Consider the following 225,982-nt stretch of genomic DNA (forward strand, 5'->3'; position numbering starts at 1 on the left):
GGAGCTGGAGCATAAGGCATCAATGAGGCTCGTGCATGCCGGCGCGGAAGAGGAGTATTCGGTGCATAACACGGAATTCCACACCCGCCTTTATCGCGGGGCGCATAATGATCACATCTTGGAGATGGTGACGCAGACACGGGCACGGCTCGCCCCATTTCGACGGGCGCAGTTTCGTCTGCCGGGCCGCTTGGCAAAGTCCTACGAAGAACACGGCCGGATCGTGATGGCAGTCATGCGGGCGGACGGCATCGCTGCCGCACAGGCGGCCTATTCCCATGTGGAGATGGTCAGCGATGCGAGCGCGGTGTTTGCAACAACCGGCGAGCCGAGCGCGCGAGGCGCCTGAAGTCTAGCAGGTCATCTCCGGCAAGGCGAAAGCCATGGCGGCCGCAACTGCAGCGGCTGCCCCTTGTCCATAACGTAGTGAACTTCTTGCGATCGTCCTCAGGCGTCGAAGCAAATATGGCAAATGCGATATCGTCTCGGTCCCACCTCGTCATGTAATCCTGCGGTGGCCGAACCGCCTTGAAGCACTTCGTGCCTCGAGACCCGCAAGTATCGCCAGCAGGATTTTTTTGAGACGATGCTTCATGCTTTTTTCATTTGATCTGAGACGTAGGCGCGCCAGCCCCCCAATTCGGTGATTTCGCGCGCACCTTCGATGGCATGAGCCTCGCAGAGAAAACCGGAAATTTGGGAACCGTCATCGAGCGTTACCTTGCCGATGCCGAGCGGGGCCGGGATGTTCTGGACAAAGCGCCCGAAAGCCTCCGGAGTGACTTTCCACACCTCAACTTCGAGACCCGTGCCGTCAAAACCGGGTTCGCGGATCAGGCCTGGCTTCGGCGGGACGGTGCCCGGCAGAACGAAGAGGCGGTAATCCGGAGCCGTACGGCAGGATCTGATGCGCCTGCCGCCCGGTCGCGTCAGTTCGTGGTTGAGAGGCATGCCGGTCAAATGCGCCCCGACGACGACGATCGGCACCAAGCCGTCATCGGCCGGCGGCACGCGGCTCGCCTCGGGGATTGCCGAAAGGCGGTCCTTGCCCATTCCCGCGTTCGCCGCCCGGTGCATTGCGTCGGCGAAGGGGGCCAGGGCATCATCGGTGAAGGCGGGGCCGATCAGAGTCACGCCGGCCGGGAGATGATTATCGGCGTCGAATCCGGCTGGAACGGCGATCGCCGCGCAATCGAGCAGATTGACGAAATTGGTGTACCGGCCGAAATGACCGTTTTTCACAATCGGATCCGCCATCATTTCTTCAACCGTATAGGTCGTCGGCGAGGTCGGCAGCATCAGGATATCAGCTTTTTCCCATTCCTTCCCGGTCTTCTGACGCAGCGCTTCGAGCGTGTATCTGCCTTCGAAGGCGGCGACTGCGTCATAGGCTTTCGCGCCCTCGATGATGGTGCGAACCGTCGGGTCGAAATCGACGGCATTGGTGGCAAGAAAATCCTTCACCGCCGCCAGTCGTTCGGCGACCCAGGGGCCGTTGTAGAGCAGTTCAGCCGCCTGCCGGAACGGCGCGTAGTCGAAGGGAACGATGGTGGCGCCGAGGGCGCGCGCCCTATCGATTGCGGCGTCATAGAGAGCCTCGACCTGCCTGTTGCCGAAGAATTCCCGCTCGGCTCCGTCGAGCACGCCGATCCGCAAACAGGAGGCGGGCAGGCTGGATGGCACGGCCTTGCGCGAGAACGGATCGGCGGCATCGTAGCCCTCCATCACCTTGCGGATCGCGACGCCGTCGCCGACCGTTGCAGCAAAGACGGTGACGACATCGACGCTGCGGCAGGCCGGCACGACGCCGACATTCGGCACCAGTCCCGGCGTCGGCTTGATGCCGACGAGATTGTTGAAGGCCGCCGGCACACGCCCGGAGCCGGCCGTGTCCGTGCCGAGCGCGAAGCTCGCCAGGCCCGAGGCGACGGCAACGGCCGAGCCGGAGCTTGAGCCGCCCGAAACATAGTCCTTGTCGAACACCGAGCGCGGCGCGCCATAGGGCGAACGCGTGCCGTTGAGGCCGGTGGCAAACTGGTCGAGATTGGTCTTGCCGATGACGATTGCGCCTGCGGCCCGCAGCCTCGCAACGACGGTTGCGTCTTTCTCTGGCTGGTAGAAAAAGGCAGGGCAGGCAGCTGTCGTCGGCAAGCCCGCCACGTCGATATTGTCCTTTACCGCGAAGGGAATGCCCCAGAGCGGCAGGCTGTTCGGCTCCGGTGAACGCTCCATCAGAGCTCGTGCCTCGGCCCGCAAGGCTTCATCAGGTGCCGGCGAGATGAAGATGGCGGGATCCGTCGCGTCATTGCGACGGGCAATGACGATCTCGATAATATCGAGCGGGCTTTTGCCTGCCTCATAGGCTGCGCGAAGGCTGGTCAGATCAAGAATGGTCGGCAGCATGGGTCAGCACTCCTCCAGAACAACAATGATATCGCCCGCTTTGACGTTTCGTCCGGGCCCGGCGCGCAGGTCGCGGACACGGCCTGGCGCATGCGCGGTGACGTTGATTTCCATCTTCATGGATTCGATGATGGCAAGCGTGTCGCCGGCCGCAACCGGTGCCCCTGGCTCGACCAGCAGTTTCCAGATATTGCCGGGCACGGCGCTGGCAACACCGAAGCAGCCTTCAGGGATGTCTCCGGCCGGGCTTTCGCCGGTGCCTTCGTCGGTAACGAAGCTGTCGAGACCCGCCTCCTTCCAGCGCCGGCGTTCGGCATCGAAGGCGGCCTGCTGGCGTGCCTTGAAGGTCGCGATCGAGGCGGCATTCGCCTGCAATTCCTGCTCATAGGCGGCGTAGGAAAATTCCGTCTCCTCGATCTTGACGGGATAACCGCCATGCGGAAAGGCGCCGCGGGCTTCCGCCAATTCCTGATGGCTGACCGGGAAAAAGCGGATCTGATCGAAGAAATCGAGCAGCCACGGTTTGCCCCTGGCAAAGGCCGGCGTCTGCCGCCAGGTGTTCCACACTTGGATGGTGCGGCCGAACAGCTGATAGCCGCCGGGGCCTTCCATGCCGTATATGCACATATAAGCCCCGCCGATGCCGACGGCATTTTCCGGCGTCCATGTGCGGGCGGGATTGTACTTCGTCGTCACCAGCCGATGGCGCGGATCGACCGGGGTCGCCACCGGCGCACCGAGATAGACGTCGCCGAGGCCGAGCACGAGGTAGCTCGCATCGAAGACGACGTCGCGCACGGCCTGTTCGTCGGCCAGCCCGTTGATGCGGCGGATGAACTCGATGTTATCAGGGCACCAGGGCGCATTCGGCCGCACGAGTTCCTGATATTTGCGCATGGCAAGTTCCGCGTCCGGGTCGTTCCAGGAAAGCGGCAGATGCACGATACGGCTCGGCACTTTGACGTCCTGAGCCGCCGGCAGACTCGCCTCGATTTCGGCCAGCAGGCCAAGCAGGCGTTTGCGGGTCAGCGTCGTGCCGTCATAATGGATCTGCAGCGAGCGGATGCCGGGTGTGAGATCGACGATGCCGGGCAGACGGGCCTGCGAGACGGCCTGCATCAAGAGATGCACCCTCAGCCGCAGGGCGACATCGAGCGTCATCGGTCCGTATTCGACCAGCAGATTGTCATCACCTTGGCGGCGATAGACGACGGAGACCGGCCCGTCGTCACTCGTGCCGATAACAGGCGAGCCCGTCTCTTCCTTGGCCGGATGCACGGCCGGGCCGGCAATCGGATCATCCGATCGCGTGACGGGATGAAAGCGGATGCGATCACCCGGCTTGAACTGGCCCATCTTCCATTGCTCGTCGCGTGCGATGACCGCCGGGCAGACGAAGCCGCCGAGGCTCGGGCCGTCAGGCCCCAGAATGATCGGCATGTCGCCGGTGAAATCGATCGCCCCGATCGCATAGGCATTGTCATGCAGGTTGGAGGGATGGAGGCCAGCCTCGCCGCCATCGCTGCGCGCCCATTTCGGAGCGGGGCCGATCAGGCGCACGCCGGTGCGGGCGCTGTTGAAATGCACCTCGTAGCTGGTCGAAAACAGCATCTCGATATCGCCGTCCCGAAAGAAATCAGGCGCGCCATGCGGGCCGTAGACGACACCGACCTGCCATTCGCGCGTCAGCTCTGCCGGCTCCGTCGCCGGCTTCGGCACATCGGCCGCCTGACGGGCAAGATGCAGCACATGGCCGGTCTTCAGCGTGCCGGTAGCGTTGCCGCCGAACTGGCCGAGACCGAAGGTCGCGCGCGAGCCGAGCACGACGGGAGCGTCAAAACCGCCCGCCACGGCGAGGTAGGCCCTCTGCCCCGGTCCATCGATGCTGCCGATGACGAGGACCTGGCCGGCACGGATGGTGACGGCCTCGCCATGCGGCAGTTTCTCGCCATCGACGCTCATCGCCATCCTGGCGCCGGCAAGGGCAACCAAGGAATCGGTATGGAATTTCAGCACAGGTCCGGACACCGTCAGCTCGAGTGCTGCGACCGTATCACCATTGCCGACGAGACGGTTGGCGTGGCGGAAGGAGCGCTCATCCATCGGGCCGCTCGGCGGCACACCGACATGCCAAAGGCCAAGCCGGCCCGGCAGTTCCTGGATGCTGGATTGCGCCCCCGGCGCGATGGCCTCGATAACATCAGGCACGAAGGAAAAATCGCGCAGCGCCGTCGTCGCCACCTTGCCGCTCGCCAGAAGCTCGGAGCTGGCGATGGCTCTGAGATAGTCGAGATTGGTCTCGATGCCGGATATCGATGTTTCCGCAAGGGCCGTCTTCAGCTCTTCGATCGCCGTCGGGCGATCCTCGGCTGACACAATCACTTTGGCGAGCATCGGATCGTAGAAGGGTGTCACCTCCGTGCCCGTCTCGATCCAACCGTCGATGCGCGCATCTTGCGGGAAGGACACCTCCGTCAGCAGCCCGGCGCTCGGGCGGAAATCGGCATGCGGCATCTCGGCATAGACACGCACTTCGATCGCCGCTCCCTTCGGCTGCAGGGCCTCGGCGCCCGAGAGCACGTCCTCGCCGACCGCTTGACGGATCATCCATTCGACGAGATCGATGCCGAACACGGCTTCGGTGACGGGATGTTCGACCTGCAGGCGGGTGTTGACCTCAAGGAAGTAGAATTCATCGCGCTGGGGATCGTAGATGAATTCCACTGTGCCGGCGGATTCGTAGGAGACCGCAGCACCAAGATCGACGGCCGACTTATGCAGGCGGGCGCGGGTCGCGGCCGAAAGGCCGGGGGCGGGAGTTTCCTCGACCACTTTCTGGTTTCGCCGCTGCAGCGAGCAATCCCGCTCCCCGAGCGCGATGACCTTGCCTTGGCCGTCGCCGAAGATCTGCACTTCCACATGCCGTGCCGCCGCTACGAAACGCTCGATATAGACGCGTGCATCGCCGAAGCTTGCCCGCGCCGTCCGCTGCACGCTTTCGAAGGACGCCTTCAGGCTTTCGGCATCGGCACAGAGCTGCATGCCGATGCCGCCGCCGCCGGCCGTGCTTTTCAGCATCACGGGATAGCCGATTGTTTCGGCCGCAGCGAGCGCTTCATCGGTGCTCGACAGCAGGCTCGTGCCGGGCAGCAGCGGCACGCCGCTCGACTTGGCGAGCTCGCGCGCCGTATGTTTCAGCCCGAAAGCGGAGAGATGCTCGGGCCGCGGCCCGATGAAGGTGATGCCTTCGGCAGCGAGGCGTTCGGCAAAACCGATATTTTCCGATAGGAAGCCGTAACCCGGATGCACGGCCTCGGCCCCTGTCGCCTTGCAGGCGGCAATGACGGCATCGACATTGAGATAGCTTTCGCTGGCAGGCGCCGGCCCGAGACGGATCGCCTCATCCGCCATCATCGCGGGCTTGGCGAAGCGGTCGGCATCGGAATAGACCGCGACGGAGGCAATACCCATTCGTCGCAGCGTCTTGATAACGCGGATGGCGATTTCGCCCCGGTTGGCGATCAGGACTTTCTTGAACATGCTCAGTCCTCGCCGTCCCAGATCAGCACCCGGATCGGCGTCGGATCGAAGCCATTGCACGGGTTGTTGATCTGCGGGCAGTTGGAGATGACGCAGAGCACGTCCATTTCCGCGACGAGTTCGACATAGTCGCCAGGCGCCGAAATACCGTCGACGATGGTCATCTCGCCATTCGGCTTGATCGGCACGTTCATGAAGAAATTGATGTTGGGCACGATGTCGCGCTTGCCCATGCCGTGTTTGCTGACCTCGAGGACGAAGTTGTCGCGGCAGGCATGCAGGTATTTCGTGCCATGGCCGAAGCGCACCGTATTGCTCTCGCAGGAGCAGGCGCCGGCAGACGTGTCATGGCGGCCGCAGCTGTCAGCCGTCATGGTCAGCATCACATTGCCTTCATTCGACATGATCTTCGTGCCGATGCCAATATAGGCGGCGCCCTGCATGCGCATCGTATCCTGATTGGAATAGCGCTCGGCGAAATCGTCGGCACGATAGAAGAGCGTGTCGATCGCCTGCTGGCCAAAACTGTCTTCGATGCGGATCGTCTGACCCTTGCGCACGACGCCGGACCATGGGGCTTCGGCCGGAATGAAATGATCCTGCACAGCATTCTGAACAGTACGGGCAGGAGAGGTCTGGATGAAATCGGACATCGTCTTCTCCTCAGGCCTGCATCAGGGCGTTGTTCTCGAAACCGCGCACGGCTTCGGCCGTTGCCGCGCGGCAAAGATCATCGGCAGCCGGGACTGCCGCCTTGTAGCGGGTGATGACGACGGGCTTCGGCTGATAGGTTGAATCGGGATCGAGCGGATGCGGGCAGGTGGAAAAGCCGACCAGCATGTCCATCTCGGCGCGCAGTTCGACGTAATCGCGGCTGTTAGAGCGCTTGCCCTGCCAGCCGAAACCACCGGCCTCGGCCAGGCGGACCGGTGCAAAGAGATTGAGGATGCCGGGTATATCGCGCCTGTCGAGGCCGAGCTTGACGGCGATGAGGATCAGGTTGTCGCGGGTGTTGCGCGTCTTCTCGCCGGGATATTTGGCGGCGTTCGAGGCGGCAGTCGAGCCGCCCATCAGGCAGTCATGGGCGCCGGAACTATCCTCGATCATCGAGAACATGACGCGGCCCATATCGGAGAAGATCACTCGCCCCTTGCCGAGTGCCGTCGTCCACTGGACCTTGGCCGTGTCGACGAGATTGATCCGCTCGCTCGTATCCTCGGCATTCCAGGCGACGAGCGCCACGGTGGAATTTCCATCGCCCTGGTCGATTCGGATCGCCTCGCCGCGCGAGACTTTCGTCGACCAGTACCAGCCGCCCGGTATGATCTCCTGATGAATGATCGCGGCGGCGGCGATGGCGGGCGCCGGCAGCGGGCTGGGGCCGGGCAGGGCCTTGGGGGCGAATTCCAGTCCCTTTTTCTGGTGCTCCTCGTAGCGCGCGCGATTGGCGGCGATTTCTGCGGGGGACCGTCTCACATGCATCATAGCGTCTCTCCTGATGAGGCCAGGTCGTCCCGGCTGTGCCCCAGGGAAGCGACCGGGCCGTCCCGGTCGGGGCTGAAAATCGATGGCTGGCCGGCAAGGCGCGGCGGCCAGATCGAAATATCCTTGGTGATGGTGGCGCCGTAACGCTCTTTCTCCTCCGGCCGGTCGCGGCGGCGTTCGAAGGCGACGACGCGGCTTGCGAGCGTGAAGGCCTCGCGCATGTCATGGGTAACCATGACGACGGTCATCTGCGTTTCGTGCCAGAGCCGCTTCATCAGCGTGTGGATTTCGCCGCGAATACCGGGATCGAGCGCGCCGAATGGCTCGTCGAGCAGCAGCACCTTCGGCTTCATGATGAGCGCCTGGGCGAGCGCCAGGCGCTGTTGCATGCCGCCGGAAAGCTGGGCCGGATATTTGTTCTCCGAACCGGCGAGCCCGACCTCGGCAATCAACTGGCGCGCTTCTTCGATCGCATTGCGGCGTGCGGCGCCGAAAAGCCTGGCCTTGTAGCGCGCATCGGAAAATTCCTTGCCGAGCAGCACGTTGCCGAGCACCGTCAGGTGCGGAAAGACGGAATAACGCTGGAAGACCACGCCGCGATCCGGTCCCGGCTCCGACGGCAGCGGCTCGCCGTCGAGCAGGATCTTGCCCTTCGTCGGCTGCTCCTGGCCGAGCAGCATGCGCAGGAAGGTGGTCTTGCCGCAGCCGGAAGGGCCGACGAGGGCGACGAAGGCGCGCGAGGCGACGGTCAAGGACACGTTTTCAAGCACGATCTGATCGCCATATTCCTTCCAGACCCTTTCGATCTTCAATTCGCTCATGCCTGCTTCTCCAGCTCCGACCAGGGGAAGACAGCGATGCGCAGGCGATCGAGCAGGGCGTTCATGACCACCGCGAGCAAGGTGATCCAGACGACATAGGGAAAGATGATATCCATCGAGAGATAGCGGCGGACGAGAAAGATGCGGTAGCCGAGGCCGGAGTCCGAGGAGATCGCCTCGGCCGCGATCAGGAACAGCCAGGCCGGGCCGAGCTGCAGTCTGAGGCAGGTGATCAGCCGCGGCAGGATTTGCGGCAGCACGACACGCAATCCGATCTGCCAGGAGGAGCCGCCGAGCGTCTCGGCCTTGACGATCTGTTCGCGCGGCAATTCCAGCGCCTTCAGCGCCAGGTCACGGATCATCGTCGGCGCGACGCCGATGACGATGAGGGCGATCTTCGACGTCTCGCCAAGCCCCATGACGATGAAGAGGATCGGCAGCAGCGCCAGCGGCGGCACCATGGAGATGACGGCGACGAAGGGGGAAAGCAGCGCTCTGAGATAAGGCAGCATGCCGATCAGCATGCCGATAACAAGCGCGATCGCTGTCGAGATGCCGAGGCCGGAGAGCAGGCGGATGATGCTCGCGCCCGTATCCGACCAGAGCAGAAACTCGCCGGTCCGCGGGTCGGCGACGAAAGCCAGACGGTTGATCGCATCGGCAAAGCCGGCAAGGCTCGGCAGAAGCTTGTCGTTGGCATTATCAGCCAGTCGCGCGGCCGAGCCAAAGGCATAGGCCAGGGCGAGCAGCACGAAGGGCAGCATCGTCAAGGCGAATTGCGCGCCCCGGCTCGGCCTCGTGTTGATCCAACGCATGGGAAATGCTCCGCTGATGAAGGGGAGGAAGCGCGGGCAGACCGATTGCGATCAGAGCGAACCGTCGGCGGCGGCCTTCATATAGGCCTCGGTGAAACGCAGCTTCACGTTGCCAGTGTCACCCAGCACCTTGCCGTCAGGCATTTCGATGCCGATGATGTCGGCGGATGGCGCGCCATTGCCGAGCAGACCCTTCTCGAAGAGGAAGTTGCGCACCAGATCCATGGTCTTCGGCAGGCTGGGCGAAGCGGTGAAAGCAACGGCATCGGCCGGCTTGTCGAAGAGCTTGGTGGCGGCAAGCTGGGCTTCGAAGCCGGCAAGATCGGTGCCCGAAGCCGAACCCATGGCCTCGCGGGCTGCCTTGCCCTCGGCGGTGTCTGCCCGCAGCAATGCGGCCGTCTCATACCAAATGCCGGCGAGCGCCTTGCCGAAGTTCGGATTGTCTTTCAGCACGCCGCTATTGGCGACCATCAGGTCGATGATTTCGCCCGGCACCTGCGAGCTGTCGAAAACCTTCTTGGCGGAGGGATCTTCGAGGATGGTGGAGACCAGCGGGTTCCAGGTGACGACGGCGGTGACATCGGGCGTCTTGTAGGCAGCGACCATGTCGGCATCAGATGTGTTGACCACCTTTACGTCGCGTTCCGTCAGCTGGATGCTTTCGAGCGCACGGGCGAGCAGATAGTGCGACACCGAGAATTCGACAAGGTTGACGCTTTGGCCCTTGATATCGGCAAGGCTCGTCTTGTCCTTCAGGATGACGGCGTCATTGCCGTTCGAAAAGTCGCCGACGATCACCGCAGTCGTATCGACGCCGCCGGCGGCCGGGATCGACAGGCCGTCCATGTTGGTCAGCGTCACCGCATCGAAGGCGCCGGCCGTGTACTGGTTCATCGATTCCACATAGTCGTTGAACTGTGTGACCTCGATCTTGATGCCGTATTTGTCAGCCCATTTCTTGACGATGCCGTGGTCGGCTGCGTAGCCCCAGGGCATCCAGCCGACATAGATGGACCAGGCCACCTTGAATTCCGTCTTCTGTTCTGCCTCTGCGACGGAAGCAAGCCCAAGCATCAGCGATACCGCCAGTGCTGTGGTCGAAACAATCTTCGAAAAAGTCTGCATTGAAATTCCCCTTCTGCTTTTCTTCAAAAGGGATCGGCAAAGACCATCGTGCCGCCAATCCCTTGGCTTACGAGGTCTCCCGGGCTTTTGTCCCGCCGTGCACCCGACGGGATTTCTCCTCCGCCGGTGGTGGCTCTCGGACCAGCCGCGCTTCAGAAAAGCGCCGGAACCCTAGCCACCAACTCAGCAAATTACTTGCAAGAGGTGTGCCACCTTATAACCGTTTGATTCTTTTAGCCCCTGGTCCTTGGCTGCCTATTACTGTGTACACTTTGCGGCATTTGCCAAATTTTTGAGCAGCAATCGGCGAGGCCATCCGATCAACGTCGGTTCTTTCGCGGGCACATCCGGTGCGACGGCACCGTGTCTGTCCTTGACTGGGCTGGAACGGGTTTTTGCTTGCATCGATCACATTCGGGCAGCCCTCCATCTGCATAAGCCCCGGTAATGGTTCAGATTTACTGATGGTTGACCCTTGACGATACATTTTTTGGAAGCCCTCCAATTGCCTTGGAAGTAACCAAACTTGCTTTTTTACAGTCGCAGGAATATTTTTATTCGGCCGGTCAATAAATCGTCCAACCAGTACTATCTGCGGTGGAGCTATGCCCGAGTTTCACGGAAAGAACCGCCTTGCGGCTATATTGCTGATCTTCTTGGCAGCAGTGGTTTTTCTCGGGCTTGAACGGCCCGCTGTCGCCACATCCGGTGACCAGGATGGCCGGCGGGTCGCCTTGATCGTCGGCAACTCCGTTTATAAGACGCTGCCCTCATTGCCCAATCCTGCCAATGACGTCCAGGAAGTCGCGAACACGCTGCGCAGGGCCGGTTTCGACGTGACGATCGGCATCAATGTCGACCGCATCGGTCTTGAGAATACGGTGCGCAGCTTCTTGCGCTCGGCCAATAATGCGGAGGCCGGCCTCATCTATTATTCCGGCCACGGCATCCAGGTCGGCGGCCAGAATTTCCTCGTGCCGGTCGATGCGACGCTGGAAACGCCCTATGACGTCGAGACGCAGACCATGCCGCTCGACCTCATCTTGAACCATCTCAAGCAGAATTCGCGCGTGCAGCTGATCTTTCTCGATGCCTGCCGCAACAATCCGTTCAATGCGCAGAAATTTTGGATGGCGGAAAAGCTGGAACCGGTCGGCGCGACGCGCGGTCTGGCGCGGATCGACAGCGATCTCGGCAGCCTGATCGCCTTCTCGACGGAGCCGGGCCAGGTGGCGCTCGATGGCGAGGGGGCGCTCAGCCCCTATTCCGAATCCTTCATCAAGCGCGCCAGCGAGCCGAACAAGGAAATCCGCCAGGTCCTGACCGATGTGCGCCGCGACGTGATCGCCATGACCAACGGCAAGCAGGTCCCCTGGGAAAATTCCTCGCTGATGGACAGCTTCTATTTCATCCCGGCGCCGCCGCCGCCGAGCGTCGAGCCGATGCAGCAGGTGAGCGTGCCGGAGGGGGCGGCCGCGACCCAGCTGCCGATCGCCCCGCCGCATGACGAAACCGGCTCGGCGCTGCTCGTTACGCTCAACCAGCTTCCGCAGACCGGCAAGCTCAGTTTCGACGGCAAGCCGGTGGAGCAGGGCGCCAAGCTGCCGGCCGCGGCGCTGACGGCGCTGAGCTATGATTCATCCGGCGTTGCCGCCGGAACGATCGGCCTGATCGGCTATACGGTCAGTGATCCCTATGGCCAGGCGACGCAGGGCGTCGTCGCCATCACCGTCTCGGCCGATGCCGGCGCCAAGCTCGCCCAGCTCGAACAGGAGAAGCAGGCGCGGCTTGCCGATGCCGGCGACTATCTGAAATCGCTGCCGCGCGACGTCGACACGACGATCGGCGTCGGCCCCATCAAAGCCCGTCTGCCTGAAGTACCGGCATCGGCTGCGGAAATGACCTTCAAGGTGGCGGCCCTGCCCGATAAGGGCACGCTTCGTGCCGGCGACCGGGTGATCGGGCCCGGCCACGTGCTCGAAGCAGCCGATATTCCTACACTGTCCTACGAGCCGCAGATCGGCACCGAAAACCAGCCCTTCGCCCTGACGCTGCAGGCCGCCAACGACGACCTGCAGCCCGCCACCGTCACCTTCAAGCCGACGCTTGACGCCTGCGATACCGCAGCCGCAGCACCGCTCGATCTGCAGGGGGTCACCGCTGGCAAATTGCCGAATGAAATCGATCCGGCCGTCGCGCTGCCCGCCTGCGATAATGCGGTGAAGGCCTATCCCAGAGTCGCCCGCTTCGTCTATCAGCTCGGCCGCGCTGAGCTTGCCAACCGCGACGCCAAGGCAGCCTTTGCGACGATCAAGAAGGCGATGGATGCCGGCCATGTCAGGGCGATCCACCATCTTTCGACCATGTACGAAATTGGTGCTTCAGTACCGCGTAACGTCGAAAAAGCTGCAGAGATCGTCCAAGCGGCGGCAAAAAAAGGCGATCCTTACGCGCTGCACAGCTTCGGGAACGATTTGTATTATGGCCGTGGCATCAAAGCAGACCAGCAGCAAGGATTACGCCTGATGCTGCAGGCTGCCGATCTCGGCCATACCTACGCCATGAATGCTCTCGGCTATATCTTTCTCAATGGCGTCAAGGTTCCGGCCGATCCGGAGCGCGGCATTCGCTTCTACGAGGCAGGCGTCGAGCGTAACGACATCTATTCCCAGAACAATCTCGCGCTGGTCTACCGCTTTGGAAAAGGCGCGCCGCAGGATCTTCCAAAGGCGCTCGATTTATTCACGCGGGCAGCAGAGGGTGGTCAGCCCTATGCTCCGGCAAATCTCGGGCGCATGTACCGCGATGGTGTCGGCGTCGCGGCGGACAAGGCAGAAGCACTAAAATGGCTGGAGATAGGCGCAGAACGTGGCGACTATTGGGGAGCTTTCGACCGCGCGAAACTGGCCAAAGATGACGGCGTTGACCCCGACAGCCTTGTGATCGCGGCACGCTATTTTGCGCTGGCGATGGCGGTAAACAGGCCAGGCAGCGGCGATCCGAAGAACCAGGCCCTGGCGGAACTCAAGGCCTTGCCTGACGCTGCGAAGAAAAAGGCGGAAGGAATTTTCGCCACGGAGCTAACTGCTCAGGAACAAAAGGCCCTTCCGAAAGCCAAATCACTGAACGACAGACTCATCCAGCTCGCCAAGGCGACATGGGTAAAGCGAAATCCGAGGTACGATCTCTTCTGAACGGCGGTATGGGGGCGCCTTATATGAATAGCAATCAAACCATCCGAGTCCTATTGTGCTCGACGTTCATCGTTGGCTCAGGCGCAATCCTGCAAAGTTGCATCTTCGACCCAAGCGCCAGGACACTTTTCACCAGTGAAGAGCCGGCTGCCAATAAACAGCCGACGGTAAAACGAACGCCCACCGTCAAAAAGGTGACAGCAAGAAGCAATGACCCGGCTTTTGTGCGTTCTGAAAACGGATCCGGCGGAAATTCCAGTTCTGGCGGCGGCATGGGCGGCGGCGACAGTGGTGGTGGCGGTGGCGGCTCTAGCGGCGATGGCGGCGATGGCGGCGGCAGTTGGCATTAGGGACAAGTTACGGTCGGCGTCCATTTTAGCTAATATTTTGTTCAGAATTCGTCTCTTCGTGGCTCAAGGCCTGAGACTCAGCGTCGCGACGCTGTCCTGCGCGATAACCTACGGCTGGGCGACCATTGCCTTCGGCCCTCGCTTTTCCAACCTGACCCATCACGGCATCACGGCCTATGTCTCAAAGAACTTTTCCTGGTGTCTGTTTGCGGCCCCGAGCTTTGTCGCCAGCGGGTTTGCCGAAGGACTTGCGCGGGCCGGCATGCTGGCGATCGTCAGTCTCATCTATCTCATGCGCACCCGCGCCGAAGAGCGCATGCTGAGCCGGGATCCCGCCTATCAGGACTATGCCGCGAACGTCGCGGCGCATGGGCTTTTAGCGATGGCGAGGCGTCGTCTGGCGCCGTCGGCGCCACGCGTCTGAAGACCCGCAGGATGTAGGCGAGGGTGAGTTTGGCGGAACAACGTCCCCCACTCCGTCGTCCTCGGGCTTGACCCGAGGACCCATGCCGCGGCTGCTGGTGGGTGCCGCGTGGATGCTCGGCTCAAGGCCGAGCATGACGGAGGACGAGGTGGGCGGAAGTGGCAAAGGTGGACACCCACGTCAGGACTGTGGTCCGCATGCCTCAGACAGCGGCGGCCGCTATAATATTTTGAATGCAGCAGACAGCCGACACGACGCTTCCGCCCCTTCAGCCATCCAACCCCTTGAAGCGCACCGGCTGGTACCCGCGCAGCAGCAGGATTCCGAGTGAATAGGTGTTGCGGCAGACGCGGCCCTTGCAGGCATTCGGCGTCGCCTCCATCACCTCCACCTTGCGGTCGTCGGTGAAGCGCATGAACAGCATCACATGCGAACCCGGCCGGTTCAGCGCGTCGCCGGGCTGCAGCGACCAGGGATCGGCGAGCCGCCTCGTAATGCTCGGGATCGCCCGCGTCGAGACATGCATCTTCAGCCCCCAGGCTTCGCTGACGAAACCGGAGCAGTCGACGCCGAGAATATTGGATTGCGGCGCGCTCTTGGTGCAGACGTTGCCGGCCGTCTGGCCGTCGACGACACCCTCGGTGAAGTCCTCGAGCGGCGTCTTGCAGCCCCAGCAATAGGGCACGCCCTTCACCGTCTGGCCGCGTTTGCCGAACAGGTAGAATGGCCGGCGCAGGCGGTTCATGTTGACGCAAGCCGGCCCCGGATCCTTGCCATAGGCCGCCGGCGTCACCAGCCAGTTCAGCGTCTCGAAGCCGATCGCCCGCTCGATGACGTCGCCGCGCGATTTCGGCAGGATGGCGACCTTAGGTCCCTTTCCGGGTTTGGCCGCAATTGCCGGCTTGGCCGGCCTGGCGACGGCAAGCTTGCGGCCCGGCTCGCGCCCCTCGAGTTTCAGCACCTGCGCCCGGCTTTCCTGCGAGCGCAGAAACAGCACGTCGCCGCGCGGGCCGATCGCCACGAAGCGCCTGGAAAAAACCGTGCCGGGTTCGATCGGCAGATCGTAGACGCGCTCCAGCACGCCGTTCGGCGTGAAGCGCACCACCAGCATGCCCGTCCGTTCCGGCCGGTCGGCAGGCACGAGCTCGACCAGCGCATAGGGTCTGCCCGTCGTGTCGATGTCGAGCAGTTCGACGGTGCCGATGCGGTTTTCCCCGGTGAGCTGAAGGGAGAGGAAATTCTCCTCCGAGCTCGCCCGCCGCAGCAGGATTTCCGCCTTGTCGTTTGCCGCCGAGACTTCAGCGATGATATCGCCGAGCCCGCGGCTCGGCACATATTGAACGACAGGCGGGCGGACTTGCGGCCGGCTGGTGCTGCGGCCGATCTCGTCGATGATGCTGTTCAGCGGGCCCGGCGGCACCGAGCCCATCGAGGCGAAGACCGAGCGGGTGTAGTCGTCGGCATCGCCGCCGTCGAGGGCGCGCAGGGTCTGCGAGCGGCCATCGGCGCCAGGGGAGCGCTCGAGCGGCACGATCCCATCAGACCAGAGGTAGAGTTCGTTATGAACGACGGCGAGATCCTCCGGCGCCGCATTTTCGGGCAGCGGCAGGATCTCCGGATCGGCCTGAGAGCGTTCGCCGTCAACGGCGAGCACGCGGCCGTTATTCTGGTCAAGGATGTAGACGGTGCCGTCGTCGCCGACGGTGATCGCCGCCGGCCCGGATGCTTCGACCTCCTCATTGGCGGAGATGATGCCGACCGAACGGGCGCCGTCGCCGCTCGGAAGCTCGATCATAACAGTGTCTTTTGCGAGGACAGGCCAGGCGATTGCGATCGCTGCGGCCATCAGAATATGCGACCTGAAACTGCGCATTGCCGTGAACCCCGGAACAGGATCATTTGGGCCATGCGGGCCCCAATCTGAAGCCTGTTCACAATTAGAGAGTGAGAGAATGATGTCGTCGGAAAACCGTCCACAACTTTCGGCATCATGCCCCAAGTCCTTCAAATGTTAGGATAGAAGCGGCTCGTCAGCAAGGCGTTGCTTTCCAAACGATTTGGAGATCGGCGTCGGCGATAGTACAACTTCATCATCTTCAAGTTTTACTGGCAGGGAAGCCTATGCTGGACTGGAACGGTGACGAACTGGCGCTCGACGTCAGCCTGCTGGAGCAGGTGCGCGCAGCAAGGATCGGGTTTTCCGATCGCGTCTGCGCCGCCTCGGCCAGCAAGGACGAGAAACATCTGGCGCAGTTGCGCTCGGAGCCGACCTATCTGATGGCCGAGTTCCTCTATTCGATGAAGGTCTTCGGCATCAACACGGCTGACGATATCGAGCGTTTCGCCGATCTGCACAATGATTACGTCGTGTCGCTCACCCGCGATCCGGCCAAGCTGCAGCGCCTCGGCCTTTCGCAGGAGCGCGCGCTCGCCTCGATGTTCACCGCCGACACCAAGCCGCGGCTGATCCAGAACTGGGCTGAAAAATCGGGCGCCATCGACCAGTCCAATCTCGCCCGTTTCCTGGTCGCCGTCATGTCGAGCGAGACCTGCCGCAAGACGCTGATCGATTTCGAGACGGCCGGCTTCATGCAGCGCAAGCGCTCGCCCTACGGCACCATGGTGGTCTGGTCGACCGGCAGGATCGAGGAAATCTTCGGCGAAATGCTGCGCAATCTCCGCCTCGCCCTGCAGCAGCTGAAGATACTCTGACCGCTCTCCAGCCGATTTCACCCCTCCCAATCGATTGGCGCCGAGCGCCGTTGCCTTCCACCCGGCCTCTCCCTATTGTCGGTTTAGTCGCGCGATGGCGCTTCTTGGACGGATGTGACGACGATGACGAAATCCCGGCTCATAAGCTTGTCGATCGGCCTGCTGCTTTCGCTTGCGATGCCCGGGCTCGGGTTTGCCGGGCCGGTCGAGGATGGGCTGGCGGCGCGAAACCCGGCGCTTGCCGCGCTTCGCCAGCATGATGAAAAGGCCTTTGCCGCTGCCGTTGCTATTATCGCCGACCATGAACGCGCCGAGGGGCTGACACCCGGCCAGGGCAAGCTGCCGGAGACGACCTCGCCCGGCCGCGACATGGGCTCTGGCTTCGGCAAGGAATTCACATCGGACAATCCGGATATTCTCTGGCTCTACAATTCCTCGCCGGAGGGAATGAGCGACCTGATCTCGATTCTGAAATCCGCCGGCCAGAAACCGAAGAACTAACCATCCTTCTCCAGTCCGGTCCGACTATAAACCGACGCCGGATATTGCCGGCCGTGAGTCTTGCCGCGTCTCTGTCCTGGCACAATCTTCCCGGCTCCAAATAATTTGTAACCCTCCCTCAAGCAAGACAGGCAAAGCCATCCCAATTTCACCGGTCAGTGCTATTCTCATCTTCAGCACAGTGTGAGATTGTTCGAAGGGGGAGGTTCCGATGCTCAGCCGCAAAGCCATCCTAGCCGCAGCCACATGTCTTTCGCTTTTTTCGCCGATCTCCGAGGTCGGGGCGCAGAACGAACGCACGCTGACGGAAGCGCCGGCGCAGAGCGGGCCTGTCAGCATCACCTTCGACCGCGCCGAGGCGAGATACGCCGTCGGTGAAGTCGTCGGCCTCTTCATCCAGTCGAGCGAGAACGCCTATGTCACGGTGTTGAACGTCTCGCCGAACGGCTCCGTCACCAAGCTCTTCCCGAACAAATACCAGACCGATGCCCTCGTTGCCGCCGGCAAGCGCGTACAGGTGCCGGATCCGGCCAGCGGCGCCAGGCTGCAGGTTTCGGGCCCGGTCGGGCAGGAGCAGATCAAGGTCTTCTATTCCTCCAAGCCGCTGACGATCTTCGCCGATCTCGGCGGCAGCGGCAGCGGCATGTTCCGCTCGATCGACGGCGGCATGGAGGCCGTCTCCCGCAGCCTCGAAGAAGCCCGCAGCCTCGGCACCAAGATCAGCAGCAAGACGCTGACGCTGACCACCGTCGACAGCATCGCGGCTCTGCCGCCTGCCGCCGTTCCGCCCGTCGCTGCAGTTCCCGCCGCAAAACCCGCGCCGGTCGAACAGGCGGCAAAGCCGCCCGTTGCGCCGAAACCCGCGGTCACTCCGAAGCCGAAACCGGCCGTCAAACCTGAGGTCGCCAAGAAGCCTGAGGTGATCGAAAAGCCGAAGCCGGCGCCGAAACCGGTCGAGCAGGCGACGACGCAGCCGCCGAAGAAATACAAGATCGTCACCAATCTGGCGCCCGGCCAGGAGCTGGCCGCCGATGAGCTGCAACTGATCGGCCCGGCTGACACCACCGCCTCCACCCGGCCCAGCCAATATAAACAGCCAAGCCAGTATAAGCAGCCGTCCCAGTCTGCGCAGACCAAGATGCCGAAACTGCCGATGCCGCAGATCAAGATGCCGCAATTCAAGCTTCCCGGCGGTTTCAGCATCAAGATGCCGCCGTTGAGTTTCGGCCGTTCGGCCGAACCCGGCCAGGCCGGCGAGGAGATCGAGGTCGCCAATGCCGATACGCCGGCCTGCAACGCCCTGCTCGACAAGCTGAACACCGCCGTTGCCGCCAAGGACATCACCGCTGCTGCTTCCGAGGCCGATGCCATTGCCGTCAGCGCCGATTGCGGCCAGTTCCAGGTGAACGCCCAGCGCCGCGTCGCAGCCCTGAGGCTCGCCGCCGCCCAGGAAATGATGGCGGCCGACAAGCCGGTCGCCGAGTATGAGCCGCTGCTCGTCGCTGCCGATAGCCCGCAGGTGCTCTGGCAGGCCTCCGCCACGCTCGGCGAGATCTATTTCTCCGCCCGCCGCTTCGCCGATGCCGCCGCCGATTACCAGCAGGCGATCGAGATCATCAAGAACGAGACCCGCACGCCGAAGGCGCCGCCGGCCGATACGATTTCCGATCTCATCCAGCGCGCCGCCCAGGCCCGCATCCTTGCCGCCAATCCCACCAGCGACAATCCGCAGGGCAGCTTCGTGCCGGCCGAGAAGGATCACCGCAGCGGCGTCCTCGGCGGCATCTATTCGGAGAATGTGCGCGGCATCGTGCCGGTCTCCATCCCGGTGCCGATCACCTTCGATTTCGACAAGTCGACCTTCACCTCGATCGGCACCGACGCCGCTGAGGAATTGCTGGAAGCGCTGAAGGAGCAGAAGCCCGGCCGCATCATCCTCATCGGCCATACCGATCGGAAGGGCGGCGACGATTATAATCAGAAGCTCTCCGAGCGCCGCGCCCAGGCGGTTGCCGATTTCCTGAAGAACCACGGCATCGACGCCACCATCGATGCCGAAGGCCGCGGCGCCTCCGAGCCGGTTGACGTGACCGCCACCGCCAACCTCACCGAAGACGATATCGACGCGCTCAACCGCCGCGTCGAATGGCGCCGCGAATAGAGGGGGCGAGGGGGAACCGGCCATGTCCACATTCGCTCCCATGGCCGCCGCACTCGCCCTTCTTGCCCTGGCGGGCACCGAGAGCCTTGCCAGGACGATAGAGGCTCCCGAGCGCGGCACGGTCAGAGCCGTTCTGATCGGCATCGATCTCTATCGCAATGTCCCGCCGCTGCACGGCGCCGTCGCCGATGCCGAGGATCTTTCCCTGTCGCTGCGCTCGCTCGGCGTTGATGACATGACGCTCTTGAAGAACGGCGCCGCCGATCGCCAGGGCATCTTCGATGCGATCGGCGCCGTCACGGAAAGGGCAGGCGAGGGCGATCTCGTCGTGCTCGGCATCGCCGGCCATGGATCGAGCGAGCCGGAGCGCGTTAAGGGCTCGAAACCGAGCGGCCGCGACGAGGTCTATGTGCTGGCCGGCTTCGATACGAGGCTGCCCGGATCGCGCGAGCGCATCTTCGGCGACGAATTCAAGGTGCTGATCCACAGGCTGGAGCAAAAGGGCGCCGAGGTCCTGTTCATCGCCGATACCTGCCATGCCGGCGGCCTGACTCGCGACGTCGATCCGCGCGGCGCCGAGATCACCTGGCGCCAGGCGCCGTCCTATACGATCGAGGAGGATGACCTCGCGCCGATTTCGACGACATCAGATGCGCTCTCCACCGGCTTCGACTATAAGCGGCTGACCTTTCTTGCCGCCGTCGACGACCATACCAAATCGCCGGAGATCTCGATTCCCGGCATTGCTGAGAAGCGCGGGGCGCTGAGTTATGCCACCGCCCGCGCCTTCGAAGGGGCGGCCGACCGCAACGGCGACGGCACTGTGACCCGCCGCGAGCTGTTCGAATATGTGCGCCAGTCGGTCTATCAGTTCACCGACCAGCGGCAGAACATCTTCACGCAAAGCCCGCCCGGGGCGGATCTCGACCACGCCGTCGTCTATGCCTATGACACGGCAGGCCCGGCGGAAGCGCAGAAATCGAACGTGCCGCCACCGCCGCCCGAACCTGCCCCGATCACCCTTGCCGCCCTCGGTTCCGAGCCGGTACTGCAGGGTATCGATCCGGCCGTCACGCCGTTCAACTTGACGGATAGCGCCCATGCCGAACTCGTCTTCGATCCGCAAAAGCGCGAGGCGATCGCCGGCGGCGATGTCGTCGCCTCCGAAGTCGGCGCCGGCGACATGCCCTTCGTCGTCGACCGGATGGCGGCACTCGACACGTTGAAGCGGCTGTCGGAGACCAACCCGCAGACCGTGCGGGTGACACCCTCCGACAAGGTCCATCGGGACGGCGAGCGCGTCGGCGTCACGGTTTCCGATCTTGCCGGGCGCAAGCTCGTGCTGTTCGACGTCACCGGCGATGGCACGGTGCAGTTCCTCTATCCCGGCGAACGGGAAGCCGATGCCGAGATGTCCGCAACCTTCGATCTCGATCTTTCCGTCGTCGCCCCCTTCGGCACAGACCTGCTCGTCGCCGTCACCTCGGAGGCGCCGATGCCTGCTCTGGTCGAATTCCTGAAACAGAACGACAGGCGCCGCACCGCCGGCAACATCGCCAGACATCTCGGCGAACTTCTGCCCGAGGGCGCACGCGTCGGATTTACGGTCCTCTATACCTCCGCCGGAGCCAGGCTATGAGCACGTCGATCAGCAGGGTCCTCAACATTGCGGCCGTCCTTCTGCTTCTGGCCACTCCCGCCTTGGCGCAGCAGGACACGGATTTTGCCGGCGAGGATGGCGGGCGGGTGATCGGCGGCCAGGCGGCGAAAAAAGGCGAATGGCCCTGGCAGGTGAAGATCCTGGCGCCCGATCCCGAGCAGCGCGGCCGCTTCGGCGGCCATTGCGGCGGCTCGCTGATCTCCTCGCGCTGGATCCTGACCGCCGCCCATTGCGTCACCAGCGGCCGCTCCGGCAAGCAGGATCTCTTCGCCCGCGACCTGCTGATCGTCGAGGGAAAGCAGAAGATCGACAAGGTGATCTCGGTCGATGGCCCCGACAAGCCCGGCCTCTCCGTCGAAGACGTGATCATCCACGAGGATTTCGACCGCAAGGTCTTCGCCAACGATATCGCCCTCATCAAGCTTGCCGAACCCGCGGTCTCGAAGCCGGCAATCCTCGCCTCCGCCTCGGACGAGGCCGTCGAAAGCCCCGGCCACACCGCCGTCGTCACCGGCTGGGGTTACACCAAGGCCGATCACGGCTGGGATGACAAATACCTGCCGACCGAACTGCAGGAGGTCGAGCTGCCGCTCGTCTCGCGCGAGGATTGCCGCGCCGCCTATCGCGAGAGCTCGATGCGCATGAACCCGATCGACGAGCGCAATGTCTGCGCCGGCTATGCCGAGGGCGGCAAGGATGCCTGCCAGGGCGATAGCGGCGGGCCGCTGGTCGCGCAGCGCCCCGACAAGCGCTGGATTCAGCTCGGCATCGTCAGCTGGGGCGCCGGCTGTGCCGAGGCCGAACATTACGGCGTCTACACCCGCGTCGCCGCCTTCCGCGACTGGATCGCCGAGAAGACCGATGGGGACGTGCCGAACGCGCCCGACACCTCAAGCGCTTCCGCCGGCGACCAGGTGGCGGCGATCGACACCAAGCGCCGGCCTGCTGCGAGCCACCCGGCGGCCGGGACCAAGCAAAAACAGACTCCCGCCGATGAGCTAGAGGCCAATCTTGCGATCACCACGCCGCCCGACGCCACGAAGGCGCCAGCGGAAACGACGCAGACTCCACCCGCCGCTTCGCCCGACGTCAGCCAGCCCGAGGTTCAGGCGCCGGCTGCCGAGCTGCCGATCACCGTGCGTTCTCCCGGCGACCGTGCGCTGCTGATCGGCATCGACGATTATGAGATGCGCGAGGCGAAGCTGACGGGCTCGGTCGACGATGTGAAGGCGATGCAGCTCTTCCTCGTCAAGACGGTCGGCTACCGTCCCGAACAGATCCATACGCTCACCAACCGCAAGGCCAGCCGCGCCGCGATCCTTGCCGAAATCGACGACTGGCTGGTGCGCCAGTCTCAAGCCGGCAGCCGCGTCTTCCTCTATTTCAGCGGCCAGGGCTCCGAGGAAATGGGCGCCGAGGCAACGACGAGCCCGACGCTGGTTGCCGCCGATGCCAAGCTGGTGCGCGAGGGGGCCAAGGTCACCGTCACCAACCAGATCCGCGAGACCGAAATCGCCGCCCGGCTGAACAGCCTCAAGGACCGCCGCGTCACGCTGCTGATCGATGCCTGCCATGTCGGCCCCGGCAGCCGCAGCGCCGTGGCAGCGCCCGCCGGCGGCACGGTGCGCTGCCTCGGCCCGGCTTTGGCCTCGCTGCAGCCGCCGAACCGCTCCGGCAAGGAAGCGAAATTCTCCTTCGGCGGCGAAACGGCGATGGTCTGGTCGGCGGTCAACGCAGGCCAATGGGCGCTGGTCGATACCGAGGCCAAACCGCCGCTCGGCGTCTTCACCCGCCGCTTCATCGAAGGCGTGCAGGAAGGGGTGGCGCGCGCTTCCGACAAGCCTGAGGTCAGCAACGCCGCCCTGCTCGATTATGTCAGGCGCAAATCCGACGAATATTGCCGGGCGCATTCCGAAGACTGCCGCTTCACGCCGGTGCCGCAATTCTACGGCCTGCCGGATGCGCTCGGCCGCGACGTCGTCACCGGCGAGGAGGCGAAAACGCCGGTCGCCGCCGTCGAAAACACGTTGAAGACCGACAATGAGGCGGGTGTTGCCGTCGACGTGCTGCCCGGCACTTCGGTCAGCATCGGCGACAAGGTGGCAATGCGCGTCTCCACCAAGAAATCAGGCTACCTGATCCTCGTCGATATCGACGCCGCCGGCAAGCTGACGCAGCTCTATCCGAACAAACGCTCGATGGGCCTGAAACCGACTGCCAAGGGCGGGGACAACCGGCTCGATCCGGCACGGCCGGTGGTCGTGCCCGATGCCCGCAATCCCTATATCGGTTTCGAATATGTGGTGGAGGGGCCGGCCGGCGTCGGCATGGTCGTCGCCATCCTCAGCGATAAGCCGATCGAAGTGCTCGACCTGCCTGACGTGCCGACACCGCTCGTCGGCCAGCGCGCCGCCTTCAATTATGTCTATGACCTCGCCCGCAGCCTCAGGATCGTCGGCGACGACGAGACCGGCGTCCAGGGCAAATGGTCGTTCGATTCCAAATTCTATCGCATCCGCTGAAAGAGGAGCGAATGATGTCGAAATCCATTCTGCTGGCCGGCATTGCCGCTTCCCTGATGGCGCTGGCGCCGGCCCATGCGGGCGATGCCACTGACACTAGGGCGGTGCTTGCCGCCCAGGCCGGGCTTGCCGTCGATCTGATCGACCGCACTCTGGCGAAGGAGGGGGCGGCCAACATCATGGTGTCGCCGGCAAGCCTTGTTGCCGCGCTCGGTCTCGCAGGCCTCGGCGCCTCGGACGCGGGCAAGGCGGCCATCGCCAGGGGCCTGGGTTTCGGCGATGCGGTAAAGGGGCCGGAGAAGGTGCTCGACGAGATGAACCCGAAGACGCCGCCGGCGGCCGATGCGCCGTTGGCTTCAGGCGTTGCGATCGTCTTCGACGACAAGCTGGCGCTCGTTCCCGATGCTCTCTCCATGCTGGCCGGTCACCGCATCAAGCCGTCGATCGAGGATCTCGATCAGCCGAAATCCGTCGAGCATATCAACGGCTGGGTCAGGCAGGCGACACGCGACGCCATTCCGGTGATCCTCGAAACGCCGCCCGGCGGCGGCTTCATCAGCCTCGGGGCGCTCTCCTTTAAGGCTCGCTGGAAAACCGCCTTTGAGGCAGAGAGCCCGGCCGCCCCATTCCGGCGGCCGGACGGCTCGACGGTGTCGGTGCCGATGATGCATCTTGCCGGCGACGGCCAGAAATTCCGCGTCGATGATCGTTTCGCAGCCGTCGACCTCGCCTATGCAGGCGAAACCTACCGTATGGTGGTGATCGCGGCGCGCTCGGAAAAGGGCGTCGGCGGCGCCGATCTCAAAGCCCTTGCCTCCTGGCTTCAGGGCGAGAAATTCGAACCCGCCAAGGGCGAAATCTTCCTGCCCCGCTTTTCCCTCAATGATGGGCGTGATTTGATGCCGACACTCCACGCGATGGGCCTGGCGTCTGATAAGGCGAGCGATGCGGCTTTTCCCGGGTTCACCATGGAAAACATCAGCTTGTCGCGCGTGCTGCAGAAGACGATGATCAAGGTCGATGAAAACGGCACGGAAGCGGCGGCGGCAACGGCTGTGGTCACCGAGCGCAGCATCGATCCGAAATTGGTGCGGGTGAGCGCCGACGCCCGTTTCGCCTTCGCGCTCCGGGACACGAAGACCGGCCTGTTTCTCGCCGCCGGTCTGATCGGCGATCCGCTGCTGGCGGGTGAATGACATGCGCTTTGATGAAGACAAAATGGCAGGGGGACACGTGCATGAGAAGTGATCTGATCGCCCGCTACACGATCGGCGAGCCGGTCTATGAGAACGAGTTCATCGTCTATCCCGCTCAGGACAAGCGGATGGATCGTTCGGTCTTCATCGTCGCCCCTGACGTGGCGCTGAAACTGGACAAGGCCCGCTTCGAGCGGGTCTGGACCTCGGTCAATGAGGCCAAATCGCTGACGGCGCGGCGCTTCGTCGAGATCGAGGATCTCATTCCGCCGTCGCCGGAAGACGACAATTTCTACATCGTCGAGAAGCGGCCGTCGAAGACGCTGCACCAATATCTCGAGGAAACCGAGATGGTGGCCTATGATCGCGCCATCGAGATCGGCCGCCACATCCTCGAAGGGCTGGCGACGCTGCACGGGGCAGGTTACGCCCATAATGCGCTGACCGACCAGTGCATCTATGTGTCGGAGGATTATTCCGGCCTCTCGGTCAGGATCGGCAACCTGCACCTGATCTCCAAGATCGGCGAGCACATCATCCCGCCCTATGCGCCAGAATTCGGCGCACCGGAGATCTATGCCAGCGGCACCTTCTCCGCTTCCGCTGCGCTCGATATCTATGCGATGGGTATGATCGCCTACAAGCTCTTCCTGCCGCGCCAGACCTATGCCAGCGTCTTCGACAGCGTCATGGTCTGGGAGGACGAACACCAGCGCGAGCAGAGCTGGAAGAACATCCATCTCGACCCTTCGAACATCTTCCCGCGTCTCGACGTGCTGATTCCCGGTTTTCCAGAGGGCCTGGCCAGCCTGATCGAAAGAATGCTGAGCCGCGATCCGGCCCAGCGCCCGCGCATGGGAGCCGATGCGCTCGGCGAATTCAGTCGCGTGACCACGGGCATCCAGCCGATGGCCTGGGATCCGCGCGGCGGCATGCCGCAACAGCCTGACGCCCCGAAGCGGAAGAAATGGACGCTGGCGCATTTCTCGATGATCGGTGCGCTCCTCTTGATCTGCATCGGCGTCGGCGTAGTCACCATCCCGAAGCTGCTGCGCCCGGATCCCAAGCTCGTCGCCGATGTCGGCACCTGGAAGAAGGAGGCCGAGAGCCGCAGGGACAAAGCCATCGCCGCCAAGGCGCCGGAACGCCCCCCCGGCGACGAGGCGAAGCTTTCCTATGATGCCGGCGCCGCCGCACTGACCGAGGCCAGTGCCGCCCTCAAGGACGAGGACTATAAGAAGGCGCTTCCCGGCTACCAGAAGGCCGCCATCAGCCTCGGCAAGTCGCTGATCGCCATCTCGAAAGAAAATGCCGAAAAGGCCAAATCCGCCGCTGCCGCCGCCGGCGGCGACAAGGCCCCGAGTTTTGCCGAGGCCGACAGCAAGATGAAGGCCGCCGCCGACAGCGCCGCCGCCCAGCAGATGCATGGCGCGGTCGATAATTACGAGGCCGCCAAAACGGCTTACGACGATCTCGCCAAGGCGCTGACCGCGCTGACGGCGGCCGAAAAGGACGCCGCGGCAAAACGCGAAACCGTCACCCGCATCGGCGCCGGCGACAGCCCCGACGTCGCCAAGGCGAGCGGCCTGATGACGGAGGCCAAGGCCAAGGCCGAGCAATGGCAGCTGCCGGCTGCGACCTCGAACTACGGCGACGCCGCCAAACTCTTCGCAGCGCTGATATCGGATGTCATGGCGGCCAAGGATGAGGCGACGGCGCTGAGGCAGAAGGTCACCGATCTCCACGCCTCCCTGACGACACGCGCCGGCCCCGCCGATCCCACACTTGCCGCACTCGCGCCGAAGCTCACCGAGGCCGACGGCCGCTACACCACGGAGGCCTACAAGCTCGCCATATCAGCCTACCAGCCGATCCTTGCCGATCTCGAAGCGCTGTCGGCGCGCGGCTTCTGCCCGGTTGCGCCGAATGTCCTCTTCGAGACCATCCCGGCCGGCAGCTATTCGCTCGACAATGTCCGGCTGATGACCTCGTCGCTGAAGGAGCTCGGCGGTATGCTCGGCGTCGCCAATGGCGCCGTGAAGGTCGAAAAATCCTTCTGCATGCAGGCCAAAGCGGTCACCCGCGCCGAGATGGCGCAGTATTACACCGCCAACTCAGACCCCGCCTCTGCCCAGGCCTATGCCGGCAATCCCGAGCAGCCGGCCGACGACGTGCCGCTCGCCGAGGCGCAGAACTATACCGCCTGGCTGTCGAAACAGCTGAACGCCCCCATCCACCTGCCGTCGGCGACCGAATGGATGGCCAGTGCGGTCAAGCTGACGACGGAAAAACTGCCCGACAACGGCGACATCATCCTGCAATGGAGCGCCACCCCCTGCGAAACCGGCGGCAACGTCGCCTTCATGGCGCAAGAAGGCTCCACCTTCGTCGTATGCTCGGATGCCTCCACCGGCGGGATTTTTCGGGTTAGCGCCGAGTTGCGGTGACCGCGGCGACCTGGAGAATGAAAAGGGAGATTGGTGTGCCGCTGACAACTGAGTGGGATGATTCCAGGATGGCGCGTCTCGTTCGGAAAGTGTCGGCGGACCTTGCTCCCTCTTCTCCCCAGCGGGGAGAAGGTGCCCGTAGGGCGGATGAGGGGGCCACACGGCACACCATTCATGAGCCCTTTAGCTGCTTCCATTCGCTATAGACGATACGTGATGCAACCGCTTGTTTGAAGGAACTACCGAGTCAGCCGGCGTAAATCTGGGCCTATCAATCACCACGGAGCTTCGACATGCCTGAACCACGCTCGCCACGCCTTGCTGTTCTAATCGATGCCGACAACGCCTCCGCAAAAATCGTTGACGGTCTATTCGAGGAAATAGCCAAGATCGGTGAAGCGAGCGTACGGCGCATCTATGGCGACTTCGCCAATGCTCGCTCCAAGGCATGGATCGACGTCCTTGCAAGACACGCGATCATCCCTCAACAACAGTTTGCCTACACCACGGGCAAGAACGCGTCCGACATCACGCTTGTTATCGATGCGATGGACTTGCTTCATAGTGGCCGCTTCGACGGCTTCTGCCTGGTGTCATCCGATAGCGATTTCACGCGTCTCGCCTCACGCATCCGGGAGCAAGGGATCGATGTCTTCGGATTCGGGGAACAGAAGACGCCGGAGAGTTTTCGGCAGGCATGCCGTCGGTTTATCTACACGGAAAATCTGACGCCTACAGTCGTGTCGAACGGAGCGGACGCCGCACAGGCCGCGTCTTCACTACGGCCACCTAGCGCCGCAATACCGATCATCAAAAGAGTGATCGCGCAGATGGAGACCGAGGATGGATGGATCCTGCTCGGCGCGGTTGGAGCCCGACTCGCCAATCTGGCATCCGACTTCGACCCACGAACGTTCGGATTCAAGAAGTTGAGCGATCTGATTAGGAAGACGAACGCCTTCGAGGTCGATCATGCCGAAGGCCGTCCGCTTCGAATCCGCCTGAAATCTGCGCCAACAAAAAGCAGCGTGAAGTCGGCAACCTAACGCATCGGTAGATAACGCGAGATTGGATCTCAGATCCGCCAAAAGCGCTCGCAGGTTTCAGCCGAAAGATCAGAATGTGTGCGAGGGAATGCATTTCGATATGATTTGGATCGTCGCTCCTCTGCTCCGGCGCCTCCGGCGTCGGCCTCCTCAGCGTCAGCGCCGAATTGCGGCGAACTTTCAATCACAAATTCGCGTTTAAGCCGTGCCTTACGATAGATTTCAATTCCAAATTTTTAAATACGCGCGTACATTGAACATGGGGACTGCAGTATCCGTGCGTTGAGGGGTCGGGGAAAATGTGCTGGAATACATCATCAGCATTCACGCCTGTCGGTTTTGCTTTGCGAGGTCCGAAATCTCGCAAGATCGTGTGGACGTTGGGCGACGCGGCGCGTCTCCTGATGAACGACTGGCCTTGCGATGACGGCGAGGAATATATGGCTGCCGTCAAAGCCTGCGTCGACGCCATCACCGGCAAAATTGCCCCGGAACAATTCCGCGAAGTGCTTCTGCGTGCGGCCGACGAGGCGGGTATCCGTACTCTATCGCTCGTTCCGCAGGGAATGGGTGAGCGGCGGCCGGGTTTGCTGCCGATAATGCGATCGTAGGCCGCACGTCCAGCGACCAATCCTTTTAGACGTCACCTCCGCGCCTACAGAAGCGCTCGCTGGGCTCGGCGAGAGGAACGGCAGATTTGGGGCCCGTAGCGGACTGGCAGCTCCCGGTGATCGTTCACTCAGTAGAAGACGTTCAAATCGATGCGCGAAGTTTTCAGGTCCGGATTGTGGCACAAAGGTACCGGCTCATCACCATCTGTCGATGTCGGAGCCTCAGCTCTTGCAAGTGATAACACCCCGTTTTCTCCAAATAGCTGCTTTCAGTCCTTCAGAATGCCAGCGATCCTAACCAAATCTGCGACTGACGATGCTTGCATTTTCCGCATCATGTGGCCGCGGTGAAGCTTTACGGTGGCCTCGGCGAGCTGAACCTCAGCCGCAATCTGCTTGTTCAGTTTCCCGGCGACGACCAATGCCATGATCTGCCGCTCACGCTCGGTAAGCTTGGAATGCCTCAAGCGCAACCCAGCCATTTGGTTTGCTTCTTTGCGTCGAGCATCATCATCCGCCAAAGCGCGGTTTACCGCCTCCAGTAAATCCTGTTCACGCACGGGCTTTGTCAGGACATCAATAGCTCCGGCTTTCATTGCGCGGACCGCCATCGCGACATCGACATGGGCGCTGATCAGCACCACCGACCTTGGATGTCGGCTTTTCGTCAGAGCTTCTTGAAACTCCAGACCGCTCTGGCCTGGCAGACGAATATCCAGAACAATACAGCCTGCCCGGTCGGGATCATCCGCAGAAAGGAACTCCGGCACCGAGCAATGGGTTTCAGTGGCGTGCCCTACGGATTCGAACAATCCCCTCAAAGCTTCGCGGACGCTTTCGTCGTCATCTATGATGATGACGGTCGGCGGACTTCTTTTGCGATCATCGATCATAGTCGGCTGTGACCTCCGCCATGGGCAATGTAAACGTAAACACCGTACCAATCCGACTCTCTGCCGACGAAGCCCAAATCCGACCGCCATGGGCTTCAATAATGGAGCGGCATATGGAAAGTCCCATCCCGATACCGTCGGCCTTCGTGCTGTAAAATGCTTCGAACACTCGGTCCAACTCGTCGGGAGGAACACCGCGTCCCGAGTCCGAGACACTCACTCTCACGAATTGTTGCTCGTCCTCGGTGCATCTGATCCTGATACGTCTGTCGCTTGAAGCAGCGGCCATCGCTTCGGCGCTGTTCATGACCAAGTTCAGAACTACCTGTTGCAGCTGAGTTCGATCTCCAATGACCTCCAGAGGCCATTTCGGAAGATCGAGATCGAGTTCGATCTCTCGGTGACGAAGTTCCCCTCTCAAAAGATCCAGCACATCACGCACGGCGCCCTTCAAGTCAGTTCGCTCCATCCGGGCTGGTGACTTCTGAGCCAGTGCTCTGATACTTGCGATGATGTCGCCGGCGCGATGACCATCGTTGACGATCCTCTCCGCCGCGAGCCGGGCCTGTTCGATATCGGTATGCCCCGGTTGCAGCCAGCGCAGACATGTGCCGGCATTCGTGACAATTGCCATTAGCGGCTGGTTGACTTCATGGGCAATCGAAACGGCAAGTTCACCTGTGGCGGTCATTCGGGTCACATGGGCGAGGTCACTCTGGCTTTGCCGCAAGGACTCTTCCGCCCGTTTGCGATCCTCGATGTCCACGACGACGCCGTACCATCTCACAACATTTCCATCTGAATCCAGAAGAGGGCTTTGTCGAAGGTTAAACCACCGATATTCGCCATCGGCCCGTCTGATACGGGCGTCTACCGGGCGGCTTTTTTTTGAGGCTACGATATCGTCCCAGGCCATACGCATCAGCTCGACATCATCAGGATGAAACATGCGATAAAAACCGAAGCCGACGATCTCTTCAAAAGGTAGACCGACATAATCGATCAAGTTTCGATTAAAATATTCAAGCCGGCCATCCGAGGTGCAGGACCAAGCCATGGCGGGTATCGTGTTGATGATAAGGTTGAGTTTGTGTTCGCTTTCCCTGAGCGCTGCTTCGCTTTCTCGAAGAGCAATCTCCGCACGTTGCAGGTCTTCGATATCGATATTGCAGCCAAACCATCGCACGACCCCGTTGGCATCAACCAGCTTGCGGCCTGAGAAATAGAACCAACGGTAGTTGCCGTCGGCTCCACGGATGCGCCCCTTCAGAACAGTGTGGTCGGAATGCTCGAGGTCTCTCTTCCAGATGTCCACCATGCCTGGAATGTCGTCCGGGTGGTAAAGCTCCAGAAAACCCCACTCGAGGATTTGGTCTGCAGGACGACCCGCGTAGTCCAGCCAGCTTTTATTGACAAAATCAGCGCTACCATCCGGCCGCGCCGACCATACGAGAACAGGCAGCGAATTGATGATGAGGCTGAGATTTTCCTCGCTGGCTGCAAGTGCTGTCTTCGTTTCTTTCAATGCGTTTTCGGCCTGTTTGCGGTCTTCTATATCGAGGACCACACCATACCATCTCACGACATTCCCTTCAGGATCGAGCCGCGGCTTCTGCCGAAGCGTGCACCAACGATATTGACCATCTGCGCGCCTGAGCCTGCCCACGACCTCTCTGGCATGTTTCGAGGCCATGATGTCGTGCCATTCCGAAGCGAGATGTGACGTGTCGTCGGGATGAAACAGCTTGTAGAATCCCACTCCGGAGATTTCCTCAAGCGGCGCCCCGATAAACTCGAGAAAATGCTGGTTGGCAAAATCCAACATGCCTTCCGACGTTGCGGACCACACCATGGCGGGGATCATATCGATAATGGGATCGGTTTCCGGTTCTCGTTCCACCGCACACTCCGTTCAGTGTTTGAGACGTTACGGAGCTCAAACGTTCCGACTCCATGTCAGGAAATGTCGAAAGATGGCCGATCGTCCGTCGGAAATAGTTACGAGATTTCTATGACTTGGGTAAGGGAAAATCGATATACGAAGGTCTATGGTTGCAATGCCATCGTCTAGTTAAGCGTGACCTAGATCGCAATTGAGCGAGGCCACAAACCGGCTTACTCCTTAACGCCGAAGCCCTTTGAGGAACGGTGAGCTCAGCGGGTCCCTCGTCGCCTTCACATCGAGCATTCACGTGCAACGAAATTCTACATCACTGCCATTCCTGACCTGAGGCAACAGCCTCCGGTGACGTTGTTAATCGCCACGGCGCTTGCGCGGTCTGAACGACCGACAGCAGCCCTCATTCGAGATCATTTTTTCATCTCGACCTATAGGGAGACCATCATGCGTAGCTTGATTATGTGCCTGATGCTGGCGACCGCCAGCATGACTGCCGCAAATGTAGCGGCAGCGCTTCCCGCGCAGGCCACGACGTACGTTCGCGAGGTCCCGGTTCCCGTCCACTACCGAACCGCAAAGATCGAGGGTCTCGATATCTTCTACCGGGAAGCGGGGCCGGCCGACGCTCCGGTCGTGCTGCTGCTTCATGGATTTCCGACGTCATCCCACATGTTCCGTAATCTGATACCGCTCCTTGCAGATCGATACCACGTCATCGCGCCTGACTATCCGGGTTACGGGCAAAGTGCATCTCCCGATCATAGCAACTTTGCCTATACGTTTAGCGGCGTCGCCAATATCGTCGACAGGTTGCTGGATCATTTGGCGGTCGAAAGCTATGCGATGTACGTCATGGATTATGGTGCACCGGTGGGATACCGCTTAGCGCTGAACATCCGGAACGGGTCAGTGCGCTGATCATCCAGAACGGCAACGCCTATGATGAAGGGCTCAAGGAATTCTGGGATCCCATCAAGACCTACTGGTCCGATGGATCGAAGAAGAGCCGTGAGGCGCTCTCCGGTCTGGTCACGCTCGAAACGACCAAGTTCCAGTATACCGATGGCATGGAAGACGTGTCGCGCATCAGCCCTGACAACTGGGTTCACGACCAAGCTCTTTTGGACCGACCAGGCAACAAAGATATCCAGCTCGATATGTTGTATGACTATCGCACCAACGTGCCGCTTTACCCTGCGTTCCAAAGTTTCTTTCGTGAGCGCAAACCGCCCACGCTCATCGTCTGGGGCAAGAACGATTATATCTTTCCTGAGGCCGGCGCTCATCCTTATCTCAAGGATCTTCCGAATGCCGAAATTCATATCCTGAACTCGGGCCACTTCCTGCTCGAAGAAAAGCTTGACGTCGCCGCTCCGCTAATCAACGACTTCCTGAATCGCAACGTCGCAAAGAAGTGACCATCAGCCATGGTCACCGGCGGTGCGACCAAGGTTCCGCCACGCCGAGGTCGCTCCGCTGAACAGTGGTTACTAAATTCCAGATTTTGGAGATCCCCATGCCGTACCATTTTTTGGAAGTTGCAATCACTCCGAATGTGCGGCTTGCACAAGCTGAAATGGGTACCGACCAGATTTGGTTAGGCGACCACCATCGAGAATCCGACCACTTCACCGACAGCGAACTGGCTTTCATCTCTGAACGGGACAGCTTCTACATTGCCTCTGTGTCGGAAACCGGCTGGCCATATGTTCAGCATCGCGGTGGGCCAAAGGGCTTTCTGAAAATAGTCGACAAGAAAACGCTGGCTTTTGCCGACTACAGGGGCAACCGCCAATATATCAGTACCGGAAACTTTGCCGCAAATGACCGGGCCTGTCTTTTTCTGGTGGATTACCCGCGACGAGCACGCCTCAAGATATATATGCATGTCGAGAAGCTAGCACTCGATGCCGACCCGGCACTGACCGACCTTGTTTTCGACGCCGGCTACCGAGCAGAGTCAGAACGGATTTTCCGGCTGCGGTTGGAAGCCTTCGATTGGAACTGCCCTCAACATATCACACCGCGTTACACCGAACACGAGGTCGAGAAAGCGGTAAGACCATTGCGGGAACGCTTGGCCGAATTGGAGTCGGAGAATGCAGAATTGCGTACTCGGCTCGAGGCATTGGGAGGAAAATAATGGACGCCACACAGACCCCCGTTGCCGCCCTTTTCATGGGCTTCTGCAGCAGAAAAGGTTCGGCTTGCGGAGGATGGCTGGAACAGCCGCAATCCCGAGAAGGTAGCGCTGGCCTATAGCCATAACAGCCGGTGGCGCAACCGCTCCGAGTTTATAAACGGCCGCGAAGCGATCATCGGCTTTCTCACACGGAAATGGCAACGTGAACTCGCATACAGAGGACACTACCATGGATCGCCGGTCAGCATCGCACCAAACGGTGCCGGAAGAAGATATCATCGAAGCGAAAGCTTTTGTCGACCTGTTCATGGTCGCGCCCCAGACGCTCGTCGACCAGGCTGAGTTTCGCTGCATGCAATTGGCTGTAGGTTGCGCAATATCGCTGCCCAGCGCGCCCGCCATCGGTCTAAATCGTGTGCTCGGCATTGTAGCACTTGAAGATCTCGATACGGCCTATGAATGGATGAGCAAAAAGGCAGGCCGCCGTTACTTGCAAATGAACGCTGCCACCGCTCCTCAACAGACACACGATTGGATGAGGAAACGGGGCCTTGTACCCCAAGGTAACGGATGGGCAAAGCTACGGCGAACGGCGCCTTCTACGCCACTCATCCATTCTGGAGAGGTCACTACCCGCCAGGTCAAAGTCACCGAAGCCGAAATCTTCGGCTCGATGATGTGCGCCGGATTTAACTTTCCGGCAAACCTGACACCGCTTTGGTCAGCGATCGTCGGGAAGGACGGTTGGAGCTGCTTTTTCGCGGAATTGGACGGCAGGCCGATTGCGACCGGCGCGATGTATGCAGCAGACGGCTTTGCGTGGCTTGGCGGTGGCGCGACTGTTCCCGAGTTTCGCAATCGAGGGGCACAGAAGGCTCTCATTACCGCGCGTCTGAACCAAGGCGCCAGTCAGGGCGTTCAGACATTCGTCGCCGAAACCGCCCAGCTTTCAGCCGATGAACCGAATGTCTCTCACGCCAATCTCATCATTGCCGGATTCGAGCAGATTTATAGGAGAATGAATTACCGGTTTCCGGACGGTTTATAAGGGACGGCAGACACCTTAGGTCTGCTAGTCGAGCTGTTGCTGTCTTTCCAATTGTCGCGCTTGCCGGATCAGTGCTTCGAACTCTGAGAGAGTGTCATCTGCTTCTGGATCAGACTGCAAACCCGCTCCCAAGCACCGCCACCGGCCCAACCCGACAGGATCATCGACGTCGAGGGCTGTTGCGAGACCGACCGCCAGGTCATACGTTCTCTGATCCAACCTCAGAAGGAGCAGCAGATGCAGATCGACCTCGCAGGCAAGACCGCTCTGATTACTGGATCTACCGAAGGCATCGGCTACGCGATCGCCCGCCAGCTCGCGAGGGCTGGCGCGGACGTGGTGATCAACGGACGGTCTGAAGAAAAGACAGCAAAGGCCGCCGAACGCCTGAAAGGCGAAGGTGCCAGGGGCACCGTAGCCGCCGTCGCAGCCGATATCGCAACCGCTGAAGGGTGTGGCGCTCTCGTCGCCAAGGTTCCTCATGTCGATATCCTGATCAACAATGCGGGCATCTTCCAGCCGCTCGACTTCTTCGAGGCGAACGACGAGGTATGGAATCGCCATTGGCAGGTAAACGTCATGTCGGCCGTCAGGCTTTCGCGTGCCTACCTTCCGGGTATGCAGAGCGTTGACTGGGGTCGCGTCATCTTCATCGCATCGGAATCCGGCTTTAACATTCCGGTGGAGATGATTCATTACGGCGTTAGTAAGACCGCCGATATCGCGGTTGCCCGCGGGCTCGCCAAGCGCATGGCTGGTACAGGCGTTACTGTGAACTCGGTTCTCCCCGGCCCAACACTGTCCGAAGGCGTCGAGGCGATGCTTGCCGAAGAGCGTGCGAAGACGGGCAAGCCGATCGAGGAGGTCGCGGCGGACTTCGTCAAGAAGCATCGTGGCAGTTCGATCATCCAACGAGCTGCAAACGTCGAGGAAATCGCCAACCTCGTAACCTATCTGGCGTCGCCTTTGGCATCCGCGACGACCGGAGCTTCCATGCGCGTGGACGGCGGGCTGATCGACACGCTCTGAGGTGGTCCTTCATCTCGCTTGCCAGTTGTTCATGCGGCGGAGCCTTCCGATCGCCTCCTCGACAATCTGCGACAACGAATAAGCCCCTCTTAGGACAGACTCAGTCGGTTCAGATGCAAGAAAAGCCGGAATCGCCGGCGGAGCCGGCTACCGGGAGACTTGCAGGCGTTGAAAGCGGCACCCGGAAAGGTCAACCAGTCAGGGCCGAAGCCGAGGTCCCTGGCTATCGCTCCGCCGCCCGCAGCTCGCACCTTCGACGCTCAGACCTCGGATTTCAGCTTGCCGCCGACCGCCCAGGAATCCTTGGCGATCTCCGTGATCAGGATTTCCAGCGATTCCGGCGGGCAGGCCAGGGTCTCGACGGCGGCCTTGGTTGCTTCGCGCACGAAGGCGCGCTTCTGCTCGTCGGTGCGGCCGGGATGCATCTGCAGGTGAAGAATGGGCATGTTTTTTCCTTCGTTATTGGCAATGTCCGTCGCCTTGGGGCGGGCATGACGACTATGTTGTAAATGCTGAGGTTGATAAATAAGCTGCCGGTATCGTCATTCGAAACCTGTGAGTAGGCAATCATGGACAAGTTGGCCGGCATGGCGATGTTCGTCAGGGTCATCGACAATGGCAGTTTCGCGGCCGCCGCGGAGATTGCGCGGGTGTCGCCCCCCATGGTTGCCAAGCACATCAAGACGATCGAGACCCGGCTCGGGGCCAAGCTCATCCATCGCACCACGCGGCGCCATCAGCTGACGGAGGTTGGCCAGCTTTATTACGAGCGCTGCAAGCGCGCGCTGGCCGAAGTGGCGCTGGCCGAGGCTTCGGCGAGCGAGCTGCAGTCGGCGCCGCGCGGCCGGCTTCGGCTGGTGGCGCCCGTCAGCTTCGGCACGCAAGTTCTGGTGCCGGCGCTGATCGATTACCAGAATGCTCATCCCGACGTCAGCATCGAGCTATCGCTCGACAACAATGTCCATGATCTCGTCGGCGAGGGGTTCGAGCTCGGCATCCACATTGGCCCGCTGTCAGACAGCAGCCTAGTCGCTCGACCGCTCACGCCCTATCGGCGCATTCTCGCCGCCGCGCCGGATTATCTTGCCCGCCATGGCCGGCCGGCCGCGCCGGAGGATCTGACGACCCATCTCTGCCTCGGCCATTCCTATTGGCGCATGCATGACCGCTGGCACCTGGTCGGGCCAGGCGGCGAAATGCGCGATGTGCCGATCTCCGGAAAATTTTCCACCAATCAGGGCGCAGCACTGCGCATGGCAGCGCTCAGCGGCGCGGGAATCGTGCTTCAGCCGGAACTGCTGCTCGCCGCCGATATAGTCGAAGGACGGCTCGAGCATGTGCTGCCGGAATGGTCCTACAGACCTGTGCCGATGTCCCTCATCTACGCCCCGAACCGGCGTCCGACAGCGATGCTGCGGACGGTGATCGATTTCCTGGTGGAAAGGTTCGGCTAAGCCGATCGACGTAGACATGGCGACGGGCGTGCCGGCACATCCTCCGCACGGTAAGACTCTTCTCACCGGATTGAAGGCCGTGATAAAAGCCCTCATGGGCATCAGGAACTATTTGATCGAAGGCAGTTCGGGCACTGGAAAAACGTCTGTCGCTTCCGAACTGGAGCGGCGGGGCTACCATGTTATCCATGGTGACCGCGTCCTGGCATATGTGGGCGACCCCGCGACAGGCCGCATACTCGCAGGACCACCCGAAGGCGCCGACCGTATTGCTTGGGGATACGCGCATTGGATTTGGCCTGCCGAAAAGGTCCGGGCCATTGCTGCCGACACCACCCACCCTGTTACCTTCTTCTGTGGCGGCTCGCGCAATTTCCACAAATTCCTGCACCTGTTCGATAAGGTTTTCGTGCTCGACATCGACATTGAGACTTTGAACCGACGATTGGATGGGCGGCCCGATGAGCCGGGCTTCGAGCCGGCCGAGCGGGCTCTGGTACTTCGTTATCATAATACCCGGGAGTACCTTCCCGTCGGTATCAATATCGACACGGCGGGTAGCATTGCGGGTGTCGTCGACGATATCCTCGCTCAACTCACCTGATGTCCTGAAGCTGAATCGGATGCGAGGCGCTCGATCACTGTTGTAGGCCGGCGCCAGATTATCTTTCGCTGCCACTGCCGCGGTGCATGACCTCGAGTGGCCCGTCTTCGCCAGGGAAAGTTCGGTGACACTTGCGCTACTTGCGCGAGCAGGTTATACACTGAACCATATGGTTCAGTATGAAAGTCCACTCCTCGATCTCTCGTTCGCGGCACTGTCCGATGCGACCCGCCGCGGGATCATCGATCAGCTTGGGCGAGGGGACGCGTCGATCACCAGTCTGGCGGATAAGTTCCAGATGACGCTCACCGGCATGAAGAAGCACGTCCAGGTTCTCGAGCGGGCGGGGCTCGTCGTCACACAGAAGGTCGGACGGGTGAGAACCTGCAAGCTTGGGAAACGCGGCCTCAAGGCGGAGGCCGAGTGGATCGAGGCGCATCGCAGGCTCTTCGAGGCCCGCTTCGAAGAATTGGATGAGATCATCAGCGAAATGAAACAGGAGGGAAGCGATGACTGAGCAAGTTGAGAGGGCAGGTGACGCGCAGAACCGGACGTCGGTCGAGCGCAGAGGGGATCGCGAACTCGTGATAACCAGGATATTCGATGCGCCGCCGAGCACGGTTTACAAGGCGTGGAGCCAGCCCGAGCTGTTCAGGCGCTGGTGGGTGCCAAAATCAGCACCCGGCATTTCGCTCGTATCATGCGATATGGACGTCCGCACCGGCGGCAAATATCGGCTGGAATTCGGCGCCGGCGGTTCGGACACCATGGCCTTCTATGGCAAGTATCTCGAGGTGGTGCCGAACGAGCGCATCGTCTGGACCAACGACGAAGGCGAGCAGGGCGCGATCACCACCGTGACCTTCGAGGACCAAGGCGGGAAGACGCTTCTGACGTTCCACGAAGTTTATCCGTCCAAGGAGGCGCTTGAGGAAGCACTGCAGGGCTCGGCTGTCGCATTGCCGGAGCAGTTGGAGCAGCTCGACCAATTGCTTTCCAACCTGACGGATTAATGGACGGCCTTCAGACCGCCTTTGCCGCCATCCACGCACGATTGGAACGCAACTCGCCCTGTTTCATTACCGTCGAGGCGGTAAGAAAGGGGAGTTGTGGCAATGCTGATCCAGGGAATCTACGCCGCGCTCGCAACGGCAGACATGGATAAAGCGGAGAAGTTTTACACTCAGCTGTTCGACCGGGTGCCTGATGATCGCCCCATGGAGGCGTTGATCCAATGGCGCAACGTCGCCGGAGCGAACATTCAAATCTTCCTCGACAAGCAGAATGCTGGGTTCGGCAGGCTGACCATTGTGGTGCCGAAAATGCACGAAGCCCGCAGAGCGCTCGAAGAGATTGGCGTGACGCTCACAGGCGAATCCGAGGGCGACTACGGAAGGATTGCCCAGATCGCGGACCCGGACGGCAATCGCATCACTCTTGCGGAGCCGCCCTCCCGGCCATTCGATACGCAGCGAAGATAGCGTCGCGGCTTGACCCTCTGGTTTGCCCGTGCCTAAGGTTCCCTATGGGCGATCCGGAAATTCCTCTCACAGGCGGCGCAGATTCCAATGTTGTCCGGGTGGGCGGCACGGTTCGGCGGGGTGGCCGCGCATGGTCTTCCGCTGTTCTCGACCTGCTTCGCCACGTTGAACGGCAAGGATTTGAAGGAGCTCCCCGTGCGCTCCGCTTCGATGATCAGGGACGCGAATGTCTCACTTACGTCGAAGGTGAAGTCGGCTTGGGCAAAGGCTTCATCCCGGATCAACATGGCCGCTTCGACGTCCGGCTTCCTGACTATGTCTGGAGCGACCGGGCCCTTGCCGAATTAGGGAAATTGCTGCGTTCCTACCACGATGCTGCAGCAAGCTTCCCCTGGAATGAGCGCAACTGGCGTCTTCAACCGCAGGAACCTGTCGAGACGATCTGTCACAACGATCTGTCACCATGGAATACCGTCTTCCGAGCTGGGCTCCCTGTCGCGTTCATCGATTGGGATGCTGCAGCACCAGGACCGCGCTCCTGGGACCTTGGCTTCATTGCGTGGCGTTGGGTGCCCTTCTGGCGTGACGACAAATGCGAAGCGCATGGTCTGCCGAAAGGCGTCCGCCAGAAAGCGCGGCGCTTCCAGCTCTTCCTCGACGCCTATAGGATAGAGCCAGAAATCGAGATCATGCGAGCAGCCATAGAAAGGGTGCGGCAGATGCAGCAACATATGCGCAATCTCGCTGCCTCAGGCTCTGCATGGGAAATGAAATTGGAACGCCGTGGCGTCCTTGATGAGGGAGCGCTCGAAGTGGCCTGGATGGAAGAACACGCAGGGGAATTGGTGCGGCGGCCTGGTTCGTCTTCATAGCATCTCGATCATACTGCGCGAGCAAGGCAACACCTGGCAAGGTGCGAACGGCACACCGCTTACGGTGTAGAGAACCAGCGATCAGCCGAACCGCTGTGCGGCAAGAAATAGATACACGTTGTGTATGGCTTAGGGTATAGGCTGATCTCGAAGGAAAAGACCATGGCCAGCAAAAGCGCGACCGATACCCACAAACACGCCGTCAATTTGAAGGTTCGTGACGACATTCGCGGCCTGATCGACCGTGCAGCCAAGGCTCACGGGAAAACCCGCTCGGATTTCATGATCGATGCCGCGCGCCGCGCCGCCGAAGACGCGCTTCTCGACCAGACATTGGTGCAAGTCGATCCCGATAGCTATGAACACTATCTAGCCGTCCTCGACCAGCCGCCCAGCGGCGAAGGTTTCGAACGGCTGATGAATGCTCCCAAACCCTGGCAGCGGTGATGTTGTCACCTCCGGCGCTTCTCGGAGAAGCGCACGATCTGCAACTATTCGACAGCGGGCACGATAGTCTCGATGAATGGCTGCGCCGCCGCGCGCGGGCCAATCAGGTCAGCGGCGCGTCGCGAACCTATGTGGTTTCCCAAAAAATCGCCCGGTCCGATGAATATTACCAATAGGCTTTCTAACGCGCCGGCGCTCCCCGCGCTCTACTTGACGACGTTGACGTCGAAAGACACGTCGCGAACGAAGCCATCTCCATAGGACTCCCTGAACGTTGTTTTATCAGGGCCGACGTACCCGGCTGCAGAGGTGTAGTAAACAACCACGCCGGCGGTTTTCACCCCTTCGCATTTGGAAAACTTCTTCGAATTCGCGAGTACATCTTCAGGTACGATTTCGAGTTTCCCATGAGCTGGCGGAGAAACTGTTCGAACGTTTGGACGGCTTGCTTGTGAGCAATCGGCTTTGAGGTGCCAGGCCTGCCCCAGTCGCGTCCGCTCGGCGCTCACTGCAGTAAGGTTCTTGTTCTCCGTAACAAGGCCACCCGAGGTGGTCGTGCAACTCGCCAGTATTGGAAGAAGGAGAGCGGAAATTGCTGCAGCCGAAGTTCGCATCATTGGTGTCCTGTTGCTGATGAGTATGCGTATCACGGCCCATAAAAGCGTCAATCGCGTGAGGCATTGAGCCGCAGGCGCCAAGTCCTGCTGACGAGCTGCAGGCGCCCCGCATCGGTGAAAGGTGCGGGCGACGGCAAGGGAACCTTTGGCATGGGCGAAGTGTTGTGCTCGGCATGATTGCGGGAGGCATGGCCGATGTACATCATTGTTGGCGGGACGGGGCGCGTCGGCTCCGCCGTGGCGAAGACGCTGCTCGACCAGGGCGAAGCCGTCACCATCGTCACCCGAAACCCTGAGAAAAGAGGCGCATGGCGACGGCGGGGCGCCGAGGTCGCGCTCGCCGACGTCCACGACGTGGCCTCGCTGCGGACGGTGTTCCGCCGCGGGAAGCGGGCCTTCCTGCTGAACCCGAACGCTGACATCTCGAGCGATACGGATCGGGAGGAACGCGAGACCGTGCGCTGCCTGCTCGAGGCGATCGAAGGCTCGGGACTGGAGAAGGTGGTGGCGCAATCAACCATGGGCGCGCAGCCGGGCGAGCAATGCGGCGATCTCAACGTCCTTTATGAACTGGAGGCAGGCCTGAGAAGCCAGCCGATTCCCGCCAGTGTCATCCGCGCAGCCTATTACTACAGCAACTGGGATGCGATGGCGGGCCCCGTCACGAAGGAGGGGGTGCTATCGACCATGCTCCCGGCCGACCTCACGCTCCCGATGGTCGCGCCGCAGGATCTGGGAAGGGTGGCTGCGTGGCTGCTGCAGGAGCCGATCGAGCAGATCGGCATATACCCCGTCGAAGGGCCGGAACGATACTCCCCCAATGATGTTGCCGCAGCCTTCGCCGCCGCCCTCGGTAGGACCGTTCGAGTCGACGTGATCCCGCGCGAAGCCTGGGAAGACGCATACCGCCGTTTGGGCTTCTCCGACGCGGCGGCTCACTCATATGCCAGGATGACGGCTCTCACCGTCGATGGCCCCGAATATCCCGAGGACTCAATTCGCGGATCGATCTCGCTGCAGACCTACATAGATGGGCTCGTTCGGCACTCGTCCTGACTTGCCCCGATGGACGAAATAGCGAGACCGCTAAAGAAGCCGTATGAGGCTTGTGCCGGTAGGCGCCTCGGCCTCAGGCGACGGACCAGCCACCGTCCACCAGCAGGTTCGCGCCGGTGATCAGGCTCGCAGCCGGCGATGCCAGAAAGACGACGGCACCCACCACGTCATCGGTTTCACCGATCCGGCCAAGGGGAATGTGATCGAGCGTCGCTTGGCGATTGCCGGCATCGGAGAGAAAGGGCGCCGTGCCATCCGTGTGGATGAAAGTCGGCGATACGGTGTTGACGGTGACATTATAGCGGGCCCATTCGGCCGCAAGGCAGCGCGAGAGGTGATTGATGGCCGCCTTGCTCATGCAATAGATGGCCTCGCCGCGCAGCGCCACGGTGCCGGCCTGTGAGCTGATGCTGATGATCCGGCCGCCATTCTGCTTGATCATCTGACGCCCGACTGCCTGCGTCATCAGGAAGGTGCCCTTGATGTTGACGTCGAGGATCTCGTCGAGGTCCTTCTCCTCGACGAGTTCGGCGAGATTGCCTGGAGCCACGCCGACATTGTTGACGAGGACGTCGATCCGGCCAAATGCCGTCAACGCGGCGTCGACGGCTTGGGCGATATGGGCTTTGTTGGGAATGTCGAGTTCAACGGCGAGGACTTTTCGTCCCGTGTCCTCGAGCTCGGCAACCAGATCCGCCGACGCTTCGACATTGCGAACCCCCAGGACAATATCGGAACCTGCAGCGGCACAGGCAAGCGCGCAAGCTCGGCCGATGCCACGGCTCGCTCCTGTTACCAAAGTCACTTTGCCCTGAAGGCTGAAGTCCGGCGCATTCTTCTGCATCATGGTGCCTCCCTTGGGGAAACCCGATTATGGCAGGGTCGGCGGGCGGATGCCAGATTTTGTGCGCGTGCTGAGTGTCGCCTTGGAACGCAGAAGCACCCTAAGCAGACATGCCGTGCTGGCGGTGTGCTGGTTGCGGCGCTTCGATGGGTGTAGACTGCGGAGACGATTGCATGTTCATGCAAGGCAACGATGATGGGCACCCCCGCGCTCGACCGAAAGCTGCTCGCGATCCTCGCGGCGGATATGGTTGGCTACTCAAAGGCGATGGAGGCCGATGAGGCCGGCACCATCAGGCGGCTGAAGGCCATCCGCGCCGAGCTGATCAATCCCACTATCTCAGAGCGCCATGGCACCATCATCAAACTGATGGGCGACGGCGCGCTCGTCGCCTTCGACAGCGTGGTTGATGCGGTTGCCTGCGCCGCGGTGTTTCAGAATGCCGTGGCGGCGCGCAATGCCGCCCTGCCGGAGCCTGAGCGCATCATGTTCCGCGTCGGGATCAATCTGGGCGATGTGGCCTTGGTGGATGGCGATGTTTATGGGGATGGGGTGAATGTCGCCGCGCGGCTGGAGCATTTGGCCGAACCGGGAGGCGTGGTGGTGTCGGGCACGGCATACGATCATCTCCAGGGCAAGCTCGACTGGCCGCTCGATTTCGCCGGCGAGCGGCAGGTCAAGAACATCAGCCGCCCGGTGCGGATGTATCGGCTGAGGCTCGACGGCAAACGGGCACGCCGCCGCCCGCTTCTCGCGATGATGCCGCGCTGGATCGGACCGACTGCAGCGGCGATCGTCGTTCTGGCTCTGGCAGGTGGCGGGGCCGCCTGGTGGTTCCTCCAGCCGGAACCTTTGAGCGGCAAGCCGTCGGTAGCGGTGCTGCCCTTCGAAGATTATGGGGGCGACGAGGCGAGCGGGCGTCTCGCCGATGGCCTGACTGAGGACGTCATCACCGACCTCGCACGGTTTCCCGAATTCGAGGTGGTGGCGCGCAATTCGACGGAAGTTTACAAAGGCAAGCCGGTGGATGCCCGCCAGGTCGCAACCGCGCTCCATGTCGGCTTTGTCCTGGAAGGCTCGATCCAGCGGCAGAGTGGCCGGGTCCGGATCACAGCACAGTTGATCGATGCAAAAACCGGCCGCCATCTTTGGTCGGAGAATTGGGACCGGCCGGCTGAGGACGTATTCGCCGTTCAGACCGAAATCGCAGAGCAGGTCGCCAACCGCCTCGGCGGCGGCGTGGGACTGATTCAGGAGGCCGGGCGGGCCGCAGCCAAACGCAAACGGCCCGAAAACCTGAATGCCTACGATTATTATCTGCTCGGGTCGGAGAAGATCGAAAAGATCACCAAAGCCGATGACGAGGAGGCCATCACCTTTCTCAACCGCGCCGTGGAGTTGGACCCGGGGCTGGCGCGGGCCTGGGTAGAACTTTACCACGCTCATGATCTGATGAGAGTGTTCGGAGTCGATCCCGAGGGCAACCGCAAGGCGGGCGCCGATGTGGCCGAACGCGCGGTCCGGCTTGATCCGCGCGACGCTGAGGCCCACGTGGTGTTTGCCATGAGCCTTGCCAGCAGGGGCGACATGGGTCGCGCCAAGTCCGAATTCGACACGGCCCTTCGCCTGGCTCCCGGTTCGTCCGAAATCCTGACTTTTTACAGCGGCTATGCCGCACGCTTCAACGACCCGGAACGCGGTGCTCAAATGGTCGACAAGGTCATGCGGCTCGACCCGAACTATCCGATGTGGGCGTCCAACTTCTTCGCCCCTGCCTATTTTATGGCGGGGCGGTATGAGGACGCAGTGACGATGTTGGAGCGCATGACGGCCAACAACTATCAAAGGTGGACTTGGGTGATCCGCAGCAGCTCGCTTGCGGCACTGGGTCGAACCGATGAGGCGCATGCTTCAACGATGGAAGCTCTCGAGCAGCACCCCGAGGTGACCGTCGAGAGCATGATCAACGAACCCGGCCTCAGCACGGTGGAGCGCAATCGGTTCATAGAGACAATGCCGCTCGCCGGCTTCCCGGTATGCGCCAAGCCCGAGGCGCTGGCGAACCTCGTCAAACCTGTACGACTGCCAGAATGCGACGCGGCGAAGGCGAAGCCTCCCGGGCAACCGTAAAACAACCGTGCAACGCGCGCCGCCGATCGCCCCGATGCCGGCATGCGCGGCCCTCCAAGAGAGCCTCATCCTGAGGTGCCCCGCAGGGGCCTCGAAGGACGAGGCGGGTGCTCAGGCGTTGATACCTGCAAGAAGCAGCGTTGCGGCATTCGGTAGCAAACGCCACCATCGGTTCTCGAGGTCAATCCAACCCGTCAATTCAGGCCGGCACGGGTAAGTCCTTCGATCAGGCGCGCCCGATCCTCGGCGCGGACGAAAGAAGATGTTGCTCCGACCGCGTCCCGTGAGATGTCAGGAACTAGCGATTTAAGCCGTCCGAGCAAGTCCGCGGCAGCCTCCTGGTTGTCCAGAAGTCCGGCACAGGCCGTGCCGATGACCAGCGGAACCGCGTGGCCGGACCGCAAACGATTCGCCTCCCGTGCGTAACTCAATCCAAGCTCGTAATCCGCGCCCTGGAAATAAGCCATGGCGTAGTAAAACTGAAAGTCGCCGAGAAAAGCCTCGCATGGGCTCAGTCTGAGGGCGTAGTCGATGCAAGGAATGGCGTCCGCCGCGCGGCCCCCGTTGGCATGCGCAAGTCCCAACTGGCCGTGTGCAAACGCGGAGTTGGGGTTGATCGCGACAGCCTGGCTGATCGCTGCCACCGCCAGGACATTGTCGCGCGTCGCAAAGGCTATCATCGCCTGCGCAAGGTAAGTCCACGGTTCCTTATCGTCCGCGGCAATGGCTTGTTGGACGACATCCCTGGCAAGGGCCAAGGCATATCCCATGTCCTCCCACCCCTGGAACGCGCGCCACATGGTAATCCAAGCTTTCATGGCGAGCGCCTGGGCATAACCGGGAGCCAGTTCGATTGCCCGATCGAGCAGGGGGAGCATCTTCCCGCTGCTCTCCTCAGATAGTTGGGAACACAGAAACACCGCCCGTACGACACATTCCCAGGCATCAAGGCCATGATTCGGCTTGGGGCTTTCGCGAGCATGCTCCGCCGCCAGGAGTTCCGGCCCGATGCGGCCGACGACGCTTGCGGTAATTTCGTCCTGAATGGCGAAGATGTCGCCGACGTCGCCGTCGTACCTTTCGGCCCAGAGATGGACGTCGGAGGCCGCATCGATGAGCTGCGCGGTCACCCTCATCCGGTTGCCGGACTTGCGGACACTCCCCTCGAGAACATAGCGGACCCCGAGTTCGCGCCCGATGGCGCGCACATCCACGGGCTTTCCCTTGTAGGTGAACATCGTGTTGCGGGCGATCACGAAGAAGCCCTTGAGCTTGGATAGCGCGGTGGTGATGTCCTCGGTCAGCCCATCGCTGAAGAAGTCCTGCTCCGGTTCGGCGCTCAGGGCGTTGAACGGCAGCACGGCAATGGATGGCCGCTCCGGAAGTGCAGACCTCAACGATGCCGTTCCTGCGGCCGTCCTTTCCTGAAGGGGGCGGTACAGTCGCACCGGCCTTTCCATATTCTTCAGCGCGCGCTCGCCGAGGTATTCGTAGTCGCAGTCAAGCTTGCCCGCGAGGTGATCGTAGGCCGTGCCGGAAATGCAAATGCCGCCCGGATCCGCCAAGGTCTGGAGGCGGGCCGCGATGTTGACGCCATCGCCGTAGAGATCCCCATCGAGCTCGTGGATCACATCACCCAGATTGACGCCGATCCGGAAGACGATGCGTCGCTCCGTCGGGACATCGGCCTGATTCTCGGCAACCCCCTTCTGGATGGCGACCGCGCACGCGACGGCATCGACGACCGAGCCGAACTCCACGAGCGCACCGTCGCCCATCAGCTTGACGATACGGCCCTGATGCTCGGCCAGCAGCGGATCGATCACCTCTCGGCGCAGAACCTTGAGGGCCGACAACGTCCCAGTCTCGTCATGTTCGACGAGGCGGGAATAGCCGACGACGTCAGCGGCTAGGATCGCGGCCAGCCGCCGCTCTGCTCTTGCGGTTGCCATGGCTGTCTCCCCTCTGGAGATCCGCCGAATGAAGCCCAGGCGATTGACGCGACATGCACCATCCGGCTACCCGACACCGCGACCGTGCCGGTTCATGATACCACTGAGACGGTCATATGGCGACGCTTCACAAGGGTGCCGCCTCCAACGGAACAGGAGCCGCGAAGCGGTCAACGCAAATAGAGTCGGATCCCCGGGCGTGCAAGTCTACTCACGTCCTAGCCCGAATTAACTAAGAAAATCACACAATTAGTAAGTTGATCTGTCGCCGCTCTGATTATAGTCTTTTTATCTTATGGGAAGGCATAAATCCTCCTCCGGCTGCAGAGATCAGTCGGAATGGAGGTTTTTGCTATGGGCGAACATTCTCACGTGTCAGATGGACTGCGTATCGCGCGTTGAAGCCGATAGTCGACCTCCAATGAGGAGAATCCTAACATCCGATTCAGCTCCCGCCGCGAGGCGGGCGAGGATTCGTAGTCCGTTGGCGACCAACGCCGGAGGGGAGCCAGCACATCTCCAAAAGGAACGCTCTGGCGCATGCCTGATGTTAGTGAACCCCGATCAAGGAGCATGTACCATGTTGAGACTTACGCTTTCGGTTTTCACCGCCCTCGCACTTCTGCTCGGTGGGCTTCAGTCGACGTTTGCCGCCAGCAGCAATTCACGGGACCAGACCACAACCATGGGCGAAAGCGGCAACCCGCCGCCGAACGACAACGCAGGAAGCAGCAGCGGCACCAAGGACACCTCGTCAAACAAGGGCAACCCGGACAACACCAACTGCAACGACTGCGGTTCGACCGGGCCCGGCAACAAATGAGGCTAATCCGGACGGCATCACGTCCGGACAAACGTAGCAAAGCCAAACCATTGAATGGCTAACTGCCGGAGCAGATTTTCGTCAGGCGAAAGGCGTGGCGAGGGCATACTCAAGGTGCCTCCGGCATTCAGGGGTCTCGCAGATTTGCCAGGCGAATCTGCGGGCCGCCTGGTCGACCGGCCGGCTTGGCCGTAGGCGTGACTACGGCGCGCGCTGGCCGGTCGACCCTCCGAGCCGTTTTGAAGAGTTTCGAACCGCCAATCACCGCCGCGCCGGCGGCTTGGTGGCGGCACGACGCTGCAGTGCAAAACGCGCGGCCGAGCAATTGACGTCGGGAACGAGATCGTAGGTCTGCTGGTAGAGGCTCTGGGCCAGCGTGTTGTTGCCGCGGTTTTCCGAGGCAAGCGCTGCGAGCGCCGTGCGCTTGTAGGCCTCGACGATCGGCGCTGCGACCTTGGCCAGTGCCGCATCGTCGGCGGGTTCGGACGCCAGCGCCAGTGCGGCATAGGTGACATCGCCATCACGGCCGACGCGGCCGCCGACCGCGCCGTTGAAACTCGGCTCGGAAACCTGGCGCATGCGCCTGGCATTCTTGATGCATGTCGGGATGCGGGCGGCTTCGGCATTGATGCGCTCGGCCGTCGGGCCGGCCTCCGTGCTGCCGCCGCCGGAGAGGATCACGTAGCCGATGATGCCGACGACGGCGAGGTAGACGAGGCCCATGCCGGCGAGGAAGGCCGGCTGCTTGAAGAGCGGCTTTTTCGGCTTGCCGTCGGTTGCCTTGGCAGCAGCCTCCTTCTTCGGCGCCTCCTTGGCCGGCGTCTTCTCCACAAATTGGAACTCGACATCCTTGCCGAGGCGGAAACTGTCGCCGGCTTTCAGCGATGCCGTCTGCAGCAGCGCCTCGCCGCGCAGCATGATCGGGTTCAGCCCCATGCGGCGGATGATGAAGCCGCCGTCGCTCTGCTTTTCGATACGCGCATGGATCGGCGCCAGGAACGGATCATCGACGACGATATCGGCATTGGCTGCCCGGCCGATCGACATTTCCGCCCGGTCGAGCACATGGCTGCGGCTCTGGCCGCCGGGGCCGGTCTGCAGAAGGCTCGGTTTGTTGCCGCGAAAGAAGGAAAAGACCATGATCAGAACATCCCACTCGACATCATCTCGACGATAGCCGGCGCCAGCACCAGAAGAAGGATCGACACGACGATCATCATCGCCGGCATGACGATCTTGGCTTTCAGCTTTTCACTGGCCCTGTCGGCCTTTTCCCAGCGGCGGAAGCGCAGGTCGCGCGCATGTTCGCGCAACAGTTCGACGCGGTTGCTGCCCTCGACCTCGCCCTGGATGACGGCGCGGATGACGCGCACCACTTCCTCGGCCGTCATGCGCGCCTCCAGGCGCTGCAGCGCCTCGATCATGCCGGTGCCGAGCGCCACATCCTTCAGCGTCTGCTCGATCTCCTCGCTCATCACGGTGCCGGGGGCTGCCTCGGCATAGAGCCTCAGGCTTTCCGGCAGCGTCGCCTGCGCCTGCTGCGTCATGACGACGAGATCGAGGAAATAGGGAAATTCGCGTGAGATGCGTTCCTTGCGGTCCTGCATCTTGTCGTCGGCGACGACCCAGAAATAGATGGCGGGGATGAAGCCGAGGATGAGGCCGGCGACCAGACCGCCGATGACGCTGCCGCTCGCCATGCCGAATAGTACACCGAGCAGGATGAAGCCGAAGAGGCTGAGGACGATGAGAAGGGCGATATATTCACGCCCGGTGACGCCGCCGAACGGCCGGCCGCCATAGATCAGCTTCTTTTCGAGCTGCGCGCCGAAATCGGCCAGAAGCGGCTCGAAGCGTCTCAGCACGAATTCGACAGGCGTGCGCATGCCGATGCTGTCGACGATATTCGGCGGCGGCCCGTCGCCGCCGGCCGTTCGCCGCACCACCTGGATGCTGCCGATGAGATCGCCGATCCACCAGACGATGAGCGCGGCGGTGATGCCGGCAAGCACGATGATGATCGGGGCGAGGGGGATTTGCGACATCATACCGACACCTTCATCATCGAGCGCATCCAGAAGAAGCCGGTGGCGTAGAGAATGGCGCCGACAATGGCGATGACGATGCCGATGGCGTTGCCGAACACCTTGTCGATCAACTCCGGCTGGCCGAAGAAGATCATCAGGATCATGAACAGCGCGCCGCCGTTGACGACGCGGAAGTTCATCCGCGCCTGCGACGACGAGGTGCTGATCTTCTGGTCGAGCTTCCAGATCTCCTTGAAGGATTTCGACATTTCCGTCAGCGGCTCGGATATGTCGCCGCCCTGGCGGGCAAACAGGCCGAGGGCGGCGTCGACCATCTTGAAATGCAGGCTCGGCACGGTGCGGCCGTGACGGTCGAGCGCCTCGACCAGGCCGATGCCGAGCTTCTGTTCGCGGGCGATGCGCTCGAACTCGCGCGAGGAGGGCATCTGGCCGGTGTCGGCGACGGCATTGACGGCGACGGCGAGCGGCTTGCCGGTGCGCACCGCCGAGACGATCTGGTCGACGGCATAGGGAAGCTGCGATTCGATCTGCAGCCAGCGGCGCTGCAGGAAGTAGCGGATCGTCGCCTTGGGCAGGAAGAAGGCGACGGGAATGGCGACGACGATGCCGACGATCGGTCCGAAGATCAGCGAGATCAGAGCAAAGACGACGATCGCTGTGATGGCATAGGCGAGGATCATCGTATAGGGCGGCACGGCGTCGCGGCCGAAGACCTGGGCCGCTTCGCTGGCGAGCGCGATGTCGCGTTCGGTGGCGCGCAGCAACGGCGCCGGCCATTGCACCGGCGCGCCCCAGACGAGCAGTCCCGCGGTTGCCGCGCCGAGAGCGATTGTCAGGATCTGCAGAATGCTGATGTCCATCATTTTCTCCCCTCAGACGAACATGTCCAGGTTCTTGATCTCGCCGTCTTCGCCGAAGGCGACGAGCTCGGCGACGAAGCTCGGCAGATAGCCGGTGAAGGCATGCACCGCCTGGCCGCCGGCGCGGCCGACGAGATTGAAGATAGGCTCGACGATGATCAGGCCGGTATCCGGATCGATGCCGATCACCTCCGATATCTCGGTGACGGCGCGCCGGCCGCTTTCCAGGCGGTTGAGCTGGACGACGAGCTCGACGGCAGCGACGATCTGCTGGCGGATCGCCGTCACCGGCAGCGAGCTCTGGCCCTGCAGCACCATCACCTCCAGGCGGGTCATCATGTCCTGCGGCGTGTTGGCATGCGCCGTCGTCATCGAGCCGGCATGGCCGGTGTTCATCGCCTGCAGCATGTCGATCGCCTCCGCACCGCGGCACTCGCCGACGATGATGCGGTCGGGGCGCATGCGCAGCGCATTGCGCACCAGGTCGCGGATGGTGACGCTGGTTTCGCTCTCCGCCGTCTTCGGCCGCGATTGCAGATAGACGACGTGAATGCCGTCGAGCTGCAGTTCGGACGTGTCCTCGACGGCAACGACGCGCTCGCCGACCGGGATGAATTGCGACAGGCTGTTCAGGAGCGTCGTCTTGCCGGAGCCGGTGCCGCCGGAGACGACGATGTTCTTGCGGGCGCGCACCGCCGCCTCGAGGAAGGCGCGCATCGGTTCGCTGAGCGCGCCTGCGGCCACCAGCTTGCTGATGTCGAGCCGCGACTTGCCGCCGAACTTGCGGATGGTGAGGCAGGCGCCCTTGACGGCGAGCGGCGGGATGACGGCGTTGACGCGCGAACCGTCCGGCATGCGGAAGTCGGCCATCGCCTCGCTCTCGTTGATCGAGCGATTGGAATCGACGGCGATGCGCTCGATCACCTTCATCAGCTGCCGCTCATTGGCGAAGGCGAAGGGATAGCGCTCGAGCAGGCCGAATTTTTCGACATAGATCTCGTCATACCGCGTCACCATGATTTCCGAGATGACGTCGAGATCCATCAATTCCGAGATCGTGCCCCAGCGATACATCAGCTCCTCGATATTGGAGCGCAGATGCATATGGGCGATCTCGTAGCGGTCGCCGGCGTTGAACAGCGCCTGCCGGGCCTGGAAGGCGGCGCCGAACTTGGTGTCGAGCTGAGCGAAGTCGGAACGGGTGGATTCGAAGTTCAGCTTCAGTTGCAGCGCCGAGATCAGCGCCTTGCCGACGTCGAAGAGGCGGCGGTTGTCCTGCTCTTCGCGCAGGAGGCTTGCCGCATTCGATGCGCCGTCGCGCCGGCCGGTGCGGGCGATGCGTTTTGCCAGCCACCGGTAGACCGCGTTCTTGATGACGAGGATGACGAGATCCTGCGGTGCTGAGTCCAACGCCTCCTTGATGAACAGGTCGAGCCGCTCGCGAATGCGGCTGCGCGTCTCCTCGCGGCCGAAATCGGAGGATTTCACCAGCCGGTCATATTGCGTGTCTTTTAGCAATCGCTCATGGATTTCCATCTGCAGCGCCAGCACCCGCTCCTGGTCTGGAAACTGCGTCACCGCCTCCGGCGCCGCCGCCGGCTCGACGAGTTCGATGGTGACATTCGGCACCCAGATCGACATGCCGGCCGAGACCGCAACCGGCGTGCCGGCCCGAAGCGGCTGGTCGTCGACCCGCGTCGGGTTGCGGCCATGATGCTGCACCGACCAACCCTGGCCTGATTTGCGCAGCACGAATTGCGGCGAGGAGACGTGGCTGCCGCGCAGCCGCACGACGCCGGCGCCGGCGGGAAGCGAAAGCGTGCTGCTTTCGCCGACGAAATAGGTCTCGTTCGCCGAGAGCGGGATCACCTCCCGTCCGCTGCCGTCCTCATAGGAAATCTTCAACAGCATGGCTCAATCCCCGCAACGATCACATGCGCGTCCAGTTGATGCTCGGCAGGTCTTCGACGCTGTTATCAGTCGGATTGCGCAGCACGAGGTTGAGGCTGCCGTTCGCCTGGCCCATGGCGAAGATCAGCATCTCGGCTTCCGACGGCGTCACTTCGACCGTCACGTGATTATAGCTGCTATTGGCCTTGGTGACCGCACCTTCCGGCGTGGTCGCCGCGCCGACGGCGAGCACCTTGACGTTCTGCAGGAAGGTGCGGGTGACGACGCGGGTGCGCGAGCTGATGCCGAGCTTGTAGTCCTGCGCCTGTTTCCGGTAGGCGTTGATGTCGTTCTCGTCGGCGCCCGGATATTGGGTGAGATAATTCTTGAGCATCTGCTCGACCGGCGAGGGCGGCTGGGCCGGAGCCGCCGGTGCGGCGGGCGCCTGGCCGGGTGCGGCCGGTGTCTGCCCGGGAGTTCCCGGCTGCGCCGCGGCGGGCGGCGCCACCGGCTCGACCGGTTCGTCGACGGTGCCGAGAATATCGACATAGCTGCCCGGCTCGACGAAATGGCCGACCGCCTCGGCGGCATTGACCGGCAGGGTGAGCGCCCGCTTGCCGGGGGCGATCATCGTCGTCAGCCGCCCGCCGTCGGTATCGTCGAAATACTGGAAGAGCAGCACCGAGCCGGCCGGAATGTCGGCGGCTGCCGTCCGGTCCTTCAGCCATTCCTGATAGGCGCTTGCCGCAGGCACGGCGAGCTTGGCGAGCGCTCCGAAGCTTTCCGGCAGCATCACCGGTTCGGCGAGCATGTCGGGGGTAATCGCCTGGCCTCTCGTCACCTTTTTGTCGGGCTGGAGCCGCATGAAGGCGTAGGCCACCTGCTCGTTCTTGACGCTCTCGGTCCAGAAGTAGAGCAGGACGCCGGTGATGAGCCCGACGATGACAGCGGCAATGAGCTTCCAGTTCATGGTGTTATTCCCCCTAAGAAGGCTTGCCTGATTTGAATGACCTCAACGGTCCTGCCGTCGGTTTTGCTTCTGGTGTAGAGAACATTGGCTTCGACGCTGCCGCGCCGGCCGTAAAGCGCGGTGACGCCGCCACGCTCAGCCGGCGGCGTTTCGATGGTGAAGCCATCGCGGATTAGCAGGTCGGCGCGCTGATCGGACCAGCGCGCGGCGGCAAGCGTGCCCTTCGATACCACCGTGCGCGACATATGGCCCTTGTCATGGTCTCCGATATCGCTCAGCACCTCGACGCCGGCCGGCGGCCGCAGCGACAGCGGCAGCTTGCCGATATCGGCAGGGGCGGCGAAGGCCGGCAGCGTCGCGGCGACATCGTCGAAGCGGCTCATCAGCACTTCGGTCATCGGCGCATCGGCAGGCCGGCGGATCATGATCGAGACACCCGGGATCGGCGCTCTCGCCGACGGATCGTTCGGATCCTGCCGCCTGAGGTAGTCAAGCGCAGCCTCGCCGTCGCCGTCGAAGAAGCGCACGACAACGGCAAGATCGTCGCGGATGCGGCTCACCTTCGGAACGATCATCATGTTGGCTGCGATGACGGCGGTCAGCTCTTCCCGGTCGCTGCTTTTCGGCATGGCCGGCCGGGTATTGGCGGCCAGCACCCGCAGCCACTCGTCGGTGATCTCGGCAATGCTGCGATCGCTCTGGTAGGGCGTGAACTCGAGCGGCTGGCCGTTGATGACGAGATCGCGCGGCGCCCGTTCCGGCGTCCCGAGAATGCCGGCCAGCATCGAATTCAGCGTCACCCGAATATCCTTATAAATCTCGGCGCGGCCCGGTGTAGCCATCACGGCGAGCCCGACGACCAGCGCCGTGCCGAGGAGATGAATGGAGATGCGCGAGCGCTGTGCCATGTCACTTCGCCCCCGGAAAGACGCCGTCGAAAAGATCGCCGGAATCGCTGGCCACATCGCGGATTTCCCGGCGCAGCGTCGGGTCGTAGCCGCGCCGCGTGGTGTCGTTGTCGTGCGAGATAAACAACGTCGAGTCGTCGACCGTGAACGCATCCTTCCAGCGGATGCTGCGGATGGTGTCGAGATCGTCGGAATCCCTGAACTTGTAGACACGGTCGGCGGTTGCGGTGACGAGCTGCGGCTTCTCGTCGGCAAGCGCGCCGACCATATCGCCGAAATCGCGGCCATTACCCTTGAGAGTGTTCTGCACGTCGTCCCAGACAAAGGTGCGTTGGGGATCGCCGCCGCCCTCATGCGAGGGCGTGCGCGAGCAGTTGATGGCGTCTCCTCCGGGCAGGGCCGGCAGGGCCGGGATCGGGAAAACCTTGGAAAAATCCGAAGTGCAGGTGAGGCCGGACGCCTCGGCGAAGGCGGCGTTGCGCATGGCAAGCATGGTCGCCACCTTCTTGGTGGAGATCCTGTTCGCATGAATGACGAAGATCACGATCAGCAGGATCACCGGCGCGGCGAGCACGAATTCGATCGAGGCCAGACCGCTCCGGTCGCGGTGCAGCCGCATCATGAACCCGCCGGCCGGAGCGTTGCCGGCATGCTCAGTGTGTGTTGACGGCAGCCCAGGCATTGGCTCCTCCCTGGTCGAAGACGCGTGTCAGGCCGGTGAAGCTGTCGGCGGCCGGGCTTTGTTTGATGGTGCCGGAAACCGCGCCGATATCGTCGGCAAGTGTCGCCGGCGCCAGCGAGGCAAGCCAGTCCTGGGTGTAGAGGTCGAAGGCCGTGTAATTATGGACCCAGCTCTGCGCCAGCGCATAAGCGGACGGCGTCTTGTCCTTGAACAGCCGGACCTGGAGCCTGGCGCGCGGCGCCCGCGAAACGATCGCCAGCGTCTGGTAGTCGGTAAGCTGGTCGCCGCCGAAGGGCGTGAAATTGAAGGGGATGCGGCCCTTCAGCCAATAGGGCTTCGGGAAGGAGAGGAGCGGCAGACTGACGCCGGTCACCGAGATCGCCCCGCCCGCCGGGCCGCAGACCTGGTTCCAGATCATGTCGAACTTGCGGGTGAAGTCGTTCTCGTCCTTCGTCTGCGAGTCGGAATAGCGCGGCGGCACATCGATCGGCAACTGGAAAGGGTTGGTGATGCCGAAACCAACGCCGAAGACCTTGTCGGCGATCCAGAAGCTGGCATCGAGCGTCAGTTCCTGCCACCAGCTGAGATCGCCGGCATATTGCTCGACAATCGCCTTGAACGGGACCTTGCTCAGGTAGGCCGGCCCGAAAGCTTCGTAGAAGATGTAGAACTCCACCAGCTGATTGTCGATGCCGCTCTCGTGGTTGACCCAGTCGCGGATATGGCTGCCGTCGACGCCGCCTGCCGTCAACGGACCCTTGCCGTTCGGGAAACCGCGATTGGCGTATTCGCCGCGCATCAGAAATGGGTCCTGTCCCTGGGTGCCATAGGACATGGCAAGGCACATTTCCGTATAGGCAGCGGCGGGATTGATGCCATCACGGTCCACCGGCAGGTTGCCGCCGGCGCCTTCCCCGGCCTGGCCGCAGGATTCGCAGGGCGGATGGAAGACGACATGATCCGACTTGTTCAAACGAACCAGATGCAAGGCGTCGTTGCCGACCCGCTCGGGAAAACTTTCGACGAGGTAATCGTTGAGGTCATTCATCGCGTCGATGATGTCGCTCGATTTGTTGATCAGACCGAGGGGATCATACTTGACCTGCGCCGCCACCGTATAGGCGATCGCCTTGGTGGCTTCGGTCGCCCGGAACCCCTGGAACGCCAGGCAAGCGCCGTAGATGATGCCGCCGACGATCGGGACCTTCTGCCAGCCGGGGCAATAGGGCATCGGCGGCAACGGCGGCAGCAGCGACGCCGGTCCGAAGCCTTCGGTGAAGGAATATTGGGCGAGTTTCGCCAGAATGGCGGCCGAGCGCAGGGCGAGTTCCGCGGTGGTCAGCTGGTAGGCGACCGACGTCGCCATGACGACGGTTGCCTGCGACGAGGCGACATTGTTCATCGCCATGATGTTGAGATAACGCGCCTCCCAATCGGCATGGACGAGTGCGGCGGCATCGGCGGTATCCTGGGTGCGCTGCTTGTCGTAGATCATCTGTCCGGTATTCAGGATCCAGACGATCATCAGCGCGAGCGCGATCGTCATGTAGAGGATGATCGGAGACAGGAAGCCGCGCTGGTCGCGGTGCAGGCGATGGATGAAGGACGGTGTCATAGCAGGTTCACCTCCGCCGTCGAAATCGTGTAGTAGCGCCCGTCCTTCCGCTGGCCGCGGGCAAACACCCAGCCGGCATATTCGAGCAGCAGGAAGCGCGCTTCGACCTTGGCCGTGACAGGCACATGCGGCGTGCGGTTGATGGCGGCATAGAGCGCCATCGGGGCGCGATCGACGGTGACCGTGACGTTCTGCGGGTCGAACATGTAGCGGGCCTGGTTGCGCATCGCGCGCCAGTTCTTCGAAAGGCCCGAGGCGTCGGCAAGGCTCTTCAGCGCCTCTTCCGGCGGCTGGCAGGCGCCGACGCATTTCAGCTGGTCGTAGGGCGCCGCCGGGATCAGCGCCAGGCGGGCGGCAAGATCGGCCTTGCCCGCTGCAGCGTCGTTATCGCAGGTCTTGGGGCCGATGAAGCTGTGGATGGTGATCGGCAGGGCCGGGCAGAAATAGACGCGGGCGCTGCGCGCCGCCGCATAGGCGGCATAATGGGTAAAGAGGTGGTTCTTCGCCAGGATGGTGAACTGGAAGACCACGAACATGAAGAAGACGAAGATCGGCGTGACCAGCACGAAATCCATCATCGTCGTGCTGCCTGAGACATCGCCGTGAAGCTCCGACAGCCGGCGCCGGCGGGCGGAAAGCCGCGGCAGCAGCAGCATCGAGGTTAGCAACAGCATGGCGATCGCGAAGGTGCCGAGAAGCGCGCCGTGATCCTCAGGGATCCAGAAGGTCCGCGAGTGCAGGATCGAACTCCAGAAAGCACCGTCGAAAGTGGGGCGTTCGAGTTCCGCGCGCATTGCCGTTACCTCACGAGGGAAAGAGGGGTGAAATCAGGCATGAACAGGCACCAGAGAAGTCCGAGAGCGGCGGCGACGCCGAAACGGACGGTATGATGGGTTTCGCGCGGCTTCAGCACGGAAGCGGCATCGCGGAAACCGGCGGGCAGCAGCAGGGCGAACAGGCCGAGGGTTCGGGCCAGCGCGCTCCATTGAACCCGCCGCGCCATCGAGAAAACGGCAATCGTGCCGCCGAGCATCAGCGATGCGAGCGTCACGTCGATGGCCGGCCAGAGGCCGAGAACGGCGCCGAGCGCCGCCATCAGCTTGACATCACCGCCGCCGCAGCCTCCGGCTGCGAAGGCGATGATGAAGATCAGGCCCGAGGCAAGGAGGCCGGCAAAAGCCAGGCCGATCCCTGCCAGACCGCCGCTGATCGCTGCCAGCATGAAGCCGGCAAGCAGACAGGGGTAGGTGATCGCGTTCGGGATCTGACCATGGCGGTGATCGAACACCGCCGCGGTCGTGGCGCAGGCGACGGCAAGAGCCGCCGCCGCTGGCATCAGGGTCAGATCGTAGGTCATGTCCATGACGCCGACCCTCGCTTATTGACCCGGCTCAGGAATTCTCTCGGCGTCGGAGAGAGCCGTGTTCTTTTCGTTGAACCATTCGCCGATCTGTTTGCCGAATGCGAGCAGGAGCAGCATCAGCGGAATGACGATCAGGGCGACGGCAAGGACGATCTGGGCCATGTCGCCGCGTTCGTCCTTGTGAAGTGCAATTGCGAGAGTCTTGAGATTTCCAAACATCTGCGTATTCCTCGTTCCATGGTTTGTTTCGGATCGAAGACCTTGATGAAGAAGAAGCAAGCATACGCCATCGATCCGAACCAGCACGTTGCTCGTTCCAATGATTTTTTCTGCTTCTGCTTTTCTTCCCCGGTCGCCAACGCTTGTTGAGCAACATCATTAAGACCCAAGAGTGCGCCCAAGGCCAGCCCTCCGTCAAGCAAACGGAAGGCAGGGTTCCAATTGTCTTGGAGGCGTCGCCTGCAGACATGCGGTTGGCGGTGGCGTTTTCACGCTAACCGACTGATTACGCTATAATTTTTTTGGGTGAGGCATGCTGTGAGGCGGTTTTCGCTGATATCGTCAGCTGCTCCATTATTGGTCAATGGTTTCAAGGTGATAGAACAGACGGAAGCAACGCGCCCATAGTGGCGGGCGGGCGAGGGCGCCCCCATGGCGTTGCTTGCCGATCTGGATTAAGCTCGTCGTCAATATTGGGTATGGCCCGTCAGTCGTTCCGGAGACAAAACCATGGAAACGATGAGCAGCGTCTTGATACTTGCATTGGTCCTCATTCCACTGATGTTGTTCTTTCCGACTGCGGTCCAGATGATGGTGACGCTGTTCGGCATGAGTTCCGTTCTTGTCGGGATGCCGCTCTGATGAAAGCCGTTTCCGACGACGCTGCCGAACAGGCGACCTTCCAGGTTCTGACCCGGGCGCTGGACAAACTGCTGGCGCCGATCCGCTTCCTGCTCGAGGATCCGAGCGTTTCCGAAATCCTGATCAACGGAACCTCCGACATCTTCGTCGAACGGCGAGGCAAGCTCGAGCGTGCCGATACGCGTTTCGCCAGCCGCGAGGATCTGGAATCGGCGGCGCGCAGCATCGCGCAATTCTCAGGCAAGCGCCTGACGCCGGAGGAGCCGAGCGTCGAAGCCCGCCTGCCGGACGGTTCGCGCGTGCAGATGATCCAGCCGCCGGCCGCCCGCACCGGGCTCTGCATTTCCATTCGCCGCTTTCTGAGAGAACATCGCAGCATTCGCGACCTCGTCACCCAGGGCAGCCTGACGGAGGAGTCGCTGTCGTTGCTGCAGGCAGCGGTCGGGCTGCAGAAGAATGTCATCATCTCTGGCGGCACCGGGACCGGCAAAACGACGATGCTGAACGCGTTGTCGGAAGCCTTCGCCGATCATGAGCGTGTCATCGTCATCGAGGACACCTCGGAACTGCAGATCCGCAAGGAACACGTCGTCTATCTCGAAGTCACCAAGCCCGACAGGTTCGGTCGCGGCGGCGCCAGCATTCGTGAGCTGTTCCGCTCTTCCTTGCGCATGCGGCCGGACCGCATCATCGTCGGCGAGTGCCGCGGCGGCGAAGCGCTCGATATGATCCAGGCGATGACATCGGGCCACAGCGGCAGCCTTTCGACCGTGCATGCCAATACGCCCTACGACGCGCTTCACCGCCTGGAAACCCTGGCGCTGATGTCGGATATCGACATGCCGCTGCGGCCGCTGCGCTCGCAGATCGCCTCGGCCGTCGACGTCGTCGTCCAGATTGCCCGATTCAAGCGCACCGGGCGGCGACGGGTCATCGAAATTTCCGAGATCAAGGGCCTCAATGATGACGGCCAGTATATCGTCGAGAGCATCTACAAGCTCGACGGCGGCGGCCATTCGAACTCGGATGGAGAACTGCGCTGGACAGGCGCCGTGCCGAGCTTCGCCACGGAAGCCTTTGAGGAGCTGGGAACCGGCCTGACGGAGCTGCCGAGCTGGATGAAGCCCGCAGCGACCCCTCACCGGCCTGAGTAAAAAGGCGGGATCGGTCCCGCCGACCTCGACAGATCGCGAGCGACCTCGCCGTTTAATTCCCTGGCCTAACCTGCAATCTTCTGCCAGATGGAGACATGTCGATCGCTGCCCTTTGTGAACGGCTCCTTTTTCCACCCGCCCCATCGGTCTTTGAGTTTCAGGCCGGCCAGCCGCGCCATCAGGTCGAATTCCGCCGGCCATGCATAACGAAACGGGACCGAGAACTGCCTGTAGTGTCCGTCCCGGATCCGGATGTGATGGGACGTGAAGTTCTGGCTTACCACGTCGTACTCGTCGACGCCCCAATGCGTCTCGCTGCGGTCGAACGCCAGGATCGTCTCGCCGAGCGGAAGCCGCTGAAGCGGCGGGACGCCAACCTCGATCAGGAAGCGCCCGCCAGTTTCAAGGTGTGCGGCCGCGTTCTGAAAGCAGGCGACCTGGGCTTCCTGCGACGTAAGATTGTTGATCGTGTTGAAAGCCAGATAAACGAGGGAAAAACGCCGCTCGACACGGGTTGTCGCCATGTCGCCGATCACCACCGGAATGTCCGCGCCGCCTTCTTTGGCGCGAAGGCGAGACACCATCGCTCGCGAAAGCTCGATGCCTTCCACGTCTACCCCTTTGCGCGCGAGAGGGAGCGCAAGGCGCCCGGTCCCGATCGCAAACTCCAGCACACGCCCACCGGCTGCGTACTCGGCCAGGAGATCGACCTGGGGATCGACGACCTCCGGGGCCGAGATCCCTTCAGCGTCATCGTAGGTAGCGGCGACCTCATCGTCAAAAAAACCGTCGTCGTGCATCTTGCTTGCCTCTCTGATAATGCGGTTGCCTGAGGACCGGGAGTGCGATCACGTTGCCCGTCTCTTCGCGGGCAACGCGTCAATTGGTCCTAGCGATCGCGCCAGCTCGCCAATCTCGTGGCGGGCGACGCCGATGTCTTCCAGATCGCGGTCCGACAGCCACTCTAGTGCCTGTTCCGTTTCGCGCCGTTGCCACCAGCGAAGGAGGGCGGGCGCTGCAAACCGCAAAGCTGCCATCTTCGTCAGAAGGCTGGGAGCAAAACGATCCGAAATTTCAATGTGCCGGAGTTCGAATGTCATAACCTACGTCCAAGTTGTGTTGCGGTGATATCAATCTAGTGAAATGCCAGCCGACGTGTTATCGGCAGTCTGTCAAATTATGTCTGTGAGACGCCATGATTGCCCGCGACAACCTGACCAATGTTCATCTGCCGGAAGACGCATTTGGAGATTATCCGCACACCGCCGTCGCTCAGGGTGGCGCAGAGCCCGCCGGGCGAACCTATTCTTTCCACGTGCACCACCGCGCTCAGCTTTTCCAGATCGTGCGCGGTTCGCTAAGGCTGGAGACCGAGCGGGGCTACTTCATCGTTCCGCCTGAACGGGCCGTGTTCGTGCCGTCAGGCGTCCTCCACGAGGTGACATATCTGCAGGAGACGGAGCGCAGCTACCTCTTCTTCCGGCCCGATGCGGTCGTGAACCTGCCCTCGGAGGTCTCAGTGATCGGTACGACGCCGCTCCTGCGCGAACTTATCCTGGCGTTTCTGGAAATCCCGCGCGCGGAGGCCGGCAGTGCCCCTGCCGAACGGCTCGTCGCCGTCATTCTCGACCAGCTTCAGACGAGTACGGTCGCGCCGCTGTCACTTCCCTCGCCGGCATCCGAACGCCTCCGCAGCATCGCTTCGGACATCCGCAACGAACCGGGTGCCGATTGGCCACTCGATGAACTTGCGTCGCGTGCGGCCATGTCCCCCCGCAGCTTTCAGCGCCATTTCCAAACCGAGACCGGCATGAGTTTCCGCGCCTGGCGTCAGCAGGCGAAACTCCTCAAAGCAGTGGAGTGGCTCGCCGCCGGCCGCAGCGTCGGCGATATCGCCTTCTCGCTCGGCTACTCGGGCCCCAGCGCCTTCATTGCGGTGTTCCGGACGGCCTTCGGAGTCTCTCCCGGACAATACTTCCAGGAAACCTTTCCTGGCCCTGGTGCCGGATCCCCCGCGCCGCCGGCGCAATCACGCGCTTCTGGCTAAAAACGGCAAGGCAGAGTCATCGCCTAATATCAGCCTGCGGGGACTGTCGGATCTCGCGAATTTCGGCGAGACTAGTTATGACAATGCTCTGCCATGGGCGGAGATCAAGCCGGCGAAATACGCGCCGGAAGGCGATGTCGCCGCCTTGCTGCCGGAGCTGCAGAGCCGCCATGATGCGCCGGTCGGGCGGCTTCCAATCCGCTACTTTAGCGCCGCGACCTCTCGCCTTAAAGCCGCGACCTCCTCCCTTAACTCCTCGACCCCTTTGGCAAGGTTGTCGAGATCCTTTGGCGATACGGCCCCTTCTTTAGGAAACGTAATTTTTCCACTCGCATCAAGCTCGCGCGGAATATTGTATTTGGAAGTACCATGTGCCGGATCATCGATATCGACACGACCTGCGCCGTCTCTAATCCCCACCGCTATCTCGAAGGTCGTCGGGGCAGCTATTTCAACCTCTTTGATCTCTTCACCCGTTGCTAAGTTCACGCAGGGTCTGTTGCTGAGCCAGTCTGTCGCTGTGAGCGCTGCACAGGCTTCCGATACGTAAACCTTGACTCTATAAGCCATAATTGTCCTCCCGTTGTTGCGAGCTAGTCGTTTTGCAGGCGGCCATTGCGATGCGCCATCCTCAACGTGATAGCGTAGGAGCTAGGGGATCTCTTCCCGGGCAGCTGCGAATCCAAGATAAGACTCCTGGCATCGGCAAAGGCCGTTGAGACTTCGAGGATTTGTTCAGACGCGGTGATCCGCCACATTTTGTAACCGAGGCATGTGTCAAAGCCGCAGCCGACCGCAGGCTCGGCATTCGGACCTGTAACAATAAAAATGCGAGTTGAATCCAGCCTGTAGCAGTGACCCTCGAAAGCGTAGCCATACGCAAGCACCGTGGAGCCGATTATTGTTCCGGCTCGTAGTCTGATCTGGAGCTCCGTCGTTCCCGCCATCCCGACCTCCAGATGGGCAATGCCGCCGGCGTCATTCAAATCCACTCCATAGAGTATGATTTCATCCGCTACATAGTGAGGTCCAGAAGGTGCTGGAACGCTGTCGTCTGTCATCGATGCCTCCCGTCGTGTGGTTAGAAAATGCCGCGCCACCTCATGCAATCTTCAAGCTGGTCGAGATAAGTCACCCCGCGCCCGCGGCTCGCCGCCTCGAGGAGGGCAACTGCCGCCGCTTCGAAGGTCAGGCTGTCCGGGTCGAGGTATTTCCAGGAACGCAGGAGCGCTTCGCCGATGATGTCGCGCGCCTCCTGCAGGGCGGCCTTCACCGCGAAATGCATGAGCTCATAGGCTGCCGGCGGGGCGTGAAGTCCTTCTTCCATCAGCCTCGGCGCCATCTGCTGACGCAGATCGCTGAACCGCTTCGGATCGATATCCGACAGCCCGCGCTCGAAGAGCAGCGACTGGTAGACCTCGATCAGGCAGTCGAACAGCCCCGCCGCAAAGGGTTTCGATTGGTCGTGCACTTCCCGGCTGACATCGCCGATGCGAAGCGAGTTGTTGAGCAACCGGAGCTGCTTCTCGTCGCTGAGCTCGGCAAATTTGTCGAGTTCATTGTGCAAGAGCAGATTTCCGCCGGTGCGGCGCAGCAGCCGGTCGAGCGCCGTATCGAAATGCAGCAGTCCGAGCAGCGATATGAAATCGGCGATCGCTTCGTGATAGGAGAAGAAATCGCAGCCGGATCCGTCGCCTTCGAGGATCCCGAGTTCGCTGAGCAGGATGAGGTGGCCCATTTCGTGGGCGACTGCGTCGAAATTCAGCGCGAAACAGGATGTCGGGCGCTCCCCCTCGCTCTCGCCCAGTTCGAGAAAGCCGAAGCCGGATTGAGCGTTCTGCCAATGCGGGATGCGGGGAACGATTTCCAGCCGTTCCAGCGTCGGCTGAAAGAACCAGACGAGCGGGCGCCCGAGATAGCCCTCGCAGATATCGAGGACGCGGCGGGTGCAAGCATAGCTATGGGTTGCAAGGAATGCCGGTGAGTCCGGCCCGATGTGATCGAAATGCCCGTCCGGGCCGGGTTCGGCCGGCGGGCGCAGCAGGCCGGGATAGGGCGGGATATAAGGCGCGGCATAGGGCGATTTCGCCTCAACAGGATTTGCCACATAGATCCGGTCGTCGGACGGCCCCGCCAGGATCGGCCCACCCGAGGGTCCGATCCACACCACCTCGGGTTTTTCATAGCCGGGAATGAAGGAAGGCTGGGGAAAGACAAGGAAACGTGTCCCTAACGGCCGCTCTGCAGCTGCCCCGGTGCCTGCGCCCTCGTTCTGCGTGATGGCATCCAATGCCGCCCCCGCCGCTCGTTGCCCAACGTCAAGCGATCGTCGACTATACCAGTACTACGTGCCTTTCGGCAAGAGACTATCGAGCATGTTGTAGTACTCCATGTCATTGGCGAATGATTCCGTAAGTTCAAAATCGCAAGGAGCGGAGATATTCGGGCGTTTGATCTTTTGAGCGGCGAGATATGTCAGGAGATTTATCGCATCGGTCCGCTTCCCGCTTATGATGCCAATTTTCAGCCAGGTCTTTAGTGCTTGAATCTGGTTGGCGGGGCACCGGTTGTTTTCAGCCGCCGCCAGAAGCCTGGAATATGATCTTTCGCTGAAGTGAATTGCGCTCGCCAGCGTTTCAAGCTGGTCTCGAAGCCGCCTTTGAATGACGCCGGCGCGTTCGGCTTTTCTGAGCGTCAGCCTGATGTCGATCAGGGCATCGCCCAATGCGCGTGATCCGAGTGCTGCGGGCGCAATCGGCACGGTGACATCGGCATCGTCGGCGAGCGGGTGCCGCCGGTACCAGCGGTAGATCATCCCATGGCCGATCATGCCCTCAGGCGCAAGTTCGGCAGCCCGCAGCGCGCCGATGCTGGCGGCACCATAGACGCGCACGCCCTGGGCCATCGCCCATAGGATTTCCTGGTGGCGAACCGCCGGAAGCTCCCCGAAGACGCCGTCGATCAGCACGATCGCCGCAGGCTGATGTCGCGTCACGGCCCGCACCACATCCGCGCATCCGACCGGAGGACGATAGATCGCGTCGAGATATGTCCGGGCCTCCGTCTCGGAAAGCGTGGGGCCGAGAAAAACCACGATATCACAGGGCAAGATCGGCCTCCGGATTGGTTTCGAGCGGCGGAGCAACTACCCGCACGACGTGGAGCGGCACGCGTTCATCGGAATGGAGAACCACAAGAGCGGCCGCCTGCGCGCCCGCCAGCTTCAATGCCTCGATCACCGTCCTGATGGAGGGGCTGCCGGCGGCGGACCCCTCTTCGCAGACATAGGCTCGGCCGCCTCTTGCGAGCTCTCCGCGCCATGCGGCTAATTCCGCAGCGTCGGCAGGGCCGTAAAGCTCCGACCTGATATCGTCGCGCGCCGCTGAAATCACGCCGAGGCGGGACTGGCAGGCTTCGAGCAAGGCGCTCGTCAGCGCCCTGTCGTGGGTGAAATCGCAGCCGAAGCCTTCGGCCGGCAGCGGTGCAAAGGGGGCTCGGCTTGCATCTTCCATGACATGGCACCAATAGACCGGCAGCGCATGCGGCGTCGGGATTTGCCAGATCCCGACGACAAACCCTGCCTTGGACAGACGCCGGATGATCTCGCCGGCGCTTCCCCGTTGAACCGAGCTGCTGTCGATCTGGAAGCGGTCGAAGAAATGCGGCGTCTTCATCGCCGTGCAGCGGGCCTGACGTTCCAGAACTTCGAGGCACGCATGCAGCACCGCGCCTTGAAGGCTGGTGCCTGCTGCAAGCCCCGTCGTGTCGCGGGCGAGCCAATGGGGATGCGGCGACGGGACGATATAGGCGGAGTCCACAAGGGCAAGCGGAACGGCGATTTTCCGCCCCGAAAAGAGATCGAGCCCGTCAATCCAGGAAAGCGTCTCCGCGCCCCGGCCGGCGCCGAGCTGCGACCAGTCTCCCCGTTCCCTGTCGCGGAGGCTTGCCGTGAAGATGCGCTCCGGAGCAATCCGCTCCGAAGCCCAGCCCTCGAGCGATTCCATCAGGCCCGATATCGCCGCTAAGGCAAAGGTCAGACCCTTGCCCTGGCTGACCGCGACGGAGCGTGAGCGCGGCCGCACGACCTGGACGACCGGGATGCCGATCCGGTCGAGCCCGGTGATCGAACCCAGCCTGGTAATGCCGTAATCCTCTCTGCGCGCCAGGATGCGCCGCACCGTCTGCCCGGGATCGGGAGGCGAGGGGGCCACGGTATCAAGGACCGTCTCAAGGACGGTATCAAGGATGATATCGAGGATATTATCGAGCCTCCCTTCGTCCATCGCATCCTTCCATCCAGGCTACGGCCGCTGCTATGCGTCCCGGCTGCGCTTTGCCCTTGCCGCCAGCCAGGCGGCTTCCTGTCCCTCGGCGATCTGGACCGCGCGCGTCAGGTCTCTTCTTATCGATGACGGCGTTTCATTCAGATCGCGCCTCAGCGTCGCGCTGAGGCGATAAAGCTCAGCCAGCCAGAATGATTGGCCGCTGCTGCGGCCGACGCTGATCGCGTTCCGGACGGTCGCCAGCGCTTCGGCTGGCCTTCCGAGCCGCTGCAGCACCTGCGCATGCATGTCGCTGTGCATGGAAAAATTGTCGTCGGTGCCCAGTTGCTGCTGCAACAGCAGGCCGGCCTTGAAACGCGCCTCGCCGCGCGCTGCCGATGAGGTCATCAGCTCCGCCCAGCCGCAATACATATTGGCGCGCGCCTGGCTGGCGGCGAGCCCGTGCCGCTCGGCAAGCGCCAGCATGCGTTCGCCGAGCGCATGGACATCGTCATATCGGCTTTGGCAGCGGCGGAGCACGATGGCGTAATAAAGCGCATGCACCATGCTGCCGGCATGATCGGTCGAACCAGCCCATTCCAGGCACTCGTTGATCGCAGTTTCGCTGGCCCCGGCCTCGTCGAGCAGCAGATAGGAGAGGGCGCTTTCGCCAAGCCCGCAGACCCTGGCGTCATGTCCGCCGAAGAAGGCGCGATGTCTCACCGCGCTTTCCGGATCGTAGAGCTTGAGGCCTTTGGCGACGCAATCGAGACAAAAGCGGTGCTCGCCGGCGTGGAAGCTGGTCGCCCAACCGCAGTGATAGGATTGAAGCCTCGTCTCCCGATCCTCGACGGCCTGCATGTCCGCCACGAGAATGCGCGCGCGTGATTGCTGCGTCAGAATGTTGGGTGCCGTGAACCACCATCCCCAATAGACCGGGAAATGGTTCATCCGCACGGCCGTCGGTTGTTTCTGCAGAAGCTGCATGGCGCGGGAATAGACCCGCCGCGCGTTCTCCGAGCCCTCGCCTTCGAGGGCGCTCGCCACGACGCCTTGAAGTTCGCACAGGCTGAGGGCGAGTTCGGTGCGCTCGGGGTGGCGGCGGGAAAGGCTCGCCACCTCCCGCGCGCAGAGTTCGAGCGAGACGTTGGCCTCGTGCATGGCCGAGCGCAGAACGCTTGCTTCCGCCGCCGCCAGGGCAAAGCGGGCGGCGGCATCATGCAGACCGGCCTCGGCACATTGCCAGGCGGCGATCGCAGCCGGCAGGCTGGGCTTTGCTTCGGTGATCAGCCGATCGGCGATCCGCCGGTGGATGCGGCGGCGGTCGCTCTTCAGCAGGCTGCCATAGGCCGCCTCCTGCGCGAGCACGTGGCGGAACTGAAAGGAGCCCTGCGTGACGGACGAACGCTCGATGATGCCCTCGGAAAGCAGCCGGTCGATATCGGCGTCGACACTCCGGCGGCTGACGCCTTCGAGGAGGTAGATGAGCAGCGAGATGTTGAATTCGCGGCCGATGACGCTTGCAATCTGCGCCACCCGCCGCGCCGAACCGGTCGCGGCGAGCTTGGCGGACAGCAGATCGTTAAGCGAGGTGACGCTGCCGTCGCGCAGCAACTCTTTCCATTCGGACAAGGACTTGCCCAATGGCTGCCTTCCCTGGAAGAAATAGGCCAGTTCCTCTGCGTAGAGCGGCATGCCGTCGCATTGATCGAGAATGAAATCCGAAAGCCCGGGCGGTGGATGCTCACGCCAGATCGAGGCGACGAGATCGCGAACCGCGGCAGAGCTCAGCCCCGACAGCTCGATCTCGGTCGCAACCGCAAGCGACCGCCTGATTCTCGATGTCTGCACCACGAGGATCGGCAGAGCGCCGGCCAGCGACCCCAGCCGGTCGATCAGTTCCAGCGTCATGTCGTCCGCCCAGTGGACATCCTCGAAGATGAGCAGCGTCGGCACGGTGGCCGCCTTGCAGGTCAGAATCTCGACCGCGGCTTCGATCACCTTGCGCCGGAACGCCAGCCCGGATGGGTCGGAGACGCGGATATTGCGCGACGTTGTCAAGGAACGGTCGGCGGTGAATGAGAGAATTGCGTCGGCGACGGCGGCGTCCATCTCTCGGCCGGTCGCCTGAAGCGCCCGCATGAAGGTCTCACGGTCGCCATCCCTCAGAACCGAGGGCTCGACCAGCCTCTCGAGAAAGGAAACGAAGGGATGCAGGGGCTGGCTCTCCAGGCGCCTGCCGCACTGAAAGACCACCGTCTCATGGGCGGTCTGTCGCAGCCGCCTGGCGAATTCGCCGACCAGCCTGGATTTGCCGATGCCGGCCTCGCCGACGACGGCGATCAGGCTTCCCTTGCCTTCGAGCGCCGAATGCCAGGCGCCGGAAAGGGCGGCAAGCTCCCTTTCCCGGCCGCGGATCGGCCTGTCGCGCTCCTCAGACGGCGATGCTTCGGGCGCTGACCAGCCACGCTCCTGCGGCCGCCAGAGCGCAATCGGATCTTCGAAGCCCTTCAGTCGTGCTTCGCGAACCAGGCTATAGTCGAATTTGTGCCGGGTGAGCTTCACGGTTGAATCGGCGACAAGCACGGAATTGGGCTCTGCCTCCGCCTGCAGGCGAGCTGCAAGCACCGGCGCCGTGCCGACAATCTCATCACCTTCCGTGGAGAAGACCACGAGACCGGTGGCGACCCCGATCCGCAGCTGGAAGGGCGTGCGTGTTTTGGTTTTGCTCCCGGCGGCGATGTGCAGCAGTTCCAGAGAGGCCTGCACCGCGCTTTCGGCGGCATCTTCGGATTGCTCGGGATATCCGAAGAAGCAGCATCCGCCATCGCCGAGGCGCTGATGAAGAAACCCCCCGTGTTTTCTTATGATCGTTTCGGCATTCTGATGTAACGCCGAAACCGATCGGAAGAATTTCTCCGGCTCGCTTCGCAACAGAAGTTCCGTCGAGCCGACGATGTCATAGAAAAGGGCAGTGACCTGTCGCCGCTCACCTGTGAACCGAATTCGTGCGTCGAGGGTTTTCATTTGCGGTCGCCCAACACCACATAAGCCTTGTTCAGCACATCCGATTTAGTGCTTGCATGCAAGCTTTTCGTGTGGTGGCGCTAATATATATCCGCTATTTCGCCTGATCTGCGTCAGCCCGGTCGTAGCCGCGCCGAAAACGGCTCAGGCAGTCTCCGCCGCAATGGCCCGCCCGCTCGTGCTGCGGGCCATCGCTATGCCGCCCAGCAGGTTGCGAAGATCCGCCGCGGCTCTGTTGGCGATGACGCCGAGCGCCAGGCCGCCTGATATCGCCAGCAGATGCAAGACGGAAGGTGGCAGCGCGGCCGCTGCCTCAGGCATCAGCAGCTCCGGCACGAAGCGGTGCAGGAGGTAGGTGGGAAAGGCGGAGACGGCGATCAGCGTCACCAGACGCCCCAGCCGCACGGGCAGGGGAATGCGCGGCAGATAGAGCAGCGCCATAAGTGCGGCGAAGATCGTCAGATATTTGACCGTCGTTCCGATCCAGAGCGTTTCCCAGAAGGCGAGATAACCGAGCACGGCCGCGGCAACCGCCGTCAGGATGATCCGCTGCGCCGGCTTGCCGGCGAGGCCTGCGCACCAGCCGAACATGCCGAGATGCAGGACCCAGTAGAGGGTGAATATCTGCCGCTGGCCGATATCGAAGACGTGCGGCAGGGAAAACCGCGCCGTGACCGCCAGCGCCAGCAGCACGAGCGAGAAGGCGAAGGGCTGCGCCTGCGCCAGCCTGCGCACCGCATGCACGGCGAAAACAAGCGAGAAGACGAGAAGCGTTTGCGCATAGGCTTCGATGAACCAGTAGAGATAGGGAAGCATCTCGTGACGCTCCGGCTCGGCATAGCCGAAATTGCCGGTGAGCGTGATCGAAGCCCAGGGAATGGTGCGCCAGGCGAGCCCATAGGCGGCGGCGATGAGAAAATAGGGGACGAGAACATTGATGACAGGCCGCAGCGCATGGCGGAAATCGCCGGCGAGGAAATGGCCCGACTGGAAGCGCGCCAGGCTGAAGCCGACGAGGAGCAGCATCACGCCCGATCCGCCGGGAATGGGCCAGAGCATCTCGTGATGGACGACGACGAGCAGGATGGCGATCGCCCGCAGAACCAGATCGGTCGGCAGCGCCCGGATCTCTGCGCTCCGGCCGGACGCGGCGACCCGCGGGCTGATATCGAGCTCGGCAATCCGCCTCTGCTCCCAGCCTTCCGGCAGCTCGACGCCAAGCCGGTCGAGCTCCATCGTCAATTGCAGGAAACGCAGCGAATCGCCGCCGAGCGAGACGAAGCTGTCGTTGCGGCTGACAGCGTGGGGGTAGAACACCCCCGTATAGGCATCGAGCACGCTCACCGCCGCCGCACGGCTTGTCTCGCGCGCCGCCAGCATCTCCTCGCTCAGGCCCGCATAATCGGTCTTGCCGGAGGCAAGCCTCGGAAGCTCGCCGCGCACCCTGACGGAAACCAGGCTGGCGGGAAGATGGCTCGCCTCGACGAGCGTCTCAAGCGCCCGGTCGGCGTCACGCGCATCGGTCACATAGGCCTGTAGACCGTGATCGTCACCAACGACGGCGGCCGCGATCCCCACTTCGGCCAGAACCTGCTCCATGATGTCGAAGCCGATCCTCAGCCCCGCGACCTTGGCGAAACGGCTCTTGCGGCCGACGATCCGGTAAAAACCGTCCTCGTCGCGCATGGCGATGTCGCCGGTCATCAATGCCGCGACCTCGGCCCCGCGCTGAAGATCGGCGCGGTCGGCGCCGTAGCCCATCATCACATTCGGGCCGGCATAGACGAGCTCCCCGGCAACACCGGCCCGGTCAAGCGGACGCCCGTCATCGCCAACGAGGCTGAGCCTGCCGCCGGGAATGGCGATGCCGATCCGCTCTTCATGGTCGCCCACGCTTTCCGGCGGCACGAAGGCGATACGGGCGGCGGCCTCGGTCTGGCCGTACATGACGAAGAAGCGGCCGCCGCTCGCGCGCATATGGTCGCGGTAGAGGCGGATCAGTTCCGGCGCCAGCCGGCCGCCCGCCACGGTCATGAAGCGCAGCGCCTTGAATTCGTGGCTTCGAAAGCCCGTCTTTTCCATCAGCTCGTAGGAGTAGGGCACACCCGAAAGATTGGTGCAGCCGCTTTCGCCGAGCAGCCTTGCAAAATCCTCGCTCACCACGGAGACGCCCGGAATGAAGATGCTGCCGCCGGCAATGAGATGCGAATGGAGGACGGAGAGGCCGTAGGAATAGTGAAGCGGCAGAACGAGCGCGGTCCTGTCGGCAGCGGAGAGCTCGAGATAGGAAGCGATCGAGCGCGCATTGGCGTCAAGATTGGCATGCGAGAGGCGAACGGCCTTCGCCGGGCCCGAACTGCCTGACGTCATCAGCAGCAGGGCGAGATCCGGATGCAGCGGCGCAGCACTTTGCCCGGGCCAGGTTTCCTCGACGAGCCGCCAGCGGCCATCGGCCGGGCGGTAGGTGAACTCGGGCTGAAAGGCGGGCAGAAACTCTCGCCAAAGCCTGTCATCGCAGGGCGGCAGCATGGCCACCGCGTGGCCGGCGCGCAAGGCGCCGAGATAGGCGACGATCGCATGTTCCGAGATCTCGGCCGAAATCGCCACAAGCCGCTTTTGCCCGCCTCCCAGCCGCTCGGCAAAGCGCCGCGTCCGGGCGTTGAGGTCGGCATAGGAGAGCGTCCGCCCGTCCGGGAAGACAAGGGCAGGGCGATCGTCGGCGCGAGCGATTTCGGAAAACAGGTTGGCGGGGATCATGCTGACGCTTCGGATTGGCAGAAAACTGGCCGAAGCGCGTATAATCCTTGACTATCGCAGTCAACTAATTTCCGGGTGCATATCTGCGCCGCGCCAACTGCTGCGGTCCTCGCACGCGCTGGGGGAGCGGTGTCGTCACCACCGCAGCGGCTGTTTCACCGGGGCGGCGAGACCAGCCTTGCAGCATGGCTTGCGCCCCGATCCCGCGGCAGCCGATGTCCGATCATCAGCGGGAATGTTGACGCTTCCGTAATCACGGCAAGCGCCTTTGCTTGCCGAGCGGCTCTTTTCTCATAGGATTTCTGCGCCATCTCTTGCCAGGGCAACCAGACAGGGTCCGGTATGGACGATACAATCGAACAGCTTCTCCATCTTTCCGCACAGACGGAAACGCTGATGGCGGTCTATGATGGCGATGACCGGCTGCGTTATGCCAACAGCGCCTTTCGCTCGGCCTATTTCATCGAGCCGGAGGAAACGCCGCTCTGGCCGGATCTGATGCGGCGCAATTTTGATCTCGGCCGCGGCACGGTCATCCGCACGGATAATTTCGAGGAATGGCTGCGCTCGACCCAGTCGCGCCGCGGCAAGATCGGCTATCGCGCCTTCGAGACAGATCTTTCCGACGGCCGCTGGCTGTGGATGACCGAGGCGGTGCAGAAGAACGGCTGGATGCTGTGCATCGCCAGCGACATCACCCGCCTGAGAGCGCATGGCCGCACTGTCCGGCAGGATCGCGACCAGGCGATCAAGGCCTCCTACACCGACGAACTCACCGGCGTCGCCAACCGCCGCTTTGTGATGGCGCGCGTCGAAGACATGCTTGAAGCCGTCAGGCATGGCAGCAGCGGCTGCCTCGCCGTCTTCGACATCGATAATTTCAAACGCATCAACGATCGGCTCGGCCACCACGCCGGCGATCTCGTGCTGCGCGATTTCGCCCACCGCATCCACCAGAATGTCCGCCGCAACGATTGCTTCGGCCGCGTCGGCGGCGAAGAATTCCTCCTCGTCATGCCGGCCACCAGCCCGGAAGACGCCCTTGCCATGGTCGAGCGCATGCTGACGGTGATCCGCTTCTCCCGGCCGCTGCCGGACTCGCCCGACTTCAGCTACACGTGTTCTGCCGGCATTGCTGCATGTGTGCCGACGGACAGCGCGCCGGAGCTTTATCGGCGGGCGGATCAGGCGCTTTATGATGCGAAGATGAGCGGGCGGGATAGGGTGCGGGCGGCGTAGGGGCAGACAGCGGAGGTTTGAGCGGCTAATGCCTGCCGGGTTTGAAGGCCGGGTTCATCCAGGCCCTACTCCTGCTCCCGCTATCACCCGCGGAAGGCCTTCGGCGTCGCGCCGGTAGCTGTCTGAAACACCGCAACGAAGGTTATCGTCGATTATTTGGGAGCCTACGCCATTTCTACGCCATCAAAGAAACAGCGACAAATCGCCAAAGAGATTGGGAAGCTGAAGGCCGCAGTGGCAAACCGCGACTTTCCGGGATTCGAGAATCATTTTCTCACGACAGTCGACCGGGACCTTCTGCTGGCCATACGGGAACAGAAGGTGCTTTTTCAACTCGCCGCCCACGAAGTCGAAAAACCTATCGACATTATTCGGGAACAGGCCCAAATACGGTTCGAGGGCAGTGAACTCGATGAATTCGAGGGTTATCTAAGATTCACGAGACTAGCGCTTGAGACCCGTGCTGAGCTTTCGGCAAAGCTTTCAAAAACCATGCGTGACTTGCCTAGCACGCTCAGCATCCCGTCGATTATAGCCGCTGCGCGCGCGTGTTTTGATGAGCTTGTAGCGACGGCAACGCCAAGATTACTGTCACCCGGAAACGAAGAAACCGTCGCAAATTACGAACACCGGATCCATTCCATCAATGGCCGACTTAACGATTATGGATTTGCACTCCTCCGAGCTGTGAATGAAATAGCAAAAAATGCAACCGGTCAGGTCACGGTGGGCGAAGCCTGGAAACGTCGTAGCCAGACACTCAAAACCTTCCGCCGTATCGTCTTGGTCGTCGGCGAACTGAATGCGATCGATTTCATCATTGACTCCGTATCTTACGGCAAATTTCAGGTCGATAAGATCGAGAGCGCTTCCGAAATCAAGATTATTTTGAAACCCGCTGATCCTCGGCTGGACCTCATAAGGACGGCTGGCATTCGCAGAGGGCTCATCCTCGCGCTTCATCAGCATCGCGCCAAACGCTTTGTTCGCGACCAGTTGCTCTCCGTTCAGGCTGCAGTGATCACCCATGCAGTCAGGTTCTTTCTCGACGAGGTGCCTTCGGCACTTGCTCCAAAAGAACTTTCCACAGCGATTGATCTGGGGACGAAAATGCTGATCAGCGTCGACGCAGAGGATGATCTTCTGTACGCTGCCGCCCCCGACAAGTTGCAGGTTGCAAGCTATTATCATGCGACAATCGCCTTACGTTGGTATAGCGCGGCGCGTGACCTCGTGGAACGGCAGCAAAGACCAAAGCTCAGACGACACATTTCGCGTCTGGCAATTCCTCTTGACGCGATTTCAGGTGCCCTGCGCGATCCCGAAAGTCGTCACCATGCCGAAATTGCACTCAACGCGATGACGACCGCACTGCCTGTTCGCAACCATGTGAGCTTGATCCGAAAGCCATTTGTCAAGCAAGGGCCGCTTTGCGCTATTCCCGTTCTTCCGCTGGATCTTGGTCTTTGGAATTTGACGGTCCGAGAAGAATTGGTGGATGGGGGGCATCTCGGAAAGCGGCTGGGCAAGATCTGGGAGGACTTTTATGCTCACCTATTGCGAGATGCGGAATGGCAGATCCTCGGCCAGGGTGTGCGCTTGAAAGACGGAAAGGACACCGTCACGGACATCGATTTGCTGCTGCTTCGCAACGACCTGTTATTGGTGGTGCAGATCAAGGCACTCACGGGCTCTGACGTTTCTCAATATGATCACTGGAAGAACCGGAAAATCATCGAGTGGGGATGTGTTCAGGCGAAATTATCGAGCGACTATCTCCGCAGGCATCCTCAAAAACTGATCTCAGTCTCGAATAAGAAAATCGCCAAGCAGATCCGTCATATTGAGCCACTCGTCTTGACCAACAGCTCGCTTTTCGATGGATGGATCTACGAGGGAGTGAGCGTGGCCGGCGAAGTCATGCGAAACGCTATCAGCAGTGGAGCAAGGATCGACTATCACGATGCCAGGAACAAGGAAATCGTCCGCACCTACCACATTGTTCGCAAGGAAGACCTGACAACCGATACCATTCTCTGGCTATTGCGACATCCCGTCGAATTACAGGCTCTGCCTGACCTTGTCGTTCGTCACGTATCAGTGAAATTTGGAACCGTCACGTATGAAGTTCCCGATCTCGATCTCGCGCCAGGCGAACCTGTGCGACGCAAACAGGATTATCCTGCGCGCGCAGAATTCGAATGACATAGCCCTTATCAGTTAAAAACGTTCATCGGTTTCTCATAGACCAACGACCTGGCCGTTGAGAATCTGTCGCTGAACGCATAATAGAAACATTGTTTTAAAGGATTGCCGTTTACTTTATGGAGGAAGAAATGCTACCCAACGTAGCATCGCATTTTGGGCTCTGGACGTGACTGACGTAGAATTGGAAGAACGAGCGTTGCTTGCCCGGGTTGCGGAGCAATGTGGTGTTCCGGTCGAGTTGTTGAACAGGCTTGCAGCGCTGGAACTGGAAATCCCCGACATCAATCTGTGGGGAGCGAAGGCCGAACTCAGCCGACGCGTTACCGCGATCATCGATGACCATGCTCAGTCGGAGCGCGGCCGTTGAAATTCCGCTCCGTGAAGGTGGAAAATATGTTCGCTTATAGCGGTCCCAGCGAGATTAACCTTGCCGGGACGACAAGCGATCGCAACATCATTGTCATATCCGGGCGCAATGGCGCCGGCAAAACCAGTCTTCTCAACGCTGTGAAGCTGCTTTTTCTCGGCTCCAATGATCCGCGGTTGCGGCGCGTCGGCTTTGGCGGCACGGAACTGTCGCGCAAACAATATGTATTGGGTCAGCCTGGACGCTGGTATGGTGTCTTCAACGCGGCGTCACGTGCTTCCTTTGCCGCGGTTTCCCTGACCTGGACTGAGGAGGCCAGCGAATATGAGGCACGGAGAACCTTTTGGCTCTTGAAGGGCGGCTCCGATTTCGACGAAAAGCTGCGGATTACCGTCAACGGAACGCCTTTACCGGAGAAGGATGCAGCCACCAAACTTGCCACCCTTCTGCCCGCTGAGTCCCTGCCTTTTTTCTTTTTCGATGGCGAACAGATTCAGTCGCTCGCCGATGCCGAGATAGGTCGCGAGCAGACCGAAATCGAACGATTACTCGGCTTTTCCTTTTTCGCGCAACTGATCGAGCGTATCGATGGCTACGCCAAGGAAAAGTCGCGCGCGGGTCTGCCAGACGACATTAGGGTCAAGGTTGTGGAGGCTGAGAACGGCGGGCGCGAAGCGCGTGCGCGTGCCGAGGCCAATGGACGCTCAAGAGTGCAGGAAGAAGAGATCCGTCTCGATCTCGAGCGAACCCGCGACCGGCTTTCGAATGAGCGCGAACGGCTGAGAAGCGGCACTCTGACGCCGCGGGAGCGCATGCGGATCGAAAATCGCATTGCCGTCCTTGAGGGGGAGAGAGCCGATTTAGCGTTGCAGATTGCAGAGACAGTGCCCGTCGAACTGCCGTTCCTCGCAAACCGCGGTTTGGTCGAAAAAGCTTTCGCCCAGCTCAATGACTACGTGGGCCGGGCAACAGACAATTCCGTGGCTGCAAGGCTTCACCGGGAGTTTCACCCGAGAGTCGTCGACGCTTTGCAAACGCTTTCGCCTCCCGTCGAAATGACGGAGGCCCAACGGCTGGACCTGGCAGCCAAGATGGCTCATCTGCTCGACGAATTTGGGATTCATCTCTCACCTGGAAATCCGTTGTTCCAGTCGTTAAGTCCCAGGCGGATCGGGCTACTTCGAGACCAGTTCCTCGTATGGACACAGAAAGGGCCGGCCACGGCCGCTGAAGAGCATGACAGTCTGCTCAACTTGCGCAAGATCACTGTGGAGGTGAGACGGATCAAGCAGGAACTCGACGAAGCCGAGCTCACAACGGAGGATGCGCGCATCCGCTTTGCCGAGATTTCCGATCAGATCAGCAATGTGCAAAAACAACTTGATGATGCCATCGCGCGAATTGCCGAACTGTTCATCAAGGAACAGCAAGCTCTTCGTGAGATCACTCATTATGAGGAGCGAGTTTCGAGTCTCGAGGCTGAATATCGCGACGTCGCCCAGAAGAATGACGCCTATATGCTGGCGCTTCGAACGAAACAAGCTTTCGAAACCTACCGCGATCTTAAGAGGAGGCAGGTGCGTGCGTCCGTCGAAAGGCGATTGAATGAGCGTGTTCAGATCCTGCTTGCGCCCAGTCAGCTTATTAGGTCCATCCGTCTGAACGAAGATTTCGTCATGTCCTATTTTGACGAGCGTGACACCGAAGTCGCGCGTCTGAGCATCTCGGCGGGCATGCGTCAATTATTGGCAATGGCCATGCTCTGGGCGCTCAAGGACGAGGCTGGAAGGCCCATACCGGTCATTGTCGATACGCCGCTCGGTCGTATCGATCGGGCCAACAGGCATTTATTGATGACGGACTATTTCCCGCAGGCGGGCGATCCCCTTGTTCTCTTGCCAACCGATACTGAGTTTGGTGCCGACGCATTCGAAACCCTTTCGTCGCACATTTGCAGACGCTATCGCATTGAAAACGATGGAGGCGACAGCGCCAAGATTATTGAAGATCGGCAAGTCGGAGAGCTTTCGTGAAGGATAGTCTCTTCTTTACCAACGACGAGCGGACCTTTTTCGAGCGGGTCATCGATGATGGTCTCTTGCAGGAAGGAAGACGCGGCGTCTACTGGTGGGTGGTTCGCATCGCGATCGCACAGTCACTTCAGCTTGACGGAGAACCGGAGGAGCGGTTTGGGGCTGTCGGAGGTCGGGAGCGCAGCGAACTTCACCTCGAGCAAATCACCGGTCGTAGCAAACAGCCTGACTTTGACGATGCCATGATCATGATGCTGTGCATCAAGCACGGTCGAAACTTCTTTGAAGAGCATGACGCCTATGTCGATATGCTGCAAAAGCACGCCCGGCGTGGATTGGAAGTTCTGATGGATACCTGGGTGCCGGGCACAAGCTTCCACGACATTTTGGCAGATGGTCTCCTGCATCATAGTGCCGGGAGCGGTGTTGAATCTGACGACGGTGCGGCTTCGGCTTTCGATTTTGCCAGCCTGCAACGCGGGCTCCAACAGGTGGGCGTCAAGGCGGGGCTGGCCGCCGATCCCATCTTCGGCCCGCGGCTGACGCGGTTTCCGCTGACCCTTGGTTCTGTTGACGATTATGACCGCTTGCGACGCGGCCTGGATGACCTTGCTTTCGCCATCGGCCTGGGCGGCAGCGGCCTTGCCCTCGCGCGCGACCGCGGTGAACGCCGTGTCGTCTTGGACGTGCCGCGTCCCCTTGCCACGTGGGACGAAGTGCTATGGGCAAGCGTCAGACCGGCGGTCGAAGGGGCGCGCGGTTTCCTTCCCGTCTGCCCGGGCGTTGATGTCGTTGGCAACCCGTTTGTCTTCGATCTCGCGGAAGCACCTCATCTATTCGTCGCCGGCGCCACCGGCAGCGGTAAATCGGTTTGCGTCAATGCAATCCTACTATCTCTTCTGCGCCTGAAACGCCCGCCGCAGCTTGTCATGATCGACCCAAAGGGCGTCGATTTTGCCGACTATGAAGGGTGCCGGCTGCTTCGCGGCGGCAAGATCATCACTGACATGGAGGCGGCGCTCATCGTCTTGCGTGAGGTCACGCAGGAGATGGACGCCCGCCAGGAGACTCTTCGAAATTACAACGCCCGCAACATTGGCGAAGCGCAAGCAGCCGGCGCCGACCTTGAACGTTTGGTGGTCGTCGTTGACGAGCTCGCCGACTTCCTGATGAGCCGCGGGGGCGCACAGGAGCCGCTTGTCAGATTGGCCCAGAAGGCAAGGGCGGTCGGCATCCATCTGCTCTTAGCCACGCAGCGACCGGAAGCGGCGACGTTTCCCGGTCTGCTGCGCGCCAACATTCCCGGCAGGATTGCGCTGACCGTGCAAAAGGCCGCCGACAGCAGGATCATCCTCGACGAAGGTGGCGCTGAAGACTTGATGATGAGAGGGGACATGCTAATCAAACTTGCAGGTCGCGATACCGTACGGGCTCATGGCGCCCGCGTCGATACGCCAGACATAAAAACGGCGGTTGCAGCGGTGAATGCCCGATGACGGATATCCTTCGCCCTACGAAATTCCAACCGGTCTTTCTCAGCATTCTCGACGTCGGTCCGCTTCGGGGTATGACAAGCCTTTCACTGCGCGATGCCACAGGTCAACCGACGAACCTGTACCTGATCATGGGTCCTAACGGGGCAGGCAAGACTACGATCCTGGAGGCCATCTACGCGGCCATGTCGCTGCTGTCGGCGCGTGCGCATCCCTCGACCGGCATAGAGGCGATCGATACCGGTGATGGTGGATTGCAGTTCGATGCCCTCGTGCAGCTTGATGACGGCACCAGGTCCTATCTTCGCGTTCTGTCGATTGTCGCGGGCAAACAGGGTCTATTGAGGACATGGTCAGGACAGGACCTGGAGGCGGTCGGAGCCGAACGGCAGATCATGCTGGCTTTCGGCCGCCGTTCATCGACTGCACCCGTTGAAGTGTTGTCTTCGTCCGATATTGAGGCACTCGGCTTCTTCGATGGGGTCCAGGAACGGATAGGCGAGTCCCCGCTGTCGCTGTTTGGCAGTTCGATAACGCTTCCGACAGTCCTCTATTTCCCATCCGACCGCGGCATTCGCCGTCCGCCGGTCGGCGGGCGCAACATCGTTCGCCCAGAGTTGTTGGGCTATGCTCCGGCACGCCGGTTCGACGCCGATGGTGTGACCTGGGCTGACTCGATCGAAAACCTGCTTGTCTGGTTTACGTGGCTGGAGGACGACCGTGACAAGATGTGTCGCGATCTCGTCAACGATCTTGTTTTTCGCCGGCATAAAACCCTTGGCGCTGTCGACCGGCACAATCTCACTGTGCCAGTCCAGACCGATGGCGGATCTCATCGGCTGGATCAATTGAGTAGCGGAGAGAGGCAACTCGTTCAGCTGATCGTTCGCATCGCGGCGCATATGACGTCGTCGACCATCGTTTTGATCGATGAAACAGAACAGCATTTGCATCTTGTCATGCGGCGGCGGCTTATCACGCTAATCAAGGACTGGGCGCGGGATTATGAGGGGCTTGGTTTCATCATGACGTCTCATCAGACGGATTCAATGCGCCTTCTGGCGCCAAAGACAGCTGAAACTGGCCTTTTCAAGAGCGGCTGTCTCGTAAAGCCGAAATTTGTACCGCCCCATGGATAACATTGTATCTTTCGACGATATTGACAGCGAACGCGATATTGCGGCCTATCAGACCGGGTTGCCTCGAATCGTCCTTGAAGGCGTTGATGACCTTCGCTTTTTCAAGCACTACTGGTTCCATCAGTTGATCGGGAGCTTCGAGTTCGTAGAGGCCAGCGACATTGTGACGGGTGGCGGATGCACCTCTGTCATGCAGGCTGTCGAGGAAAGCAGGAAGGATAACATACCGGCTTTTGGAATCTGGGACAGGGATACCCTATTCCGGGAGAAGAAATGGAGTTCGTTGTTTGAAACCGACGATGCGGTTTTTCACGCAACGACCAGCGGTAAAGATTTTTATACGACTCTCAGATGGGAAGTCGAAGCCTATCTGCTCGAGCCGGATTTTCTCGATGGCTGGCTGCGGAGTTGTCAAAAGAAGACGGGCAGTTCGCCGGTGGCTGCCGGAGCGGTAACGATTGCGATTGAGGAGTGCGAGAACCTTCTGAAGGCCCATCGGTATTTTGCAACGGCGCATCATTGTCGTAAATCTGTGTCCGACGGCTTCAGCGCACACCTGGAGGCGGATGCATTCGTGTCAGAGTGCAATAGCGCCCTTGCAAAACTCCAGGATGATGGGACGCTGCCGGCCTTGATCGACGAATTCGTCGCTGCAGTCCTGATGGCGGCGCCGTCGGTGGCGGCCTCACGCCTGTCCTGGCTGCTGAAATACGTCGATACGAAACGTCTGCTCATGAGGCTCTGCCAGCGCTTCAAGAGCTTCGAGGAAATTCGCTGGGTCCTGGCTGAATTCATGCGTCAGAGCAATCGACGCCCGCGCGAGATCGAACAGAAATTGTATCAGCTTCGCGACGCGATGGCCGTGTGAGGCTAGCGGCTCCGACCGTTCGCATGTCCGGCGATACGGCCGATAAAGGCATCAAGTTCACCGGCACCTGCTTTCCAGTCTTCCCACAGGAGGTAGATACCACGGTGCCAGTGGGCGGCAACGAGTGTCTGGAAGTCGCGCCGGCTTTGATGTTCGTTGGCATCATGTTCAAGAATGAGCGTCAGCCAACAGGACAGTTCGACACCCTGACCGAAAAGCTGTTCCCCCTTGAGCGGTCGCCCATAACCCAGACTGTTCAGCTGCAGGTCGGGCTGGCTTGCAACACCCAACGACCGTCCGAGTGCCAGCCGCGCCGGACCGTAGCGATGCGGAAGACCAAGCAAGGCCTGAAAGCGGGCATTGAGTTCGTCGGCGGGCCGTGTCGTGCGGAAATCACCACGTGTGAGATCGAGCTGCGCCGTAGAAGTCATATGGTTGCTTTCGCTGCTGCAGTTGGGAAATTTTGTCCTCCAATACGCAACACCCCGGCGAGATAAGGTTCCAGGACATCCATCTCGTTCTGCCCGAGTTCAGCTGGATGTGTCAGAAGGACAAGCTGCCTGGTTCCGCGTGCGAAGTGGTTCAGGACATTGCGTCTGTGAAGGGGATCGAGCCGCGCCAATGGTGTGTCCATGATAATCGGAAAGTCACCGGCCATTTGTGCCAAGGCGGACATTACTGACAGCGCAAAAATCTGGCTTTCGCCGGCACTTGCGTCGATGCGGCGAATGTCTTCGTGGTTCGCGTCGAGCAGCTGGACAGGGTGGCCCGGCACAATCTTGACATTCTCGACGACAGTCTTGTGCGCCATTTCCCGATATGACCGTGTGATGATTTGTGAAACCTCTTCCAGATTGGCGGGAAGCGCGGCGTCAACCAATCGGTCAGCGAGTTCCGCGAATTGCTCGGCGCGAACGGCACGGGCAATCAGCGGTGCGGCACTAGCGCCGTCGGCCAGCAGCACATCGGCCTCTTCCCTTTTGGCTCTCAGCTTTCGGTGGAGTTCGTCGGAGGCTTGCAATTCCCCACGATGGCGGCTTTCAAGATCGGCGATCTGGCCCTGGATCGTCGTCAGTTCGTCCGCCAGGCCCTGAGATTCCTCGTCCACTCCGCGTTGTCGTCCGATATCGTTTTCGCACCGAGATATGCCCTCATCGAGGACCGTCACGTCCTTCGAAAGCTTGCCGATCGTATCTGCACGCACTGAAGCCAGCAGTTGCAGATGCTCGCTCACCGCTTGCCGATCCGCGTCCCCGAGGTGCTTATGGCGGATATCTTCCGCACAATCCGCCGGACGTTTGGACCACACCTCGTACCACGCGCCTCGCAACTGATCTACCGGGATCGAATCGGACAGGCGGGCTTGAAGGGCCGAAATGAAATCGTCGAACCGGCTTTTGCTGGCCTGACTGCTTGTTTCCCAACGCGCGGTCCGGTCTTCGGTTGCTAGACGCTCAATCGCTCGCTTTCGCAGTGCCGGTCCTGCCAAGGCAAGAGCGACATCACCGCTCAGAAGACGGCGGAGTTCGTCCCGTTTTTCGTCGCGCATGCGGGTGAGCCGTTCGCGCTCTTCGAACAGGGCCTTGAAGGTCCTGTAGCTATCTCCGTGCAAGGTCCCAATCCTCTTGACGATGTCGTCGCGCTTCTTGCGAAGGGGAACCAGTCTGGCAAGGAGATCTTCTACTCTTGACGAGGCTTGGATATCCTGATGCTCCAAGGCGCGCAGTTCATTTTCGACCTTTTGCGTCTTCTCCGTCAATTGCTGAGGAAGCTGACGTCGCCGCTCACGGGCATAAGCCCGAAGGTCTGCCGAGAGCGACCGGAGAACGGGCGCTCCGAGGACCGACTCAATAGCGCTCCAGACCTGTTGATCGACAGAATGACCGGAGAGCCGTTCGATATGTTCGCCGTCAAGAAGGAAAAACCGTGCGAGATTATCGGCAAGCAGTCGGCGCGCCACGAAGCCGCGAACGAATTCATCTACCTCCGGCCGTGGTGGGAGCGTTACCAGATCGAGATCCGGTCCTTCGGCAAGGCGAACCTCTTCATCGTCCCCGCGAAGGCGCCCACTTGCAGAGAAGTGCCAGGTCCTTTCGATCCCGATCAGGTCCTCACCATCCTGAAACTCTAGGGAAACAGTCATGCGCGTCGCTTCACCCCGCGCAGACGCGTTTACCGCGCGCTCCAGAAACGAGGTGTAAGACAGGTCCGGACGATCACCTGTCCCTGCGCGTGCGACCAATGTCAGACCGTGTCGCCCAAACAGGCAAAGGGTGATCGCTTCCAACAACGACGTCTTGCCGGCGCCGTTGTTTCCCTCGACGATAACGACATTCCTACCGTTCGCCGACACCGGAAATCTGATCTGCGCGCGGCGATATGCCTTCCAATTATGGAGGCCCACGGCGATAAGACGCATTACTTCACTGCCCGATCTATGATGGCATCGAAGGCTTGGAACAAGCCCTTCCGACGCAGCATTCCTGAATGCCGCTCCGCCGCTTTTACCAATTCGAGAAGAAGCGTTTCGTCCAATCTCATTTCTGATGCCAAAGCATGCAGCCTTTCCTGGCTGACGGCAGATTGGAGGAGGGGGAGGATCAAGCTTCTCCTCCTTCGTTACCAGAACCGGCCGTCGACATCACTGAGGCTGCGTCTGTGGCCCATAGATACTTAATGGTCTCAACCTCGTCTGTCGAGATCAGTTCACGACCGCTCTGGCGCTCGACTTCCAGCAATCGATCCAAGATTTCCCGTCTTGCCGCAAGAGTGAATGGTCCGGGTACCAGCGACCCATCCGGTAGGTGCGTTGCGCGTCCCGATCTACGCCTGGCCATGCGGCGATCCGGATCGTTCCTGATCTCAGCTAGCCAGTCACGAAAATCCATCAGCTGCTCGTGATTGGCGTGGCCAGCTTCAATGAAACCCGCCATGCTCCTGTCCTTGACCACCACGGTGCATGTCCAGCAACCAAACCGAGATGAACTCGTGCCACAGGACGGAGCGTCATCTTTCGATAGAACGAGCGGGCATTCGGCTCCCTGCCCCTCCCGGTAGAGAGTGATAAGCTCCCGGTGCGACCCGCCCCATGGCGGGCGCCGCTGCAGCAGCGTTTGCCAAACCTCGTCGGTCGTGAAATTCACAACTGGCCGAAAGACTTTGCATCCCTGCAGATCGTTGTGATCGTTCAGACGCTGGCCGTTCGAGTACCGATTGACGCTGACGGCGCGGGTGGCAGATTCCTCCTTGCGCACACCCAACAAAAGTATGACCTGCCCGCTCTCGGCAACCTTGTTTTTGATGTAGTGCGAGGTTGGCTGGATCTTCATCCGATCCGTGCACCAACGGAAAGTCCTACTCGGCGAAGGATAGCCTCTGCCGATCAAATTGACCCAGAATGTCTGATCTGCTTTGGGGGCCGTCTTGACAACGGTCACCGGCAGGTGCATGGCCTCGACCCCGTTACGCACCCGCAGAAGCACGCGCTCGACATGATCGGCAACGACCGGTGCCTCTACAAGCGTATCGTTCGAAACGACGTGCACGGGTCGGCGCCGATCGCTCGGAGGAAGCTCGAGCAAGGTTTCGACCACCAGCTGCAACACCAAAGTACTGTCTTTACCACCGGAAAAACCGATGATCCAAGGCGTATTGTGGTTCTGGAGATATTCGTCACGAATATCCGCGCGTGCGAGCTCGAGTTTGCGATCGAGGTTGTCCACTTCGGGCTCTTCTATATGCGAAACTACAAAATCAAGCACTTATCTCTCCATATTCGGCGCCTTGTATCCGACTTTGGCGAGAGCAGCCACTGCTTTTGTAAGCGCATCGGCCGCAATCAGGATTTCCGCGGCCGTCGTGCTGCGGCCAAAGCCGATACGGACAGACTCCTCGGCGCGTTCGGTTCCAAGGCCCAAAGCGAGAAGCACGTGACTGGGCTCCAAACTTTCAGCGGTACATGCCGATCCGGTGGAAAGAGAAATTGTGTTGCGAACCCGCATGAGCAGCGCTTCGGCGTCTACGCCCGGAAAATAGATATTCAGGTTGCCGGCAATGCGACGCTTGAGGCTACCATTGATCTCAAACGCAACGCCTCTGTCTCGTAGGATTGCAATAAACTGGTCGCGCAACTCCAGGAGTCGGAAAGCCTCCTTTTCCATTTCGACAGACGCGATCTCGCAAGCAGCGCCGAAGCCCACACACAACGCGACGGGAAGTGTTCCGCTTCGCAATCCTCCTTCTTGTCCGCCGCCGAGCAGAAGAGGTTCGATCCGCTTGCGAAGCCTGCGGGCCATGAATGCTGCGCCAATTCCTGCCGGGCCGTAGAGTTTGTGACTGGAAATGCTGGCCATGTCAAAATCGGTTGCATTGACCCTTATCTTGCCGATCGCTTGCGCAGCGTCCGTATGGAACCACGCGCCCCTTGAACGTGCCTTGTTAGCGAGCTCAGCAAGGGGCTGGACCACGCCGATCTCGTTGTTGACGGCCATAATGCTGACGAGCGTGGTCGTATCGTCGATAGCGGCGGCCAATTGGTCGGGTTCGATCATTCCTTCTGAATTTATACTTACCATTCGCACGTCGGACCCAGACGCGCCTAAGCGCGCAGCGATCTCCAAAATCGACTTATGTTCGGCAGAAGAGGTAACCATCGATTTTTTTCCAGCACTTTCTTTCCCTTGGAAAGCACCTCTTATCAGTAAATTGTTGGCTTCTGTTGCGCCGGACGTGAAAACGATCTCTTCAGGTGTTGCGCCAATGAGGGCCGCTATCTGCTCGCGCGCGGCTTCGACGGCTTTCGATGCAGAGACACCGTGAAGATGCGAGGTCGAATGAGGATTGCCTACCGGACCACTAAGAAACGGAAGCATTCGCTCCAGAACACGCTGGTCAAGCGGTGTCGTTGCCTGAAAATCCAGATAGACCGGAAGAAGCGTTTCAAGACTGGATCGTTCCTGCGCGGATCGCTGCAACATCTTTCCAACCTCATGAGATGATTCCGTTTCATGAAACGTAAATCATCCCACTTGCACAGACAACCACGAAGGGCCGGGGCTATCGGTAGATGGGTCTGGGCGAGAGCAGAAGACGCTTTGCCTAGAGCGGCGCAAGCAGATGAGTGCCGCCATCGCGCTCAGGCTGAATTCGATGATTTATCTTTCATTGTAAACTAAGAGTTTGTACGATCTCTCGACTGTGTTTTATGACCCACGATTCGATTCCCTTCAACTGCGCCGGAAAGCAAACGACAGGGTTCCGCTCCCAGTCATGGCAATCAAGCATCCTCATTGCGCGGTTGCTTATTGCTGTCGATTCGCCGGTCGCTGTCGTTAGCTGACTTAACGAATGAGCACCCCTTTCCGTCGCCCACTGCGCCCGCACTCACCGCCTCTCCTCACACCACTCACCCCGCCTCACCAAAATCCGCCGCCAGCACCGCATCCTTCAGCGCCCTTGAATACGCATGCTGCGGATCATCCAACACCGTCCGCGCCCGCCCGCGTTCGACAATCTCACCTTTCCGCATGATGATAATATTGTCGCTGACATAATAAGCCGTCGCGAGATCATGGGTGATGTAGATGATCGAAAGGCCGAGCTCGTTTTTCAGCCGGCCGAAGAGGTTGACGATGGCCATGCGCAGCGAGGCGTCGACCATGGAGACCGGTTCGTCGGCCACCAGCAGGCGCGGTTCAGGGATCAGTGCGCGGGCGATGGCGACGCGCTGCAGCTGGCCGCCGGAGAGTTCGTGGGGGAAGCGGCCCTTCACTTCTTCCAGCGTCAGGCCGACGTGATGGAGGGCGGTATCTGCCATCTTCTCCGCCTGTTGCCGGTCCGGCCGTTTGCCTGAAGCGTAAAAATTGCGGGCGGTCTCGAAGAGATAGCGGTCGACCCGCTTCAGCGGGTTGAAGGCTTCGAAGGGGTTCTGCAGCACCGGCTGAACCTCCTTCATGAAGGCCGTGCGTTCGGCCCGGCTGTGGATCGCGACGGTCTTGCCGGCGAATTGCAGCTCGCCTTCGGTCGGTTCGGTCTGGCCGAGGATCATCGCCGCCACCGTCGATTTGCCCGAGCCGGATTCGCCGACGATCGAGAGGATCTCCGGCTGCTCGCCGAGTTCGAAGCTGACATCCTTCACTGCGGTGATCAGGCGCCGGCCGAGCAGGCCGCCCTGGCGGTAGACCTTGGTGACATGCGAGAGGCGAAGCAAAGCACTCAAACCGGATCTCCCGTAACCGCAAAACACGCCACCCGCCGCCCAGGCTCGACGGTGACGAGCGGCGGAACCTTTTGTGAGCAGATCTCCATGCGCTTCGGACAACGCGGGTGAAACCGGCAGCCTTCCGGCGGCATGGCAAGGTTCGGCGGCCGTCCCTCCAGCGAGGGCCGGGTGCTGGGGTCGCCGATCTTCGGCAGGCTGCCGACCAGGTGCTGCGTATAGGGGTGGAGCGGCATACTGAAGAGCTTCGGGGTCGGCGCTTCCTCGACCAGCCGGCCGGCATAGACGATGCCGATGCGGTCGGAGACCGTCGCATGCACGCCCATGTCATGGGTGACGAACAGGAAGGACGAGCCCATCTCGCGCTGGATGTCGCGGATCATCGAAAGCACGTCGCGCTGCACGATGACGTCGAGCGCCGTCGTCGGCTCGTCGGCAATGATGAATTCCGGCGTCAGGATGGTGGCGAGCGCAATGGTCATGCGCTGGCGCATGCCGCCGGAGAGTTCGTGCGGATAGGCGTCGAGCAGCTGCGGATCGAGCTTCAGCCGCTCCAGATGGTTCGCGACCTTTTCGAAGAAGATTGCTTTGCTGACCGTCATATGGCGAAAGGCGAAATCGGTGAAGGAATGGCGGATCCGGCGCACCGGATTGAGCACATTCATCGAGCCCTGCATGATATAGGAGAGATGCTTCCAGCGCAGCGCCACGCGCTCCTCCGGCGTCATCGCATAGAGATCCTGGGTGCCGCCGGCGAAATGGAATTTGACGCTGCCCGAAACGACGCGGAGCGGCGGCCGGATGGCGCCGGCAATGGTCTTGATCAGCGTCGTCTTGCCGCTGCTCGATTCACCGGCGACGCCATAGACCTCGCCGCGAGCGATGGTCAGGCTGATGTCGTCAACGGCCCGCACCTCGCGATCGACGCCATAGAGGAAGGCGCGGTAATAGGCTTTCAGGTTGTCGATTTCGACCAGATTCTCCATGCTAACTTCCCATCCGGTTCAGCCGGCTGCGCGGATCATTGTATTCGTTCATCGACATGGAGAGCAGAAAGAGCGCCAGGAAGAGTATGACGATGACGGCGACGGGGGCGGCCACCCACCACCAGATGCCCGAGATCAGCGCCGAATGCGCATTGGCCCAGTAGATCATCATGCCCATGGTCGGCGTCTCGATGTCGGTGAAGCCGAGCACCGAAAGGGTGATCTCCATGCCGATCGACCAGATCATGTTGTTCATCGTCGTGGCAAAGACGATCGGCAGCACATAGGGCAGGTGCTCCTCGACCAGGATCTTGCGCATCGTCATGCCGGAATAGACGCTCTGGGTGGTGAATGGCCGGCTCTTCAGGCCGAGCGCCACCGAGCGGATCAGCCGCGCATCATAGGACCAGCCGAGCGAGGCCATGATGACGATCAGCGCCACCCAGGTCATGTTGTCCTTCAGCACGAAATAGAAAAGGATCAGCAGCGGAAATTGCGGGATGACCATGACGCTGTCGTTGATCGCCATCAGCACCCGGTCGACCGCGCCGCCGGCATAACCGGCGACCAGGCCGACCACGAGCGAGATGATGCGCGAGAGAAAGGCGACGCCGATGCCGAAATAGAGCGTGTTGCGAAGGCCGATCGTCAGCTGCCAGAACACATCCTGGCCGCGCGATGTGGTGCCGAGCCAGTATTCGCCGTCCGGCGGCATATCGGGCGGCAGGAGATAGATGTCGGTGGCGCCATAGGGCGAGAAATAGGACAGGATCACCAGGCCGACGATGACGGCAAAGAGCAGCAGGCCGCAGAGGAATTCCATATTCTGGCGGGCGAGGTCGCGGATGATGGTAAACATGGCCTATTCCACCTTGATGCGCGGATCGATCAGCGGGCTCAGCACGTCGATGATGAAGACGGCGGCGGCGACGCCGACGATTGAGAGTGCGCTGAGGCCGAGCACCAGGCTGTAGTCGCCGGCATGCACCGCTTCGATCAGCAGATTGCCGATGCCGGGATAGCCGAAGACGATTTCGGTGATGACGGTGCCGTTGAAGATCGCGCCGAGCGACATGGCAAGCCCGGTGAATTGCGGCACCATGGCGTTGCGGGCGATGTAGGAGCGCAGGATCTTGCCCTTCGGCACGCCGCCGAGTTCGGCAAAGACGACATAGTCGTCGGTGATGATGTTGGAAACCAGCGCCCGCATGCCGATCAGCCAGCTGCCGGCGCCGACCAGGATCAGCGACAGGGCCGGCAGGATGGAGTGTTTGAGGATATCGATGACGAGCGCAAAGGAGAGGTCCAGATTGGCGTTCATCTCATAGCCGCCATTGATCGGCAGCACCGGCCAGATGAAGCCGAAGACGATGAGCAGCACGAAGGCGAGGATGTAATAGGGAATGGGCAGCATCGCGATGAAGATCAGGCTGACGGCCTTCAGTACCATGTCCTTGCGATAATAGCCGGCGAGCGCGCCGATCGCATTGCCGAGCACGAAGGTGATCAGCGTCGAGACCGTCATCAGCCCGATCGTCCAGGGCAGCGAGCGCAGGATAATGGTGGAGACGGGGGTCGGAAAAGCCGAGAGCGAGGGGCCGAGATCGCCGGTCGCCAGCCGCAGCCAGAAATGCAGGTATTGCTGCCAGATCGAGCCCTGCATGCCGTACAGCTCGCGCAGCGACTGGCGCATCAGCTCGATCGCATTTGGGTCGGACTGACCCATCTGGGTGATGGCGCCTATGCTTTCTTCGACCGGGTCGATCGGGGTCAGGTGGGTGACGAAGAAGGTGATCGTCACGCCGAGAAAGACGACGAGCAGGAACTGACCAAACCGCTTCAGCACAAAGATCAGATAGGGCGTCATAGGGCAGTGGTTCCTCTCTGCTTCCCTTCTTGAAAGGATCGACGAGCATGGCAGCTGGGGCTCATGCCCGCCGATAAGGGGGCCGGCGCGATGGCTTACGCGCCGGCGTTGGGAGGGTTATTGCGATTGAGCCGGCTTCAGCTTGACCATCATCAGCCTGGAGTTCGCCCAGTTCGGCACCGGATCCGTATAGGGGTCCTTGATCGTCGGATAACCGGTCCAATAGGTCGTATCCATCGAGGTGAAGACGTTATAGGACATCAGCGGGATCGTCGGCATTTCGCGGGCGACCAGCTTCAGATACTCCTTGCCGAGCTCCATGCCCTTCGGATCGTCGGCGCTGATGCCGCGGATGCTCTCGATGATCTTGTCGAGCTCCGGGTTGGACCAGCGCTGCCAGTTGCGCGGCGGCTGAACCTCACCCTTCTTGGCGACGAACTGCGAGTGCCAGCTGTCGAGGAAGAAGGAGAGGTCGGGATCGCCGCCCCAGGTTTCGACGCTCCAGGCGATCGCCACCTGGAAATCGCCGGGCTGCAGCGCCGTCTGCCACAGCTTGGCGGCCGGCACGGCCTTGGCGTCGATGCCGAAGGCCGCCCATTGCTGCGCGATCAGCGTGCCGGCGCGGGTGAAGACCGAGCGGGTGTCGCCTTCCACCGTCATGCGGATCTTGAAGGGCTGTCCATCCGGGGTCAGCCATTTGCCGCCTGACTTTTTGAAGCCTGCCTTCTCCAGCAGTTCGCCAGCGGCTTTCGGATCGGGTTTCCACCAGCCATAGCCGAAGGCTCCGCTGATCGCTTCCGGATCGGTCGGGATCTGGTCCTTGAACTTCGGCTGCTTGCGCAGGATATCGGCGATCTGCTGCCCGACTGTCGGGTCATAGGGCTTGATCTTGCTCTTGCCGGTATCGATCTCGAAATTCTTCAGCCAGTCCTGCATCGGCGCCTGATAGTCTTTCATCGTCGCCGCCGTCGGCGGCACGCCGAGTGCCGAAAGCGTCGCCGCCCCGCGGTAGCTCGCCATGTCGACGGCCTTGATGTCGATCAGCAGGGCCAGCGCCCAGCGCACATCGGCATTATCGAAGGGCGCTTCCTGGGTGTTGAAAATGACCGCCGGCAGGGTCGGATCCGGATGGGCGAAGGGGAAGCCCGGGAACCAGGTATCGATCGTCTTCGACTTCTCCTTGAGGGTGAACATGCCCTCCGGCGTATTGTCGTGGATGATATCGAGATTGTGCTCGAGCTGGGCGATCGTGCGCTTATCCGGCGGGCCGGGATCGGTATAGGTCACATATTTCGGGGCCGGCTCGCCGAAGCGGGCAAGCGAGGTGCGCTGCCAGTCGTCGCGCTTCTCCCAGGTATACCATTTGCCCTGCGGGTCGTAGGCCTTCAGCTTGTAGGCGCCGAGCGAAACGGGATTGGCGAAGTCATAACGCAGCGGATCTTCGACCTTCTCGAACACATGCTTGGGCATGATCCAGGCGCCGTTCCAGCGCACGGTGAAGATCGCATGGAAGCGCGAATTCGGCTTCTTCAGCTTGAAGACGACGGTCTGCGGATCGGTCGCCTCGACGCTTGCCACCTGCACCGAGAAGGCCGCGCTCCAGACCATGCCGGGGTGGTCCATCTGCGTCTTGACGGTATAGACGACGTCGTCGGCGGTGAATTCGACGCCGTCGCTCCAGTAGAGCCCCTTGCGCAGTTTCACGGTCATTTCGGTGAAGTCGGCATTATATTGCGGCTTGTCGGCGGCGAGCGAATTGTCCCAGGCCGCGCCGCCAAGCCCCTGTTCGGGGTCGATATACCAGAGCGTATCCATGGTCAGCTGCTGCAGGCCGGTCGAAACCCCGCCGCCGCCATTGACCCAGATGTTGAACCAGCCGGGATTCTTGATCGTCCCTTCCGGATTTTCAACGATGAGCGTCTCCTTGCGCGGCAAGGAGGTGTAATCTTCGGCGGCGGCCAGACCGGTCAGACCGAGCGTGGCCAGCACGAAGCCGAATGCAAACCTCTTCCACTTTTGCATGAACTCCTCCCTTGTAAGCGACAATGCGGCGGCCGCTGGGGCACGCGTGGGCATGTCGCGGTTGTCGGTTCGCAGAAGCGGGCTTGCGGACCTTGCGCTTCGGCGAACCATCCTCCGGCCGCCTGCCTCCTCGCAGGCGACCGATTTCTCAGCCGGGGCTTTACCCGGCGGCGGCTGTCACACCGACAGCCGGATGACGTTGTAGGAGAGCGGCTTCAGCGCCGCCCACACCCGTCCGTCTTCGATCTTGGCGCTCTCGACCTGCGTGGGCACGACCGTCTCCGGCCGCCGCGCCGAGTTGACGGCTTCGAGATCGCCATGGGTCATCTCCACCTGCTCGATCAGCCGGGCGCCGCCGAAACCTTCCAGCCGCACGTCGAGATCGAGCGCGCTATCGGGATGGCGGTTGACGGCAAAGAAGGTCAGCGTCCGGCCATCCTCGGAATGCACCGCCGAGACGTCGAGATAGGGAACCTCGTTTTCCTCGTCGCTGTCATAGCTCGGGCCGTCGACGACGAGCTGCAGGGCCGATCCACGGCCATAGCGCGAGGCGTAATAGAAGGGGTAATAGATCGTCTGGCGCCAGGCCGCACCACCATCCTCGGTCATGATGGGGGCGATGACGTTGACGAGCTGGGCGATGCAGGCGATGCGCACCCGGTCGGAGCGGCGGATGAAGGTGTTGAGGATGCCGCCGACCTGCAGCACGTCCTCGAAATTATAGACGTCTTCCAAGAGATGCGGCGCATCCGGCCATTCGTCGCGCGCCAGGATTTCCTTGTCCTGCTGGTTGGAATGGTACCAGACGTTCCATTCGTCGAAGGAAATGCCGATCGTCTTCTTCGAGCGCTTCTTCGCCTTGATGTAGTCGATCACGCCGCCGATCGTGGTGATGTAGCGGTCGAGCTTGGTCGCCCGGGCGAGATAGTTGAGCGTGTTCTTCTCGCGGTTGGCGAAATACATATGCAGCGAGATGTAGTCGGCGCTGTCATAGCACTGCTCGAGCACCTCGGCTTCCCAATCAGGATAGGTCTTCATGTCGGAATTCGACGAGCCGCAGACGACGAGCTCGAGCGACTTGTCGAAGCCGCGCATGGCCTTCGCCGTCTCGTCCGCCAGCCGGCCATATTCATAGGCCGATTTGTGGCCGACCTGCCAGGGACCGTCCATCTCGTTGCCGAGGCACCAGAGTTTCACGTCATGCGGATTGGACCAGCCGTGCTTGCGGCGCAGGTCCGACCAGTAGGTGCCGCCGGGATGATTGCAATATTCGAGGAAATTGCGGGCGGCATCGAGACCGCGGGAGCCGAGATTGACGGCCAGCATCGGCTTGGTATTGGCCTTCTTGCACCAGTCGACGAATTCGTTGACGCCGACCTGGTTGGCTTCGCGGGTGCGCCAGGCAAGATCGAGGCGCACCGGCCGCTCGGAGCGCGGGCCGACGCCATCTTCCCAATTATAGGCCGAGACGAAATTGCCGCCGGGATAACGGCAGTAGGGCGTGTCGAGCTCACGCACCAGATCGAGCACATCGCGGCGGAAGCCGTCTTCATCGGCGGTGGGATGTCCGGGCTCATAGATGCCGCCGTAGATCGCTCTGCCGAGATGCTCGAGAAACGAGCTGTAGAGCCTGGCGTCAATGGTCGCGATGCGAAAATCGCGGTGGGCAACGACATTCGTCTTCAACGGATCCTCCCGTTTATGTATCAGAAATTTTGTTTTCTTGCCTCTAACTTGATATCAGGAATGTTGTGATGTCAACTAAAAGGCTGATTTAATCATACTAATGCAGAAGTCGAAAAAAATCGTGTTATTTCAAATATTTGAATAAATTTAGCGACCGTTAATCCACGAAATAAATGCGATTTTTAAATCAGGATATCCGATATTATAAATTCACACATGCAGCCGCATGGTGATGTCGCGGCCGTGATTGCCGAAGCCGCGGCCGAAGATATTGACGCCGCCGGTATGGCCGGCATTCTCGGCGATGCCGACGCGGAGGCGGATGGAGGAATGCTGGCCAAGCGCCAGATCGCTGAGCGTGATATTTGATGCGGCGATACCGTCGATAAAGGTGCCGCGCGTAGAGATCCGCCAGGTCTTCATCGTCCCGTATTGCGAACCCTCGAGCTTCCACCAGGCCGGCGTGAAGGCGCCGCGCTTGTCGCCGTAATCGCCGGGCGAGGTCCAGGTGCCGATCGCCATGCCGTTGACCCAGAGGGTGATGTCGGACGGCCAGTCCGGATTGGTGCCGGGCACCTCGGACGACAGTTCCAGCGAAAATTCGATGGCGCGGATATCCTTGTTCAACACCTTGGCATTGTTGGGAAATTTATATTCGACATAACCGCGGCCGAACCACACGAGCCCCGCCTGCATGCGCTGCGGATCGAGGAAATAGTCTGGCACATCGAGCGGGCCGATGACGCTCTCGGTCGAGCAGAGACCGCAGGGCGCATGCACGTCGCAGCTCGTATAAAGCCCGACCGGCATCTCGACTTCGATGATATTATTCGCCCGCTGCGCCGCACTTTCCTCGAAACTGATCAGGATTTCGCTATAGACCGCCGAGCAGATCTTCTGGTTGCCTTTGCGCGCCTTGGCCAGCCGGGAATCGACGAGGCCGGCATCTTCCAGGATCTGAATCCCGGTGGCGACCGTCGATTGCGGCAGGGACAGCGCCTGGGCGATATCGTTTATATTAAGCGGTCCCTTGGCGCAGAGCAGCTTCAATATCTCGATCCGCGCCGGCGCCGAAAGCGCCCGTATCGCCTCCCCATTCTCGCCGGCGGCGATCGTCAAAAACGAACGTTCCATCATTTCCCCATAATTTCCGATCTCATGATGTATATCGGAAATTATGATGCATCAAGGGGGAAGGCCGACCAGGACTGGGTTTTACGAGTTGCCATTCGATGCGGGCTTAGCGATTCTTCCACGGATTGATGATCTGCAAGCCAATTCCCTCGAAATCAGACACATTGCGGGTAGCGAGTGAAGCGCCGCGCGAGATGGTGATCGCTGCGGTCTGTGCGTCAAACTGGCTGATCGGCCTGCCGGCCTTGCGGCGATCGGTGGCAATGATGGCGTAGACATCTGCCGCGTCACGATCGAATGGCAGAACACGGCTACTGAGATCCTCATTGAATATCGGCAGCACCGCTGCCTCGAGATCACTCCGGCGCCGACCGAGAGGGAGGAGGCGCAAGCCATATAGAATTTCCGCTTCGGTGACCGCTGTCGTAAATACCGATGAGGGATGTTGTGCGCCCAGCCAGTCGATGACAGCCACATTCGGCGCGGGCGTGAGCAGTTCCGAAATGACGTTGGTATCGAGAATGATCACGCGTCGAAGTCCGGCGCGTCACGGATCGGCTCTCGGGGTGGAATTTCGAGTTCAACTCCCCCGACCGGCTGCAGGCGGGCGCGAATGATCTCGGCCAGGTTGCGCGCCGCCGGCTCGGTGGTCGCAAGGGCCGTACGCAGAATATCGCGTGCTTCATCTTCCATGGAACGGCCATGCGTAGCGGCGCGAACGCGCAGCCGCTGCTTCAATCCCTCATCCAGATTGCGGATCGTCATGCTGGCCATTTTGCCTCCATTCATCAATGATAGCATATAAATCATTGATTGCATATTCTCAAGCAACGGTCGAGAAACGCACTCCTGTCGTCAGTCTATCAGGCAGTGACAAGGACTGACGCTTGAGGAGCGAGATCCGCTTCAACCGAAGCGCACGCTTTTCCAGCAGATGTCATGAGAGCCAGCCGAACATCCACACTGTCGGCCGGGAAAGGGTAAAGACCGCCCACGACGTGCTGTACTGGCCGAGAGCATGGTTCATCACCTGCTCGATCGGCCGGCCATGGAGATAGGTCCTGTAGGAGACGTCGCCCAACGAGCCGTAGCCCACCGCCTCCGTCTATCAGAGCGAACGCTGGGAGCAGACCCGGCGCAGTGAGCGATAGAAGGTCGTTATCTCCGACAATCCAGCATGCCCCAACCAGTGAACATTACAAAACGGTAAGGTAAATTGGTGCGCTTCTATGTCGCGCTGAAGTCCAATTGACAGATAAAACTTGGAGATATAAGTCATCCTCATGAAATTTAGAGAATCAAGTAGAATTTATGCATCATCTCGGCCAAGTTGTAATACAGAGACAAAAACAAAAGCTGATTGAAATAGTAAGGAGGTTTGTAAAGGCTGGGCAGCCTTACATAATAATGGACTATCCATCAAAAAAAGATCCAGGACACCATGCAAGCTGGCTTGGCCTTTCGACAGTATTAAAAGAAGTAACGGGCCGGATGCCCATGCTTACTTGCGGCGATTCTCAAAGTATAGACGAGATTAGGGCGACGCCGGGCGACGCTCCAATTTTTATTTGCGGCTGGAGCGATTTTGGGGATTTGCGGGCGGGCAGGGATGATATTCGCTGCCGTCTGCTATGGAAATACCCGGATCGGACGATCATTCAGATGCCGCAGAGGGTTCACTTCGCCAATGAGGCGCTCAAGGATTACGCCAGGCGCACGATTGGCAGACATCGCAACTTCTTCTGCGTGACGCGCGATGACCAGAGCTTTGCGCTGGCAAGAGCGAACTTCGATTGTGAGGTCGAGGCGGGCCCGGACACGGCATTCGGTATCGAGACGCTGAAGCCCTTCGACGCCGACCCTCTGAGGGTGTTGTATGTCATGCAGCCTCTTGGCGAGGACGACGACGTCGATATAGCGAAAGCGCGCTCGATTGTTGACGGACCTCTGACCAATTGGATCAATGGTCCCGACAGTTTGTCGCGCCTGCGCATGTCGAGCATCGTCAGCTCGGCGCTGCGGCATGGATTGAGCCGCACGGCAATGCTGGCCCAGCACCGCGAGGATGTCGCCCGTCGCTATGTCGAATATGGCGTGAGGATCCTGTCGGGCGCGGAGCGGATCATTACCAACCATTTACACGGTCACATTCTCTGTCTGTTGCTCAATAAGCCGCATATCGCGGTCGCGAGGGAGGCAAGCAATCTTCACGCCTTCATCGACAGCCGGACTGGCGACAGCCCCCTGGTGGAGAAAGCAACGAATGCCAGCGAGATTTTCGCGGCAATGTCTCGCCTGCCCTATGAGATCGGCGGCACCTGGTACAAGTCGAGCCGCCCCATAGCTCTCGGTCCCAGTATTCCCGCCCCCGATCTGGTCCCTCAACCTTCCATAGTCTGATTATCGGTAGGAGCTCAGTTTGTCGGTTTTGCAAGACGACGATATTCTCTTCAGCCACGTGAGTGAGAACCGGTCGGCCGCAGCCGTGACGGGTGCCTTCTGGTCGGCACTCAGTACCCTTATTCCGACGGTCCTGACCTTCGCTGTTTTTGTGGTCACGTCTCGTATTCTCCAGCCTCAGGACTTCGGTCTTGTCGCGCTGTCTTTCAGCATCGTCTCGTTTGCAGCGAGTTTCGGGCCGACTGCCTTTGGCGAAGCGATCATCCAGAGAGCCGAGATCAGGCGCAGCCACCTCGACACGATATTCCTGCTTTCGCTCGGCTTTTCACTCCTGGTCTACGGCGCCTTATGCCTGGCCGCTTCGTCGATCGCGGCGTATGTCGGACATAAGGAAGTCACCTATCTCATTTACATCATGGGATTGAAGGTATTCTTCGACTTCACGGCCGTCGTCCCGAATGCGATCGTGAACAGGAAAATGTCCTTCCATCTGGTGGCCGTCCGCACAGTCATCGCGACCGTCACGTCTGCTTGCCTTTGCCTTGTTCTGGTTCTCGCCGGTTTCGGCCTGTGGGGGCTTGCCATTGCCCAGATCGCCGCCACAGCGGCATCGTGCGGCGCCGCTTTCTGGGGTGCAGGCTGGATTCCCGGCCTGAAGATCAAGAGAGCGAGCCTCAACGACCTGCTTCACTATGGTTTCTTCGCATCCGGCACCCGCTTTTTACAGACGATGAGCCTGGACAACTTGCTCATCGGCGTGCTGTTGAGCCCATCGGCGCTCGGTATCTATAATTTTTCGAAGCGCCTGTTCGACATGATCAACAACGTCATCGCCGGCGGCTTGACGTCGGTGACGCACGTGCTGCTGTCTTCACTGCGGGCCGACCCGAAGAAAGTCCGTGAAGCATTCCTGATGGCGACGTTTGGCTGTGCTCTGGTTTCCTACCCGGTCTTCATCGGGCTTGCGGCAGTTGCCGATGATGCGATCACGACGATTTTCGGGGCGCACTGGATCGAGGCGGTCTGGCCGGTTCGGTTCTACTGCGTTATTGGCTTGATGGCTGGGATCGGCTACGTGCAGGCATCCCTGATAAAAAGCCAGGGAGAGATGGATTGGTGGTTTTACTACCAGCTGGCACGAAACGTTCTTACGCTCCTGACCATCGCAGTTCTTTACCCCTATGGCGTAACGACAATCGTGTTTGCGATTATGATCGAAGTTCTGCTGTTCTGGCCGATCACCAGCTGGAAGGTTTCGCAGCATATAGAGCTGAGTGTGCCGGCGTATTTGGCGCAGTTCCTGCGGCCGACCACAGCCAGTGCAGCGATGGTGGCTGTCGTTTTGCTGCTGCACCAACTGTTGCTTCATTGGTCGCCCTACGCACGTCTGGCGATCGAAGTCCTCGCAGGTGGCAGCGCTTACTGCAGCTTGATATTCGTCCTGTGCAGGGCTCGTTTGAATGTCTTGATCGGCAGCATCAGGCAGGCTCGGCAGGGCAAGGGCAACAGGGGTGCAGTGGCCACGCCTGTGTGATTTCCTGGCCCAGCGCGGCGAATTGTTTCGCCGCCCGTCTCTCAACCCAAACGGCCTTCGGCCGCAAGCGCATGGGATAATCGATAAGATGACCGATCTCGACCGCGATTATCCGTCACATCGGCTTCACCGGGCAGATGTTTCGACAAGCGGCCGCAGCCGCTACTATACGCTCGATGCCATGCGCGGCTTTGCCGCCATTTGTGTTGTCGCCACGCATTTCCAGGAGAGATATGCGCCATCGGCTTATCTGGCGGTCGACTTTTTCTTCGTTCTGAGCGGCTTCATTATCGCCGACATTTACGGACGAAGGCTGTCGCGCGGCCTGCCGTTCCAGTCCTTCATGAAGGCTCGTCTCAAACGCCTGTATCCGCTTTATCTGATCGGAATCTTGGTTGGCCTCGTGCAGATCATTCTGTTGACGAACTGGGGACTGCGCGCTCAAAGCGCGGTCGATCTGCTGATGTCGACGGCGACGAACATGTTCGTCCTGCCGAGCCCGATGTATTTCCTTCAAGCGCATCCGATGCAAGGGATGTTTCCGATCAACGGGCCGGCCTGGTCGATGTTCTGGGAATTGCTCGTCAATATCGTCTTCGCATTGTGGCTCTTCCGGCTCTCTGTCCGCGCCCTCTGCGCCGTTGCGCTCGTCTCGGCGGCATTCTTAGTTTTTGTCGGTCTGAAATACGGCACGTTGAATATCGGCTGGGAGTGGCCTTCCGCAGTCGGTGGACTGCCCCGGGTGATGTTCTCATTCACCGCAGGTGTGGTTATCAGCCGTCTGTTCAACGGCGTATCGGCGTGGAGGCGCGGCTGGGTCGCACTAGCGCCCTGCCTGCTTTTGCTGATCTGCATCGTAGCTCCGGTTCCGCTCGTGCTGCGGCCTTACTACGATCTGATCTTCGCGATCACCCTTGCGCCGCTCATCGTTACGCTCGGCCTATTTCTGGAGGTCCCTGCAAAAGCAAAAGGGCTGGCGACGTGGATCGGATACATCTCCTATCCCGTCTACATCCTGCACCGAGGTGTGATCGGTGTCTTCAAGCCACTTGCGGGATCGATTGCTCTGAACGGCCCTCTCGCCTTCCTGGTGCTTCTTGGCGCAGTCGTCTGTTTCGCTTACATGACCGCTCGTCTCATAGACAAAGCCACGGCTTTACAAGCGCGTCGGGCCGCATAGTTCGATCACAGGCAACCGCGAGTGATCTGGCATGCGCAGTTCCGGCTGCTGTCACCGTCGCAGTAGCGGCCGCAGCGCGGCCTGTGTTTCCTTCAACAGCTTGAGATAGCGCGCCTTCATCTCGGCGGCCGGGACGAGGGCGGCCGGGGCGCCGATATTGATCGCCGCGATCGTTTCACCGCGGTCGTTTTCGACAGGCACGGCGATCGAGCAGAGGCCGATCTCCAGCTCCTGATCGATGATGGCGTAGCCTTCGGCGCGCACCCGGCGCAATTCTTCGATCAGTTCCTCCGGGTCGGTTTTGGTCTTTGCCGTGTTCTGTTTGAGCTCGCTCCTGGCGAGGACGGCGCACGCTTCGCTCTCGGAAAGCGCTGCCAGCAGCACCCGGCCCATCGAGGCGCAATAGGCGGGCAGGCGGCTGCCGGGGGTGAGATTGATCGACATGACCCGGCGCTGCGCGGCGCGGGCGATATAGACGATCTCGGTGCCGTCGAGCACCGAGGCCGAGGCACTCTGGCCGGCCTTTTCCGAGAGAGTATCGAGATGGGGCTGCAACAGCGCCGGCAGCGGTGTTGCCTGGAGATAGGCATGGCCGAGCCGCAATATCTTCGGCGTCAGCGTGAAGAACTTGCCGTCGTAATCCGCATAACCGAGCTCAGCGAGCGTCAGCAGTGAACGCCGCACCGTGGCGCGGTCGAGCCCCGTCAGCTTCGATGCCTCGGCGATCGACAGCCGCTGCCGCGTCTCGCCGAAGGCTTCGATGACTTTCAGGCCGCGGGCAAAGCCGCTGACGAAATCGGTTTCGCGCATGAATTCGCTTCTCCACTTCATTCAGCATTGTGTGCGATATACGAACAAATGTCAAATAACGCACAAAATATCTTGCCGCTGCTCCTGCTGCGTTTTATCTCTGACATCAAGGACGGGCTGAGGAGATCCCCATGGACAAGACAATCGCGAGCACGGCAGAAGCCGTCTCCGAGATCGGCGACGGCGCCACCGTCATGATCGGCGGTTTCGGCGGCTCCGGCGCGCCGATCGAGCTGATTCATGCCTTGATCGACAAGGGCCCGAAAAACTTGACTGTGATCAACAACAATGCCGGCAACGGCCGCATCGGCATCGCCGCAATGATTGACGCCGGCCTGGTCCGGAAAATGATCTGCTCGTTCCCGCGCTCCTCGGATCCGCGCGCCTTCACCGACAAATATCTGGCCGGCGAGATCGAACTCGAGCTGGTGCCGCAGGGAACGCTGGCCGAGCGCATCCGCGCCGGCGGCGCAGGCATTCCGGCCTTCTACACCCCGACCGGCTACGGCACCGAACTGGCGGAGGGCAAAGTCATCGCCGAATTCGACGGCCGCCATTATGTGCAGGAGCGCTGGCTGAAGGCCGATTTCGCCATCGTCAAGGCTGCGGTCGGCGATATCAGCGGCAACCTCACCTACAACAAGGCCGGCCGCAATTTTAATCCGCTGATGTGCATGGCGGCGACCAGAACGATCGCCCAGGTCTCTTCGATCGTGCCGGCCGGCGGCATCGATCCCGAGCATGTCGTGACCCCCGGCATCTTCGTCGATCGTCTCGTCGCCGTGCCCAATCCGCAGCAGGAAGAAGAGCTCATCCGAGCCGGAGTGGCTTACGTATGACCGTCGATATCAGGGACGACATCAAACTTTCCAATGCGCAGATCGCCTGGCGCGCCGCACAGGACATTGCCGACGGCGCCTATGTCAATCTCGGCATCGGCTTTCCCGAAATGGTCGCCCGCTACCAGCCGCCCGGCCGTCAGGCGATCTTCCACACCGAAAACGGCATCCTCAATTTCGGCGAGCCGCCAGCCGAAGGTGAAGAGGACTGGGATCTGATCAACGCCGGCAAGAAGGCGGTGACGCTGAAGCCGGGTGCTGCTTTCTTCCACCATGCCGACAGCTTCGCCATGGTGCGCGGCGGCCATCTCGACGTCGCGATCCTCGGCGCCTATCAGGTCGCGGAGAACGGTGATCTCGCCAATTGGCGGGTCGGCAGCAAGGGCGTGCCGGCGGTCGGCGGCGCCATGGACTTGGTGCATGGCGCCAAGCAGGTCTGCGTCATCACCGAACACGTCACTAAGACGGGCGAACCGAAGCTGGTGGAGAGATGCACCTTCCCGCTGACCGGCGTCGCCTGCGTCACCCGCGTCTATTCGAGCCATGCCGTCATCGACATCGTCGATGGTCGCTTCGTCCTGCGCGAGAAGCTTGCCGCCATGTCGCTGGAGGAGTTGCAGGCGATGACCGGCGCACGACTGCACGTCGAGGGGCCGGTGGCCGATCTCCTTGTCCCGAAACTCTGAAGAGAAAGCCATGACCGAAGCCTTCATCTGCGACTATATCCGGACGCCGATCGGCCGCTTCGCCGGCGCGCTCTCGCAGGTGCGCGCCGATGATCTCGGCGCCATCCCGCTGAAGGCGCTGATCGCGCGCAACGGCGCCGTCGACTGGGAAGCCGTCGACGACGTGATCTTCGGCTGCGCCAACCAGGCGGGCGAGGACAACCGCAACGTCGCGCGCATGTCCGCCCTTCTGGCCGGCCTGCCGATCGGTGTCCCGGGGACGACGATCAACCGGCTCTGCGGCTCCGGCATGGATGCGGTGATGACGGCGGCGCGCGCCATCCGCGCCGGCGAGGCGGAACTGATGATCGCGGGCGGGGTCGAGAGCATGTCGCGGGCGCCCTTCGTCATGCCGAAGGCCGAAACGGCCTTTTCGCGGGCGGCCGAAATCCACGACACCACGATCGGCTGGCGCTTCGTCAACCCGCTGATGAAGAAGCAGTACGGCGTCGATTCCATGCCGGAGACCGGCGAGAACGTCGCCGCCGACTATCATGTCAGCCGCGCCGATCAGGACGCCTTCGCGCTGCGCAGCCAGGCGAAGGCGGCGGCAGCTCAAGCGAGCGGACGGCTGGCGAAGGAGATCGTCCCTGTCACCATTCCCCAGCGCAAGGGTGAGCCCATCGTCGTCCACATGGACGAGCATCCGCGCGCGACCACGATCGAGGCGCTGGCGAAACTTGGCACCCCTTTCAAGAAGGAAGGCGGCACGGTGACGGCGGGCAACGCCTCCGGTGTCAATGACGGGGCGGCGGCGCTGATCGTCGCCTCGGAAGCGGCGGCGCGGAAATATGGGTTGACGCCGATCGCCCGCATCCTCGGCGGCGCTGCCGCCGCGGTTCCGCCGCGGGTCATGGGCATCGGGCCGATCCCGGCCTCGCGCAAGCTGATGGCCAGACTCGGCATGACCCAGGAGCAGTTCGACGTCATCGAGCTCAACGAGGCCTTTGCCAGCCAGGGGCTGGCGGTGCTGCGGGAACTCGGCATTGCCGATGACGACCATCGGGTGAACCGCAATGGCGGCGCGATCGCGCTCGGTCATCCCCTGGGCATGTCGGGCGCCCGCATCACCGGCACGGCGGCGCTGGAACTTGCCGAAACGGGCGGCCGTTATTCGCTGTCGACCATGTGCATCGGTGTCGGGCAGGGGATCGCCATCGCCCTCGAAAGGGTCTGACAGGGCTCGGCCCGTTGCCTCCGGTGCCGGACTTCGATAAAAACGGCCATGCTGATCCGAGCCGCAAACAATGACGACCGAAGCGCCATCTGGAGGATCATCGGCCCGACGATCCGTGCCGGCGAAACCTATGCGCTCGACCGCGATCTCTCCGAAGCCGATGCGCTTGCCTACTGGATGGGAGCGGACCGCGAGACCTTCGTCGCCGAAGAGGATGGGGTCATCCTCGGCGCCTATTACATCAAGGCCAATCAGGCCGGCGGCGGGCGGCATGTCTGCAATTGCGGCTACATGACCGATCCCGCCGCGGCCGGCCGCGGCGTCGCTCGCCTTATGCATGAACATTCGCTGCAGCATGCCCGCGCCAGCGGCTTTCGCGCCATGCAGTTCAATTTCGTCATCAGCAGCAATCAGCGCGCCATCGCGCTGTGGCAATCCCTCGGCTTCGAAATCGTCGGCCGGCTGCCGGGCGTTTTCCTCCATCCCAGCGAGGGTTATGTCGACGCATTGGTGATGTTTCGCACTCTGTAGACAGCCCGGCGAAAAAAGATGGGAGGGCGCTGTCGAAATCGCGGCGGCTCAAACGTCTTAAGATTGCGGGGCGCAGGCGCCGCGATCACTCTGTCGGCATGGAGGTTTTGAAGCCATGGGTGTTTCCTATCGTTGGGTCATCGTCGCCGTCGGCGCGTTGATGTCGTGCGTTGCCATCGGCGCAATGTTCTCGTTGGCGATTTTCCAGGAGCCGATCGCCACCGCCACCGGCTGGTCGCATGTCGGGATCGCCAGCGCCATGACGTTGAATTTCCTCGTCATGGGTCTCGGCGGTTTCCTCTGGGGCGCGGCAAGCGACCGTTTTGGGCCACGCATCGTCGTGCTGGTCGGCTCCGTGCTGCTCGGCCTGGCGCTGGTGCTCGCCAGCCGCGCCGCAACGCTCATCGAATTCCAGCTGACCTACGGCATCCTGGTCGGACTGGCCGCCAGCGCTTTCTTCGCGCCGATGATCGCGGCGACCACCGCTTGGTTCGACGTGAACCGCGGTCTTGCCGTGTCGCTCGTCTCCGCCGGCATGGGGGTGGCGCCGATGACCATTTCGCCTTTCGCGCGCTGGCTGATCTCGGCCTATGAATGGCGCTCCGCTATGCTGATCATCGGCATCGCCACCTGGGTGCTGCTGGTGCCGGCCGCCCTGCTGGTCAGGCGCCCGCCTGTCGAGAGCGTCGATGCCGGCACCGAGTTTGCCGCGGCAGGCGCCCGGCCACAGCTGTCGAAAGTCTTCCGGTCGCCGCAATTCATCGTGCTCGGCCTCACCTTCTTTGCCTGCTGTGCGGCCCATTCCGGCCCCATTTTCCACATGGTGAACTATGCGACGATCTGCGGCGTCGCACCGATGGCGGCCGTCAGCATCTACAGTGTCGAAGGCCTGGCGGGTCTTGGCGGCCGGCTGCTCTATGGCAGCCTCGCCGACAGACTCGGCGTGAAGCCGGTCCTGGTCGCCGGCCTGCTGGTGCAGGCGGCGGCGCTCGCGACCTATCTCCTGGTCAGCGAGCTGACGGAGTTCTATGCGCTCGCCATCGTCTTCGGCAGTGCCTATGGCGGCGTAATGCCGCTCTATGCGGTGCTGGCGCGGGAATATTTCGGCCAGCGTATCATCGGCACCGTGCTGGGCGCGGCGACGATGCTCTCCAGCCTCGGCATGGCCTTCGGCCCGCTGATCGGCGGCTGGATTTTCGATACTTTCGCCAATTATTCCTGGCTGTTCATCGGCTCGGCCATGGTCGGTCTCGGGGCGGCGGCAATCGCGCTGGCGTTTCCACCGCTTGTCCGGCGGGAGCAGGAGGCGGTTTTGGGTGTGTCTTCTTGACAAAGAAAGACCCCTCCCCAACCCCTCCCCACAAGGGGGAGGGGCTTGGATGCCGCGCTGACGTTATCCCTTTCACCGTCTCATCCGCAGAAGCGTTGATGTTTGTCGTGGGACGGTGCCGCGCATAGCCCCTCCCCCTTGTGGGGAGGGGTTGGGGAGGGGTCTTGAATGGGCCGGACCAGCCAGCCGTGGCATCCCTCACTCATGCAGTTCTCGCCTTTTCGTGCATTGCCTTCCGCCGATTTCGGCTGATAGACTTCCCCCGTCTGTTTCATCACCTATGTCCTTGTTTTTCGGGAGGCTTCTTGGCCATGACAGAACTTGCTCAATTGCTCGCATCCATCAAACTGCCGGATCTCGCCGGCAAGGCCGTGCTGATCACCGGTGCCTCGACCGGTATCGGCGCGGCGCTCGCCCGCGCCTTTGCCGCCCAGGGTGCCAAGGTCGGGGTGCATTATAATGCCAGCCGCGAACCGGCCGAGCGGCTCGCCGATGAGATCCGCGCTGCCGGCGGCACCGTGCATCTGATCCAGGGCGACGTGTCGAGGGAAGGCGAGACGGAGCGTGTCGTCGAGGAGACGGCGAAGACCTTCGGCCATCTCGACGGGCTGATCAACAATGCCGGCGGCATGCTGGGGCGCAAGCCGACCTCCGAATATACCGACGCCCATTATGCCGCGGTCATGGACCTCAACGCCCGCTCGGTGCTGGCGGCGACGCGCGCGGCCCATCCCTGGCTGAAAAAGCAGGGCGGCTTCATCATCAACACCACCTCGATCGCCGCCCGCAACGGCGGCGGCAACGGCGCGGTCCTCTACGCCGCCTCCAAGGGCTTCGTCTCGACCATCACGCGCGGGCACGCCAAGGAGTTCGTCGCCGACAGGATCCGCGTCAACGCGGTGGCGCCGGGTGTGATCGCCACGCCCTTCCACGAGCGTTATACCAATGACGAGCAGATGGAGCTGCAGCGCAAATCGATCCCGATGGGCTTCGTCGGCACATCGGAGGATTGCGTCGGGGCCTATCTCTTCCTGGCCTCGCCGACGCTCTCGGGCTACATCACCGGTCAGATCATCGAGGTCAATGGCGGCCAGCTGATGCCGTAAACGCTTCGATCGGCAAACGACAGCGTCCCGCTTTCCCCCGGGGCTACGGAACTTTCGAACCACCTTCACGTTTCCCGCTTGGTCTTTTCATCAAGCGGGGCGCCATGAGCTTTTCATTTTCGGAACTCGACTTCCTCAAGCCGGAGCTGGGGGCGGAGTATACGGGTTCCGGTACTCATTTCGCCGTCTTCTCGGCGCATGCGGACCAGATCGAGCTCTGCCTGTTTTCCCCTGACGGAAAAGATGAGATTGCCCGGCTGCCCCTGCCCAAACGCGAGGGCGACATCTGGTCGGGCTATATAGCCGGCATCGGACCAGGCACCGTCTACGGCTATCGCGCCCATGGCCCCTACGATCCCAACGCCGGCCATCGCTTCAATCCAAACAAGCTGCTGCTCGACCCCTATGCCAAGCAGGTGACGGGCGAGCTGGAATGGCATGATGCGCTGTTCGGCTATCGGATCGGCGAGGACGATCTTTCCTTCGACGACCGCGACAGCGCGCCCTTCATGGTCAAGGGCGTCGTGCAGGATCCCGACTTCGACTGGGCGGGTGAAGAGGCGATCCGGCGGCCCTGGCCGGATACGATCATCTACGAGGCGCATGTGCGCGGCCTGACGATGACGCATCCGAAAGTGCCCGACCGGCTGCGCGGCACTTTTCTCGGCATGTGCAGCGATCCGATCATCGATCATCTCGTCAAGCTCGGTGTCTCAGCGATCGAGCTCCTGCCCATCCAGTATTTCCTCGACGACCGCTATCTCCTCGAAAAGAAGCTTAGGAACTATTGGGGCTATCAGACGCTCGGCTTCTTCGCGCCGCAATCGCGCTATCTCTCAAGTGACAAGATCACCGAAATCAAGACCATGGTGAAGAGGTTCCATGCGGCCGGCATCGAGGTCATCATGGACGTGGTCTACAACCATACGGCCGAAGGCAGCGAGAAGGGGCCGACGCTCTCCTTCCGCGGGCTCGACAATGCGAGCTATTACATCCTCTCTCCCGACGATCCCCGCCACACTTTCGATACGACGGGGACCGGCAACACGCTGAATGTCGCCAATCCGATGGTGATGCGCATGGTGCTGGACAGCCTGCGCTACTGGGTCGGCGTCATGCATATCGACGGCTTCCGCTTCGATCTCGCCAGCACGCTCGGCCGGCAGGATCTGGAGTTCGACCGCCAAGGCCTGTTCTTCGGCGCCATCCGCCAGGATCCGATCCTTGCCGGCGTCAAGCTGATCGCCGAACCGTGGGATATCGGCGATGGCGGCTATCAGGTCGGCGGCTTCCCGCATCCTTTCCGCGAATGGAACGACAAGTTCCGCGACGACGTGCGCCGTTTCTGGAAGGGCGACAGCGGAATGGTGTCGGAACTGGCGGCGCGCATCACCGGCTCGGCGCCGCAATTCAATCATTCCGATCGGGGCGCGACCTCCTCGATCAATCTTCTGTCGGCCCATGATGGCTTCACGCTGATGGATACGGTGTCCTTCGACGGCAAGCACAACGAGGCGAACGGCGAGGATAACCGGGACGGCCATTCGGACAATCATTCAGACAACATGGGCGCCGAGGGCGCCACCGATGATGCCAATATTAACGCGGCACGCGCACGCCGGCGGCGCAACATGATGGCGACGCTGATGCTCTCCCAGGGCGTGCCGATGATCCTGGCCGGCGACGAACTCGGCAACAGCCAGGGCGGCAACAACAACGCCTATTGCCAGGACAATGAAATCGGCTGGACAGGCTGGGACGGGCTCGAGGATCCCTTCCTCGATTTCTGCCGGCAGACGGTAGCCTTCCGCAAGGCTCATCCGGTCCTGCGGCAGGAGCGGTTCCTGACCGGCGAGATCAGCGAGGACGGGCGCATCGAGATCGCCTGGTACAAGCCCGACGGCAGCTTCATGGACGACGGCGCCTGGAACGATGAAGGATTGCAGGTGCTCGGCGTCTACCTCTCGAAGAGCGCGCATGCGCTCGATACCGAGAACATGGATGACCTTTTCCTCGTCTTCAACGCCGGCGGTGACTGCGAGGTCCATCTGCCCGAGGTGAACGGACTGACGCAGTGGTCACGGGTTCTCGACACCGGGGCGGAGACCGGCGCCTTCGAGGTGCATGATCAGGACAATCCCGTCATGGTCTACACTCAGAGCCTGGCTGTCTTTGCGCCGACAGGCCAGACACAACCGCCGGAGGGGGCGAGCAGGGCCCAGCGGCGCCGATGGTTTCAGTTCGGCCGCCGGAGCAAATAGCAGGTCGTCAACAGCATGAATGCCGAAGCCATTACCGAACTTGGCCTGATCTATGTCAGCGATACCGAACCGGGCATCCGCAGACGCAGGAAAGGCAAGGGCTTCAGCTATGTGATGCCTGACGGTACGACGCTTTCGGATGAATCGCAGCGGGCGCGCATCGGCGCGCTCGGCTTGCCGCCAGCCTACGAGAACGTCTGGATCTGTCTCTACGAGAACGGTCATCTGCAGGCGACCGGTATCGATGCGCGCGGGCGCAAACAATATCGCTATCACAAGGACTGGCAATCGTTCCGCAGCGCCGGAAAATTCTACCAACTGATCGAATTCGGTCAGGCGCTGCCGAAGATCCGCCGTACCGTCCTGCGGCATCTCGACACCGGTGCCGAGGATGTCAACGGCGTGCTGGCGGCTTTGACGACGCTGCTCGACGAGGCGCATCTGCGGGTCGGCAATCAGGCCTATGTCAGGGAGAACGGCACCTATGGCGCGACGACGCTCTTGAAGCGGCATCTGAAAATCGTCGACGGGCGGATCGAGCTCAAATTTCGCGCGAAGGGCGGCAAGCGCGTCCAGCGCAGTCTCAAGCATCCCAGGCTGCAGAAAATCCTGGAAGAGATTTCCGACCTTCCCGGCCGCCAGCTCTTCGTCTGGAAGGATGAAAGCGGCGTGCTGAAACCGGTCGACTCCGGCCGGCTGAATGCCTATCTGGCCGAAATATCGGGCATTCCGATCTCCGCCAAGACCTTCCGCACCTGGGCCGGATCGCTGGCGGCCTTCGGGGTCGCCCGCGAAAGGATCGTCGGCGGCGGGCGGCCGACGGTGAAGGAAATGTCGGAGGCTGCGGCCGAGGCGCTGCACAATACGCCGGCGATCTCACGCTCGAGCTATATCCATCCGGCCATCATCGCGCTCGCCGGCAATGATCATCCTTTGATCGAAGGCGGCAACGAGCCGCTGCGGGGCTTGCGGGCCGAAGAAAACAGGCTTCTTGATTTCCTCATACACGAGAGCGAGGGATCTCTTCAGCTAGCGGCGTCCAGCTCCGGATAGTGTCTGAAAATCCCTTCCTCGTTGAAGGCGAGGCGGCGAGGGGAGGCGAGATAGCGGGCGATGTTCGGACGCTTCGCCACCGCATCATGCAGGGCAAGGAGAGCGGGGTATTCGGCCTTGCTCTTCTTCATCGCTTTGGGAAAGGCATAGGTGAGGCCCTCGATCACCTGAAAGAGCGAGAGGTCGACATAGGTGAGGGCACTGCCAACGATGTAATTGGGACCTTGCGGATTTCGCGTCAGCACACGCTCGAAATAACCGAGGAATTTAGGAATGCGGTCCCGGATGAAGGCGGCCGAGCGGCCTTTGGCTTCCTGCTTCTGGTCCTCATAATAAAGCGACAGGTCGATCGGGTGGTGCGTATCATGCACTTCGGCGACGAAATCGGTGATGGTGAGCTGCAGGCCATTGGCGACATAACGAAGGCTTTCGTCCTCCGGCGCAAGGCCGAGCTTCGGCCCGAGGTAAAACAGGATATTGGCGACATGCGGGATAAGAAGGTCGCCGTCCTTCAGGAAGGGCGGAGCGAAGGGAATGTGCGACTCGCCTTCGCTCTTCATGATCTCGAGCATGGCGCCTGTTCCCCGGCCGGGCTGACGTGTGACGTCGATATAGTCGGCTCCGGCTTCTTCCAACGCCAAGCGCACGAATTCACCACGGCCTTGAATGCCGTCCCAATAATAAAGCTCATATGCCATGTTCAATGCCTCGGTTGACGACCGAAGTCTTTTCGCAGTTCGTCCTTGGCTTTTTCAAGGGTGCCGCGCCGCTTTTTCGACAGCTGCTCGCCGGCGCGGTTGATGTAGAAGGTCAGCATCGACATGGCAGCGCGAAACGGGCTCGACGTGCGGCGATCGCTTTTCTCGGCGGAGTGCTTGATCGATCGGGCGACCTTCTTCGGATCGTCCGATTTGAACACGCCTTCCTTGAGGTCCATCGCGTTGCTGTGTTCGGTAACGTCCTGCGACCATTTCTTCTTCGATTTGGCCATGGCGAAATCCCTTTGCCGGATGGGCTGGCGATAGACTGACGCCTGCCGATCCTAGAGAACTGGAGCATGAAGCCGCCAGAGACCGCTCACACTCTTCGGCACATGCTTAGTGGTGGCTATGGTGCTCGTTGCGCTTGCGTGTCGCGGCCGCCTTCTTGGCGGAAGCGGAACGTTCCTCCTTCGAGCGTGCCGCGGATGCAGCACCGCCGGCCCGGCCGCCTTTTTTGGAGGATTCATGCGTATCCTTCTTGCCGCGGCCGGAACCGGATTTGTTGCCGCCGCCGCTCTCCTTATTGACCGTCGCCCAGGCGCGCCGTTCGGCCTCCTTCTCGGAGACGCCGCGCTCCTCGTAGCTCTCCTCGATATGTTCGGCCTTACGTTTCTGCTTGTCGGTATAGTCGGATTTGTCTCCTCGCGGCATCTTCGCCTCCTGTGGTTTGCAAAGCGCTCGAACGCGGTTTGGAAGAGAATCCAACCGGTGCGGAGGGCAAAAGTTCCCTATAGGGCCATTATCCCAGATTTCGGAACAAAAGCCGATTTTGTCGGGTTTTCGATGGGCAAGCCTACTTAAGCCCGCGTGCAGCAAGGAACCGAGAACATGGAAAAACACATCGTCAAAGCCGATGGAAACGGCGCGATCGACGTGAACGGCCAGGTATCGCCGGTCACCTACACCGTCAGCCTCAAGGAAGGGAAGGGACATTCCTACGAGGTCGATATCCGCCTGATGGCGCCACGCGACTGGCTCCTGCAGAGGGGTTTCAAGAGGGATGCCGTGCTTGTCAGCCAGAGCGGCGCCCGCATTCCCGTCTATCACAATGACGGTAGTCGTTACGATGGCGGCAGCCATCACGATGGCGACCATCATGACGACGGCCGCCTCGATCTTGGCGACACGATCTCGATCGAATTGACGGCGCGCGACGACAGCTGCACCAGCGAGGTCGACCTGATGCGCAAATATCCCGAGTTCGACGGTGAGATTAGGGCGGTTCAGCTTGGGAAAGCTGGACGGCGCTCTTGACCGCCTGGTCGAGCGCAGCGCTGGTGTAGGGTTTCGTCAGCAGCACCGAGCCGAAGAAGCGAGCGGCGTCGGGCGGGTCGCTGTCGCCCGTGGCGAAGACCAGGCCGACGGACGGAAAGGCTTCCCGCGCCTTGGCGGCAAAGGTCGAGCCCGACATGCCGGGCAGGCCGACGTCGACGACGATGACGTCGATGAGCGTGTGGCCGAGGATATCAACGCCCTGTTCGCCGCTGCCCGCCTCGATGACGTCGTAGCCGAGATCCTGCAGGATTTCGGCGGTATCCATCCGGATGAATGCATCGTCTTCCACGAGCAGCAGCTTCAGCTTTCCGGCCGGGCCGGGAACCTTTGGATCAGGTTGCTTTGCATTGGACACCGGCGCCTTGGCCTCCGTGTGATGGCGTTGCGGCCGGTTGGCGAGCACCTGGCGGATCTTGCGGGCGAGCTCCTCGCGCGTATAGGGTTTGGAGAGCAGCTCCAGGCCCGGATCGAGCCTGCCGCCATGGACGATCGAGTTTTCGGTATAGCCCGAGGTGTAGAGCACGGCGATGTCGGGCAGGCGCTGTCGCGCCATGCGCGCAAGCTCCGGGCTCCGTAAGGGGCCGGGCATGACGACATCGGTAAAGAGCAGGTCGATATGGGCGCCGCTCTCGATGACGGTGAGGGCGCTTTGCGCATCCTTCGCCTTCAGCACGTAATAGCCGAGATCCGAGAGCATCTCGACGACCGTGGCGCGAACGCCCTCGTCGTCCTCGGCGACAAGGATGGTTTCGGTTCCACCGGTCGCCGGCATGGTGTCGGCCGCCGTGGCGCGATCCTCGCTGCGGAACGAGCGGGCGAGGTAGAGTTTGACGGTCGTGCCTTCGCCGATCTCGCTGTAGATCTTCACGTGGCCGCCGGACTGTTTGACGAAGCCGTAGACCATCGACAGGCCGAGACCGGTGCCCTTGCCTTCCGGTTTCGTCGAGAAGAACGGCTCGAAGGCCTGCTCCATCACCTCTTGCGTCATGCCGGAGCCGGTATCGGTGACGGCGAGCACGACATATTGGCCGGCCTTCACCTCGGGATGGGTGCGGTTGTAGGAATCGTCGAGGAAGGCGTTGCCGACCTCGATCGTCAGCTTGCCGACGCCATCCATCGCGTCGCGCGAGTTGATCGCGAGGTTGAGCAGGGCGTTCTCGATCTGGGCCGGATCGGCGAAGGTGTTCCAGAGGCCGCCGGAGACGATGGTCTCGACTTCGATTTCCTCGCCGAGCGCGCGACGCAGCATGTCGTCCATGCCGGTGACCAGGCGGCCGATATTGACGACCTTCGGTTCCAGCGCCTGGCGGCGGCCGAAGGCGAGCAGCTGGCTTGCCAGCCGCGAGCCGCGTTCGACGGCGGCAAGCGCATTCGAAATGCGCTCTCTGGCTCGGCCGTTATCGGCCACGTCCTTGCCGAGAAGCTGCAGATTGCCTGAGATCACCTGCAGCAGATTGTTGAAGTCATGGGCAACGCCGCCGGTGAGCTTGCCGATCGATTCCATCTTCTGCGACTGCTGGAGCGCTGCTTCGGCCTGTTGGCGATCCGCGATCTCGGCCGCGACCCGGACCTCGAGCATATCGTTGAGTTTGCGCAGCTGATCTTCCATGTGGCGGCGCTGGTCGATTTCGATTTTAGCGGCACGAAACAGCCGGATATTGTCGATCGCGACCGCCGATTGGCCGGCAAGGCTGACGAGGCTCGCCTCGGCGGCTTGAGAGAAGCGGCCGGGTTCGCCATGGCCGAAAAACAAGCCGCCGATGACGCTGCCGTCGCGCGATTTCACCGGCACGGCAAGATAGCTTCTGACCGGCAAATGCCCTTTCGGCATGCCGGCATGCGGCGGATTCTGGCCGTAGCGCGGGTCGAGCAGAATGTCGTCGGAGCGCACGATGCCTTCACCGCTGAAGGTCGGCTCGAAGACCTTCGTATTGCGTGGCATCGGGAATTTCTCGAAGTTCTTCCGGTCGACGCCGGAGAGCGCGTAAAGCATGTAGCTGCCGCCCTCGCCATCATCGACATTGTAGAAGAAGGCGCCGAATTCGGCGCCTGTCAGCGTCACACCGGCATCGACGACAATCTGGGTGAGACGTTCGACATCGGGCTCGACAGTGATAGCGGCGCCGGCCTGGTTGACCACTGCAAGCGCCTCCGATTTGGCGCGCAGTTCTTCCAGCGCCAGCTTCTCGCCGCGCTTGGCCGCCACCTGGTCGGTGACGTCGAGGGTCGCGCAAAGGATGCCGGCGATGGTGCCGTCATCGTCGCGCAGCGGCGTATAGGAGAAGGTGAACCAGGTATCCTCGGTGCGGCCGTCCCGGCGCATCGGGATGAGCAGCTCCTTGAAGAGCTGCGGCCTGCCTTCGAGCGTGCTGGCGACGATCGGTGAGAATTGTTCCCAGATATCCGCCCAAACCTCGCGAAAGGGTCTCCCGAGTGCGGCAGGATGCCGGTCGGGGAAAACAGGCACGTAGGCGTCATTGTAGAGAAAGGCGAGATCCGGACCCCAGGCGACGAATTTCGGCTGGCGCGAATTCAATACCATTTCGGCGATATGCTTGAGAGAAGCAGGCCAGCTTTCGACCGGTCCGAGACCGGCGGCGTCAAAGGCCGAATGCCGCAACAATTCACCGATTTTGCCGCCGCCTCTCGGCCAGCCGTTGCCGACGCTTCCCATTCAAAACCGCTTCCCTATCGCCCGCCGCGCCGGTGTGAACGGCAGCAATTCAATGTTCTACAGCATTTCTTGCGCGCCTGAAAAGATGCGCGCAGTAGGGGTTTAGCTCGTCCAACCGTCAACATAGAGGTTTGAAATGGCAGGGAAAGGGTTCGGTCGAAATATCGTTACCGCCCGATGTTCAGTGCTTTGTCATCGGGACAGGTTAGTGCTCGGTTTGCTGCTCGGCGACGACGCTCGCGAGCACCTCGTCGCTGCCGTTCGGGTAGATGGGAAGATCGAGCGTCACCGCCTCTTTCAACCCATCGCGCTCGATCGTGAAGAATTTCCGGATACGTCCTTCACCATTCTGCTCGCCGGACGGTTTTGCCGCTCTTGTCGAAACAAGACTGTGCTCGAAGCCCGCGGCGTCGGTCCCGGCGAAGGCCATCGTGCAGCTCTCGACAGCCTTCTCGCCGACCATAGCCCTTCCAACGACCAGGGCTTCGAATGGCGCGGTGCTGCCCGCCCCGGTGATCCAGCCGTCGAATGCCACGGGTTCCGAAAGTGGTAGAATGCTCAACACCATGTCGGCAGCAAGCGACGGCCACTTGTTTCGGTGGGCGAGAGCGGCTGCGCGATCATACTGCGGCCCGCGGTCCAGGCAGCGGTCGGCGAAGCGGTTGAACAGAGGCAGAGCATCCTCGGCAAGGGCGTTGGTGAGGGGCACGAAGGCAATCGCCGCCGAGACGAGTATAGTCTGAAGTCTTCGCATTGCTCTGATCCTCATCGCGCGTTCAGCCAGTTCACTATCTCGACCGCGGCAACGGCGACGAGCACGAGGCCAATCAGCCAGACCGGCCGTCGCGCGCGCGTGTACGGCTTCCGACTGCATCGGCATGATCGTCGCAGCACCGAAGGCGGTCGCGAACAATCCCAGATAGGCCAGCAGGTCGGCCATGCCGTCAGAGGTACTTCGTGATCGCCTTGAACTCGTCGATCGACTGTCGCTTATCGCGGGGGAGGGCGCCGACGGTTTCTTCGAGGCAATGGTCGAGATGGTCCTGGATCAGAGTGCGCTTGGCGTTGACGATGGCCTTCTCGACGGCGGAGAGTTGCTGCGCGATGTCGAGGCACGGCTTGCCGCCCTCGATCATCGCGATGACGCTTCGGAGGTGGCCCTCGGCCCGCTTCAGGCGCTTGACGATCTCCGGATGGGTGGCGTGGGTGTGCGGTTCGCTCATCGTGTCCATGTTCTCGATCCTTCCGAGGGGAAGGCGGCTTGACCTTACGCCGACGACCGCCCCCGGGACAAGTCAATGATGGTGGCCTTCAGGCTCTTGCATCCGGAAGGGAAGATCGTCGATCTCGACGCCCACCATCAGCTTCAGCACGGCGTCGAACTCGTGCGGTTCGGCCGGGGCGATGGCGCTCATCAGAGCATGATGATCGGTCGGCGAAGAAAGAAGCGGCAGTCGTTCGACGCCGCCGTCACGGGCGATCTCCACCACGGCCTCGAGTCCCTTGGCGTGCTTCGAAATCGAAAGGCGCATACGCTTGCCGTCCGGCGTGTCGACAATCTCCAGCAGTCCGGTCGCCAATCGGGAACTCACTGTGAACGGGGCGGGCGCGTGATGATGGCCGCGTGCGGCATGTACCGGCCGGTGATGATGCTCGGGCGCCGCGGAAGCCGCAGCCGGGGTCGCGTCGCCGTCGTCGAACTGGATGGTGGCGTTTCCAAGCGAGGGCAGATGTCCCTGCAAATCGCGGCGCAGGGCGGTCGCTATGGCGTTCGCCTCCGAAATGGTCTTCGACTGATCGACTGTGATGACCACGTCTGTGAAGAGCTTATGGCCAAGCCAGCGGGCCTTCACGTCGACGACCTTGTCGATACCCCTGACGTGTTCGGCTGCATGACGGATCTCGTCCGTGATCCCCGGTTCGACGCCATCCAGGCTGCGGGTGACGACGGCCCTCGCGGACTGCCAGACGATGCCGAAGATCGCCAGCGTGATCATGAGGCCGACGATGGGGTCGGCGAGCGGGAAGCCAAACCAGACGCCGATCGCGCCGAGCACGACCGCAAGACTGGTCAGGCCGTCGGTACGCGCATGGTAACCGTCGGCAATCAGTGCTGCGCTGTTCATCTCGCGGCCCACCTTGATGCGGAACACCGCGACTGCCTCATTGCCGACGAAGCCGACGCCCCCCGCGATTGCGACCGCGGCGAGCTGTGTAATCGGCTGCGGATTCAAGAGGCGGTCGATCGCTTCGTAGCCGGCAACGAGCGCGCTGAAGAGAATAATGAGAACGATAATGAGGCCGGCGTAGTCCTCGACCCGGCCGAGACCGTAGTTGAAAGTCTTCGTCGCCGCCCGACGGACGAGCGAGAAGGCGATCCACAGCGGAATGGCCGTCGCGGCGTCGCCGACATTGTGGATGGTGTCCGCAAGAAGCGCGACGCTGCCCGAATAGAAGACGACGACGAGCTGCAGCGCTGCGGTGATCGCCAGAATGACGAAGGACCACTTGATGGCCCAGATGCCGCGCTCCGAAGAGGCGACGCTCGGGTCGACGACGCCGTGTGTATGGCCGTGGCTGCCTTCACCGTGCGAGTGCCGATGCGCTCCGTGGGCGTGCGAATGCGCCTGGTCCGCCAGGCCGAAGTCGAACAATTCCTTGATAGTCGAAAGCATTGCCTGCTCCAGGTTCGAAACGCCCTTCCTATCCCCCTGGAGGGGATATATCAAGTTGATAACTTGTGGGCTAATGGCGAGCTATCCGAGGAGGGTGCTCCACGCCATGGCGATGCCGAAGGTGAGGATGGCGCCCGCAAAAACACTATTGAGCGCAGATTGATAGGGCCTAAGGCGGTGCACAAGGTTGCAGCCGAGGACGGCGCCGACCGCGCCTCCCGCGATGAAGACAGCGGCTAGCGGCCAGTCGACGAGACCTGAGATGGAATAGGTGGCAGCCGTAGTCGAACCGAACGCCACGATCGCGACCAAAGAGGTCGACACCGCATTGATCGTCGGCATTCCGGTGGAAAACACCAGGCCGGGGACGATGAGGAAGCCACCGCCTATTCCGAAAAAGCCGGAGACGATGCCGCTCCCACCACCGATCGCAAGAACCTTGGTGGTGTTCCGACGTTCGAAGATACAGGTATCTTCGCTGGCGACGCTTATTCGACGCAGCATCAAGATGGCGATGGCGATCATCAGCCCTGAGAAATACAGAAGCAGATGCTTCCCATCGAGCATCTTTCCGATCGATGCTCCGAGCAGCGCCCCGACGATCCCAGTCGCGCAGTAAAGTCCCGCATACCGCCATATCACCGTTCCGCGGCGCGCGTGCATGACCAGGCTGATCAACGCATTCGAAGCAACGGCAACGGCGCTGGTGGCAATGGCGGTATGGGCGTCGGTCAGTCCTACGGCATGAACAAGAAGCGGGACTGCAAGGATAGAGCCGCCACCGCCCAAAAGGGCGAGGGTGAAGCCAACCAAGGCGCCGCTGAGGGTCCCCATGCCATATTGAAAAAGATCTAGCGCCATTTCTCAGGATCCTGCTTGAGCACAGAATGTTCAGTCAGCGGACGAGGTGCCGTAATCGGGTTGCTCAGGACCAGACGGAACCTTGAAAGGCACCCATCGGGAGCTTGAGGTAGCGAAGGCCGTTCTCTTCGGGTTCCGGTAGCCGGCCGCCGTTGATGTTGACCTGCAGCGCGTGAAGTATGAGCTTCGGCATCGGCAGCGTGCGATCACGCGCCTCCCGAAGGGTGACGAACGCGTCGGCGCAAGCACATTGCGCGACATGGATGTTTTCCGCCCTCTGACGTTCCACTGTGCTTTCCCAGAGCGGCTGCCGGCCGCCGGGCTGATAGTCGTGTCCCACAAAGAGGCGCGTATCGCCGGGTAACGTCAGGATGTTCTGAATGCTCAACCAAAGGGACCTGGCGCTACCGCCTGGAAAATCCGCACGGGCAGTGCCGCTGTCCGGCATGAAGACCGTATCATGAACGAACACGGCGTCGCCCGCCGTGTAGGTGATCGAGGCAAGGGTATGGCCGGGCGAATACATGACGCCGACCTCGATGTTCCCGATAGAGAAGGTGTCTCCGTCGAAGAAGAGCCGATCCCACTGGCTGCCGTCGACGGGAAGATCAGGCCAGTTGTAGATCTTCGACCAGATTTTCTGAACATCCGTGACCCGGCTCCCGATCGCCGTTGGCGCGCCGGTCCGCTCCTTCAGATAGGCGGCGGCCGAAAGGTGATCGGCATGCGGATGCGTGTCGAGGATCCAGTGCAGGCGCAGGTCCTGGTTCCGAATGTGGTCCAACAGCATTTCGGCGTTGTGGGTCGTCGTCGATCCTGACTTCTCGTCGAAGTCGAGAACCGGATCGATGATCGCACAGGCTTTGGTTTGCGGATCGCTGACCACGTATTGAATCGAGAAGGTACGCGGGTCGAAGAAGGCGGCGACATCGGGTCTACGCACAGACCGCCTCCCGTCGAAGGGACGCGACCGGCGAGAAGATCGCGCGCGCCGGATCGAAGGTGTAGAGCGCGACATAGGCCGATGCGTCCCGCGCGAGTTGCGCGACCGAATCCAGGATGAAGGCAACCGTTTCGTCCGATGCCAGGACGCTCAAGTTGAGCCGCGTGAATCCGGGTTTCTCGATTTCGTTGCCAGCCAAGATCGCCTGCCGCATGCGTTGCGACGTCCGGGTGTCTATCGAAAGCAGCCGATGCACGTAGGGACCAGCGCAGGCGCAGCCGCCACGTGCCTGAATGCCAAACCGGTCGCTGAGCATGCGGGTGACCAATTGCTGGTGGATGTAGCCACCCTTGCCATCGCGCACGCGAAACGAAAAGATCGGTAAGCGTGCGATCGAGGTGGAGCCAAGCAGTTCGATCTCCGAAACGTCCTTCCACGCGGTGAAGGCGCGCCGCGTGTACTCGTCATTCAGCCGCTTGATTGCATCAAGTCCGATCGCATCCTTGACCAGGAAGGCGAGAGCCGCACGGATGTCGCCGATGACGTTGGGTGTTCCCGCTTCCTCCCGAGACTCCAGGCTGTCGCTGTAATCGTGACTCGTGGGCGACACGAATTTCACCGTGCCGCCACCGGGCCAGGATGGCCTGCTCGTCACCACCGCGTCCTGCCGCACGACCAATACGCCGGAGGCCCCCGGGCCGCCCAGGAACTTGTGAGGAGACACGACGATCGCGTCAATTTCGACACCATGGTCGGGCGTCATCGCAATCGGCACGTATGGTCCGGCCCCGGCGTAGTCCCAGACGACTTTGGCGCCTGCAGCCTTTGCAATTTTCGTGAGCGCCGGGACGTCGGTCAGGATGCCAGTGACGTTCGATGCGGCAGAAAACGAGCAAATGGTCAAATCCGCGGGGGCGTTCTCAAGGGCCTTCTGCAACATGACCGGATCGGGACCGCCGTTGATGCCCTCGACAATCTCTATGACCTCCGCTCCGCTCTCGCGCCAAGGCAGGATGTTCGAGTGGTGTTCATATGGGCCGAGGACGATGCGCACGCTTTTGCCGGCCGCGATCGCATCGGCGACGCCCAGCAGGTTCACCAGGCGATTGAGGCCCGCCGTCGCGCCGGATCCGGCAAAGATGACGGCATGCTGTCGATCAGCACCGCAGAGCTCTCCTATGATTGAACGTGCTTCCCGTCGGAGCCGGGTCATCATCCCTCCGCAGTAGGACGCCTCGGTATGGCTGTTCGCGTAGTAGGGAAGGATGTCTTCGAGGATGAATTCTTCGATCTGTCTGAGGGCGCGTCCCGAAGCCACATAGTCGGCATAGACGAGGTCCTTGGGGCCGAACGGGCCGTCGACCTTCGCCTTTGAGCCTATCAGCCCCGCCCTGAACCTGCCGATGGGGTCATCTCGGTTGAGATCACTCTTGAACTTGCCGAGAACAGTGGAGAGTTCTTTTGATGGATAGCGCGCAGCCAGTTCGTGCATCGTCATTCTCCGCGAAGGATTTGACAACGATTCTAATCTGCATCACCGTCGAAAACTTCACCGATTTTTTGGACGAATGGGACAAGATTGGGTCATATGATCGATAGCAATTTAAAAATCGACGAAATTGATCTGAGAATTCTGACGTGCATGCAGCGGGATTCTTCGCTTTCTCAACGTGACTTGGCCGAGCAGGTCGGACTGTCGCAGAATGCTTGCTGGCGCCGGCTTCAGCGCCTTTATGCGACAGGTGTCATCAAAGGATCGCGCGCCTCCATCGATTTCGAAGCGCTCGGTTATGATCTCACGGTGATCGTCATGATCCGAACTCGTCACCATTCAAAGGAATGGTCGGAAGATTTTCGCAAGCACGTCGACCGGATGCCGGAAGTCGTCGATTTCTACCGAATAGGCGGCGACTGGGACTACCTGATCAAGGTCATCACCAAAGGCATGTCGGGCTATGACGCTTTCTACCAGAAGCTGATAACGAACTTCGATCTTGCGACAGTGACCGGCTATTTTTCGATGGAAGCAATCATCAGCAATCGCGCAGTGGACCTGATGCGCATGCGGTGATGCCTACGCCGAATCCAACAGAATGCTTCAAGCTAACCCGGAAATGTTTAGTCCTTTACTGGTTCGCCGAGCGTATGCATCAGGCGGTTCGCCCAGCCGAATATGGCGGACGACAGCACGAGGTCTAGGGCCTCAAGCTCTGAAAGACCGACGTCCGTCAGCGCCTGGGCGTCAGCTTGCGTTGCTTCCGGCGGCGTCGTCGACAGATGGGCGGAGAAATCGAAGATGGTTTGAAGGTGCTCATCGAGTTCGGCGTCGAGCCCATCGGCGAAAATGGCGTCGATCACGTCAGTCCGCTTGGTATGGCTGATGAACCGGGAGGCGTGGACGGCGGCGCAGTAGACGCAGCAATTGACGACGGAAGCAGCAGTGGCGCCTAGTTCGCGTTCTCCCGGTGAAAGCCCGTCCTTCCCGTACATGATCAGGTTGAACAGGGGTGAGCGGACAGCGAGAGATTCCGGGTCGTGCGCAAGCGTCAGGACGTAGGGTGAGATGCCCTTGTTGGAGGGCGTGACCTGCATTGCCTCCCGCTGCTCGGCCGTCGCAGTTTCAAGATCGACTGGAATGACGTAAGGCTGCCAGCGCGGAACCTGGGTGGTGAAGGTATGGACGACTTCGCTCATTGTCTTCCTCCGATTAGCGCCAGCCCTGCAATGACGCGAGCCTGATAATTTACGAAGGCCGCAAGCTCCGACAGCCGGACGATGTCGGCATCGGTCATTCCCGCACCGCGCAATCTTTCTATGTGGTCGCGGGTCGCTTCCCGCGGCGCGACCGTCAGTCGGTCCGCATGGCGGACGATCTCTGCGATGCGCTCATCGGTTGCGCCGGTACCTGGCTTTGCGAGCGGCGCTGTCGATGCCTCGGCGGCACGTTTGACCAGTTCGTCGTAATGCTGCGCCAGTTTTTCATTGTGGTTGTGACGGGCCATACGGGCGGCAAGCGCCGCCCTGAGGCCATGCGACAGGCCACCGGGATCACGCGGAAGAAGGACTGCGTCGTGGGCGGCTTCGCTGAGGCGCAGGATCTCCGCCCGTTTTTCCATGGCCTCGGCAAGGGCTGAGCCGGGTCTGACGGCGGCAAGAGTTTCGATGATCGTCAAGGCGGGCTCCTTTGCATCTCGCGGGAGAGCATTAGATAGGGTGGAGGTTCATTATGTCAAAATCACATGGAGACTTGCAATCCATGCGAAATAATTATCTAGTATCTGTTCAAATCATAGGAAGCTAATGCTTCCAAAGCATGGATGGCGGTGGTTCATGTTGAATATGAATAAAAACCCGATCGACATCCGGCAGCTCGAAGCCTTTGCGGCGGTGATGTCGGCTGGCAGCGTCACCGGCGCAGCCCGGCTGCTCGGCCGATCGCAGCCGGCCGTGACGCGGCAGATCCAGGACCTGGAAGCCGATCTGGGCTATGCGCTCCTTCACCGAAGCGGTCCGCGCATCCAGCCGACGTCGCGCGGTCTGCGCTTCCATGCCGAGGTCGAACGTCATCTCGCCAGCTTGACCCACATCCGCGAACGGGCCGAAGCGATCGGTCTCGACGAGCCCGCAACCTTGACCATCGCGGCAACGCCGTCTCTTGCCGCAGGAATCCTGCCGCAGGCTTTGGCGGCCATCTCGCTCGACCTGATCCCGCGTCATCTCCACGTCCAGGCGCTTGCCGCCGAAAACGTCGTGCAGGCGGTTCTCGCCCGGTCGGCCGATCTTGGCATATCGAGCCTGCCGCTCGAACATCCTGGTCTCGACATCCACTGGATCGCGGAAGCACCGTGCGTGATCGCCATCGGCGCCGACGATCCTCTGGCTGCGAACGAGGTCGTTCGCCTGGCCGATCTCGCGGAGCATCGTATCATCACGCTCGCGAACCCCTATCGGCTTCGTCATCGCGTCGACGAGGCGCTGGAACGGGCAGGGGTGGCGCCGGATCGCATCATCGACGTCAACGCCTCGCTGAGTGCGCTCTCGTTGGTGCGCGCAGGACTTGGTATTGCCATCGTCGAGCCGGCGACCGTCTGCGGCGTGCCTCTGGATGGCATCGTTATGCGCGTGCTCGACCAGGCCATTCCTTTCCTGTTCGGTGCGATCTCGGCGGCGGCGTTGCCGCTCGCGCCGACAGTCGCCGCCGTAATCGATGCCGCGCGGCTCGAAGCGTTGAAGATGCCCGGCTGCCGCCTGCTGGAGGCGAATGGCATCGAAACCTTGGCGGACACTGTCTACGGGCAGGCTGCGATCTCCGAAGGAACGCCGGCATGAGCGACCTTTCCACGCATCCTCATAATCTTGACGCCCTCGAAGCGCGTCTGCGTCAGGACCTCGCCTGGCTGGAACTGCCCGCCAAGGCGTGGGTTCCCGCCCGCGAAATTGATGGCCAGTCCGTCATCGACGTCGTCATCATCGGCGGCGGCATGGCAGGCCTCGTCGCTTCCGGAATGCTGAAGCGCTTTGGCGTCGCCAACCATGTCGTCCTCGACAAGGCACCCGCCGGGGAGGAAGGGCCGTGGGTCACCTTCGCCCGGATGCGTACGCTTCGTTCGCCAAAGCAGCTTACCGGACCCGCCATGGGCCTGCCGGCGCTCACCTTTCGGGCCTATTACGAAGCGCGCTTCGGCCGTGATGCGTGGGACGCGCTCGAGCGTGCGCCGCGCGAGACTTGGATGGACTACCTGATCTGGTATCGGAAGGTGCTCGAGCTGTCGGTGCGCAACGGCGTCTCGGTCGATGCGATCCTGCCGCGCGACGACGGCATGCTCGACCTCGCCTGCAGCGAGAATGGCCGCACGGAAACGATCATCGCCCGCCACGTGGTTCTCGCAACCGGCCGCGACGGTCTCGGCGGCCCCTTCGTGCCCGACATCGCCGAAAACATCGATCGCAGGCTCTGGGCGCACACCGCCGATGCGATCGACTTCGCAGCGCTGCGCGGCAAGCGGGTAGGGGTGATCGGTGCGGGTGCATCGGCGATGGACAATGCCGCGACCGCGCTCGAAGCCGGTGTCGCCCGCCTCGACATGTTCGTCCGCCGCAAGGAACTGCCGCGGATCAACAAGTTCACCGGCATCGGAAGCCAGGGTGTCGTCCATGGCTTCGCCGGACTGCCTGACGAATGGAAGTGGCGCTTCCTCGACTATGCGATGGGCCAGCAGACGCCGCCGCCGCGTCCGAGCGTGCTGCGCGTCAGCTCCTTCGAGCAGGCTCACCTTCATCTCCAAAGCCCGGTCACCGGCCTGCAGCAGGACGGTGACCAGGTCGTCGTGACGACGTCGAAGGCCAGATACCCCCTCGACTTCCTGATTTTCGGCACCGGCTTCAAGATCGATCTGACCAATCGGCCGGAACTGGCAGTCTTCGAACCGCACATCCGACTTTGGCGCGACCGCTTCCCGACGCCGGCTGGGATGGCGAATGCGGAGCTTGAAGGATCGCCGGATCTTGGCGAGGCTTTCGAATTCCTTGAGAAGGAGCCGGGTTCCTGCCCGGTTCTCTCGAAGATTCATTGCTTCAACTTCCCGGCGACCCTCAGCCACGGCAAACTCACAGGCGACATCCCTGCAATCAGCGAGGGCGCCGACCGCTTGGCGCGCGGCGTCGTCCGATCGCTCTTCGTCGAAGACCGCGAGAAGCACTTTGCAAACCTCCAGGCCTTCGACACGCCGGAACTTCTCGGAGACGAGTGGTTCGATGCCGAGACCGAAGCGCTTTCCGCACTATCTTCCGAAAGGACCTGAGATCCGAAATGCTTGAGATCAATAACCTGAAGCTGTCCTACGGTCGCACCCAGATCCTGAATGGCGTCGATCTCTCGGTGAAACGAGGTGACGTGGTTTCGATCATCGGTCCCAGCGGAACCGGCAAGACGACGCTGTTGAAGTGCATCAACCACCTGGCGAAGCCGGCATCCGGAACGATATCCTTCGACGATATCAGGATGGATTTCGCGCGGCCGGACAAGACCGCCGTTCGGGCGATCCGTCTGCGCACCGCTATGGTGTTCCAGCAGTTCAACGTCTTCAAGAACATGACGGTTATCCAGAACGTCATGGATCCGCTGGTTGTCGTGCAGGGCAAGCCGAAGGACGAAGCCCGCGCCATTGCGCTGCAGGAGCTTGAGCGGGTGGGGCTTTCCGACAAGCTCGACAACTATCCGTCGCAGCTTTCCGGCGGGCAGCTCCAGAGAACGGGCATCGCCAGAGCGCTGGCGGTCAAACCCGATGTGATGCTCTTCGACGAGCCGACCTCGTCGCTCGATCCCGAGCTCGTGAACGAGGTTCTCAAGGTGATCAAGGATGTCACGTCCTCCGGCATCACCTCGCTTCTCGTCACGCACGAGATGCAGTTCGCCAAGAACATCTCGAACCGCATCGTCTTCATGGACCGGGGTGTCGTCGCAGCCGACGGCAGTCCGTCCGAAATCTTCGACACGCCCTCCAACCCGCGCCTCGCTCAGTTTCTCAATTCCGAACGCGCGATCCAGTAAGAAAGGATGCCTGAAATGACTTCCATGAGTTCAATCTCGCGCCGTGGTCTCGGTCTCGCCGTAGCAGGCGTCGCGATCGCGTTCGCAACCGCGTCCTTCGCCGAGGACGTTCGAACGATCAAGATCGCCACCGCGGCGGAATCGAAGCCGCTATCCTGGGGCGCGATCGGCGTCGAACCGCAGGGTTACGAGCCCGACGTCCTGAAGGCGATCAACGCCAAGCTGCCGCAGTACAAGTTCGTAATGGAAGGTGCTGCCGACATCGCGCAGGAGACGGGCCTTGCGACCGGCAAGTACGATATCGCAACCGGCGGCTACTATCGTGCGCCAGCCCGCGAAAAGCAGTTCCTCATTCCGGAAGCGCCGATCGGCGCCAGCCTGATCAAGATCTACAGCCGCAAGGACAGCGGCATCAAGGAGATGAAGGATCTGGTCGGCAAGAAGATCGTGCCGGTGACGGCCGGTGGCGGCATCTACAAGTTCGCTACGGCGTGGCAGGAAAAGAATCCAGACTACAAGATCGAAATCACCGCTTCGAGCGCCGGCATTCCCTATCCGGATCGCCTGAAGGAGGTCGAGAACGGCAAGTATGACGCGCTCGTCCTGCCGTCGAATCTCGGCGAGCAGACCGTGATCGACCAGCAGAAGCTGAACGTCCAGGCAAGCGAGCCGGTCGCGATCAACAACACCTTCGTGCTGATCCATCGCTCGGAAGAGAACAAGGCGCTCGCCGACGGCATCGACAAGGCTTTGAAGGAGCTCAAGGCCGACGGCACGCTCGCCAAGCTCTCGCAGAAATGGTTCGGCGAGGACATCACCACATACATGAAGTAACGCCTGGCTTCGAAGCCGACGACCAGGCCCCTGACTGACAGAAGGAGTGTTCCCAAGTGGACCTATCCATCATGATCCCCGAGCTGCTCTCGGCGCTGCCGCTGACGCTTGCGATCACGTTCACGGCCATGGTCGCCGGCTTCGTGCTGGCTTTGATGACGACGACGTTCCGCGTGCGCAGGATCCCGGTGGTCAGCCAGCTGGCCGACCTCTACGTGTCCTACGCGCGAAGCGTTCCGGTCGTTCTGCAGCTGTTCGTCGCCTTTTATGGTCTTCCGGTGCTCGTCGGCGTTTTCGGCATCGACGACTTCGTCTCACCGACCATCGCCGCCATGCTGGGCCTCAGCCTCTATCACGGTGGCTATCTGTCGGAAGTCATGCGTCCGGCCTTTCTTGCTGTCGAGCGCGGCCAGCATGACGCGGCCGACAGCCTCGGTTATACGTTCCAGCAGAAGCTGGTGCGCGTCGTCGCGCCGCAGGCGGTGCATATTGCGCTTCCTGGCTACGGAAACTCGATCATCTACCTCATCCATAACGTGGCTCTGGTCATGTACATCGGCGCGGCTGACGTGATGGCGACCGCCCATCTCGTCATGGAGCGCGACTACAACCAGTATCAGTTCGAAACCTACCTCGTATTGGCAGTGCTGTACTCGGTACTTTGCCTCATCGCCTGGGCGATCGTGCGGCTCTTCGAGCGCCGCTCCGGCAGGTACGTCCCAAGCGAAAAGGTAGCACAGGCCCCGCTGATGGCCAGCGTCTGATCGAGGAAGGAAATCATGATTTTCGACAGCGAAGTTCTTCTCCCCGACCTTTATGAGATCCTGGGCGCTGTGCCGCTGACGCTTGTCATGGCCCTCGCTATCTTCGTCCTATCGACGGTCGTCGGCAGCCTGTTCGCCATGATCGAGTATCGTCGGGTCCCAGTCCTTCGCCAGCTCGTTGTCGCCTACAAGGTGGCGTTCAAGGGCGTGCCGATGGTGGTGGTGATCTTCCTTGCCTATTATGGACTTCCGTCGACGCTGCAGTTCCTGACGTCGCTCGTCGGCGTGGAGTACAATGGTCACTCGACGCCGAATTGGGTGACGCTCATCGTCGCCCTGACAGCCTGCGTCGCGGCCTTCCAGGCGGAGGTGGTCAAGGGCGCGCTGAACTCGTTCGACACGGGGCAGGCGGACGCCGCCTATTCGCTCGGCTACAAGAAGAGCCAGCTCTTCCGCCGGGTCATGCTGCCGCAGGTGATCGTGGCAGCGATCCCGGATCTCGCCAACTCCTTCATGGTGATCATGAAGGCGCTGTCGCTAGGCTTCGCCATCGAGGTGGTCGACATCTTCGCGCAGTCGCAGTTGACCGCGGCGCTGAACTTCTACTACCTCGAAGCCTTCCTGGTCGCCGTGGTGATCTACATGGTGATCGCCTATGCCGTGACCCAAATTGCCGATAGAACGGAACGAGCTCTCAGAGTACGGACCTGAGGGGCATGCGCCCGCTGCAGGCAGTGCACTTCAGGATTCCTCGGGCGGCTTGAGGTGGCGGAACTGCAGCAAAAGCAAGAGGTCGTATATGATCTTCAGGCCGGCACAGATGACAAGCGGCCAAGCCCGATAAGAGGCGGCGAAAAGAGCACCGGCCAGCGCAGGGCTGGCCGCCGATGCGAGGCTGCGCGGCACGGATGTGAAGCTTGCGGCAGCGGCTCGCTCCGCCTCGGTGACCACAGCCATCACGTAGGAAGAACGGGTTGGCACATCCATCTGCGAAAGCGCGGCTCGAACCAGCAGCAAGACAAGCACCAACGGCAAGGTGGGTGCGAATGCGGCAAGGCCGAGAGCGATGCTTGATGGAATGTGGGTGAACACCATGGTGTTCACGAGGCCAATCCGCTTCGATAGCCGGGCAGCGACAGGAAACGAAAACGCCGACAGCACGCCGGTCCAGAAGAAAAACACTCCAGCCTGGGACAGCGAAAGATCGAATCGTTCGAACAGCCACAGCGCGAGCAAGGACTGGACCACGAAACCTCCAGCGAAGGCATCGAGACTAAAGAGGGCCGCGAGCTTCATGACGATGGCGCGCGAAGGCCCGAGTGCCGCCGGCTTGTGATCTTCGTGCGTCACCGGGCGAGGCGGTATGCGGGCATAAAGAAGACCGCCGAGAATGCCAACGAGCGCATAGAGAACGAACATCAGCCTGATCGAACTCAGTTGCGTCATCCCGAACCGCATCATGACGTCAGGCAGCGCCGCGGCAAGCGCGCCGCCGGCGCTTGCGAGCGCCCCGACCAGGCTGTAACGCGCAAACATTCTCGTTCGATCGGCGTTGGTCGCCTCCCGGGCAAGGACCGCATGTTCAAGCGGCACGAAGATGCTCACGCTGCCAGCCGACGGATTGATCGTGCCGGCAAAGGCGATGGCGAGCAGCAGCGCATAGTCGTTGATCATCGGCATGGCGACACCGGTGGCGACCATCAGGCAGGCGGCTGCCAAAAGCAGGCGGCGGAGATCATGATGCCCGCCGAGAAATCCGATGATGATCGTCAAAAGCGCGGATCCGAAGAGGGATGCCGTCGCAATGACGCCGACCTGCAGGGGCGAAAATCCAAGAGCAAGGAGATAGACCGGCAACAGGATGGCCACGAAGCCGTCGCCGAAGTCGCGCAAGGAGCGCGCCGCAAAAAGCCAAGTCGCCGGCCGAACGCTTCGCGCCTGTCCCATTGTCTTCGATCTCATCCTGCTTTCCGAAAATCAATTCCGGTTTTCGGGCCGATGCGCCAGACCCACCCTACTTTCTAACTGTGCGTGGGCGCCAGCTGAGAACCGTTATTTCCGGTGGAATTTCTGCGACGCTGCGAAGGCGCGGCCGATATCGAAGGAGGGCAGTCGCTGCGGCGTACGGGAATCGCGGAAAACCAGCCCGACGAGATTATCGACGACGAGGATGAAACTGAGCGCCAGACCGAGATAAAGCAGAGCGGCGATGAGCACGAGTGATATTTCCATGGCTCACACGATCACCTTGGAAGCGTCGCTGCGGGCTGCTAGAGGCGTGGCGAAGAGCATTTCGATACGATCGTTCATGGCCGCCTTCCTCGTTTCGCCATAAACAGTTTCGTATGGTCTTGTTCCCGGCTTGCGGGCGAAGCCTCAAATTTTTTTGGAAGCCTCAATACTTGCAGCGTCATCCTGCCTTTGTTCACCCCCGCGCGGCAAGCCCGCCTGCAGTCTCTTAAAACCTAACTAATTCAGGCATATGACAAAGCACAGCCGAAGGGCGTCGCAACGACGCCCTTTTTTTGAACGTGATCGGTATTCCAGCAGTCAGGATGCCGTCTTGCGGCTCGCCGTCCGCTTGGGCGCCGGCGTGACGACGCCGTTCGTCTTGGCGCCTGTTGCGGCACGCTTCGTGGCCGTTGCGGCGCGCTTGGCCTTGGGTTTGGCTTCTTTGCCGTTGGAAGAGGCAGCCGAGCCTTCGAACGCTTCGCGCTCGTGCCGCGCCTGTTCCCAATGGATGGAATCTCGTCCTGTCGGATGGCCCTCTTCTTCCCAAAGGGCGTATGCACGTTTTTTGATCCACTCTTCCCGAGTTTCTGACATCGCTGATCTCCAGTCACATAATGCCGTCGTTCGAACGCGATACTGCCGGGATGGTTCCAGAGGAGGAGCGCCGTTTCAAGTGAAATCGACCTGCAACCGTAAATATTTCGCGTTGCAGCATATCAAGGTTGAGAATCGGCATTCACCGAGACTGAAATTCCGCCGCGCTGTGCAGATCTGACACGAATGCCTGGCGCTGCCTGTGCTGCTCGGCCTCATCGCGGATTCTCAGAAGATAGGAGGGGTGGATGGTCACCAGAACCGGCGGATGGTTTGCAGGCTGCAGGATATGGCCGCGCTCGGGCGTCAATTTCGCCTTCGGCCCGAGCAGCGCGTAGAGAGCGCTTGCGCCCATCGCCACCACGAGTTTCGGCTGCAGAATGTTGAGTTCCGCGCCGAGCCACCAGGCGCAACGCCTTATCTCGCCGGCATTGGGTTTCGCATGCAGCCGCCGTTTGCCGCGCGGCGTAAACTTGAAGTGCTTGACGGCATTGGTGACGTAGCAGCGCTGACGGTCCAAGCCGGCCTCATCGAGACAGAGGTCGAGCAGATGGCCTGCCGGGCCGACAAAGGGCTTGCCGGTGATATCTTCCCGATCACCCGGCTGCTCACCGACAAGGACGATCTCGGCCTTTCCCGGACCTTCACCGAAGACGATCTGCGTCGCATTCCGATAGAGGTCACAGCGGGTGCAGTCCTCGGCCTGATGCCGGAGTTCGGCAATGCCGTCTGCATCCGCGACTTCGAGCGCCAAGGCAGGACCGACGCTTGCGGCGATGTTCATGATGGCGATCCTCATCTTCTGAGGAGGAATCGATCTCAACCGGGATTGTTCCCGCGATCGAACGGGCCACTCCCGGCAAAACAATCCCGAGGAGAAATTTCGCGCCATGGGGGAGCGGCTGCATAATTGAACGCCGCCGTTTCGCGGCTATATTGGCCAGCGATGTTCTATCTCCTGTCGACCTACTGGCCGCATATCCTCTTTGTCGTTTCGATTGCCATGGGAGCCGCGGCGGCGATCCATGCCGCCATGACCAAGGAGGAGGTGCGCGCGGCGATCGGGTGGGTCGGCGTCATCATCCTCTCGCCTGTTGTCGGGGCGCTGCTTTATGCGATCGCCGGCATCAATCGCATCCGCCGCAAATCGCTGAGCATTCGCCGCGACGCCCTGCTGCTCGCGCCCGGAACCGACGAACTGGAGACGTTCGACGCCGATGCCGAGACCGTGATCAGCCAGTTCGGCCGCCGCTTTGCGGCGCTGCAGACGCTTGGCGACCGCGTGACACGCAACCCGCTGACCTCAGGCAATACGATCGACATGCTGGAGACCGGCGACGAGGCCTATGCCGCGATGAAATCCGCCATCGATGAAGCGGGGCGCAGCATCTTGCTCGAAACCTACATCTTCGACCGTGATGTCATCGGCCTGCGCATCGCCGATGCGCTGATTGCCGCGGTGAAGCGCGGTGTGACGGTCCGGGTGCTGATCGACGCCGTCGGTGCGCGTTATTCGGTGCCGAGCATTCTCGGCCATCTCAAGGAGGGCGGCGTCACCGTCGCCGTCTTCAACGGCAATGTCATCATGGGTTTGCGGCTGCCCTATGCCAATCTGCGCACCCACCGCAAGATCCTGATCGTCGACGGACGCATTGCGCTGACAGGCGGCATGAATATCAGGGCGGGTTTCAGCGAGGAGGCGACGGGCGAGACCTTTGCCCGTGATACGCATTTCAGCGTCACTGGCCCGGTCGTCGCCGATCTCTTCGATCTTGCCGCCGAAGACTGGCGGTTCACCACCGACGAACTGTTGAACGACGAGGCCTGGCGCATCGAACCGCCGCAGCGCAGCCCCGGCGACCCCATCCTGATGCGCATCGTCGCTTCGGGACCGGACCGCAGCCTCGAAACCAACCATAAGATGCTGATGGGCGCCTTTTCCGTTGCGCGTCAATCGATCCGCATCATGTCGCCCTATTTCCTGCCGGACCGCGAACTCATCAGCGCCCTGGTGACGGCGGCGCGGCGCGGCGTTGAAGTCGATATCGTCGTGCCGGCTCTCAACAATCTCATGCTGGTCGACCGGGCGATGACGGCGCAGTTCGATCAGATCCTCAAAAATTATTGCCGCATCTGGCGCTCGACCGGCAGCTTCAGCCATTCGAAGCTTTTGACGATCGACGGCACCTGGGCCTATGTCGGCTCTTCCAACCTCGATCCACGTTCGCTCAGGCTGAATTTCGAGGTCGACCTCGAAGTGCTGAATGAGGGCTTTGCCGCCGAGATCGACGAGCATATCGAAGAAATCCTGAAATCGGCAACGCTGGTGACGCTGGACGGCTTACGCGCGCGGCCCTTCCCGGTGCGGCTGATCGAGAAGGTGCTGTGGCTTGGTTCGCCCTATCTCTGACGGATTTTTTGCATTCCGACATGGCAAGTTCCGCGCGGCCGCCTATACTGCGGATGGAGTAGCTTCTTTGATCAACGGAACAAGTGCGCTTCGCGATGCACGCCAGGAAAGACAGTCTTCCCGCCAGCATTCTCGCCTCGATCAGGAGCAGGAAAAAGCGGCTCGACGCGGCGCATATGGAGGCAAGGCCGCGTAGCGCCGGAACGTTGATCGCTTCCTACAATGTCCACAAATGTGTCGGTACCGACCGCCGCTTCGATCCGGAGCGGACCAGCCGGGTGATCCATGAAATCGGCGCCGACGTGATCGCGCTGCAGGAGGCCGACACACGTTTCGGCGAGCGAACGGGCATACTCGATCTCGGCCGGCTGGAGCGGGAGACGGGGCTGATCCCTGTGCCGGTCGAAGGCATGGCGAAGGCGCATGGCTGGCACGGCAATGTCGTGCTGTTCAAGAAGGGGCTGGTGCATGATGTGCACCAGGTGAAACTGCCGGGGCTGGAGCCGCGCGGCGCCCTCGTCGTCGAAATCGAGCTGGAAGAGGGCGGCGCGCTGCGGATCATCGCCGCGCATTTCGGCCTGTTGCGCCACAGCAGAGCCCAGCAGGCCCGTACCCTCGTCGAACTGATCAACGACAGGCATGAGATGCCGACCATCCTGCTCGGCGATCTCAACGAATGGCGGCTTGGCGACCGCTCGTCGCTCAACACATTTCAATCCGCCTTCGGCGAGCTGCCGCCGGCCGTGCCGAGTTTTCCCGCCGGCCTGCCGCTGCTGGCGCTCGACCGCATCATCGCCAACCGCAAGGGCATCATCTCCGAGGTGGAGGCGCATGATACACCGCTCGCCCGCATAGCCTCGGACCACCTGCCGATCAAGGCGCTTGTCGACCTGAAACCGGTGGCCGGTTGAACCCAGTCGGGAGGGGCGCCTTCTGCGTTCAACCAGGGCCGGGTACCGCTCAACTTGAGCGGAACAGGCCGGCGAGACGGCGAAACGGCTGGACCCACAATTGCGTATCGATCATTTCAGGTGAGGAGGGCGGGAGCAGCCGGTCAAGGCGAGGCAGGAGAAACGCAGTCCAGTCGTCGAGATCGTTTTTGCCGAAGTAGGGCAGCCAGACATCGCAGGGGCCGTCCCATTGTCGTGGGTTTGCTCGAGCGATATCGCCGAGCTTGACCAAGACGGGTTGGCCATTGTCTCCGACAACTTCAATCTCCGGGTCGGGATCAGGCCTGGGAAGGCGCGCAATGATGTGTTCTTCCAAAGCCTTGCCGATTGCTCGATCCGCCTCGTTGAGGCGAGGAAGTATTCTTGTGTTGCCGGCGGGGCCGGAGGTCTCCGTCAGGTTGATCGTGAACTTGGCGCCGATAAGGCTGTTCGAAGACTGGGATACTTGCAGCCAACAAACCCTTTCGCCCCGGGCAAAGCTGCACTTTCCCGCTTGCGATTTCCAGCCGAGCTCCTGAAGTCGCGGAGTCAGTAGCGACCGCATATGCCGGTGAAAGTCCTTGCTTTTCACATAGTCGCGCATGCTTTGCAGCCTCGTGCTTTGGGACGATAACCCCTTGGAGGGTCTTATGTCATGCTCCCTCCCAGAAAGATCCCTCGCTCATGCGGTGAATCTGGTCTGCGCTTTTTGGCGGCTGCCGGTCCGCCATTTCTGGATTGGTCGTTCGATGAATTCCCAGCTCAAGGCGGAAAACGCGATTGTGGGGATCGCGACAACGATCAGTTGGATGATCCCCCCTTTCAGCGGATAATCGAATACCCGCCACAGAATCTGCATCATCAGCCAAAGAATTGGCAAATGGTAGAGATAACAGCCGTAGCTGATGCGGCCGAGATAGGCCAACGGCCTGGCACCCAGAATGCGGTCGACGACCGGGTTTGTCCCTGATGCGGTCACGGCAATCAGAATCGCGATCGGCAGAAGTGGAAGAATTTGCAGAAGGAAAGCAACGACCAACGACTGGTGGTGGCTGTCTGTGTCAGCGAGCTGGAAGGCACACCACAGTGCCGCCGGCAGGATTGCACCAACCAGGTGGATTTTGGTCGGGCGTGCCAGCATGCCCGAAAAGAAGAAAGTCAAGGCTCCCACGCCTAGTGCGTCGAGTGAGAAGGGCGGCCACAAGACCGTGTTGTCGGTGAAATAGCCGGTGACATAGCAGCCGAGCCAGAATGCCAGTGCAATGGCGATTGCGCCCGCAGCGGCCCGCGCCACCCATCTGTTTGCGCAGCTTAGCACGATGAGCGGCCATACGAGATAGAACTGCCATTCGACGGACAGGGTCCAGGTATGAGCAAGCACCCATGGGTTCCAATCCACTCCCATCGCGAACCAGATGTTTGACAGAAAGGCGAGATGATAAAAAAGCCCGTCCCGGATCGTGACGAGGCCGATAGCAACGAGCGCCAGGAGCATGGCGAAATAGGTCGGCAGGAGCCTGAGCGCTCTTCGCTCGTAGAAAGATCGCAGCGCCGCAAGGTGGCTCAATCTCTTGGCGTCGCGCAACGCGACCAGGTTGCCGGTAATCAGGAAGGCACTCAAAACGAAGAAGGTTCGCACTGCCAGATCGCCGAGCAGGGAATTGCCATCGACGAAATGTGTATAGAACACGCCTAGAATGGCGATAGCCCTGATGCCATCAAGGCCTCTTATCCGATCTGCCGCCATCCGCTCTCGTTTCCTCCCACCCGCCACCCATATTCCGACAGAGCCTGGCGGGGCGCAAGGGAAGAAGTCGGGCTTCAAAGGCGGCCCGCCTCTTTCTGGAGAGGGATTACTCCGACAACATCACTTGACGTCTCCCCATCTTTGGGAAATGCTAAGATGTCAGACCAATTTTAGAGCCTGACTGCCTGATAGAAAAAATGGGGAACCATGAAGGCAAATCGCAGCGACAGGCCGGTGATCCGGCCGCTTCCGGTCATGGACCGCGCGCGTCAGGTGACCGATGCGCTGGCGGATTATGTCGAGGAGGCGCGGTTGCAGGCGGGCGACCGGCTGCCGGCCGAGCGGGAGCTGATGTCGGCTCTTGCCGTCGGACGTTCGACCATTCGTGAGGCGATCCGGCATTTTCAGGCGCTCGGCGTCATCGAGACGCGCAAGGGTAGCGGCACCTATCTTTTGAAGCCGGTGTCCCGGGCAACGATCCATATGCCGCTGTCCTTCGACGCGGCGCATCTGCGCGATGCGCTGCTGCAGACGCTGGAGGTTCGCCGCGGCATCGAATGCGAGGCGGGCATGGTTGCGGCCCGGCGGCGCACCGCAAAGGACCTCGTCGTGATCGAGGAGAAGCTCAACGAGATGGAGCGGGTGCATCTGGAGAAGGGCACATCCGGGCCTGAGGATCTGGCCTTCCATCTCGCCGTCTACGACGCCACCCACAATCCGCTGTTTCGCCAGCTTCTCGAGCAGATGCGCGAAACCTTCGAGCGCTTCTGGGAGCATCCGTTCGACCGGCAGGATTTCGCCCGCCGGTCCTTTCCCTTTCACCGCACGCTTTTCGACGCGATCGCTGCCCGCGATCCGGAGGCGGCGCGCGCTGAGACATTGAAAATTCTCGATATCGTTGAGGAAGACATCAAGGAAATGTCCAAATGAGCAACGGCGCAGACCCGTTCGATCTTGCTTCCCTCATCACCGCCCATGACGACGGCAACTTCGCCGACGCCGTCGTGCCGCCGATCTTCCAGACCTCGCTTTTCACCTTTTCCGATTACGACGAGATGATCACCGTCTATCGCGGCGAGAAGGTGCGGCCGACCTATACGCGCGGGCTGAACCCGACGGTGCGCGCCTTCGAGGAAATGCTGGCCAAGCTCGAAGGCGCCGAGGATGCGCTGGGTTTTGCGAGCGGCATGGCGGCGATCTCATCGGCAGTGCTGAGTTTCGTCGAGCCAGGCGACCGCATCGTCGCCGTCAAGCATGTCTATCCCGATGCTTTCCGTCTGTTCGGCACCATCCTGAAGCGGATGAAGATCGAGGTGACTTATGTCGACGGGCGCGACGAGGAAGCGGTTGCCAGGGCGCTGCACGGCGCCAAAGTCTTGTACCTGGAAAGCCCGACGAGCTGGGTGATGGAGGCGCACGATGTCGGTGCGCTGGCCGCGCTCGCCAAGCGGCACGGCGTCGTCTCGATGATCGACAACAGCTGGGCGAGCCCGTTCTTCCAGCGGCCGCTGACGCTCGGCGTCGATCTCGTCATCCATTCCGCCTCGAAATATATCGGCGGCCACAGCGATGTGGTGGCTGGCGTCGTCGCCGGCTCGAAGGAAATGATCGCGCGCATCAAGGCCGAGGCCTATCCCTATCTCGGCGGCAAGCTTTCGCCGTTCGACGCCTGGCTGTTGATCCGCGGTCTGCGCACGCTGCCGCTGCGGATGAAGGCGCATGAGGCCTCCGCCCTTGAAATCGCCAGGCGCCTGCAGAAGCTCGAGGTGGTCGAGGCGGTCTGTCATCCAGGCCTCGCCAACCGCCTGCCCGCCGGGCTCAACGGCACCTCGGGGCTGTTCTCGTTCATCTTCCGCGACGGCGTCGATATCCGCACCTTCGCCGACCATCTCAAGCTGTTCAAACTGGGTGTAAGCTGGGGTGGGCATGAAAGCCTGATCGTACCGGGCGAGGTGGTGCTGCAGCAGAAGGCACAGCCGAATTCCGCGCAAACCTTCGGCATCCACGCGCGATCCGTACGCCTCCATGTCGGCCTCGAAGGAACCGAGGCGCTGTGGAGGGACATCGAGGAGGCGCTCGCCGCCGCCTCACAATCCTGAAACCTGAGAGAAACCTAACAAGGGGGAACTGAGCCATGAAAAAACTAATAATCTCAACGCTCTTTGCTTCGATGATGGCGGGCACGGCCTTTGCCGACACGACGCTCAAGCTTGTCGAAGTCATCACCAGCCCGGAGCGCACCGAAACGCTGAAGTCGATTGTCGGCAAGTTCGAAGCCGCCAATCCCGGCACCAAGGTCGATATCATCTCGCTGCCCTGGAACGAAGCCTTCCAGAAATTCGCCACCATGGTCTCGGCCGGCGACGTGCCCGACGTGATGGAGATGCCCGATACCTGGCTGTCGCTCTATGCCAATAACGGCATGCTCGAAAGCCTCGAGCCCTATCTCGAAAAGTGGGAGCACACCAAGGAACTGACGCCGCGCGCGCTCGAACTCGGCCGCGACGTCAAGGACACCGCCTATATGCTGCCCTACGGCTTCTATTTGAGGGCGATGTTCTACAACAAGAAGCTGCTCTCGGAGGCCGGCGTCGCCGCGCCGCCGAAGACGCTGGACGAGTTCACCGCCGCCTCCGAAAAGGTCTCCAAGCTTCCCGGCAAATACGGCTACTGCATGCGCGGCGGACCGGGCGGCCTGAACGGCTGGATGATCTTCGCCGCCACGATGGCCGGCGACAACACGTACTTCAAGGAGGACGGCACCTCGACAATGAACAGCCCCGGCTGGGCCAAGGGCATCGAATGGATGGTCGATCTCTACAAGAAGGGCTATGCGCCGAAGGACAGCGTCAACTGGGGCTTCAACGAAGTCGTCGCCGGCTTCTATTCCGGCACCTGCGCCTTCCTCGACCAGGATCCGGATGCGCTGATCGCCATCGCCGAGCGCATGAAGAAGGAGGATTTCGGTGTCGCGCCGCTGCCGAAGGGGCCTGACGGCAAGTCCTTCCCGACCATCGGTTATGGTGGCTGGTCGATGTTTTCGACGAGCGCCAACAAGGATCTTTCCTGGAAGCTGATCGCCACCCTCGAAGGGCCGGAAGGCAATATCGAGTGGAACAAGCGCATCGGCGCGCTGCCGGCATATACCGCGGCCGAAAAGGATCCCTTCTATGCCGGCGATCAGTTCAAGGGCTGGTTCGAGGAACTGGCGGACCCGAACACGGTGCCGACCGTCATGCCGACCTATCTGGAAGAGTTCGCCTTCTTCAAGGATTCGCTGGCGATCAAGACCTCGCAGCAGGCTTTGCTTGGAGACATCTCGGCGAAGGATCTGGCCGATCAGTGGGCGGATTATCTGACCAAGGCGCAGCAGAAGTTTCTGAGCAAGAAGTAGCGAAATAAGGGGGCTCTGAGCTGGGAGCCCCCTCATCCGACCCTACGGGCCACCTTCTCCCCGAGGGGAGAAGGGAACGGAGACGTTGCGGCATATCCTCTTCTCCCCAGCGGGGAGAAGGTGCCGGCAGGCGGATGAGGGGGCTCCATCGCCGCCCATGAATTCCCAACCGGGTAAGACAATGGAAACCGCAATCCGATGACCATTTCCGCCGATATGCTCGACATGCGACGCGACCGCAGGCCGTGGCTGCGTCGCCTTGCCGATGCTTCGGAGCCCTATCTTTACAGCGCGCCGTCGCTGATCCTGATCATCGCGGTGATGCTGGTGCCGCTGACACTCGGGCTGTCCTATGCCTTCCGCGATATCCAGCTGCTCAATCCCTTTTCCGGCGGCTTCATCGGGCTCGAACATTTCCGCGAGTTGTCGAGCGACGCGGCGTTTTACGGCGCGCTGAGGAACACGCTTTGGTGGACCGGCGCCTCCGTCGTCTTGCAATTCGCCTTCGGGCTGATCCTGGCGCTATTGCTCGACAAGCCTTTCCCGGGCCGGGCGATCGCGCAGGCGCTGGTCTTCCTGCCCTGGGCGGTGCCGTCCTTTCTCGCCGGTCTCAACTGGGCCTGGCTGTTCAACCCGGTCATCGGGCCGATCCCGCACTGGCTTTTCGCGCTGGGGCTGATGCATGAGCCGGGCAATATCCTCTCCGATCCCGATCATGCGATGTGGGGGCCGATCGTCGCCAATGTCTGGTGGGGCATTCCGTTCTTTGCCATCACCCTGCTTGCCGCCTTGCAGGCGATTCCGCGCGATCTCTACGAGGCCGCCTCGATCGACGGTGCCGGCTGGTTCCAGCGTTTCCGCTCGATCACCCTGCCGTTCCTGGCGCCGACGATCGCCATCACCGTGCTCTTGCGCACCGTCTGGATTTCCAATTTCGCCGATCTCATCGTCGTCATGACCAATGGCGGGCCGGCCGACCGCACGCAGATCGTCGCGAGCTACATCTTCACCACGGCGTTCAAGCGGCTCGATTTCGGTTATGCCTCGGCGATCGCGCTGGTGCTGCTCGCGCTGCTGCTGGCCTATTCGATGCTGATCATCCTGCTGCGGCAGACGCTGCTGAACAAGGATTGAGACCATGAGACGATCAATCCTTCCCACCATCGCGCATCGCCTGGCGATCCTCTGCTACATCGCCTTCGCGCTCTTCCCGCTATTCTGGCTGCTCAAGGTCTCGGTGACGCCGAACGACCTGCTCTATACCGAGGGCGTGCGGATGTGGCCGTCGCGCACGAGCTGGGATCATTATGCCTTCGTGCTGCAGCACAGCGCCTTCCCGACCTTCTTCAAGAACAGCCTGATCGTCTCGGCTTCGACGGCGGTGACGGTGACGATCTGCGCCTCGCTCTCGGGCTATGCGTTGTCGCGCTTCAATTTCCGGGCGAAATACTGGATCGTCGCGCTGATGCTGCTGACCCAGATGTTCCCGCTCGTCATGCTGGTGGCGCCGATCTTCAAGATCCTGTCGCCCTTGCATCTGACCAACAGCCTGACCGGCCTCGTCATCGTCTACACCGCCTTCAACGTGCCCTTCGCCACCTTTCTGATGCAGTCCTTCTTCGACGGCATTCCCAAGGATCTCGAAGAGGCGGCAATGATCGATGGGGCGACGCAATTCACCGCGTTTCGCCAGATCATCCTGCCGCTGACGCTGCCCGGTATCGCCGCGACGCTCGGCTTCGTCTTCACCGCCGCCTGGAGCGAACTGCTGTTTGCGCTGATGCTGATCAACGGCAATGACGCCGCGACCTTCCCTGTCGGACTTCTCACCTTCGTTTCGAAATTCTCGGTGGATTTCGGGCAGATGATGGCGGCGGGCGTCATGGCGCTCATTCCGGCCGGCCTCTTCTTCCTGCTCATCCAGCGTTATCTCGTCCAGGGCCTGACGGCCGGCGCGGTCAAAGGTTAAACAGAATGGCATCGATCGATATCCAGAATATCCGCAAAGCCTATGGCCACGTGCAGGTGCTGCACGGCGTCGACCTCGACATCAGGGATGGCGAATTCGTCGTGCTCGTTGGTCCCTCCGGCTGCGGCAAGTCAACGCTGTTGCGGATGATTGCCGGGCTGGAGGAAGTCACATCAGGTGAGATCCGTATTGCCGGCGCCAGGGTGAACGAGCTGCATCCCAAGGACCGCGACATCGCCATGGTGTTCCAGTCCTATGCGCTCTATCCGCATATGAATGTCGCCGGCAATATGAGCTACAGCCTGAGGCTGCGGAAAACGGCGAAGGAAAAGATCACCAGTGCAGTGGCGGCGGCTGCCGCCAAGCTCGGTCTCGATCCGCTGCTCGAACGGCGGCCGAAGGCGCTCTCCGGCGGTCAGCGCCAGCGCGTCGCCATGGGCCGCGCCATCGTGCGCCAGCCGAAGGCCTTCCTGTTCGACGAACCACTGTCCAATCTCGACGCGCGGCTGCGCGAACAGATGCGTGCCGAAATCAAGAAGCTGCATGGCGAGTTGAAGGCAACCTCGATCTACGTCACCCACGACCAGATCGAGGCGATGACGCTGGCGGACCGGATCGTCGCCATGCATGGCGGCGTGGTGCAGCAGGTCGGCAGTCCGCTGGAACTCTACGACCGCCCCGCCAATCTCTTCGTCGCCGGTTTCATCGGCTCGCCCGGAATGAATTTCCTCGAGGCCAGCTACACCGCGGGCGGCGTCAAGCTGAAGGATGGAACGATCGTGCCGCTGGCAAAGCCGCTGCCGCTTGCAGACGGCACGAAGATGACGCTCGGCATTCGGCCGGAGCATGTGCTGATCACGAACGACGGGAGCGGGCTTGCCACCGACGTGGAACTCGTCGAACCCACCGGCTTCGGCATTATCCTGCACCTCGCCCTCCATGGCCTGCCGTTCAAGATCTTCACTCTTGACCGCGAAGCGTTGAAGGCGGGGCCGAAGGTCAACGTCGCCTTCCCGCCCCAATATCTGCATGTGTTCGACGGCGAGGGTCAACGCATCGATTGAGCAGCCGAGCTCCTCAGGTGTCCCTATCTGTTGGTTGTTGCCACGGTAAAAAGCACCTGGATAGAAAAAGATCGATCAGATTCAAGGGGATGAACGAGACTCGGAAAACGCGTGAATCATTCTGACTAAGCTATTGAAATTTGATTCGTTTTGATTCGGAACCAATCGTAAAGTGATTCGGTTGACTCGCACTGGTTGCGGCAGGAGCGCGTGCGAAATGGTTGCCCCGAGAGCGAATTGGAAAGGTTTTATCAAGTTCGGGGAGGTGGCTTTCCCCGTTGCGCTTTACACCGCCGCCTCCACATCCGAGCGGATCGCGTTTCACACCCTGAACAGGAAGACCGGCAACCGCGTCCGCCGGGAATTCGTGGACGGCGAGACTGGCGATCCGGTCGAACGCGAGGACCAGGTCAAGGGTTTTGAGATCGAGGACGGCCGCTATGTCGTGCTCGAGCCCGAGGAGGTCGCGGCCGCCATTCCCGAGAGCGACAAGACGCTGAAGGTGGAGGCCTTTATTCCTTTTGACGAGGTCGACGACGTCTATTTCGACAAGCCTTATTATCTGGCGCCCGACACGATGGGCAGCGACGCTTTCAAACTCCTGAGGGACGGCATGAAGAAGGCCAAGGTCGCGGCCATCGCCCGTACCGTGCTGTTCCGCCGCCTGCGAACGCTCCTCATCCGCCCCCATGGCAAAGGGCTGGTCGGCTCCACCTTGAACTTCGATTATGAGGTTCGCTCCTCCGAGAAGGCTTTCGAGGAGATGCCGGATCTCAAGATCGAAGGCGAGATGCTGGAGCTTGCCAAGCACATCATCAACACCAAGAAGGGCGAGTTCGATCCGAAGCAGTTCGAGGACCGTTACGAAGCGGCCGTCGCCGAACTGGTGAAGGCCAAGCTCGAAGGCCGCACTCTTCCGAAGAAAAAGACGCCGCCGGCTCCCAAACCGAGCGACCTGCTACAGGCGCTGCGCGAAAGCGCCGGCATGGCGGCGCCGGCCAAGACGAAGCGCACCGCTGCAAATGCCAATGCCGGCAAAGGCAGGCAGAAAGCCGCGCGTGCATCGGCGCCGAAATCAAGCAGCCCGGGCGGCGCGCGCCAGCGCCGCGCCGGGTGATCGGAGGTTTCCATGGCGATCCGGCCTTACTGGAAAGGTTACCTCAAACTGTCGCTCGTCACTTGTCCGGTGCAGATGATGCCGGCCACGTCCGAAAATGAGAAGGTGCGTTTTCACACGCTCAATCGCGCCACCCAGAACCGCGTCGTCAGCCACTATGTCGACGCCGTCACCGGCAAGGACGTGAAAGATGAAGACGAAGTAAAAGCCTATCAGCGCGGTGAGAACGAATATGTCTTGCTTGAAGACGAGGAGTTGGAGAACGTGGCGCTTGAAAGCACCAAGACGATCGATATTGAAGTCTTTACGCCGCGCAACAGTGTCGAATGGATCTGGCTCGACACGCCCTACTATCTTTCACCGGACGATCCGGTCGGCCAGGAAGCGTTCTCGGTGATCCGCGATGCGATGGCGGCTGAGGACATGGTCGGCATTTCGCGGCTGGTGATTGCGCGCCGCGAGCGCGCCGTCATGCTGGAGCCACGCGGCAAGGGCATCGTCCTTTGGACCCTGCGTTACGGGGACGAGGTGCGCGACGCGGAGAGCTATTTCGAGCGGGTGGACGATCAACCGGCGGACAGTGAGATGATACCGCTGGTCCAGCAGCTCATCAAGAAGCAGACGCAGCACTGGAACCCGAAGATGGTCTCCGACCCGGTGCAGGATAGGCTGCTCGACATCATCGAGGCCAAGAAGAAACAAATGAAGAAGCCCGTCAGAGCAAAATCCAAGGGCAAGGAGAAGGCGGAGCCGGTGCCCAGCAACGTCATCAACATCATGGACGCCCTGCGTAAATCCGTCGATGCCGAGAACCGACCCGACAGGCATTGAGCGATGACCAGACCACGCGGCCCCTCCGCTCCGCTTCTTCGCGACTCGAATTCCTCCATACAATCACGACCTCTCCGTCGGCGTGATCCCGACCAGCCAAACCTGCCGTTCGATCCAATGCCGTCGAGGGTGGAGCCATGCCTGGCCTTGCTGAAGCAGACGGTGCCGCAAGGGCCGGATTGGCTTTACGAGGTGAAGTGGGACGGCTACCGATTGGCGCTCCACATCGAGCCGAAGGGTATTCGCATTCTCACCCGCGGGGGCCATGACTGGACCCACCGATTTCCGACGATCGCCGCAGGGGCAAAAGAGCTCGGTGTGTCGAGCTGCATTCTCGACGGAGAAGCCGTCGTCCTCGATGAAGAGGGGCGCTCCGACTTCGGAGCCTTGCAGCGCTCGCTCGGCGGCAGGGGCGGCAAGCGGATCTCGACGGAATCCATCTTCTGCGCTTTCGATCTGTTATACCTGGATGGTCACAACTTGACGCGCACTGAGCTGTCGGTACGCCGTCATCTCCTGGAAGATCTGGTCCCTGAGACCAGCGACGGAGCCGTTCGGTTCTCCGAAGAACTGGATCTCGGTGGCGAGGAACTGCTTGAGCACGCCTGCCATCTTGGCCTCGAAGGCGTGATCGCCAAACGCAGGGACAGCCCTTACCGGAGTGGCCGTCTGGGGGACTGGCAGAAGATCAAGTGCGTTCAGAGCGACAGTTTCATGATCGTCGGTTACGAGGAATCCGCCAGCAACCGCGGCGGACTCGGCAGTCTTTTGCTTGCGGGTCGAAAGGGCCACGACTGGATCTACGTCGGATCCGTCGGCACAGGCTTCAACCGAAGCGAGGCGGAATATTTGCGCAAGACGTTGAACCGCCTCCAGACGAAAAAACCTGCCGTGCCGCTGAAAGGAAAGCGCCTCGTCTTTTCCCAGCCGACCTTGATTGCCGAAATCGAGTTTCGCGGCTGGACGCGTGAGGGCAGCCTCCGCCACCCCTCATACAAGGGCCTCCGCGAGATCCAGGATAACGCCGCCATCTTCGATATGACTGATGCACCGTAATCAGATGAGTGCCGCGGGCGATCAGCCGTGTCAGGCGGCATGCTTGCCGGTGCGGCCGAGCCTCTTGATCGCCTGCTCCAAGGGACGCTGTCCCTCGCAATAATCCTTCCAGGCGGCCGACTTTGAAAGCAAAGCAGGCACGGTTCGGATCGTGAACCTTTTAGGGTCGAGGCCTGATTTCACCTGCGTCCACGTCAGAGGCATTGACACGGTCGCCCCTGGACGGGCTCGAGGGGAGAGCGGCGCCACGGCCGTCGCCATGCGATCATTGCGCAGGTAATCGAGGAAAATGCGACCGCCCCGCAGGCTCTTGGTCATCTTGATCAGGTAGAGATCGGGGTTGTTCCGGGCCATCTGCTGGCATACGTCGTGCGCGAAGCCCTTTGCCTCCGGCCATGACAACGGTTTTCGTTTGTTGACTGCAAGCGGGGTCACGACATGCAAGCCCTTGCCGCCGGTCGTCTTGCAGAAGCTGATCAATCCGAGGTCTTCCAGACGATCGCGCATTTCGCGGGCGGCGGCAACAACCGTGGAAAAAGGAACGTCGGGCCCGGGATCGAGATCGAATACCAGGCGGCCAGGCACTTCCGGCTGGCCGGGTTCGCAGTTCCACGGATGGAGCTCGAGCGCCGCTATCTGGGCGACCGCGGCAAGCCCTTCGATGCGATCAATCTGCAGATATGGCTTCTTGTCGCCGAACACCTTGACTAGTTCGAGCAGGTTGGATTGCCCCGGCATCGCGTGACGCTGGAAGAACTGCTCGCCACCAACTCCATCCGGGGCGCGGATGATAGAGCAGGGTCTGCCCTTGATGTGGTCAATCATCCAGTCGCCGACCGCCTCGTAATAGCGGCCCAATTCTTCCTTTGTTACCGGCTCACCATCATTGGCATCCGGCCACAATGGCTTGTCCGGGCTTGAAATCAGCACACCCATGACGTCGGCCTTCTGACCCTTGCGGCGCGTAGTTTTTGGTGTGGCCCCCGGTGCTGGCTCGGCAACCTCGGCTTTTGTGGATCTTAGCGGTCGCTCCGCCTCGACTTCCTTGGCCGGCTTGTCTTCACGCAAGCCCTTGAAGGCCGCCTGCCGGACGAGACCGTCGGCTGTCCAGCCCTCGAATTCGATCTCGGCGACAAGCTCGGGCTTGACCCACACCACCTCAGCCTGCTTCTTCGGAGCGCCGATACCGGTGAACGGCGACTTCGTCGTCTCCAGCGCCTTCAGTTTCGGAAGCAGCGTTTCGACTTTCTTGGCGCCGTAGCCGGTCCCGACACGGCCGACATAGACAAAATGATCGTCGCTGAAAACGCCGACGAGAAGGGAACGAAACTTGCCGTTGGTCTTGGCATAGGCGCCGATGACCACCTCGTGCCCCGCCCGGCATTTCGACTTCGCCCAGCTTTCCGTTCGACCGGACCGATAGGGGGCATCTGCCTGTTTTGAAACGATGCCTTCCAGGGATAGCTTACATGCCGACCTGAGCACGGCGTCACCTCCGCCTGTAAAATGCTCGACGTAGCGGATGCGAGGATCGCTGCCGGCCGCCGCGAGCAGCTCCTGCAACCGCGTCTTGCGCTCGACGAGGGGCTTGGAGCGGAGATCCTCGCCGCCGTCATAGAGCAGGTCGAAGGCGAAGTAGACGAGGTCGCCGGTCTTGCCCTCCGACAGCGCCGCCTGCAGCGCGGCGAAATCAGGCGCACCATGCTCGTCGAGAGCGCAGATCTCGCCGTCGATAATGCAGTCTGGAAGCGTTGACGCCGCTTCGGCGATTTCGGGGTACTTGGCCGTCCAGTCGAGAGCTTTCCTGGTTTTCAGCGTCGCTTCGCCGTCGAGCACGCGCATCTGAATGCGGTATCCATCAAATTTGATCTCGTGGATCCAGCTGGTCCCGCCGGGTGGCCGCTCCAGTTTCTCGCAAAGCTGCGGCGCGATGAAATCCGGAAGATCAACCGCCGTTGCGATGCCGGCGCGCTTTCCGCCTCTCGCCTCCTGCCGCTCCTCGGCGGCCAGTCCGTGATTGCTGTCCCAGACGGCGTCAGCCTCGATCTTGCCGCCTTCCACCATAAAGGGTTTCGGCTTGCGCCCCTTGCCGGCTGCGATCATGTCCATGCTGCGGCCTGAGGCCACTGAGGTGACGTTTTCTTCCAGAATCGAAGCACCGTTCTCCTCGACGGAGAACTCGTCATGATGCTTGATCAACAGCCAGTTGGTACGCGCGCTGCGCTCGCGATCGTTGCGCATGCGCACCAGCACGAAGCTCCCGTGCAGGCGCTCGCCTTCGAGGGTGAACTTGAAATCGCCCTTGCGAAGCGCCTCTTCCGGGCTCTTCCTCCCCTCCGGCTCCCAATAGCCGCGATCCCACAGCATGACCGTGCCGCCGCCATACTGGCCTTTCGGAATCGTGCCTTCGAAGTCGCCATAATCGAGCGGATGATCTTCGACCTCGACGGCAAGGCGCTTATCGTGCGGATCGAGCGACGGACCTTTAGTGACAGCCCAGCTCTTGAACACGCCGTCGAGCTCGAGCCGCAGGTCGTAGTGCAGACGTGTTGCATCGTGCTTCTGAATGACAAAGCGGCGGCGGTTGCTCTTTTTGATGCCCCGCTCACCGCTCGGCTCAGCGGTCTTCTGAAAATCGCGTTTCGATCGGTAGCTCGATAGCTTGTCGCTGGCCATGGCTGTTCCCGGACGTTCGGTCCTCAAACGAAATAGCAGTGATCGTTGTTCCAGCCGCCGCCAGCGTTCCCGTTTGAGTTGGCGCGACAGCAACTGTCACCATTTGTATGATCGCGTACCTGATGAGCGCGAAGCTACATTCTGTAACAAAACAGGCATTGGCCGGAAACATATGTGATACATCGACCGCCTAGCACTCCGATCGCGAGAAAGTCGCAGAACGCCAAGCGAAGGAGGCTATCCAATGACCGCTATTCCCGAGGTTTCCAAGTCGCGCCCGCTGCTTGGGCGCGCGATCGCCCTCGCTGTCGGAGCGCTGATAACGGTGTCTTACGTGCAGTCCGCACGCGCAGAAGAAGCAGGCGTAACGACCGCCCAAACAAGACCAGCGTCGGATGAGAGTATCCGCCCTTTCCGCATCCACGTCGACCAGAGCCAGCTTGATGATCTCAAGCGACGTATAGCAGAGACACGTTGGCCCGATAAGGAGACTGTCGGGGACATTTCGCAAGGCATCCAGCTGGCGCGCGTCCAGGACCTTGTCCGCTATTGGGGGGCCGATTACGACTGGCGCAAAGCCGAAGAACAGCTGAATTCTCTGCCGCAGTTCGTCACGACGATCGACGGCGTCGACATTCAGTTCATTCACGTCCGCTCTCGCCATCCGAATGCTCTTCCGGTCATCCTGACGCATGGCTGGCCGGGCTCGATCTTCGAGTTCATCAAGACCATCGGGCCTCTGACCGATCCGACGGCCTATAGTGGCAAACCGGAAGATGCCTTCGACGTGATTATTCCTTCGATTCCGGGTTACGGCTTTTCCGGTCGGCCGACAGATCAGGGATGGGGACCTGACCGTGTTGCCCGCGCCTGGGACGTGCTGGTGAAGCGCCTGGGTTACACGCGCTATGTTTCGCAGGGTGGCGACCACGGCTCGGTGATCTCAGATGCCTTGGCACGGCAAGCCCCGCAAGGCTTGCTGGCGATCCATCTGAATATGCCGGCGACCGTCCCGGGCGATCTCATGCGGGGGATCAACAGTGGCGACGCGGCCCCTGCCGGACTGTCCACGGCGGAAAAAGGCGCTTACGATTCTCTCAGCGCCTTTTTCGGCCGGAATGCCGCCTACGGCGCCATGATGGTAACGCGCCCTCAGACGATCGGTTACTCGCTCTCGGATTCCCCGTCCGGTTTGGCGTCGTGGATCTATGAAAAATTTGTACAATGGAGTGACAGTGACGGTGTTCCGGAACGCGTTCTGACCAGAGATGAAATGCTGAACGACATCACGCTCTACTGGTTGACCAATACCGGCGCGTCGTCTTCGCGCTTTTACTGGGAAAACAACAACAACAACTTCAGCTCGGAGACGCAGAAGACGAAGGAAATCAAGATCCCTGTCGGCATCAGCGTTTTTCCGAAAGAAATCTACAAGGCGCCGGAGAGCTGGAGCCGACAGGCTTATCCTTCCCTCGTCTACTACCATCAGGTGGAGCGGGGCGGACATTTTGCTGCCTGGGAGCAGCCTCAATTGTTTGCGGAAGAATTGCGGGCTGCGTTCAAATCCGTTCGCTAACTCGGCTTTTGTCCCGGCGCGGCTCCCCTCGGGGCCGCGCTACGTTATCTCAACGTCCGATGACCCCGGGGGCTTCGCCTTTAGCGGAGTGCAGCGACACGCGTCGGTCGCACCGGGCGGCTGGTGGTCTGCACCTGCCAGGGAGCCACGACTGCCGGCATGCCGGCTTCGATGCAAGCGGCCATGAAAGCCTCCCGTGCAATCAACGGCGCGATCACCCGATTGAGGGCGCCGCGACAGGTCTTGACGGCGCGTTGGTGGCGCTCCCCGTGGCCCAATGGCCATTCATTCTCAAGGAAATCCAAGGCGTCATAGACGCCCGTAAAAGTTCGTTCCAGGCCGCACTGCAGCCGGACCGTCACTGGACGAGTCCAGAGCACATCATTCAGCGGCATTTTCTTCCTCCGTTCGATGCCAGCTTGATCCCTCAAAAATATTGGAAATGGCTTCCGGTTGTTCAAGACCACTGCGATCAATCGCGCCTGCGGGCGCCGCCTGCCGCACCCAATTCCGCGTGCCAATGTCGGATGTGAGAGACCCTGAATCTCGTGCGGCGAAGGTTGCGACAGCTCGGCACGACGCGTCCGGCGAGCCAGACCGCCCGTGCAAACTGCTGCCGCAACAGAACCATTCTCCGACAGCAAAAATCTTTTGCCGCATCACCGAGGGGGGTTATATCCTTGGATGATCTCACTGGACTGGATTGATATGACCGACACCGTTCTCGACCGCTTCCTCCGTTATGTCGTTATCGACACCCAATCCGACCCGTCCTCTTCGAGCCAGCCGACCACCGAGAAGCAGAAGGATCTCGGGCGGGTTCTGGTCGACGAGCTGCTCGAGATCGGGCTTTCCGACGCCCATCTCGATGAACACGGCTATGTCTATGCCTCCATTCCGGCCAATAGCGACAAGGCGGTGCCGGTCATCTGTTTCTGCTCGCACATGGACACGGCGCCCGATTTCAGCGGCACGGATGTCAAGCCGCAGATCGTCAGGAATTATGCCGGCGGAGATATCCAGCTTGTTGGCGATTCGAGCCGGCTGATCCGTGTCGCCGAGCATCCGGAGTTGAACAACCAGATCGGCAACGACATCGTCACGACCGATGGCACGACATTGCTCGGCGCCGACGACAAGGCGGGACTGGCGGAAATTATGACTGCGGCCCAGATTCTGGTCTCCAACCCCGATATCCGGCACGGAACAATCAAGATCCTGTTCACGCCCGACGAGGAAGTCGGACGTGGCGTCAACAAGGTCGACCTGGATAAACTCGGAGCGGACTTCGCCTATACGATGGACGGCGAGACGGCGGGTCACATCGAGGACGAAACCTTTTCGGCCGACGGCGTCGAGATCAGCATAACAGGCGTGGCGATCCATCCGGGCTTTGCCAAGGACCGCATGGAGAACGCCATCAAGATCGCCGGCGCCATCATCGACCGGTTGCCGAAGGACGTGGCGCCGGAGACGACGGAAGGCAAGCAGGGCTTCATCCATCCGGTCGGCGTCACCGGCTCGATGGAAAAGGCGTCGCTGAGCTTCATCATCCGCGACTTTACCGACGAGGGGCTCGTGCAAAAGGAGGCGATGCTCGAAACCATCGTCAAGCAGGTGATGTCGGCCTATCCCGGCTCGACCTACCACTTCCAGGTGACGGAACAATATCGCAACATGAAAACGGTGCTCGACCGCCATCCGGAGATTGTCGAGAACGCGCTTGAAGCGGTGCATCGTGCCGGCATGACGCCGGTGCGCGGCAGCATTCGCGGCGGCACGGACGGCTCGCGGCTCTCCTTCATGGGGCTGCCGTGCCCGAACATTTTTGCCGGCGGCCATGCCTTCCACTCGCCGCTCGAATGGGTGAGCCGCCAGGATATGGAAAAAGCGGTGGCAACGATCGTGGAGCTTGCAAAGATCTGGGAAGAGCGCGCCTAAGGCGCTCTTCCCACATTAACGAATCCAGTTTTAGCCGCCATTTACCGGGATCGCGCCGCGCAGCATCACGCTGTCATAGGCGGGCCGGGGCGTCGGGATCGCGATCCGCATCGCCGGCTCGGGCGCAGGCGCGGTTTCCGGTTGGGTCACCGGAGCCGTTATCTGCATCGGCGCCGTGCTCGCCGTCGCCATCGGATCGGGCGCCGGCAGAGGAACGGGAACGGCCGAGGGTATCAGTGCCTCGAATTGCGGTGGCAGCATGCTTTCGCCGGGCACATAATTCATCGCCACCTCATAGGACGGCAGCGGCGGCGGCGTTTCCAGCATGCCGTTCGAATCGCGCTTCTCGTAGAAGGCGTTGCCGCCGGCGACCGTCACATAATGCATGTTGTCGTAGGGGAATTTCAGCCCGTCGGTATGGAAGAACATTGCATCCTTCACCTGGGGATGGCGCGCACCCTTCAGCAGGATCGCATCGGCCGCGGTGGCAAGTTCCGGTTCCGCCTGCGGCTTGACTTCGCGCGTCATGACCCCGGGCGCAAACTGCCTCTCCTGGGCAACGACACCGCAGATCGACGGAGGATAGGCGCCAGACGTCAGCCTGTTCATGACGACGGTACCGACGGCCAGATAGCCATCTTCATCGGAATGCTGCGATTCGAAATACATCGCGCGCTTCAGGCAGTCGCGATCCTTGGCGGTATAATTGAACGTGACTTTCGCCGCTTGAGCCTGTTTGGTCTTTGCCGGCGTCGTCGCCGGCTTCGGTGTTGTGGTGCAGCCTGCAGCCGCCAGTCCTACGAATAAAATCCCGATCAGGGATTTTCCAAAGGAAATCTCCGCCCTCAACGCCAGGTGCCTCCTATAGGATTAGTCCAGCCCTTTATGATTAACGCGCAAGATCTTTTACTCGCCATATGACTGAAATACAAACAACCTCAGATCACAAAAGGCCGGATGGACTCCCGCGACGGGCGATTCCGGCTGATTCCTGCGACCGACTGGTGCATAAATCCGGAGGGTTAACGAATTATTACGGCAAGGCGCCGTGCGCGCGCCAGGAAAGACGCGCGCAATCGAGATCAGCTGCGAAACAGCTTCCAGCGAGTCGGCTTGAACGCGACGCGGTGACGGTCGAGCCGGTCGGCCTCGCTCGGCGGCAGCTCGATTTCAATGTTTGGCCGGTCATTGCCGATATCGAGCTCGATATGGCGCGTACCGGCGACGCGGCGGCTGGAGACGGGCTGGCCGGCAATGCAGTTTTCGGCTGATTCGCAGAGCCTGACATCATGCGGGCGGAAGTAGAGCTGCGCCGGTCCATCCGGCTCGCCTTCGGCATTGAGGCCGAGCGAGCGGCCTTCGAAGCGGATATCGCCGCCCGAAATCTCGACCTGCAGGCAGTTCGATTGGCCGATGAAGCCGAAGACGAAGGGAGAATTCGGATAATCGTAGACTTCGTCGGGCGTTCCAACCTGCTCGATCGCGCCCTGACTCATGACGACGACGCGGTCGGCAAGCTCCAGCGCCTCGTCCTGGTCGTGGGTGACGAAGACGGTGGTGTGGCCGGTACGGTCGTGGATCTCGCGCAGCCATTTGCGCAGATCCTTGCGCACCTGGGCGTCGAGCGCTCCGAAAGGTTCGTCGAGCAGCAGCACGTTCGGCTCGACCGCCATGGCGCGGGCGAGCGCCACGCGCTGGCGCTGTCCGCCGGAAAGCTGGGCGGGATAGCGTTTTTCAAGACCGGAAAGCTGAACGAGGTCGAGCAGCTCCAGCGCCCGCCGGCGAATGTCCGCTTTCGCGGGACGCCGGGCACCCTTTCTAACCTTCAGGCCGAAGGAGACATTGTCGAGCACCGTCATGTAGCGGAAGAGCGCGTAATGCTGGAAGACGAAGCCGATATTGCGCTGCTGTACCGATTTCTTCGAGGCATCCTCGTCGCCGAAGAAGATCTGTCCCTCGGTCGGGCTTTCCAAGCCGGCGATCAGCCGCAGCAATGTCGTCTTGCCGGAACCCGAAGGGCCGAGCAGTGCGATCAGCTCGCCGGAGCGAATATCGAGCGAGACGTCGTGCAGCGCCGGAAAACGCTCGAATTCCTTGCGAATGTTTTGAACGCGTACTTCCATTTCAAATCCTTCAGTGCCGCCGGCTGGCGGATATTTCGGCGCTGTAGCGCATTTCCAGCAGCGTCTTCAAAACAAGGGTCACGAGCGCCAGCAGCGCCAAAAGCGTGGCGACGGCGAAAGCGCCGGTGAAATTATATTCGTTGTAGAGAATTTCCACCTGCAGCGGCATGGTATTCGTCTGGCCGCGAATGTGGCCGGAGACGACCGACACGGCGCCGAATTCGCCCATGGCGCGGGCGTTGCAGAGCAGCACGCCATAAAGCAGGCCCCATTTGATGTTCGGCAGCGTCACATACCAGAAGGTCTGCCAGCCGCTGGCGCCGAGCGAAAGGGCGGCCTCCTCGTCGGCGGTGCCTTGCTCCTGCATCAGCGGGATCAGTTCGCGGGCGACAAAGGGGAAGGTGACAAACATGGTGGCCAGCACCAGCCCCGGCACGGCGAAGAGGATCTTGATGTCGTTGGCGCTGAGCCAGTGGCCAAGCCAGGTGTTGGCGCCGAACAGAAGCACGAAGACCAGGCCCGAAATGACGGGCGAGACCGAAAAGGGCAGGTCGATCAGCGTGGTCAGAACCGCTTTGCCCTTGAATTCGAACTTGGCGATCGCCCAGGCGGCGGCGACCCCGAAGGCGAGGTTCAGCGGTACGCTGATGCCGGCGACGATCAGCGTCAGGCGGATCGCCGAGAAGGTTTCGGCATCGCCGAGGGCTTCAAGAAACGGGCCGGCACCTTTGCGGAAAGCCTCGACGAAGACAGCTGCGAGCGGCAGCAACAGCATCAGCAGCAGGAAGAGCAGCGAAACGACGATCAGCGTATAGCGCGCCATTCTGTGTTCGGTGGTCACCGAACGCAGTTTCGCGGGTTGAACGGTTGCATCAAGCGCCATAACCGTACCTCCGCCTGCTCCAGCTCTGGATGAGGTTGATGACGAGTAACAAGGCGAACGAGATCACCAGCATGATAGCTGCGATGCCGGTCGCCGCCGCGTAATTATATTCTTCGAGTTTAATGATGATCAGCAGCGGTGCGATTTCCGATTTGAACGGCAGGTTGCCGGCGATGAAGATGACCGAGCCGTATTCGCCGACGCCGCGGGCAAAGGCGAGCGCAAAGCCGGTCAGCACGGCCGGCGCCAGCCCGGGCAGCAGCACGCGGAAAATCGTCTGCAGGCGGTTGGCGCCAAGCGTTGCCGCAGCCTCCTCGACCTCCTTGTCGATTTCCTCCATGACAGGCTGCACGGTGCGCACCACGAAGGGCAGGCCGACGAAGATCAGCGCCACGACGATGCCGGCCGGAGTGAAGGCAATCTTGATGCCGAGCGGTGCCAGGAACTGGCCGACCCAGCCGTTCGGCGCGTAGAGCGCCGCCAATGCGATACCGGCAACGGCAGTCGGCAGTGCAAAGGGCAGATCGACCATGGCGTCGATGACGCGCTTGCCGGGGAATCGGTAGCGCACCAGGACCCAGGCAAGGATGATGCCGAAGACGGCGTTGACGATTGCGGCGATGAAAGCGCTGCCGAAGCTGATGCGCAGCGCGTTCAGTATGCGCGGATCGAGCGCGATCGACCAGAATTTCTCCCAGCCGAGCGCGCTCGACCGGACGGCAAGGCCGGAGAGCGGGATGAGGATTAGAAGGGTGAGCCAGGTCAAGGTAAGGCCGAGCGCCATTCCGAAACCCGGAATAACGCTCGGCCGTTTGAACCGCCACCGCGTGGGGCTATGTGCTGTCATGAAGTCTATTATTGGGCCGGCTTGTAGATTTGGTCAAATACCCCGCCGTCGCCGAAGAATTTCGGCTGTGCCGTCTTCCAGCCGCCGAAGTCATCGATGGTCGCGAGTGTCAGCTTCGGGAAGCGCGCGATGTCGGCCGGATCGGCAGCTTCCGGCTTCGTCGGACGGTAGAAGTGCTTGGCGGCGATCTTCTGGCCTTCATCCGAATAGAGGTAGTTGAGATAGGCTTCGGCGACCTTGCGCGTGCCCTTCTTGTCGACATTGCCGTCGACCACGGCGACCGGCGGGTCGGCGCGGATGGAGAAGCTCGGCGTCACGATTTCGAACTGGTCAGGACCGAGTTCTTCGAGCGAAAGATAGGCTTCATTTTCCCAGGCGAGCAGCACGTCGCCGAGGCCGCGCTGGACGAAGGTGGTGGTGGCGCCGCGGGCGCCGGTGTCGAGAACAGGAACGTGCTGCAGCAGTTTCGTCACGTATTCCTGCGCTTTGGCGTCGTCACCGCCATTTGCCTGCTTGGCCCATGCCCAGGCGGCGAGGAAGTTCCAACGTGCGCCCCCCGAAGTTTTCGGGTTCGGCGTGATGACCTGCACGTCATCCTTGATCAGATCGCCCCAATCCTTGATGCCCTTCGGGTTGCCCTTGCGGACCAGGAAGACGATCGTCGATGTGTAAGGCGTCGAATTGTTCGGGAACTTGCTCTTCCAGTCGGCCGGGATCTTGCCGGTCTTCTTGGCGATGGCGTCGATATCGCCTTCAAGGGCCAGCGTGACAACATCGGCCTCGAGACCGTCGATGACCGAGCGGGCCTGAGCGCCGGAGCCGCCATGCGAGGCCTGGATCGTCACGCTTTCACCCGTATCCTTCTGCCACTTGGCGGCAAAGGCGGCGTTGAAATCCTTATACAATTCGCGAGTCGGATCATAGGAAACGTTGAGAAGCGTTTGATCGGCGAATGCCGGAGCGATGCCCCCGATCGCAAAGCTGCCTGCCATGACCGCGGCTGCGATGAGCCGGGTGAACCGTTGTGTCTGCATTGAGGAACCCTCTCCTGTTATGTCTTAACTCTATCAAGTCAGTCGTATAATGAAACAAAGGTTCTTCCGGTTCCGGCCTTGCCGTTAGAATGTCATTCCATTTCGGGGCTAATTTGGAAATGGACGTGCCGAAGTTGGCCGCGGCCAATTAGTGTCGCCGCCGACCATGCCGTAGACCGTGTTTTTTTGGCCACAGTTCTTCCACGAAAGCGCCATGGTGATGCCGATTTTTGCGAAGGTTTTGTCGCGATGGCACTTGTGGATTCCTATATGGCGGCGGTGCGGTCGTATTTGCCGGCCGCTACGTGGGGGCATCCCTTGAAATGCGCCTCACAATCCAAACCTGTTAGGGCCATTCAAAATGAATATCAGAACTATCCTTTTTGCCTCCGTTGCCGCCCTTGCCGCGGCCTCCGGAGCACGCGCAGCCGACGCTATCGTGGCGGCGGAACCCGAGCCCGTGGAATATGTTCGCGTTTGCGACGCTTACGGTACCGGCTATTTTTATATTCCGGGAACGGAAACATGCCTTTCGATCGGCGGTTACATCCGTACCGAAGTGCGCTTCGGTGACAACATTGCCGGCGATTCCGACGTAAACTTCTGGACGCGCGGTCAGGTCACCTTCCAGGCCAAGAACGACACCGAGTACGGCACGCTCACCGGCGTCCTGACGCTGCGTTACAATGCCGACAACGCCTCCGATCAGGAAGCGCTGCTGGACGAGGGCTACATCGATATCGCCGGTTTCCGCGTCGGCAAGCTCTATAGCTGGTGGGACGACGACATGAGCGGCGAGACCGATACGCTCGCCAGCAACGAGACGACCCACAACTCGATCCGTTATCAGTACGAGAATGGCGCTTTCGCCGCCGGCCTCTCGGTCGACGAGCTGGAAGAAGACTACGCCACCAAGCCGGGCGAAGGCCCGAACAACTTCGGTGTCGCAGGCCAGGTTTCCTACAAGGCCGGCGCCATCAGCGCTTACCTGCTTGCCGGTTATGACACCGACACCAGCGAAGTCGCGGTTCGCGGCATCGTCTATGCCGATATCGGTCCGGGCACGCTCGGCATCGCCGGCATCTGGGCAAGCGGCGCCAACTACTACTACGAAGAGTCCGAATGGACGATCGCTGCCGAGTACGCCTTGAAGATCAACGACAAGTGGACGGTGACCCCGGGCTTCCAGTACTTCGAAAACATCGCCCTCGAGGCTGACGGCAACGGCTTCACCGGCGGCAGCGCCTACACGACCGGCGTGACGATCGACTACCGCATCGTCGACGACCTCAGGACGAAGCTCAGCGTGCAATACCACGATGAGGACGAAGGCGACGACGAAGTCTTCGGCTTCCTGCGCTTCCAGCGCGACTTCTAAGATCGTCTTATACAGACGAGCGGGCGCGGCCTTCGGGCCGCGCTTTTTTATGCCCGGGAATCAGCGATGAAATCGGAATAGAATTCGTCCGCTGTCCTTGCCTTGCGCATGGCGGCAAGCACACCATCGGATTGCAGCCGCCGGGCGATGGCCGACAGCACATTCAGATATTCGCCGCGATTGTTCTCTCCAAAAAGCAGCACGAAGGCGATGTCGGTCGGGATATCATCGATCGCTTCGAAATCCAGCGGCTGCGCGAAACGAATGAGAAGGCCGCGCGGGCTGGTCATGCCGTCGATGGCGGCATGCGGAATGGCAATGCCATTGCCGATCCCGGTGGAACCGAGCTTCTCACGCGCTTCGAGCGCCTTCAGGATGGTCTGGCTGTCGACGGAAAAGGCCTTGGCTGCCTTGTCCGCTATGATATGCAGCGCGCGCCATTTTGTCGGTGCCGACACGCCGATGAAGGTGTGTTGCGGCCGGATGATGTTGGGAAGATACATGTCATTCTCGATACTGTTCAGGCGGCGGGTGAGAGAGCAGGTCAGTCCGGCTCCCTGAGACGATAGCCGACTCCGGTCTCGGTGGTGATATAGTGCGGCTGATCGGGGCTCTGCTCGATCTTCTGTCTGAGTTGCCTGATGTAGACGCGCAGATATTGCACATCGGCCGCCGGCCCCCATACCTGCTTTAATAGAAACTGGTGTGTCAGCACCTTGCCGGCATGCTGGGCGAGCACGCGCAGGATGTCATATTCCTTCGGCGACAATTTTATTTCCTCGCCGTCGACCTTGACGATGCGCTTGACGAGGTCGACCGACAGCCCGCCGGTCTGGAAGATCGCCTTCTCGCCCTGCTGCTGTAGACGATGGCGTAGCGCCACGCGGATGCGGGCGCCAAGTTCGTTGATGCCGAAGGGCTTGGTGACATAATCGTCGGCGCCGCTTTCCAGCGCCTTGACGATGCCGGCCTCGTCGGTGCGGCTGGAGAGGATGACGACGGGTATGGAAAGGCCTTCGTCGCGCCACTCCTGAAGCAAGTCATGGCCCGGCGTGTCGGGCAGGCCGAGATCGAGCACGATGAGATCAGGCCTGCCGTCGGCGACCGATTGGCGGGCGATTGCCGCATTCGGCGCCTCCTGCACCTCGTAGCCCTGCGCGGTCAGGCCGACGCGAAGGAGCTTGCGGATTGGAGGCTCATCGTCGACGACGAGGATCTTGACGGCTGAACCGGTCATCTGAGTTCATCCAGTTTCGGTATATCGTTGGGTTTCGGCAGGCGGATGGTGAAGACGGCGCCCGGGCGGCCCTTTCGGTTGGCGGCGGTGATCGTGCCGCCCATCGCCTCGGTGAAACCGCGGCAGATGGAAAGGCCGAGGCCGGTGCCGGCGCGCACCTGATCGCCCTTGCGCACGCGATAGAAGGTGTCGAAGACGCGGGTGAGATCGGCGGGTGGAATGCCCGGGCCTTCGTCTGAGACCTGCAGAACGACATTGTCGGCATCGGCCCAGCTCTCGATATGGACCACCGATCCCTCGGGCGCATATTTCGCGGCGTTGTCGAGCAGGTTGAAGATCACCTGCTCGAACAGGACAGGATCGACGCGCACCATCGGCAGGTCGGCGGAAATGCTCGTCTCGGTCTTGTGGCGCTCGAGGATCTTCGCGGCGCGGCGCAGCGCGCTGCCGACGATATCACCGGCATAATGCAGCGCAAAATTCGGCTCCATCGCACCGGATTCGATCTTGGTCATGTCGAGTAGGTTGGCGATGAAGCGGTTGAGGCGCTCGGATTCGTCGACGACGGTCGAGAGCAGGTCGCTGCGGTCCTCCTCCGGCATGGAGGCGAAATAGTCGCGCAGCGTGCCGGCGGCGCCGAGGATAGCCGCAAGCGGCGTTTTCAGATCATGCGAAATCGAGGTGAGCAGGGCCGAACGCAACCGATCGGCCTCGGCCGCGAGCCTTGCCCGGTCGACATCGGCGACGAGCTGGACACGTTCGATCGCAAGGGCCGCCTGATCGGCCAGCGCGTCGAGCAGACGCTGCTGTTCCGGCGTCAGCAACGGCCCGTCGCGGCGGTCGCTGTCGAGGCCGATGACACCGACGGCGGTGCGCCCGGTTCTCAGCGGCACGTAGAGGCGCTTGGCGCCGGGCAGGGTATCGGCGCCGCGACCGGCAGCGTGATTGTGCTCCCAGGCCCAGCGGGCGGCGGCAATATCGGCATCGTCGAGCGTGTCGTCGGGCGGATAACCGGCCTTGACGGCGATGGTGCCCTCTTCCGGCAAGAGCAGCACGACACGGACCTTCAGCATCGAGGCGAGCTGGAAGGCGGTCGCCCAGAGCACGTCGTCAAGCGTACCGGTGCCGGCGAGTTTCTTTGAGAAAAGATAGAGATCTTCCGTCGTGCGGGCCCGCTGGCGGGCGGCGGCCGCCTGGCGCTGCACTGTCGCGGTCAGATTGCTGGCGATGATGGCGACGCCCAGGAAGAAGAACAGGGCAAGTACGCTTTCCGGATCGCTGATCGTCAGCGTGTAGCGCGGCGGCAGGAAGAAGAAGTTGAAAGACAGCGCGCCGAGAATACAGCTGTAGAGCGCCGGCCGTAACCCATGCAGGACGGCGGAGGTCAGCACCGCCATCAGGAACACGAGGGCAAGGTTGCGCACGTCGAGCACCTGATCGAGCACGATGCTGACCGCGAGCGCGATGGCGACATAGACGGTCGCCAGAAGATAGGCTCTGAAATCGAATTGGGGGGCTGTGGCCGCCGCGCGGACGCCGCGTGCGGTGGTGCCGTCCTTCTCATTGCCTGAAATGACATGGACGCTGATTTCGCCGGTCTTGCGGATCAGTTCGTCGGTGATCGAACGGCTCCACCAGTCGCGCCATGTCGCCGCCTTGGGGGCGCCGATGACGATGTGGGTGACATTGTTGGCGGTGGCGTGACGGACGAGCTCTTCGGCGACCTCGCGGCCGGGAATGGTGATCGCCTCGCCGCCGAGCTGTTCGGCAAGACGCAGCGTTGCGGCAACGGTGTCGCGCTCGGCTTCGGTCAGATTGACCGAACGGTTGGTCTCGACATAGACGGCGGCCCAGGGTGCGCGCAGGCGCGAGGCCATACGGGCTGCATATCGCACCAGCGAGGCGGAGCGCGGATGATGGTCGATCGAGACGAGAACACGTTCGCCCGCCGCCCAGGGGCCGGAGATCGCGTGAGCCTGCATATGGGTGAGCAACTGATCATCGACGCGCTGGGCGGTTTTGCGCAGCGCAAGTTCTCTCAGCGCCGTCAGGTTGCCCGGGGTGAAATAGTTGGTCAGCGCCCGCTCGGCTGTGCGGGGCACATAGACCTTGCCGTCATGCAGGCGCTTGATCAGATCGTCCGGCGTCAGGTCGATGATCTCGACGTCGTCGGCAAGGTCGATGATCGAATCCGGCACCGTCTCGCGCACGCGGATGCGGGTGATCTGCGAGACGACGTCGTTCAGGCTTTCGACGTGCTGGATGTTGAGCGTCGTGTAGACGTCGACGCCGCGATCGAGCAATTCCTTGACGTCGAGGTAGCGCTTCGGGTGACGGCTGCCCTCGGCATTGGTATGGGCGAGTTCATCGACCAGCACGAGATCGGGCCGCCGGGCGAGGATGCCGTCGAGGTCCATTTCCTCGAGCGGACGGCCCTTATAGTCGATTTTGACGCGGGGAATGATCTCGAAACCGGCGAGCAGAGCCTCCGTCTCCTTGCGGCCGTGAGTCTCGACGACGCCGATGACGACGTCGAGGCCGTCGGCGATCTTGGCGCGGCCGGAGACCAGCATTTCGTAGGTCTTGCCGACACCTGGGGCGGCGCCCAGAAAGATCTTCAGACGGCCGCGCATCTCCGCCCGGGCTTTTTCGAGCAGCGCATCGGGCGAGGGCCTGCCGGCCTGGTCGCGGTTGTCGTCTGGCATGCGTGTGGTCTTTCCTATCGGGGAGGCTTGCTCCACCTTCCCTCATCCCCTTCCTCGGGCTTTGCCCGAGGAATGTCACAGGGATCCAGCAGCGCCGCGTCTGCGGCGCGGAAGACTCTTTTCACGCGAAGGACTTCGCGTGGCTGGATTCCTGTGACGAGCACAGGAATGAGGGAGAGGTTGTAGCCCGCAACCTTCACTCAGTCATAGAAGCATCAAGGCTCTGGTTCAACGCCAGAACATTGACGGTGGGTTCGCCGAAAATGCCGAGTTCGCGGTCATGAATGGCGCCGTCGACCAGCGCCTTGACCCTCGCTTCATCCATGCCACGCGCCTTGGCGACGCGGGCCACCTGGAAGTAGGCGGCCTCGGGCGAAATATCGGGATCGAGGCCGCTGCCCGATGCGGTGACGAGGTCGGCCGGCACCTCGGCGTTTGGATTTGCCGCCTTGGCGGTTTCGTAGTCGCCCTTCACGCGATCGATCAGTTTCTGGCTGGTCGGGCCGAGGTTCGAGCCGCCGGAGGCGGCTGCATTGTAGCCATCGCCGGCGGCCGAGGGACGGCCGTGGAAATACTTGTCGCTGGTGAAGGCTTGGCCGATCAGCCTCGAGCCGATCACCTGACCGTCCTTCTCGATCAGGCTTCCATTCGCCTGGGTCGGGAAGAGCGCCTGGGCCGCCCCCGTCATGGCGAGCGGATAAAGCAGGCCCGTAATAGCCGTGGTGGCAACGATCATAACGACGGCCGGGCGAAATTCTTTCAACATTGTTCTTAGCTCCTGGAGATGTCAGGCGAGACCGAGGGCCGCGACGGCCATGTCGATCGCCTTGATGCCGATGAAGGGAACGACGATGCCGCCGAGGCCGTAGATCAGCAGGTTGCGCGACAGAAGCGCGCCGGCGCCGATCGGCCGGTAGCGCACACCCTTCAGCGACAGGGGGATCAGCGCGATGATGATGAGGGCGTTGAAGATGATCGCCGAGAGGATGGCGCTCTGCGGTGTAGACAGCCCCATGATGTTGAGGATGCCGAGCTGCGGATAGAAGGTCAGGAACATCGCCGGGATAATGGCGAAGTATTTGGCGATGTCGTTGGCGATCGAGAAGGTCGTCAGCGCGCCGCGTGTCATCAGGAGCTGCTTGCCGATCTCGACGATCTCGATGAGCTTCGTCGGGTCCGAGTCGAGATCGACCATGTTGCCGGCCTCGCGGGCGGCGACGGTGCCGGTGTTCATGGCGACGCCGACGTCGGCCTGGGCGAGTGCAGGCGCATCGTTGGTGCCGTCGCCGCACATGGCGACGAGCTTGCCCTTGGCCTGTTCCTCGCGCATCAGCGTCAGCTTCATCTCCGGCGTCGCCTGGGCGAGGAAGTCGTCGACGCCGGCTTCTGCGGCGATGGCCGCCGCCGTCAGCGGGTTGTCGCCCGTGATCATCACTGTGCGGATGCCCATGCGGCGGAGTTCCGTGAAGCGTTCGCGAATGCCGCCCTTGACGATGTCCTTCAGCTGGATGATGCCGAGCAACCTGCCGTCGCGAGCAACGGCGAGCGGCGTTCCGCCTGACTTGGCGACCTCGTCGGATATCGATTGCAGCTCGCGCACAACCTCGTTGCCGTTCTTCGAGGGGGCGTCGCCGTTGACATAGGCGAGCACGGCATCGACCGCGCCTTTTCGGATCGACGCGCCTTCGAGATCCACACCGCTCATGCGGGTCTGGGCGGTGAAAGGCACGAAGCTCGCCTTGAGGCTCGCCATGTCGCGGCCTCGGATCGCATATTTCTCCTTGGCGAGCACGACGATCGAACGGCCTTCCGGCGTTTCGTCGGCCAGCGAGGCGAGCTGGGCGGCATCGGCGAGCTCCTGCTCGGAAACGCCGCGCACCGGGTGGAAGGCCGTCGCCTGGCGGTTGCCGAGGGTGATCGTGCCGGTTTTGTCGAGCAGCAGCGTGTCGACGTCGCCGGCCGCTTCCACGGCGCGGCCGGACATGGCGAGCACGTTGAAGCGGACGAGGCGGTCCATGCCGGCAATGCCGATCGCCGATAGGAGCGCGCCGATTGTCGTCGGGATCAGGGTGACGAAGAGGGCGACGAGCACAATGATCGGTATCGAGCCGCCGGCATAGATGGCAAAGCTCGGGATCGTCGCAGTGGCGAGCACGAAGATCAGCGTCATGCCGGCGAGCAGGATGTTGAGCGCGATCTCGTTCGGCGTCTTCTGGCGCTGCGCACCTTCGACCAGCGAAATCATCCGGTCGAGGAAGGTGGAGCCGGCCGCCGCGGTGATGCGCACGCGGATCCAGTCGGAGAGCACCTGCGTGCCGCCGGTGACCGCCGAACGATCGCCCCCGGATTCACGGATGACCGGGGCGGATTCGCCTGTGATCGCCGCTTCGTTGACGGCGGCGACACCTTCGATGACTTCGCCGTCCGAGGGGATGATGTCGCCGGCCTCGACCAGCACGATATCGCCGACCTTGAGGCTGGTGCCCGGCACCATGCGGTAGTCGCTGCCATTGTTGGCAGTCAGCAGCTTTGCCTGGGTTTCGGTGCGCGCCTTGCGCAGCGAATCCGCCTGCGCCTTGCCGCGGCCTTCGGCGACGGCTTCGGCGAAATTGGCGAAAAGCACAGTGAACCAGAGCCAGAGATTGATCTGGAAGGAGAAGCCGAGATTGCCGTTGCTGGCGATGAGGTCGCGCAGGAAGAGCACGGTGGTCAGCACCGAGACCGTGGCCACAACAAACATGACCGGGTTTCTGGCAAGAGCGCGCGGGTCGAGCTTCCGGAAGGCGGCGCCGACGGCGGGAACGAGGATGCGAGAATCGATGATGCTCGCGGATTTTGCCTGGCTCATAAGAGACTCCAGCTTTTAAACGAGGACGGCGAAGGAACCTTGGGATGCGGGTTACGGCATCGCCTCAGAAGGTCTGGCCGGCGATCATGACCAGATGCTCGACGATCGGGCCGAGAGCCAGCGCCGGGAAGAAGGTCAGGCCGCCGACGATCAGGATCGTGCCGATCAGCAGGCCGACGAAGAGCGGGCCGTCGGTCGGGAAGGTGCCTGCCGAGGCCGGAACCGTTTTCTTGGCGATCAGCGAGCCGGCGATGGCAAGGGCCGGGATGATGACCAGGAACCGGCCGGCGAGCATGCCGATGCCGAGCGTCACGTTATACCAGGGCGTATTGCCCGTCAGGCCTCCGAAGGCCGAGCCGTTATTGGCCGCAGCCGAGGTATAGGCATAGAGAATCTCGGAGAAGCCATGCGGACCTGATGTGCCGACCGAGGCGACGGCGGAAGGCAGCACGGTGGCTATGGCGGTGAAAACGAGCATGGCGAGCGGCAGGCAGAGAATGGCGAGAACGGCCATCTTCATTTCCTTCGCTTCGATCTTCTTGCCGAGATATTCCGGCGTCCGGCCAACCATCAGCCCGGCGACGAAGACGGCGACGATAATGAAGAGCAGGATGCCGTAGAAACCGGCGCCGACACCGCCGACGATGATTTCGCCGAGCTGCATGTTGATCAGCGGGATCAGGCCGCCGAGAGCGGTGAACGAACCATGCATGGCGTTGACCGCGCCGCAGGAAGCGGCAGTGGTGATGACGGCGAAGAGCGAGGACAGAGCGACGCCGAAGCGGACTTCTTTCCCCTCCATATTGCCCCCGGCGAGGCCAAAGCTATGCATCAGCGGATTGCCGGCCGCTTCCGCCCAATAGGTGACGCCGACGCCGACGACGAACAGCGCGCCCATCGCAGCCAGAATTGCCCAGCCCTGCCGCTGATTGCCGACCATGCGGCCGAAGACATTGGTGAGAGCCGCGCCGATCGCAAAGATCGAAACCATCTGGATGAGATTGGAGATCGCATCGGGATTTTCGAACGGATGGGCGGAGTTGGCGTTGAAGAAACCGCCGCCATTGGTGCCGAGCATCTTGATCGCGAGCTGCGAAGCGACCGGGCCGACCGCAATCGTCTGCCTGGCGCCTTCGAGCGTCGTCGCATCGATATAGGGGCCGAGCGTCTGCGGCACGCCGAGATAGACGAAGACGAGCGTCAGCACGATGCAGATCGGCAGCAGGATGTAGAGCGTGCCGCGGATCATATCGACCCAGAAATTGCCGATCGCCTTGCCGGACGCCCGTGCGAAGGCACGGATGAAGGCGACTGCGATGGCCATGCCGGTTGCGGCGGAAAGGAAATTCTGCACCGTCAGGCCGGCCATCTGCGTGAGATAGGACATGGTGCTTTCGCCGCCGTAGTTCTGCCAGTTGGTATTTGTCGGAAAACTGACGGCGGTGTTGAAGGAAAGCGCCGGCGGGACGGCGGCCATGCCGGCCGGATTGTAGGGCAGAAAGCCCTGCAGGCGCATCAGCGCGTAGAGGACGAGGACGCCGAGAAGGTTGAACATCAACATCGCGAAGGCATAGGAGGTCCAATGCTGCTCCTCGCCTTCGCCGGTGCCGGCAATGCGGTAAAGTCCGCGTTCGATCGGAACGAGGACGGGCGAGAGGAATGTTCGTTCGCCGTTATAGACGCGCGTCATGTAACCGCCGAGCGGTTTGACGAGCAAAAGGACGATCCCGCAATAGAGCAGGATCTGAAGCCATCCGTTGAGGGTCATGGAGCTAAAACTTTCAATACCCGGCTGGTTCCCGGTCGCGCAGGCGCGGCTTCGGAAGCGTCGGTTTTTTCAGAAGCGTTCTGGGCGTAAGAGAGCGTAGGTGAGGTAAACGGTGAGAAACACGGTTACGGCGCCGCTCAGGACATAATCGAGGGTCATCGTCGTTTCTCCCTAGAGCCTGTCGCAGGCTCCGACATAGGCAAAGCACAGCGCGAAAAATAAGATCGCGGTGCCGAGCAGAATGGTATCCATCATGATCGTGACTCCTGTTGTTCTTGTTGGAGTCAGACAAGACAAAGGGCCGCCGCCGTAGGAGCTGCCTTTCATGCTTTCTGGCGTGGAGATGATCCTTGGATCTCTCGGGCACCAATATGGAGCCGGAGCGCATAAAGGTTCGAGACGGCCGAAACGGCATCAATATAAAAATCTTATAAATGCTTTCAGGCGGCTACAGCGGAAACGAGAACCAGGCGCGATCTTGAAATTCAAGGATCGACCCGGAACTGGTAGCGGCCTTCGGCGCTGCGGCCGTCCATCGAGAGGACGTGCCAGTCGAGGGTATAGAGGCCGGGCGCCATTGCGGGATCGAGCGGGACTTTGAATATGGATCCTTCGGGGCCGGAGAGGAACGGCTTGCCCAGGGGAAGCGCCCTGCCTTTAGCATCGAGCAAGATGGCGGTCGAGCGGGCGAGATCGACGGGACCGCTGAAGGTAAGCTCGACATTGGCCGGTACGAGCTCTTCTTCCTGCTGCTGCGGGGGCAGCGACGCTTGTTCCAGGGCAGCAGTCGCCTGGTTGGCGGCGAAGAGAAGGGATGCGAACAGGCAGAATGACACGACCGGCTTCATGATGGCCTTCCTGTATTGCCGAGCCACTGGCGCCGGGAGCTATTATGCTTCCGCCACGCCATGCGGGCTGCATGCTATTAACGCTGCCGGGGGCGATTTCGATCCCAAGTCCGCAGAATGACGCGCATTGGCTGCCCCGGGTTGTCCCTCTGAAGGGAGGCGTTCCAATCGTCCACCAATCTGCGCCAGAATTTTCGGAGCCGTCTGAAGATCCTCTGGGAAAGCCGGTTCCCGCCGACATTGTCGTTGTCATGCTTCATCACTTGGTCGCCTTCTCGCCTTGCCGTGGCTGATGAGTAAGACTGTACCGCGCGCTGTGCTCTTCCGAAATCATACGGAGGTTTATCGGCGGTTATCTTTCGGGCTAAGCATATGAGCATTTCGTCGCGGGATGAGCAAAAGCTTACCTTGGCGGTTGAATCGAAGCGCCTTGCGGTCCTATAGTCACGTCAACGGCGCCCTCTGAATTCTAGGGGCCATAGGGAAGGAAACCGAGAATGACCAAAGTCCGTGCGCTGGTGCTGGAGCGCCAGCATGAGCTTGCGTTGCGCGATATTGATCTGCCGCTGGAGACAGGGCCGGGGCAGGTGAAGATCAAGATTCATACCGTCGGCGTCTGCGGTTCGGACGTTCATTATTACACCCACGGCAAGATCGGCCCCTTCGTCGTCAACGCGCCGATGGTGCTCGGCCATGAGGCGGCCGGCACGGTGGTCGAGGTGGGGGCCGGTGTCACACATCTGAAAGTCGGCGACCGTGTCTGCATGGAGCCCGGCATCCCCGATCCGAACTCCAAGGCGAGCCGGCTCGGCATGTACAATATCGATCCTGCCGTCAGCTTCTGGGCGACGCCGCCGATCCATGGCGTGCTGACGCCCGAAGTGGTGCATCCGGCCAATTATACTTTCAAGCTGCCCGACAATGTCAGCTTCGCCGAAGGCGCCATGGTCGAGCCCTTCGCGGTCGGCATGCAGGCGGCAGCCAAGGCGAAGATCACACCCGGCGATACCGCTATCGTGCTCGGCGCCGGGCCGATCGGCACGATGGTGGCGATCGCCGCCCTTGCCGGCGGCTGCGCCCGCGCGATCGTTGCCGATCTCGCCCAGCCGAAACTCGACATCGCCGCGCAATATCAGGGCGTCATCCCGGTCAATATCCGCGAGAAGAACCTGAGTGAGGAGGTCGGCCGGCTGACGGAGGGCTGGGGTGCGGATGTGGTCTTCGAATGCTCCGGTTCGCCAAGGGCCTGGGAGACGATCATGGCGCTGCCGCGCCCGGGCGGCGTCATCGTTGCGGTCGGCCTGCCGGTGAACCCTGTCGGCTTCGACGTCTCGACGGCATCCACCAAGGAAATCCGCATCGAAACCGTGTTCCGCTATGCCCACCAGTATGAGCGTTCGATTGCCCTCTTGGCATCAGGCCGTGTCGACCTGAAGCCGCTGATATCGGAGACGTTCACGTTCGACGATTCGATCAAGGCGTTCGACCGCGCGGTCGAGGCCCGGCCGAGCGACGTGAAGCTGCAGATCGTGATGGAGTAGAGCGCCGCAGCGCTTTTACAGATGGCTGCCGCTTGGTTTCATCCTGCGAAAGAGTAGAGCCGCCACTGCCACGACAGCGGCGGCTGCGATGGCGATCAGCAGGTGCCGGTGAAGGGGTAGGCGGCCGAGGGTCTGCTGGATGCCGTGTCCGAACAGATAACCAAGCGCGGTGAAAAGCTGCCCCCAGACCAGCGCGGCTACAGCGTTCAGGGCGACGAATTTGCCGGTCGATATCCGGGTCGTGCCGATGACGATCGGGCTGATGGTGCGCAATCCGACGAGAAAACGGAACGCCAGGATGAAGCCGGTCTGATATTTCTCCAGAAGCCCGGTTGCGCGCGCGAGCGCCGGCTTTTCCATCAACCGGCGCACGACGCTCCATTGTGCGGCATAACGGCCGGCGAAGAACCAGAGCTGGTCGCCGGCGAAAGAGCCTGCGACGGCTGCGAGCGACGCCGACCAATAGGTGAGCAGTTCGCGATGGGCAATCACGCCGCCGAGGAAGGCGGCTGTCTCGCCCTCGAAGGCTGCACCCAGGAAAATCGCCAGCAGGCCGTAGTTTTCGATCAGCGCTTCGATAGACATGAGCTCTTCCCGAGGTCAGTCACGGCTAAACCGGCTTCAAATCCCCAAGCAGCGTCGGGATCAGCTCCGACACCGTCGGGTGGATCGGCACCGACCATTTCAGCGCGGGATAGGTGGTTCCCGCATTCATCGCATCGATCAGGCCATGGATCACCTCGTCGCCTTCGATGCCGAGGATCGCCGCGCCGAGGATCTCTTTGGTCTCGGCATCGGCAATTACCTTCATGAAGCCCTTGGTCTCGCCGCGTTCATTGGCCCGGCCGACGCGGCTCATCGACCGGGTCGAGACCATGATCCTGCGGCCGGAGGCACGCGCCTGCTTCTCGGTCATGCCGACGCGGCCGAGCGGCGGGTCGATGTAGAGCGCATAGGCCGGGATGCGGCTCGAGACCTTGCGGTCGTCGCCGTCGAGAAGGTTGGCGGCGGCGATCTCGAAGTCATTGTAGGAGGTATGCGTGAAGGCGCCGCGGCCGTTGCAGTCGCCAAGCGCAAAGATACCCTCGACATTGGTGGCGAGCTTGTCGTCGACGGTGATATAGCCGCGCTTGTCGGTCGCCACGCCGGCGGCATCGAGTCCGAGGTCGTCGGTGTTCGGCTTGCGGCCGGTGGCGATCAGCACATGGCTTGCATCGATCTTTGCCGCGCCGGCGGTGACGCTCACTCCGCTGCCGTTTCGGGCAAAAGCGATGTCGCCGGCGTCGGTGTGGACTGCAATGCCTTCGGAGCGCAGTATGTCGGCGATCGCGTCCGATATATCCTCGTCCTCGCGTGAAGCGAGCTTCGGGCCGTGCTCGATGACGCTGACTTCGGCGCCGAAGCGGCGATACATCTGGGCGAATTCCAACCCGATATAGCTGCCGCCGATTACCGCCAGGTGCCGCGGCAGCGTGTCAAGATGAATGATGGAGGTGCTGGTGAGGTAAGCGATATCGTCGATGCCTGGCAGTTCGGGGATGACGGGCCGCGCGCCGACATTGAGGAAGATGCGCGGCGCTGTCAGTGTCTCGCCATTGACGCGGACGGTCTTCGCATCCTCGAAACGGGCATGACCGTAGATCACGCTCATGCGGTCCATGCTGTCAAACCAGCCGATCAGGCCGTTGCGGGCGGTCATCGTCACCGTTTCCGCCCGGGCTCTCACCACCTTCATGTCGATAGCGATTTCACCGGGGATATTGACGCCGTAGGCGGCGCCGCTTCTTGCGACATGGGCGGCGCGGGCGCTGGCGACCAGCGTCTTTGTCGGCATGCAGCCGGCATTGACGCAGGTACCGCCGAGGAACTTGCGCTCGACGAGCGCCACTTTCATGCCCTTTTCGACCATGCGGGCGGCGAGGAACGGGCCGGCCTGGCCGGCGCCGATAACGATGGCGTCGAAGCTCTTCATGACACGGCTCCCACGATCAGTGGAGCGCCGACAATGGCAACGGCATCCTCGATGAGGGCGGCCGGCAGATCCTTGCCGAACGCGGCGGCAAGCCTGGCGCGCAGCGCGGCGCCGCCATAGGTGCCGATGACGGCGCCGATCACGCCGGCGATCAGCCCGCCGAAAAGCAGGCTGCTGGCTGCGCCGATCGTGGCGCCGGCAAGTGCTCCCGTGACGATGCGGGCGCCGAACTGCATCGGCACCTTGCGCGACGGCGTCGATGGCAGCTGGTCGGTGACGAGTTCAACGACGGCGAGAACGGTAAAAATCCACGGCGTCCACCGGTAACCCATGAAGGCAAGCGGCGTCTGCGACACGTCGAACCAGCCAAGCGCCGCGCCCCAGGCGACGGCAGCGGGCGCGGTCATGGCGCGAAGGCCCGAGATAACACCGATCAGCAATGCAAGAAGCAGAAACATGCGCGATCCCCTCATTGCCGGCCTGGTGCCGCAGCCAGGGAAGGTCGCACATTGTCAGGCGTGTGGCAATTCGCCAGGTCTGGCCGGGCTCTGCAACTCAATTTGCAAAGGCGGCGATGCCGGTGATTGCCCGGCCGATGATCAGCGCGTGGATGTCGTGCGTGCCCTCATAAGTGTTGACCACTTCGAGGTTGACGAGATGGCGGGCGATGCCGAATTCGTCGGAAATGCCGTTGCCGCCGAGCATGTCGCGGGCGGCGCGGGCCATGTCAAGCGCCTTGCCGCAGCTGTTGCGCTTGAGGATCGAGGTCAGCTCCACTGGCGGATGGCCTTCCTCCTTCATGCGGCCAAGCCGCAGGCAGCCCTGAAGGCCGAGCGCGATCTCCGCCGCCATATCCGCGAGTTTCTTCTGGATCAGTTGGTTGGCGGCGAGCGGCCGGCCGAACTGCTTGCGCTCCAGCGTATATTGCCGGGCTCTGGCATAACAATCCTCGGCGGCACCAAGTGCGCCCCAGGCAATGCCGAAGCGGGCCGAGTTGAGACAGGTGAACGGCCCCTTGAGGCCGGTGACGCCGGGCAGCAGGTTTTCCTCCGGCACGAAGACGCCGTCCATCACCACTTCGCCCGTTATCGAAGCCCGCAAGCCGACCTTGCCGTGGATGGCGGGAGCCGAAAGTCCTTTCCAGCCCTTTTCGAGAATGAAACCGCGGATGAGGCCATCCTCGGTCTTTGCCCAGACGACGAAAACATCGGCGATCGGTGCATTCGAGATCCAGGTCTTCGAGCCGGTCAGGCTATAGCCGCCGTCGACCTTTTTGGCGCGCGTCGCCATCGAGCCGGGGTCGGAACCATGATCGGGTTCGGTCAGGCCGAAGCAACCGATCCATTCGCCGGCCGCCAGTTTCGGCAGGTATTTCAGCTTCTGTGCCTCGGAACCGAAGGTTTCGATCGGCACCATGACCAGCGAGGATTGCACGCTCATCATCGAGCGGTAACCGCTGTCGACCCGTTCGACCTCGCGAGCGATCAGGCCGTAGGCGACATAACCCAGGCCGGCGCCGCCATAATCAGGCGAAATCGTCGGGCCGAGCAAGCCGAGTTCGCCCATTTCGCGGAAGATGGCGGGATCGGTCTTTTCATTGCGAAAGGCGTCGAGAACACGGGGAGCGAGCTTTTGCTGCGCATAGGCATGGGCGGTATCCTGCACCATGCGCTCCTCGTTGGTCAGCTGCTCCACCAGGCGGAATGGGTCGGCCCAGTCGAAAACTTCGCGCATATGCTGCATGGCAGCGTCTCCTCATTCAGGCTTGCCTCGCTCAAGGTCGCATAGACCCGCCAGCCGAGCGCGTCAACAACAAGGCGCCCTATCGAAAAGACAGATGCGGCCATCTTTTCAAACGCTACGCCATGATCCACTTTGCCCGCGTTCGATTCTGGAATGAGGAGGCGGGAATGTCGTCAAGCGATCTGTTCATATCGGCCGAAGGCGCCGAATGGGTCAATCCGGAGCCCGGCGTCACCAGGCGCATCATGACCTATCTGCCAGAGATGATGATGGTGGAAGTGGCGTTCGAAAGCGGCGCCGTCGGTGCTGCCCATTCGCATCCGCACATCCAGGCAAGCTATGTTGCCGAAGGCAGCTTCGAGGTGACGATCGATGGGCGCACCGAGGTGCTGCGGCAGGGCGGCAGCTTCATCGTGCCGCCCAATCTCGTCCACGGCGTCAAGGCGCTGGAAAAGGGCCGGCTGATCGATAGCTTCACGCCGCACCGGGCCGAGTTTCTCAAGTAATCAGCTTTCGGCTTCCGACCGGCGCGGGGAACTGGCGGCGATGATATAGGGCGGCACGAAGCGCGCATCTTCGCCGCGCACGGCCTCACGCAGGAAATCGATGACGGCGCGCACGCGCGGCGCCTGTTTCAGGTCGCGATGGCAGGTGATCCAGTACTGACGCTTGAGGTCGATCTCTTCGGGCAGCACACGCACGAGCTCGGGATAACGGCTGGCGAAGAAATAGGGCAGGATGCAGAGACCGAGTCCGTTTCGGGTGGCGGTGAGCTGGGCGAAGATGCTGGAGCTCTGGAACTGCGGCTTGATGCGCGGATGCACATCGCTGAGATAATCCAGGCCCGGCGCGAAAATCATCTCCTCGATATAGCTGACGAAGGGATGTTCGAGCAGATCGTCGCGGCGGGTGATGGCAGGGGCCTTGGCCAGATAATCGCGCGAGCCGTAGATCTGCAGGTGATAGTCGGTCAGCTTCTCGGCAAAATAAGGCCCGCCCTTCGGCTCGTCGAGCACAACGGAGAGATCGGCCTCCTTGCGCGATAGCGACATGATCTGCTGGATCGTCACCAGCTCGAGCGAGAGATGCGGATGCTGCGCGGCAAATTGTGGCAGCACGGTCGCGAAGAAGAAATTGGCAAAACCTTCCGGCGCACTAAGGCGCACGAGGCCGCGCTGCGCCATAGAGCCATCGGCGAGGTCGGCGCGCAGCCGCTCGGTCTCCTGCTCCATCCGTTCGGCCGTTTCGACGAAACGCGTGCCCATTGATGTCAGCACATAGCCGCGCGGATTGCGCTCGAACAGCTTGACCTTCAGGGTGAATTCCAGCCGGTCGATTCGGCGAGAGACGGTGGCATGGCTGGAGCGCAGCTGGCGGGCGGCCGTCGAGAGCTGGCCGGTGCGGGCGACGGCCAGAAAAAACTGCAGATCATCCCAGGTAAACTGCGGTGGATTGCTCATCGCCATTGCCTTCGTCCAACAACCCCGCAACGAATATCATGACTGGAGATTTAAACAATTCTTTGTTTTTACTTACGTTTTGTTCCGACAAGGATGGGCGATTTGCGGTTGACGAGTCCGGAAAGCCTGGGCGGCGATGAACCCGAAGGCGCCGGCAATAAATCCGTTGATGCCCCGCGACAGCGCTTTCAGCCTCCATGCGTGAATGCTACACGGCAGCGTTGTGCTTTTTTGAGGTATTTGGATGAAAAAATTGCTTCGCCTGCTGCTGACGGTCGCCCTCGCATTCGTCGTGGTCATCGGCTTTCGTTGGTATCGCTACGTCTCCAACACCGACAGTCCCTATGATGAAGTCGGCATCACGCTCAACATGGCCATGCCAGGCCCGATCAATGCCTGGGGCTGTGCCAAGCTGAAGGAAACCTTTAGCGGCGCCTTGCCGCCCTCTGGCTGCGCTGCCGACAACGGGACGCAGTGGAAGTAACGGCAGCCTGAACGTGCCGAAATGCGCCTGTGAGACGAACGGACAAAGGAGGATTGTTCGTTCGTCTGATGGCACATGCCTGCACAACCGCAGAAACTGCCCTAGTTCTAGCGCTGAGCGCTGACTCCTGGCGCTTCCTGAGGTTGGGATGGAAATTGTGCAGCTCTCTTTCTGTGCAAAAATGAACAGATACTGTTTGGAATTAGTTGTAAACCACCCGTTGCTTCAGGCGAGAATTTCCATGATCGTAGGACGAGGGGCGGTCGTTCTGAGGAGTGCGACCGGCCAAATCTGAACAGACCCGCAATCTGGCTCATCTCTGGGAGGAGAGAATATGCGTAAGAATCTCATTGCATCAGTTGCTTTTCTGCTTGCGAGCAGCACTGCCGTGCTCGCGCAGAGCGCGACCGACGGCAAGGTCAAGATCGGCATCCTGAACGACCAGTCGGGCGTTTATGCCGACTTCGGCGGCAAGTCTTCCGTCGAGGCCGCCAAGATGGCCGTCGAGGATTTCGGCGGCAAGGTGCTGGGTGTGCCGGTCGAGATCGTCGATGCCGACCACCAGAACAAGCCGGATATCGCCTCCAACATTGCCCGGCAATGGTACGACACCGAGCAGGTGGATGCGATCATGGAACTGACGACCTCCTCGGTGGCGCTTGCCGTGCAGGCGATCGGCAAGGAAAAGAAGAAGATCGACATCGTCACCGGTGCGGCGACGACCGATCTCACCGGCAAGGCCTGCTCGCCTTATGGCTTCCACTGGGCTTATGACACGCATGCGCTGGCCGTCGGAACTGGCGGCGCGCTCGTCAAGCAGGGCGGCGACAGCTGGTTCTTCCTGACCGCCGACTATGCCTTCGGTTATTCGCTGGAGCAGCAGACCAGTGAATATGTCAAGGCGAGCGGCGGTACGGTCGTCGGGACCGTCCGCCATCCGCTGTCGACCCAGGACTTCTCCTCCTTCCTGCTGCAGGCGCAATCGTCCGGCGCCAAGGTGATCGGGCTTGCCAATGCCGGCCTCGATACCTCGAACGCCATCAAGCAGGCGGCTGAATTCGGCATCACCCAGGGCGGTCAGCATCTGGCGGCACTGCTCTTCACGCTCGCCGAAGTCCATGGTCTCGGCCTCGAGGCGGCCCAGGGACTGACGCTGACCGAGGGCTATTATTGGAACCGCGACGACGAAAGCCGCGCCTTCGCCAAGAAGTTCTTCGCCCGGACCGGCAAGATGCCGAACATGGTCCATACCGGCACCTATTCGGCGGTGACGCAATATCTGAAGGCGGTGCAGAAGGCCGGCACCGACGAGACGGGGGCTGTCGCCAAAGAATTGCATGAAATGCCCGTCGACGACGTCTTCGGCCGCGGCGGCACGGTCGGACCCAATGGCCGCATGATCCACGACATGTACCTGCTGCAGGTCAAGAAGCCGGCCGATAGCAAGGAGCCATGGGATTACTTCAACGTTCTCGCCACCATTCCCGGCAAGGACGCCTATATCGATCCCGCCAAGAGCGGCTGCGATCTGGTGAAGTAAGCACGATGGCGGTTTCCGCGATTGAAACTCAGGCAAAGCCGCGGGTGGTATTGTCCGCCCGCGGCCTGCGCCGCGATTTCGGCGGCTTTACGGCCGTCAAGGACGTCGATCTCGATGTGCATGACGCCAGCGTGCATGCACTGATCGGCCCGAACGGCGCCGGCAAGACCACGGTCTTCAATCTTTTGACGAAGTTCCTGCAGCCGACGGCGGGCACGATCACCCTGATGGGCACCGACATAACCGGCACCCCTCCAGACAGGGTGGCGCGCATGGGGCTGGTGCGCTCCTTCCAGATTTCGGCGGTCTTCCCGCATTTGAGTGTGCTCGACAATGTGCGTGTGGCGCTGCAGCGGCCGAACCATCTGTCGACGCAGTTCTGGCGGCCGCTGTCGGCGCTCGACCGGCTAAACGAGCGCGCCGAGCAACTGCTTGCCAGCGTCGGCCTTTCCAAGGAGCGCGACCATTTCGCCGCCGATCTTTCCTATGGCCGCAAGCGTGTGCTTGAGATCGCCACGACACTGGCGCTCGATCCGAAGGTGCTGCTGCTCGACGAGCCGATGGCCGGCATGGGGCATGAGGATGTCGGCGTCGTCTCCGCGATCATCCGTGATGTCGCCCGCAACCGGGCGGTGCTGATGGTCGAGCACAATCTCTCCGTCGTCGCCAATATCTGCCAGCACGTCACCGTTTTGCAGCGCGGCGAGATCCTTGCTGAGGGCGATTATGCCACCGTCAGCCAGGACGAGCGCGTCCGAGTCGCTTACATGGGCACGGAGGAGCATTGATGGCCGCTCTCCTCGAGGTTCAGGGCCTCAACGCCTGGTACGGCGAAAGCCACATATTGCACGGCGTCGACATGCATGTCGGCGAAGGCGAGACGATTACCATTCTCGGCCGCAACGGCGTCGGCAAGACAACGACGCTGCGTACCATCACCGGCATCGTGCGCGCCCGCAAGGGCAGGATCAGCTTTGCCGGCAACGACATGATGCATGTGCCGCTGCACAAGACGGCGCACCGGGGTATCGGTTTCGTACCGGAGGAGCGCGGCATCTTTTCCACGCTCACCGTTTCGGAAAACCTGCTGCTGCCGCCGGTCGTGGCCAGTGGCGGCATGACGCTCGACGAGATCTACGAGCTCTTTCCCAATCTCTATGAACGCCGCGGCAGCCCGGGCACCAAACTATCAGGCGGCGAGCAGCAGATGCTGGCGATTGCCCGGATTCTGCGCACCGGTGTGCGACTGCTCATTCTCGACGAACCGACGGAAGGGCTTGCCCCTGTCATCGTCCAGCGCATCGGCGAGGTGCTGAAGAAGCTCAAGGAGCGCGGCATGACGATCCTGCTCGTCGAGCAGAACTTCCGCTTCGCCAGCCGTATTGCCGATCGCTTCTATCTGATCGATCATGGGCAGATGGTGTCGGAATTCCCGGTCGGCGAACTGCCGCAGCGCATGGATACGCTGCACAAGGTTCTGGGAGTTTAAGTATGGTTGTGACCATCGCATGTGCTTCCAGGATATTGGACCTCAGCATCTCCTCCCTCATCCCTGTGCTCGTCACAGGGATCCAGCAGCGCCGCGTCTGCGGCGCGGAAGAGTTGTTTCGGCCCAAGGACTTGGGCCGGCTGGATTCCTGTGACGAGCACAGGAATGAGGGAAGCGTAGGGGACCGCCTGGCCGGAATCGATCTTCACCTAGGGAGTGTGACCAGATGACGATGATCTTCGGCATTCCCCTGCAGGCGCTGCTCGGCCAGCTCTTGATCGGCCTGATCAACGGCTCGTTCTATGCGCTGCTCAGCCTCGGCCTCGCCATCATCTTCGGCCTGCTCCGGGTAATCAACTTCGCCCACGGCGCGCAATATATGCTCGGCGCCTTCGTCGCATATCTGCTGTTGACCTATGCCGGCATCGGCTACTGGCCGTCGTTGATCCTGGCGCCTGTCATCGTCGGGCTTGCCGGCGCCGTCATCGAGCGGCTGTTCCTGCGCCGGCTCTACGATCTCGATCCGCTCTACGGCCTGCTCTTCACATTCGGGCTGGCGCTCGCGGTCGAAGGCACCTTCCGCTATCTCTACGGCTCGTCCGGCCAGCCCTATGCGACGCCGGCGGCGCTTGCCGGCGGGGCCAATCTCGGCTTCATGTTTCTGCCGATCTATCGCGGCTGGGTGGTCGTCGTCTCGCTCGTCGTCTGCCTCGGCACCTGGCTGCTGATCGAAAAGACCAAGCTCGGGGCCTATCTCAGGGCCGCGACCGAAAACGCCGTGCTGGTGCAGGTCTTCGGCGTCAACGTGCCGGTGCTGCTGACGCTCACCTACGCGCTCGGCGCTGGCCTTGCGGCCTTTGCCGGCGTGCTGGCGGCGCCGATCTACCAAGTCTCGCCGCTGATGGGCTCGAACATGATCATCGTCGTCTTCGCCGTGGTCGTCGTCGGCGGCATGGGATCGATCATGGGCGCGATCATCACCGGTTATGTGCTCGGCATTGCCGAGGGCCTGACCAAGGTCTTCTATCCCGAGGCTTCCAACATCGTCATCTTCGTCATCATGGCGATCGTGCTTCTCATCAGGCCCGCGGGCCTCTTCGGCCGGGATGCCTGACATGACTGACATCACCGAAACCATCCGAACGGAAAAAAGCCGGACCGCCCTTTCGGTCCAGGCAGCTTTCCTCCTCGTCGGGCTGCTGCTTCTGCTCTTGGCGCCGTTCTTCTTCTATCCGATCTTCCTGATGAAGCTGCTCTGCTTCGCGCTGTTTGCCTGCGCCTTCAACCTGCTGCTCGGCTATACCGGCCTGCTTTCCTTCGGCCATGCCACCTTCTTCGGCGGGGCCGCCTATTTCACCGCCTATACGGTGAAGGCATGGGGCCTGCCGCCGGAACTCGGCATTCTGATCGGCGTGGCGGGTGCGGCCTTTCTCGGTCTGGTCATGGGCTTCTTCGCCATCCGCCGCCAGGGCATCTATTTCGCGATGATCACGCTGGCGCTGTCACAGATGTTCTTCTTCTTCTGCCTGCAGGCGAAGTTCACCGAAGGCGAGGACGGCATCCAATCGGTGCCGCGAGGCCATCTGTTCGGCTTCATCGATCTGAACAGTTCGACCAACATGTATTATTTCGTGCTCGCCGTGTTTATTATCGGCGTGCTGATCATCTGGCGTTTCATCAATTCGCCCTTCGGCATGATCCTGAAATCGATCCGGGAGAACGAGAGCCGAGCGATCTCGCTCGGTTATTCTGTGGCGCGCTACAAGCTCGGCGCCTTCGTTATGTCGGCGACGCTGGCCGGCCTGGCTGGCGCGGTGAAATCGATCGTTTTCCAGTTCGCTACCTTGACCGATGTCGCGTGGCAGATGTCGGGCGAGGTGATCCTGATGACGCTGCTCGGCGGCATCGGCACGCTGATCGGTCCGCTCTTCGGCGCGGGGCTGGTGGTGGCGCTGGAAAACTACCTCGCCACCTCGGAATTTCCGGTGACCATCATCACCGGCATCGTCTTTATGGTCTGCGTGCTGATCTTCCGCCGCGGCATCATCGGCGAGTTCTACGCTTCGCGGCTCGGGCGGAAGCTGGGCTTCGTCTATCGCCGCTAACGGGCGGACCGGTCTCTTCCCGGAAGGGGAGCGGCAAGCATCGGAATTTTCGTGCAGGGCGCACATGGATCGTTACGACTACATCATCATCGGGGCAGGCAGTGCCGGCTGCGTACTCGCCAACCGGTTATCCGCCGACGGCAGGAGCCGGGTGCTGCTGCTCGAAGCCGGCGGCAGCGACAATTACCACTGGATTCATATTCCCGTCGGTTATCTCTATTGCATCAACAATCCGCGCACCGACTGGTGCTTCACCACGGCGCCGGAAGCGGGGCTGAACGGCCGGGCGCTGAGTTATCCGCGCGGCAAGGTGCTCGGCGGCTGCTCGTCGATCAACGGCATGATCTATATGCGCGGCCAGGCGCGCGACTACGACCTCTGGCGGCAGATGGGCTGCAGCGGCTGGGGCTGGGACGATGTTCTGCCTTTCTTCCGCAAGTCCGAGGACTTTTATCGCGGCGAAGACGACATGCATGGGGCCGGCGGCGAATGGCGCATCGAGAAGGCGCGCGTTCGCTGGGCCGTGCTCGATGCCTTTCAGCAGGCGGCGAGGGAAGCCGGCATTCCGGAGACGGCGGATTTCAACCGCGGCAACAACGAAGGTTCCGGCTATTTCGACGTCAACCAGCGCTCCGGCATTCGCTGGAACACCTCGAAGGCCTTCCTGCGCCCGGCGATGAGGCGCTCCAACCTGACCGTGCTGACCAAGGCGCAGGTCCGGCGGCTGCTGGTAGAGGAGGGGGCAGTTGTCGGTGTCGAATTCCAGCATCAGGGCGCTGCGAAGCGCGCCTATGCGGCGAAAGAAACGGTGCTTTCGGCTGGTTCGATCGGTTCGCCGCATATCCTCGAACTGTCGGGCATCGGCAGGGGCGAGGTTCTCCGGCAGGCGGGCATCGATGTCGTCAGCGAGGTGAAGGGCGTCGGCGAGAACCTGCAGGACCATCTGCAACTGCGTCTGGCTTACAAGGTCACCGGGGTTCCGACGCTGAACGAGAAGGCGACGAGGTTGATCGGCAAGGCGGCGATCGGGCTCGAATATCTCGTCCGCCGCTCCGGCCCGATGGCGATGGCGCCGAGCCAGCTCGGCATCTTCACCCGCTCAGGGCCCGACCGGGAAACGCCGGATCTGCAGTATCACGTGCAGCCGGTTTCGCTGGAGAAGTTCGGCGATCCGGTTCATCCTTTCCCGGCGATCACCGCCAGCGTCTGCAATCTGAGGCCGGAAAGCCGCGGTTCGGTGCATCTGTCGAGCCCGGATTTTGCCGCCCAGCCGACCATCAGCCCGAAATATCTCTCGACGCCGCGCGATCGTGACATAGCTGTCCGTTCAATACGGTTGACGCGCAGGATCGTCGCGCAGCCTTCGTTCGCGAGGTTTCGGCCGGAGGAATTCAAGCCGGGACCGAGCTATCAGACGGAGGCCGATCTGGAGCGGGCGGCGGGCGATATCGGCACGACGATATTCCATCCGGTCGGCACTTGCCGCATGGGCGCCGACAGGGACAGCGTCGTCGATCCCCGGCTGAAACTCAGGGCTCTCGGCAAGCTCAGGATCGCCGACGCCTCGGTGATGCCGTCGATCACCTCGGGCAACACCAATTCGCCGACGATCATGATCGCCGAAAAGGCGGCGGCGATGATCCTCGAAGACAATCGATAGGAGAAGACCATGGCAAGGATCGCATTCATCGGGCTTGGCAACATGGGCGGGCCGATGGCGGCCAATCTCGTCAAAGCAGGCCACGAGGTTCTCGGCTTCGATCTCGCGGCCTCGGTGCTGAAGGCGGCCGAAGCGAGCGGCGTCAAGCCGGCCAGTCATGCCAGCCAGGCGGTCAAGGACGCCGAGATCGTCATCACAATGCTGCCGCAGGGCCGGCATGTGCTGACGGCCTGGACCGATATCCTCCAGACCGCCGCGCAAGGCACGCTCGTCATCGATTGCTCGACAATCGATGTCGAGAGCAGCCGCAAGGCCCATGAGATGGCGAAGGCCGCAGGCTGCCTGTCGCTCGACGCGCCGGTCTCCGGCGGCACGGGCGGGGCGAGCGCGGGAACGCTGACCTTCATGGCCGGCGGCTCGGATGAAGCCTTCGCCCGGGCGAAACCGATCCTCGAGGCGATGGGCAAGAAGATCGTCCATTGCGGCGAAGCGGGCGCTGGTCAGGCGGCGAAGATCTGCAACAACATGATCCTCGGCATTTCGATGGTCGGCGTCTGCGAGGCCTTCGTGCTGGCCGAAAAACTCGGCCTCTCGCATCAGGCGCTGTTCGACGTCGCCTCGACGTCATCAGGCCAGTGCTGGTCGATCAATACCTATTGCCCCGTGCCCGGGCCAGTGCCGACCTCGCCGGCGAATAACGAATACAAACCAGGTTTTGCCGCCGCGCTGATGTTGAAGGATCTGAGACTCTCGCAGGAGGCGGCGCTGGCAAGCGGCGCGTCGACGCCGCTCGGCGCGGAGGCCGCCCAGCTTTACACGCTGTTCGAAAAGCTCGGCAATGGCGGAAGAGATTTTTCCGCCATCATCGAGATGTTCCGCGAGAAGGTGTAGGCGACGGCCTACAAGAGATAGCTGACCGGTTCTTTTCGAACCGGGTGCGGGAAGACGCCCATGCCGACGCCGAAAATCGAGTGCAGGGTGTCGGCCTGCATGATCTCGGCGGGCGTGCCTTCGGCGGTGATCCGGCCGCGGTTGAGCGCGACGATCGCGTCGCAGTAGCGGGCGGCGAGATTGATATCGTGCAGCACGATGACGACGGTCAGCCCGCGTTCGTGGCTGAGTTGCTGCACCAGGGAGAGAACGCTCGCCTGGTGGGCGAGGTCGAGCGCCGATGTCGGTTCGTCGAGCAGCAGGCAGCGGGCGTCCTGGGCGAGCATCATGGCGATCCAGGCGCGCTGGCGCTCGCCGCCCGACATGTTGGCGAGGGGGCGATCGGCAAAGTCCTCAAGCTCGGTGCGGGCGATGGCGTCCTCGACCTTGCTGCGGTCCGTTGCGGTGAAGCGGCCGAGCGTGCCGTGCCAGGGAAAACGGCCGAGCGCCACCAGTTCACGCACGGTCATCCCATCGATCGCCGGGGTAAATTGCGGCATATAGGCGACGTGCCGGGCAAATTCCCGGACGCCCCAGTCGGCCGCCGCCTTGCCGCCGAAGGAGATGGCGCCGGATTGCGGCACGACTTGGCGGGCGATGATCTTCAAAAGCGTGCTCTTTCCCGAACCGTTCGGCCCCACCAGACCGTAGATGCGGCCCTTTTCGAGGATCAGGTCGATGCCGGACAGGATCGGCTTAGGGCCAATGGCATAGATGATGTCAGACAGGGCAAGGAAAGACGACGGCATGGTCTGCTCCAGGTTCGGCGCTGCAGGCCCGGAAGGGCAAGCCCTCCCGTCCACACCCGGTTCCTGCAAAACTAAACCATGATTGTCAACTTACCTTTTTCTGCTGATCAACAAGGCGAGGGCGCGGGTATCGCCGCGGCCGCAGGCAGAAACAACGTCAATCAGGTCTTCGACACCGAAAAAGTCAGCCTGGCGTCGCCGAAGAGGATATCGATTTCGCCGGGTTCAGGCAGTTCGATGGCGCCGCTCAACGTGCCCGTCGTGATCAGCGCGCCTGCCTTCAGCGATGTTTCCGGACGCAAGCCGTCATTGGCGTAGTCGACCAGCCAGGTGAGAACGTCGCCCTTCGGATGCTGGGCCGGACCGTCATAGATGGTGCGGCCGGCATGGGTGACCTTGAGCGGCGTGCCGCCGGCGGTATCGACAAGGCTGTCGTCGAGCTTCGGACCGAGCACATAGCCGCTATTGCCGAGGCGGTCGGCGGCAAAGAGCAGGAAGGAAACGCTGCCGCTTTCCCTGACGGCGCTGACCAGCAGTTCGGCGCCGAGATGGACAGTGGAGATCGCCTCGACCACTTCGGCGCGGCTGTACGGCCTGCCCGTGCGGATCGGCAGGTCCTTGCCGAGGCGCACGGCGATCTCGGTTTCGAATTTCAAGCCGGGATACCAGGGGATGTCAGCACCGGAGACCGATTCGGCATAGGGATGCAGCGGACCGCTGACGGCCTGGCCTTGCGGCGAGACGGTCACCTTCCATGCATTGCTGGAAATGCCATCGGCCACGGCGAGGAAATGCTGCGCTTCCATCGCCTGATGGAGGTCGGCCGGCGACAGAAAGGTGCTGGTCGCCTCCTGTGTGCCGGCCTGGCGCAAGCTGTAAAGCCTGGCTGCGAGGGCGCGCGGATCGAATGCTTTTGTCATGCTGTCTCCTCGACCTGATTTTCGAGGTGCCACACTAACCGCAAGCCGGCGAGGAACAAGGGGCGCGCCTGGGAAAAGCTGCTATTCCATCGCCGAGAACCAGCGATCGCGATAGGCCTTCAGCCCGGGGATATCGGTCGGCGGAACATGTGTCTGTGCCCCGGAGACCGGCCGGATGCCGGTCAGAAGGGCGGCCCCCTGGCTGGTGCCGGTCGAGCCTGGAACGGCGATGACATCGCGGCCGGCGAGGGCGGCGAGCAACTTGAGATAGGTCCCGTTCAGGGCAAAAGGTCCTTCGACGATAACTGGCCCCTTGGCGCCGATCAGTCCGAGGCAGGCTTCGGTCATTAGCGCCAGATAGAGGCAGGCGGCGGCAAAACGCTCCTCGCGACTCGCCTCTTCGGCGCCGATCCAGCGGCTTGCCTTGCCCGGAAAAGGTCCCGAACCGGAGGCGATATTGGCCAACAGCATGATGCCCTTGCCGATGACGGGGCCGATCGCCTGCGCGGCTTTTTCGTCGATAGGCCCGATCTCGGCCGAAAGAATTTCGAACTCCCGCCCGCCCATAAAACGCGAAGAGGGAACGGCGCGGCCATAGGCATCGACATTGGCAAGCGCATCGCGTTTCGGATCGAGGTGGTCGAGATCGCCGCCGACGCCGAAACTGATGACCCAGGTGCCTGTCGAGACGACGGCGAAGGGGGCGTCGCGGTGGACGAGGTGCGGCAGCAGCGAGGCGTTGGAATCGTGGATGCCGCAATAGACGGGCACGGAGATGCCGATATCATCGGCAATATCAGGCAGGACAGGGCCGAGCGCATCGAAGGCGGAACGGATCGGCGCCATCAGATCGCGGATGCCGAGCCTGTCGACGAGCGAGGAATAGCTTGATGTTTTCGGGTTCCAGAGGTCGGTGTGACAGCCGAGCGAAGTCAGCTCATTGGCGGCGACGCCGGTCAGCCGCGCCGCCCAATATTGCGCGTAGGTTACGATGGTCGTGACCTTGGCGAATTCCTCGGGAAAGGCGGTCTTCTGGTAGTGCAGCTGTGCGCCGACGTTGAGACCCATTGCAAGACGCGGCGAGAAGGTTTCGTCGAAGGAAGGACGCAGCCGCATATAGGCGTCGCGGATTTCCTGAGGATATTCATGCTCGTAGTCGATCACCGGCATGGCGAGCGCACCGTCCCGGCCGATGAGCGCGGCGGCGGCGCCATGGGTGGTGATCGAGATGGCGTCGAAGCCGGGTTCTCGCGCCAGGCGCTTCAGCGCATCGAGGGCGAAGGCCCAGAGCGCCTCTATGTCGTAATGCGGGTAAGGGCCGGTCTTGATCGCAATATTCGGCTGCTTCAGGACAGCGATCTCAGCGCCTGTCCCACTGTCGAGCACGACGACCTTGGCGTTGGTCTTGCCGATGTCGAGGACGGCGATGCGGCGATAGGAACTGGCGGTCATGGCATATGGAAGACGGTGACGAGGTCGCGCTGGATGGGCGAATGATCCGGATTGGTCGCCATGATATCGGCCATATGAGCCCACCATTTCTTCATGACCGGATGCTCCGGCAGGCTCGCCATAGTGTGGTCCTTCGGCCGCGTGAGCACGCCGAACAGCGTGTTCGTTTCGCGGTCGAGATGGATGGAATAGTCGCTGGCGCCCGACTTGTGCAGGAGATCGACCAGTTCCGGCCAGATCTCGTCATGCCGCCTGCGATATTCGGCTTCCATGCCGGGATTGAGCTGCATCTTGAAGGCGTGTTTTTCCAAGGTCATCGGGAGCTCATGATCTTGATGCGGCGGGCGATGATCGGGATGGCGATGGTGATAATGAGAAGCAGGCCGATGAAGATCGACATGACGATGCCCGGCACGTTCAATAGGCCGAGACCGAAGGTGACGAGGCCCATGACGAAGGCGGCGATGACGACGCCGCCGATCGTGCCGGAGCCGCCGAGGATCGAGATGCCGCCGAGCACGACCATGGTGACGACTTCGAGTTCCCAGCCCTGAGCGATCGACGGCCGGGTCGAGCCGAGGCGGGAGGTCAGGCATACGGCGGCAATGCCGCTCATGACGCCGGTCAGCAGGAAGAGAATGAATTTGACGCGCTCGACCGGAATGCCGGAGAAGCGGGCGGCGAAATCATTGTTGCCGATCGCATAGACCTGCCGGCCGAAATTCGTCGCATGCAGCAGGATGGCGAAGAGGACCGCCAGCGCGATGAACAGCACGAATTCGAACGAAAACACCCAGACGACATAGCCCTGGCCGAAATAGGCAAAGTCGGCCGGATATTTGCCGTAGGCCTGGTCGCCGAGCACGATATAGGAAATGCCGCGGAACAAACTCATCGTGCCGATGGTGACGACGATCGATGGCAGTTTCAGCACAGAGACCAGCACGCCGTTGAAGATGCCGCAGGCAAGGCCGGTGCCGAGGCCGATCAGAACCAGGCCGGGTGTGCCGATGCCAAGCTGTGCCGCCGCCCCCATTGCCGTCGAGGCGAGCGCGATGATCGCGGCGACGGAGAGATCGATTTCGCCCGAGATGACGAGCAGCGCCATGGCGAAGGCGATCATCGCCTTTTCGGTGAAGTTGAAGGTGGCGTCCGAGAGGTTCCAGGCATCGAGAAAGTAGGGCGAGGCAAGCGAGTTGAAGATGAAGATCAGGACGGCGACACCGAAGAGCAGCACCTCCCAGCTCGAAACGATGCGGCGGAAGGGCGTACCAAGGCGGTCCGGGATGACGCGCTTTTCGTGGGTGGATACGGTGCTCATGCTGCGGCCTCCGTTCTGATTTCGGCTGCGGCGCGGTCGCGCAGGATGATGCGGCCCCGGTTGCGCTCACGCCGGGCGTTGAAGGCAACGGCGAGAATGATGACAGTTCCGGAGATTGCCATCTGCGTGAAGGGTGAGATGCCGATGACCGGCAGGGCGTTCTTGATGACGCCGAGGAAGAGCGCCCCGAGGACGGTGCCGGCGACCGAGCCGACGCCGCCGGCGATCGAGATGCCGCCGATGACGCAGGCCGCGACGCTGTCGAGCTCGAAGCCGTTGGCGATATCGACATAGGCGACGGCGTAGCGCGACACCCAGAGATAGCTGGAAAGGCCGGCGAGCGCGCCCGACAGCACGAAGGCGAGGAATTTCGTCCGGCCGGTATCGATGCCGGCATAGACGGCCGCCGTCGGATTGCCGCCGGTTGCATAGGCCGAGCGGCCGAACGGGCTGTAACGCAGCAGCATGTACATCAGCGCGACGATGATGATGGCAACCCAGCTCAGCACCGGCAGGCCGAGGATCGGCGTGCGGGGGACGGCGAGGAAGGTCGGCGTCATCTGATGCGCGTTCACCCAGGCGCCGCCCGAGAGCACGAAGGCCATGCCGCGATAGATGGTGAGCGTGCCGAGGGTCACGACGATCGGCGGGATTTCGAGGCGCCAGACGAGGAATCCGTTGATGGTGCCGAGTGCGGCGCCGATCACCACCGCCGCAAGGATCAGCACGATCAGCGGCAGGCCAGGAAAGGCGGCGTTCATCATCGCGATCGCCATGCCGGTAAAGGCGAGATTGGCGGCAACCGAGAGATCGATCGATTTCGTCAGGATGACCGTCATCTGGGCAAGCGCCAGGATGATCAGGATCGCCGTGTCGTTGAAGATGCCGGCGAGATTGTCCGGTGTGGCGAAATCGGCGGCCCGCGTCGAGAAGACGGCAATCATCACTAAGATGATGGCAAAGAGCAGGGTTTCGCGTTTTTTGATCAGTTTGGCCATGCCCATCACCTCATGCATTTCCGGTCGCCGCGCGCACCAGCGCCTCCGGCGAAAGCTGATCGCGCTCGAAGAGCCCGGCCGACAGACCTTCCTTCATGACTAGCACACGGTCCGACATGCCGATGATCTCGGGCAGTTCGGAAGAGATCATGATGATGGAAAGGCCCTCTGCGGCAAGCTCGCTGATGAAGCCGTGCACGGCAGCCTTCGAACCGATGTCGATGCCTTTGGTCGGTTCATCGAGAATGATGACCTTGGGCATGGTGGCAAGCCACTTGCCGATGACGACCTTCTGCTGGTTGCCGCCCGACAGTGTGCCGACCGGTACGGAGAGGGCGGCGGCACGCAGATCCAGCCGCTCGGCATATTTGCGGGCGAGCGCGAATTCTTCCGCCGCCTGCAGGAAGCCTTTGCGCGAGGTGCGCGCCAGCGACGGCAGCGTCATGTTCTGGTAGATCGGCATCGGCAGCGCCAAGCCGTGGCGGCCGCGCTCTTCCGGCACGTAGACGATACCGGCCTTGATGGCATCATGCGGCGAGTTGATTGAAATTTCCCGGCCTTCCAGCGTCAGCCTGCCTGAGAGCGGCCTGGTGATGCCGAACAGCGATTGCGCCAGTTCCGAACGTCCGGCGCCGATCAAGCCGTAAATGCCGAGAATCTCGCCCTTGCGCAGCGTCAGCGAAATATCACGAAATTCGGTGCGGTGGCTGTATTTTTCGACGTCGAGCACCGGACCGCCGATCGCGACCTCGATCTTCGGAAAGACGTTTTCGACGTCACGGCCGACCATCATGCGGACGATCTCGTCCTGCGGTGTTTCCTTGAGCCGGCCCCGGCCGACGGCGCGGCCGTCGCGGAAGACGACAAAGTCGTCGGCGATCTCGTAAAGCTCGTCGAACTTGTGGCTGATGAAGAGGATCGCCTTGCCCTGTTCCTTCAGGCCCTTGATGATGCGGAAGAGATCGTCGATCTCCTTGCGGGAGAGGGCGGCCGTCGGTTCGTCCATGATGACGATGCGGGCCTCGATCGACAAAGCGCGGGCGATCGCCACCAGGTGGCGCTGCGCGATCGAAAGGTCCTTCAGCCGGATCGTCGGATCGATATTGCTTTCAAGCGCGGTCAGCAGCGTCTTCGAGCGGGTGTTCATCACCTGCCAGTCGATGGTGCGAAAGCGCGTGCGCGGCGCGTGGCCGAGAAAGATGTTTTCAGCAACCGTCAGCTCGTCGAACAGCACGGTTTCCTGGTGGATGGCGGTGACGCCGGCATCAATCGCCGCCTGGGCGCTGGCAAAGCTCGTCTGCCGTCCGTCGATCAGGATCTCGCCTTCATTCGGCCTGTAGATGCCGGTCAGGATCTTGACGAGCGTCGATTTGCCGGCTCCGTTTTCGCCGATCAGCGCGGTGACCGTGCCGGGGTGGAGCGCGATGCTGACATTGTCGAGCGCTTTCACGCCGGGAAAGATCTGGGAGATGCCGCGCATTTCCAGAATGGCCGGTGCATCGGGCATGGGGCTGACATCGTGCTTTTGCGTTGCGGCGTGCATTATTCGTTTCACCTTGAAAACCCCTCCCCAACCCCTCCCCACAAAGGGGAGGGGCTTGACCCATCGCGATGCCGAGGCTCGCGATGGGCGGGGATGTTGCCTCAGATTATCTCCCCCCTTGTGGGGGAGATGGCCGGCAGGCCAGAGAGGGTCTTAACAATCAGAAGACCTTGGAGAACTGGTCGATGTTCGAAGCATTGTAGACAAAGGGATCGGCCATGGCGGCTTCGCCGTTGTCGCCGACCTTGATCTTGCCCATGCGGCCGACAGGGATTTCGCTGCCCGGCTTGCCGTCGGTCTCCCCCTTGACGAGGCGATAGGCGATCTGGGTGGCGGAGTAGCCGAGATCGATCGGGTTCCAGATGGCGAATTCCTTCGTCGCACCCGACTTGATCGCGCCGGCCATTTCGGACGGCAGGCCGAGACCGGTGACGTAGACCTTGCCGACAAGACCCTTGTCTTCAACGACCTTGGAGGCGGCGAGAACGCCGACCGTCGTCGGAGCGACAATGACCTTGACGTTCGGGTTCGACTTCAGCAGGCCTTCGGCTTCACGATAGGACTTGTCCGAGAGGTCGTCGCCGTAAACCGTGGTGACGAGGTTGAGGCCGGGGAAATCCTTGAGCTGCTTCTTCATCTGGTCGATCCAGATGTTCTGGTTGGTCGAGGTGGTCGTTGCCGACAGGATGGCGAAGTCGCCCTTGCCGCCTTCCAGATGATCCTTGGCGAGCGTCAGGCACATCTTGCCGATCAGCTCGTTGGAGGACGGGTTGAGCTGCAGGATGCGGCCTTCCTTGGCAACGCCGGAATCCCATGAGATCACCTTGATGCCGCGCTGGGTTGCCTTCTTCAGCGCCGGAACGAGCGCGTCGGGATCGTTGGCAGAAACGGCGATGGCATCGACGCCCTGAGCGATCAGCGAGTTGATCACTTCGATCTGGCCTTCGGCCGTCGTCGACGTCGGACCGGTGTAGATCACTTCTACGCCGCCGAGTTCCTTGGCGGCTTCCTGGGCGCCCTTGTTGGCCGCGTCGAAGAAACCGTTGCCGAGCGACTTCACGACGAGGCCGATCTTGATGTCCTTGGCGCTGGCAGTGCCGGCCATCATGGCGATGGCGAGCGCTGCGCCGAGCGCCAGTGTCTTTGCGAGTTTCATGTCACTTTCCTCCCATTAAGATTAGACTTCCACACCTCGGCGGCGCCTCACGCGACCGACGAGGAATCCTCCTTCGCAAGCTGCGCCACCGGGCTGGCGACGACGAGCCGGATGCCGGCATTCTCGACCATGCGAGCTGCCTCTTCCGAAATCCCGTCATCGGTAATGATCGCAGAAACACGGTCGAGCGCGCAGAGAATGAGGCTCGACCGGCGATTGAACTTGCTTGAATCGACCATGACGACGAGTTCGTCGGCCTGGTGCATCAGCTTCTGCTCGCTCTGGATGATGAGGGCGTCTGCCTCCATGATGCCGAGCGGGCCGACGCCCTGCGCGCCGATGAACATGCGCCGCGCATAAAAATTGCGGATCGCGTCATTGTCGAAAGGCGACAGGATGAGGCTCTGTTCGCGATAGATCGCGCCGCCCGGCACCGTCACCGTATTCTTGGAATGCTTCACCAGATGTTCGGCGATGGCAAAAGAGTTGGTCATCACCTGCATGCGGTGGCCGGCCATGTAATGCACCATCTGGAAGGTCGTCGTGCCGCCATTGATGATAATGGCGTCGCCCGCCTCGCAGAGATCGACGGCCGCGCGCGCAATTGCACGCTTTTTATCGATGTTGACTGATTCTGAAACCCGGAAGGGCCGCCCGGCGAGATTGCCGAGCTGCGGCGGATGCACTGCTTCGGCGCCGCCGCGGACGCGGCGGATCTTGCCCTGCACATGGAGGGCCGCAATATCGCGCCGGATCGTCGCTTCAGAAGCTTCCGTCAACTCGGAAATGTCCTGGATCGTCACGACGGACTTTTCCTGAACGGCGCTTAAGATGATGCGATGGCGTTCGCGTTCGTGCATTGGGCTCCTCCTCTTGTCATATTTATTTCGTATCCGTTAAAGGCTGTCAATCACAAACGATCATAAATTTTCATATTGCGCTGCACAATAATCGAATTTGATCGTTTTCGATTGACAAGCGCAGTTTTGATGCGCGATACCGTGAGCGAAAGGGCGCTGGGATTGCGGCGCCTTGCAAGCCTATTATGGGAGGATGACATGGCGGCGAACGTCCGGCTTCTGGAAAACCGGTGGGATGATGGTTACGCGGCAGGCCTCGATGAGCCCGGCAAGCTGCTCTATCGCTCCAATCTGCTCGGCGCCGACAAGCGCATCACCAATTACGGCGGCGGCAACACCTCAGCGAAGGTGATGGAAACCGATCCGCTTGATGGCGGCAAGGTCAAGGTTCTCTGGGTCAAGGGCTCGGGCGGCGATGTCGGCACCATCAAGCTCGACGGTTTCGCCACGCTCTACCAGGACAAGCTGGAATCGCTGAAGGGCATCTACAAGGGTGTCGAGGACGAAGACCGCATGGTCGGTTTCTTGCCCCACTGCACCTTCAACCTGAATGGTCGCGCTGCTTCGATCGACACGCCGCTACACGGCTTCGTGCCGTTCACCCATGTCGACCACATGCATCCCGACGCGATCATCGCGATCGCCGCATCGAAGAACTCCCGGGAATTGACCAAGCAGATCTTCGGTGACGAGATCGGCTGGCTGCCCTGGCGCCGTCCTGGCTTCCAGCTCGGCCTCGATCTCGAAGCCTTCGTCAAGGCGAACCCGAACGCCAAGGGTGTCGTGCTCGAAAGCCACGGTCTCTTCACCTGGGCAAACGACGCCAAGGCCTGCTACGAGCTGACGCTCGATATCATCAACAAAGCGATCGTCTGGTTTGCTGAGAAGACCGAAGGCAAGACGATTTTCGGCGGTGCTCTGACCCAGAGCCTGCCCGTCAGCGAGCGCCGCGCCATCGCCGCCCGGCTGATGCCGGAGATTCGCGGCCGCATTGGCAAGCAGGAGCGCAAGCTCGGCCATTTCGACGATCAGGACGCGGTTCTGGAATTCGTCAATTCCAAGGATCTGCGCCCGCTTGGCGCGCTCGGCACCAGCTGCCCGGACCATTTCCTGCGTACCAAGATCCGCCCGCTGATCGTCGATTTCGACCCGGCCAAGCCGGATGTCGACGCAGTCGTCGCCGGCCTCGATCAGGCGCTGGAGGATTACCGCGCCGATTACGCCCGCTATTACAACGACTGCAAGCATAACAATTCGCCCGCCATGCGCGACGCCAATCCGGTCATCTTCCTCGTTCCCGGCGTCGGCATGCTGTCCTTTGCCCGCGACAAGGCAACGGCCCGCATCGCCAGCGAATTCTACGTCAACGCCATCAACGTCATGCGCGGCGCTTCGACGGTTTCGGAATATCAGGGCCTGCCGGAGCAGGAAGCCTTCGATATCGAATACTGGCTGCTCGAAGAGGCGAAGCTGCAGCGCATGCCGAAGCCGAAGAGCCTTGGCGGCCGCGTCGCCTTCGTTACCGGCGGCGCGGGCGGCATCGGCCGAGCGACGGCCGCCCGCCTCGTCGGCGAGGGCGCCTGCGTGGTGCTTGCCGATATCGATCAGGCAGCACTCGAAAGCACAGAGGCCGATTTCGTCCAGAAATACGGCGCAGACGCCGTACGCAGCGTCCGGCTCGACGTTACCAAGGAAGATGCGGTGATCGTCTCCTTCGCCGAAGCTTCGGTCGAATTCGGCGGCGTCGATATCCTCGTCTCGAATGCCGGCATTGCCTCCTCCGCGCCGATCGAAGCCACCGAGCTTTCGACCTGGAACCGCAATATCGATATTCTGGCGACCGGCTATTTCCTCGTTTCGCGGGAAGCCTTCCGTCTGTTCCGCCGTCAGGCGCTCGGCGGCAACATCGTCTTCGTCGCCTCGAAAAACGGTCTTGCCGCTTCGCCGAACGCGTCTGCCTATTGCACGGCGAAGGCTGCCGAAATTCATCTCGCCCGCTGCCTGGCGCTGGAAGGCGCCGATGCCGGCATCCGCGTCAACACGGTCAACCCGGATGCAGTGCTGCGCGGTTCGAAGATCTGGAGCGGCGAATGGCGCGAGCAGCGCGCCGCCTCCTCGAAGATCGAGGTCGATGATCTCGAGGAGCATTACCGCAAGCGCTCGATGCTGAAACTCAACGTGTTCCCGGAGGATATCGCCGAGGCGATCTATTTCCTCGCATCGGACCTTTCGGCAAAATCGACCGGCAACATCATCAACGTCGATGCCGGCAACGTGCAGAGCTTTACGCGGTGATTTTTTAGCTGGGGCGTATGCGTCTGCCCCTCACCCTAACCCTCTCCCCGTTTTGACGGGGAGAGGGGACTTGCCCAACGAAATGTTGGAATGGGACGGAGACGGCGCGGCATATTCCCTTCTCCCCGTTTGGACGGGGAGAAGGTGCCGGCAGGCGGATGAGGGGCGGCCCCACGGCAGTTCCAATGTAGAAATTGCAGAACCGGGAGGAAAGAATGGCCGAGTTCAGGATCGCACAGGATCTCATCGCGAGCGAAAACGACAAGCGGGCACCCGCACTGGAAGCCGATTATGAGGCGTTGGGCGCCACCCTTGACCGTCGCGGCGTCGATATCGAAGCCATCACCCGCAAGGTTGCGGAATTTTTCGTCGCGGTTCCCTCCTGGGGTGTCGGTACCGGCGGCACGCGCTTTGCCCGCTTCCCGGGCGCCGGCGAGCCGCGCGGCATTTTCGACAAGCTCGACGATTGCGCCGTCATCAACCAGCTGACGCAGGCAACGCCGAACGTCTCGCTGCATATTCCCTGGGACAAGGCGGATGCCAAGGAATTGAAGGCCAAGGGGGATGCGCTCGGCCTTGGCTTCGACGCGATGAATTCGAACACCTTTTCCGATGCGCCCGGCCAGGCTCATTCCTACAAATACGGCTCGCTCAGCCACACCGACGCGGCAACACGTGCGCAGGCGGTCGAGCACAATCTCGAATGCATCGAAATCGGCAAAGCGATCGGCTCCAAGGCGCTGACGGTCTGGATCGGCGACGGCTCGAACTTCCCCGGCCAGAGCAATTTCACCAAGGCCTTCGAGCGTTACCTCGCCTCGATGGCTGAGATTTACAAAGCGGTGCCCGACGATTGGAAGCTGTTCTCCGAGCACAAGATGTACGAGCCGGCCTTCTATTCGACGATCGTTCAGGATTGGGGCACCAATTACCTGATCGCCCGGACGCTCGGCCCCAAGGCCCAATGCCTCGTCGACCTCGGCCATCATGCGCCGAACACCAATATCGAGATGATCGTCGCCCGCCTGATCCAGTTCGGCAAGCTCGGCGGCTTCCACTTCAACGATTCGAAATATGGTGACGACGATCTCGATGCTGGCGTCATCGATCCCTACCGGCTGTTCCTGGTTTTCAACGAGCTGGTGGATGCCGAGCAGCGCGGCGTCAACGACTTCAATCCGGCCCATATGATCGACCAGTCGCACAATGTCACCGATCCGATCGAAAGCCTGATCAACAGCGCCAACGAAATCCGCCGCGCCTATGCGCAGGCGCTCCTCGTCGACCGCAAGGCGCTCGACGGCTATCAGCAGGACAATGACGCGCTGATGGCGTCGGAAACGCTGAAGCGCGCCTATCGCGCCGATGTCGAGCCGATCCTTGCCGAGGCGCGCCGCCGAGCCGGCGGCGCGATCGAACCGATTGCCGTCTACCGCACCAGTGGCTACCGCAAAAAGGTGGCGGCCGAGCGCCCGGCGTCTGTTGCCGGCGGCGGCGGCATCATCTGAGCTGCCGGGCTGAATAAAAGTGTGAGTCGCCGGCAGCGCGGAGTGAAACGCTGCCGGCAACCGCCGATCACGGTTTCCAGGCGCCGGCGATCTGACGGGTTGCGATGTTCAGCCGGTTCCAGACATTGATATTGGCGATGGCGATGACGAGAGCCGCAAGGCTCCGGCCGTCATAATGCCGGGTTGCCTCGTCCCAGATCTCGTCAGGCACCGGGTCGGCGCGGTCGCTGACGCGGGTCATCGCTTCGGTCAGCGCAAGGGCTGCCCGTTCGGCATCGCTATAATAGGGGGCGTCGCGCCACCCGGCGACGGCAAAGAGCCGCTCATCCGTCTCGCCATGTTTGCGGGCAATGCGCCAATGACCATCGATGCAGACGCTGCAGCCATTGATCTGGCTGGCGCGCAGATTGACGAGTTCGAGCAGCTTTGGCGAAAGGCCCGTTTCGGTCGGCACCTTGCTGAGTGCATTGAGCGCCTGCATGGCTTCTGGAAGCACGAGGGCGGGATTTCCCATTCTCTCCTGCATGATATGTCTCCTTGATGCGTTTAGGGTGCGACGATCCGCCGGCGCTGTCACACCGGCCCGGTTTCATTCGTCATTGATGTGACGGAACGCAGCGAAGGAATGTGACGGATGAACGAGAATAATTGGCTGGCCGATCAATTCGAGGCGAACCGGGCGCATCTGAAGACTGCCGCCTATCGCATGCTCGGCTCGCGCAGCGAGGCCGAAGACGCCGTTCAGGAGGCCTGGCTGCGGCTCACCCGCGCGGATAGGGCTGACGTCGGCAATCTCGGCGGCTGGCTGACGACGGTGGTGGCGCGCATCTGCCTCGATATGCTGCGTGCCCGCAAGACCCGGCGCGAGGAGCCGCTGGAGATGCCAGTCCATGCAACAATCGCCGATCCGGCCAAGGATCCGGAACGCGACGCCGCCTTCGCCGATTCGGTGGGCGTGGCGCTGCTCGTCGTTCTTCAGACGCTGGCGCCTGCCGAACGGGTTGCCTTCGTGCTGCACGACATGTTCGATCTTCCCTTCGACGAAATCGCGCCGATTATCGGCCGATCATCCGCCGCCGCCCGTCAGCTCGCGAGCCGTGCCCGCCGCCGGGTGCGGGGCGTGGACGAGACGCCGGATGTCGATCTCGGCCGCAAGCGAACGATTGCGGAGGCCTTTCTGACGGCTTCGCGCAACGGCGATCTGCAGGCACTGATTGCCGTGCTCGCCCCAGATGTCGTGTTTCGGCTGGATGCGACGGCGGCGCGTTTCGGCGCCTTCGGCGAAAGACGCGGCGCATCCGAAGTGGCAGAGTTGTTCAAGGGCCGGGCGCAGGCGGCAGAGATCGCCATCGTCGAGGGCGAGCTTGGCTTCGTCGTGCGCATCGCGGGTCAGATCCGCGTCGTGGTGGCGTTCACTATCGCCGACGACAAGATTGCGGCAATCGAAGCCATCGCCGATCCAGACCACCTCGAACGGCTTGACTACTCAATCGTGCGGGATTGAAATCGCTGGAAAAATTTGCCGCCCCTTGACGGCGAGCGCGGTTGAGAACGAGCGCGCTGCCGCCGTCGCAGTGCGGCTAGCTGCGCTCATTTCTCTTGACAGCAGTCCCCTCCGCTTTATTCTATTATAAGGATTTATATAGCATAACTATGGAATTTGGAAATATGATCATGTCGGGCGACCAGGCGAAAAAGCCGCTTCTCCTCACCAATGTCAGGCCGATGGCTTTTGGTGCGGGTGCATCCGAGGGGGTGATCGACATTCTCGTCAATGCCGACGGCCGCATCGGCGGGATCGGTCCATCGCTTCCGGCCTCTGAGGATGTGACACGCATCGACGGCAAGGGTGCCTTCATTTCGCCGGGCTGGATCGATCTGCACGTACACATCTGGCATGGCGGCACCGATATCTCCATCCGCCCCTCCGAATGCGGTCTCGAGCGCGGCGTCACCACCCTGGTCGACGCCGGTTCGGCCGGCGAGGCGAATTTCCATGGCTTCCGCGAGTATATCATCGAGCCCTCACGCGAGCGCATCAAGGCCTTCCTGAATCTGGGCTCGATCGGCCTCGTCGCCTGCAACCGTGTGGCCGAACTCAGGGATATCAGGGATATCGATCTCGACCGGATCCTCGAAGTCTTTGCTGAAAACAGCGAGCACATTGTCGGCATCAAGGTGCGCGCCAGCCATGTCATCACCGGCTCCTGGGGTGTCACTCCCGTCAAGCTCGGCAAGAAGATCGCCAAGATCCTGAAAGTGCCGATGATGGTCCATGTCGGCGAACCGCCGGCGCTTTACGACGAAGTGCTCGAAATTCTCGGCCCCGGTGACGTCGTCACCCATTGCTTCAACGGCAAAGCCGGTTCGAGCATCATGGAGGACGAGGATCTCTTCAATCTCGCCGAGCGCTGCGCCTCCGAAGGCATCCGCCTCGACATCGGCCATGGCGGCGCCTCCTTCTCCTTCAAGGTCGCCGAAGCGGCGATCGCGCGCGGGCTTCTGCCGTTCTCGATCTCGACCGACCTGCACGGCCATTCGATGAACTTCCCGGTCTGGGATCTGGCGACGACGATGTCGAAGTTGCTGAGCGTCGGCATGCCCTTCAACAAGATCGTGGAAGCCGTCACCCATGCGCCGGCCTCGGTCATCAAGCTGCCGATGGAGAACCGGCTTTCCGTCGGCGCGCCAGCCGAATTCACGATTTTCGACCTCGTCGAGTCCGAGCTCGAAGCGACGGATTCCAATGGCGATGTGTCGGTCCTCGACAAGCTGTTCGAGCCGCGCTTCGCGGTGATGGGCGCCGAAGCCTTCACAGCCAGCCGTTACGTGCCGCGGGCGCGCAGGCTCGTGCGTCACAGCCACGGCTATTCCTACAGGTAGGATCCGGCTGACGCGGCAGGCGTCAGCGGTTGCGCCAACCCATCAGTTTTTCGATCCGCTCCGCCGAATTGCGCACATGCGCAGTATAATGGTTCTCGTCGGAAAAGGCCTTCTGCTCCGGCAATACGATTGAAATGGTGGCGACGCACTGGCCGTCGCGATCGCAGATCGGCGAGGCGATGCAGGCGACCGCATAATCGGATTCGCCGGCCTGGATCGACAGGCGCGACTCGAAGGCTTTGCCGGCCGCTTCCGATAGGGTGCGCGGATCGATCTCGGCGCGGCCGGTCGGTGACGAGCGGGCGCAGCGTTTGAAAAGCTCGATGCGTTCCTCTTCGGGCAGATGGCCGACGAGCAGCCGGCCCGACGCCGTCCAGTTGAGCGGCACCCGGGTGCCGACGCGAGACGCCACCTGGAAGTGGCTCGGGCCGTCGGCCATGGCAAGCACCAGCATATAATCGCCGTCACGGCCGCAGACCTGCACGGTTTCGCCGGCCTGGCGACAGAGATCGTGCATTTCATGAGTGGCAATGCTCATGAAATCCAGGGATCGCGCATAGGCGAGACCATAGTGATAAAGCCGGGCGCCGAGCCAGATCGAACCGTCCGCCTGGCGCGTCAGCATATTCTTTTCGACGAGGTCGTCGACGATGACGTAGACCGTCGATAACGGCGCCTTCACCGCCTTGGCGATGGCATAGACGCCGGCCGGCGATCCTGTCTCATAGAGATGATCGATCACCTGAAGAGCGCGGTCGATGCCGCTGACGCGGGCGCGGCGCGCGCCCTTGCCGCCGGCTTCGCCGGCAAGGCTCTCATCTTCGGAGTAAACTGCGGGCGATGTCTTTCCGTCCAATTCCATGCACCTCATGAACACTGCAACCATATTACATTACTATGGCACAGCGGTCGCCGTGGCAAATCGCAACATTTTGTAGGTTGATCGTCGGTGCGGTTGTGGCGGCGGTGGAACCAGGAGACTGCGTGATTTCCGCATCCGCCGATACCGCCGACCTCATAACAAGCGGTGACGCGCTCCGATGAGGCTGCAGGCTTTTGCCAGCCCCTTGTCCAGCGTGACGAGCGTGGCGTCGCTATCGATTGCGACGGCGAGATGCAGTGCATCACCGGCACGAAGACCGATATTGAACTGTTCGATCATTCGCGCCGCTTCGATGAAGTGCACCCGCGATATCGGCAGGCACTCGAAGGTCGTCGAACATAGTTCTTTGAACAGGGCCAAAGCTTTGCTGCGATCGGCCGGATCGATCTGTCCGTTTTTCGCCTTGAGCGCGATGGCGCTCGAAAATTCGGTTATCGTCCAGCTGCTGACGGCGATCTCCTCGGATCGAAGTTCCGCCAGCCATTGCTGCACGTCGTCCGTGCGGGTTTCGACCGTCCAGGCGGCGACGAGGGCTGATGTGTCGATGTAAAGCATCAATAACGATCGGTATCGCGCAGATCGCGAATGAAGGTCGCGGAATCGACCGGCTCGGCCGGTGGCTTCATCGAGGCCGTCAACGCTTTCAGCCGTTCGACATCGATCGGTTGTTTCGGCGTCTTCACCGGCACGAGCTGCGCCACCGGCTTGCCATGCCGCAATATCTCGACGGTTTCGCCGGCCGCCACCCTATTGAGCAACTCGCTCAGGTGGGCTTTCGCTTCCGCCAGGTTGACGCGTGCCATCACATTGTCCTCGTGACCAATTTTCTAGTCATTTTATTCGGAAATCGATCTGGCCGCAACGCTGTTGGAACAACCGGCCGCAGCCTGAGTTTGTCCCTCAACTCAGGAGGCTATAATGACGCATTATCCAACACCCCCTTTCCCATCCCAGAAACAGCCGATGCCGGGTTTCACGGCCCAGATGGACCCGGTTCCCGATCATGGCGAAAAAACCTATCGCGGATCCGAACGGCTGAAGGGCAAGCGGGCGATCATAACCGGCGGCGATAGCGGCATCGGCCGGGCAGTGGCAATCGCCTATGCCCGCGAAGGCGCCGATCTGTTGATCTCCTATCTGGACGAGGATGAGGATGCCGACGAGACGAAGCGGCTCGTCGAGCAGGCCGGGCGCAGGGCCGTGCTCGTCAGCGGCGATATTCAGGATCCCGCCCATTGCCGGCAGATCGTCGAGACGGCGGTCAAGGAGCTCGGCGGCATCGACATTCTCGTCAATAACGCCGCGCATCAGGCAAGCTTCAAAAGCATCGACGAGATCAGCGACGAGGAGTGGGAACTGACCTTCAAGGTCAATATTCATGCGATGTTCTATCTGACCAAGGCGGCCGTCGCCCATATGAAGCCCGGCAGCGCCATCATCAATACGGCTTCGATTAATTCGGACAATCCGAACCCGACGCTGCTGGCCTATGCCACGACCAAGGGCGCAATCCAGAATTTCACCGCCGGCCTAGCCCAGCTTCTGGCCGAGAAGGGCATTCGCGCCAATGCCGTGGCGCCCGGGCCGATCTGGACGCCGCTCATCCCGTCGACGCTGCCCGAAGACAGCGTCAGCAATTTCGGCAAGCAGGTGCCAATGAAACGGCCGGGCCAGCCGGCCGAACTGGCCACGGCCTATGTCATGCTGGCCGATCCCTTGTCGAGCTATGTCTCCGGCACGACAATCGCGGTTACAGGCGGCAAGCCGATCCTTTGATGCATGTCGCCCGGAATTGGCGGTTTCGGGATGAAGGCATGCATGAAAACAAGGAGCTGAAGCGCGTAATCACGATCTGGTAGGATGCGCGTTTCAGTCACGGCTTGCCGTAGCCGCCGCCGGTCGGCGTCGTGACGATCACGGCGTCGCCGGCGGCGAGCATTGCCTGGTCGCAGCCTTCCAGCCTTTCGATCTTGCCGTCTGCGCGACGGATCTCGGTTTTCCCCAATTGCCCGTCTTCCCCGCCGAACAGGCCGAAAGGCCGGATCGTTCGATGCGAGGAGAGAATGCTGCAATCCATCGTTTCCAGAAAGCGGATGGTGCGCTCGGTGCCGCCGCCGGAACTGTATTGTCCCTTGCCGCCGGAGCCGCGGCGGATGTGAAAATCTTCCAGCACGACGGGAAAGCGGAATTCCAGCACCTCGGGATCGGTCAGTCGCGAATTGGTCATATGGGTGTGCACGCCGTCGGCGCCGCTGAAGCCGGTGCCGTCGTTGAGCAGGCCGGCGGGGCCGCCGGAGCAGATCGTCTCGTAATATTGGTAGATGGCGTTGCCGAAGGTCAGGTTGTTCATCGAGCCCTGGGCGGCCGCGAGCGTCCCCAGCGCCCCGAACAACGCATTCGTCACATGCTGGCTGGTCTCGACATTGCCGGCGACGACGGCGGCCGGATAGGCCGGACGCAGCATCGAACCATCGGGCACGATGATCCGGATCGGCCGCAGGCAGCCGGCATTCATTGGAATCGGCTGCTCGACCATGACGCGGAAGACATAGAGCACGGCGGCGCGCGTCACCGGTTCCGGCGCATTGAAATTGGTCGGTTGCTGCGCACTCGTGCCGGTGAAATCGACAGTCGCCTCGCGCGCCTTCCTGTCGACGGTGATCTTCACCTTGATGACGGCGCCCTGATCGGTGGGGTAGGTGAATTCGCTGTCGCTCAAGCGGGCGATCACCCGGCGAACGCTCTCCTCGGCATTGTCCTGGACGTGGCCCATATAAGCTTCGACGACGTCGAGCCCAAAGTGAGAGACCATCTTGCGCAATTCCTGAACGCCCTTTTCGTTGGCGGCGATCTGCGCCTTCACGTCGGCGAGGTTCTGGGCCGGGTTGCGGGCGGGATAGGGATGGTCCCGCAGCATTGCGGCAAATTCGCTCTCACGGAAACGGCCTTTGTCGACCAGCAGGAAATTGTCGATCAGCACGCCTTCTTCATCGACCTTGGTCGCCCGTGGCGTCATCGAACCGGGTGCCTTGCCGCCGATATCGGCATGATGGCCGCGTGAGGCGACGTAAAACAGGATGGTCTCGCCGGCGTCGTCGAACACCGGCGTGACGACGGTGATGTCGGGCAGATGCGTGCCGCCGTTGTAAGGTGCATTGAGCGCGAAGACATCGCCCGGTCGAATGCGGCCTTCGTTGAGGCGGATGATGGTTTCGACCGAGCGATCCATCGATCCCAGATGCACCGGCATGTGCGGCGCATTGGCGACGAGGGCGCCGGTGCGGTCGAAGACGGCGCAGGAGAAATCGAGCCGCTCCTTGATATTGACCGAGTGGGCGGTGTTCTGCAGCGTCACGCCCATCTGCTCGGCGATCGCCATGAACAGATTGTTGAAGACTTCGAGCATGACGGGGTCGGCGCTGGTGCCGATTGCGGCATTGCGGGAAAGCGCGACCTCGCGGGTGAGAACGATATGGTCGTGGCCGGTAAGGCGTGCCTGCCAGCCGGCCTCGACGACGATCGTCTGATGCGCTTCGATGATGAGGGCGGGCCCCTTGACGACCGCACCCGGCTTCAGCGCATCACGTCTGAAAATACCGGCCTCGTGCCAGGTTCCGCCGGAATAGAAGCGGGTCGTGCGCAGCGCTTGCGGTGCGAAACTCTCCGCCTGCACGTCGATCTCCTCGACATCGGCGCCGCCGCCGATGCCTTCGACTTCGATGGAGTCGACGACGACAGGCCGGTCTTCGAAGATGAAACCGAACTGCTTCTTGTGGGCGGCGGCAAAGGCTTGTGTCATCTCCTCCTGTGGCCCGAAGGCAACGGGCAGGGCCGTATCGGTGCCCTTATATTGCAGGTGCAGCCGGGTGATGACTTCCATGTCGCCGGCTTCGACTCCCTGCAGCATCAGTTCCCCGCGCACCTCTTTCTCCAGTTCGGCCCGGATACCGCCGATTGTCGGCAGGGCGGCTCCGATCTCCGTCAGCACCGCGCGCTGGCGTGTGGCACGGATATCGGCGAGCCCCATGCCATAGGCCGAAAGGATGCCGGAGAAGGGGTGGATAAGCACCGTCTTCATGCCGAGGCTGTCGGCGACCAGGCAGGCATGCTGGCCGCCGGCGCCGCCGAAGCAGGTAAGCGCGTAGCTCGAAACGTCATAACCGCGCTGGACAGAGATCTTCTTGATGGCGTTGGCCATGTTCTCGACAGCGATGGCGAGGAAGCCGTCGGCGACCTCTTCCGCCGTCCGGCCGCCGCCGATATCCTGCGCCATTTCGGCAAAGGCGGCGCGCACCGCCTCGGCATCGAGCGGCTGGTCCTGCTCCGGCCCGAAGATTTCAGGGAAGAATTCCGGCAGCAGCTTGCCGGCCGTGATGTTAGCGTCGGTGACGGCCAACGGCCCGCCGCGGCGATAGGATTTCGGGCCGGGCGTAGCACCCGCCGATTCCGGGCCGACGCGGAAGCGTGAACCGTCATAGCTCAGGATCGAGCCGCCGCCGGCTGCGACGGTGTGGATCTTCATCATCGGCGCGCGCATGCGCACACCGGCGACCTCCGTCTCGAAAGCGCGTTCCAGTTCCCCGTCATAATGCGAAACATCAGTCGAGGTGCCGCCCATGTCGAAGCCGATCATCCTGTTGAAACCGGCGATGCGCGAGACCTCGACCGCGCCGACCACCCCGCCTGCGGGGCCGGAGAGGATCGCATCCTTTCCCTGGAAGAGATGCGCGTCGGTCAGTCCGCCCGAGGACTGCATGAACATCAGCTTCGGGCCCTTTCCTTCGACGGCGCCGAGCTCGACGGCGACCTGATCGACATAGCGCCGGAGAACCGGGGACAGATAGGCATCGACGACGGCCGTGTCGCCGCGGCCGACGAGCTTGATCAGCGGTGAGACGACATGCGACGGCGAGATCTGCGTGAAGCCAATGGCGCGCGCGATGGCGGCCGCCTGCTGTTCGTGCTCGGGATAGCGGTAGGCATGCATGAAAACGATGGCGACGGCACGCAGTCCGCTGCCATAGGCGGCTTCCAGCGCGTGCCGCAGATCATTTTCGCCGAGGGGACGTTCCACCGTGCCGTCCGCGAGTACGCGCTCGTCGACCTCGATCACATCAGCGTAAAGCAGTTCCGGTTTGACGATTTTCTTGGCGAAGATATCGGCGCGCGCCTGATATCCGATCTCCAGCGCATCGCGGAAGCCCTTTGTGGTCACCAGCAGTGTCGGGTCGCCCTTGCGTTCCAGAAGCGCGTTGGTGGCGACCGTCGTTCCCATCTTTACGGCGCCGATGAGCTCGGAAGGGATCGGCTGACCGGGCTTGAGCCGGAGCAATTCGCGGATGCCATGCACCGCCGGGTCGCGATAGGCTTCCGGATTTTCTGAAAGCAGCTTGTGGGCGACGAGCGAGCCGTCGGGGCGGCGGGCGACGATATCGGTGAAAGTGCCGCCGCGATCGATCCAAAAATCCCATTGTCCGCTCATCATCCGACCTCCTGTTGAACTGAAAATTTATTGACGATTTATCGATAAAATGTCAACGTTGAGCTGTTAATCGTGGAGGGATGGAATGGCAGATGAGCGCGGGCAGCCGGAAATCGGGCCGATCGTCTCCTCGGCGCATCTCGCCGATGGCGCGCTTCCTGTTCTTTCGGAACTGGAATTTGGGCTCATCCTCGCCGGCAATGCCTTCGACCGCTGGATGGTGCGCTGCATGACGGCTGCGGGCGAGCCCGGTTGCGCGGCGATCGACGTGCTGGTGCTGCATTCGGTGGCGCACCGGCAGCGGCCGAAGCGGCTCGGCGATCTCTGCAGCGTGCTCGGCGTTGAAGACACGCATCTGGTGATTTATGCGCTCAAGAAGCTCGAAAAGCGCGGTCTCGTGAAAAGCGCGCGGGCGGGTAAGGAAAAGTTGATCACCGCCACCGTCAAGGGTTTTGAAGCCTGCCTGAAATACCGGGCGGTGCGGGAGGCGCTGCTGGTGGAATCGATGAAGGGGCTCGGGCTCGACGCTGGCGCGATATCGGCAGTGGCAGCGACACTGAGGGCGCTTTCGGGGCATTACGATCAAGCAGCAAGGGCCGCCGCCTCTTTATGACGACAGCCCTTGTCGGGGGCAGGGAGAGATCCCCCGGTGTTCAGGCGGCTTTTTCAGCCGAAGCAGGGCATGGCCGGCAGATTGGCGCGGCTCGCAAGCGCTCCGATCATCTTGCCCACCGGCGTCGGGCGCGGTTGACGTTTGTCGGCGGCCGTCTCCAGGAGTTGCTTGAAGTCTTCAAGCTTCACGCCGTCGGCGCGCAATACCATGGCGATCAGGGGGTCGCGAAGGGCTTCGGATATCGTCAGGTCGTCTCTGGTCTTTCTCATGGCTTGTCCTCCTTTCGTGGGCGGTCGCCCGTGTTCCACATCCGCCGCCAACCCTCTGCGTTGACTTTCGCGGTCTGTGGTGTTACCGGTAAGTAACAATGCTGTTGTTACCGATCGGTCACATTGATGTCAAGGACTTCGTCCGCAAAAAAATCAGAAACTTCGAATGAAATCTCCACAACCGTTTCAGAAGATCGCATCCCGCCGCGGGAGCGCATCGTCTCGACGGCGGTGGAGCTTTTCCGTGAGCGCGGCATCCGCGGCATCGGGGTCGATGCCATCGCCGACGCCGCCCTGACCAACAAGATGACGCTCTACCGCCATTTCGGCTCGAAGGACGAACTCGTCTGCGAGACGCTGCGGCGCGCTTCCGAAAAGGCCGATGCCATCTGGCGCGATCTGGAGGCCGCTCATCCCGGCGATCCCCGCGCCCAGCTCGACGCCTGGGTGGAGATGCGGGCGCAGTGTCTGAACGGCGAGCCGGCTGGCTGCGACCTCGCCAACGCCGCCATCGAGCTCAAGGGGGAGGGCCATCCCGCCCACGAAATGATCGAACGGCACAAGGCCGAACAGCGCGATCGTCTGGCCGCGCTCTGTTCGGCAGCCGGTGCGCACGAACCTCAACTTCTTGCCGATACGCTGACGCTGCTGCTGGAAGGCGCGCGCGTCAGTCGCCAGGCGATGGGCGCCGCCGGCTGTTGCGGCCATTTCGCCAAGGCCTGCAGAGCAGCGATCGCTTCCTTCACGTAATAGGCCGGAACCTTACCGCCTCCACATCGTTTTTCCATCACCGGACGATGTGGAGACCGGGAGATGAATCACGTCTATCTCAAGCGGCTATATGCCAGACGCGCCGAACTCGAAGCCAAGCTCGAGCTTCACGAGGCACGCTATTGTTTTGGCGAGGAAGAGGTCGATGACGGCACCGACAGCGACCTGCGTCAGCGATTGAGCGAGGTCTCCGAGGAAATCTCAGCGCTGGAGAACAGCTCGGCCAGAGCCTTTTCGGGGTAGGTCACTGTCGCTACAGGTGCTGCCGGATCATTGGCAAAGCCAGGGTCAGGAGCGCGGCGAAAACCATGATCACCCCATACGGTATCTTCCGGCTCGCCCGAATTTCCTCGATGCGCATGAAAAAGGCGAGATGTGCGACGCGCAGCGGCGCCGGCAGCCGCAGGACCAGAAGCGTCACGATGCCGAGGACCAGCAGCAGCACCGCAAACGGCATCATCCCGTGCCATCCGATAAAAAGTCCGATCGGCAGGAAAAGCTTGGCGTCTCCTGCGCCAAATAGCCGGAACGCCCAGAGCGCCACCCCAAGCATGAACATCAGCAGACCGGCCCCAAGGTCGCCACCAATTCCGCTCGAAGCAAATATTGCAGCGCCGACATCCTCGGAGGCAAGCATCACGGCCATCGCGCGCAGCGCATAAAGCGTCACGAGCGCAAGCACGAGGGTGTTGGGAATCTTCCATGTGCGGAAATCTGTCCATGCGGCGTAGAGCAAAAGTAATACTGAAAGAGAATTAATAACAACGACCAGTTCCAGCATGGGCTTCAACCTTTTAGGGCTATCATAATCTACTCTGTATGCTCAGTTTCACTCTATATCGGGGACTTTGCCAGGCTTTTAGGACCAGTCACGCGATTTTTCGTCTTAACCATAAAGTATAGATGTCGAATGTTCTCGTATAAAACAATTGACTAAATTAGACTTAACAGATTATTAATATTCCCAGTCGAAGGGGCGGTCTCGACGACACGGCAGCCGGGGGTAATTTCGGCGCACAACTTACCTGGGAGGTAATTCTCGATGAAAGCATTTGTAAATAGCGTACGCGCTTTCGCGCGGGAAGAAGATGGCGTCGCACTGACAGAATACCTTATTCTGCTTGCCTTGCTGGTTGGCGGCGTGATCACGGCGGTGACATTGGCCGGCACCAATCTGGCTGCCGTTTGGACGGCATGGGCAGGGTGGTTCACGGCCGAGCTGGCTGTCCCGGCCTGATATTGGCGTTCGAAGAAGAGAGGGGTTTTTGTTAACCCCTCTCTTCTAAATTAGAAACAATGAATGGATGCACTCCGTCCAGTGTAGCGAGTAACCGCGATGCGTTCTTCAACGATTTTAAGCCTCGTTATTGCATTTGTACTCGCCGCCGCCGCAGTTTTCGGGATGCGCGCGTATCTCTCCGATCAGAAGGCCCGGCTGCTGGCGATGAACGGCATGAAGGCGGAGGAAAGGACACTTGTTGTCGCCGCCACGCCGATGCGCTTCGGCGACCGGATCCGATCCGAAAACCTCAGGGCCATTCCCTGGCCCTCCAATGAAACACCCGCAGGCTCATTCGTCAGCATCGAGTTGGTCGTCGGCAACGATGCCCAGCCGCGCTATGCCATGGCGGCGATCGACCCTGGCGAGCCGGTGCTATCCTCGAAAATCACCGGTACCGGCGAACGCGCGACGCTGTCGGCGGCGCTCGACCAGGGCATGAAGGCGGTCTCCATCCGCGTCAACGACGTGCTCGGCGTTGCCGGCTTCGTCAGGCCTTCCGATCGCGTCGATGTGCTTCTGACGCGAGTCGTGCGCGGACCGGCAGGTAACGATCAGACCTTCGTCGACGTGCTGCTGCAAGGCGTCAAGGTGCTTGCGGTGGACCAGACGGCAGACGAGCGCAAGGACGAGCCATCCGTCGTGAAAACCGTGACCTTTGAGGTCACGACCGACGAGGCGCAGCGCCTTACCCTTGGCTCCAGTATCGGCACGCTCTCGCTGGCGCTTCGCAATGTCGCCTCTTCCTCTGTCGAGCAGACCCGGCCGATCACCGTCGCCGACCTCGGCGGCGGGCCAATGGCAACAGAACTGGGCAAGGATTTGGAAAAGCAGTTGCCAGAACCTCCAAAACAAGTGCAGATTGTGGAACAAAAGGTTGAGCCGGTGTTGCCGGTTGAGCCGAAGTGGGTGACAGTGGGTGTCTGGAACACGACGAAGCGCGAGGAGCACCGAGTCGGCCTGATCCAGTGATGTTTATGCGGAATGCCGCAGGTGCGGCGAGCCGAATGAGGGGGCTAAAGCAGGCATGGCGAACGGCAAGAGAAGAATCGCGAGGACGAAAAGCCTTGCGGCACTAGCGGCAGTGTTTTCGGCCTGTGTGTGTTTGGGCCCCGGATTTGCCGGCTGCGCCAACGCACAGGAAAAGTCCGTCAGCTTAGGCGAATCAGTCCAGCATGTGACGTTGCCTCCGAACGAGACGCTGACGCTCAACACAGGCCAGCCCTTCGGCGATCTTGTCATCGGCAGCGCAGATATGATCGACGTGGTGCCGCTTTCCGACAAGTCGCTGTTCATCCGCGGCAAAAAGCCCGGCGCCACCAATATTTCGGTCTATGGCGACGACAAGTCGCTTCTCGGGGTCATCGACATCCGCGTTGCGAGCGATTTCAGCGAAGTCGCTTCCGCCATTCGCTCTGCAGCGCCCTCGGCTCGGGTCAGGGTCATCAACTCCAACGATCGCATTCGCCTGACGGGCTTCGTCCGCGACGGCATCGAACTGCAGCGGGTGATGGAAATCGCCCAGTCCTATTCCGACCAACCGGTGCTGAACCAGTTGCGCGTCAGTGACAGCCAGCAGGTGATGCTGGAGGTCCGTGTCATCGAAGCCTCGCGCCAGACGGGTCGTGACCTCGGGATCGGTTGGTCCGGGCAGGGCAGCAACAACCGCATCGGCAAGGCCACGACCAGCCAGGGGATCGCCGTGGATGATAACGGCAATCTGGCCCGTACCCTCCTTGACCCCAAGGGTGCGGCAACGGGGGCGCTGCCCTTCGGCCAGTTGATCGCCAAGGTGCTGGAAATTTCGGGCGGCCACATCGACGTTGTGATCAACGCCCTCGAGCAGAAGGGATTGGTGCGCCGCCTGGCTCAGCCGAACCTCATCGCCATGAGCGGCTCGACCGCCAGCTTCCATGCCGGCGGTGAAGTGCCGATCCTGAAGACGACGAACAACGGCACGACTGTGGCCACCGAGACGGATTATCGCCCCTTCGGTGTGCGGCTGACCTTCAAGCCAGTGGTTCTTGATGATGGCCTCATCAATCTGGAGATCGAGCCTGAGGTTTCCGAGATTGATCCCTCGATCAACGTCAATGGCAATCCGGGATTCATTTCGCGCGCGGCCAGCACCACGGTCGCGCTTCGCGACGGCCAGAGCTTTGCCTTGGCGGGCCTGCTGCAGTCGATCAATGCCAGAGACATCCAGCAATTGCCGGGACTCGGGCAGATACCGGTCCTCGGCGCACTGTTCCGTTCGACGAGTTTCCAGAAGAAGGAATCCGACCTCGTCATCGTCGTCACGCCACACATTGTGCGCCCGGCCCGCCCCGGCGAGGACCTCTACAGTCCGCTCGACCAGACGCGTTCGTCCAACGACGTCGAGCTCTTCGCGCTCGGTGTCCTGGAAGTCGACAAGGACATGCTCCGACGCTTTCGCAATGGCGTAGGTGTGACCGGGCCTTACGGTCATCGTCTCGACCTGAACCAGGGAGTCCAAGCCGTTGCTACAAAACGCTAAGCGCGTCCTTCTCGTCCTTGCAGCCGCCGGCGTCGCTCCCGGCTGCGCCGACTACATGAACCACCGCGACTCGATCACCTTCGGGGTCGGGAACGCCGTAGAAGCAAACAAGGCCATCCATATTCAGGACCCGTTCCCGCCGGAAGCCCAGCGAACTCAAATCGCAAGCGACGGCAAGGTGATCCGCAGGGTGGTCACTCAATACCAGAACGGCGGGTTAGGCGTTGTTCAGCCGTCGCCGGCCATGGGGGCCAATGGAGCCTCCAACGGGGCGACCGCCAGCCAGTAGCTGGCGAAAGGCATGAACGGCGGCAGTGCGCCGAAGGGGAAAATGCACGAAACGGGGTCATCACGGCGATAGCGCCGTGATGGGGGGACGCCAATGCTCAGCAGGGTTGTCAGTCGGTTCTGGAACGATCATCGCGGCTATGTCATCGCCTTGACGCTCATCGCCATGCCAATGCTTCTCGGCTTTTCGCTGCTGATCATCGATGTCGGCCGCAGCAGCAACCTGCATACCGATCTCCAGAACGCGGTCGATGCGATGGCGCTGGCCGGGGCCCGTGAACTCGACGGCCGCGATGATGCTATTACGAGGGCGCAAACGGCGATTGAGAAAATCGCCAATAGCGCGGCTTTTCCGGGGGGCGGAACCGGCATGTCGCTTGGCTCGCATATCAGCGTGACCTATGACGCCGGCAATGATGCCGGGAGCACGGTCACCGTGCTTTTTCTGAAGAGCATCCCGGCCAACGACGATACCCCTATTCCGTCTTCGATGGAAACGACCGTGGCCAGCGAAGCGTCCTATGCCTGGGTCATCGCCAAGCCGCAGGCGATGCAGACGATCTTTCCGATCCCGGTCGGCTTCACCCGCGACACGATCAACATCGCTGCCGACGCCGTGGCGGTATACCACGCCAGCGCCTGCGACGTGACGCCGATCTTTATCTGCAATCCGTTCGAGCCGGTGGGGAACACCAGTGAAAGCGCCAGCGAAACTGCAGCTGCCGCGTTGCACACCAATTTTGCGGCCGGCAATCTTTACGGGCGACAGATCGAGCTTCACAGCACCGCGGCATCCAATCCCGGTCCCGGCAATTTCGGCTTCCTGCGGACCCCCTTGGGCAATGGCGCGTCCGTGCTGGCGGAGGCTCTTGCCACCGGCAATCCCGGCACCTGCTACACACAGGACAACCTCGATACGGAGACCGGCGCGAAGGCGGGGCCCGTCGAGGACGGCGTGAATACGCGCTTCGGCTTTTACTCCTCATCATTCAACAAGGCGAACGGAGATTATCGTTACCGACCAGCCCAAAACGTGCGCTCCGCTCAGTCAACCAGCGGCACGGGAAAGAAGGGCTGCGATGCCTATGATCCAGTCATGGTCGGAGCCGTTGTCGGCGATGCGACCAAGGCTTTGCCGCTCGGCTACGGAGCGGGCATGACTTCGCTTGCCGGCGGCAAGATCAGCAGTGGCAACAACTGGAATTACACGACCTATTGGAATGTCGCGCAGGGCACGGCCGCGCCCTCGGTGAGCACGGTCCTCAGCAACTACTCCAGTTATCCCGCGCAGGCGACCGGAACACCGACCCAACCCTCCGCTTACGACGTCTATCGATACGAGCTTGCAAACGCGGCTCTCATCAACCATGCCTCGGCGAATGGTGAGACCGGAACACCGGCAACGGGCGGCCAGTGCTATACCGGCCCGGACCTTTCGGACTATACGGCGGCCGAATATGGTGATCGCCGCGAGATCTTCTCTGCCATCGTCAATTGTGGCTATGAGGCCTCGGTCGGCCATCTCAACGGTCACAAGGCCACGCGCGCCGTCGCCTTTGCGCGCATGTTCCTGACCAAGCCGGCAATAAAGGATTCCGGCGAACGATACCTTTCCCTGGAGATGATCGACATTTCCGGCAAGGGTGGTCGCGGTACGCTGGACGAATTCCTGCGGGAAGAATCGGAGCTGGTCAGATGATGGCGCTCCGCAATTTTATCCTGCATCGGCTTTGCCTCGGCTTCTGGCGGCGGGAGGAGGGCGCAGTGCTTGCCGAGGCGTTGCTCGCGATCCCCTTTGTGACGCTCTTTGCCGCGGGGATACTGGAGTTTGGCAGCATCTTCTGGCAGCGCATGCAGATCGACGCAGGCTTGCGCGATGCGGGGCGTTACCTTTCGCGATGCCGACCGCCGTCGGGAACCTATGTGCCGACATGTAATCAGGTGACGGCGAAAACGATTGCTTTTTACGGAACGCAGACACCCGCGGCAGACGCGGAACCCCGTGTCCCCGACTGGAAGGACCCTTCCGACATCACCATCACGGCACCCGATGCGGACGGGAACATCACCCTTTCCACTGCTCATCTCTATAAGAGCTCGCCGGTGTTCGGCTTTCTCGGGATTGATGCCATCACGATCAATTCCTCCCATGAAGAGAGATACATCGGATGGTGACCTCCAGGAGAATCAAGGCATTCTGGCAGGATAGCAGCGGTGTCAGCCTTGTGGAAGCATTGCTGACTTTTCCGATCGTCTTGCTGGTATTCGCCACCTTCATCGAGTTCGGCTATGCCATGTCGCAGTGGAACCAGACTGTAAAGGCGCTGCAATATGGTGCCCGTCTGGCGGCGGTATCCGATCCGCTGACGACGAATTTCAATGCCGTTTTCCCGACCGAGGCTGCCGATCCCCTCAACAACGGCAAAGCCACGCCGAACGATGCGACGATATCCTCGACCTGCGCGTATCCTGATAACTGCACGCCGGCATTGAACCGGATCGTCCTGGGAAGCGATGGCGTTTGCGAAGTAGGAACCGATCCTCACCCCGGTATTTGCGACCTCGATTGGCGCATCAAGCGGGAGAATCTGATGGTCACCTATCAGCGATCGGGGCTCGGCTATTGGGGCCGCCCGGACGGGCCCGTGCTGACGATGCGGCTGGAGGTGCATGACGTCACCTTCGATCTGCCGATCCTCGGCGGGCTGTTGGGGCTGAACGAGGTCACCATCCCGGCCCATCCGGTGACGATCACGACGGAAGACCTGAAGACCTGCTCAACCTGCTGACTCCTTGTTACGCGTAGGAAAGCGAAAATGACAGCTCACATGAACATTGCCGCATCCACCAAGATCCTGGTTCTCTCCGACGACGCGGCCGCAGCGAGCTTCATGCTCGATACGTTCGGGTCGCTTTCGCGTTACGATGTCCGCCATCTCTCGCTGAAGGCGCTCGGGGAAAAGGGCCGGCTCGATCCGACGCAGTTCGACCTGATCGTTCTCGACGTCGACAACGGGGAATTGCTGCAGCAGCCGGAGCTCTTCACGTTTCGCACCCGCTATCGCGACATTCCCCTCGTTGTCGTTTCCGAAGACCTGCCGGACGACATGCTGCGGCTGCTCTTCCGCCTGAACGGCAATGACTGGCTGAAGAAGCCGCTTGAGCGCCGCGCTTTGATCGACATGATTTCGACCCATGCGCCAGGCACCGGGGCCAGCGACAGCCGGGTGCATGCTGTGGTCTCAGCCGTCGGTGGCGCGGGCGCCAGCATGATCGCTTCGTCGCTCGCGCATGTGCTGGCCCAGCCGACCAAGAATTCCACGCCACGGATCGACTTGTTCGACACGGATTTTTGCTCGGGATCGCTCGGCTATTATCTCAATCTTGTCAACGACTACGACCTGAAACCGGTCATCGCCAATCCTTCCCGGGTCGATCTCGAATTCATCGATCTCGTCCGAAAGCGGCATCCGGGCGGCTTTTCACTGCTTTCCTTCAAACAGCCGTCAGTCCTTCTGGCGCCGAAGGGCGGTGAACTCGTGCTGCGTATGCTCGACGTGGCCGCCTTTGAGAGCGACCACACGATCGTCGACATCCCCTATTATGACACGCCTTGGAAATACGAGGTGCTCACTTCGGTCAACAGCATCTACATCGTCACCGAAATGACGGTCCCCGCGCTTTCTCAAGCCAAGGATTTGTTTGCCAACCTGGTACGGCTGCGCGGCAGTTCGGATCAGATATTCATCGTCATCAACAAATACCGCGCCAAGCTTTTCGGCCTCGGCCTGCGCCGACAACAAACCGAGAAGATATTCAAGGAGATCCCGACGCATGTCATTGCGGATGACTGGGATACTTTGAGCGAGGCGGTCAACCGCGGCGTGCTGCCATTCCAAGTGAATTCCCGCGCGCGCTTCTGCCGCGAGGTCGGTAAACTTGGAGCATTGGTGCGATGAAGGTGATTGACAGCAGGCGCATAAGGTCCTGCGTCGGCCTTGTGGTTCTGGCCGTTCTGGCCGTCGCCGGGGATGCAGCGGCCGCCGGGCTTGTGCCACGAAGCCTTGGGCCGACGACAAGCACTGTGGTGACGGTCGAAAAAAGCTTCGCGGCCGGAACGATCGTCATCATCAGCGCGAACCGAACGCTGGATCTCGTCATCTCCGAAGGACGTGCGATCCGTTACAAGATCGGCGTCGGACGAGACGGATTTCGCTGGAGCGGCACCGTCAAGGTTGGACGCAAGGCAGAGTGGCCCGACTGGCGCCCGCCTGCCGAGATGAAGGCGCGTGCGGCCGGACTCCCGGACTTGGTACCTGCCGGGCCGCTCAATCCGTTGGGCGCTCGCGGGATCTATCTCTTCAAGGGCGGGACTGACACGCTCTACCGCATTCATGGAACGAACGAGCAGTCGACGGTCGGCGATTTCGCCTCATCGGGCTGTTTTCGCATGAGCAATGCCGACGTCATCGATCTCTATGAGAGGGTGAAAGTCGGTTCCACGGTCATTGTAAAATAGTTCAGGGGTGGGAAGCATGGCGAACGGCATCATGGGGCGTTTCTATAAGCATCAACAGGAGCCTGAAAGCCGGGAACATCCGGAGGCGGCCGAGCCGTCTCTCGTTGCAGTTCAGAACATGCCTGCCCAACCGGCTCCTGATAGCGCCGCGGCGGGTGTCGAAGACACTTCGCTCGGGCCGGACCTGGTTTCCGAGCGGGTCAATCTGCACCGCTACCTGCTCGATCGCATTAACCTCGGGATTCTCGACACGCTCGACAACGAGGAGATCGCCACCGAGATCCGGCCGTTGGTCAAGGATTATATCCGGAACAACAACTTTCCGCTGAATGCCAAGGAAATCAATGATCTGATCCGCGATATCACCGACGAGATGCTGGGGCTCGGACCGATCGAGCCGCTACTGGCCGACGACACCATCGCAGATATTCTCATCAACGGCTACAACAGCGTCTATGTCGAGCGGAGCGGCAAGCTCGAGAGCACCGCGGTGCGGTTCAAGGACGAGGACCATCTCCTTCGGGTGATCAACAAGATCGTCTCGGCGGTTGGCCGCCGCGTCGACGAGTCGACGCCGATGGTTGACGCCCGCCTCAAGGATGGCTCGCGTGTCAACGTCGCCATCAGGCCGATCTCGGTCGATGGACCGCTCGTTTCCATTCGTAAATTCACCCGCAAACCGCTGACAATGGAGCGCCTGGTGCAATATGGCGCCATGGCCGATGCGATGCGCATCCTTCTCAGCGCCGCGGTCAAGGGCAAGGTGTCCATGGTCATTTCAGGCGGCACCGGTTCCGGCAAGACCACCTTGCTGAACGCGCTCTCGTCCCAGATTTCTCCAAAGGAGCGCCTGATCACCATCGAGGATGCGGCCGAACTGCAACTGCAGCAGCCCCATGTCGGGCGTTTGGAAACGCGACCGCCGACGCTCGACGGACGCAACGAGATCCGCCAACGCGAACTTCTGAAAAACGCGCTGCGCATGCGTCCTGACCGCATCATCGTCGGCGAAGTCCGCGGCGACGAGGCGTTCGACATGCTGCAGGCGATGAATACCGGTCATGAGGGATCGATGACGACCATTCACGCCAACACGCCCCGCGATGCCGTCGGTCGGCTTGAGCAGATGGTCGGCATGGCCGGGATGCCGATGTCGCAGTTGAGCATTCGCTCGCAGATCTCCTCCGCCATCACCGTCATCGTGCAGGTCCAGCGCCTGAGCGACGGCAGCCGCAAAGTTGTCTCGATTTCCGAGATCACCGGCATGGAGGGCGAAGTCGTACAGATGCAGGAGATTATGAAATTCAAGAAAATCAACACCGATGAAGGTGGGCGGATCCATGGAGAATTCCGCGCCACCGGCATCCGGCCGCGGTTCGTCGAGGAATTTGCCGAACTCGGGATCGAGATCCCTGTGGCGATTTTCGATCCCGGTAAACCGCTGCAAACGGGACCTGTTCAATGACGACCCTCACGCTGCTTTACGCCGCCGTTTTCACCGCGGCCCTTGTCGCTGTCGAAGCGATCATGCGCGGCTACTTCAAGACATCCGAACGCCACCGCGCAGTGAACCATCGGCTGAGCTTGCTCGAGGTCAGCGATGATCATCGTAAAACCTACGGCGACATGCTCAAGGAGCGCGGTGTCGCCGGCAGTTGGCGGCAAACCCCCATAATGCAGCGACTGCTGCGGTTCTATGCCCAGTCGGGAATCAAGTTCGATGCCAGGCGGTTTGCTCTCTTCGCGATCGCCGGCGCACTTGTGACGTGGCTGGTCGTCCAGTTCCTGGTGCCCAGCACTCTGTTTAGAATACCCGTCCTTCTCCTGATCGGCCTGTTCATCCCTGCACTGATCGTCTGGCGCGCCCGGGCGCGCCGCATGAAAAAATTCGAACTGAAGCTTCCTGAAGCGCTCGATGTCGCCAATCGCAGCCTGGCCGCCGGCCACCCGCTGCCCGCGGCGATTGCTTTGGTGGCACGCGAGATGCCTGATCCGATCGGCACCGAGTTCGGCCTCCTCTCGGATGAACTCACCTATGGCGTGACGCTGGACGATGCCCTTGTCAACCTAGCCGACCGGGTCGGCGTCGAGGACCTGAATCTGCTTGCGATATCGTTGAGCGTACAGGCCGGAACCGGCGGCAATCTCGTGGAGATCTTGCAGAACCTTTCGAAAACGCTGCGAGACCGGTCGATGCTGAAGGCAAAGGTCAGGGCGATTTCGTCGGAAGGACGCATCACGGCGATCTTCATGTCGGTCTATCCGTTTTTGCTCTACGCCATGATCAAGGCGTTGTCCCCGACCTACTTCGATCCCGTCTGGGAGAGCGGCCACGGAACCGCCGTGGTGAGCGTGCTGCTTGCCGTCATGGCGATCGGCAATGTCATTCTCTACAAGATGGTCAACTTCGAGTACTGAGGCGGTCATGTCGAGTGAGTATGGAATCTACCTCATCGTCTTCTTTGCAGTGCTGATCTTTTCGGCGGCAGCCTCGGAGTTGTTTTTTCGACAGCGCGAGGTCTCGGTTCGAATGTCGAAGAGCTCGGCGGCGGTGGGCGACGAGTTCCACCTCGGCGATACGACCATTGCCGATCTCGGCGAAGCGGAAAACCGCCTGATCCGTCGCTATTTCGAAATTACACGACGTGACACGAATGCGAACTCCACCCAAAACCGGCTGATCAGGGCTGGCTATTTCGCTGCAGGCGCCGTGACCACCTTCCAGGTGCTTCGCGCGGTGATCTGTATTAGCGCGCTGGTCGCGGCGGTCTGGGCCCTGAACCGGGTCGCGCCGAACATGTCGCAGATGGCAACGCTGATCATTGCCATGTTTGCTGCGGGTACGACCTTTATTTTGGTCAACATCTATATCGATCGGCGTGGCGCCGCCAAGGAGAGGGAGTACCGCCGACTCTTTCCCGATTTCATGGATATGCTGATCGTCTGCCTCGATGCGGGGATGAGCATCGAGGCTGCGGCGAACCGGGTTGCCCGTGAATTCGTCGACAAGCAGCAGGACTTCGGCCTGCATCTCTCGATCATGATGCTGGAAGTGCGGGGCGGCCGGCGATTGCGCGAGGCGCTCGCTAACCTTGCCACCCGCCTCAGGATTGACGAGGCCCGGGCCCTTTCCGTTCTGTTCCGCCAATCGGAGGAGCTCGGGACGAGCGTCACGCAGACGCTGCGGGTCTACAGCAAGGAAATGCGCGATCTGCGTATTGTGCGCGCGGAGGAAAAGGCAAACGCCCTGCCCGTCAAGATGCTGCTGCCGCTCGGCGCCTTCCTTTTTCCGGTGAGCCTCATCATCGTTCTCGTCCCCATCGTTATCCGCGTCGTCATGCTTCTCGTCCAGATGAAACCCGGCGGTTGAGCCAAGCGAGGTCGTATGCAGTATTCGCTCGAACAGGATCGTAACGGTGCCATCATTTCTCTCGATCCGCGCATGCCGATGGCACCGGCAAGCATAGAACAAGCGGGGTTGGATCAATCGTTCCTGCTTCGGCTGGCCGCAAAATGCGCGACCGAGCAGGATACGACCACGGCCTCTCATCTCGCTGAGCGCATGAGATTGCCGAAAGTGATCGTCAATATCCTGATCAAGGAACTGGTGAAACTCGCCTATCTCGAGGCTCGCGGCCTGGCGGGTGAGGATGTGAGATCCGATGTCCGATATGCGCTGTCAATGAAGGGGTTCGAATATGCCCATGCGGCGTCGCGTCAAAGCCAATATGTCGGACCGGCGCCGGTGTCGCTCGATGCGTTCTGCCGGCAAATAGGTTTGCAGTCCATCCATCAAGAGCGCGTAACTCCGGAGCGGCTGACTGACAGCCTTGACGGATTGGTGCTCTCGCACACCCTGGTCGAAAAGCTCGGTCCGGCCCTCAATTCCGGTCGCTCCATCCTGCTTTACGGACCGCCCGGCAATGGAAAGACGAGCATCGCCGAGCGGACGTCGCAACTGTTTCGCCAAACGATCTGGGTGCCCTATGCCATCGAGGTCGGCGGCCATGTCATCAGTTTCTATGACGAGGCAGTGCATCACCCCGTATCGGAGGCTGAGACGGACTCCCATCCGAAAGCGGATCGACGATGGATCGAATGCCACCGTCCGGTGATCAAGACGGGCGGGGAATTGACCCTCGATCAGCTTGATCTCACCTTCAACGCCGGGCCAAATGTCTATGAAGCGCCCATACACTTGAAGGCTTCCGGCGGCGTCTTCATCATCGACGACTTCGGGCGTCAGCAAGTGGCGCCGCAGGCGCTCATCAATCGCTGGATCGTGCCGCTCGAGCGCGGATATGACTTCCTGACGCTGCACACCGGCAAGAAGTTCAAGGTTCCCTTTGACGAGCTGGTCGTGTTTTCGACGAATATCGCACCGAAGGACCTCTCCGACGAGGCGGGCTTGCGGCGCCTCAAATACAAGATCTATGTCAACACGCCGTCGCGAGACGAATATATCAGGATTTTCAAATCCTATGCCAGCGGCGTCGGAGTGGTTGTCTGTGATCCAGACCTGAACCTGTTCTACGATCGCAAATACAATGGCGATGTGCTAGCGTCGTGTTATCATCCGAAATATCTTCTCGACTTCGTCGGTTCTTACTGCGAGTTCAACGGCATAGCTGGAATCGCGTCGCTCGAGATGCTCGATCGGGCGTGGGAAGGGGTATTTACGTCGGAATGATTGCGAGGCTTGGCGTCTGATCACCGCCTGTTCCTGGACATTGTGTCCAACACAGATTTCATGGCTTACGGGGAGTAAAACAATGACCGGCATCCCGAATATCGACGTCGAAGCCGACCGCGCAAAACCAAGCGACATGCGAACACCAGAGCCGAGAGGCTCAAGAAATCCGTTGCTCGTCGGTTTGATCCTGATGCTCCTGCCGGTGAATGCCGGCGTTCTCATTTATACGGCCAAAAACTCAGCCGATGTTCGCGAGAGCCGCGAGACCATGGCCGCGCTCAAAAGGTCCATCGATGGCCTGAGAGGACAAATGGAAAAGCAGTCGGGCAACATCGCGGACAATGCCAAGGCCGACGAAGTCGCACTGATCCGCCAGGAGATTGATAGCCTGCAAAAGTCTATTCTGTCGATGAACGAAGGGGTGCGCAACGACATGAGCGGTGCACGCATGGGTTCAGCTTTGGTCTTGAGCGCGCCCGGCAAGGAGCCAGCGCAGTTTTTCGCACCCCGCACCGTACCTGCGGAAGCTCAAATGCTGGATAGCACTCTTGCGTCCATCGAAGCCGGCGGCATTCCAGTCAATAACCTACCGCGTTACTCACGTACGCTCTCGCCGGAAGGCCAGCTCATCCTTCGGAAGGCACGGTAAGCAGCGACTTCACCGAATTTTCAAAGCAATTGGCGGACGCCGCCAGGGGCGCCGTGCCGCTGCTCAGAGCGCCCTCATTTCGCAGATTGCCGATCGCTGAAGGGCCGATCACCGCTGAGCATACTTCACGCTGTTCTTCATCAGCTCGAGATTACGGGCAGTGACTTCGTTTCCGGGGTCGAGCTCATAGGCTTTCAGGAAATACCGTCTGGCAGTCCGCAAGTCACCGCGTAACAGGTGAGAATAGCCGATATTATTGTAGTAAACCGGGGTGTTGCCGATCATCCGCGAGAGTTGCTGATAAGCGCGGTCGGACGTGTCGAAGCGGGCAACCATGTCGGCGGAGGCCGCCAAGCCTAGCCAGGCGGCCGGGTCTTCCGGAAAAACGTCAACCGCTCGCTTGTAGATGGCGTAGGATTTTCCGTAATTCTTTTCCTGAAACTGCAGTTTGCCGTTGGTTATCAGCTCGTCGTTCTTATAGAAGGCGACGGCCGAGTCATCCTGGAGGGTTTTTGCGCTGTCGCCGTAAGCAGCCAGACCATCAACGCCGGATGACTGGCAACCAGCCAATATCGCTCCGGTCGCTAACAAAAAGGCAATGCATTTAGTCCCAGCTCTGATCTGCAACATTGGCAATTTGGTCCCCATCAGACATTCTTACCTAAGACTCGGATGCGTTCGTCGGCATCATCGTGAAAAAAAGCTAACAACTCAAGAATTTAAGCAGATACTCACAAAAAAGGCGACAGAGGCGTGCCTTCGCCGGCTTGCGCCGTGGGCGAGAAACCCCAACTATTCGGGGTAGGCATTCATGTGCCCGGTGATTCTCAGAGTAGAAAATTAATCAACGTCGCCTACCCTGCTCGCCAGGTCAAAGGATGGAACGCCGCATGCGGATCGCTATTTTCACGCTGATGCGACTTGGGCCATCGCTGGCCTATGCGATCGCATCGATCTTCCTTCTCAGCATGCCACTCTTGGACAGCCACCCTTCGAGTGCGTCCGCCTGGTGGTTGCACATGACGATACTTCCGGTCATGCGCGAACCCATCTATCTGCTTTTGACGGTACCTGGCATCGGAATTTGGAGCGCCACGGTCCTGTTGATGCTTGCATCGGTTTTTGGGATTCGCGTGGCCCTGCAGCCGCAAAGACACTACCGGTCGGGCTTCATCCATGCCCATATCGCGCTGATCGCGACCGGTCTGACTGTGGGGCGGGCAGCAGTGGCGCAAGCCGGCCTTGCCGACTTTGCGATCCCTCAGCTTCAGCCAAGCGACTGGTCGTTCCTGCCGCTATCCTACTCGCCGCTTGGGAATGTCCTTTTCATATCGGTGCTTTTGGCTTGCATTTGCTGCCATGTAACAATCATCAAGCGCACAATGTCGGCCTGAGAGAAAAACTTGGCGGCGCATATCCTTCACCAACTCCGCTTAGTCCTTGGCGCTGAGGATCTCGATCGTCCGCTCGTCGAATTTTCCTTGATAAAAACGGTCGATCGCCCGGTGGAAGGGCGAGCCGTGATCGCTGATCGCGGCAAACAAGGTCATCGATGAGCGCAGCTTGAGATCATCAGGCGAGCCGAGGATGTCATGAGCCGATCGGCCGTCGATCGATAAAATCGCCTCGACGCAGCGCAGCAGCCGGCTTGAGAGCGTGGGATCGGCGAGATAGGCGGCGGCTTCCCCGGCCGAACGTATGGCATATTTTTCCGCCATTGCAGAAGTGCCGAGACCAGCGATCTGCGGGAAGATGAACCACATCCAATGAGAGGTTTTCCGTCCGGCCTTCAGCTCGGAAAGCGCCTGCTCGTAGACGCCGTTTTGCGCATTGACGAAACGTTCGAGATTGTAATCGATCTTGCCGGCCACGGTTCTTTCCCCTTTTGCTGTCAACGCAGCCTGAGCCAGAAGTCCCATGCCCGGCGAAGAAACCTCTCTCCTGGGCGAACAATGTCGCCCGGGGTAGTCGGCTTTCTGTCAGCAGACCCGTTCAGCATAGGGACTGCTATCACGGCAATGGCCGTAAGGCTGATGGTGCGGCGTGTTATCGCCTGATGTGGCGGCAATGGCCGATGTCGTCACCGGATCCGTCTCGCTGGACGAATATGCGGCAAAACCAACAAAGCTCAAGACAACCAACGCTACGACCACGACGATGCGCTCGAAACCGGAAAGCTTCTGAGCACTGACATGTTCCACATAGTCGCGCTCGCCTGGACCGGCAGTTTCGTCCTCTTTCACGTGGAGAGTCACCATGTCCTGACGACGGCTTAAATTTTTACAATCTGTCATTTTTATTACTCCTGGAACACATTGCGAGCTGGTCGAAGAGTAAACTCTCACCCTCGTGCCGAACCGGCTCGCCATGCGTGCATGCATGTGTGTCTTCAATCACGTTAATTGAAGGGGCAATATTCAAACTCAGTGTTCAAAAATTCGTACCAATAAATGCAAAAGATCGTGAGGCTCTGGCCCGCTCGAATGATCCGGGTTAGTCCTAGGCGGCATCTCTCATCAGGACCGTCCCATGAGCAAATCCTTCGGTGCGATGTCTGTCGCCCAGCTTTCCCTCCTCATCCAAGGCGGTGTCGCCGATCCGGTCGATGTCGCCGAAACGGTATTCGAATCCATCGCGGATTTTGCCGACAAGGCGGTCTTCACCACGCTGCTCGAAGGCCGGGCGATGGAGGAGGCGCGGGCCTCCTCCAAACGTTTGCGGGAAGGGCGCTCGCTCGGTTTGTTGGATGGCGTTCCGATTGCCTGGAAGGATCTTTTCGATATCGAGGGCCTGCCAACGACGGCAGGGTCCGTCGTCCTGGCCGCCGACGCGCCCGCCATTCGCGATGCGGCGGTCGTCGGTCTCCTCAGTCAGGCTGGCATGGTCGCCATCGGCCGCACCAATATGAGCGAATTTGCCTTTTCCGGCCTTGGCATCAATCCGCATTACGGCACGCCGGTCAATCCGCGCGGTGCTGATCTCCCGCGCATCCCCGGCGGCTCCTCCTCCGGCGCCGGTGTTGCCGTCGCAGCCGGGCTGGTGCCGGTGGCGATGGGCACGGATACCGGCGGGTCGGTGCGCATTCCCGCCGCCTTCAACGGGATCGTCGGCTACAAGGCGACATCCGGCCGTCATGCGATGGACGGCGTCTATCCGCTGGCAAAGAGCCTCGATTCGCTGGGACCGCTCTGCCGCAGCGTCAGGGATGCGGTGTGGATCGATGCGGCGATGCGCGGCCTGACCGCGCCCGATGTCGCCGAGCGGCCGCTGCTGGGGCTGGAATTGCTCGTGCCCGAAAATGTCGTTTTCGATTCGGCGGAACCGGGCGTCGTCGCTGCTTTCGAGATGGCTTTGGAACGTCTTCAAAGCGCCGGCGCCTCTGTTTCCCGCACCGTCGTTCCCGCCTTCAGCGAAATCTTCGATCTGATGACCAGGTATGGTCCACTGGTGACGGCGGAGGCTTTCGCCCTTCACCAGGAGCGATTGGCGGGACCGGACGCAGACAGTATGGACCATCGCGTCGTCATGCGCACCCGCTTGGGAAGCAGGACGACGGCGCCCGATTACATCGCGATGCTGCAGGCGCGCAGCCGCCTGATCGCCGATACCGACCTCCTCGTTGGCAATCGTCTGATCGCCTTTCCCACGGTCGCCCATGTCGCTCCGCCGATCGCGCCGCTGGAAGAGGATGACGAACTCTTCTTCGCTGCGAATAACAAGACGCTGCGCAATACCGCGCTCGGCAATTTCCTCGACTGGTGCGGCGTTTCCATCCCCTGCGGCACGGGCGCAGCAGGCATGCCGGTCGGTCTGCTGCTTTCGGCGACCGCAGGTCGCGACGAGGCGCTGCTGGGAGCAGCACTTGCGGCCGAGGCGGCGGTCCGCGGCGATTTCGTCTGAAATTGGCAATTGACCGCCCGGTGTTTATTGCCATTGATGGACGAGGAAATCCTGGAGGAAAGCACGTGCAAGTCTTGCAGAACGGACGCTTCGCGGTTTCGACCTGGTCGCTGCATCGGCTGCTCGGCGCCGTTTATGGCTATAGCCCCGACCCCGGCAAGAGCGCGGCGCCGAAAGAGCCCTACGGCCCCGGCGGTGCGGCACTGATCGACGTGCCGGCGGCGCTCGCTGCGCGCGATATCCACCGGCTGGAAGTCTGTTCCTTCCATCTGCCGAGCCTTGATGCCGCTTACCTAACTGAACTCAGCGAGGCGATGGCATCGTCGAACGTGCTGTTGCAGACGCTGCTCGTCGAAGACGGCGATCCAAGCCATCCCGAAACGGCCGAACGCGATGTCAGATGGATGGCAGAGTGGATCGATATCGCAGCGACACTCGGGGCGCAAAGGATGCGCGTCATCGCCGGCAAGCAGAAGCCGACGCCGGAAAACCTTGCCCGCGCCGCCGGTCATCTTGGCTGGCTGGCCGACAAGGCGGAAGGCAGTAATGTGCGTATCGTCGTCGAAAACTGGTTCGATCTGCTGCCGTCGCCTGTCGAGATGAACTGGCTGCTGGACCGGCTGGACGGCAAGGTCGGGCTCAACGGCGATCTCGGCAACTGGGCGGCGCCAGAAAAATATCGGGGCCTCGCCGATATCATGCGCCGGGCGGAAATCTGCCACGCCAAGGCGGACTATAACGCTGCGGGTCTCGATGCCGAGGATTACCGCAAGTGCCTGGAGATGTGCGAGCAGGCCGGCTACGACGGTCCCTTCACGCTGATTTACGACTCGCCGTTCTTCGCCGATGAATGGGACGGCATCCTGCTTCAAAAACAATTCATCGAGGGTTTCCTGCGCGAGGCGCCGGCGCGCAGGACGGCTTGAATCCCAAGGACTTCGCGCTCATTCCTGACGCGGGAATCTCTGGCTTTCCTCCAGCACGTTCAGATCCATGTGATTGCGCATGTAGCGCTCCGAGGCTTTCTGCAGCGGCTGATAATCCCAGGGATAATAGGCGCCGTTGCGAAGCGCTGCGTAGACCACCCAGCGGCGCGCCTGGCTTTCGCGCACGGCCGCGTCGAAATCGGAAAGGTTCCAGCGCCGGCTGGCCTGTTCGACCAGCCGCGCCAAAGTGCCGGCATGCGCCGAGTCGGCCGCCAGGTTGTCGAGTTCTTGCGGATCGGCCTCGAGGTCGAACAGCAATGGCGGATCCTTTTCGCAGAGCGAGAGCTTGTAGCGCCCGTCCCTGAGGCAGACGAGCGGCGCTTCGGACCCTTCCGCGGCATATTCCATCGGCACCGGGCCGCGGCTGCCGCTGCCCTCGGCAAGCGCTGCGAGATCCCAGCCCTCGGTCCACGGTTTCAGTGAGGCGATATCGATGCCGACGAGGCCGGCGAGTGTCGGCGTCACGTCGAGAGTGGAGACGGGCTGGTCGATGCGCTTCGGCTTCCAGCCTGGTGCCGCGATCATCAGCGGAACGCGAGCCGAACCTTCGAAGAAGTTCATCTTGAACCAGAGACCGCGATCGCCGAGCATGTCGCCATGGTCGGACACGAAGAGGATGATCGTGTTGTCGGCCATGCGGCTGCGTTCCAGCACGTCGAGAATCTCGCCGATCTTTTCATCGACATAGGAGATATTGGCGAAATAGCCGCGTCTTGCCCGCCTGATCTCTTCCGGGCTGATGTCGAAAGCATCGTGGTCGCAGGCCTTCATCAGACGCTGCGAATGCGGATCCTGCTGTTCATAGGCGATCGGCGCAACCGCCGGGTCAAGGGCCGGACAATCCTCATAGAGGTCCCAGAACTTGCGGCGCGCGACATAGGGGTCGTGCGGATGGGTGAAGCTGACGGTCAGGCACCAGGGGCGCTCGTCATGGCCACGCGAGAGGTCGTAGAGTTTCCGCGTGGCGTGATAGGCGACCTCGTCGTCATATTCCATCTGGTTGGTGATTTCGGCCACGCCGGCG

210 protein-coding genes, 6 pseudogenes and 1 riboswitch (2 of these 217 running past the window's edge) are annotated in these 225,982 nt (G+C 61.3%); of the genes and pseudogenes, 107 read left to right on the forward strand and 109 right to left on the reverse strand.

From position 1 onward, the window contains the following. Positions 1–349, forward strand: partial view of a GntR family transcriptional regulator gene (locus QWJ46_RS04075; protein WP_302749165.1) — the 3' portion only. 344 nt of this gene lie to the left of the window's left edge; the window shows 349 of its 693 coding nt (coding positions 345–693); its start codon lies beyond the left edge, outside the window; the stop codon is at positions 347–349. A 242-nt stretch (positions 350–591) separates the two neighbouring features. Here the strand turns inward: QWJ46_RS04075 and atzF are convergent, their stop codons facing one another. Genes atzF through QWJ46_RS04110 form a run of 7 tightly spaced genes read right to left on the reverse strand, consistent with a single transcriptional unit; the run spans position 592 to position 10,189 of the window. Beyond that, positions 592–2,403, reverse strand: coding sequence for an allophanate hydrolase (atzF, locus tag QWJ46_RS04080; RefSeq protein WP_302749166.1), 1,812 nt, complete (start codon positions 2,401–2,403; stop codon positions 592–594). Between the two features lie 3 nt (positions 2,404–2,406). Then, complete coding sequence (gene uca, locus QWJ46_RS04085) at positions 2,407–5,943, reverse strand: urea carboxylase (protein ID WP_302749167.1); 3,537 nt, start codon at positions 5,941–5,943, stop codon at positions 2,407–2,409. 2 nt (positions 5,944–5,945) lie between these two features. After that, on the reverse strand, positions 5,946–6,596 hold the full coding sequence (locus QWJ46_RS04090; RefSeq protein ID WP_302749168.1) for an urea amidolyase associated protein UAAP2: 651 nt from the start codon (positions 6,594–6,596) through the stop codon (positions 5,946–5,948). A gap of 10 nt (positions 6,597–6,606) precedes the next feature. Beyond that, positions 6,607–7,428, reverse strand: coding sequence for an urea amidolyase associated protein UAAP1 (locus tag QWJ46_RS04095; protein WP_302749169.1), 822 nt, complete (start codon positions 7,426–7,428; stop codon positions 6,607–6,609). After that, positions 7,425–8,249 carry an ABC transporter ATP-binding protein gene (locus QWJ46_RS04100; RefSeq protein WP_302749171.1) on the reverse strand — a complete coding sequence of 275 codons (825 nt, stop codon included), beginning with the start codon at positions 8,247–8,249 and terminating at the stop codon, positions 7,425–7,427. The genes QWJ46_RS04095 and QWJ46_RS04100 overlap by 4 nt, the downstream gene beginning before the upstream one ends. Continuing rightward, complete coding sequence (locus QWJ46_RS04105) at positions 8,246–9,064, reverse strand: ABC transporter permease (RefSeq protein WP_302749173.1); 819 nt, start codon at positions 9,062–9,064, stop codon at positions 8,246–8,248. The genes QWJ46_RS04100 and QWJ46_RS04105 overlap by 4 nt, the downstream gene beginning before the upstream one ends. Before the next feature lie 51 nt (positions 9,065–9,115). Then, on the reverse strand, positions 9,116–10,189 hold the full coding sequence (locus QWJ46_RS04110) for a putative urea ABC transporter substrate-binding protein (RefSeq protein ID WP_302749174.1): 1,074 nt from the start codon (positions 10,187–10,189) through the stop codon (positions 9,116–9,118). A gap of 74 nt (positions 10,190–10,263) precedes the next feature. Further along, positions 10,264–10,375: riboswitch (guanidine-I (ykkC/yxkD leader) on the reverse strand. Between the two features lie 419 nt (positions 10,376–10,794). On the opposite strand from QWJ46_RS04110, the gene QWJ46_RS04115 reads away from it, so the two are divergent. Both QWJ46_RS04115 and QWJ46_RS04120 read left to right on the forward strand, forming a co-directional pair. Continuing rightward, on the forward strand, positions 10,795–13,383 hold the full coding sequence (locus tag QWJ46_RS04115) for a caspase family protein (protein ID WP_302749175.1): 2,589 nt from the start codon (positions 10,795–10,797) through the stop codon (positions 13,381–13,383). A gap of 429 nt (positions 13,384–13,812) precedes the next feature. After that, positions 13,813–14,157 (forward strand): annotated as a pseudogene (locus QWJ46_RS04120) (hypothetical protein); the annotation flags it as partial. A 268-nt stretch (positions 14,158–14,425) separates the two neighbouring features. Here QWJ46_RS04120 and QWJ46_RS04125 read toward each other — a convergent pair. Continuing rightward, positions 14,426–16,030: a hypothetical protein gene (locus QWJ46_RS04125; RefSeq protein WP_302749176.1), complete on the reverse strand. Its 1,605-nt coding sequence runs from the start codon at positions 16,028–16,030 to the stop codon at positions 14,426–14,428. A gap of 248 nt (positions 16,031–16,278) precedes the next feature. Here QWJ46_RS04125 and QWJ46_RS04130 point away from each other — a divergent pair, with 248 nt between their 5' ends. From QWJ46_RS04130 to QWJ46_RS04170, 9 genes are all read left to right on the forward strand, one after another. After that, positions 16,279–16,869 (forward strand): hypothetical protein, encoded by a 591-nt coding sequence (locus tag QWJ46_RS04130; RefSeq protein ID WP_302749177.1) that lies wholly within the window; start codon positions 16,279–16,281, stop codon positions 16,867–16,869. Between the two features lie 123 nt (positions 16,870–16,992). After that, positions 16,993–17,370, forward strand: coding sequence for a hypothetical protein (locus QWJ46_RS04135; RefSeq protein ID WP_302749178.1), 378 nt, complete (start codon positions 16,993–16,995; stop codon positions 17,368–17,370). Positions 17,371–17,581: 211 nt separating this feature from the next. Then, on the forward strand, positions 17,582–19,531 hold the full coding sequence (locus tag QWJ46_RS04140; protein WP_302749179.1) for a DUF4384 domain-containing protein: 1,950 nt from the start codon (positions 17,582–17,584) through the stop codon (positions 19,529–19,531). Between the two features lie 22 nt (positions 19,532–19,553). After that, positions 19,554–21,170, forward strand: a complete 1,617-nt coding sequence (locus tag QWJ46_RS04145; protein WP_302749181.1) for a caspase family protein — start codon at positions 19,554–19,556, stop codon at positions 21,168–21,170. Then, positions 21,167–23,713 (forward strand): trypsin-like serine protease, encoded by a 2,547-nt coding sequence (locus QWJ46_RS04150; RefSeq protein WP_302749183.1) that lies wholly within the window; start codon positions 21,167–21,169, stop codon positions 23,711–23,713. The genes QWJ46_RS04145 and QWJ46_RS04150 overlap by 4 nt, the downstream gene beginning before the upstream one ends. A 14-nt stretch (positions 23,714–23,727) precedes the next feature. Next, positions 23,728–24,909, forward strand: coding sequence for a serpin family protein (locus QWJ46_RS04155; protein WP_302749511.1), 1,182 nt, complete (start codon positions 23,728–23,730; stop codon positions 24,907–24,909). 41 nt (positions 24,910–24,950) lie between these two features. Further along, positions 24,951–27,356: a serine/threonine protein kinase gene (locus tag QWJ46_RS04160; protein ID WP_302749184.1), complete on the forward strand. Its 2,406-nt coding sequence runs from the start codon at positions 24,951–24,953 to the stop codon at positions 27,354–27,356. A gap of 293 nt (positions 27,357–27,649) precedes the next feature. Beyond that, the gene (locus tag QWJ46_RS04165; protein WP_302749185.1) at positions 27,650–28,402 is read left to right on the forward strand and encodes an NYN domain-containing protein; all 753 of its coding nucleotides are present in this window, start codon (positions 27,650–27,652) and stop codon (positions 28,400–28,402) included. A 299-nt stretch (positions 28,403–28,701) separates the two neighbouring features. Further along, positions 28,702–29,013: a DUF982 domain-containing protein gene (locus QWJ46_RS04170; RefSeq protein ID WP_183704633.1), complete on the forward strand. Its 312-nt coding sequence runs from the start codon at positions 28,702–28,704 to the stop codon at positions 29,011–29,013. 269 nt (positions 29,014–29,282) lie between these two features. Here the strand turns inward: QWJ46_RS04170 and QWJ46_RS04175 are convergent, their stop codons facing one another. Together QWJ46_RS04175 and QWJ46_RS04180 are read right to left on the reverse strand one after the other, a co-directional pair. Next, positions 29,283–29,906, reverse strand: a complete 624-nt coding sequence (locus QWJ46_RS04175) for a response regulator transcription factor (protein ID WP_302749187.1) — start codon at positions 29,904–29,906, stop codon at positions 29,283–29,285. Then, positions 29,896–31,806 (reverse strand): PAS domain-containing sensor histidine kinase, encoded by a 1,911-nt coding sequence (locus QWJ46_RS04180; RefSeq protein ID WP_302749188.1) that lies wholly within the window; start codon positions 31,804–31,806, stop codon positions 29,896–29,898. Before QWJ46_RS04180 ends, QWJ46_RS04175 begins: the two co-directional genes overlap by 11 nt. Before the next feature lie 444 nt (positions 31,807–32,250). Between QWJ46_RS04180 and QWJ46_RS04185 the strand changes: the two are divergent. The 5 genes and pseudogenes from QWJ46_RS04185 (at position 32,251) to QWJ46_RS04205 (ending at position 36,026) form a co-directional block, all read left to right on the forward strand. After that, positions 32,251–33,224: pseudogene (locus tag QWJ46_RS04185) on the forward strand (alpha/beta fold hydrolase). Positions 33,225–33,322: 98 nt separating this feature from the next. Then, on the forward strand, positions 33,323–33,949 hold the full coding sequence (locus QWJ46_RS04190) for a pyridoxamine 5'-phosphate oxidase family protein (protein WP_302749189.1): 627 nt from the start codon (positions 33,323–33,325) through the stop codon (positions 33,947–33,949). 21 nt (positions 33,950–33,970) lie between these two features. After that, positions 33,971–34,168 (forward strand): annotated as a pseudogene (locus QWJ46_RS04195) (DUF1348 family protein); the annotation flags it as partial. Positions 34,169–34,178: 10 nt separating this feature from the next. Further along, a complete protein-coding gene (locus tag QWJ46_RS04200) occupies positions 34,179–34,997 on the forward strand; it encodes a GNAT family N-acetyltransferase (RefSeq protein WP_302749191.1) in 819 nt (272 codons plus the stop codon). A 237-nt stretch (positions 34,998–35,234) separates the two neighbouring features. After that, positions 35,235–36,026 carry an SDR family NAD(P)-dependent oxidoreductase gene (locus tag QWJ46_RS04205; protein ID WP_184455930.1) on the forward strand — a complete coding sequence of 264 codons (792 nt, stop codon included), beginning with the start codon at positions 35,235–35,237 and terminating at the stop codon, positions 36,024–36,026. Positions 36,027–36,286: 260 nt separating this feature from the next. On the opposite strand, the gene QWJ46_RS04210 is transcribed toward QWJ46_RS04205, so the two are convergent. Continuing rightward, complete coding sequence (locus tag QWJ46_RS04210; RefSeq protein WP_368046074.1) at positions 36,287–36,472, reverse strand: 4-oxalocrotonate tautomerase; 186 nt, start codon at positions 36,470–36,472, stop codon at positions 36,287–36,289. Between the two features lie 123 nt (positions 36,473–36,595). Here QWJ46_RS04210 and QWJ46_RS04215 point away from each other — a divergent pair, with 123 nt between their 5' ends. The 8 genes and pseudogenes from QWJ46_RS04215 to QWJ46_RS04250 all read left to right on the forward strand — a co-directional run. Beyond that, a complete protein-coding gene (locus QWJ46_RS04215) occupies positions 36,596–37,480 on the forward strand; it encodes a LysR family transcriptional regulator (protein WP_302749192.1) in 885 nt (294 codons plus the stop codon). A gap of 94 nt (positions 37,481–37,574) precedes the next feature. Next, positions 37,575–38,084 carry a nucleoside kinase gene (locus QWJ46_RS04220; RefSeq protein WP_302749513.1) on the forward strand — a complete coding sequence of 170 codons (510 nt, stop codon included), beginning with the start codon at positions 37,575–37,577 and terminating at the stop codon, positions 38,082–38,084. Positions 38,085–38,253: 169 nt separating this feature from the next. Next, on the forward strand, positions 38,254–38,601 hold the full coding sequence (locus QWJ46_RS04225) for a helix-turn-helix transcriptional regulator (RefSeq protein ID WP_302749515.1): 348 nt from the start codon (positions 38,254–38,256) through the stop codon (positions 38,599–38,601). Then, the gene (locus tag QWJ46_RS04230) at positions 38,594–39,097 is read left to right on the forward strand and encodes an SRPBCC family protein (RefSeq protein WP_302749194.1); all 504 of its coding nucleotides are present in this window, start codon (positions 38,594–38,596) and stop codon (positions 39,095–39,097) included. Before QWJ46_RS04225 ends, QWJ46_RS04230 begins: the two co-directional genes overlap by 8 nt. A 102-nt stretch (positions 39,098–39,199) precedes the next feature. Continuing rightward, on the forward strand, positions 39,200–39,565 hold the full coding sequence (locus QWJ46_RS04235; protein WP_302749195.1) for a VOC family protein: 366 nt from the start codon (positions 39,200–39,202) through the stop codon (positions 39,563–39,565). Positions 39,566–39,609: 44 nt separating this feature from the next. After that, positions 39,610–40,437 carry an aminoglycoside phosphotransferase family protein gene (locus tag QWJ46_RS04240; RefSeq protein ID WP_302749196.1) on the forward strand — a complete coding sequence of 276 codons (828 nt, stop codon included), beginning with the start codon at positions 39,610–39,612 and terminating at the stop codon, positions 40,435–40,437. Positions 40,438–40,599: 162 nt separating this feature from the next. Next, positions 40,600–40,884, forward strand: coding sequence for a DUF1778 domain-containing protein (locus QWJ46_RS04245; protein WP_302749198.1), 285 nt, complete (start codon positions 40,600–40,602; stop codon positions 40,882–40,884). Beyond that, positions 40,884–41,030 (forward strand): annotated as a pseudogene (locus QWJ46_RS04250) (GNAT family N-acetyltransferase); the annotation flags it as partial. The gene QWJ46_RS04245 and the pseudogene QWJ46_RS04250, both read left to right, overlap by 1 nt. Before the next feature lie 60 nt (positions 41,031–41,090). Here QWJ46_RS04250 and QWJ46_RS04255 read toward each other — a convergent pair. Continuing rightward, entirely contained in the window at positions 41,091–41,501 is a 411-nt protein-coding gene (locus QWJ46_RS04255; protein WP_302749199.1) for a hypothetical protein, read from the reverse strand. Between the two features lie 195 nt (positions 41,502–41,696). Between QWJ46_RS04255 and QWJ46_RS04260 the strand changes: the two genes are divergently transcribed. Next, entirely contained in the window at positions 41,697–42,557 is an 861-nt protein-coding gene (locus QWJ46_RS04260) for an NmrA family NAD(P)-binding protein (RefSeq protein WP_302749200.1), read from the forward strand. A gap of 73 nt (positions 42,558–42,630) precedes the next feature. On the opposite strand, the gene QWJ46_RS04265 is transcribed toward QWJ46_RS04260, so the two are convergent. Then, positions 42,631–43,401 (reverse strand): SDR family NAD(P)-dependent oxidoreductase, encoded by a 771-nt coding sequence (locus QWJ46_RS04265; protein ID WP_302749517.1) that lies wholly within the window; start codon positions 43,399–43,401, stop codon positions 42,631–42,633. A 195-nt stretch (positions 43,402–43,596) separates the two neighbouring features. Here QWJ46_RS04265 and QWJ46_RS04270 point away from each other — a divergent pair, with 195 nt between their 5' ends. Continuing rightward, complete coding sequence (locus QWJ46_RS04270) at positions 43,597–45,531, forward strand: adenylate/guanylate cyclase domain-containing protein (protein WP_302749519.1); 1,935 nt, start codon at positions 43,597–43,599, stop codon at positions 45,529–45,531. 194 nt (positions 45,532–45,725) lie between these two features. Here the strand turns inward: QWJ46_RS04270 and QWJ46_RS04275 are convergent, their stop codons facing one another. Then, positions 45,726–47,483, reverse strand: coding sequence for an adenylate/guanylate cyclase domain-containing protein (locus QWJ46_RS04275; RefSeq protein ID WP_302749202.1), 1,758 nt, complete (start codon positions 47,481–47,483; stop codon positions 45,726–45,728). 580 nt (positions 47,484–48,063) lie between these two features. On the opposite strand from QWJ46_RS04275, the gene QWJ46_RS04280 reads away from it, so the two are divergent. Further along, complete coding sequence (locus QWJ46_RS04280; RefSeq protein WP_302749204.1) at positions 48,064–48,306, forward strand: hypothetical protein; 243 nt, start codon at positions 48,064–48,066, stop codon at positions 48,304–48,306. A gap of 261 nt (positions 48,307–48,567) precedes the next feature. Here QWJ46_RS04280 and QWJ46_RS04285 read toward each other — a convergent pair whose 3' ends face one another. Genes QWJ46_RS04285 through QWJ46_RS04335 form a run of 11 tightly spaced genes read right to left on the reverse strand, consistent with a single transcriptional unit; the run spans position 48,568 to position 58,861 of the window. After that, positions 48,568–49,446 carry an FHA domain-containing protein gene (locus QWJ46_RS04285; protein WP_302749205.1) on the reverse strand — a complete coding sequence of 293 codons (879 nt, stop codon included), beginning with the start codon at positions 49,444–49,446 and terminating at the stop codon, positions 48,568–48,570. 2 nt (positions 49,447–49,448) lie between these two features. Continuing rightward, positions 49,449–50,354 carry a type II secretion system F family protein gene (locus tag QWJ46_RS04290; protein WP_302749206.1) on the reverse strand — a complete coding sequence of 302 codons (906 nt, stop codon included), beginning with the start codon at positions 50,352–50,354 and terminating at the stop codon, positions 49,449–49,451. Beyond that, positions 50,351–51,214 (reverse strand): type II secretion system F family protein, encoded by an 864-nt coding sequence (locus tag QWJ46_RS04295; RefSeq protein WP_302749520.1) that lies wholly within the window; start codon positions 51,212–51,214, stop codon positions 50,351–50,353. Before QWJ46_RS04295 ends, QWJ46_RS04290 begins: the two co-directional genes overlap by 4 nt. 12 nt (positions 51,215–51,226) lie before the next feature. Further along, positions 51,227–53,125 carry an ATPase, T2SS/T4P/T4SS family gene (locus tag QWJ46_RS04300; protein WP_302749207.1) on the reverse strand — a complete coding sequence of 633 codons (1,899 nt, stop codon included), beginning with the start codon at positions 53,123–53,125 and terminating at the stop codon, positions 51,227–51,229. Between the two features lie 19 nt (positions 53,126–53,144). After that, positions 53,145–54,074: a Flp pilus assembly protein CpaB gene (locus QWJ46_RS04305; RefSeq protein ID WP_184455965.1), complete on the reverse strand. Its 930-nt coding sequence runs from the start codon at positions 54,072–54,074 to the stop codon at positions 53,145–53,147. Further along, the gene (locus tag QWJ46_RS04310) at positions 54,071–54,982 is read right to left on the reverse strand and encodes a hypothetical protein (RefSeq protein ID WP_302749208.1); all 912 of its coding nucleotides are present in this window, start codon (positions 54,980–54,982) and stop codon (positions 54,071–54,073) included. Before QWJ46_RS04310 ends, QWJ46_RS04305 begins: the two co-directional genes overlap by 4 nt. Position 54,983: 1 nt before the next feature. Next, complete coding sequence (locus QWJ46_RS04315; RefSeq protein ID WP_302749209.1) at positions 54,984–55,664, reverse strand: TadE/TadG family type IV pilus assembly protein; 681 nt, start codon at positions 55,662–55,664, stop codon at positions 54,984–54,986. Further along, complete coding sequence (locus QWJ46_RS04320; RefSeq protein WP_302749210.1) at positions 55,636–57,279, reverse strand: TadE/TadG family type IV pilus assembly protein; 1,644 nt, start codon at positions 57,277–57,279, stop codon at positions 55,636–55,638. Before QWJ46_RS04320 ends, QWJ46_RS04315 begins: the two co-directional genes overlap by 29 nt. Next, positions 57,276–58,073 carry a TadE/TadG family type IV pilus assembly protein gene (locus QWJ46_RS04325; RefSeq protein WP_302749211.1) on the reverse strand — a complete coding sequence of 266 codons (798 nt, stop codon included), beginning with the start codon at positions 58,071–58,073 and terminating at the stop codon, positions 57,276–57,278. Before QWJ46_RS04325 ends, QWJ46_RS04320 begins: the two co-directional genes overlap by 4 nt. Positions 58,074–58,078: 5 nt before the next feature. Next, positions 58,079–58,642: a prepilin peptidase gene (locus QWJ46_RS04330; protein ID WP_302749212.1), complete on the reverse strand. Its 564-nt coding sequence runs from the start codon at positions 58,640–58,642 to the stop codon at positions 58,079–58,081. Positions 58,643–58,657: 15 nt separating this feature from the next. Further along, entirely contained in the window at positions 58,658–58,861 is a 204-nt protein-coding gene (locus tag QWJ46_RS04335; protein ID WP_088674954.1) for a hypothetical protein, read from the reverse strand. Positions 58,862–59,371: 510 nt separating this feature from the next. On the opposite strand from QWJ46_RS04335, the gene QWJ46_RS04340 reads away from it, so the two are divergent. Together QWJ46_RS04340 and QWJ46_RS04345 are read left to right on the forward strand one after the other, a co-directional pair. Next, positions 59,372–59,503: a hypothetical protein gene (locus QWJ46_RS04340; RefSeq protein ID WP_257784635.1), complete on the forward strand. Its 132-nt coding sequence runs from the start codon at positions 59,372–59,374 to the stop codon at positions 59,501–59,503. Further along, the gene (locus QWJ46_RS04345) at positions 59,503–60,657 is read left to right on the forward strand and encodes a CpaF family protein (RefSeq protein ID WP_302749213.1); all 1,155 of its coding nucleotides are present in this window, start codon (positions 59,503–59,505) and stop codon (positions 60,655–60,657) included. The genes QWJ46_RS04340 and QWJ46_RS04345 overlap by 1 nt, the downstream gene beginning before the upstream one ends. A 65-nt stretch (positions 60,658–60,722) precedes the next feature. Here the strand turns inward: QWJ46_RS04345 and QWJ46_RS04350 are convergent, their stop codons facing one another. Together QWJ46_RS04350 and QWJ46_RS04355 are read right to left on the reverse strand one after the other, a co-directional pair. Then, positions 60,723–61,457: a class I SAM-dependent methyltransferase gene (locus QWJ46_RS04350; protein WP_302749214.1), complete on the reverse strand. Its 735-nt coding sequence runs from the start codon at positions 61,455–61,457 to the stop codon at positions 60,723–60,725. Between the two features lie 48 nt (positions 61,458–61,505). Beyond that, entirely contained in the window at positions 61,506–61,757 is a 252-nt protein-coding gene (locus QWJ46_RS04355) for a DUF1127 domain-containing protein (RefSeq protein WP_302749215.1), read from the reverse strand. 95 nt (positions 61,758–61,852) lie between these two features. Between QWJ46_RS04355 and QWJ46_RS04360 the strand changes: the two genes are divergently transcribed. Both QWJ46_RS04360 and QWJ46_RS04365 read left to right on the forward strand, forming a co-directional pair. Then, the gene (locus QWJ46_RS04360) at positions 61,853–62,704 is read left to right on the forward strand and encodes a helix-turn-helix domain-containing protein (RefSeq protein WP_302749216.1); all 852 of its coding nucleotides are present in this window, start codon (positions 61,853–61,855) and stop codon (positions 62,702–62,704) included. Then, positions 62,658–62,870, forward strand: a pseudogene (locus QWJ46_RS04365) (carboxy terminal-processing peptidase); the annotation flags it as partial. The gene QWJ46_RS04360 and the pseudogene QWJ46_RS04365, both read left to right, overlap by 47 nt. A 35-nt stretch (positions 62,871–62,905) precedes the next feature. Here QWJ46_RS04365 and QWJ46_RS04370 read toward each other — a convergent pair. From QWJ46_RS04370 to QWJ46_RS04400, 7 genes are all read right to left on the reverse strand, one after another. After that, the gene (locus tag QWJ46_RS04370; RefSeq protein WP_184491528.1) at positions 62,906–63,274 is read right to left on the reverse strand and encodes a hypothetical protein; all 369 of its coding nucleotides are present in this window, start codon (positions 63,272–63,274) and stop codon (positions 62,906–62,908) included. Positions 63,275–63,297: 23 nt separating this feature from the next. Beyond that, positions 63,298–63,765 (reverse strand): hypothetical protein, encoded by a 468-nt coding sequence (locus QWJ46_RS04375; RefSeq protein ID WP_302749218.1) that lies wholly within the window; start codon positions 63,763–63,765, stop codon positions 63,298–63,300. Positions 63,766–63,785: 20 nt separating this feature from the next. Next, entirely contained in the window at positions 63,786–64,994 is a 1,209-nt protein-coding gene (locus QWJ46_RS04380) for a hypothetical protein (RefSeq protein ID WP_302749219.1), read from the reverse strand. Between the two features lie 54 nt (positions 64,995–65,048). Further along, complete coding sequence (locus QWJ46_RS04385; protein ID WP_302749220.1) at positions 65,049–65,813, reverse strand: TfuA-like protein; 765 nt, start codon at positions 65,811–65,813, stop codon at positions 65,049–65,051. Continuing rightward, positions 65,803–66,987, reverse strand: coding sequence for a YcaO-like family protein (locus tag QWJ46_RS04390; protein ID WP_302749221.1), 1,185 nt, complete (start codon positions 66,985–66,987; stop codon positions 65,803–65,805). The genes QWJ46_RS04385 and QWJ46_RS04390 overlap by 11 nt, the downstream gene beginning before the upstream one ends. A 30-nt stretch (positions 66,988–67,017) precedes the next feature. Beyond that, a complete protein-coding gene (locus QWJ46_RS04395) occupies positions 67,018–69,993 on the reverse strand; it encodes an AAA family ATPase (protein WP_302749222.1) in 2,976 nt (991 codons plus the stop codon). Between the two features lie 144 nt (positions 69,994–70,137). After that, positions 70,138–72,750 (reverse strand): AMP-binding protein, encoded by a 2,613-nt coding sequence (locus tag QWJ46_RS04400; RefSeq protein ID WP_302749223.1) that lies wholly within the window; start codon positions 72,748–72,750, stop codon positions 70,138–70,140. A 342-nt stretch (positions 72,751–73,092) separates the two neighbouring features. Between QWJ46_RS04400 and QWJ46_RS04405 the strand changes: the two genes are divergently transcribed. The 7 genes from QWJ46_RS04405 (at position 73,093) to QWJ46_RS04435 (ending at position 82,097) form a co-directional block, all read left to right on the forward strand. Further along, positions 73,093–73,989: a GGDEF domain-containing protein gene (locus tag QWJ46_RS04405; protein WP_302749224.1), complete on the forward strand. Its 897-nt coding sequence runs from the start codon at positions 73,093–73,095 to the stop codon at positions 73,987–73,989. Between the two features lie 156 nt (positions 73,990–74,145). Further along, positions 74,146–76,194, forward strand: coding sequence for a hypothetical protein (locus tag QWJ46_RS04410; RefSeq protein WP_302749226.1), 2,049 nt, complete (start codon positions 74,146–74,148; stop codon positions 76,192–76,194). Positions 76,195–76,363: 169 nt separating this feature from the next. Then, positions 76,364–76,564, forward strand: a complete 201-nt coding sequence (locus QWJ46_RS04415) for a DNA modification system-associated small protein (RefSeq protein WP_302749227.1) — start codon at positions 76,364–76,366, stop codon at positions 76,562–76,564. After that, a complete protein-coding gene (locus tag QWJ46_RS04420) occupies positions 76,561–78,597 on the forward strand; it encodes an AAA family ATPase (protein WP_302749228.1) in 2,037 nt (678 codons plus the stop codon). Before QWJ46_RS04415 ends, QWJ46_RS04420 begins: the two co-directional genes overlap by 4 nt. After that, positions 78,594–80,093 carry an FtsK/SpoIIIE domain-containing protein gene (locus QWJ46_RS04425; RefSeq protein ID WP_302749229.1) on the forward strand — a complete coding sequence of 500 codons (1,500 nt, stop codon included), beginning with the start codon at positions 78,594–78,596 and terminating at the stop codon, positions 80,091–80,093. Before QWJ46_RS04420 ends, QWJ46_RS04425 begins: the two co-directional genes overlap by 4 nt. Next, on the forward strand, positions 80,090–81,229 hold the full coding sequence (locus QWJ46_RS04430) for an AAA family ATPase (RefSeq protein WP_302749230.1): 1,140 nt from the start codon (positions 80,090–80,092) through the stop codon (positions 81,227–81,229). The genes QWJ46_RS04425 and QWJ46_RS04430 overlap by 4 nt, the downstream gene beginning before the upstream one ends. Continuing rightward, positions 81,222–82,097: a hypothetical protein gene (locus QWJ46_RS04435; RefSeq protein WP_302749231.1), complete on the forward strand. Its 876-nt coding sequence runs from the start codon at positions 81,222–81,224 to the stop codon at positions 82,095–82,097. Before QWJ46_RS04430 ends, QWJ46_RS04435 begins: the two co-directional genes overlap by 8 nt. Positions 82,098–82,099: 2 nt before the next feature. Here QWJ46_RS04435 and QWJ46_RS04440 read toward each other — a convergent pair whose 3' ends face one another. The 15 genes from QWJ46_RS04440 to QWJ46_RS04510 all read right to left on the reverse strand — a co-directional run bounded on the left by QWJ46_RS04440 (position 82,100) and on the right by QWJ46_RS04510 (position 97,105). After that, entirely contained in the window at positions 82,100–82,528 is a 429-nt protein-coding gene (locus tag QWJ46_RS04440; RefSeq protein ID WP_302749232.1) for a DndE family protein, read from the reverse strand. After that, positions 82,525–84,516, reverse strand: coding sequence for an AAA family ATPase (locus tag QWJ46_RS04445; protein ID WP_302749233.1), 1,992 nt, complete (start codon positions 84,514–84,516; stop codon positions 82,525–82,527). Before QWJ46_RS04445 ends, QWJ46_RS04440 begins: the two co-directional genes overlap by 4 nt. Further along, positions 84,516–84,701: a DNA modification system-associated small protein gene (locus QWJ46_RS04450; protein ID WP_302749234.1), complete on the reverse strand. Its 186-nt coding sequence runs from the start codon at positions 84,699–84,701 to the stop codon at positions 84,516–84,518. The genes QWJ46_RS04445 and QWJ46_RS04450 overlap by 1 nt, the downstream gene beginning before the upstream one ends. Continuing rightward, on the reverse strand, positions 84,698–85,858 hold the full coding sequence (dndC, locus tag QWJ46_RS04455) for a DNA phosphorothioation system sulfurtransferase DndC (protein ID WP_302749235.1): 1,161 nt from the start codon (positions 85,856–85,858) through the stop codon (positions 84,698–84,700). Before dndC ends, QWJ46_RS04450 begins: the two co-directional genes overlap by 4 nt. Further along, on the reverse strand, positions 85,859–87,073 hold the full coding sequence (locus tag QWJ46_RS04460; protein WP_302749236.1) for a cysteine desulfurase family protein: 1,215 nt from the start codon (positions 87,071–87,073) through the stop codon (positions 85,859–85,861). It lies immediately after the preceding gene. Positions 87,074–87,501: 428 nt separating this feature from the next. Continuing rightward, the gene (locus QWJ46_RS04465; RefSeq protein ID WP_302749237.1) at positions 87,502–88,314 is read right to left on the reverse strand and encodes an ABC transporter ATP-binding protein; all 813 of its coding nucleotides are present in this window, start codon (positions 88,312–88,314) and stop codon (positions 87,502–87,504) included. After that, positions 88,311–89,300 carry an ABC transporter ATP-binding protein gene (locus tag QWJ46_RS04470; protein WP_302749238.1) on the reverse strand — a complete coding sequence of 330 codons (990 nt, stop codon included), beginning with the start codon at positions 89,298–89,300 and terminating at the stop codon, positions 88,311–88,313. The genes QWJ46_RS04465 and QWJ46_RS04470 overlap by 4 nt, the downstream gene beginning before the upstream one ends. A 1-nt stretch (position 89,301) precedes the next feature. Then, entirely contained in the window at positions 89,302–90,159 is an 858-nt protein-coding gene (locus QWJ46_RS04475) for an ABC transporter permease (protein WP_064808333.1), read from the reverse strand. Between the two features lie 3 nt (positions 90,160–90,162). Then, positions 90,163–91,167, reverse strand: coding sequence for an ABC transporter permease (locus tag QWJ46_RS04480; RefSeq protein ID WP_302749240.1), 1,005 nt, complete (start codon positions 91,165–91,167; stop codon positions 90,163–90,165). 117 nt (positions 91,168–91,284) lie between these two features. Next, complete coding sequence (locus QWJ46_RS04485) at positions 91,285–93,189, reverse strand: ABC transporter substrate-binding protein (RefSeq protein WP_302749242.1); 1,905 nt, start codon at positions 93,187–93,189, stop codon at positions 91,285–91,287. Between the two features lie 177 nt (positions 93,190–93,366). After that, the gene (locus QWJ46_RS04490; RefSeq protein WP_302749244.1) at positions 93,367–94,875 is read right to left on the reverse strand and encodes an alpha-N-arabinofuranosidase; all 1,509 of its coding nucleotides are present in this window, start codon (positions 94,873–94,875) and stop codon (positions 93,367–93,369) included. 210 nt (positions 94,876–95,085) lie between these two features. Further along, the gene (locus QWJ46_RS04495) at positions 95,086–96,012 is read right to left on the reverse strand and encodes a transcriptional regulator (RefSeq protein ID WP_302749246.1); all 927 of its coding nucleotides are present in this window, start codon (positions 96,010–96,012) and stop codon (positions 95,086–95,088) included. A gap of 103 nt (positions 96,013–96,115) precedes the next feature. Next, positions 96,116–96,538 carry a type II toxin-antitoxin system VapC family toxin gene (locus QWJ46_RS04500; protein ID WP_302749247.1) on the reverse strand — a complete coding sequence of 141 codons (423 nt, stop codon included), beginning with the start codon at positions 96,536–96,538 and terminating at the stop codon, positions 96,116–96,118. Next, positions 96,535–96,783: a plasmid stabilization protein gene (locus tag QWJ46_RS04505; RefSeq protein WP_184456166.1), complete on the reverse strand. Its 249-nt coding sequence runs from the start codon at positions 96,781–96,783 to the stop codon at positions 96,535–96,537. The genes QWJ46_RS04500 and QWJ46_RS04505 overlap by 4 nt, the downstream gene beginning before the upstream one ends. A gap of 163 nt (positions 96,784–96,946) precedes the next feature. Then, a complete protein-coding gene (locus tag QWJ46_RS04510) occupies positions 96,947–97,105 on the reverse strand; it encodes a hypothetical protein (protein WP_246717756.1) in 159 nt (52 codons plus the stop codon). Between the two features lie 215 nt (positions 97,106–97,320). Between QWJ46_RS04510 and QWJ46_RS04515 the strand changes: the two genes are divergently transcribed. From QWJ46_RS04515 to QWJ46_RS04525, 3 genes are all read left to right on the forward strand, one after another. Further along, on the forward strand, positions 97,321–98,409 hold the full coding sequence (locus tag QWJ46_RS04515) for a polysaccharide pyruvyl transferase family protein (protein WP_302749252.1): 1,089 nt from the start codon (positions 97,321–97,323) through the stop codon (positions 98,407–98,409). Positions 98,410–98,428: 19 nt separating this feature from the next. Further along, positions 98,429–99,943: a lipopolysaccharide biosynthesis protein gene (locus tag QWJ46_RS04520; RefSeq protein ID WP_302749253.1), complete on the forward strand. Its 1,515-nt coding sequence runs from the start codon at positions 98,429–98,431 to the stop codon at positions 99,941–99,943. Positions 99,944–100,031: 88 nt separating this feature from the next. Next, positions 100,032–101,123: an acyltransferase gene (locus tag QWJ46_RS04525; protein WP_302749254.1), complete on the forward strand. Its 1,092-nt coding sequence runs from the start codon at positions 100,032–100,034 to the stop codon at positions 101,121–101,123. A gap of 51 nt (positions 101,124–101,174) precedes the next feature. Here QWJ46_RS04525 and QWJ46_RS04530 read toward each other — a convergent pair whose 3' ends face one another. Continuing rightward, positions 101,175–101,933 (reverse strand): IclR family transcriptional regulator C-terminal domain-containing protein, encoded by a 759-nt coding sequence (locus tag QWJ46_RS04530; RefSeq protein WP_302749255.1) that lies wholly within the window; start codon positions 101,931–101,933, stop codon positions 101,175–101,177. A gap of 131 nt (positions 101,934–102,064) precedes the next feature. Between QWJ46_RS04530 and QWJ46_RS04535 the strand changes: the two genes are divergently transcribed. The 8 genes from QWJ46_RS04535 to QWJ46_RS04570 all read left to right on the forward strand — a co-directional run bounded on the left by QWJ46_RS04535 (position 102,065) and on the right by QWJ46_RS04570 (position 110,955). Further along, on the forward strand, positions 102,065–102,772 hold the full coding sequence (locus tag QWJ46_RS04535; protein WP_302749256.1) for a 3-oxoacid CoA-transferase subunit A: 708 nt from the start codon (positions 102,065–102,067) through the stop codon (positions 102,770–102,772). After that, positions 102,769–103,458: a CoA transferase subunit B gene (locus QWJ46_RS04540; protein WP_302749258.1), complete on the forward strand. Its 690-nt coding sequence runs from the start codon at positions 102,769–102,771 to the stop codon at positions 103,456–103,458. The genes QWJ46_RS04535 and QWJ46_RS04540 overlap by 4 nt, the downstream gene beginning before the upstream one ends. A gap of 10 nt (positions 103,459–103,468) precedes the next feature. Beyond that, the gene (gene pcaF / locus QWJ46_RS04545; protein ID WP_302749259.1) at positions 103,469–104,674 is read left to right on the forward strand and encodes a 3-oxoadipyl-CoA thiolase; all 1,206 of its coding nucleotides are present in this window, start codon (positions 103,469–103,471) and stop codon (positions 104,672–104,674) included. Positions 104,675–104,722: 48 nt separating this feature from the next. Continuing rightward, complete coding sequence (locus QWJ46_RS04550) at positions 104,723–105,205, forward strand: GNAT family N-acetyltransferase (protein ID WP_302749260.1); 483 nt, start codon at positions 104,723–104,725, stop codon at positions 105,203–105,205. A 115-nt stretch (positions 105,206–105,320) separates the two neighbouring features. Then, positions 105,321–106,535 (forward strand): MFS transporter, encoded by a 1,215-nt coding sequence (locus tag QWJ46_RS04555; protein ID WP_302749262.1) that lies wholly within the window; start codon positions 105,321–105,323, stop codon positions 106,533–106,535. A gap of 311 nt (positions 106,536–106,846) precedes the next feature. Then, a complete protein-coding gene (locus tag QWJ46_RS04560) occupies positions 106,847–107,641 on the forward strand; it encodes an SDR family NAD(P)-dependent oxidoreductase (protein WP_302749263.1) in 795 nt (264 codons plus the stop codon). A gap of 104 nt (positions 107,642–107,745) precedes the next feature. Beyond that, positions 107,746–109,902: a glycogen debranching protein GlgX gene (glgX, locus tag QWJ46_RS04565; protein WP_302749264.1), complete on the forward strand. Its 2,157-nt coding sequence runs from the start codon at positions 107,746–107,748 to the stop codon at positions 109,900–109,902. A gap of 15 nt (positions 109,903–109,917) precedes the next feature. Further along, positions 109,918–110,955, forward strand: coding sequence for a DNA topoisomerase IB (locus tag QWJ46_RS04570; RefSeq protein WP_302749266.1), 1,038 nt, complete (start codon positions 109,918–109,920; stop codon positions 110,953–110,955). Here the strand turns inward: QWJ46_RS04570 and QWJ46_RS04575 are convergent. The 3 genes from QWJ46_RS04575 to QWJ46_RS04585 all read right to left on the reverse strand — a co-directional run bounded on the left by QWJ46_RS04575 (position 110,928) and on the right by QWJ46_RS04585 (position 112,367). Next, on the reverse strand, positions 110,928–111,653 hold the full coding sequence (locus QWJ46_RS04575) for a glutathione S-transferase (RefSeq protein WP_302749267.1): 726 nt from the start codon (positions 111,651–111,653) through the stop codon (positions 110,928–110,930). The two genes, QWJ46_RS04570 and QWJ46_RS04575, sit on opposite strands and share 28 nt — an antisense overlap. A 2-nt stretch (positions 111,654–111,655) precedes the next feature. Then, positions 111,656–111,946: a DUF3175 domain-containing protein gene (locus QWJ46_RS04580; RefSeq protein WP_302749268.1), complete on the reverse strand. Its 291-nt coding sequence runs from the start codon at positions 111,944–111,946 to the stop codon at positions 111,656–111,658. 106 nt (positions 111,947–112,052) lie between these two features. Further along, positions 112,053–112,367: a plasmid stabilization protein gene (locus QWJ46_RS04585; RefSeq protein ID WP_302749270.1), complete on the reverse strand. Its 315-nt coding sequence runs from the start codon at positions 112,365–112,367 to the stop codon at positions 112,053–112,055. A gap of 177 nt (positions 112,368–112,544) precedes the next feature. Here QWJ46_RS04585 and QWJ46_RS04590 point away from each other — a divergent pair, with 177 nt between their 5' ends. Then, positions 112,545–112,970, forward strand: a complete 426-nt coding sequence (locus QWJ46_RS04590) for a hypothetical protein (RefSeq protein WP_302749271.1) — start codon at positions 112,545–112,547, stop codon at positions 112,968–112,970. Here the strand turns inward: QWJ46_RS04590 and QWJ46_RS04595 are convergent. From QWJ46_RS04595 to QWJ46_RS04630, 8 genes and pseudogenes are all read right to left on the reverse strand, one after another. Next, the gene (locus QWJ46_RS04595; protein WP_302749272.1) at positions 112,930–115,665 is read right to left on the reverse strand and encodes a response regulator; all 2,736 of its coding nucleotides are present in this window, start codon (positions 115,663–115,665) and stop codon (positions 112,930–112,932) included. The two genes, QWJ46_RS04590 and QWJ46_RS04595, sit on opposite strands and share 41 nt — an antisense overlap. A 205-nt stretch (positions 115,666–115,870) precedes the next feature. Next, on the reverse strand, positions 115,871–116,419 hold the full coding sequence (locus QWJ46_RS04600) for a hypothetical protein (RefSeq protein ID WP_302749273.1): 549 nt from the start codon (positions 116,417–116,419) through the stop codon (positions 115,871–115,873). A gap of 47 nt (positions 116,420–116,466) precedes the next feature. Next, positions 116,467–116,605: pseudogene (locus tag QWJ46_RS04605) on the reverse strand (DedA family protein); the annotation flags it as partial. A gap of 4 nt (positions 116,606–116,609) precedes the next feature. Beyond that, the gene (locus QWJ46_RS04610) at positions 116,610–116,888 is read right to left on the reverse strand and encodes a metal-sensing transcriptional repressor (RefSeq protein WP_302749522.1); all 279 of its coding nucleotides are present in this window, start codon (positions 116,886–116,888) and stop codon (positions 116,610–116,612) included. A gap of 72 nt (positions 116,889–116,960) precedes the next feature. Next, positions 116,961–118,340 carry a cation diffusion facilitator family transporter gene (locus QWJ46_RS04615; protein ID WP_302749274.1) on the reverse strand — a complete coding sequence of 460 codons (1,380 nt, stop codon included), beginning with the start codon at positions 118,338–118,340 and terminating at the stop codon, positions 116,961–116,963. An 81-nt stretch (positions 118,341–118,421) separates the two neighbouring features. Continuing rightward, positions 118,422–119,201, reverse strand: coding sequence for a sulfite exporter TauE/SafE family protein (locus QWJ46_RS04620; protein ID WP_302749275.1), 780 nt, complete (start codon positions 119,199–119,201; stop codon positions 118,422–118,424). 64 nt (positions 119,202–119,265) lie between these two features. After that, positions 119,266–120,144, reverse strand: a complete 879-nt coding sequence (locus QWJ46_RS04625) for an MBL fold metallo-hydrolase (protein ID WP_302749276.1) — start codon at positions 120,142–120,144, stop codon at positions 119,266–119,268. After that, positions 120,137–121,636 carry an aminotransferase class V-fold PLP-dependent enzyme gene (locus QWJ46_RS04630; RefSeq protein WP_302749277.1) on the reverse strand — a complete coding sequence of 500 codons (1,500 nt, stop codon included), beginning with the start codon at positions 121,634–121,636 and terminating at the stop codon, positions 120,137–120,139. Before QWJ46_RS04630 ends, QWJ46_RS04625 begins: the two co-directional genes overlap by 8 nt. 96 nt (positions 121,637–121,732) lie before the next feature. Here QWJ46_RS04630 and QWJ46_RS04635 point away from each other — a divergent pair, with 96 nt between their 5' ends. Next, positions 121,733–122,215, forward strand: coding sequence for an Lrp/AsnC family transcriptional regulator (locus QWJ46_RS04635; RefSeq protein WP_302749278.1), 483 nt, complete (start codon positions 121,733–121,735; stop codon positions 122,213–122,215). A 47-nt stretch (positions 122,216–122,262) separates the two neighbouring features. Here the strand turns inward: QWJ46_RS04635 and QWJ46_RS04640 are convergent, their stop codons facing one another. Both QWJ46_RS04640 and QWJ46_RS04645 read right to left on the reverse strand, forming a co-directional pair. Then, positions 122,263–122,838, reverse strand: coding sequence for a peroxidase-related enzyme (locus QWJ46_RS04640; protein ID WP_184456059.1), 576 nt, complete (start codon positions 122,836–122,838; stop codon positions 122,263–122,265). Next, on the reverse strand, positions 122,835–123,317 hold the full coding sequence (locus tag QWJ46_RS04645; protein WP_302749280.1) for a CMD domain-containing protein: 483 nt from the start codon (positions 123,315–123,317) through the stop codon (positions 122,835–122,837). The genes QWJ46_RS04640 and QWJ46_RS04645 overlap by 4 nt, the downstream gene beginning before the upstream one ends. A 157-nt stretch (positions 123,318–123,474) precedes the next feature. Between QWJ46_RS04645 and QWJ46_RS04650 the strand changes: the two genes are divergently transcribed. The 6 genes from QWJ46_RS04650 to QWJ46_RS04675 are packed head-to-tail and all read left to right on the forward strand — an operon-like array spanning position 123,475 to position 129,003. Continuing rightward, positions 123,475–124,473, forward strand: coding sequence for a LysR family transcriptional regulator (locus QWJ46_RS04650; protein WP_302749281.1), 999 nt, complete (start codon positions 123,475–123,477; stop codon positions 124,471–124,473). After that, the gene (locus QWJ46_RS04655) at positions 124,470–125,945 is read left to right on the forward strand and encodes an NAD(P)-binding domain-containing protein (RefSeq protein ID WP_302749282.1); all 1,476 of its coding nucleotides are present in this window, start codon (positions 124,470–124,472) and stop codon (positions 125,943–125,945) included. Before QWJ46_RS04650 ends, QWJ46_RS04655 begins: the two co-directional genes overlap by 4 nt. 8 nt (positions 125,946–125,953) lie before the next feature. Further along, on the forward strand, positions 125,954–126,694 hold the full coding sequence (locus tag QWJ46_RS04660; protein ID WP_302749283.1) for an amino acid ABC transporter ATP-binding protein: 741 nt from the start codon (positions 125,954–125,956) through the stop codon (positions 126,692–126,694). Positions 126,695–126,709: 15 nt separating this feature from the next. Then, the gene (locus QWJ46_RS04665; protein ID WP_064808395.1) at positions 126,710–127,528 is read left to right on the forward strand and encodes an amino acid ABC transporter substrate-binding protein; all 819 of its coding nucleotides are present in this window, start codon (positions 126,710–126,712) and stop codon (positions 127,526–127,528) included. A 56-nt stretch (positions 127,529–127,584) separates the two neighbouring features. Beyond that, a complete protein-coding gene (locus tag QWJ46_RS04670) occupies positions 127,585–128,292 on the forward strand; it encodes an amino acid ABC transporter permease (RefSeq protein ID WP_184456068.1) in 708 nt (235 codons plus the stop codon). Between the two features lie 18 nt (positions 128,293–128,310). Beyond that, the gene (locus QWJ46_RS04675) at positions 128,311–129,003 is read left to right on the forward strand and encodes an amino acid ABC transporter permease (protein WP_302749524.1); all 693 of its coding nucleotides are present in this window, start codon (positions 128,311–128,313) and stop codon (positions 129,001–129,003) included. A gap of 30 nt (positions 129,004–129,033) precedes the next feature. Here QWJ46_RS04675 and QWJ46_RS04680 read toward each other — a convergent pair whose 3' ends face one another. The 4 genes from QWJ46_RS04680 to QWJ46_RS04695 form a co-directional block, all read right to left on the reverse strand. Next, entirely contained in the window at positions 129,034–130,239 is a 1,206-nt protein-coding gene (locus QWJ46_RS04680; protein WP_302749525.1) for an MFS transporter, read from the reverse strand. A gap of 105 nt (positions 130,240–130,344) precedes the next feature. After that, positions 130,345–130,524, reverse strand: a complete 180-nt coding sequence (locus QWJ46_RS04685; RefSeq protein WP_302749287.1) for a hypothetical protein — start codon at positions 130,522–130,524, stop codon at positions 130,345–130,347. Positions 130,525–130,842: 318 nt separating this feature from the next. Beyond that, on the reverse strand, positions 130,843–131,118 hold the full coding sequence (locus QWJ46_RS04690) for a DUF2934 domain-containing protein (protein ID WP_302749289.1): 276 nt from the start codon (positions 131,116–131,118) through the stop codon (positions 130,843–130,845). A 142-nt stretch (positions 131,119–131,260) separates the two neighbouring features. Then, on the reverse strand, positions 131,261–131,902 hold the full coding sequence (locus tag QWJ46_RS04695) for a UdgX family uracil-DNA binding protein (RefSeq protein WP_302749290.1): 642 nt from the start codon (positions 131,900–131,902) through the stop codon (positions 131,261–131,263). Positions 131,903–132,064: 162 nt separating this feature from the next. Between QWJ46_RS04695 and QWJ46_RS04700 the strand changes: the two genes are divergently transcribed. Both QWJ46_RS04700 and QWJ46_RS04705 read left to right on the forward strand, forming a co-directional pair. Continuing rightward, positions 132,065–133,528: a phosphatidylserine/phosphatidylglycerophosphate/cardiolipin synthase family protein gene (locus QWJ46_RS04700; protein ID WP_302749526.1), complete on the forward strand. Its 1,464-nt coding sequence runs from the start codon at positions 132,065–132,067 to the stop codon at positions 133,526–133,528. Positions 133,529–133,623: 95 nt separating this feature from the next. Beyond that, complete coding sequence (locus QWJ46_RS04705) at positions 133,624–134,439, forward strand: endonuclease/exonuclease/phosphatase family protein (RefSeq protein ID WP_184456077.1); 816 nt, start codon at positions 133,624–133,626, stop codon at positions 134,437–134,439. A 49-nt stretch (positions 134,440–134,488) separates the two neighbouring features. On the opposite strand, the gene QWJ46_RS04710 is transcribed toward QWJ46_RS04705, so the two are convergent. Together QWJ46_RS04710 and QWJ46_RS04715 are read right to left on the reverse strand one after the other, a co-directional pair. After that, positions 134,489–135,061: a hypothetical protein gene (locus QWJ46_RS04710; RefSeq protein WP_302749291.1), complete on the reverse strand. Its 573-nt coding sequence runs from the start codon at positions 135,059–135,061 to the stop codon at positions 134,489–134,491. A gap of 78 nt (positions 135,062–135,139) precedes the next feature. Further along, the gene (locus QWJ46_RS04715; protein WP_302749292.1) at positions 135,140–136,204 is read right to left on the reverse strand and encodes an acyltransferase; all 1,065 of its coding nucleotides are present in this window, start codon (positions 136,202–136,204) and stop codon (positions 135,140–135,142) included. Between the two features lie 207 nt (positions 136,205–136,411). Here QWJ46_RS04715 and QWJ46_RS04720 point away from each other — a divergent pair, with 207 nt between their 5' ends. The 9 genes from QWJ46_RS04720 to ligD (QWJ46_RS04760) all read left to right on the forward strand — a co-directional run bounded on the left by QWJ46_RS04720 (position 136,412) and on the right by ligD (QWJ46_RS04760) (position 145,635). Continuing rightward, complete coding sequence (locus QWJ46_RS04720; protein WP_302749293.1) at positions 136,412–137,134, forward strand: FadR/GntR family transcriptional regulator; 723 nt, start codon at positions 136,412–136,414, stop codon at positions 137,132–137,134. Beyond that, positions 137,131–138,303 (forward strand): PLP-dependent transferase, encoded by a 1,173-nt coding sequence (locus QWJ46_RS04725; protein ID WP_302749295.1) that lies wholly within the window; start codon positions 137,131–137,133, stop codon positions 138,301–138,303. The genes QWJ46_RS04720 and QWJ46_RS04725 overlap by 4 nt, the downstream gene beginning before the upstream one ends. Positions 138,304–138,338: 35 nt before the next feature. Next, a complete protein-coding gene (locus tag QWJ46_RS04730) occupies positions 138,339–139,598 on the forward strand; it encodes a sugar ABC transporter substrate-binding protein (protein WP_302749297.1) in 1,260 nt (419 codons plus the stop codon). Between the two features lie 198 nt (positions 139,599–139,796). After that, positions 139,797–140,732: a carbohydrate ABC transporter permease gene (locus QWJ46_RS04735; protein WP_302749298.1), complete on the forward strand. Its 936-nt coding sequence runs from the start codon at positions 139,797–139,799 to the stop codon at positions 140,730–140,732. A 4-nt stretch (positions 140,733–140,736) separates the two neighbouring features. After that, positions 140,737–141,567 (forward strand): carbohydrate ABC transporter permease, encoded by an 831-nt coding sequence (locus QWJ46_RS04740; protein WP_011428101.1) that lies wholly within the window; start codon positions 140,737–140,739, stop codon positions 141,565–141,567. A 5-nt stretch (positions 141,568–141,572) separates the two neighbouring features. Next, positions 141,573–142,631: an ABC transporter ATP-binding protein gene (locus QWJ46_RS04745; protein ID WP_302749301.1), complete on the forward strand. Its 1,059-nt coding sequence runs from the start codon at positions 141,573–141,575 to the stop codon at positions 142,629–142,631. 217 nt (positions 142,632–142,848) lie between these two features. Then, positions 142,849–143,748, forward strand: coding sequence for a Ku protein (locus tag QWJ46_RS04750; RefSeq protein WP_302749302.1), 900 nt, complete (start codon positions 142,849–142,851; stop codon positions 143,746–143,748). A 12-nt stretch (positions 143,749–143,760) separates the two neighbouring features. Beyond that, the gene (locus QWJ46_RS04755; protein WP_302749304.1) at positions 143,761–144,579 is read left to right on the forward strand and encodes a Ku protein; all 819 of its coding nucleotides are present in this window, start codon (positions 143,761–143,763) and stop codon (positions 144,577–144,579) included. A gap of 3 nt (positions 144,580–144,582) precedes the next feature. Beyond that, positions 144,583–145,635, forward strand: coding sequence for a non-homologous end-joining DNA ligase (gene ligD, locus QWJ46_RS04760; protein ID WP_302749305.1), 1,053 nt, complete (start codon positions 144,583–144,585; stop codon positions 145,633–145,635). Positions 145,636–145,665: 30 nt separating this feature from the next. Here ligD (QWJ46_RS04760) and ligD (QWJ46_RS04765) read toward each other — a convergent pair whose 3' ends face one another. Next, complete coding sequence (gene ligD, locus QWJ46_RS04765) at positions 145,666–148,311, reverse strand: DNA ligase D (protein ID WP_302749306.1); 2,646 nt, start codon at positions 148,309–148,311, stop codon at positions 145,666–145,668. A 244-nt stretch (positions 148,312–148,555) separates the two neighbouring features. On the opposite strand from ligD (QWJ46_RS04765), the gene QWJ46_RS04770 reads away from it, so the two are divergent. After that, positions 148,556–149,887, forward strand: a complete 1,332-nt coding sequence (locus QWJ46_RS04770) for an epoxide hydrolase family protein (protein ID WP_302749308.1) — start codon at positions 148,556–148,558, stop codon at positions 149,885–149,887. A gap of 80 nt (positions 149,888–149,967) precedes the next feature. Here the strand turns inward: QWJ46_RS04770 and QWJ46_RS04775 are convergent, their stop codons facing one another. Continuing rightward, positions 149,968–150,282 carry a DUF982 domain-containing protein gene (locus tag QWJ46_RS04775; protein ID WP_184456103.1) on the reverse strand — a complete coding sequence of 105 codons (315 nt, stop codon included), beginning with the start codon at positions 150,280–150,282 and terminating at the stop codon, positions 149,968–149,970. A gap of 313 nt (positions 150,283–150,595) precedes the next feature. On the opposite strand from QWJ46_RS04775, the gene pepT reads away from it, so the two are divergent. Then, complete coding sequence (gene pepT / locus QWJ46_RS04780; RefSeq protein ID WP_302749309.1) at positions 150,596–151,828, forward strand: peptidase T; 1,233 nt, start codon at positions 150,596–150,598, stop codon at positions 151,826–151,828. Between the two features lie 30 nt (positions 151,829–151,858). Here pepT and QWJ46_RS04785 read toward each other — a convergent pair whose 3' ends face one another. The 5 genes from QWJ46_RS04785 to QWJ46_RS04805 form a co-directional block, all read right to left on the reverse strand. Then, positions 151,859–152,677, reverse strand: a complete 819-nt coding sequence (locus QWJ46_RS04785) for a cell wall hydrolase (protein WP_184456107.1) — start codon at positions 152,675–152,677, stop codon at positions 151,859–151,861. A gap of 233 nt (positions 152,678–152,910) precedes the next feature. Next, positions 152,911–153,951, reverse strand: a complete 1,041-nt coding sequence (locus tag QWJ46_RS04790; RefSeq protein ID WP_302749311.1) for a sulfate/molybdate ABC transporter ATP-binding protein — start codon at positions 153,949–153,951, stop codon at positions 152,911–152,913. Between the two features lie 10 nt (positions 153,952–153,961). After that, positions 153,962–154,834 (reverse strand): sulfate ABC transporter permease subunit CysW, encoded by an 873-nt coding sequence (gene cysW / locus QWJ46_RS04795; RefSeq protein WP_302749312.1) that lies wholly within the window; start codon positions 154,832–154,834, stop codon positions 153,962–153,964. Next, positions 154,824–155,681: a sulfate ABC transporter permease subunit CysT gene (cysT, locus tag QWJ46_RS04800; protein ID WP_210632283.1), complete on the reverse strand. Its 858-nt coding sequence runs from the start codon at positions 155,679–155,681 to the stop codon at positions 154,824–154,826. The genes cysW and cysT overlap by 11 nt, the downstream gene beginning before the upstream one ends. An 8-nt stretch (positions 155,682–155,689) precedes the next feature. Continuing rightward, positions 155,690–156,715, reverse strand: coding sequence for a sulfate ABC transporter substrate-binding protein (locus QWJ46_RS04805; protein WP_302749314.1), 1,026 nt, complete (start codon positions 156,713–156,715; stop codon positions 155,690–155,692). A 361-nt stretch (positions 156,716–157,076) separates the two neighbouring features. Here QWJ46_RS04805 and QWJ46_RS04810 point away from each other — a divergent pair, with 361 nt between their 5' ends. After that, positions 157,077–158,093 (forward strand): porin, encoded by a 1,017-nt coding sequence (locus QWJ46_RS04810; protein ID WP_302749315.1) that lies wholly within the window; start codon positions 157,077–157,079, stop codon positions 158,091–158,093. 47 nt (positions 158,094–158,140) lie between these two features. Here the strand turns inward: QWJ46_RS04810 and QWJ46_RS04815 are convergent, their stop codons facing one another. The 8 genes from QWJ46_RS04815 to QWJ46_RS04850 all read right to left on the reverse strand — a co-directional run bounded on the left by QWJ46_RS04815 (position 158,141) and on the right by QWJ46_RS04850 (position 167,499). After that, a complete protein-coding gene (locus QWJ46_RS04815) occupies positions 158,141–158,596 on the reverse strand; it encodes a PTS sugar transporter subunit IIA (RefSeq protein WP_184456120.1) in 456 nt (151 codons plus the stop codon). Between the two features lie 41 nt (positions 158,597–158,637). After that, entirely contained in the window at positions 158,638–159,330 is a 693-nt protein-coding gene (locus QWJ46_RS04820; protein WP_184456122.1) for a response regulator transcription factor, read from the reverse strand. Next, on the reverse strand, positions 159,327–162,035 hold the full coding sequence (locus tag QWJ46_RS04825; RefSeq protein WP_302749316.1) for a sensor histidine kinase KdpD: 2,709 nt from the start codon (positions 162,033–162,035) through the stop codon (positions 159,327–159,329). The genes QWJ46_RS04820 and QWJ46_RS04825 overlap by 4 nt, the downstream gene beginning before the upstream one ends. A gap of 196 nt (positions 162,036–162,231) precedes the next feature. Beyond that, positions 162,232–162,801 carry a potassium-transporting ATPase subunit KdpC gene (gene kdpC, locus QWJ46_RS04830; protein WP_302749318.1) on the reverse strand — a complete coding sequence of 190 codons (570 nt, stop codon included), beginning with the start codon at positions 162,799–162,801 and terminating at the stop codon, positions 162,232–162,234. A 21-nt stretch (positions 162,802–162,822) separates the two neighbouring features. Next, on the reverse strand, positions 162,823–164,883 hold the full coding sequence (gene kdpB / locus QWJ46_RS04835) for a potassium-transporting ATPase subunit KdpB (RefSeq protein ID WP_302749319.1): 2,061 nt from the start codon (positions 164,881–164,883) through the stop codon (positions 162,823–162,825). 64 nt (positions 164,884–164,947) lie between these two features. Beyond that, positions 164,948–166,651, reverse strand: a complete 1,704-nt coding sequence (kdpA, locus tag QWJ46_RS04840) for a potassium-transporting ATPase subunit KdpA (protein WP_302749320.1) — start codon at positions 166,649–166,651, stop codon at positions 164,948–164,950. Positions 166,652–166,720: 69 nt separating this feature from the next. Continuing rightward, positions 166,721–166,810: a K(+)-transporting ATPase subunit F gene (locus QWJ46_RS04845; RefSeq protein WP_003547774.1), complete on the reverse strand. Its 90-nt coding sequence runs from the start codon at positions 166,808–166,810 to the stop codon at positions 166,721–166,723. Positions 166,811–167,136: 326 nt separating this feature from the next. Next, positions 167,137–167,499: a copper resistance protein CopC gene (locus QWJ46_RS04850; protein WP_302749377.1), complete on the reverse strand. Its 363-nt coding sequence runs from the start codon at positions 167,497–167,499 to the stop codon at positions 167,137–167,139. A gap of 497 nt (positions 167,500–167,996) precedes the next feature. Between QWJ46_RS04850 and QWJ46_RS04855 the strand changes: the two genes are divergently transcribed. Beyond that, entirely contained in the window at positions 167,997–169,040 is a 1,044-nt protein-coding gene (locus QWJ46_RS04855) for an NAD(P)-dependent alcohol dehydrogenase (RefSeq protein ID WP_302749379.1), read from the forward strand. A gap of 15 nt (positions 169,041–169,055) precedes the next feature. On the opposite strand, the gene QWJ46_RS04860 is transcribed toward QWJ46_RS04855, so the two are convergent. The 4 genes from QWJ46_RS04860 to QWJ46_RS04875 form a co-directional block, all read right to left on the reverse strand. Continuing rightward, on the reverse strand, positions 169,056–169,625 hold the full coding sequence (locus QWJ46_RS04860) for a DedA family protein (protein ID WP_302749381.1): 570 nt from the start codon (positions 169,623–169,625) through the stop codon (positions 169,056–169,058). Between the two features lie 25 nt (positions 169,626–169,650). Continuing rightward, the gene (locus tag QWJ46_RS04865) at positions 169,651–171,012 is read right to left on the reverse strand and encodes an FAD-containing oxidoreductase (RefSeq protein WP_302749383.1); all 1,362 of its coding nucleotides are present in this window, start codon (positions 171,010–171,012) and stop codon (positions 169,651–169,653) included. Further along, positions 171,009–171,470, reverse strand: coding sequence for a DUF4126 domain-containing protein (locus QWJ46_RS04870; RefSeq protein ID WP_302749384.1), 462 nt, complete (start codon positions 171,468–171,470; stop codon positions 171,009–171,011). Before QWJ46_RS04870 ends, QWJ46_RS04865 begins: the two co-directional genes overlap by 4 nt. 97 nt (positions 171,471–171,567) lie before the next feature. After that, entirely contained in the window at positions 171,568–172,755 is a 1,188-nt protein-coding gene (locus QWJ46_RS04875; RefSeq protein WP_302749385.1) for an acyl-CoA dehydrogenase, read from the reverse strand. A 167-nt stretch (positions 172,756–172,922) separates the two neighbouring features. Here QWJ46_RS04875 and QWJ46_RS04880 point away from each other — a divergent pair, with 167 nt between their 5' ends. Beyond that, positions 172,923–173,261: a cupin domain-containing protein gene (locus QWJ46_RS04880; protein WP_064808476.1), complete on the forward strand. Its 339-nt coding sequence runs from the start codon at positions 172,923–172,925 to the stop codon at positions 173,259–173,261. On the opposite strand, the gene QWJ46_RS04885 is transcribed toward QWJ46_RS04880, so the two are convergent. After that, on the reverse strand, positions 173,262–174,215 hold the full coding sequence (locus QWJ46_RS04885; protein WP_302749386.1) for a LysR family transcriptional regulator: 954 nt from the start codon (positions 174,213–174,215) through the stop codon (positions 173,262–173,264). Between the two features lie 244 nt (positions 174,216–174,459). Between QWJ46_RS04885 and QWJ46_RS04890 the strand changes: the two genes are divergently transcribed. The 8 genes from QWJ46_RS04890 to mmsB all read left to right on the forward strand — a co-directional run bounded on the left by QWJ46_RS04890 (position 174,460) and on the right by mmsB (position 182,384). After that, complete coding sequence (locus QWJ46_RS04890) at positions 174,460–174,699, forward strand: hypothetical protein (RefSeq protein ID WP_302749388.1); 240 nt, start codon at positions 174,460–174,462, stop codon at positions 174,697–174,699. Between the two features lie 334 nt (positions 174,700–175,033). Next, a complete protein-coding gene (locus tag QWJ46_RS04895; RefSeq protein ID WP_302749389.1) occupies positions 175,034–176,239 on the forward strand; it encodes an ABC transporter substrate-binding protein in 1,206 nt (401 codons plus the stop codon). Between the two features lie 5 nt (positions 176,240–176,244). Next, positions 176,245–177,027 (forward strand): ABC transporter ATP-binding protein, encoded by a 783-nt coding sequence (locus QWJ46_RS04900; protein WP_302749390.1) that lies wholly within the window; start codon positions 176,245–176,247, stop codon positions 177,025–177,027. Continuing rightward, positions 177,027–177,728: an ABC transporter ATP-binding protein gene (locus QWJ46_RS04905; protein WP_302749391.1), complete on the forward strand. Its 702-nt coding sequence runs from the start codon at positions 177,027–177,029 to the stop codon at positions 177,726–177,728. Before QWJ46_RS04900 ends, QWJ46_RS04905 begins: the two co-directional genes overlap by 1 nt. A 226-nt stretch (positions 177,729–177,954) precedes the next feature. Next, positions 177,955–178,842 carry a branched-chain amino acid ABC transporter permease gene (locus QWJ46_RS04910; RefSeq protein WP_085739908.1) on the forward strand — a complete coding sequence of 296 codons (888 nt, stop codon included), beginning with the start codon at positions 177,955–177,957 and terminating at the stop codon, positions 178,840–178,842. 1 nt (position 178,843) lies between these two features. Then, on the forward strand, positions 178,844–179,833 hold the full coding sequence (locus QWJ46_RS04915) for a branched-chain amino acid ABC transporter permease (RefSeq protein ID WP_302749392.1): 990 nt from the start codon (positions 178,844–178,846) through the stop codon (positions 179,831–179,833). A 64-nt stretch (positions 179,834–179,897) separates the two neighbouring features. Further along, a complete protein-coding gene (locus tag QWJ46_RS04920) occupies positions 179,898–181,493 on the forward strand; it encodes a GMC family oxidoreductase (RefSeq protein WP_302749393.1) in 1,596 nt (531 codons plus the stop codon). Positions 181,494–181,502: 9 nt separating this feature from the next. Next, positions 181,503–182,384: a 3-hydroxyisobutyrate dehydrogenase gene (mmsB, locus tag QWJ46_RS04925; RefSeq protein ID WP_302749394.1), complete on the forward strand. Its 882-nt coding sequence runs from the start codon at positions 181,503–181,505 to the stop codon at positions 182,382–182,384. Between the two features lie 8 nt (positions 182,385–182,392). Here mmsB and QWJ46_RS04930 read toward each other — a convergent pair whose 3' ends face one another. From QWJ46_RS04930 to QWJ46_RS04970, 9 genes are all read right to left on the reverse strand, one after another. Next, positions 182,393–183,172 carry an ABC transporter ATP-binding protein gene (locus tag QWJ46_RS04930; RefSeq protein ID WP_302749395.1) on the reverse strand — a complete coding sequence of 260 codons (780 nt, stop codon included), beginning with the start codon at positions 183,170–183,172 and terminating at the stop codon, positions 182,393–182,395. A 161-nt stretch (positions 183,173–183,333) separates the two neighbouring features. After that, positions 183,334–184,092, reverse strand: a complete 759-nt coding sequence (locus QWJ46_RS04935; protein WP_302749397.1) for a fumarylacetoacetate hydrolase family protein — start codon at positions 184,090–184,092, stop codon at positions 183,334–183,336. A gap of 81 nt (positions 184,093–184,173) precedes the next feature. Beyond that, positions 184,174–185,544, reverse strand: a complete 1,371-nt coding sequence (locus QWJ46_RS04940; RefSeq protein WP_302749399.1) for an FGGY-family carbohydrate kinase — start codon at positions 185,542–185,544, stop codon at positions 184,174–184,176. Next, entirely contained in the window at positions 185,541–185,861 is a 321-nt protein-coding gene (rhaM, locus tag QWJ46_RS04945) for an L-rhamnose mutarotase (protein WP_302749401.1), read from the reverse strand. The genes QWJ46_RS04940 and rhaM overlap by 4 nt, the downstream gene beginning before the upstream one ends. Next, positions 185,858–186,865 (reverse strand): ABC transporter permease, encoded by a 1,008-nt coding sequence (locus tag QWJ46_RS04950; protein WP_302749403.1) that lies wholly within the window; start codon positions 186,863–186,865, stop codon positions 185,858–185,860. The genes rhaM and QWJ46_RS04950 overlap by 4 nt, the downstream gene beginning before the upstream one ends. Next, positions 186,862–187,863, reverse strand: a complete 1,002-nt coding sequence (locus tag QWJ46_RS04955) for an ABC transporter permease (protein WP_302749405.1) — start codon at positions 187,861–187,863, stop codon at positions 186,862–186,864. The genes QWJ46_RS04950 and QWJ46_RS04955 overlap by 4 nt, the downstream gene beginning before the upstream one ends. Positions 187,864–187,873: 10 nt before the next feature. After that, on the reverse strand, positions 187,874–189,370 hold the full coding sequence (locus QWJ46_RS04960) for a sugar ABC transporter ATP-binding protein (protein ID WP_302749406.1): 1,497 nt from the start codon (positions 189,368–189,370) through the stop codon (positions 187,874–187,876). A 196-nt stretch (positions 189,371–189,566) separates the two neighbouring features. Next, on the reverse strand, positions 189,567–190,562 hold the full coding sequence (gene rhaS, locus QWJ46_RS04965) for a rhamnose ABC transporter substrate-binding protein (RefSeq protein WP_302749408.1): 996 nt from the start codon (positions 190,560–190,562) through the stop codon (positions 189,567–189,569). 47 nt (positions 190,563–190,609) lie between these two features. Beyond that, on the reverse strand, positions 190,610–191,422 hold the full coding sequence (locus QWJ46_RS04970) for a DeoR/GlpR family DNA-binding transcription regulator (protein WP_085861619.1): 813 nt from the start codon (positions 191,420–191,422) through the stop codon (positions 190,610–190,612). A gap of 198 nt (positions 191,423–191,620) precedes the next feature. Between QWJ46_RS04970 and QWJ46_RS04975 the strand changes: the two genes are divergently transcribed. Further along, the gene (locus QWJ46_RS04975; RefSeq protein WP_302749410.1) at positions 191,621–193,717 is read left to right on the forward strand and encodes a bifunctional rhamnulose-1-phosphate aldolase/short-chain dehydrogenase; all 2,097 of its coding nucleotides are present in this window, start codon (positions 191,621–191,623) and stop codon (positions 193,715–193,717) included. Between the two features lie 215 nt (positions 193,718–193,932). Beyond that, positions 193,933–195,225, forward strand: a complete 1,293-nt coding sequence (gene rhaI, locus QWJ46_RS04980) for an L-rhamnose catabolism isomerase (protein ID WP_302749412.1) — start codon at positions 193,933–193,935, stop codon at positions 195,223–195,225. A 67-nt stretch (positions 195,226–195,292) separates the two neighbouring features. On the opposite strand, the gene QWJ46_RS04985 is transcribed toward rhaI, so the two are convergent. After that, entirely contained in the window at positions 195,293–195,751 is a 459-nt protein-coding gene (locus tag QWJ46_RS04985; protein ID WP_302749413.1) for a carboxymuconolactone decarboxylase family protein, read from the reverse strand. 108 nt (positions 195,752–195,859) lie between these two features. On the opposite strand from QWJ46_RS04985, the gene QWJ46_RS04990 reads away from it, so the two are divergent. Next, positions 195,860–196,729, forward strand: a complete 870-nt coding sequence (locus tag QWJ46_RS04990) for a sigma-70 family RNA polymerase sigma factor (RefSeq protein WP_302749415.1) — start codon at positions 195,860–195,862, stop codon at positions 196,727–196,729. A gap of 170 nt (positions 196,730–196,899) precedes the next feature. Next, positions 196,900–198,108, forward strand: coding sequence for an amidohydrolase/deacetylase family metallohydrolase (locus tag QWJ46_RS04995; protein ID WP_302749416.1), 1,209 nt, complete (start codon positions 196,900–196,902; stop codon positions 198,106–198,108). 22 nt (positions 198,109–198,130) lie between these two features. Here the strand turns inward: QWJ46_RS04995 and QWJ46_RS05000 are convergent, their stop codons facing one another. The 3 genes from QWJ46_RS05000 to QWJ46_RS05010 form a co-directional block, all read right to left on the reverse strand. Beyond that, positions 198,131–198,970, reverse strand: a complete 840-nt coding sequence (locus QWJ46_RS05000; protein WP_064808530.1) for an IclR family transcriptional regulator — start codon at positions 198,968–198,970, stop codon at positions 198,131–198,133. 153 nt (positions 198,971–199,123) lie between these two features. Beyond that, complete coding sequence (locus QWJ46_RS05005) at positions 199,124–199,546, reverse strand: type II toxin-antitoxin system VapC family toxin (protein ID WP_302749419.1); 423 nt, start codon at positions 199,544–199,546, stop codon at positions 199,124–199,126. Next, complete coding sequence (locus QWJ46_RS05010; RefSeq protein WP_184459038.1) at positions 199,546–199,794, reverse strand: type II toxin-antitoxin system Phd/YefM family antitoxin; 249 nt, start codon at positions 199,792–199,794, stop codon at positions 199,546–199,548. Before QWJ46_RS05010 ends, QWJ46_RS05005 begins: the two co-directional genes overlap by 1 nt. A 115-nt stretch (positions 199,795–199,909) precedes the next feature. Between QWJ46_RS05010 and QWJ46_RS05015 the strand changes: the two genes are divergently transcribed. After that, positions 199,910–200,767 carry an SDR family oxidoreductase gene (locus tag QWJ46_RS05015; RefSeq protein WP_184459039.1) on the forward strand — a complete coding sequence of 286 codons (858 nt, stop codon included), beginning with the start codon at positions 199,910–199,912 and terminating at the stop codon, positions 200,765–200,767. A 97-nt stretch (positions 200,768–200,864) separates the two neighbouring features. Here QWJ46_RS05015 and QWJ46_RS05020 read toward each other — a convergent pair whose 3' ends face one another. Then, positions 200,865–204,473 (reverse strand): hydantoinase B/oxoprolinase family protein, encoded by a 3,609-nt coding sequence (locus QWJ46_RS05020; RefSeq protein ID WP_302749527.1) that lies wholly within the window; start codon positions 204,471–204,473, stop codon positions 200,865–200,867. Positions 204,474–204,558: 85 nt separating this feature from the next. On the opposite strand from QWJ46_RS05020, the gene QWJ46_RS05025 reads away from it, so the two are divergent. Further along, a complete protein-coding gene (locus tag QWJ46_RS05025) occupies positions 204,559–205,086 on the forward strand; it encodes a winged helix DNA-binding protein (protein WP_302749423.1) in 528 nt (175 codons plus the stop codon). Between the two features lie 53 nt (positions 205,087–205,139). Here QWJ46_RS05025 and QWJ46_RS05030 read toward each other — a convergent pair whose 3' ends face one another. Further along, positions 205,140–205,355 (reverse strand): hypothetical protein, encoded by a 216-nt coding sequence (locus QWJ46_RS05030; protein ID WP_064812208.1) that lies wholly within the window; start codon positions 205,353–205,355, stop codon positions 205,140–205,142. Between the two features lie 126 nt (positions 205,356–205,481). Between QWJ46_RS05030 and QWJ46_RS05035 the strand changes: the two genes are divergently transcribed. Next, on the forward strand, positions 205,482–206,105 hold the full coding sequence (locus QWJ46_RS05035; RefSeq protein WP_302749426.1) for a TetR/AcrR family transcriptional regulator: 624 nt from the start codon (positions 205,482–205,484) through the stop codon (positions 206,103–206,105). A gap of 63 nt (positions 206,106–206,168) precedes the next feature. Then, positions 206,169–206,369, forward strand: coding sequence for a hypothetical protein (locus tag QWJ46_RS05040; protein WP_302749427.1), 201 nt, complete (start codon positions 206,169–206,171; stop codon positions 206,367–206,369). 10 nt (positions 206,370–206,379) lie between these two features. Here QWJ46_RS05040 and QWJ46_RS05045 read toward each other — a convergent pair whose 3' ends face one another. Continuing rightward, the gene (locus QWJ46_RS05045) at positions 206,380–206,907 is read right to left on the reverse strand and encodes a prepilin peptidase (protein ID WP_302749428.1); all 528 of its coding nucleotides are present in this window, start codon (positions 206,905–206,907) and stop codon (positions 206,380–206,382) included. Between the two features lie 261 nt (positions 206,908–207,168). Here QWJ46_RS05045 and QWJ46_RS05050 point away from each other — a divergent pair, with 261 nt between their 5' ends. From QWJ46_RS05050 to QWJ46_RS05115, 14 genes are all read left to right on the forward strand, one after another. Beyond that, positions 207,169–207,363, forward strand: coding sequence for a Flp family type IVb pilin (locus tag QWJ46_RS05050; RefSeq protein WP_113543776.1), 195 nt, complete (start codon positions 207,169–207,171; stop codon positions 207,361–207,363). Between the two features lie 99 nt (positions 207,364–207,462). Beyond that, on the forward strand, positions 207,463–208,377 hold the full coding sequence (gene cpaB / locus QWJ46_RS05055) for a Flp pilus assembly protein CpaB (RefSeq protein WP_302749429.1): 915 nt from the start codon (positions 207,463–207,465) through the stop codon (positions 208,375–208,377). Between the two features lie 55 nt (positions 208,378–208,432). Beyond that, positions 208,433–209,923 (forward strand): type II and III secretion system protein family protein, encoded by a 1,491-nt coding sequence (locus QWJ46_RS05060; protein ID WP_302749430.1) that lies wholly within the window; start codon positions 208,433–208,435, stop codon positions 209,921–209,923. After that, positions 209,907–210,212, forward strand: a complete 306-nt coding sequence (locus QWJ46_RS05065) for a hypothetical protein (protein ID WP_184459047.1) — start codon at positions 209,907–209,909, stop codon at positions 210,210–210,212. The genes QWJ46_RS05060 and QWJ46_RS05065 overlap by 17 nt, the downstream gene beginning before the upstream one ends. A gap of 93 nt (positions 210,213–210,305) precedes the next feature. Further along, positions 210,306–211,910 carry a TadE/TadG family type IV pilus assembly protein gene (locus tag QWJ46_RS05070; protein WP_302749431.1) on the forward strand — a complete coding sequence of 535 codons (1,605 nt, stop codon included), beginning with the start codon at positions 210,306–210,308 and terminating at the stop codon, positions 211,908–211,910. After that, the gene (locus QWJ46_RS05075; protein ID WP_184459049.1) at positions 211,907–212,386 is read left to right on the forward strand and encodes a TadE/TadG family type IV pilus assembly protein; all 480 of its coding nucleotides are present in this window, start codon (positions 211,907–211,909) and stop codon (positions 212,384–212,386) included. The genes QWJ46_RS05070 and QWJ46_RS05075 overlap by 4 nt, the downstream gene beginning before the upstream one ends. Then, the gene (locus QWJ46_RS05080; RefSeq protein WP_302749432.1) at positions 212,380–213,000 is read left to right on the forward strand and encodes a TadE/TadG family type IV pilus assembly protein; all 621 of its coding nucleotides are present in this window, start codon (positions 212,380–212,382) and stop codon (positions 212,998–213,000) included. Before QWJ46_RS05075 ends, QWJ46_RS05080 begins: the two co-directional genes overlap by 7 nt. 27 nt (positions 213,001–213,027) lie before the next feature. Beyond that, complete coding sequence (locus tag QWJ46_RS05085) at positions 213,028–214,170, forward strand: pilus assembly protein (RefSeq protein WP_302749433.1); 1,143 nt, start codon at positions 213,028–213,030, stop codon at positions 214,168–214,170. After that, positions 214,167–214,730 (forward strand): L,D-transpeptidase, encoded by a 564-nt coding sequence (locus tag QWJ46_RS05090; protein ID WP_302749434.1) that lies wholly within the window; start codon positions 214,167–214,169, stop codon positions 214,728–214,730. Before QWJ46_RS05085 ends, QWJ46_RS05090 begins: the two co-directional genes overlap by 4 nt. A gap of 16 nt (positions 214,731–214,746) precedes the next feature. After that, positions 214,747–216,195, forward strand: coding sequence for a CpaF family protein (locus QWJ46_RS05095; RefSeq protein ID WP_184459053.1), 1,449 nt, complete (start codon positions 214,747–214,749; stop codon positions 216,193–216,195). After that, the gene (locus tag QWJ46_RS05100) at positions 216,192–217,148 is read left to right on the forward strand and encodes a type II secretion system F family protein (protein WP_302749435.1); all 957 of its coding nucleotides are present in this window, start codon (positions 216,192–216,194) and stop codon (positions 217,146–217,148) included. Before QWJ46_RS05095 ends, QWJ46_RS05100 begins: the two co-directional genes overlap by 4 nt. Positions 217,149–217,155: 7 nt before the next feature. Next, positions 217,156–218,100 (forward strand): type II secretion system F family protein, encoded by a 945-nt coding sequence (locus QWJ46_RS05105; RefSeq protein WP_184459055.1) that lies wholly within the window; start codon positions 217,156–217,158, stop codon positions 218,098–218,100. A gap of 15 nt (positions 218,101–218,115) precedes the next feature. Beyond that, positions 218,116–219,420, forward strand: coding sequence for an AAA family ATPase (locus QWJ46_RS05110; RefSeq protein ID WP_302749437.1), 1,305 nt, complete (start codon positions 218,116–218,118; stop codon positions 219,418–219,420). Between the two features lie 82 nt (positions 219,421–219,502). Next, positions 219,503–220,072, forward strand: a complete 570-nt coding sequence (locus QWJ46_RS05115) for a hypothetical protein (protein WP_302749438.1) — start codon at positions 219,503–219,505, stop codon at positions 220,070–220,072. A 108-nt stretch (positions 220,073–220,180) separates the two neighbouring features. Here the strand turns inward: QWJ46_RS05115 and QWJ46_RS05120 are convergent, their stop codons facing one another. Further along, a complete protein-coding gene (locus QWJ46_RS05120; protein ID WP_097600785.1) occupies positions 220,181–220,702 on the reverse strand; it encodes a tetratricopeptide repeat protein in 522 nt (173 codons plus the stop codon). 260 nt (positions 220,703–220,962) lie between these two features. Here QWJ46_RS05120 and QWJ46_RS05125 point away from each other — a divergent pair, with 260 nt between their 5' ends. Beyond that, on the forward strand, positions 220,963–221,466 hold the full coding sequence (locus tag QWJ46_RS05125; protein WP_302749530.1) for a hypothetical protein: 504 nt from the start codon (positions 220,963–220,965) through the stop codon (positions 221,464–221,466). A gap of 39 nt (positions 221,467–221,505) precedes the next feature. Here QWJ46_RS05125 and QWJ46_RS05130 read toward each other — a convergent pair whose 3' ends face one another. Then, a complete protein-coding gene (locus QWJ46_RS05130; RefSeq protein ID WP_184459058.1) occupies positions 221,506–221,943 on the reverse strand; it encodes a DUF1810 domain-containing protein in 438 nt (145 codons plus the stop codon). A gap of 108 nt (positions 221,944–222,051) precedes the next feature. Then, positions 222,052–222,330, reverse strand: coding sequence for a hypothetical protein (locus QWJ46_RS05135; RefSeq protein WP_302749532.1), 279 nt, complete (start codon positions 222,328–222,330; stop codon positions 222,052–222,054). Positions 222,331–222,601: 271 nt separating this feature from the next. Between QWJ46_RS05135 and QWJ46_RS05140 the strand changes: the two genes are divergently transcribed. Together QWJ46_RS05140 and QWJ46_RS05145 are read left to right on the forward strand one after the other, a co-directional pair. Beyond that, positions 222,602–223,972, forward strand: a complete 1,371-nt coding sequence (locus QWJ46_RS05140; RefSeq protein WP_302749439.1) for an amidase — start codon at positions 222,602–222,604, stop codon at positions 223,970–223,972. Between the two features lie 65 nt (positions 223,973–224,037). Beyond that, a complete protein-coding gene (locus QWJ46_RS05145) occupies positions 224,038–224,898 on the forward strand; it encodes a sugar phosphate isomerase/epimerase (protein ID WP_302749440.1) in 861 nt (286 codons plus the stop codon). Positions 224,899–224,916: 18 nt separating this feature from the next. Here QWJ46_RS05145 and betC read toward each other — a convergent pair whose 3' ends face one another. After that, on the reverse strand, positions 224,917–225,982 hold the 3' portion of the coding sequence (betC, locus tag QWJ46_RS05150; RefSeq protein ID WP_302749442.1) for a choline-sulfatase. Its footprint extends 449 nt past the window's final position; only the last 1,066 of its 1,515 coding nucleotides appear in the window; the start codon falls outside the window, past its right edge — the gene reads right to left on this strand; it ends in the stop codon at positions 224,917–224,919.

This window comes from Rhizobium sp. CBN3 (genome assembly GCF_030518245.1).
Lineage (GTDB): Bacteria > Pseudomonadota > Alphaproteobacteria > Rhizobiales > Rhizobiaceae > Rhizobium > Rhizobium aethiopicum_A.

Bases quoted from the DNA above. Each gene is read 5' to 3' on its own strand.
- atzF (WP_302749166.1), bottom strand. From the start codon at position 2,403: ATGCTGCCGACCATTCTTGATCTGACCAGCCTTCGCGCAGCCTATGAG.
- uca (WP_302749167.1), bottom strand. From the start codon at position 5,943: ATGTTCAAGAAAGTCCTGATCGCCAACCGGGGCGAAATCGCCATCCGC.
- QWJ46_RS04090 (WP_302749168.1), bottom strand. From the start codon at position 6,596: ATGTCCGATTTCATCCAGACCTCTCCTGCCCGTACTGTTCAGAATGCT.
- QWJ46_RS04095 (WP_302749169.1), bottom strand. From the start codon at position 7,428: ATGATGCATGTGAGACGGTCCCCCGCAGAAATCGCCGCCAATCGCGCG.
- QWJ46_RS04100 (WP_302749171.1), bottom strand. From the start codon at position 8,249: ATGAGCGAATTGAAGATCGAAAGGGTCTGGAAGGAATATGGCGATCAG.
- QWJ46_RS04105 (WP_302749173.1), bottom strand. From the start codon at position 9,064: ATGCGTTGGATCAACACGAGGCCGAGCCGGGGCGCGCAATTCGCCTTG.
- QWJ46_RS04110 (WP_302749174.1), bottom strand. From the start codon at position 10,189: ATGCAGACTTTTTCGAAGATTGTTTCGACCACAGCACTGGCGGTATCG.
- QWJ46_RS04115 (WP_302749175.1), top strand. From the start codon at position 10,795: ATGCCCGAGTTTCACGGAAAGAACCGCCTTGCGGCTATATTGCTGATC.
- QWJ46_RS04125 (WP_302749176.1), bottom strand. From the start codon at position 16,030: ATGCGCAGTTTCAGGTCGCATATTCTGATGGCCGCAGCGATCGCAATC.
- QWJ46_RS04130 (WP_302749177.1), top strand. From the start codon at position 16,279: ATGCTGGACTGGAACGGTGACGAACTGGCGCTCGACGTCAGCCTGCTG.
- QWJ46_RS04135 (WP_302749178.1), top strand. From the start codon at position 16,993: ATGACGAAATCCCGGCTCATAAGCTTGTCGATCGGCCTGCTGCTTTCG.
- QWJ46_RS04140 (WP_302749179.1), top strand. From the start codon at position 17,582: ATGCTCAGCCGCAAAGCCATCCTAGCCGCAGCCACATGTCTTTCGCTT.
- QWJ46_RS04145 (WP_302749181.1), top strand. From the start codon at position 19,554: ATGTCCACATTCGCTCCCATGGCCGCCGCACTCGCCCTTCTTGCCCTG.
- QWJ46_RS04150 (WP_302749183.1), top strand. From the start codon at position 21,167: ATGAGCACGTCGATCAGCAGGGTCCTCAACATTGCGGCCGTCCTTCTG.
- QWJ46_RS04155 (WP_302749511.1), top strand. From the start codon at position 23,728: ATGTCGAAATCCATTCTGCTGGCCGGCATTGCCGCTTCCCTGATGGCG.
- QWJ46_RS04160 (WP_302749184.1), top strand. From the start codon at position 24,951: ATGAGAAGTGATCTGATCGCCCGCTACACGATCGGCGAGCCGGTCTAT.
- QWJ46_RS04165 (WP_302749185.1), top strand. From the start codon at position 27,650: ATGCCTGAACCACGCTCGCCACGCCTTGCTGTTCTAATCGATGCCGAC.
- QWJ46_RS04170 (WP_183704633.1), top strand. From the start codon at position 28,702: ATGTGCTGGAATACATCATCAGCATTCACGCCTGTCGGTTTTGCTTTG.
- QWJ46_RS04175 (WP_302749187.1), bottom strand. From the start codon at position 29,906: ATGATCGATGATCGCAAAAGAAGTCCGCCGACCGTCATCATCATAGAT.
- QWJ46_RS04190 (WP_302749189.1), top strand. From the start codon at position 33,323: ATGCCGTACCATTTTTTGGAAGTTGCAATCACTCCGAATGTGCGGCTT.
- QWJ46_RS04200 (WP_302749191.1), top strand. From the start codon at position 34,179: ATGGATCGCCGGTCAGCATCGCACCAAACGGTGCCGGAAGAAGATATC.
- QWJ46_RS04205 (WP_184455930.1), top strand. From the start codon at position 35,235: ATGCAGATCGACCTCGCAGGCAAGACCGCTCTGATTACTGGATCTACC.
- QWJ46_RS04210 (WP_368046074.1), bottom strand. From the start codon at position 36,472: ATGCCCATTCTTCACCTGCAGATGCATCCCGGCCGCACCGACGAGCAG.
- QWJ46_RS04215 (WP_302749192.1), top strand. From the start codon at position 36,596: ATGGACAAGTTGGCCGGCATGGCGATGTTCGTCAGGGTCATCGACAAT.
- QWJ46_RS04220 (WP_302749513.1), top strand. From the start codon at position 37,575: ATGGGCATCAGGAACTATTTGATCGAAGGCAGTTCGGGCACTGGAAAA.
- QWJ46_RS04225 (WP_302749515.1), top strand. From the start codon at position 38,254: ATGGTTCAGTATGAAAGTCCACTCCTCGATCTCTCGTTCGCGGCACTG.
- QWJ46_RS04230 (WP_302749194.1), top strand. From the start codon at position 38,594: ATGACTGAGCAAGTTGAGAGGGCAGGTGACGCGCAGAACCGGACGTCG.
- QWJ46_RS04235 (WP_302749195.1), top strand. From the start codon at position 39,200: ATGCTGATCCAGGGAATCTACGCCGCGCTCGCAACGGCAGACATGGAT.
- QWJ46_RS04240 (WP_302749196.1), top strand. From the start codon at position 39,610: ATGGGCGATCCGGAAATTCCTCTCACAGGCGGCGCAGATTCCAATGTT.
- QWJ46_RS04245 (WP_302749198.1), top strand. From the start codon at position 40,600: ATGGCCAGCAAAAGCGCGACCGATACCCACAAACACGCCGTCAATTTG.
- QWJ46_RS04255 (WP_302749199.1), bottom strand. From the start codon at position 41,501: ATGATGCGAACTTCGGCTGCAGCAATTTCCGCTCTCCTTCTTCCAATA.
- QWJ46_RS04260 (WP_302749200.1), top strand. From the start codon at position 41,697: ATGTACATCATTGTTGGCGGGACGGGGCGCGTCGGCTCCGCCGTGGCG.
- QWJ46_RS04265 (WP_302749517.1), bottom strand. From the start codon at position 43,401: ATGCAGAAGAATGCGCCGGACTTCAGCCTTCAGGGCAAAGTGACTTTG.
- QWJ46_RS04270 (WP_302749519.1), top strand. From the start codon at position 43,597: ATGGGCACCCCCGCGCTCGACCGAAAGCTGCTCGCGATCCTCGCGGCG.
- QWJ46_RS04275 (WP_302749202.1), bottom strand. From the start codon at position 47,483: ATGGCAACCGCAAGAGCAGAGCGGCGGCTGGCCGCGATCCTAGCCGCT.
- QWJ46_RS04280 (WP_302749204.1), top strand. From the start codon at position 48,064: ATGTTGAGACTTACGCTTTCGGTTTTCACCGCCCTCGCACTTCTGCTC.
- QWJ46_RS04285 (WP_302749205.1), bottom strand. From the start codon at position 49,446: ATGGTCTTTTCCTTCTTTCGCGGCAACAAACCGAGCCTTCTGCAGACC.
- QWJ46_RS04290 (WP_302749206.1), bottom strand. From the start codon at position 50,354: ATGATGTCGCAAATCCCCCTCGCCCCGATCATCATCGTGCTTGCCGGC.
- QWJ46_RS04295 (WP_302749520.1), bottom strand. From the start codon at position 51,214: ATGGACATCAGCATTCTGCAGATCCTGACAATCGCTCTCGGCGCGGCA.
- QWJ46_RS04300 (WP_302749207.1), bottom strand. From the start codon at position 53,125: ATGCTGTTGAAGATTTCCTATGAGGACGGCAGCGGACGGGAGGTGATC.
- QWJ46_RS04305 (WP_184455965.1), bottom strand. From the start codon at position 54,074: ATGAACTGGAAGCTCATTGCCGCTGTCATCGTCGGGCTCATCACCGGC.
- QWJ46_RS04310 (WP_302749208.1), bottom strand. From the start codon at position 54,982: ATGGCACAGCGCTCGCGCATCTCCATTCATCTCCTCGGCACGGCGCTG.
- QWJ46_RS04315 (WP_302749209.1), bottom strand. From the start codon at position 55,664: ATGCCTGGGCTGCCGTCAACACACACTGAGCATGCCGGCAACGCTCCG.
- QWJ46_RS04320 (WP_302749210.1), bottom strand. From the start codon at position 57,279: ATGACACCGTCCTTCATCCATCGCCTGCACCGCGACCAGCGCGGCTTC.
- QWJ46_RS04325 (WP_302749211.1), bottom strand. From the start codon at position 58,073: ATGCGCGCGGAACTCGAACGCCCCACTTTCGACGGTGCTTTCTGGAGT.
- QWJ46_RS04330 (WP_302749212.1), bottom strand. From the start codon at position 58,642: ATGGACATGACCTACGATCTGACCCTGATGCCAGCGGCGGCGGCTCTT.
- QWJ46_RS04335 (WP_088674954.1), bottom strand. From the start codon at position 58,861: ATGTTTGGAAATCTCAAGACTCTCGCAATTGCACTTCACAAGGACGAA.
- QWJ46_RS04340 (WP_257784635.1), top strand. From the start codon at position 59,372: ATGGAAACGATGAGCAGCGTCTTGATACTTGCATTGGTCCTCATTCCA.
- QWJ46_RS04345 (WP_302749213.1), top strand. From the start codon at position 59,503: ATGAAAGCCGTTTCCGACGACGCTGCCGAACAGGCGACCTTCCAGGTT.
- QWJ46_RS04350 (WP_302749214.1), bottom strand. From the start codon at position 61,457: ATGCACGACGACGGTTTTTTTGACGATGAGGTCGCCGCTACCTACGAT.
- QWJ46_RS04355 (WP_302749215.1), bottom strand. From the start codon at position 61,757: ATGACATTCGAACTCCGGCACATTGAAATTTCGGATCGTTTTGCTCCC.
- QWJ46_RS04360 (WP_302749216.1), top strand. From the start codon at position 61,853: ATGATTGCCCGCGACAACCTGACCAATGTTCATCTGCCGGAAGACGCA.
- QWJ46_RS04370 (WP_184491528.1), bottom strand. From the start codon at position 63,274: ATGGCTTATAGAGTCAAGGTTTACGTATCGGAAGCCTGTGCAGCGCTC.
- QWJ46_RS04375 (WP_302749218.1), bottom strand. From the start codon at position 63,765: ATGACAGACGACAGCGTTCCAGCACCTTCTGGACCTCACTATGTAGCG.
- QWJ46_RS04390 (WP_302749221.1), bottom strand. From the start codon at position 66,987: ATGGACGAAGGGAGGCTCGATAATATCCTCGATATCATCCTTGATACC.
- QWJ46_RS04395 (WP_302749222.1), bottom strand. From the start codon at position 69,993: ATGAAAACCCTCGACGCACGAATTCGGTTCACAGGTGAGCGGCGACAG.
- QWJ46_RS04400 (WP_302749223.1), bottom strand. From the start codon at position 72,750: ATGATCCCCGCCAACCTGTTTTCCGAAATCGCTCGCGCCGACGATCGC.
- QWJ46_RS04405 (WP_302749224.1), top strand. From the start codon at position 73,093: ATGGACGATACAATCGAACAGCTTCTCCATCTTTCCGCACAGACGGAA.
- QWJ46_RS04430 (WP_302749230.1), top strand. From the start codon at position 80,090: ATGACGGATATCCTTCGCCCTACGAAATTCCAACCGGTCTTTCTCAGC.
- QWJ46_RS04435 (WP_302749231.1), top strand. From the start codon at position 81,222: ATGGATAACATTGTATCTTTCGACGATATTGACAGCGAACGCGATATT.
- QWJ46_RS04440 (WP_302749232.1), bottom strand. From the start codon at position 82,528: ATGACTTCTACGGCGCAGCTCGATCTCACACGTGGTGATTTCCGCACG.
- QWJ46_RS04445 (WP_302749233.1), bottom strand. From the start codon at position 84,516: ATGCGTCTTATCGCCGTGGGCCTCCATAATTGGAAGGCATATCGCCGC.
- QWJ46_RS04460 (WP_302749236.1), bottom strand. From the start codon at position 87,073: ATGTTGCAGCGATCCGCGCAGGAACGATCCAGTCTTGAAACGCTTCTT.
- QWJ46_RS04470 (WP_302749238.1), bottom strand. From the start codon at position 89,300: ATGGAGAATCTGGTCGAAATCGACAACCTGAAAGCCTATTACCGCGCC.
- QWJ46_RS04475 (WP_064808333.1), bottom strand. From the start codon at position 90,159: ATGTTTACCATCATCCGCGACCTCGCCCGCCAGAATATGGAATTCCTC.
- QWJ46_RS04480 (WP_302749240.1), bottom strand. From the start codon at position 91,167: ATGACGCCCTATCTGATCTTTGTGCTGAAGCGGTTTGGTCAGTTCCTG.
- QWJ46_RS04485 (WP_302749242.1), bottom strand. From the start codon at position 93,189: ATGCAAAAGTGGAAGAGGTTTGCATTCGGCTTCGTGCTGGCCACGCTC.
- QWJ46_RS04495 (WP_302749246.1), bottom strand. From the start codon at position 96,012: ATGATGGAACGTTCGTTTTTGACGATCGCCGCCGGCGAGAATGGGGAG.
- QWJ46_RS04505 (WP_184456166.1), bottom strand. From the start codon at position 96,783: ATGGCCAGCATGACGATCCGCAATCTGGATGAGGGATTGAAGCAGCGG.
- QWJ46_RS04515 (WP_302749252.1), top strand. From the start codon at position 97,321: ATGCATCATCTCGGCCAAGTTGTAATACAGAGACAAAAACAAAAGCTG.
- QWJ46_RS04525 (WP_302749254.1), top strand. From the start codon at position 100,032: ATGACCGATCTCGACCGCGATTATCCGTCACATCGGCTTCACCGGGCA.
- QWJ46_RS04530 (WP_302749255.1), bottom strand. From the start codon at position 101,933: ATGCGCGAAACCGATTTCGTCAGCGGCTTTGCCCGCGGCCTGAAAGTC.
- QWJ46_RS04535 (WP_302749256.1), top strand. From the start codon at position 102,065: ATGGACAAGACAATCGCGAGCACGGCAGAAGCCGTCTCCGAGATCGGC.
- QWJ46_RS04540 (WP_302749258.1), top strand. From the start codon at position 102,769: ATGACCGTCGATATCAGGGACGACATCAAACTTTCCAATGCGCAGATC.
- pcaF (WP_302749259.1), top strand. From the start codon at position 103,469: ATGACCGAAGCCTTCATCTGCGACTATATCCGGACGCCGATCGGCCGC.
- QWJ46_RS04550 (WP_302749260.1), top strand. From the start codon at position 104,723: ATGCTGATCCGAGCCGCAAACAATGACGACCGAAGCGCCATCTGGAGG.
- QWJ46_RS04555 (WP_302749262.1), top strand. From the start codon at position 105,321: ATGGGTGTTTCCTATCGTTGGGTCATCGTCGCCGTCGGCGCGTTGATG.
- QWJ46_RS04560 (WP_302749263.1), top strand. From the start codon at position 106,847: ATGACAGAACTTGCTCAATTGCTCGCATCCATCAAACTGCCGGATCTC.
- glgX (WP_302749264.1), top strand. From the start codon at position 107,746: ATGAGCTTTTCATTTTCGGAACTCGACTTCCTCAAGCCGGAGCTGGGG.
- QWJ46_RS04570 (WP_302749266.1), top strand. From the start codon at position 109,918: ATGAATGCCGAAGCCATTACCGAACTTGGCCTGATCTATGTCAGCGAT.
- QWJ46_RS04575 (WP_302749267.1), bottom strand. From the start codon at position 111,653: ATGGCATATGAGCTTTATTATTGGGACGGCATTCAAGGCCGTGGTGAA.
- QWJ46_RS04580 (WP_302749268.1), bottom strand. From the start codon at position 111,946: ATGGCCAAATCGAAGAAGAAATGGTCGCAGGACGTTACCGAACACAGC.
- QWJ46_RS04585 (WP_302749270.1), bottom strand. From the start codon at position 112,367: ATGCCGCGAGGAGACAAATCCGACTATACCGACAAGCAGAAACGTAAG.
- QWJ46_RS04590 (WP_302749271.1), top strand. From the start codon at position 112,545: ATGGAAAAACACATCGTCAAAGCCGATGGAAACGGCGCGATCGACGTG.
- QWJ46_RS04595 (WP_302749272.1), bottom strand. From the start codon at position 115,665: ATGGGAAGCGTCGGCAACGGCTGGCCGAGAGGCGGCGGCAAAATCGGT.
- QWJ46_RS04600 (WP_302749273.1), bottom strand. From the start codon at position 116,419: ATGCGAAGACTTCAGACTATACTCGTCTCGGCGGCGATTGCCTTCGTG.
- QWJ46_RS04610 (WP_302749522.1), bottom strand. From the start codon at position 116,888: ATGAGCGAACCGCACACCCACGCCACCCATCCGGAGATCGTCAAGCGC.
- QWJ46_RS04615 (WP_302749274.1), bottom strand. From the start codon at position 118,340: ATGCTTTCGACTATCAAGGAATTGTTCGACTTCGGCCTGGCGGACCAG.
- QWJ46_RS04620 (WP_302749275.1), bottom strand. From the start codon at position 119,201: ATGGCGCTAGATCTTTTTCAATATGGCATGGGGACCCTCAGCGGCGCC.
- QWJ46_RS04630 (WP_302749277.1), bottom strand. From the start codon at position 121,636: ATGCACGAACTGGCTGCGCGCTATCCATCAAAAGAACTCTCCACTGTT.
- QWJ46_RS04635 (WP_302749278.1), top strand. From the start codon at position 121,733: ATGATCGATAGCAATTTAAAAATCGACGAAATTGATCTGAGAATTCTG.
- QWJ46_RS04640 (WP_184456059.1), bottom strand. From the start codon at position 122,838: ATGAGCGAAGTCGTCCATACCTTCACCACCCAGGTTCCGCGCTGGCAG.
- QWJ46_RS04650 (WP_302749281.1), top strand. From the start codon at position 123,475: ATGTTGAATATGAATAAAAACCCGATCGACATCCGGCAGCTCGAAGCC.
- QWJ46_RS04655 (WP_302749282.1), top strand. From the start codon at position 124,470: ATGAGCGACCTTTCCACGCATCCTCATAATCTTGACGCCCTCGAAGCG.
- QWJ46_RS04660 (WP_302749283.1), top strand. From the start codon at position 125,954: ATGCTTGAGATCAATAACCTGAAGCTGTCCTACGGTCGCACCCAGATC.
- QWJ46_RS04665 (WP_064808395.1), top strand. From the start codon at position 126,710: ATGACTTCCATGAGTTCAATCTCGCGCCGTGGTCTCGGTCTCGCCGTA.
- QWJ46_RS04680 (WP_302749525.1), bottom strand. From the start codon at position 130,239: ATGGGACAGGCGCGAAGCGTTCGGCCGGCGACTTGGCTTTTTGCGGCG.
- QWJ46_RS04685 (WP_302749287.1), bottom strand. From the start codon at position 130,524: ATGGAAATATCACTCGTGCTCATCGCCGCTCTGCTTTATCTCGGTCTG.
- QWJ46_RS04690 (WP_302749289.1), bottom strand. From the start codon at position 131,118: ATGTCAGAAACTCGGGAAGAGTGGATCAAAAAACGTGCATACGCCCTT.
- QWJ46_RS04695 (WP_302749290.1), bottom strand. From the start codon at position 131,902: ATGAACATCGCCGCAAGCGTCGGTCCTGCCTTGGCGCTCGAAGTCGCG.
- QWJ46_RS04700 (WP_302749526.1), top strand. From the start codon at position 132,065: ATGTTCTATCTCCTGTCGACCTACTGGCCGCATATCCTCTTTGTCGTT.
- QWJ46_RS04705 (WP_184456077.1), top strand. From the start codon at position 133,624: ATGCACGCCAGGAAAGACAGTCTTCCCGCCAGCATTCTCGCCTCGATC.
- QWJ46_RS04710 (WP_302749291.1), bottom strand. From the start codon at position 135,061: ATGCGCGACTATGTGAAAAGCAAGGACTTTCACCGGCATATGCGGTCG.
- QWJ46_RS04715 (WP_302749292.1), bottom strand. From the start codon at position 136,204: ATGGCGGCAGATCGGATAAGAGGCCTTGATGGCATCAGGGCTATCGCC.
- QWJ46_RS04720 (WP_302749293.1), top strand. From the start codon at position 136,412: ATGAAGGCAAATCGCAGCGACAGGCCGGTGATCCGGCCGCTTCCGGTC.
- QWJ46_RS04725 (WP_302749295.1), top strand. From the start codon at position 137,131: ATGAGCAACGGCGCAGACCCGTTCGATCTTGCTTCCCTCATCACCGCC.
- QWJ46_RS04730 (WP_302749297.1), top strand. From the start codon at position 138,339: ATGAAAAAACTAATAATCTCAACGCTCTTTGCTTCGATGATGGCGGGC.
- QWJ46_RS04735 (WP_302749298.1), top strand. From the start codon at position 139,797: ATGACCATTTCCGCCGATATGCTCGACATGCGACGCGACCGCAGGCCG.
- QWJ46_RS04740 (WP_011428101.1), top strand. From the start codon at position 140,737: ATGAGACGATCAATCCTTCCCACCATCGCGCATCGCCTGGCGATCCTC.
- QWJ46_RS04745 (WP_302749301.1), top strand. From the start codon at position 141,573: ATGGCATCGATCGATATCCAGAATATCCGCAAAGCCTATGGCCACGTG.
- QWJ46_RS04750 (WP_302749302.1), top strand. From the start codon at position 142,849: ATGGTTGCCCCGAGAGCGAATTGGAAAGGTTTTATCAAGTTCGGGGAG.
- QWJ46_RS04755 (WP_302749304.1), top strand. From the start codon at position 143,761: ATGGCGATCCGGCCTTACTGGAAAGGTTACCTCAAACTGTCGCTCGTC.
- ligD (WP_302749305.1), top strand. From the start codon at position 144,583: ATGACCAGACCACGCGGCCCCTCCGCTCCGCTTCTTCGCGACTCGAAT.
- ligD (WP_302749306.1), bottom strand. From the start codon at position 148,311: ATGGCCAGCGACAAGCTATCGAGCTACCGATCGAAACGCGATTTTCAG.
- QWJ46_RS04770 (WP_302749308.1), top strand. From the start codon at position 148,556: ATGACCGCTATTCCCGAGGTTTCCAAGTCGCGCCCGCTGCTTGGGCGC.
- QWJ46_RS04775 (WP_184456103.1), bottom strand. From the start codon at position 150,282: ATGCCGCTGAATGATGTGCTCTGGACTCGTCCAGTGACGGTCCGGCTG.
- pepT (WP_302749309.1), top strand. From the start codon at position 150,596: ATGACCGACACCGTTCTCGACCGCTTCCTCCGTTATGTCGTTATCGAC.
- QWJ46_RS04790 (WP_302749311.1), bottom strand. From the start codon at position 153,951: ATGGAAGTACGCGTTCAAAACATTCGCAAGGAATTCGAGCGTTTTCCG.
- cysW (WP_302749312.1), bottom strand. From the start codon at position 154,834: ATGGCGCTTGATGCAACCGTTCAACCCGCGAAACTGCGTTCGGTGACC.
- cysT (WP_210632283.1), bottom strand. From the start codon at position 155,681: ATGACAGCACATAGCCCCACGCGGTGGCGGTTCAAACGGCCGAGCGTT.
- QWJ46_RS04805 (WP_302749314.1), bottom strand. From the start codon at position 156,715: ATGCAGACACAACGGTTCACCCGGCTCATCGCAGCCGCGGTCATGGCA.
- QWJ46_RS04810 (WP_302749315.1), top strand. From the start codon at position 157,077: ATGAATATCAGAACTATCCTTTTTGCCTCCGTTGCCGCCCTTGCCGCG.
- QWJ46_RS04815 (WP_184456120.1), bottom strand. From the start codon at position 158,596: ATGTATCTTCCCAACATCATCCGGCCGCAACACACCTTCATCGGCGTG.
- QWJ46_RS04820 (WP_184456122.1), bottom strand. From the start codon at position 159,330: ATGACCGGTTCAGCCGTCAAGATCCTCGTCGTCGACGATGAGCCTCCA.
- QWJ46_RS04825 (WP_302749316.1), bottom strand. From the start codon at position 162,035: ATGCCAGACGACAACCGCGACCAGGCCGGCAGGCCCTCGCCCGATGCG.
- kdpC (WP_302749318.1), bottom strand. From the start codon at position 162,801: ATGTTGAAAGAATTTCGCCCGGCCGTCGTTATGATCGTTGCCACCACG.
- kdpB (WP_302749319.1), bottom strand. From the start codon at position 164,883: ATGAGCCAGGCAAAATCCGCGAGCATCATCGATTCTCGCATCCTCGTT.
- kdpA (WP_302749320.1), bottom strand. From the start codon at position 166,651: ATGACCCTCAACGGATGGCTTCAGATCCTGCTCTATTGCGGGATCGTC.
- QWJ46_RS04845 (WP_003547774.1), bottom strand. From the start codon at position 166,810: ATGACCCTCGATTATGTCCTGAGCGGCGCCGTAACCGTGTTTCTCACC.
- QWJ46_RS04850 (WP_302749377.1), bottom strand. From the start codon at position 167,499: ATGAAGCCGGTCGTGTCATTCTGCCTGTTCGCATCCCTTCTCTTCGCC.
- QWJ46_RS04855 (WP_302749379.1), top strand. From the start codon at position 167,997: ATGACCAAAGTCCGTGCGCTGGTGCTGGAGCGCCAGCATGAGCTTGCG.
- QWJ46_RS04860 (WP_302749381.1), bottom strand. From the start codon at position 169,625: ATGTCTATCGAAGCGCTGATCGAAAACTACGGCCTGCTGGCGATTTTC.
- QWJ46_RS04865 (WP_302749383.1), bottom strand. From the start codon at position 171,012: ATGAAGAGCTTCGACGCCATCGTTATCGGCGCCGGCCAGGCCGGCCCG.
- QWJ46_RS04870 (WP_302749384.1), bottom strand. From the start codon at position 171,470: ATGTTTCTGCTTCTTGCATTGCTGATCGGTGTTATCTCGGGCCTTCGC.
- QWJ46_RS04875 (WP_302749385.1), bottom strand. From the start codon at position 172,755: ATGCAGCATATGCGCGAAGTTTTCGACTGGGCCGACCCATTCCGCCTG.
- QWJ46_RS04880 (WP_064808476.1), top strand. From the start codon at position 172,923: ATGTCGTCAAGCGATCTGTTCATATCGGCCGAAGGCGCCGAATGGGTC.
- QWJ46_RS04885 (WP_302749386.1), bottom strand. From the start codon at position 174,215: ATGAGCAATCCACCGCAGTTTACCTGGGATGATCTGCAGTTTTTTCTG.
- QWJ46_RS04890 (WP_302749388.1), top strand. From the start codon at position 174,460: ATGAAAAAATTGCTTCGCCTGCTGCTGACGGTCGCCCTCGCATTCGTC.
- QWJ46_RS04895 (WP_302749389.1), top strand. From the start codon at position 175,034: ATGCGTAAGAATCTCATTGCATCAGTTGCTTTTCTGCTTGCGAGCAGC.
- QWJ46_RS04900 (WP_302749390.1), top strand. From the start codon at position 176,245: ATGGCGGTTTCCGCGATTGAAACTCAGGCAAAGCCGCGGGTGGTATTG.
- QWJ46_RS04905 (WP_302749391.1), top strand. From the start codon at position 177,027: ATGGCCGCTCTCCTCGAGGTTCAGGGCCTCAACGCCTGGTACGGCGAA.
- QWJ46_RS04910 (WP_085739908.1), top strand. From the start codon at position 177,955: ATGACGATGATCTTCGGCATTCCCCTGCAGGCGCTGCTCGGCCAGCTC.
- QWJ46_RS04915 (WP_302749392.1), top strand. From the start codon at position 178,844: ATGACTGACATCACCGAAACCATCCGAACGGAAAAAAGCCGGACCGCC.
- QWJ46_RS04920 (WP_302749393.1), top strand. From the start codon at position 179,898: ATGGATCGTTACGACTACATCATCATCGGGGCAGGCAGTGCCGGCTGC.
- mmsB (WP_302749394.1), top strand. From the start codon at position 181,503: ATGGCAAGGATCGCATTCATCGGGCTTGGCAACATGGGCGGGCCGATG.
- QWJ46_RS04930 (WP_302749395.1), bottom strand. From the start codon at position 183,172: ATGCCGTCGTCTTTCCTTGCCCTGTCTGACATCATCTATGCCATTGGC.
- QWJ46_RS04935 (WP_302749397.1), bottom strand. From the start codon at position 184,092: ATGACAAAAGCATTCGATCCGCGCGCCCTCGCAGCCAGGCTTTACAGC.
- QWJ46_RS04940 (WP_302749399.1), bottom strand. From the start codon at position 185,544: ATGACCGCCAGTTCCTATCGCCGCATCGCCGTCCTCGACATCGGCAAG.
- rhaM (WP_302749401.1), bottom strand. From the start codon at position 185,861: ATGACCTTGGAAAAACACGCCTTCAAGATGCAGCTCAATCCCGGCATG.
- QWJ46_RS04950 (WP_302749403.1), bottom strand. From the start codon at position 186,865: ATGAGCACCGTATCCACCCACGAAAAGCGCGTCATCCCGGACCGCCTT.
- QWJ46_RS04955 (WP_302749405.1), bottom strand. From the start codon at position 187,863: ATGGCCAAACTGATCAAAAAACGCGAAACCCTGCTCTTTGCCATCATC.
- QWJ46_RS04960 (WP_302749406.1), bottom strand. From the start codon at position 189,370: ATGCCCGATGCACCGGCCATTCTGGAAATGCGCGGCATCTCCCAGATC.
- rhaS (WP_302749408.1), bottom strand. From the start codon at position 190,562: ATGAAACTCGCAAAGACACTGGCGCTCGGCGCAGCGCTCGCCATCGCC.
- QWJ46_RS04970 (WP_085861619.1), bottom strand. From the start codon at position 191,422: ATGCACGAACGCGAACGCCATCGCATCATCTTAAGCGCCGTTCAGGAA.
- QWJ46_RS04975 (WP_302749410.1), top strand. From the start codon at position 191,621: ATGGCGGCGAACGTCCGGCTTCTGGAAAACCGGTGGGATGATGGTTAC.
- rhaI (WP_302749412.1), top strand. From the start codon at position 193,933: ATGGCCGAGTTCAGGATCGCACAGGATCTCATCGCGAGCGAAAACGAC.
- QWJ46_RS04985 (WP_302749413.1), bottom strand. From the start codon at position 195,751: ATGCAGGAGAGAATGGGAAATCCCGCCCTCGTGCTTCCAGAAGCCATG.
- QWJ46_RS04990 (WP_302749415.1), top strand. From the start codon at position 195,860: ATGAACGAGAATAATTGGCTGGCCGATCAATTCGAGGCGAACCGGGCG.
- QWJ46_RS04995 (WP_302749416.1), top strand. From the start codon at position 196,900: ATGTCGGGCGACCAGGCGAAAAAGCCGCTTCTCCTCACCAATGTCAGG.
- QWJ46_RS05000 (WP_064808530.1), bottom strand. From the start codon at position 198,970: ATGGAATTGGACGGAAAGACATCGCCCGCAGTTTACTCCGAAGATGAG.
- QWJ46_RS05005 (WP_302749419.1), bottom strand. From the start codon at position 199,546: ATGCTTTACATCGACACATCAGCCCTCGTCGCCGCCTGGACGGTCGAA.
- QWJ46_RS05010 (WP_184459038.1), bottom strand. From the start codon at position 199,794: ATGGCACGCGTCAACCTGGCGGAAGCGAAAGCCCACCTGAGCGAGTTG.
- QWJ46_RS05015 (WP_184459039.1), top strand. From the start codon at position 199,910: ATGACGCATTATCCAACACCCCCTTTCCCATCCCAGAAACAGCCGATG.
- QWJ46_RS05020 (WP_302749527.1), bottom strand. From the start codon at position 204,473: ATGAGCGGACAATGGGATTTTTGGATCGATCGCGGCGGCACTTTCACC.
- QWJ46_RS05025 (WP_302749423.1), top strand. From the start codon at position 204,559: ATGGCAGATGAGCGCGGGCAGCCGGAAATCGGGCCGATCGTCTCCTCG.
- QWJ46_RS05030 (WP_064812208.1), bottom strand. From the start codon at position 205,355: ATGAGAAAGACCAGAGACGACCTGACGATATCCGAAGCCCTTCGCGAC.
- QWJ46_RS05035 (WP_302749426.1), top strand. From the start codon at position 205,482: ATGTCAAGGACTTCGTCCGCAAAAAAATCAGAAACTTCGAATGAAATC.
- QWJ46_RS05040 (WP_302749427.1), top strand. From the start codon at position 206,169: ATGAATCACGTCTATCTCAAGCGGCTATATGCCAGACGCGCCGAACTC.
- QWJ46_RS05045 (WP_302749428.1), bottom strand. From the start codon at position 206,907: ATGCTGGAACTGGTCGTTGTTATTAATTCTCTTTCAGTATTACTTTTG.
- QWJ46_RS05050 (WP_113543776.1), top strand. From the start codon at position 207,169: ATGAAAGCATTTGTAAATAGCGTACGCGCTTTCGCGCGGGAAGAAGAT.
- cpaB (WP_302749429.1), top strand. From the start codon at position 207,463: ATGCGTTCTTCAACGATTTTAAGCCTCGTTATTGCATTTGTACTCGCC.
- QWJ46_RS05060 (WP_302749430.1), top strand. From the start codon at position 208,433: ATGGCGAACGGCAAGAGAAGAATCGCGAGGACGAAAAGCCTTGCGGCA.
- QWJ46_RS05070 (WP_302749431.1), top strand. From the start codon at position 210,306: ATGCTCAGCAGGGTTGTCAGTCGGTTCTGGAACGATCATCGCGGCTAT.
- QWJ46_RS05075 (WP_184459049.1), top strand. From the start codon at position 211,907: ATGATGGCGCTCCGCAATTTTATCCTGCATCGGCTTTGCCTCGGCTTC.
- QWJ46_RS05080 (WP_302749432.1), top strand. From the start codon at position 212,380: ATGGTGACCTCCAGGAGAATCAAGGCATTCTGGCAGGATAGCAGCGGT.
- QWJ46_RS05085 (WP_302749433.1), top strand. From the start codon at position 213,028: ATGACAGCTCACATGAACATTGCCGCATCCACCAAGATCCTGGTTCTC.
- QWJ46_RS05090 (WP_302749434.1), top strand. From the start codon at position 214,167: ATGAAGGTGATTGACAGCAGGCGCATAAGGTCCTGCGTCGGCCTTGTG.
- QWJ46_RS05095 (WP_184459053.1), top strand. From the start codon at position 214,747: ATGGCGAACGGCATCATGGGGCGTTTCTATAAGCATCAACAGGAGCCT.
- QWJ46_RS05100 (WP_302749435.1), top strand. From the start codon at position 216,192: ATGACGACCCTCACGCTGCTTTACGCCGCCGTTTTCACCGCGGCCCTT.
- QWJ46_RS05105 (WP_184459055.1), top strand. From the start codon at position 217,156: ATGTCGAGTGAGTATGGAATCTACCTCATCGTCTTCTTTGCAGTGCTG.
- QWJ46_RS05110 (WP_302749437.1), top strand. From the start codon at position 218,116: ATGCAGTATTCGCTCGAACAGGATCGTAACGGTGCCATCATTTCTCTC.
- QWJ46_RS05115 (WP_302749438.1), top strand. From the start codon at position 219,503: ATGACCGGCATCCCGAATATCGACGTCGAAGCCGACCGCGCAAAACCA.
- QWJ46_RS05120 (WP_097600785.1), bottom strand. From the start codon at position 220,702: ATGTTGCAGATCAGAGCTGGGACTAAATGCATTGCCTTTTTGTTAGCG.
- QWJ46_RS05125 (WP_302749530.1), top strand. From the start codon at position 220,963: ATGCGGATCGCTATTTTCACGCTGATGCGACTTGGGCCATCGCTGGCC.
- QWJ46_RS05135 (WP_302749532.1), bottom strand. From the start codon at position 222,330: ATGGTGACTCTCCACGTGAAAGAGGACGAAACTGCCGGTCCAGGCGAG.
- QWJ46_RS05140 (WP_302749439.1), top strand. From the start codon at position 222,602: ATGAGCAAATCCTTCGGTGCGATGTCTGTCGCCCAGCTTTCCCTCCTC.